The sequence below is a fragment of the Actinoplanes sp. NPDC051851 genome (assembly GCF_040681165.1).
GTDB lineage: Bacteria > Actinomycetota > Actinomycetes > Mycobacteriales > Micromonosporaceae > Actinoplanes.
This window is the reverse complement of record NZ_JBFAYF010000003.1, coordinates 113,990-344,675: the sequence shown is the minus strand read 5'-3', so window position 1 is coordinate 344,675 and position 230,686 is coordinate 113,990. Positions and strand designations below refer to the sequence as shown.

At 71.6% G+C, this 230,686-nt stretch carries 199 protein-coding genes and 2 CRISPR repeat arrays (2 of these 201 cut by a window edge); of the genes, 105 read left to right on the top strand and 94 right to left on the bottom strand.

Annotation, left to right across the window (positions count from 1 at the left end; all coding sequences use genetic code 11):
* Nucleotides 1-699, top strand: the 3' portion of a protein-coding gene (locus tag AB0M08_RS05555; protein ID WP_364488878.1) for an aminoglycoside phosphotransferase family protein. Its footprint begins 186 nt before the window's first position; 699 of the gene's 885 nt are visible here — the last part of the coding sequence; its start codon lies beyond the left edge, outside the window; the stop codon is at nt 697-699.
* A gap of 148 nt (nt 700-847) precedes the next feature.
* Here the strand turns inward: AB0M08_RS05555 and AB0M08_RS05550 are convergent, their stop codons facing one another.
* A complete protein-coding gene (locus AB0M08_RS05550) occupies nt 848-1,486 on the bottom strand; it encodes an isochorismatase family protein (RefSeq protein WP_364488875.1) in 639 nt (212 codons plus the stop codon).
* Nucleotides 1,486-2,679 (bottom strand): CoA transferase, encoded by a 1,194-nt coding sequence (locus AB0M08_RS05545; RefSeq protein WP_364488872.1) that lies wholly within the window; start codon nt 2,677-2,679, stop codon nt 1,486-1,488. Before AB0M08_RS05545 ends, AB0M08_RS05550 begins: the two co-directional genes overlap by 1 nt.
* 58 nt (nt 2,680-2,737) lie before the next feature.
* On the opposite strand from AB0M08_RS05545, the gene AB0M08_RS05540 reads away from it, so the two are divergent.
* Genes AB0M08_RS05540 through AB0M08_RS05530 form a run of 3 tightly spaced genes read left to right on the top strand, consistent with a single transcriptional unit; the run spans nt 2,738 to nt 5,973 of the window.
* The gene (locus AB0M08_RS05540; protein WP_364488869.1) at nt 2,738-3,628 is read left to right on the top strand and encodes a hydroxymethylglutaryl-CoA lyase; all 891 of its coding nucleotides are present in this window, start codon (nt 2,738-2,740) and stop codon (nt 3,626-3,628) included.
* Between the two features lie 24 nt (nt 3,629-3,652).
* The gene (locus AB0M08_RS05535; RefSeq protein WP_364488866.1) at nt 3,653-5,131 is read left to right on the top strand and encodes an AMP-binding protein; all 1,479 of its coding nucleotides are present in this window, start codon (nt 3,653-3,655) and stop codon (nt 5,129-5,131) included.
* On the top strand, nt 5,128-5,973 hold the full coding sequence (locus AB0M08_RS05530; RefSeq protein WP_364488863.1) for a DUF4437 domain-containing protein: 846 nt from the start codon (nt 5,128-5,130) through the stop codon (nt 5,971-5,973). Before AB0M08_RS05535 ends, AB0M08_RS05530 begins: the two co-directional genes overlap by 4 nt.
* 74 nt (nt 5,974-6,047) lie before the next feature.
* Here the strand turns inward: AB0M08_RS05530 and AB0M08_RS05525 are convergent, their stop codons facing one another.
* From AB0M08_RS05525 to AB0M08_RS05490, 8 genes are all read right to left on the bottom strand, one after another.
* Nucleotides 6,048-7,325, bottom strand: coding sequence for a HAMP domain-containing sensor histidine kinase (locus AB0M08_RS05525; RefSeq protein WP_364488859.1), 1,278 nt, complete (start codon nt 7,323-7,325; stop codon nt 6,048-6,050).
* Entirely contained in the window at nt 7,322-7,978 is a 657-nt protein-coding gene (locus AB0M08_RS05520; protein ID WP_364488856.1) for a response regulator transcription factor, read from the bottom strand. Before AB0M08_RS05520 ends, AB0M08_RS05525 begins: the two co-directional genes overlap by 4 nt.
* A gap of 20 nt (nt 7,979-7,998) precedes the next feature.
* Nucleotides 7,999-9,261 carry a cation:proton antiporter gene (locus tag AB0M08_RS05515; protein ID WP_364488853.1) on the bottom strand — a complete coding sequence of 421 codons (1,263 nt, stop codon included), beginning with the start codon at nt 9,259-9,261 and terminating at the stop codon, nt 7,999-8,001.
* Nucleotides 9,258-10,508: a cytochrome P450 gene (locus AB0M08_RS05510; protein ID WP_364488850.1), complete on the bottom strand. Its 1,251-nt coding sequence runs from the start codon at nt 10,506-10,508 to the stop codon at nt 9,258-9,260. The genes AB0M08_RS05515 and AB0M08_RS05510 overlap by 4 nt, the downstream gene beginning before the upstream one ends.
* Nucleotides 10,505-11,512 carry an alpha-hydroxy acid oxidase gene (locus tag AB0M08_RS05505; RefSeq protein WP_364488848.1) on the bottom strand — a complete coding sequence of 336 codons (1,008 nt, stop codon included), beginning with the start codon at nt 11,510-11,512 and terminating at the stop codon, nt 10,505-10,507. The genes AB0M08_RS05510 and AB0M08_RS05505 overlap by 4 nt, the downstream gene beginning before the upstream one ends.
* Nucleotides 11,509-13,083, bottom strand: a complete 1,575-nt coding sequence (locus AB0M08_RS05500; RefSeq protein ID WP_364488845.1) for an NAD(P)-binding domain-containing protein — start codon at nt 13,081-13,083, stop codon at nt 11,509-11,511. Before AB0M08_RS05500 ends, AB0M08_RS05505 begins: the two co-directional genes overlap by 4 nt.
* Before the next feature lie 1,045 nt (nt 13,084-14,128).
* Entirely contained in the window at nt 14,129-15,232 is a 1,104-nt protein-coding gene (locus AB0M08_RS05495) for an FAD-dependent monooxygenase (protein WP_364488842.1), read from the bottom strand.
* Between the two features lie 24 nt (nt 15,233-15,256).
* Nucleotides 15,257-16,732 (bottom strand): aromatic amino acid ammonia-lyase, encoded by a 1,476-nt coding sequence (locus tag AB0M08_RS05490; RefSeq protein ID WP_364488839.1) that lies wholly within the window; start codon nt 16,730-16,732, stop codon nt 15,257-15,259.
* 63 nt (nt 16,733-16,795) lie between these two features.
* Here AB0M08_RS05490 and AB0M08_RS05485 point away from each other — a divergent pair, with 63 nt between their 5' ends.
* On the top strand, nt 16,796-18,313 hold the full coding sequence (locus AB0M08_RS05485; RefSeq protein ID WP_364488836.1) for an NAD(P)-binding domain-containing protein: 1,518 nt from the start codon (nt 16,796-16,798) through the stop codon (nt 18,311-18,313).
* A 3-nt stretch (nt 18,314-18,316) separates the two neighbouring features.
* On the top strand, nt 18,317-19,723 hold the full coding sequence (locus AB0M08_RS05480) for a fatty acid--CoA ligase family protein (protein ID WP_364488833.1): 1,407 nt from the start codon (nt 18,317-18,319) through the stop codon (nt 19,721-19,723).
* Here AB0M08_RS05480 and AB0M08_RS05475 read toward each other — a convergent pair.
* Nucleotides 19,680-20,426, bottom strand: coding sequence for a hypothetical protein (locus tag AB0M08_RS05475; RefSeq protein WP_364488830.1), 747 nt, complete (start codon nt 20,424-20,426; stop codon nt 19,680-19,682). The two genes, AB0M08_RS05480 and AB0M08_RS05475, sit on opposite strands and share 44 nt — an antisense overlap.
* A gap of 168 nt (nt 20,427-20,594) precedes the next feature.
* On the opposite strand from AB0M08_RS05475, the gene AB0M08_RS05470 reads away from it, so the two are divergent.
* Nucleotides 20,595-22,541 carry an acyl-CoA dehydrogenase gene (locus tag AB0M08_RS05470; protein ID WP_364488827.1) on the top strand — a complete coding sequence of 649 codons (1,947 nt, stop codon included), beginning with the start codon at nt 20,595-20,597 and terminating at the stop codon, nt 22,539-22,541.
* 57 nt (nt 22,542-22,598) lie between these two features.
* On the opposite strand, the gene AB0M08_RS05465 is transcribed toward AB0M08_RS05470, so the two are convergent.
* The 3 genes from AB0M08_RS05465 to AB0M08_RS05455 form a co-directional block, all read right to left on the bottom strand.
* On the bottom strand, nt 22,599-23,003 hold the full coding sequence (locus AB0M08_RS05465; RefSeq protein ID WP_364488824.1) for a type II toxin-antitoxin system VapC family toxin: 405 nt from the start codon (nt 23,001-23,003) through the stop codon (nt 22,599-22,601).
* On the bottom strand, nt 23,000-23,899 hold the full coding sequence (locus AB0M08_RS05460) for a hypothetical protein (protein ID WP_364488821.1): 900 nt from the start codon (nt 23,897-23,899) through the stop codon (nt 23,000-23,002). Before AB0M08_RS05460 ends, AB0M08_RS05465 begins: the two co-directional genes overlap by 4 nt.
* A gap of 209 nt (nt 23,900-24,108) precedes the next feature.
* Nucleotides 24,109-25,539 carry a dihydroorotase family protein gene (locus tag AB0M08_RS05455; protein WP_364488818.1) on the bottom strand — a complete coding sequence of 477 codons (1,431 nt, stop codon included), beginning with the start codon at nt 25,537-25,539 and terminating at the stop codon, nt 24,109-24,111.
* An 83-nt stretch (nt 25,540-25,622) separates the two neighbouring features.
* Between AB0M08_RS05455 and AB0M08_RS05450 the strand changes: the two genes are divergently transcribed.
* From AB0M08_RS05450 to cas2, 18 genes are all read left to right on the top strand, one after another.
* Nucleotides 25,623-26,816 carry a CoA transferase gene (locus AB0M08_RS05450; RefSeq protein ID WP_364488815.1) on the top strand — a complete coding sequence of 398 codons (1,194 nt, stop codon included), beginning with the start codon at nt 25,623-25,625 and terminating at the stop codon, nt 26,814-26,816.
* Between the two features lie 2 nt (nt 26,817-26,818).
* Complete coding sequence (locus tag AB0M08_RS05445) at nt 26,819-27,586, top strand: cyclase family protein (protein WP_364488812.1); 768 nt, start codon at nt 26,819-26,821, stop codon at nt 27,584-27,586.
* Entirely contained in the window at nt 27,583-29,007 is a 1,425-nt protein-coding gene (locus AB0M08_RS05440; protein WP_364488810.1) for an MmgE/PrpD family protein, read from the top strand. The genes AB0M08_RS05445 and AB0M08_RS05440 overlap by 4 nt, the downstream gene beginning before the upstream one ends.
* 178 nt (nt 29,008-29,185) lie before the next feature.
* Entirely contained in the window at nt 29,186-30,850 is a 1,665-nt protein-coding gene (locus AB0M08_RS05435; RefSeq protein WP_364488807.1) for a WxL domain-containing protein, read from the top strand.
* Nucleotides 30,851-30,925: 75 nt separating this feature from the next.
* Nucleotides 30,926-31,903, top strand: a complete 978-nt coding sequence (locus AB0M08_RS05430) for a DUF916 domain-containing protein (RefSeq protein WP_364488804.1) — start codon at nt 30,926-30,928, stop codon at nt 31,901-31,903.
* Nucleotides 31,903-32,994, top strand: a complete 1,092-nt coding sequence (locus tag AB0M08_RS05425) for a hypothetical protein (RefSeq protein ID WP_364488801.1) — start codon at nt 31,903-31,905, stop codon at nt 32,992-32,994. The genes AB0M08_RS05430 and AB0M08_RS05425 overlap by 1 nt, the downstream gene beginning before the upstream one ends.
* Nucleotides 32,991-34,340: a hypothetical protein gene (locus AB0M08_RS05420; protein WP_364488798.1), complete on the top strand. Its 1,350-nt coding sequence runs from the start codon at nt 32,991-32,993 to the stop codon at nt 34,338-34,340. Before AB0M08_RS05425 ends, AB0M08_RS05420 begins: the two co-directional genes overlap by 4 nt.
* Nucleotides 34,330-35,058, top strand: a complete 729-nt coding sequence (locus AB0M08_RS05415) for an ABC transporter ATP-binding protein (protein ID WP_364488795.1) — start codon at nt 34,330-34,332, stop codon at nt 35,056-35,058. Before AB0M08_RS05420 ends, AB0M08_RS05415 begins: the two co-directional genes overlap by 11 nt.
* Nucleotides 35,055-37,736, top strand: a complete 2,682-nt coding sequence (locus AB0M08_RS05410; protein ID WP_364488792.1) for a branched-chain amino acid ABC transporter permease/ATP-binding protein — start codon at nt 35,055-35,057, stop codon at nt 37,734-37,736. Before AB0M08_RS05415 ends, AB0M08_RS05410 begins: the two co-directional genes overlap by 4 nt.
* A gap of 19 nt (nt 37,737-37,755) precedes the next feature.
* Nucleotides 37,756-38,439, top strand: a complete 684-nt coding sequence (locus AB0M08_RS05405) for a neocarzinostatin apoprotein domain-containing protein (RefSeq protein WP_364488789.1) — start codon at nt 37,756-37,758, stop codon at nt 38,437-38,439.
* 126 nt (nt 38,440-38,565) lie between these two features.
* Nucleotides 38,566-39,261, top strand: a complete 696-nt coding sequence (locus AB0M08_RS05400; RefSeq protein ID WP_364488787.1) for a type IV toxin-antitoxin system AbiEi family antitoxin domain-containing protein — start codon at nt 38,566-38,568, stop codon at nt 39,259-39,261.
* Between the two features lie 103 nt (nt 39,262-39,364).
* Nucleotides 39,365-40,147: a CRISPR direct-repeat array (repeat unit 37 nt; unit sequence GTTGAGATCCTCGCCGACGGCGGGCCGTCGGCGCTGG).
* Between the two features lie 1,175 nt (nt 40,148-41,322).
* A complete protein-coding gene (locus AB0M08_RS05395) occupies nt 41,323-43,563 on the top strand; it encodes a CRISPR-associated endonuclease Cas3'' (protein ID WP_364488784.1) in 2,241 nt (746 codons plus the stop codon).
* Nucleotides 43,560-44,267, top strand: coding sequence for a type I-C CRISPR-associated protein Cas5c (gene cas5c / locus AB0M08_RS05390; RefSeq protein ID WP_364488781.1), 708 nt, complete (start codon nt 43,560-43,562; stop codon nt 44,265-44,267). The genes AB0M08_RS05395 and cas5c overlap by 4 nt, the downstream gene beginning before the upstream one ends.
* Nucleotides 44,267-46,081, top strand: a complete 1,815-nt coding sequence (gene cas8c / locus AB0M08_RS05385; protein WP_364488778.1) for a type I-C CRISPR-associated protein Cas8c/Csd1 — start codon at nt 44,267-44,269, stop codon at nt 46,079-46,081. The genes cas5c and cas8c overlap by 1 nt, the downstream gene beginning before the upstream one ends.
* The gene (gene cas7c / locus AB0M08_RS05380; protein WP_364488775.1) at nt 46,078-46,944 is read left to right on the top strand and encodes a type I-C CRISPR-associated protein Cas7/Csd2; all 867 of its coding nucleotides are present in this window, start codon (nt 46,078-46,080) and stop codon (nt 46,942-46,944) included. Before cas8c ends, cas7c begins: the two co-directional genes overlap by 4 nt.
* A 69-nt stretch (nt 46,945-47,013) precedes the next feature.
* On the top strand, nt 47,014-47,655 hold the full coding sequence (cas4, locus tag AB0M08_RS05375; protein ID WP_364488772.1) for a CRISPR-associated protein Cas4: 642 nt from the start codon (nt 47,014-47,016) through the stop codon (nt 47,653-47,655).
* The gene (cas1c, locus tag AB0M08_RS05370) at nt 47,648-48,679 is read left to right on the top strand and encodes a type I-C CRISPR-associated endonuclease Cas1c (RefSeq protein WP_364488770.1); all 1,032 of its coding nucleotides are present in this window, start codon (nt 47,648-47,650) and stop codon (nt 48,677-48,679) included. The genes cas4 and cas1c overlap by 8 nt, the downstream gene beginning before the upstream one ends.
* The gene (gene cas2 / locus AB0M08_RS05365; protein ID WP_364488767.1) at nt 48,679-48,969 is read left to right on the top strand and encodes a CRISPR-associated endonuclease Cas2; all 291 of its coding nucleotides are present in this window, start codon (nt 48,679-48,681) and stop codon (nt 48,967-48,969) included. The genes cas1c and cas2 overlap by 1 nt, the downstream gene beginning before the upstream one ends.
* Nucleotides 48,970-49,116: 147 nt before the next feature.
* Nucleotides 49,117-50,470: a CRISPR direct-repeat array (repeat unit 21 nt; unit sequence GCCGTCGGCGAGGATCTCAAC).
* 176 nt (nt 50,471-50,646) lie between these two features.
* Here cas2 and AB0M08_RS05360 read toward each other — a convergent pair.
* Nucleotides 50,647-50,907, bottom strand: coding sequence for a helix-turn-helix transcriptional regulator (locus tag AB0M08_RS05360; protein WP_364488765.1), 261 nt, complete (start codon nt 50,905-50,907; stop codon nt 50,647-50,649).
* Between the two features lie 184 nt (nt 50,908-51,091).
* On the opposite strand from AB0M08_RS05360, the gene map reads away from it, so the two are divergent.
* A complete protein-coding gene (gene map, locus AB0M08_RS05355) occupies nt 51,092-51,868 on the top strand; it encodes a type I methionyl aminopeptidase (RefSeq protein WP_364488762.1) in 777 nt (258 codons plus the stop codon).
* Between the two features lie 4 nt (nt 51,869-51,872).
* On the opposite strand, the gene AB0M08_RS05350 is transcribed toward map, so the two are convergent.
* From AB0M08_RS05350 to AB0M08_RS05295, 12 genes are all read right to left on the bottom strand, one after another.
* Complete coding sequence (locus tag AB0M08_RS05350; protein WP_364488759.1) at nt 51,873-52,718, bottom strand: hypothetical protein; 846 nt, start codon at nt 52,716-52,718, stop codon at nt 51,873-51,875.
* Between the two features lie 29 nt (nt 52,719-52,747).
* The gene (locus AB0M08_RS05345; protein ID WP_364488756.1) at nt 52,748-54,124 is read right to left on the bottom strand and encodes an AAA family ATPase; all 1,377 of its coding nucleotides are present in this window, start codon (nt 54,122-54,124) and stop codon (nt 52,748-52,750) included.
* Between the two features lie 66 nt (nt 54,125-54,190).
* Nucleotides 54,191-54,622, bottom strand: coding sequence for a hypothetical protein (locus AB0M08_RS05340; RefSeq protein WP_364488753.1), 432 nt, complete (start codon nt 54,620-54,622; stop codon nt 54,191-54,193).
* A 255-nt stretch (nt 54,623-54,877) separates the two neighbouring features.
* Nucleotides 54,878-55,621, bottom strand: a complete 744-nt coding sequence (locus AB0M08_RS05335) for an arylmalonate decarboxylase (RefSeq protein ID WP_364488752.1) — start codon at nt 55,619-55,621, stop codon at nt 54,878-54,880.
* Nucleotides 55,618-56,274 (bottom strand): hypothetical protein, encoded by a 657-nt coding sequence (locus tag AB0M08_RS05330; RefSeq protein WP_364488750.1) that lies wholly within the window; start codon nt 56,272-56,274, stop codon nt 55,618-55,620. Before AB0M08_RS05330 ends, AB0M08_RS05335 begins: the two co-directional genes overlap by 4 nt.
* Nucleotides 56,274-57,035 (bottom strand): SDR family oxidoreductase, encoded by a 762-nt coding sequence (locus AB0M08_RS05325; protein ID WP_364488747.1) that lies wholly within the window; start codon nt 57,033-57,035, stop codon nt 56,274-56,276. Before AB0M08_RS05325 ends, AB0M08_RS05330 begins: the two co-directional genes overlap by 1 nt.
* Nucleotides 57,032-57,952: a hypothetical protein gene (locus AB0M08_RS05320; protein ID WP_364488745.1), complete on the bottom strand. Its 921-nt coding sequence runs from the start codon at nt 57,950-57,952 to the stop codon at nt 57,032-57,034. Before AB0M08_RS05320 ends, AB0M08_RS05325 begins: the two co-directional genes overlap by 4 nt.
* Nucleotides 57,952-58,641 (bottom strand): hypothetical protein, encoded by a 690-nt coding sequence (locus AB0M08_RS05315; RefSeq protein WP_364488742.1) that lies wholly within the window; start codon nt 58,639-58,641, stop codon nt 57,952-57,954. Before AB0M08_RS05315 ends, AB0M08_RS05320 begins: the two co-directional genes overlap by 1 nt.
* Complete coding sequence (locus tag AB0M08_RS05310; protein ID WP_364488739.1) at nt 58,638-59,828, bottom strand: aromatic ring-hydroxylating dioxygenase subunit alpha; 1,191 nt, start codon at nt 59,826-59,828, stop codon at nt 58,638-58,640. The genes AB0M08_RS05315 and AB0M08_RS05310 overlap by 4 nt, the downstream gene beginning before the upstream one ends.
* 5 nt (nt 59,829-59,833) lie before the next feature.
* Nucleotides 59,834-60,787 carry a dienelactone hydrolase family protein gene (locus AB0M08_RS05305; RefSeq protein ID WP_364488736.1) on the bottom strand — a complete coding sequence of 318 codons (954 nt, stop codon included), beginning with the start codon at nt 60,785-60,787 and terminating at the stop codon, nt 59,834-59,836.
* On the bottom strand, nt 60,784-61,596 hold the full coding sequence (locus AB0M08_RS05300) for an oxidoreductase (RefSeq protein ID WP_364488733.1): 813 nt from the start codon (nt 61,594-61,596) through the stop codon (nt 60,784-60,786). Before AB0M08_RS05300 ends, AB0M08_RS05305 begins: the two co-directional genes overlap by 4 nt.
* Before the next feature lie 15 nt (nt 61,597-61,611).
* On the bottom strand, nt 61,612-63,216 hold the full coding sequence (locus AB0M08_RS05295) for a nitrilase-related carbon-nitrogen hydrolase (protein ID WP_364488730.1): 1,605 nt from the start codon (nt 63,214-63,216) through the stop codon (nt 61,612-61,614).
* A 79-nt stretch (nt 63,217-63,295) separates the two neighbouring features.
* Between AB0M08_RS05295 and AB0M08_RS05290 the strand changes: the two genes are divergently transcribed.
* Nucleotides 63,296-63,577 (top strand): Dabb family protein, encoded by a 282-nt coding sequence (locus AB0M08_RS05290; protein ID WP_364488727.1) that lies wholly within the window; start codon nt 63,296-63,298, stop codon nt 63,575-63,577.
* A gap of 75 nt (nt 63,578-63,652) precedes the next feature.
* Here the strand turns inward: AB0M08_RS05290 and AB0M08_RS05285 are convergent, their stop codons facing one another.
* From AB0M08_RS05285 to AB0M08_RS05245, 9 genes are all read right to left on the bottom strand, one after another.
* Nucleotides 63,653-64,054: a hypothetical protein gene (locus tag AB0M08_RS05285; protein WP_364488725.1), complete on the bottom strand. Its 402-nt coding sequence runs from the start codon at nt 64,052-64,054 to the stop codon at nt 63,653-63,655.
* Between the two features lie 159 nt (nt 64,055-64,213).
* Nucleotides 64,214-64,372, bottom strand: a complete 159-nt coding sequence (locus AB0M08_RS05280; RefSeq protein WP_364488722.1) for a hypothetical protein — start codon at nt 64,370-64,372, stop codon at nt 64,214-64,216.
* 339 nt (nt 64,373-64,711) lie between these two features.
* The gene (locus AB0M08_RS05275) at nt 64,712-65,128 is read right to left on the bottom strand and encodes a hypothetical protein (RefSeq protein ID WP_364488720.1); all 417 of its coding nucleotides are present in this window, start codon (nt 65,126-65,128) and stop codon (nt 64,712-64,714) included.
* A gap of 409 nt (nt 65,129-65,537) precedes the next feature.
* Nucleotides 65,538-66,944, bottom strand: a complete 1,407-nt coding sequence (locus AB0M08_RS05270; RefSeq protein WP_364488717.1) for an aldehyde dehydrogenase family protein — start codon at nt 66,942-66,944, stop codon at nt 65,538-65,540.
* A complete protein-coding gene (locus AB0M08_RS05265; RefSeq protein WP_364488714.1) occupies nt 66,941-68,095 on the bottom strand; it encodes an NAD(P)/FAD-dependent oxidoreductase in 1,155 nt (384 codons plus the stop codon). The genes AB0M08_RS05270 and AB0M08_RS05265 overlap by 4 nt, the downstream gene beginning before the upstream one ends.
* A complete protein-coding gene (locus AB0M08_RS05260) occupies nt 68,092-68,964 on the bottom strand; it encodes an isocitrate lyase/phosphoenolpyruvate mutase family protein (RefSeq protein WP_364488712.1) in 873 nt (290 codons plus the stop codon). Before AB0M08_RS05260 ends, AB0M08_RS05265 begins: the two co-directional genes overlap by 4 nt.
* Complete coding sequence (locus tag AB0M08_RS05255) at nt 68,961-70,391, bottom strand: aldehyde dehydrogenase family protein (RefSeq protein WP_364488709.1); 1,431 nt, start codon at nt 70,389-70,391, stop codon at nt 68,961-68,963. The genes AB0M08_RS05260 and AB0M08_RS05255 overlap by 4 nt, the downstream gene beginning before the upstream one ends.
* The gene (locus AB0M08_RS05250; RefSeq protein WP_364488706.1) at nt 70,388-71,674 is read right to left on the bottom strand and encodes an acyl-CoA dehydrogenase family protein; all 1,287 of its coding nucleotides are present in this window, start codon (nt 71,672-71,674) and stop codon (nt 70,388-70,390) included. The genes AB0M08_RS05255 and AB0M08_RS05250 overlap by 4 nt, the downstream gene beginning before the upstream one ends.
* Nucleotides 71,675-71,679: 5 nt before the next feature.
* Nucleotides 71,680-72,756 carry a flavin reductase gene (locus AB0M08_RS05245; protein WP_364488704.1) on the bottom strand — a complete coding sequence of 359 codons (1,077 nt, stop codon included), beginning with the start codon at nt 72,754-72,756 and terminating at the stop codon, nt 71,680-71,682.
* A 160-nt stretch (nt 72,757-72,916) separates the two neighbouring features.
* Between AB0M08_RS05245 and AB0M08_RS05240 the strand changes: the two genes are divergently transcribed.
* Entirely contained in the window at nt 72,917-73,765 is an 849-nt protein-coding gene (locus tag AB0M08_RS05240; protein WP_364488701.1) for an IclR family transcriptional regulator, read from the top strand.
* Here the strand turns inward: AB0M08_RS05240 and AB0M08_RS05235 are convergent.
* Nucleotides 73,762-74,457: a hypothetical protein gene (locus tag AB0M08_RS05235; protein WP_364488698.1), complete on the bottom strand. Its 696-nt coding sequence runs from the start codon at nt 74,455-74,457 to the stop codon at nt 73,762-73,764. The genes AB0M08_RS05240 and AB0M08_RS05235 overlap by 4 nt on opposite strands.
* Before the next feature lie 53 nt (nt 74,458-74,510).
* Between AB0M08_RS05235 and AB0M08_RS05230 the strand changes: the two genes are divergently transcribed.
* Genes AB0M08_RS05230 through AB0M08_RS05180 form a run of 11 tightly spaced genes read left to right on the top strand, consistent with a single transcriptional unit; the run spans nt 74,511 to nt 83,836 of the window.
* Nucleotides 74,511-74,975: a MaoC family dehydratase gene (locus AB0M08_RS05230; protein WP_364488695.1), complete on the top strand. Its 465-nt coding sequence runs from the start codon at nt 74,511-74,513 to the stop codon at nt 74,973-74,975.
* Nucleotides 74,975-75,967, top strand: coding sequence for an LLM class flavin-dependent oxidoreductase (locus AB0M08_RS05225; protein WP_364488692.1), 993 nt, complete (start codon nt 74,975-74,977; stop codon nt 75,965-75,967). The genes AB0M08_RS05230 and AB0M08_RS05225 overlap by 1 nt, the downstream gene beginning before the upstream one ends.
* Complete coding sequence (locus AB0M08_RS05220) at nt 75,964-77,241, top strand: CoA transferase (RefSeq protein WP_364488689.1); 1,278 nt, start codon at nt 75,964-75,966, stop codon at nt 77,239-77,241. Before AB0M08_RS05225 ends, AB0M08_RS05220 begins: the two co-directional genes overlap by 4 nt.
* On the top strand, nt 77,238-78,593 hold the full coding sequence (locus tag AB0M08_RS05215; protein WP_364488686.1) for an MmgE/PrpD family protein: 1,356 nt from the start codon (nt 77,238-77,240) through the stop codon (nt 78,591-78,593). Before AB0M08_RS05220 ends, AB0M08_RS05215 begins: the two co-directional genes overlap by 4 nt.
* Nucleotides 78,590-79,567 carry a RidA family protein gene (locus AB0M08_RS05210; protein ID WP_364488683.1) on the top strand — a complete coding sequence of 326 codons (978 nt, stop codon included), beginning with the start codon at nt 78,590-78,592 and terminating at the stop codon, nt 79,565-79,567. Before AB0M08_RS05215 ends, AB0M08_RS05210 begins: the two co-directional genes overlap by 4 nt.
* On the top strand, nt 79,564-80,022 hold the full coding sequence (locus AB0M08_RS05205) for a MaoC family dehydratase N-terminal domain-containing protein (RefSeq protein ID WP_364488680.1): 459 nt from the start codon (nt 79,564-79,566) through the stop codon (nt 80,020-80,022). Before AB0M08_RS05210 ends, AB0M08_RS05205 begins: the two co-directional genes overlap by 4 nt.
* Entirely contained in the window at nt 80,009-80,380 is a 372-nt protein-coding gene (locus AB0M08_RS05200; protein ID WP_364488677.1) for a MaoC/PaaZ C-terminal domain-containing protein, read from the top strand. The genes AB0M08_RS05205 and AB0M08_RS05200 overlap by 14 nt, the downstream gene beginning before the upstream one ends.
* The gene (locus AB0M08_RS05195; protein WP_364488674.1) at nt 80,377-81,474 is read left to right on the top strand and encodes a thiolase; all 1,098 of its coding nucleotides are present in this window, start codon (nt 80,377-80,379) and stop codon (nt 81,472-81,474) included. Before AB0M08_RS05200 ends, AB0M08_RS05195 begins: the two co-directional genes overlap by 4 nt.
* Entirely contained in the window at nt 81,471-81,782 is a 312-nt protein-coding gene (locus tag AB0M08_RS05190) for an OB-fold domain-containing protein (protein WP_364488671.1), read from the top strand. Before AB0M08_RS05195 ends, AB0M08_RS05190 begins: the two co-directional genes overlap by 4 nt.
* Before the next feature lie 3 nt (nt 81,783-81,785).
* Nucleotides 81,786-82,949, top strand: a complete 1,164-nt coding sequence (locus AB0M08_RS05185) for an acyl-CoA dehydrogenase family protein (protein ID WP_364488668.1) — start codon at nt 81,786-81,788, stop codon at nt 82,947-82,949.
* Nucleotides 82,946-83,836, top strand: a complete 891-nt coding sequence (locus AB0M08_RS05180) for a CoA ester lyase (protein WP_364488666.1) — start codon at nt 82,946-82,948, stop codon at nt 83,834-83,836. Before AB0M08_RS05185 ends, AB0M08_RS05180 begins: the two co-directional genes overlap by 4 nt.
* A 481-nt stretch (nt 83,837-84,317) precedes the next feature.
* On the opposite strand, the gene AB0M08_RS05175 is transcribed toward AB0M08_RS05180, so the two are convergent.
* On the bottom strand, nt 84,318-85,367 hold the full coding sequence (locus AB0M08_RS05175; protein WP_364488663.1) for an RDD family protein: 1,050 nt from the start codon (nt 85,365-85,367) through the stop codon (nt 84,318-84,320).
* Between the two features lie 189 nt (nt 85,368-85,556).
* On the opposite strand from AB0M08_RS05175, the gene AB0M08_RS05170 reads away from it, so the two are divergent.
* Nucleotides 85,557-86,624, top strand: coding sequence for a DUF6348 family protein (locus AB0M08_RS05170; RefSeq protein ID WP_364488660.1), 1,068 nt, complete (start codon nt 85,557-85,559; stop codon nt 86,622-86,624).
* On the opposite strand, the gene AB0M08_RS05165 is transcribed toward AB0M08_RS05170, so the two are convergent.
* From AB0M08_RS05165 to AB0M08_RS05150, 4 genes are all read right to left on the bottom strand, one after another.
* Nucleotides 86,621-87,523, bottom strand: a complete 903-nt coding sequence (locus tag AB0M08_RS05165; protein ID WP_364488657.1) for a serine hydrolase — start codon at nt 87,521-87,523, stop codon at nt 86,621-86,623. The genes AB0M08_RS05170 and AB0M08_RS05165 overlap by 4 nt on opposite strands.
* Nucleotides 87,520-88,872 (bottom strand): M14 family zinc carboxypeptidase, encoded by a 1,353-nt coding sequence (locus AB0M08_RS05160; protein ID WP_364488654.1) that lies wholly within the window; start codon nt 88,870-88,872, stop codon nt 87,520-87,522. Before AB0M08_RS05160 ends, AB0M08_RS05165 begins: the two co-directional genes overlap by 4 nt.
* Before the next feature lie 282 nt (nt 88,873-89,154).
* The gene (locus AB0M08_RS05155) at nt 89,155-91,098 is read right to left on the bottom strand and encodes an ABC transporter ATP-binding protein (protein WP_364488951.1); all 1,944 of its coding nucleotides are present in this window, start codon (nt 91,096-91,098) and stop codon (nt 89,155-89,157) included.
* A 2-nt stretch (nt 91,099-91,100) separates the two neighbouring features.
* Complete coding sequence (locus AB0M08_RS05150; RefSeq protein ID WP_364488651.1) at nt 91,101-92,915, bottom strand: ABC transporter ATP-binding protein; 1,815 nt, start codon at nt 92,913-92,915, stop codon at nt 91,101-91,103.
* Between the two features lie 148 nt (nt 92,916-93,063).
* Here AB0M08_RS05150 and AB0M08_RS05145 point away from each other — a divergent pair, with 148 nt between their 5' ends.
* Both AB0M08_RS05145 and AB0M08_RS05140 read left to right on the top strand, forming a co-directional pair.
* Nucleotides 93,064-94,695 (top strand): diguanylate cyclase, encoded by a 1,632-nt coding sequence (locus tag AB0M08_RS05145; RefSeq protein WP_364488648.1) that lies wholly within the window; start codon nt 93,064-93,066, stop codon nt 94,693-94,695.
* A 54-nt stretch (nt 94,696-94,749) separates the two neighbouring features.
* Complete coding sequence (locus tag AB0M08_RS05140) at nt 94,750-95,988, top strand: lamin tail domain-containing protein (RefSeq protein WP_364488645.1); 1,239 nt, start codon at nt 94,750-94,752, stop codon at nt 95,986-95,988.
* On the opposite strand, the gene AB0M08_RS05135 is transcribed toward AB0M08_RS05140, so the two are convergent.
* The 4 genes from AB0M08_RS05135 to AB0M08_RS05120 all read right to left on the bottom strand — a co-directional run bounded on the left by AB0M08_RS05135 (nt 95,985) and on the right by AB0M08_RS05120 (nt 99,803).
* Complete coding sequence (locus AB0M08_RS05135; protein ID WP_364488642.1) at nt 95,985-96,635, bottom strand: thymidine kinase; 651 nt, start codon at nt 96,633-96,635, stop codon at nt 95,985-95,987. The genes AB0M08_RS05140 and AB0M08_RS05135 overlap by 4 nt on opposite strands.
* A gap of 73 nt (nt 96,636-96,708) precedes the next feature.
* Nucleotides 96,709-97,065, bottom strand: coding sequence for a hypothetical protein (locus AB0M08_RS05130; protein WP_364488639.1), 357 nt, complete (start codon nt 97,063-97,065; stop codon nt 96,709-96,711).
* A 16-nt stretch (nt 97,066-97,081) separates the two neighbouring features.
* Nucleotides 97,082-98,575 (bottom strand): NAD(P)/FAD-dependent oxidoreductase, encoded by a 1,494-nt coding sequence (locus tag AB0M08_RS05125; protein ID WP_364488636.1) that lies wholly within the window; start codon nt 98,573-98,575, stop codon nt 97,082-97,084.
* A gap of 388 nt (nt 98,576-98,963) precedes the next feature.
* On the bottom strand, nt 98,964-99,803 hold the full coding sequence (locus AB0M08_RS05120; protein ID WP_364488634.1) for a LysR family transcriptional regulator: 840 nt from the start codon (nt 99,801-99,803) through the stop codon (nt 98,964-98,966).
* 82 nt (nt 99,804-99,885) lie between these two features.
* Between AB0M08_RS05120 and AB0M08_RS05115 the strand changes: the two genes are divergently transcribed.
* The gene (locus AB0M08_RS05115) at nt 99,886-100,611 is read left to right on the top strand and encodes an SDR family oxidoreductase (protein WP_364488631.1); all 726 of its coding nucleotides are present in this window, start codon (nt 99,886-99,888) and stop codon (nt 100,609-100,611) included.
* A 51-nt stretch (nt 100,612-100,662) separates the two neighbouring features.
* Here AB0M08_RS05115 and AB0M08_RS05110 read toward each other — a convergent pair whose 3' ends face one another.
* The 6 genes from AB0M08_RS05110 to AB0M08_RS05085 are packed head-to-tail and all read right to left on the bottom strand — an operon-like array spanning nt 100,663 to nt 106,824.
* A complete protein-coding gene (locus AB0M08_RS05110) occupies nt 100,663-101,385 on the bottom strand; it encodes an ABC transporter ATP-binding protein (protein ID WP_364488628.1) in 723 nt (240 codons plus the stop codon).
* Complete coding sequence (locus tag AB0M08_RS05105) at nt 101,382-103,181, bottom strand: branched-chain amino acid ABC transporter ATP-binding protein/permease (RefSeq protein ID WP_364488625.1); 1,800 nt, start codon at nt 103,179-103,181, stop codon at nt 101,382-101,384. Before AB0M08_RS05105 ends, AB0M08_RS05110 begins: the two co-directional genes overlap by 4 nt.
* Nucleotides 103,178-104,047 carry a branched-chain amino acid ABC transporter permease gene (locus tag AB0M08_RS05100; protein ID WP_364488622.1) on the bottom strand — a complete coding sequence of 290 codons (870 nt, stop codon included), beginning with the start codon at nt 104,045-104,047 and terminating at the stop codon, nt 103,178-103,180. Before AB0M08_RS05100 ends, AB0M08_RS05105 begins: the two co-directional genes overlap by 4 nt.
* Nucleotides 104,048-104,050: 3 nt before the next feature.
* Nucleotides 104,051-105,187: an ABC transporter substrate-binding protein gene (locus AB0M08_RS05095; RefSeq protein ID WP_364488619.1), complete on the bottom strand. Its 1,137-nt coding sequence runs from the start codon at nt 105,185-105,187 to the stop codon at nt 104,051-104,053.
* Nucleotides 105,188-105,191: 4 nt separating this feature from the next.
* Nucleotides 105,192-105,992, bottom strand: a complete 801-nt coding sequence (locus AB0M08_RS05090; protein WP_364488616.1) for a sugar phosphate isomerase/epimerase family protein — start codon at nt 105,990-105,992, stop codon at nt 105,192-105,194.
* Nucleotides 105,985-106,824, bottom strand: a complete 840-nt coding sequence (locus AB0M08_RS05085; RefSeq protein ID WP_364488613.1) for a shikimate dehydrogenase — start codon at nt 106,822-106,824, stop codon at nt 105,985-105,987. Before AB0M08_RS05085 ends, AB0M08_RS05090 begins: the two co-directional genes overlap by 8 nt.
* A gap of 77 nt (nt 106,825-106,901) precedes the next feature.
* Between AB0M08_RS05085 and AB0M08_RS05080 the strand changes: the two genes are divergently transcribed.
* Nucleotides 106,902-107,540: a TetR/AcrR family transcriptional regulator gene (locus tag AB0M08_RS05080; RefSeq protein WP_364488610.1), complete on the top strand. Its 639-nt coding sequence runs from the start codon at nt 106,902-106,904 to the stop codon at nt 107,538-107,540.
* Between the two features lie 9 nt (nt 107,541-107,549).
* On the top strand, nt 107,550-107,897 hold the full coding sequence (locus tag AB0M08_RS05075) for an L-rhamnose mutarotase (protein WP_364488607.1): 348 nt from the start codon (nt 107,550-107,552) through the stop codon (nt 107,895-107,897).
* A 114-nt stretch (nt 107,898-108,011) separates the two neighbouring features.
* On the opposite strand, the gene AB0M08_RS05070 is transcribed toward AB0M08_RS05075, so the two are convergent.
* Entirely contained in the window at nt 108,012-108,605 is a 594-nt protein-coding gene (locus AB0M08_RS05070; RefSeq protein WP_364488604.1) for a helix-turn-helix domain-containing protein, read from the bottom strand.
* Nucleotides 108,606-108,776: 171 nt separating this feature from the next.
* Between AB0M08_RS05070 and AB0M08_RS05065 the strand changes: the two genes are divergently transcribed.
* The 7 genes from AB0M08_RS05065 (at nt 108,777) to AB0M08_RS05035 (ending at nt 114,590) form a co-directional block, all read left to right on the top strand.
* Nucleotides 108,777-109,838, top strand: coding sequence for a hypothetical protein (locus AB0M08_RS05065; RefSeq protein ID WP_364488601.1), 1,062 nt, complete (start codon nt 108,777-108,779; stop codon nt 109,836-109,838).
* Nucleotides 109,835-110,731 carry a hypothetical protein gene (locus AB0M08_RS05060; RefSeq protein ID WP_364488598.1) on the top strand — a complete coding sequence of 299 codons (897 nt, stop codon included), beginning with the start codon at nt 109,835-109,837 and terminating at the stop codon, nt 110,729-110,731. The genes AB0M08_RS05065 and AB0M08_RS05060 overlap by 4 nt, the downstream gene beginning before the upstream one ends.
* Nucleotides 110,728-111,354, top strand: coding sequence for a hypothetical protein (locus AB0M08_RS05055; protein ID WP_364488595.1), 627 nt, complete (start codon nt 110,728-110,730; stop codon nt 111,352-111,354). Before AB0M08_RS05060 ends, AB0M08_RS05055 begins: the two co-directional genes overlap by 4 nt.
* Complete coding sequence (locus AB0M08_RS05050) at nt 111,351-112,505, top strand: hypothetical protein (RefSeq protein ID WP_364488592.1); 1,155 nt, start codon at nt 111,351-111,353, stop codon at nt 112,503-112,505. Before AB0M08_RS05055 ends, AB0M08_RS05050 begins: the two co-directional genes overlap by 4 nt.
* A gap of 95 nt (nt 112,506-112,600) precedes the next feature.
* A complete protein-coding gene (gene lexA, locus AB0M08_RS05045) occupies nt 112,601-113,263 on the top strand; it encodes a transcriptional repressor LexA (RefSeq protein ID WP_364488590.1) in 663 nt (220 codons plus the stop codon).
* A gap of 274 nt (nt 113,264-113,537) precedes the next feature.
* Nucleotides 113,538-114,230 (top strand): DedA family protein, encoded by a 693-nt coding sequence (locus tag AB0M08_RS05040; RefSeq protein WP_364488587.1) that lies wholly within the window; start codon nt 113,538-113,540, stop codon nt 114,228-114,230.
* 57 nt (nt 114,231-114,287) lie between these two features.
* Nucleotides 114,288-114,590 (top strand): hypothetical protein, encoded by a 303-nt coding sequence (locus AB0M08_RS05035; RefSeq protein ID WP_364488584.1) that lies wholly within the window; start codon nt 114,288-114,290, stop codon nt 114,588-114,590.
* Here AB0M08_RS05035 and AB0M08_RS05030 read toward each other — a convergent pair.
* The 11 genes from AB0M08_RS05030 to AB0M08_RS04980 are packed head-to-tail and all read right to left on the bottom strand — an operon-like array spanning nt 114,563 to nt 125,525.
* Nucleotides 114,563-115,930 (bottom strand): O-antigen ligase family protein, encoded by a 1,368-nt coding sequence (locus tag AB0M08_RS05030; protein ID WP_364488581.1) that lies wholly within the window; start codon nt 115,928-115,930, stop codon nt 114,563-114,565. The genes AB0M08_RS05035 and AB0M08_RS05030 overlap by 28 nt on opposite strands.
* Nucleotides 115,927-117,186 (bottom strand): hypothetical protein, encoded by a 1,260-nt coding sequence (locus AB0M08_RS05025; RefSeq protein ID WP_364488578.1) that lies wholly within the window; start codon nt 117,184-117,186, stop codon nt 115,927-115,929. Before AB0M08_RS05025 ends, AB0M08_RS05030 begins: the two co-directional genes overlap by 4 nt.
* Nucleotides 117,183-117,842 (bottom strand): sugar transferase, encoded by a 660-nt coding sequence (locus AB0M08_RS05020; RefSeq protein WP_364488576.1) that lies wholly within the window; start codon nt 117,840-117,842, stop codon nt 117,183-117,185. Before AB0M08_RS05020 ends, AB0M08_RS05025 begins: the two co-directional genes overlap by 4 nt.
* The gene (locus tag AB0M08_RS05015) at nt 117,826-118,452 is read right to left on the bottom strand and encodes a GNAT family N-acetyltransferase (protein ID WP_364488573.1); all 627 of its coding nucleotides are present in this window, start codon (nt 118,450-118,452) and stop codon (nt 117,826-117,828) included. Before AB0M08_RS05015 ends, AB0M08_RS05020 begins: the two co-directional genes overlap by 17 nt.
* Nucleotides 118,445-119,494: a DegT/DnrJ/EryC1/StrS family aminotransferase gene (locus AB0M08_RS05010; protein ID WP_364488570.1), complete on the bottom strand. Its 1,050-nt coding sequence runs from the start codon at nt 119,492-119,494 to the stop codon at nt 118,445-118,447. The genes AB0M08_RS05015 and AB0M08_RS05010 overlap by 8 nt, the downstream gene beginning before the upstream one ends.
* The gene (locus tag AB0M08_RS05005) at nt 119,491-120,504 is read right to left on the bottom strand and encodes a glycosyltransferase family 2 protein (RefSeq protein WP_364488568.1); all 1,014 of its coding nucleotides are present in this window, start codon (nt 120,502-120,504) and stop codon (nt 119,491-119,493) included. The genes AB0M08_RS05010 and AB0M08_RS05005 overlap by 4 nt, the downstream gene beginning before the upstream one ends.
* Nucleotides 120,505-120,512: 8 nt before the next feature.
* Nucleotides 120,513-121,625, bottom strand: coding sequence for a DegT/DnrJ/EryC1/StrS family aminotransferase (locus AB0M08_RS05000; protein WP_364488565.1), 1,113 nt, complete (start codon nt 121,623-121,625; stop codon nt 120,513-120,515).
* A complete protein-coding gene (locus tag AB0M08_RS04995) occupies nt 121,600-122,547 on the bottom strand; it encodes a transketolase C-terminal domain-containing protein (protein ID WP_364488563.1) in 948 nt (315 codons plus the stop codon). The genes AB0M08_RS05000 and AB0M08_RS04995 overlap by 26 nt, the downstream gene beginning before the upstream one ends.
* Nucleotides 122,544-123,368 (bottom strand): transketolase, encoded by an 825-nt coding sequence (locus tag AB0M08_RS04990; RefSeq protein ID WP_364488560.1) that lies wholly within the window; start codon nt 123,366-123,368, stop codon nt 122,544-122,546. Before AB0M08_RS04990 ends, AB0M08_RS04995 begins: the two co-directional genes overlap by 4 nt.
* A gap of 1 nt (nt 123,369) precedes the next feature.
* A complete protein-coding gene (locus tag AB0M08_RS04985; protein ID WP_364488557.1) occupies nt 123,370-124,125 on the bottom strand; it encodes a TylF/MycF/NovP-related O-methyltransferase in 756 nt (251 codons plus the stop codon).
* A complete protein-coding gene (locus tag AB0M08_RS04980; RefSeq protein WP_364488948.1) occupies nt 124,122-125,525 on the bottom strand; it encodes a polysaccharide biosynthesis tyrosine autokinase in 1,404 nt (467 codons plus the stop codon). Before AB0M08_RS04980 ends, AB0M08_RS04985 begins: the two co-directional genes overlap by 4 nt.
* 151 nt (nt 125,526-125,676) lie before the next feature.
* Between AB0M08_RS04980 and AB0M08_RS04975 the strand changes: the two genes are divergently transcribed.
* Nucleotides 125,677-127,512: a polysaccharide biosynthesis protein gene (locus AB0M08_RS04975; RefSeq protein WP_364488555.1), complete on the top strand. Its 1,836-nt coding sequence runs from the start codon at nt 125,677-125,679 to the stop codon at nt 127,510-127,512.
* Here the strand turns inward: AB0M08_RS04975 and AB0M08_RS04970 are convergent.
* Genes AB0M08_RS04970 through AB0M08_RS04960 form a run of 3 tightly spaced genes read right to left on the bottom strand, consistent with a single transcriptional unit; the run spans nt 127,432 to nt 134,517 of the window.
* Nucleotides 127,432-132,234 (bottom strand): DUF4011 domain-containing protein, encoded by a 4,803-nt coding sequence (locus AB0M08_RS04970; RefSeq protein ID WP_364488552.1) that lies wholly within the window; start codon nt 132,232-132,234, stop codon nt 127,432-127,434. The two genes, AB0M08_RS04975 and AB0M08_RS04970, sit on opposite strands and share 81 nt — an antisense overlap.
* A 26-nt stretch (nt 132,235-132,260) precedes the next feature.
* Entirely contained in the window at nt 132,261-132,884 is a 624-nt protein-coding gene (locus AB0M08_RS04965) for a TetR/AcrR family transcriptional regulator (RefSeq protein WP_364488549.1), read from the bottom strand.
* 22 nt (nt 132,885-132,906) lie between these two features.
* On the bottom strand, nt 132,907-134,517 hold the full coding sequence (locus AB0M08_RS04960; RefSeq protein WP_364488546.1) for an MFS transporter: 1,611 nt from the start codon (nt 134,515-134,517) through the stop codon (nt 132,907-132,909).
* A 149-nt stretch (nt 134,518-134,666) separates the two neighbouring features.
* Between AB0M08_RS04960 and AB0M08_RS04955 the strand changes: the two genes are divergently transcribed.
* Complete coding sequence (locus AB0M08_RS04955; RefSeq protein ID WP_364488543.1) at nt 134,667-135,680, top strand: aldo/keto reductase; 1,014 nt, start codon at nt 134,667-134,669, stop codon at nt 135,678-135,680.
* Here AB0M08_RS04955 and AB0M08_RS04950 read toward each other — a convergent pair.
* On the bottom strand, nt 135,647-137,878 hold the full coding sequence (locus AB0M08_RS04950; protein WP_364488540.1) for an EAL domain-containing protein: 2,232 nt from the start codon (nt 137,876-137,878) through the stop codon (nt 135,647-135,649). The two genes, AB0M08_RS04955 and AB0M08_RS04950, sit on opposite strands and share 34 nt — an antisense overlap.
* 82 nt (nt 137,879-137,960) lie before the next feature.
* Between AB0M08_RS04950 and AB0M08_RS04945 the strand changes: the two genes are divergently transcribed.
* The 6 genes from AB0M08_RS04945 (at nt 137,961) to AB0M08_RS04920 (ending at nt 145,453) form a co-directional block, all read left to right on the top strand.
* Complete coding sequence (locus tag AB0M08_RS04945; RefSeq protein WP_364488537.1) at nt 137,961-139,943, top strand: beta-galactosidase; 1,983 nt, start codon at nt 137,961-137,963, stop codon at nt 139,941-139,943.
* Nucleotides 139,944-140,336: 393 nt separating this feature from the next.
* On the top strand, nt 140,337-141,980 hold the full coding sequence (locus AB0M08_RS04940; protein ID WP_364488535.1) for an ABC transporter substrate-binding protein: 1,644 nt from the start codon (nt 140,337-140,339) through the stop codon (nt 141,978-141,980).
* Entirely contained in the window at nt 141,977-142,927 is a 951-nt protein-coding gene (locus tag AB0M08_RS04935; RefSeq protein WP_364488532.1) for an ABC transporter permease, read from the top strand. Before AB0M08_RS04940 ends, AB0M08_RS04935 begins: the two co-directional genes overlap by 4 nt.
* Nucleotides 142,924-143,769, top strand: a complete 846-nt coding sequence (locus AB0M08_RS04930; protein ID WP_364488529.1) for an ABC transporter permease — start codon at nt 142,924-142,926, stop codon at nt 143,767-143,769. Before AB0M08_RS04935 ends, AB0M08_RS04930 begins: the two co-directional genes overlap by 4 nt.
* Nucleotides 143,766-144,719, top strand: a complete 954-nt coding sequence (locus AB0M08_RS04925; protein WP_364488526.1) for an ABC transporter ATP-binding protein — start codon at nt 143,766-143,768, stop codon at nt 144,717-144,719. The genes AB0M08_RS04930 and AB0M08_RS04925 overlap by 4 nt, the downstream gene beginning before the upstream one ends.
* Nucleotides 144,719-145,453, top strand: coding sequence for an ATP-binding cassette domain-containing protein (locus AB0M08_RS04920; protein WP_364488523.1), 735 nt, complete (start codon nt 144,719-144,721; stop codon nt 145,451-145,453). The genes AB0M08_RS04925 and AB0M08_RS04920 overlap by 1 nt, the downstream gene beginning before the upstream one ends.
* Here the strand turns inward: AB0M08_RS04920 and AB0M08_RS04915 are convergent.
* Complete coding sequence (locus AB0M08_RS04915; RefSeq protein ID WP_364488520.1) at nt 145,437-146,027, bottom strand: TetR family transcriptional regulator; 591 nt, start codon at nt 146,025-146,027, stop codon at nt 145,437-145,439. The genes AB0M08_RS04920 and AB0M08_RS04915 overlap by 17 nt on opposite strands.
* A gap of 73 nt (nt 146,028-146,100) precedes the next feature.
* On the opposite strand from AB0M08_RS04915, the gene AB0M08_RS04910 reads away from it, so the two are divergent.
* From AB0M08_RS04910 to AB0M08_RS04900, 3 genes are read left to right on the top strand one after another with little or no spacing between them, the layout of a single operon-like run.
* On the top strand, nt 146,101-146,565 hold the full coding sequence (locus AB0M08_RS04910; RefSeq protein ID WP_364488517.1) for a DUF3237 domain-containing protein: 465 nt from the start codon (nt 146,101-146,103) through the stop codon (nt 146,563-146,565).
* Nucleotide 146,566: 1 nt separating this feature from the next.
* The gene (locus AB0M08_RS04905) at nt 146,567-148,207 is read left to right on the top strand and encodes a CocE/NonD family hydrolase (protein ID WP_364488514.1); all 1,641 of its coding nucleotides are present in this window, start codon (nt 146,567-146,569) and stop codon (nt 148,205-148,207) included.
* A 14-nt stretch (nt 148,208-148,221) separates the two neighbouring features.
* Nucleotides 148,222-149,622, top strand: coding sequence for an amidase family protein (locus AB0M08_RS04900; RefSeq protein ID WP_364488511.1), 1,401 nt, complete (start codon nt 148,222-148,224; stop codon nt 149,620-149,622).
* Between the two features lie 155 nt (nt 149,623-149,777).
* Here AB0M08_RS04900 and AB0M08_RS04895 read toward each other — a convergent pair whose 3' ends face one another.
* Nucleotides 149,778-150,188 carry a MarR family transcriptional regulator gene (locus AB0M08_RS04895; RefSeq protein WP_364488508.1) on the bottom strand — a complete coding sequence of 137 codons (411 nt, stop codon included), beginning with the start codon at nt 150,186-150,188 and terminating at the stop codon, nt 149,778-149,780.
* A 108-nt stretch (nt 150,189-150,296) separates the two neighbouring features.
* On the opposite strand from AB0M08_RS04895, the gene AB0M08_RS04890 reads away from it, so the two are divergent.
* The 5 genes from AB0M08_RS04890 to AB0M08_RS04870 are packed head-to-tail and all read left to right on the top strand — an operon-like array spanning nt 150,297 to nt 155,300.
* Nucleotides 150,297-151,178 carry an SDR family oxidoreductase gene (locus AB0M08_RS04890; RefSeq protein WP_364488505.1) on the top strand — a complete coding sequence of 294 codons (882 nt, stop codon included), beginning with the start codon at nt 150,297-150,299 and terminating at the stop codon, nt 151,176-151,178.
* Nucleotides 151,178-152,059: an amidohydrolase family protein gene (locus AB0M08_RS04885; RefSeq protein ID WP_364488502.1), complete on the top strand. Its 882-nt coding sequence runs from the start codon at nt 151,178-151,180 to the stop codon at nt 152,057-152,059. The genes AB0M08_RS04890 and AB0M08_RS04885 overlap by 1 nt, the downstream gene beginning before the upstream one ends.
* Nucleotides 152,056-152,511, top strand: a complete 456-nt coding sequence (locus AB0M08_RS04880; RefSeq protein ID WP_364488500.1) for a MaoC family dehydratase — start codon at nt 152,056-152,058, stop codon at nt 152,509-152,511. The genes AB0M08_RS04885 and AB0M08_RS04880 overlap by 4 nt, the downstream gene beginning before the upstream one ends.
* 8 nt (nt 152,512-152,519) lie before the next feature.
* Nucleotides 152,520-153,968: a long-chain fatty acid--CoA ligase gene (locus tag AB0M08_RS04875; protein ID WP_364488497.1), complete on the top strand. Its 1,449-nt coding sequence runs from the start codon at nt 152,520-152,522 to the stop codon at nt 153,966-153,968.
* 24 nt (nt 153,969-153,992) lie between these two features.
* Nucleotides 153,993-155,300, top strand: a complete 1,308-nt coding sequence (locus AB0M08_RS04870; protein ID WP_364488494.1) for a DUF4832 domain-containing protein — start codon at nt 153,993-153,995, stop codon at nt 155,298-155,300.
* Here AB0M08_RS04870 and AB0M08_RS04865 read toward each other — a convergent pair.
* Both AB0M08_RS04865 and AB0M08_RS04860 read right to left on the bottom strand, forming a co-directional pair.
* Nucleotides 155,290-156,768 (bottom strand): ATP-binding protein, encoded by a 1,479-nt coding sequence (locus AB0M08_RS04865; RefSeq protein WP_364488491.1) that lies wholly within the window; start codon nt 156,766-156,768, stop codon nt 155,290-155,292. The genes AB0M08_RS04870 and AB0M08_RS04865 overlap by 11 nt on opposite strands.
* Nucleotides 156,769-156,815: 47 nt before the next feature.
* Entirely contained in the window at nt 156,816-157,607 is a 792-nt protein-coding gene (locus AB0M08_RS04860) for an NAD-dependent deacylase (protein ID WP_364488488.1), read from the bottom strand.
* 130 nt (nt 157,608-157,737) lie between these two features.
* On the opposite strand from AB0M08_RS04860, the gene AB0M08_RS04855 reads away from it, so the two are divergent.
* Entirely contained in the window at nt 157,738-158,193 is a 456-nt protein-coding gene (locus tag AB0M08_RS04855; RefSeq protein ID WP_364488485.1) for a hypothetical protein, read from the top strand.
* Nucleotides 158,190-159,407 (top strand): hypothetical protein, encoded by a 1,218-nt coding sequence (locus tag AB0M08_RS04850; RefSeq protein ID WP_364488482.1) that lies wholly within the window; start codon nt 158,190-158,192, stop codon nt 159,405-159,407. The genes AB0M08_RS04855 and AB0M08_RS04850 overlap by 4 nt, the downstream gene beginning before the upstream one ends.
* On the opposite strand, the gene AB0M08_RS04845 is transcribed toward AB0M08_RS04850, so the two are convergent.
* Nucleotides 159,385-160,197, bottom strand: coding sequence for an alpha/beta fold hydrolase (locus AB0M08_RS04845; protein ID WP_364488479.1), 813 nt, complete (start codon nt 160,195-160,197; stop codon nt 159,385-159,387). The two genes, AB0M08_RS04850 and AB0M08_RS04845, sit on opposite strands and share 23 nt — an antisense overlap.
* 119 nt (nt 160,198-160,316) lie before the next feature.
* Here AB0M08_RS04845 and AB0M08_RS04840 point away from each other — a divergent pair, with 119 nt between their 5' ends.
* The 7 genes from AB0M08_RS04840 (at nt 160,317) to AB0M08_RS04810 (ending at nt 173,754) form a co-directional block, all read left to right on the top strand.
* Nucleotides 160,317-161,963, top strand: coding sequence for a GMC family oxidoreductase (locus tag AB0M08_RS04840; protein ID WP_364488476.1), 1,647 nt, complete (start codon nt 160,317-160,319; stop codon nt 161,961-161,963).
* Nucleotides 161,960-163,393 carry an NAD(P)/FAD-dependent oxidoreductase gene (locus AB0M08_RS04835; protein WP_364488473.1) on the top strand — a complete coding sequence of 478 codons (1,434 nt, stop codon included), beginning with the start codon at nt 161,960-161,962 and terminating at the stop codon, nt 163,391-163,393. The genes AB0M08_RS04840 and AB0M08_RS04835 overlap by 4 nt, the downstream gene beginning before the upstream one ends.
* A 281-nt stretch (nt 163,394-163,674) precedes the next feature.
* Nucleotides 163,675-166,530 carry a BTAD domain-containing putative transcriptional regulator gene (locus AB0M08_RS04830; RefSeq protein ID WP_364488471.1) on the top strand — a complete coding sequence of 952 codons (2,856 nt, stop codon included), beginning with the start codon at nt 163,675-163,677 and terminating at the stop codon, nt 166,528-166,530.
* Nucleotides 166,531-166,702: 172 nt separating this feature from the next.
* Complete coding sequence (locus AB0M08_RS04825) at nt 166,703-169,162, top strand: alpha-L-arabinofuranosidase C-terminal domain-containing protein (protein WP_364488468.1); 2,460 nt, start codon at nt 166,703-166,705, stop codon at nt 169,160-169,162.
* Nucleotides 169,163-169,173: 11 nt separating this feature from the next.
* Nucleotides 169,174-170,583, top strand: a complete 1,410-nt coding sequence (locus AB0M08_RS04820) for a glycoside hydrolase family 43 protein (RefSeq protein ID WP_364488465.1) — start codon at nt 169,174-169,176, stop codon at nt 170,581-170,583.
* A 37-nt stretch (nt 170,584-170,620) separates the two neighbouring features.
* A complete protein-coding gene (locus AB0M08_RS04815; protein WP_364488462.1) occupies nt 170,621-172,072 on the top strand; it encodes a PAS domain S-box protein in 1,452 nt (483 codons plus the stop codon).
* Complete coding sequence (locus tag AB0M08_RS04810; protein WP_364488459.1) at nt 172,069-173,754, top strand: EAL domain-containing protein; 1,686 nt, start codon at nt 172,069-172,071, stop codon at nt 173,752-173,754. Before AB0M08_RS04815 ends, AB0M08_RS04810 begins: the two co-directional genes overlap by 4 nt.
* A gap of 123 nt (nt 173,755-173,877) precedes the next feature.
* On the opposite strand, the gene AB0M08_RS04805 is transcribed toward AB0M08_RS04810, so the two are convergent.
* On the bottom strand, nt 173,878-174,435 hold the full coding sequence (locus AB0M08_RS04805) for a hypothetical protein (RefSeq protein WP_364488456.1): 558 nt from the start codon (nt 174,433-174,435) through the stop codon (nt 173,878-173,880).
* Between the two features lie 123 nt (nt 174,436-174,558).
* Between AB0M08_RS04805 and AB0M08_RS04800 the strand changes: the two genes are divergently transcribed.
* Together AB0M08_RS04800 and AB0M08_RS04795 are read left to right on the top strand one after the other, a co-directional pair.
* A complete protein-coding gene (locus tag AB0M08_RS04800; protein ID WP_364488453.1) occupies nt 174,559-174,684 on the top strand; it encodes a hypothetical protein in 126 nt (41 codons plus the stop codon).
* A 123-nt stretch (nt 174,685-174,807) separates the two neighbouring features.
* The gene (locus tag AB0M08_RS04795; RefSeq protein ID WP_364488450.1) at nt 174,808-175,209 is read left to right on the top strand and encodes an EamA family transporter; all 402 of its coding nucleotides are present in this window, start codon (nt 174,808-174,810) and stop codon (nt 175,207-175,209) included.
* A gap of 80 nt (nt 175,210-175,289) precedes the next feature.
* Here the strand turns inward: AB0M08_RS04795 and AB0M08_RS04790 are convergent, their stop codons facing one another.
* Both AB0M08_RS04790 and AB0M08_RS04785 read right to left on the bottom strand, forming a co-directional pair.
* On the bottom strand, nt 175,290-176,078 hold the full coding sequence (locus AB0M08_RS04790) for an AfsR/SARP family transcriptional regulator (RefSeq protein WP_364488447.1): 789 nt from the start codon (nt 176,076-176,078) through the stop codon (nt 175,290-175,292).
* Nucleotides 176,075-176,749: a hemerythrin domain-containing protein gene (locus AB0M08_RS04785; RefSeq protein ID WP_364488444.1), complete on the bottom strand. Its 675-nt coding sequence runs from the start codon at nt 176,747-176,749 to the stop codon at nt 176,075-176,077. The genes AB0M08_RS04790 and AB0M08_RS04785 overlap by 4 nt, the downstream gene beginning before the upstream one ends.
* A 203-nt stretch (nt 176,750-176,952) precedes the next feature.
* On the opposite strand from AB0M08_RS04785, the gene AB0M08_RS04780 reads away from it, so the two are divergent.
* From AB0M08_RS04780 to AB0M08_RS04765, 4 genes are all read left to right on the top strand, one after another.
* Nucleotides 176,953-179,028, top strand: a complete 2,076-nt coding sequence (locus AB0M08_RS04780) for a PhoX family phosphatase (protein ID WP_364488441.1) — start codon at nt 176,953-176,955, stop codon at nt 179,026-179,028.
* A gap of 66 nt (nt 179,029-179,094) precedes the next feature.
* Nucleotides 179,095-179,832: a hypothetical protein gene (locus AB0M08_RS04775; protein WP_364488438.1), complete on the top strand. Its 738-nt coding sequence runs from the start codon at nt 179,095-179,097 to the stop codon at nt 179,830-179,832.
* An 11-nt stretch (nt 179,833-179,843) separates the two neighbouring features.
* Entirely contained in the window at nt 179,844-181,367 is a 1,524-nt protein-coding gene (locus AB0M08_RS04770; RefSeq protein WP_364488435.1) for a glycosyltransferase family 39 protein, read from the top strand.
* 11 nt (nt 181,368-181,378) lie between these two features.
* A complete protein-coding gene (locus AB0M08_RS04765) occupies nt 181,379-182,317 on the top strand; it encodes a phosphoglycerate dehydrogenase (protein ID WP_364488432.1) in 939 nt (312 codons plus the stop codon).
* Between the two features lie 172 nt (nt 182,318-182,489).
* On the opposite strand, the gene AB0M08_RS04760 is transcribed toward AB0M08_RS04765, so the two are convergent.
* On the bottom strand, nt 182,490-183,068 hold the full coding sequence (locus tag AB0M08_RS04760) for an XRE family transcriptional regulator (protein WP_364488429.1): 579 nt from the start codon (nt 183,066-183,068) through the stop codon (nt 182,490-182,492).
* 79 nt (nt 183,069-183,147) lie between these two features.
* Here AB0M08_RS04760 and AB0M08_RS04755 point away from each other — a divergent pair, with 79 nt between their 5' ends.
* Nucleotides 183,148-184,716, top strand: coding sequence for an FAD-dependent oxidoreductase (locus AB0M08_RS04755; RefSeq protein ID WP_364488426.1), 1,569 nt, complete (start codon nt 183,148-183,150; stop codon nt 184,714-184,716).
* 61 nt (nt 184,717-184,777) lie between these two features.
* On the top strand, nt 184,778-190,069 hold the full coding sequence (locus AB0M08_RS04750) for a DUF3320 domain-containing protein (RefSeq protein ID WP_364488423.1): 5,292 nt from the start codon (nt 184,778-184,780) through the stop codon (nt 190,067-190,069).
* Between the two features lie 133 nt (nt 190,070-190,202).
* Here the strand turns inward: AB0M08_RS04750 and AB0M08_RS04745 are convergent, their stop codons facing one another.
* The 4 genes from AB0M08_RS04745 to AB0M08_RS04730 all read right to left on the bottom strand — a co-directional run bounded on the left by AB0M08_RS04745 (nt 190,203) and on the right by AB0M08_RS04730 (nt 195,289).
* Nucleotides 190,203-191,723 carry an AMP-binding protein gene (locus tag AB0M08_RS04745; RefSeq protein WP_364488420.1) on the bottom strand — a complete coding sequence of 507 codons (1,521 nt, stop codon included), beginning with the start codon at nt 191,721-191,723 and terminating at the stop codon, nt 190,203-190,205.
* A gap of 1 nt (nt 191,724) precedes the next feature.
* A complete protein-coding gene (locus tag AB0M08_RS04740) occupies nt 191,725-192,933 on the bottom strand; it encodes an acyl-CoA dehydrogenase family protein (protein WP_364488945.1) in 1,209 nt (402 codons plus the stop codon).
* A 165-nt stretch (nt 192,934-193,098) separates the two neighbouring features.
* On the bottom strand, nt 193,099-193,947 hold the full coding sequence (locus AB0M08_RS04735; RefSeq protein WP_364488417.1) for a MaoC/PaaZ C-terminal domain-containing protein: 849 nt from the start codon (nt 193,945-193,947) through the stop codon (nt 193,099-193,101).
* A 1-nt stretch (nt 193,948) separates the two neighbouring features.
* Entirely contained in the window at nt 193,949-195,289 is a 1,341-nt protein-coding gene (locus AB0M08_RS04730) for a 3-oxoacyl-ACP reductase (protein ID WP_364488414.1), read from the bottom strand.
* A gap of 70 nt (nt 195,290-195,359) precedes the next feature.
* Between AB0M08_RS04730 and AB0M08_RS04725 the strand changes: the two genes are divergently transcribed.
* A complete protein-coding gene (locus AB0M08_RS04725) occupies nt 195,360-196,637 on the top strand; it encodes an acetyl-CoA C-acetyltransferase (protein ID WP_364488411.1) in 1,278 nt (425 codons plus the stop codon).
* A gap of 1 nt (nt 196,638) precedes the next feature.
* Here the strand turns inward: AB0M08_RS04725 and AB0M08_RS04720 are convergent, their stop codons facing one another.
* A complete protein-coding gene (locus AB0M08_RS04720; protein ID WP_364488408.1) occupies nt 196,639-197,235 on the bottom strand; it encodes a hypothetical protein in 597 nt (198 codons plus the stop codon).
* A gap of 177 nt (nt 197,236-197,412) precedes the next feature.
* On the opposite strand from AB0M08_RS04720, the gene AB0M08_RS04715 reads away from it, so the two are divergent.
* Genes AB0M08_RS04715 through AB0M08_RS04705 form a run of 3 tightly spaced genes read left to right on the top strand, consistent with a single transcriptional unit; the run spans nt 197,413 to nt 201,285 of the window.
* Entirely contained in the window at nt 197,413-198,669 is a 1,257-nt protein-coding gene (locus tag AB0M08_RS04715) for a DUF3696 domain-containing protein (protein WP_364488405.1), read from the top strand.
* Nucleotides 198,659-199,609 carry a hypothetical protein gene (locus tag AB0M08_RS04710; protein ID WP_364488402.1) on the top strand — a complete coding sequence of 317 codons (951 nt, stop codon included), beginning with the start codon at nt 198,659-198,661 and terminating at the stop codon, nt 199,607-199,609. Before AB0M08_RS04715 ends, AB0M08_RS04710 begins: the two co-directional genes overlap by 11 nt.
* Before the next feature lie 44 nt (nt 199,610-199,653).
* Nucleotides 199,654-201,285 carry a DUF262 domain-containing protein gene (locus tag AB0M08_RS04705; RefSeq protein ID WP_364488399.1) on the top strand — a complete coding sequence of 544 codons (1,632 nt, stop codon included), beginning with the start codon at nt 199,654-199,656 and terminating at the stop codon, nt 201,283-201,285.
* Nucleotides 201,286-201,469: 184 nt separating this feature from the next.
* Here the strand turns inward: AB0M08_RS04705 and AB0M08_RS04700 are convergent, their stop codons facing one another.
* From AB0M08_RS04700 to dhaM, 4 genes are all read right to left on the bottom strand, one after another.
* A complete protein-coding gene (locus AB0M08_RS04700) occupies nt 201,470-202,810 on the bottom strand; it encodes an endo-1,4-beta-xylanase (protein ID WP_364488396.1) in 1,341 nt (446 codons plus the stop codon).
* A 163-nt stretch (nt 202,811-202,973) separates the two neighbouring features.
* Entirely contained in the window at nt 202,974-204,101 is a 1,128-nt protein-coding gene (locus tag AB0M08_RS04695; protein WP_364488393.1) for a hypothetical protein, read from the bottom strand.
* Nucleotides 204,102-204,173: 72 nt separating this feature from the next.
* Entirely contained in the window at nt 204,174-204,482 is a 309-nt protein-coding gene (locus AB0M08_RS04690; RefSeq protein ID WP_364488390.1) for an HPr family phosphocarrier protein, read from the bottom strand.
* Nucleotides 204,466-204,849 (bottom strand): dihydroxyacetone kinase phosphoryl donor subunit DhaM, encoded by a 384-nt coding sequence (dhaM, locus tag AB0M08_RS04685; protein ID WP_364488387.1) that lies wholly within the window; start codon nt 204,847-204,849, stop codon nt 204,466-204,468. Before dhaM ends, AB0M08_RS04690 begins: the two co-directional genes overlap by 17 nt.
* 71 nt (nt 204,850-204,920) lie before the next feature.
* On the opposite strand from dhaM, the gene dhaK reads away from it, so the two are divergent.
* From dhaK to AB0M08_RS04660, 5 genes are all read left to right on the top strand, one after another.
* Nucleotides 204,921-205,913: a dihydroxyacetone kinase subunit DhaK gene (gene dhaK, locus AB0M08_RS04680; RefSeq protein WP_364488384.1), complete on the top strand. Its 993-nt coding sequence runs from the start codon at nt 204,921-204,923 to the stop codon at nt 205,911-205,913.
* Between the two features lie 4 nt (nt 205,914-205,917).
* A complete protein-coding gene (gene dhaL / locus AB0M08_RS04675) occupies nt 205,918-206,550 on the top strand; it encodes a dihydroxyacetone kinase subunit DhaL (RefSeq protein ID WP_364488381.1) in 633 nt (210 codons plus the stop codon).
* A gap of 90 nt (nt 206,551-206,640) precedes the next feature.
* Entirely contained in the window at nt 206,641-208,203 is a 1,563-nt protein-coding gene (locus tag AB0M08_RS04670; RefSeq protein ID WP_364488378.1) for a methyl-accepting chemotaxis protein, read from the top strand.
* 40 nt (nt 208,204-208,243) lie between these two features.
* Complete coding sequence (locus tag AB0M08_RS04665) at nt 208,244-208,924, top strand: acetoacetate decarboxylase family protein (RefSeq protein WP_364488375.1); 681 nt, start codon at nt 208,244-208,246, stop codon at nt 208,922-208,924.
* Between the two features lie 11 nt (nt 208,925-208,935).
* Nucleotides 208,936-210,291: a YibE/F family protein gene (locus AB0M08_RS04660; RefSeq protein WP_364488372.1), complete on the top strand. Its 1,356-nt coding sequence runs from the start codon at nt 208,936-208,938 to the stop codon at nt 210,289-210,291.
* On the opposite strand, the gene AB0M08_RS04655 is transcribed toward AB0M08_RS04660, so the two are convergent.
* Entirely contained in the window at nt 210,292-210,924 is a 633-nt protein-coding gene (locus AB0M08_RS04655) for a DUF4360 domain-containing protein (RefSeq protein WP_364488369.1), read from the bottom strand.
* A 402-nt stretch (nt 210,925-211,326) separates the two neighbouring features.
* Here AB0M08_RS04655 and AB0M08_RS04650 point away from each other — a divergent pair, with 402 nt between their 5' ends.
* Both AB0M08_RS04650 and AB0M08_RS04645 read left to right on the top strand, forming a co-directional pair.
* Complete coding sequence (locus AB0M08_RS04650; protein ID WP_364488366.1) at nt 211,327-212,469, top strand: hypothetical protein; 1,143 nt, start codon at nt 211,327-211,329, stop codon at nt 212,467-212,469.
* Nucleotides 212,470-212,535: 66 nt separating this feature from the next.
* On the top strand, nt 212,536-213,696 hold the full coding sequence (locus AB0M08_RS04645) for a hypothetical protein (protein ID WP_364488363.1): 1,161 nt from the start codon (nt 212,536-212,538) through the stop codon (nt 213,694-213,696).
* 20 nt (nt 213,697-213,716) lie between these two features.
* On the opposite strand, the gene AB0M08_RS04640 is transcribed toward AB0M08_RS04645, so the two are convergent.
* Nucleotides 213,717-215,894, bottom strand: a complete 2,178-nt coding sequence (locus tag AB0M08_RS04640; protein ID WP_364488360.1) for an ATP-dependent RecD-like DNA helicase — start codon at nt 215,892-215,894, stop codon at nt 213,717-213,719.
* A gap of 58 nt (nt 215,895-215,952) precedes the next feature.
* On the opposite strand from AB0M08_RS04640, the gene AB0M08_RS04635 reads away from it, so the two are divergent.
* Both AB0M08_RS04635 and AB0M08_RS04630 read left to right on the top strand, forming a co-directional pair.
* Entirely contained in the window at nt 215,953-216,927 is a 975-nt protein-coding gene (locus tag AB0M08_RS04635) for an acetylxylan esterase (protein ID WP_364488357.1), read from the top strand.
* Nucleotides 216,928-217,448: 521 nt separating this feature from the next.
* Nucleotides 217,449-218,117: a hypothetical protein gene (locus AB0M08_RS04630; protein WP_364488354.1), complete on the top strand. Its 669-nt coding sequence runs from the start codon at nt 217,449-217,451 to the stop codon at nt 218,115-218,117.
* Nucleotides 218,118-218,172: 55 nt separating this feature from the next.
* Here the strand turns inward: AB0M08_RS04630 and AB0M08_RS04625 are convergent, their stop codons facing one another.
* The 5 genes from AB0M08_RS04625 to AB0M08_RS04605 form a co-directional block, all read right to left on the bottom strand.
* Nucleotides 218,173-218,667: a DUF1990 domain-containing protein gene (locus tag AB0M08_RS04625; protein WP_364488351.1), complete on the bottom strand. Its 495-nt coding sequence runs from the start codon at nt 218,665-218,667 to the stop codon at nt 218,173-218,175.
* 90 nt (nt 218,668-218,757) lie between these two features.
* Nucleotides 218,758-219,033: a YggT family protein gene (locus AB0M08_RS04620; RefSeq protein ID WP_364488348.1), complete on the bottom strand. Its 276-nt coding sequence runs from the start codon at nt 219,031-219,033 to the stop codon at nt 218,758-218,760.
* Nucleotides 219,034-219,159: 126 nt separating this feature from the next.
* The gene (locus AB0M08_RS04615; protein WP_364488345.1) at nt 219,160-219,984 is read right to left on the bottom strand and encodes an aldo/keto reductase; all 825 of its coding nucleotides are present in this window, start codon (nt 219,982-219,984) and stop codon (nt 219,160-219,162) included.
* A gap of 561 nt (nt 219,985-220,545) precedes the next feature.
* The gene (locus AB0M08_RS04610; RefSeq protein WP_364488343.1) at nt 220,546-222,006 is read right to left on the bottom strand and encodes an aldehyde dehydrogenase family protein; all 1,461 of its coding nucleotides are present in this window, start codon (nt 222,004-222,006) and stop codon (nt 220,546-220,548) included.
* A gap of 63 nt (nt 222,007-222,069) precedes the next feature.
* The gene (locus tag AB0M08_RS04605; protein WP_364488340.1) at nt 222,070-222,840 is read right to left on the bottom strand and encodes an IclR family transcriptional regulator; all 771 of its coding nucleotides are present in this window, start codon (nt 222,838-222,840) and stop codon (nt 222,070-222,072) included.
* Between the two features lie 112 nt (nt 222,841-222,952).
* Between AB0M08_RS04605 and AB0M08_RS04600 the strand changes: the two genes are divergently transcribed.
* From AB0M08_RS04600 to AB0M08_RS04570, 7 genes are all read left to right on the top strand, one after another.
* The gene (locus AB0M08_RS04600; protein ID WP_364488337.1) at nt 222,953-224,227 is read left to right on the top strand and encodes an ABC transporter substrate-binding protein; all 1,275 of its coding nucleotides are present in this window, start codon (nt 222,953-222,955) and stop codon (nt 224,225-224,227) included.
* A complete protein-coding gene (locus AB0M08_RS04595; protein ID WP_364488334.1) occupies nt 224,224-224,931 on the top strand; it encodes an ATP-binding cassette domain-containing protein in 708 nt (235 codons plus the stop codon). The genes AB0M08_RS04600 and AB0M08_RS04595 overlap by 4 nt, the downstream gene beginning before the upstream one ends.
* Entirely contained in the window at nt 224,928-225,638 is a 711-nt protein-coding gene (locus tag AB0M08_RS04590; RefSeq protein WP_364488331.1) for an ABC transporter ATP-binding protein, read from the top strand. The genes AB0M08_RS04595 and AB0M08_RS04590 overlap by 4 nt, the downstream gene beginning before the upstream one ends.
* Nucleotides 225,635-226,477, top strand: a complete 843-nt coding sequence (locus tag AB0M08_RS04585) for a branched-chain amino acid ABC transporter permease (protein WP_364488328.1) — start codon at nt 225,635-225,637, stop codon at nt 226,475-226,477. Before AB0M08_RS04590 ends, AB0M08_RS04585 begins: the two co-directional genes overlap by 4 nt.
* Nucleotides 226,474-227,409 carry a branched-chain amino acid ABC transporter permease gene (locus AB0M08_RS04580; protein WP_364488325.1) on the top strand — a complete coding sequence of 312 codons (936 nt, stop codon included), beginning with the start codon at nt 226,474-226,476 and terminating at the stop codon, nt 227,407-227,409. The genes AB0M08_RS04585 and AB0M08_RS04580 overlap by 4 nt, the downstream gene beginning before the upstream one ends.
* A complete protein-coding gene (locus AB0M08_RS04575) occupies nt 227,402-228,850 on the top strand; it encodes an aldehyde dehydrogenase family protein (protein ID WP_364488322.1) in 1,449 nt (482 codons plus the stop codon). The genes AB0M08_RS04580 and AB0M08_RS04575 overlap by 8 nt, the downstream gene beginning before the upstream one ends.
* A gap of 89 nt (nt 228,851-228,939) precedes the next feature.
* Nucleotides 228,940-229,944, top strand: coding sequence for a DUF2804 domain-containing protein (locus tag AB0M08_RS04570; protein WP_364488319.1), 1,005 nt, complete (start codon nt 228,940-228,942; stop codon nt 229,942-229,944).
* Nucleotides 229,945-230,139: 195 nt separating this feature from the next.
* Here AB0M08_RS04570 and AB0M08_RS04565 read toward each other — a convergent pair whose 3' ends face one another.
* On the bottom strand, nt 230,140-230,686 hold the 3' portion of the coding sequence (locus AB0M08_RS04565; RefSeq protein WP_364488316.1) for an RraA family protein. The gene runs 71 nt beyond the window's last position; only the last 547 of its 618 coding nucleotides appear in the window; the start codon falls outside the window, past its right edge; the stop codon is at nt 230,140-230,142.

The window sequence follows — 230,686 nt, the reverse complement described above, 5'->3', positions numbered from 1 at the left end:
GCCCTCGCCGTCGAGAAGGAACACCGCTGGCTGCCGCGCCTGGCGCCCCGGCTCCCGCTGCCCGTCCCGGTCCCGCTGGCGCAGGGCTCGCCCGGCTTCGGCTACCCGTTCTCCTGGTCGGTCTACCCGTGGATCGACGGCACCCCGCTGACACCCGGCGCCCTCACCGACCCGCCCGCCTTCGCCGCGTCCCTGGCCGGCTTCCTGCTGGCCCTGCGCGCCGTCGACCCCGGTGACGGACCCGCCCCCGGCCTGCACAACTGGTATCGGGGCGGCTCGCTGCGCAGGTACGACGGCGAGTTCCAGCGCGCCCTGGGCCTGCTCGGCGACCGCGTCGACGCGGACCGGGCGCGCGTTCTCTGGAAGGACGCGCTCGACGCACCCTGGGACGGCGAGCCGACGTGGTTCCACGGCGACATCGCCCTCGGCAACCTGCTGCTGGACGCCGCCGGCGACCTCTCCGCGGTCATCGACTTCGGCACCTGCGGCGTCGGCGACCCCTCCTGCGACCTCGCCATCGCCTGGACCGTCCTGACCGCCGACGCCCGCGAGCTGTTCCGCGCCCACCTCTGCGTCCCCGCCGCAGAGTGGACCCGGGGCCGCGGCTGGGCCCTGTGGAAGACCCTGGTCACCTGCGCCCACTCATCGTCCCCGGAGCCCTTCCGCGCCCTCACCGAGATCCTCTCCCCCGACGCTTAGCCCCCGACGCTTAGCCCCCGACGCTTAGCCCCCGACGCTTAGCCCCCGACGCTTAGCCCCCGACGCTTAGCCCTCGACGCGGCCCACCACCCCGGCCCCGGAAGAGAAAGCGGCTGGGCCGGTGCCGGAGGGCGTACCGGAGAAGGGGTCAGAGGTTTCTGAGGGTCTCGGGGAGGGTCAGGACGTCGGCGTACTTGGCGTCCAGGTCGAAGAGATTCGACTCGTGGGGGGCGGGGGCGCGGTCGGCGCAGGCGTCGCGGACGACCATCGGGCGCAGGCCGTGCTGGAGGGCGTCGAGGGCCGAGGCGCGGACGCAGCCGCTCGTGGAGAAGCCGCCGATGACCAGGGTGTCGATGCTGTGCGAGGTCAGCCAGGCGGCCAGGGACGTGCCGGCGAAAGCGCTCGCGTAATGCTTGGTGACGATCAGTTCGCCGGGGGCCGGGGCGAGTGGCGGGGCGAAACCGGCGTACGGGCTGCCGGTGGCGAAGGCCCTCAGCGCCGGGACCTTGGCGGCGAAGAGCGGGGCCTCGGAGCAGGACTCGTCGGCGAAACTCACGCGGGTCCAGACGACCGGGACCGACGCGGACCGGGCGGCCTCGGCGAGCACGGCCATCGCGTCGGCGGCGGCCTGTCCCGTGGCGAGGTGGAGCGGGGAGTCCGGGTGGGTGTACGCGACCGCCGGGTCCACGAGCAGCACGGCAGGACGGGCTCCCCAGCCCAGCCTGCGGGCGAACCCGGCGGCCGCGTAGTTCTCGGAGAGCTCGGTGTCCTGATCGGGCTCGGTCATCAGATGACGCCGCGCTCACGGAGGCCGGCCAGGTCCTCGCCGGAGAGGCCGAGCAGCCCGCCGTAGATCTCCTCGTTGCTCGCGCCGAGTGCCGGGCCGGGCCACCGGACCTCGCCGGGCGTGTCGGAGAGCCTCGGGGCGACGTTCTGCATCTTCAGCGGGCCCAGCTCCGGGTGGTCGACCTCGATCACCGCCTCGCGGGCCTGGACGTGCGGGTCGGCGATGATGTCCTCGGCGGTGTAGATGCCGCCCGCCGGCACGCCCGCCTCGTGCAGCATGGCCAGGAGCTTCGCCGACGGTACGGTCGCCGTCCACTCGCTGATCAGCCGGTCCAGCTCGCCCTGGTGCTCGCCGCGGGAGCCGTGTGTGGCGTACCGCGGGTCGTCGGCGAGTGCCGGGCGGCCCATCACGTCGGCGAGGCGGCGGAAGACGGTGTCCTGGTTGGCGGCGATCAGCACGTCGGAGCCGTCGGCACTGGGGTACACGTTGCTCGGGGCGACGTTCGGCAGGATCGGGCCGGTGCGCTCGCGGCGGTACCCGGCGACGCTCCACTCCGGGATCAGCGACTCCATCATGGCGAGGACCGCCTCGTAGATCGCCGAGTCGACGACCTGGCCGCGGCCGGTGCGCTCGCGGGCGTGCAGGGCGGCGAGGGTGCCGAAGGCGGCGTACGTAGCGGCGAGCGAGTCACCGATCGAGATGCCGCTGCGGGACGGGGCCCGGTCGGCCTCGCCGGTGACGTGGCGCAGCCCGCCCATCGCCTCGCCGATCGAGCCGAAGCCGGCGCGGGGCGAGTACGGGCCGGTCTGGCCGTAACCGGTCACCCGGACCAGGATCAGCCGCGGGTTGATCGCCGAGAGTTCCTCGTACGAGAGGCCCCAGCGTTCGAGCGTGCCGGGGCGGAAGTTCTCCAGCAGCACGTCGGACTCGGCGACCAGGCGGCGGACCAGGTCCTGTCCCTCGGCCGATCGCAGGTTGCAGGTGACGGACTTCTTGTTGCGGGCGACCACCGGCCACCAGAGCGACTGGCCGTGCGGCTTCTCCCGGCCCCACTGACGCATCGGGTCGCCACGGCCCGGGTCCTCCAGCTTGATCACCTCGGCCCCGAAGTCGCCGAGCAACTGGCCGCAGAACGGGCCGGCGAGCAGGGTTCCGGTTTCCAGGACACGAATGTCGGCAAGTGGCGCGGTCACGCGATCACCATATAGTGGCGAAACGACGTTTCGCTAGATGGAACAAAGGGGTGTCGACGTGGAGATCGTCGAGGTGGGGCCGCGGGACGGGCTGCAGAACGAGAAGAGGGTTCTGTCGACGGCGGTGAAGGTGTCCTATGTGCGGAGGGCGATCGAGGCCGGACTGCGCAGGATCGAGGTGGCGGCGTTCGCGCGACCGGATCGGGTCCCGCAGATGGCCGACGCCGAGGAGGTGCTGCGCGCGGTGCCGCGTACGGGAGAAATCTCTTATATCGCTTTGATCCTGAACGGCAAGGGTCTGGACCGGGCGCTGGCGCTCGAGGACGCGCGGCCGGATGAGATCAACTATGTCGTCGTCGCCAGCGACGAGTTCTCCCGGCGCAACCAGGGCATGTCCACGGCCGATTCGCTGGCCGCATTCGGCAAAGTAGCCGATAAAGCACGAAATAACGGACTGAGGGTCACCCTCACCATCGCCGCCGCCTTCGGCTGCCCCTTCACCGGCGAAGTTGATATCCGAAATGTCGGAGAAATCGCCCAGGGCGCGGGAGTGCTCGACGAGATCTGCCTGGCGGACACCATCGGCGTCGGCGTCCCGCATCAGGTGGCGGAGCTGGTGGACGCGGTCAAACGGGACGGGGTCACGCTGCGGGCGCACTTCCACAACACCCGCAACACCGGCTACGCGAACGCCGTCGCGGCCGTGCGGGCGGGCGTCGAAGCACTCGACAGCAGCATCGGCGGGATCGGCGGATGCCCCTTCGCGCCCGCCGCTACCGGGAACATCGCCACGGAGGACCTGGCCTACCTGCTGCGGCGCTCGAAGGTCGAGACCGGCGTCGACGTGACCCGCGCCGCCACGGCCGGCGTCTGGATCGGCGAGCGGCTCGGCCTGCGTGAGGTGCCGGCCCAACTGGGCCGTGCCGGAGACTTCCCCCTTGCTTCGTAATGGAAACGGTGTTTCCATTCTGGCATGTTGCGGCCTGGTGGGGCGGATCTGACGATCGCCGGTGGGATTCGGGAGTTCGGCCGGGCGACCCCGGACGTGATCGCCGTGCGCGACGGCGACCGCGCGATCACCTACGCGGCCCTCGACGAGCGCTCCTCGCGGGTCGCCTGTGGGCTGCTCGCCCTCGGGCTCTCCCGCGGCGACCGGGTCGCGCTGCTCTGCGGCAACCGCCTGGAGTACCCGGAGATCGCCGCGGGCATCGCGAAGGCGGGCCTGGTCCTGGTCCCGGTCAACCCCCGCCTGACCCCGCCGGAGGTCGACTTCATCCTGGGCCACTCCGGCGCGCGGGTGCTGCTGGTCGACGGCGAGCACGAGAGCGACCTGGTCGGCGCGACGATCCGCATCGGTCCGGCGTACGAGAAATGGCTCGTGAACTCCTCTTTTGAAGACCCGTGGATCCCGGTCGGCGAACGCGACCCGTTCTGCATCGCCTACACGGCGGGGACCACCGGCGATCCCAAGGGTGTGCTGATCTCCCACCGGTCCCGGTGCCTGACGTTCTACGCCACCGCGCTGGAATGGGGACTCGGGCCCGGCCGCCGGACCATCGCGGTCGCCCCCATGTACCACGGCGCCGGTTTCGCCTTCGCGTACGCCGCTGTCTACTGCGGAGCGACCGTCAGCATGCTGCGTACCTTCAGGCCGGACCACCTGCTGGACATGATCGCCCGAGACCGCGCCCAATCGGTCTTCCTCGTGCCGACCCACGCGCAGTTGATCAAGGCGGCGGTGGAACGGGTGCCGGAGCTGCCCAGCCTGGACACGCTCTACTTCAACGCCGCCGCGCTGCCGAAGGTGCTCAAGGAGTGGGTCTTCGAGGCCTTCCCCGGCGCCGGCGTGCACGAGCTCTACGGCTCCACGGAGGCCGGCGTGATCACCGACCTGCGCCCGCCGGACGCCCGCCGCAAGGCCGGTTCGGTCGGCCACCCGTGGTTCGCCACACAGGTCAGAGTGGTCGATGCCGATCAGAACGAGGTCGGTCCGGGCCGGCCCGGTGAGCTGTACAGCCGTTCGCCGTACCTGATGAACGGCTACCACGACAATCCGGAGGCGACCGCCGCCTGCACCACCGAGGACGGCTTCCTCACCTCCGGCGACATCGTGATCCGCGACGAGGAGGGCTTCATCTCCATCGTCGACCGGGTCAAGGACGTGATCATCACGGGCGGGGTGAACGTGTACCCGCGCGACGTCGAGGAGGTCCTCCTCGCCCACCCGTCCGTGACCGAATGCGCGGTCGTCGGCGAACCCGACGACCGATGGGGCGAACGAGTGGTCGCCTACCTGGTCAGCCGAGGGCCCGTCGAGGCCGATGTTCTCGAGGCGTATCTACGCGAACGGCTGGCCGGTTTCAAGGTCCCCAAGCAGTACCGGACCGTGGCGGCGCTGCCCCGCAACGCCGCCGGCAAGATCCTGAAACGAGAACTGAGGAGTACGCCGTGAGGGCACATGTCGAGCTGATCCACGAGGACGACTACATCTTCCACGCCGGCGAACTGCCGTACGGCGAGGGGAAGATCCTGGAACGGCGGCTCTCCACCGACGAGGAGGACGGCTCCTCGTCCCTGTCGCTGCACGCCACCGCCGACTGGGGCCGCAGCGCCGGCATCCCGCACGCCGACACCGAGTTCTACGTGGTCGAGGGCTCGCTGATCTACGGCGGTCAGGAGCTCGGCCCGGGCGGCTACGTCCAGGTCCCCAAGGGCGCCCCGATGGACTGGATCAAGGTCCGCGAGGGCTCCCGCATCCTGCACTGGCGCGAGTACGGCGACGCCGGCTTCGACCCGCTCGTCTCGGTGAAGGAGACCGACGCGGAGGGCCGGGCGACCGTGATCGACGCCAACACCATGGACTGGGTCGAGGCGCCGTCGGTCGGCCCGCTGACCCCGCTCTACATCAAGCTGCTGCACCGCGACCCGAAGACCGGCTTCTACACCCGCCTGATCCGCGCCAAGAAGGGCTGGACCGACCACCGGCTGGCCCATCACCCCTGCTACGAGGAGTTCTACACGCTCGGCGGCAGGATGGCCTACAACTTCGGCGACATCGACGAGGGCACCTACTGCTTCCGCCCGGCCGGCGTGAAGCACGGCCACTTCATCGCCGAGACCGACATCGACTGGATCATCCGCTCCGACGGCGAGCTGATCAACTGGTACACCACCGAGGAGTGGGTCAAGTGGGGCGGCCACGCCGAGAACTACCCCCACGAGCACGCCCCGGTCATCTCCACGCTCCCGGTCCGCTCCCGGTCCCGCGGCGACTGGTCCGGCGACGGCATGTAGAACCCCGCCCCTTGGTCACGCCGAGCGGTCCTTCCTCCGCTCGGCGTTTCCCCTGCGGAACCGGTGGCCGCGGGTCAGGCGCGGGCGGGGAAGAGGCGGTGGCGCGTGGACGTGGGGGTGGGGGTGTAGAGGGGGAGGCGGACCGTGAAGGTGGCGCCGAGGCCGGGGCTCGTCGAGGCGGTGATGGTGCCGCCGTGGCTCGTCACCACCTCGTGGAGGAGGGCCAGGCCCAGGCCGAAACGGCGGGTGCCCGCGCCCGAACCCCGGTGGAAGCGGTCGAACAGGCGGTCGGTGTCGGTGGGGTCGAAGCCGTCGCCGGTGTCGGTCACGGTCAGGTCGGCGCTGCCGTGGCGGAACGTGCGACTCGGGCCGCCGGTGCCGACGGTCACCGTGATGTGGCCGCCGTCCGGGGTGTGGGTGAGCGCGTTCGCCAGCAGCTCGGAGGCGACCCTGCGCAGGGCCGACTCGATGCCGGTGACCGGGACCGGGGCGGGCGGTGCGATCAGGTCGAGGGCGACGCCGTGCTCGGCGGCGCGGTCGGTCTCGGCGGCGACCGCGTCGGCGCAGAGGCGGGACAGGTCGACCTCCCCGGCGGCGTGGCCGTCCACCGGGGTGGCGGCCATCCGGGCGGAGAGCAGCAATTCCTCGACGATCTCGCCGAGCCGGCTGGTGGTGCCGATCAGGCGGTCCAGGTCGCGCCGGTCGGCCTCGCTCCCGGTACGCCGTGCGCGCCGGGCCAGCATCTGGGCGCGCGTGTGCACCTGGACGATCGGCGTACGCAGTTCGTGGCTGGCATCGGCGACGAACCGGCGCTGACGTCCGAGGGCCTCGGCGAGCGGGGCGACGGCGCGGCGCCCGACCAGGACGGCGGTGAGCGCCGCGGCGAGCAGCCCGGCCAGGCCCGCGAGCCCGAAGGCCATCAGCAGGTGCCGGCGGTCGGCGAGCTGGAAGCGGGCGTCGAAGACGACCTGGACGACGCCGTCGGTGCGGTACTGGGTGCGCACCCAGTAGGTGGTGCGGTTCCGGTCGATCTGCCGGGTCTGGCGGATGCCGCTCGCGGCCACCTCGGCGACGTCGGCGGGGATGGGCAGGCCGGGCGGCGGGGGCGGGCCACCGGCGAGCAGGACGCCGTTCGCGTCGTAGAGGAAGACCCAGCTGCACGCGGGCGGCCCGTCGATGGCCCCGTGCCGGACACCGTAGTCGAGCTCCCGGTCGATCTGCTGTTCCTGGCTGTGCCGGAGCACCTCGTAGGAGATCGTGCCGAGCAGGGTGAGCAGGATGCCGATGGCGAGGCCGACGGTGAGCCCGATCCGCCAGCGTGCCCGCCGAATGGCGTCTCTCTCGAAGGTCACAGCGCACCGAGCCGGTAGCCGAGCCCGTGCACGGTCTGGACCACCCGGCGGCCGAGTTTGCGGCGCAGGTAGTAGACGTACGTGTCCACGATCGACGCGGCGGCCGCCTCGTCGAAGACCCGGGTGCGCAGCGCGGACCGGGAGTGCACCGCGTGCGGGCGGGTGGCGAGCACCCGGAGCAGCTCGAACTCCCGGGAGGAGAGGGCGACCCGGGTGCCGTCGGGCAGCACGGCGTCGCGTACGCCGAGGTCGAGCAGCCCGCCGCCGATCGGCAGCACGTCGGTGGAGTCGGCGGTGCGCCGGCACAGGGCCCGGATCCGGGCGCTCAGCTCGTCCAGGTGGAACGGCTTGACCAGGTAGTCGTCGGCGCCGGCGTCGAGTCCGGCGATCCGGTCGTCGACGGTGCCGAGGGCGGTGAGCATCAGCGCGCGGGCGGCCACCGCGCGGGCCCGCAGCCGGGTGATCAGGTCGAGCCCGTCCAGGGCCGGGAGCCGGCGGTCGATCACCAGGACGTCGTACGGCCTGGTCAGCCCCAGGTGGAGACCGCGCTGGCCGTCCGGAGCCTGGTCGACGACGTACCCCTCGTCGACCAGGGTCTCGGTCAGCATGTCACGGAGTTCGGTGTCGTCCTCGACCACCAGAAGCCGGCTCATTCATTGAAGATCTCATATGTCTAGGCGGCTGTCGCCAGCGGAATTCGCTCTCTTGACGTTTTCTTAGAATGGTGCCGGTCCAGCCGGGTGAGCACCGGTGTGGTCATCAGCGTGGTGATCAGCGCGACCAGCACCAGCACCGTGAAGAGCGACGAGTTCACGATGCCCGCCTCCAGCCCGACGTTGAGCGCGATCAGCTGCATCAGGCCGCGGGCGTTCATCAGCGCGCCGACCCGCAGCGCCACGTCGTTCGGCTCACCGCGCAGCCGGGCCGCGGCCCAGCACGCGCCGAACTTGCCGGCGATCGCCAGCGTCACGCAGGCCGCCGCGAAGAGCAGTACCCGTACGTCGCCGAGCAGCGCGAACTCGGTCCGCAGCCCGGAGAAGGTGAAGAAGAGCGGCAGGAACACCGCCGACGCGATCGGGGTGAGGGTGTCGATCACCCGGTCGGTGCGCTCGGTCTGCGGCATCACCACACCGACCGCGAAGGCGCCGAAGACCGCGTACAGGCCGATCTCGTCGGTGTACCAGGCGACCAGGAAGAGCAGGGCGGTCGTGCCGAGCATCCGGGCGCGGTCGTCGAGCCGGTCGCTGCCGATCAGCGCGCCGGTGACCCGCGGCCCGGCCAGCCAGAGCACCAGGCCGAAGAGGACCGCGCCCCCGGCGGTGACCAGCGCCGGGCCGGCCCGCCCGGAGGCGAAGGCGAGCACCACGGCCAGCATGATCCAGGCGACCAGGTCGTCGATCGCGCCGCTGGCCAGGGCGAGCGAGCCGTGGCGGGTGCCCGCGTGCCCCCGCTCGGTGATGATCCGGGCGAGCATCGGGAACGCGGTGATCGCCAGGGCCACGCCGACGAACGCGGCCGTCACGCCGAGCGAGACCCCGTCCACCCGGATCGGTGCGGTCGCCGACGTCGCCAGCACCAGGAGCACCCCGAGCACGAGCGGTGCGGTCACCCCGGCCAGGGAGACCACGCCCGCGGTGCCGGCCAGGTTGGTGACCCGGTGGGACTTGAACGCGTACCCGGCCTGGAACATGAAGAGGACCAGGCCGATCTGGCCGACGACGTAGAGCACCGGCAGCAGCGGCGCGGGGAAGAGCGCCGCCTGGACCGACGGGAAGAGGAGCCCGAGCAGTGACGGGCCGAGCAGCACGCCGGCCAGCATCTCGCTCACCACGGGTGGCTGGCCGGCCTTGCCGAGCAGCCAGGCGACCAGCTTGCAGAAGAGCACGATCACCGCGACCGCGATGAAGAACCGCGGCGCGAGCTCGGTGGGTGTCACGGCTGTGCCTCCAACGAGGAGAAGTGGGTGGTGCAGAGCTTCTGGCGGCGGGCGTCCAGGACCATCCAGGTGCCGAGGACGAGCTGCTTCATCGACCGGCCGGCGTCGGCGATCCGGTCGGTGCGGCGCAGGGCGGCGAGCCGGGCCGGGCCCGGGCCCCGGTGACCGATCGGGGTCAGGAAGGCGGGACCGCGGTTGGGCAGCGACCGGGTGTGCGCGGCCGGCGCGGCGACGGCGAAGCGCCGGAGCACCTCGCGGGTGGCGGCGCGGAGCATCACGGGTGCGGCGCCGCGGGCGGGACAGGCCCGGTTGGCGGTCATGCCGTACGGGATGAAATGGGCCTCCCTGCGCTTCAGCCGTCGCCATCGGCTCGGATCGAACGTGTCGTCGGCGGCCGGGCCGGTGCGCTGGTAGGCGAGGTAGTTGAAGAGGAGCACGGATCCGGCGGGGATGGTGGTCTCCCCGTCGACGGTGATCGGCGCGGAGGTGATCCGGTGGGCGATGCCGAAGAGCGGGTGGACGCGGAGGGTCTCGTCGATGAGATCGTCGAGCGATTGATCCGATACATCAGATATGTCGCCTGCGAGCAGCAGGATGTGGGCCATCGCCTCGGACATCTGCACGACGGCCGTGTTGAAGAAGGCGCCCTGCAGGTACCAGGCGGTCTCCTGGGCGGTGAACGGTGGCGGGAGGACGACGGGGCAGGTTCCGGCCTCGATGCGGGAGAGGAGATACCGCGTCAACCGGTCGCGCCGCGACATGTGCCGCAACCCGAGTCCCTTCAGGGCGTTCACCACATCGTCGGCGTTGGCCACGATCATGTCCCGGGCGGCGGGGGGACACGATTCCGCGAACACGAGCTCGTGGAAGACCTCCGCCCAGACCGGCATCATGAGATCGCGCAGCCGGACGAATCCCGAAACCCCGGCGAGGGCCCGCCGGGTGGCCGCGGTGGCCAGGGCGTCCGAGCGGGCGTGCGGTACCGCCAGCACCCTCCGGGTCACCCGCGCCACCGTCTGGTAGCGATCACCCGGCTCGAGGTGCTCCTGGTGCATCTGCGGTCCCGGTGCCAGCCAGTACCAGAACAGGTCGGAGAGCCCCGCGCCGCGACTCCGCCCGTCCGCCGCCGGATCGCTGTAGACCCGCTCGAAGTGCTCCGCCCCGATCAGCGGCCCCGGCACCGGGATGCCCTCCGCCCCGTTCACCCGCCGGAAGATCCACTCGCGGAGCCGGACCACCGCGCTCACCACGCCACCACCAGGTCGGGCGTCAGGTCCGCCGGCCGCCGCGCCCCGGCCAGAGCCATCACGTGGTCCAGCTCGTCGGTCAGGTTCCGCAGCTTCTCCCGTACGGCGGCAGCCCCGCCCCCGGCCAGCGCCTCCAGCACGGGCCGCCCGATCAGCACGGCGTCCGCACCCAGCGCGAGCGCCACCAGCACGTCGGTACCGCGCCGGATCCCGCCGTCGACCAGCACCGGGATCCGCCCGCCGACCGCCTCGGCCACCGCGGGCAGCGCGTCGACGGAGGCGATCGCGCCGTCCAGCTGCCGCCCACCGTGGTTCGAGACGATCACCCCGGCCGCGCCGTGCTCGACGGCGAGCCGGGCGTCCGCGGGGTGCAGGACGCCCTTGATCAGAATCGGTAGTCCGGTGACCCCGCGCAGCCGGTCGATCCGGTCCCAGCCGACCGTCGCGTCCATCGCGATGTCCCGCACCCGCCCGGTCTCGTCCCGCAGGTTCTCGCAGGTCAGTCCCGTCGGTAGGTCGGTGAACCCGTTCCGCCGGTCGCGTTCGCGCCGCCCGTGGACCGGGGAGTCCACGGTCACCACGAGCGCCCGGCAACCCGCCTTCTCCGCACGGCGTACCAGAAGGGTGGTGAAATCGGGGTCCGGCTGGAGGTAGAGCTGGAACCAGAGCGGGCCGCCCGCCTCGGCGATCCGCTCGACCGGCTGGGTCGCCGCCATGCTGACCACCATCACGGTGCCGGCCGCGGCCGCTCCCGCCGCGGTCGCCGACTCGCCGTCCGGGTGCGCGAGCCGGTGGAACGCGGTCGGCGCGACCAGGATCGGGGTGGCCAGATCGGTGCCGCACAGGGTGGTCCGCAGGTCCCGTTCGCCGGTCGCGCGCAGCACCCGCGGCACGATCCGCAGCCGTTCGAAGGCCGCCAGGTTGGCCAGCAGCGTCCGCTCCTCGCCCGCGCCACCGGCGAAGTAATCGGCGTGGACGGGGTCCAGGTGAGACCGTGGCGTCATGTCAGGCTGCGGCTTTCACGTCCGGTTCCGAGGCAGCGGGCCAGGAACGCGACCAGCGGCGCGACGTGCACGTCCGGGCGGTCCCAGCGGTTCTCCAGGTTCTCGGCCAGGTGATGAGTGGCGGTCACCTCGCCGTCGCGGTGGTAGCGGACCACCGGGTGCAGGTACGCCGCGTCGTGCGCCTGTCCGGGCGTGTCCTGCGAGATCCGGCTGACGGTGATGTCGAACGGGTCGACCCGGTCGTGGTCGGGGCCGTACTCCAGTGTGACGGCGAAGGCGTGCCGGTAGTCGTGGTCCGGGGTGGAGAGCCCGTGCGCGGTGAACCAGTCGACCGGGACCTCCTCGTGGTACCGGGCGTCCGATTCGCTCACGGTCACCACGTCGGCGAGGAAGCCGAACTGCTGCCAGAGCGCGGAGGAACGGTTGACCCGCGCGATCACCGCGTCGGCGAGCGCCTTCGGTGCGGCGTCCAGCTTCTCGGCCGGCCAGGGCGTCGCGGCGTACGTGAGCTCGAGGATCCGGTGCAGGGAGCGGACGGCGTACCGGAAACCGTGGATGAAGCCGCCGGTGGACTTCTTGAAGTCGCGGACCTGGCCGATCGTGCCCGCGAAGTGCAGCCCCGGCACATTGACCGACTCCCATGACTCGGTCTGTGCCGGGAAGCGGTCCCGGATGGTCAGCTCCGGCCGGCACGAGTCGTCGAAGATCGAGTCGTCGAAGCGGAATCCGGTGCACGCGAGCACCCGGTCGTAGTGCAGTTCCTTGACCACCTCGTCGACCCGGGAGAACCCGAAGCGGACCCGGAAGCCGTCCCCGTCCCGCTCGATGCTCTTCACCGTGCCGTCGAGAATCGCATTGGCTGACTTCAATTGGTACGTGTCCAGGAAATTGTTGTTCACGGCGCGCAGGTGTCCGACATAGTGCGTACGCCAGGCGAGCCGCACCGAGCTCGGCCCGGCCACGTGGATCACCGTGGTCGTCTCCATCAGGTTCTCCGCCGTCTCGAACGCGGAGTTGCCCTTGCCGATGATCAGCACCCGCTGATCGAGGTAGTCCTGCGGGTCGACGGACATCTCGGCATACCGTTCGGCCAGCTCGAACCCGGGGATCTCCGGCTCGTAGGCGCGCGACACCCCGGTCGCCACGATCAGCCGCCGCGCCTGCCAGGACCGCTCGCCGGCCTCCACGGTGAACAGCCCACCGTCACGGCTGACCCTCGTGACCCGGGTGTCGTACTCGATCCGCAGCCCGCGCGCGAAGTCCGCGAGATACCGCAGCATCACGTCAGCGTCCGGAAAATATCGCTGCGTGTACCGGGTGAACCGCAGTTCCGGATCGTCGCTGAGCAGCGAGTTCCAGTCCAGCCGCAGATTCAGTTCCGGATCGTCGCTCCCGGTCCGCGGCTTGTTGATGGAAATCAGCGTCCGGTGCCGCGGAAACCGTTCGAAGAAGGCGCCCGGCCTGCCCGCCCCCTCCAGCACCAGGTAATCCCGCTCGCCGTCACGCTCCAGCAGCCCGGCAAGCTGCAGTCCGGCCGGTCCGGCCCCGATGATCAGGTAGTCAAGCGCCATGCCGCCGACCGTAGAACCCGGAATTCAGAGTTTTTTCAACGCCCTTTCCCGGTACGCCCGCCCCGCCCTGCCCCTGCCCCGCCCCTGCCCCTGCCCCCGTCCCCGCCCCCCGTCCCGCATCCATCGCAGCCCTGGCCTACTTGACCGGCTACCTGGAATCCGCCACCGACTGACCGCCCCGCTCCACCCGTCTACTCACGATCGCCCCGTTCGTGCGATCTCACGCTTATTTGTCCCGCTTCTGGCTGGTCGTCACGGGTGTGTCGACGCGGTCGACACACCCGTGACCCCGTTGGTCAACTCCGGCGGGGGTTTCCTCCGGTCGGGGCGGGCCCTGTTTGGCCGGACTTGATCGACTTTTCATGATCAACTGCGGGGATGATCTTGGTGGCTGGTGCTCAGGGGTGTGTCAGCGGGCTGGAGTGACCCGTGAGCGCCAGCTTTCCCGGCGCGGCTGGTGGTCAGGGGTCTCTCGGGCGCCTGAGACACCCCGGATCGCCAGCCGATCGGCCTGAGACACCCCGGATCGCCAGCCGATCGGCCTGAGGCACCCCGGATCGCCAGCCGATCGGCCTGAGGCACCCCGGACAGCCAGCCGACCGGCCGAGGCGCCCCGGACCGGCGGCTCATCGCCCGCCGGGTGCCGCCCGGCCGGTCCATGATCGAACCCCTTGCCGGCGGAGCCGGCGATCCGCGGGCGGCGAGTGTTCGGGCGGGCACCCGGTCACGGGATCCGGCGTCCCGCCCAGGTGGTCCAGATGTGACCAGCCTGTCGCGGTTGCCCGGTCGGCTCCCTTCGCGGGCGCTGCGTGTGTATCGCTCCTGATGCATCAAGCGGGATGCATCACGAGCGATACATCGGGGGTGATGCATCAACCGGGATGCATCGGAAGTGATGCATCGGAAGTGATGCATCGGAAGTGATGCATCCTGCTTGATGCATCAAGGGAGATGCATCAACCGGGATGCGTCAAGAACGCAGGTCTGGTCGGTGCGGCGCTCCGCCCGTGTTCTGACCCGGCTCGCGCAGCGGGTGCCGGGCGGGTCAGAGAGTGGGGGAGCCGGGAGCGCGGGCGCTCCGGGTGCCCCGGGTGCTGAGCTTGGCGGAGGTGGCGACCGTCTCCTCGGTCTGGGTGCGGCGGAGGGACTCGTACGTGGCGAACGCGTCGGCCGGAGTGTCGTGTGAGGTCAGGGCGGTGGCCAGGGTGATGGCGTCCTCCAGGGCCATCGACGCGCCCTGGGCGGCGGCGGGTGTGGCGGCGTGGGCGGCGTCGCCGACCAGGGCCAGGTGGGTGTCGTGCCAGTGTGGGGTGGTGGGGATGTCGTAGGAGTCGCCGCCGATGATGTCGGTGCCGGTTCCGCTGACGATGCTGGTGAGCGGGGTGTCGTGGTCGCGGCAGGCGGTCAGGACCAGGTCGCGCCAGGAGCGGGCGGTGGCTTCCGAGCCGGGCTGGGGGCCGGTCGGGAGGGTGGTCGGGGCCGGGGCGGGGAGGCGGGCGAACCACCAGGTGCGGCCGTCGTCTGCCGGGACGGTGAAACCGAAGAAGGCGTGTGTGCCGCGGACCATGTGGTACTCGTCGACGGCGGCGCCGGAGGGGTTGCCGGGGGTGTAGCCGTAGACGACGTGCTGGCCGGCGAAGCGGGGGGCCGGGGCGGCCGGGTCGATCAGGTGGCGGGTGCGGGAGTGGATGCCGTCGGCGCCGATCAGGATGTCGCCGGACGCGGTGGTGCCGTCGGTGAAGGTCGCGAGGACGCCGGTGGGGGTGACGGTGGCGTCGGCGAGCCGTCTGCCGTGGTGGACCGGGATGCCGCGCGCGGTGGCCAGCTCCTGCAGCGCGCGGTAGAGGGCGGCCCGGGTGATGGTCCGGGCCGGGGACTCGATGGGGCGGCGGCCGAGGTGGGTGAAGCCCGCGTCCCAGAGGGAGACCGCCCGCGCGGGGTAGGAGACCGCGGTGACCGCCTCGGCGGCGTCGATCGCGGCGAGGGCGGTCATGCCGTTGCGCATCACGGTGAGGAAGGCGCCGGCGTCCTCGCCGCCGGAGGGGTGCGCCTCGTAGATCTCGGCGGGGATGCCGGCGCGGTGCAGGGCCAGGGCGGTTGCGGCGCCGGCGATGCCGCCACCGGCGATGAGTGCTGTGCGTACGGCCATGACCGCCATCCTGCCCGACGCGAGCTATGCGAGGTTCTCCACGATCGTGGCGGCCTGGCGTACGGCGGTCTCCAGTGGACGGTCCGGGTCGATCGGGGGGATCTCGGCGGCGAGGGCGGCGAGGACGGCGGCGCAGGCGGGGGCGGCCGGGGTGCGCGGGCTGACGTGGACGGCCTGGCGCAGGCCCAGGGCGAGGGAGCCGGTGATCAGCGAGAGCAGGGACGCGTGGTCGAGGGCGCGCAGGGCCGACTGGGTGCCGAGCGGGATGACGTCCTGGTTGTGCAGGTTGGTGGGGAGGCTCTGCATGCTCGCGGGGAGGCAGTCGCGGCGGATCTCGGTGATCAGGGCGGTCGACGCGAGCTGGACGCCCTGCAGGCCGTGCTGCTGTCCGGGGCCGGCGGCGAGCATCGGCGGGAGGCCGCCGTTGCGGGCCGGGTCGACGAGGAGGTCGAGCTGGCGTTCGGCGAGGTTGCCGACCTGGGCGACGACCATGGCGAGGACGTCGGCGGCGAACGCGGCGGGCTGGCCGAAGAAGTTGCCGCCGTGCACGACGCGGTCGTCGTCCGGGAAGAAGAGCGGGTTGTCGCTGACCCCGGCGAGGTCGGCGGCGACCACGCCGTCCACATAGCGCAGCGCGTCCTCCGCGGCGCCGAGCAGCTGGGGCGTACACCGGATGCTGTAGGGCTCCTGAAGGGGGCGTTCGCCGGTGGGTGTCGTGCCGGAGAGGAACGAGCGCATCGTCGTGCCGACAGCGGCCGTGCCCGGGTGACCGTAAAGGGACAGCAGGCCCGGGTCCAGGAACTGGGGGTCGCAGCCGAGCAGGTCGGCGAGGACGCAGCTGAGGAGCTGGCTCGCCCGGTGCGAGGCACGCACCCGGTGCAGCGCCAGCGCGGTGGCGGCGGTGGTCAGCGAGACGCCGTTGACCAGGGCGAGCGCGTCCCGGCCGTCCAACGGCAGCGGGCTCAGGCCGGACCGGGCGAGCGCCTCGGCGGCGGGGAGGCGCTCGCCGTCCAGGTAGGCGTACCCCCGCCCGCGAAGAGCCTGCGCGGCCGCGCCCAGCGGAATCAGATCACCGCTGGCGCCGACCGAGCCGAGCCGGGGCATCGCCGGGGCGAACGTGGTGGCGAGCGCGGCGGCGAGGGCGTCGACGACGTGCGGGGACACCCCGGACGCGCCCCGGGCGAGCGAGTGCGCGCGGACCAGCAGGGTGGCGCGCGCGAGGGCCGGATCGAGGTCGGGGCCCTGGCCTGCGCCGAGGTGGGCGAGCGTGTTGTCGGCCTGGTCGCGCTGGTCGGCCCGGCCGGCATAACCGACGAGAGCCCCGAAACCGGTCGTGTTCCCGTAGACCGCGCGGTCGTCGCCGAGCACCTTCGACAGGAAGACACGACCGGAAGTGACACGATCCCGGACCGCCGGCGGAATGCGCACGGTGAGTGGTTCGCGGGCGGCGAGCAGGTCCGTGACACGCAGCGGGGACGCCAGATCCACCTCGATCGTCATGAATGCGGACGGTAGTGGCGACTTCTCAGAACGCTCTGAAATCGGCTCAGTAGGTTGCCGCGCATGACGCACGACTACCTCATCATCGGCGCCGGCCCGGCCGGACTGCAGCTCGCCGCACTGCTGGAGCGCGACGGTCATGACTACGTCGTGCTGGAGGAGGGGGAGGGCGCCGGGACGTTCTTCACGCGCTATCCGCGTCACCGGACGCTGATCTCCATCAACAAGGTGTGGACCGGGTCGGACGATCCCGAATTCAATCTCCGCTCGGACTGGAATTCGCTGCTCACCGACGATCCGGCGCTGCTGTTCAAGAACTACAGCTCGCGCTATTTCCCGGCGGCCGACGACCTGGTGCGCTATCTCCGGGATGTCGCCCGGGGCCTGCGGATCCGCTTCGGGACGCGGGTCGACCACATCTGTTTCGATCAAGACCTCTTCACCGTACGGGCGGGGGCCGACTCCTGGTCGGCGAGGCGGGTGGTGATCGCCACCGGGGTCTCGCAGCTTCACGTGCCGCCGATCGAGGGGGCTGAGCTGTGTGAACGCTACGACACGGTCAGCGTCGACCCGCAGGACTTCGTCAACCAGCGGGTGCTGATCATCGGCAAGGGGAACTCGGCCTTCGAGACCGCGGACGCGCTCGTCGAGACCGCCGCGGTGATCCACGTGGCCGGTCCGCACTCGATCCGGCTGGCCTGGCAGACGCATTACGTCGGGCACCTGCGGGCGGTCAACAACAACTTCCTCGACACGTACCAGCTCAAATCCCAGAACGCCGTTCTGGACGGCACCGTCGAGCGCATTCTCCCGCGCGAGGGCGGCGGTTTCCGGATCCTCTTCCGGTACGCCCGAACCGTCGAGCGGATTCGCGAGATCGAGTACGACCGGGTCGTCATCGCCACCGGTTTCCGATTCGACGCCTCGATCTTCGACGCGTCGGCCCGCCCGAACCTGGTGATCGACGACCGGTTCCCGGAACAGACCCCGGCGTTCGAGTCGGTCAATGTCCCGGGCCTGTATTTCGCCGGGACGCTCAGCCAGCAGCGGGACTTCAAGAAGTCGACGAACGGGTTCATCCACGGATTCCGGTACGGCGTCCGCGCGCTGCACCGGATCCTCGGCGAGCGTTACCACGACGCGCCGTGGCCGTCGGTCTCGTTCCCGGCCAGTCCGGAAGCGATCACCGACGCGATCATCGCCCGGATCAACGTGTCGTCGGCGCTCTGGCAGCAGTTCGCGGTGCTCGCCGACGTGGTCACGGTGGATGGGGGAGTCGCCCGCTACCGGGAGGAGGTGCCGGTGGCGTACCTGGAGCCGGGGCCGCTGACCATCGCGGTGACGCTGGAGTACGGCCCGGGCCACGACCAGGTGGACCCGTTCGACATCGACGTGCCGCGGATCGCGGAGAACGACCCGGAGGCGGCACACGACGCGAGCTACCTGCACCCGGTGGTCCGGGTGCGCCGGGACGGCGTGGTCGTCGCGGAGCACCACCTCGCGGAGAACCTGGAGAACCACTGGAACATCCCGTCGGTGCACCAGGAGCCGCTGGTCCGGTTCCTCAAGGGCGTGCTCTGAGCCATGTGGCCCGGGGCAGTGGTGCGGATCCTGCACGAGGCCGGGGATCGCCCGGTCTTCGAGGACGGGGACGAGGTGACGTCCGGCGCCGCGATGCTGGGGATGATCCGGCGTCTCGGCGGCGGGCTCCGGGCGCGGGGGATCGGGCCGGGGCGCGGGGTCGCCCTGCGGCTGGGCGTCGACGCGCGGGCCTTCGCGATGACGATCGCGGCCTTCGCGGTGGGCGCGCGGATCTCCGGGCTACCGCCGGGGCTCAGCGAGGCGCAGGTCGCGCGCCTGGCCGAGCGGGACGACGCGGCGATCGTCGACGACGCGGTGGTCGCGGAGCTGATCAGGCATCCCGACGTCGCGCTCGAGTGCGCGGGCCGGGCCGGTGACGTCGCGCGGATCATCTATACCAGCGGGAGCACCGGGGAACCCAAGGGCTGCGCGCAGACGTACGACGCGATGTCGGCGGCCTGGGCGGCGCATCCGGACCGCTGGCCGCCGGCGATCGCGGAGCTGGCGAAACGGCTCGACCGGTACCTGGTGTTCGGGTCGCTGAGCAGTCAGGTGATGCTGGAGTACGGCATCCTCACGCTCGCGGCCGGCGGGGTGCTGGTCGCCGCCCGGCCGCCGGGGTTCCCGGACGCGATCGTCCGGCACCGGGCGACCGCGAGTGTCATCACCGTCGGCAAACTGCATCAGCTGGTCCGGAGCCAGCGGGCGGACCCCGCCGACCTGAGCGGCCTGCGGGCGCTGATGGTCTCCGGCTCGCCCCTCGAACCGGCGCGGCTCCGTGAGGCCCTCGCGGTGCTCGGGCCGGTGATCTTCCACGGTTACGGCCAGACCGAGACCGGGATGATCGCCATGCTGACCCCGGCGGAGATCCCCGGCCACGCGGACACCGTGGGCCGCCCGCCCGCGGTCACCGGGACCCGGATCGTGGACGGGGAACTCTACGTGCGGACCCCGGCGCAGGGCTCCCTCTACTGGCGGGATCCGGTGGAGTCCGCGGAGGTCTTCACCGGCGGCTGGGTGCGGACCCGGGACCTCGCGGGCATCACCGAGGACGGTTACCTGCGCCTGCACGGCCGGGCCCGCGACGTCATCATCGTCCAGGCGCAGCTGGTCCACGCCGGCCCGATCGAGCGGGTGCTGGCCGAGGATCCCCGGGTGGCCGAGGCGTACGTGGTGGGCCGCCCCGACGACGAGACCGGCGAGGCCGTGCACGCCTTCGTGGTGCCCGCCTCCGGCCGCACCCCGGACCCGGGTGAGCTGCGTACCCGGATCGCCGGCCGCCTGGGCGACCTCGCGGTCCCGGCGACCGTGACGCTGATCGACCAGGTGCCGGTCGGGCCGACCGGGAAGCCCGACAAATCGCTGCTCAGTGCGCCGGATCCCACTGGGCGAGGAGGCGGCGGGTGCTGATCGTGGTCGGGTCGTCCGGGCCGAGGGCGCGTTCCATGTCGGCGGCGACGGTGGTGAGCTCCGGCAGGGCGTCCCGCTCGCCGGCCTGGTATCGCAGGATGGCCAGGGAACTGCGGGAGACCAGCGGCAGGGAGTGGCCGGCGCCCAGCGCCCGGGTGGCGTCGCCGATCAGCGCCGTGTAGGCCGCGCGCACCTCGGGGGTGTCGCCGTCCTCGGTCATCCAGTCGAGGATCTGGTACCGCGAGGCGAGGGTCTCCTCGGAGTCCGGGCCGAGGACCCGCTTCTGGTGCTCGATCAGCTCGGCCATGGCGGCGACCCGGTCCGGGACCTCGCCGCGGTCGCCGCGGAGCCGTAGGTCGAGCATGCGGGCGCCGAGGGTGAGCTGATGGTCCGGGCCGAGGACGCGTTCCAGGTCCGGCAGGAGTGCGGCGAGTTCGGTGCGTGCGGCGTCCTCGCTGCCCTGGGCGAGGAGTCTCATCACCCGGCCGGTCCGTGCCTGTAGCCGGGCCGGGTCGACGGAGTGGCGAGCCGCCACCGACTCGCGCCAGGAGATCCAGATCAGCAGCGCCTCGCCGAGCCCGGCGAGCGGCAGGTACCAGGACAGCTGGCTCATCGGCATGATGCAGGCGCCGACGGCGATCGCCGCCAGCCCGCCCAGCGGCCACCGCCACGGACCGGAGAGAACACTCGTCGACTGAGCCATCGAACCTCACTCACCTCTGTGGACCCGGCTCCGGAGCGTATCTTGCCGACTTCGTACGGCGACTCCATCGAACGGGTGCCGTGGTCTGCGCCGTACGCGGAAAGGGGTGGGGTGTGAGAAAGGCCGGGTTTGGGGGCGGCAAGTTACTGGCGGGTACAGAATGGGGGCATGGTCAGTGAAGCGTTGCGGGACGTGCTGGACGGCCGGTGGGTGGCGATCCGTCGGGCGGTGCGGGAAGAGCTGGGTGCGGAGTTCGTCGCGGTGCCCGGGGAGACCGGTGACGAGGCGCGGGAGCGGATCTCACGGCTGATCCGGAAGCTGCCCACCGATGTGGGGGTGGCCTCGGCGTTCCCGGCCGGGCACGGTGGGTCGGGGGATCAGGGCGGGTCGGTGGTGGCCGCCGAGATGCTCGCCTACCTGGACCTGTCGCTGATGGTGAAGGCCGGCGTGCAGTGGGGCCTGTTCGGCGGGGCGGTCGTCGCGCTCGGCAACGAGCGGCAGCACGCGGCCTACCTGAAGGACATCATCGACACCGAGATCCTCGGCTGCTTCGCGATGACCGAGACCGGTCACGGCTCGGACGTGCAGCAGCTGCGCACCACCTGCGTGTACGACCCGGCGACGCAGACGTTCGACCTGCACACGCCGCACGAGGCGGCGCGCAAGGACTACATCGGGAACGCCGCGCGGGACGGGCGGATGGCGGTCGTCTTCGCCCAGCTGATTACCGGTGGGAAGTCCCGTGGCGTGCACGCCTGGCTGGTCCCGATCCGGGACGGCAACGGTGACCCGATGCCCGGCGTGACCCTCGGTGACGCGGGCCCGAAGGCGGGCCTGCTCGGCGTGGACAACGGGCGGATCAGCTTCGACCACGTCAGCGTGCCGCGCGACATGCTCCTCGACCGGTACGGCCAGGTCGCCGAGGACGGCACGTACAGCAGCCCGATCGAGAACGACACCCGCCGCTTCTTCACCATGCTCGGCACCCTGGTCCGCGGCCGGGTCACGGTCGGCGGCGCCGCGTCGGCCGCCACCCGCGAGGCGCTGACCATCGCGGTCCGGTACGGCGAGACCCGCCGCCAGTTCACCGCGCCGGGCGCCGAGCGCGAGATCGCGCTCAACGACTACCTGGCCCACCAGCGCAAACTCCTGCCCGCGCTGGCCACCAGCTACGCGTACGCGTTCGCCCAGGAGGAGCTCGTCGGCACCCTCGCCGACGTGCAGGGCGGTTCCGGCCCGGCCGACGAGCACCAGCAGCGCGAGCTGGAGTCCCGGGCCGCCGGGCTGAAGGCGATGCAGACCTGGCACGCCACCCACACCATCCAGATGTGCCGGGAGGCGTGCGGCGGCGCGGGCTACCTCGCGGAGAACCGGCTGCCGGGGCTGAAGGCGGACACCGACGTCTTCACCACGTTCGAGGGCGACAACACGGTCCTGCTCCAGCTGGTCGCGAAGGGCCTGCTCACCGGTTACCGCGACGCTTTCGGATCACTGGACGGCTGGGGTCGCGCGACGTTCGTGGCCGAGCAGGTGCGGGAGATGGTGCTGGAGCGTACCGCCGCCCGCGCCCTGATCCAGCGCCTGGTCAGCGCCGTTCCCGGCCGGGGTGAGGAGGTCGCGGTGACCGACCGCGGCTGGCACCTGACGATGTTCGAGGACCGGGAGAAGCACGTCCTGGAGGGCGCCATCCGCCGCCTGCGCAGCGGCGCCGCGACCAAGAAGGACCGCCCGTTCGAGATCTTCAACGACGTCCAGGACCACGTGCTGAAGACGGCCACCGCGCACATCGACCGGATCACCCTGGAGGCGTTCGTCGCGGGCATCGAGCGTGCCCCCGGCACGGCGGAGAAGGCGCTGCTCAACAAGCTCTGCGACCTGTACGCGCTGACCGTGATCGAGGCGGACAAGGGCTGGTTCCTGGAGCACGGCCGCCTGACCCCGGCCCGCTCCAAGGCGGTCACGGCGGTCGTCAACGACCTGCTGCGCGAGCTGCGCCCGTCGATGCGCACGCTGGTCGACGCCTTCGCCATCCCCGAGGAGTGGCTGAACTGCGCCATCCTCCGTGAGGAGCCGGACCGCCAGGACGTGATGGCGGCCCACGACGCCGGCGCCTGACGGTATCGGATACGAGCCGGGTGGGGCGGCTGTCCGAGCCACCACCCGGTATCGCGGTCAGGACAGAAGGACGAGCCCGGGGAAGTTCTCGAAATGCCGTCGGTTGAGTGTCAGAAGCGGTGCGTTGTGATAAACAGCGGTCGCACAGATCCACAGGTCATTGGTCTGGCTGCTGTGTCCCAGCGCGTGCCCGGTCTGCTGGGCCTGATGCTTCAACCGTCCCCACAGCCGGGCGAGGTCCTGGTCGTACGGGGCGACCACATACCGCCGGATCGCTTCCTCGAGTTGACCCAGTCTGCGTCCGCCCCAGCCGCCTTTCGCGGCGCCGAAGTGCACTTCGGCGACCGTGGTGAAGCTGAGGACGGGCACCACGCCGACGAGATGCGTGGCGAACGAACTGGCGGTGCTGGAGTTCTGCCAGAGGTGAGAAAAGGCGTCGGTGTCAACGATCACGTGCTTCATTCATCACCCAGACGTGCGGATCGGATGGCGGCGAGAAACGCCTCGAAATCCTCCATGGGTGGTCCGCCGAGGTCCTCGATGGATTCCAGCGGCCGAATGCCTTGTTCCTGGGAGAGGGTTTCCAGGGATCTCGGACGGGCGCTGCTCAACGTTTCGAGGCGGGCAAGATGCAGGACGTGGACGGAGACGCCATTGGGATCCAGCTCACCGGTTCCCTCTGCCATCACCATCTGGTCCATGGAATCGAGCACAGCGTCGCGAAGGTCGAGCGTGAAGTCGCACAGCACACTGCCGGCGAAGGTGTCGATGCGGCAACGGAGGCCGGCTGGGGAGAAGTCGCCCATGTGTAGCCGTCCCACCACGTTGACCAGTTGCTGAACAGACTCGGGCTGAACGGCTCGAACGGCTTTCTGCAGATCCTCGTCCAGGGTGAAGCGCACGGTCCCGCTGCGCAGGAATTCGATGCGATTCACGCCGCCGGCGCTGATGCCTCCGGTGAGGTCTCGGATTCCGTTGATGACCTGCGGAGTGAAGTGCGGCGGCAGGGTGGCAGGATCGCGGTGGAGGCTGTTGACACCCTCCTCCAGCGCGTCGAGCGAACTGCCGAGCAGGTCGTCGAGACTGAGTTGCCCGAGACGGGAGATGCTGAGGATCGCCGAGCCGTGCTGAAACCCGACGAAATCAAGCCGGACGGCATCGACGATCTCTCGCGGGCGTCGGCCGGGCTTGGTGGTGTTGCCGCTGATGCTCAGAGCGATTCGTTCGAGCGAGGCTTGTAGGCCGCCGGCCAATCGGGCCAGCTCTGCGAGTGAGATGCGACCGCCCTCGGTCGCCGGGCCGACGGCGCGGACGATGAGCTGCTCGCCCACCTCCGGAACATTCTCGATCTGGCTCATCGAATCACCACCGGTTCCTGCTTCCGCTGGTAGAACCTTCCTCGTCTGCGCTCAGAACCATCATGCCCGACTTCGGCGCCGTCAGGGTCCTCCGAGATCACGTCTCACCCGGGAGGAGCGGTGTCGGGAATCCGCCTTTCGGTGGATCGAGGGTGGTGGACCGGGTTCGCGGATCGCGCGGGGCTGGAGCGCGATCCGCGAACCCGGGGTCAGCGGGACAGGAAGGCGCCCTGCGGGGTGCCGAGGACCGTGCCGTTCTCGTAGGCCAGGTGGCCTCGCAGGATCGTGGCGACCGGCCAGCCGCGGACCTTGCGGCCCTCGAAAGGACAGTGGTCCTGGCCGGAGAGGAGCAGGTCCGTGGTGACCTCCTGCTCCAGGTCGGGGTCGATGATGGTCAGGTCGGCGTCGTAACCCACCAGCAGGTTGCCCTTGCGGTCGCCCAGGCCGTACGCCCGCGCCGGGTTGGCGGAGACCAGCTCGGCGACGCGGGCGGGGGAGAGGCCGCGCTGGTGCATGCCCTCGCTGATCAGGATCGGGTAGAGCAGGGCGGTGCCGCCGAAGCCGGGGAGGGCGGGCCAGAGCTCGTCGCCCTTCTCGTGTTCCAGGCAGCACGCGTGGTCGGAGGCGACCCAGCCGACCGTGCCGTCCAGGACGCCCGCCCAGAGGGCCTCGGTGTCGTCCCGGCTGCGGATCGGCGGGTTGACCTTGCCGCCCAGACCTCCGCGCGCGTCCAGTTCCTCGTGCGTGAGGCAGAGGTGGTGCAGGGTGACCTCGAAGCGCATGTCGACGCCGGGCATGGCGATCCGGGCCTCGCGCGCGGCGGCCAGGGCCTCGCCCGAGGAGAGGTGCAGCAGGTTGATGGCGCAGTCGGTGGCGCGGGCCAGCGTGGTGGCCTCGCCGATCGCGACCCGTTCGGTCAGCGGCGGGCGGGCGTCCGCATAGGCCTTCAGGGTCTGCGGGTCGCCGGCCGCGCGGACCCGGTCGATGAAGAGGCGCATCAGCTCGGCCTGCTCGCAGTGCAGGGAGAGCGAGACCCGGCGGCCGGTGGTCGCGTTGGCCGCGGCGACGGCCTCCATCAGCTGGTAGAGGTGGCCGAGGTCGTACTCGTCGCTCATCGTGAAGGCCTTGCTGTCGCGCGAGTCGGCGGACAGGTTGAAGCCCTTGTAGAACATGTAGTACTTGAAGGAGCTGACCCCGTGGCCGGCGACGAGGGACGGGACCTCGCGGACCTGGGCGGTGTCCATCGGGGCCAGGTGGAAGCCGTAGTCGGTCCACGCGTGGCCGGCGACCGCCGCCTGGACCTCGGGCAGGATCTCCTCGTACGGCCCGGTCTTGTTCAGGTAGTGCTGCCCGGTCCGGAAGTAGGAGAGGACCGTGGTGGCGCCGCCGACCAGGGAGGATCGGGTCTCCTCGGCCGCGTCGACCGCGAGCGGGCGGTAGATGCCCAGGTGGAAGTGGGCGTCGACGGCGCCGGGGAAGACCAGCTTGCCGGTCGCGTCGATGACGTGGACGGCCTCGTCGGGCTCGAAGGCGCCGATCGCCGCGACGCGACCGTCCTTGACGCCCAGGTCGGCCCGGATCGTCCCCTGGTAGGGCACGACCAGGGTGCCTCCCCGGACCAGTAGGTCGTAACGGCTCATGGGAAACCCTCCACGACGGAAGCGTGCGTTTCGCACACAGTAACGGGGTTTCCTTTGATGGAACAGAGTGGTTAACCTGTGGCATGACCGCCGCCCCAGAAGGACCGCTCACCGGCGTGACCGTCGTCGACGCCTCGACCCTCTTCGCCGGGCCGCTCGCCGCCACGATCCTCGGGGACTACGGCGCGGACGTGGTGAAGGTCGAGCACCCGGTCAAGGGCGATCCGGCGCGCGGGCATGGCCCGGCCAAGGACGGCGTCCCGCTCTGGTGGACCATGCTGGGCCGGAACAAGCGGACGATCACCCTCAATCTGAGCAATCCCAAAGGCGCGGAAGTCGCGAAAAATCTGATAAATCGGGCGGATGTGCTCATCGAGAACTTCCGCCCCGGCACCCTGGAGCGCTGGGGACTGGGGCCGGAGGAATTCCACGAGAAGCTGATCATCGCCAGGGTCACCACCTATGGCCAGGAAGGCCCCTACTCCCACCGCCCCGGTTTCGGAACGCTCGCGGAAGCGATGAGCGGGTTCGCCGCGATCACCGGAGAGCCGGACGGCCCGCCCACGCTGCCACCGTTCGGTCTCGCCGACGGGATCAGTGCCCTCACCTGCGCCCAGGCGATCATGACCGCTTTGTATCACCGCGACGTGCGCCAGGGAAAGGGCCAGGTCATCGATCTGGCGATCATGGAGCCGATGCTGACCGTGCTCGGGATGCAGGCGATGGTCTACGACCAGCTCGGGACCGTACAGCAGCGGACCGGGAACCGGTCGGTCAACAACGCGCCGCGCAACACCTACCGCACCCGGGACGGCCGCTGGGTCGCCGTCTCGACGAGCGCCCAGGCGATCGCCGAGCGGGTGATGACGCTGGTCGGCCGCCCCGAGCTGATCGACGAGCCGTGGTTCGCCTCGGGGGTGAGCCGCGCCGCGCACGCCGACGTGCTCGACGCGGCGGTCGGCGGCTGGATCGCCGAGCGCGACCTGGCGACGGTCACCGCCGCCTTCGAGGGCGCCCAGGCCGCGATCGCCCCGATCTACGACATCGCGGACGTCTTCCGGGACCCGCAGTTCATCGCGCGCGACGCGGTGACCACCGCCGAGGACCCGGTGCTGGGCCCGGTGCGGATGCCGGGCCCGCTGTACCGCCTGTCCCGCACGCCGGGCCGGATCCGGTGGACCGGCCGCGAGCGGGGCGCCGACACCGACGACGTGCTCGCCGGCCTCGGCTACGACGAGGAGGAGCGGGCCGCGCTGAAGGCCGAAGGAGCCATTTGACCGTGAAAGTGTTCGACCTCGCCCAGCCGATGCGGCGGGGCATGCCGCAGTCCCCGAACCATCCCGCCTACCAGCACTCCCTCGTCCGCCGGCACGGTGACATGGTGCGGGCCGGCGGTGGTTCGGCCGCCAACGACATCCTGGTGCTCGGCACGCACGTCGGCACGCACGTCGACGCGCTCGCGCACGTCTCCCAGGACGGCCTGCTGCACGGTGGCGTCGTCGCGGCCGACGTGCAGTCCGACGCCGGTTTCGCCCGGCTGGGCATCGACGAGTTCCCGCCCTTCGCCGGTCGCGGCGTCTTCCTCGACGTGGCCGCCCTGCACGGCGTCGAGGTGCTGCCGCCGGGCTATGAGGTGACGGCCGCCGACCTCGAGGCCGCCGCCGGCGACCTCGTCATCAATGCCGGTGACGCGATCCTGGTGGGCACCGGCTGGTCGCGGCGCTTCGGCGAGGGTGCTTCCTTCCTGGGTACGGCGGAAGGAGTGCCGGGACCCGGCGAGGGCGCCGCGCAGTGGATCGCTGCGCGCGGCGCCGCGGTCACGGGGGCCGAGACGATCGCCTACGAGCGGATCGCGCCGGGCGCCGGGCACGCCAGCCTGCCCGTGCACCGGATCCTGCTGGTCGAGGCGGGCATCAACATCGTCGAGACGATGATGCTGGCCGGGCTCGCCGACGCGGGCGTCCGTGAGTTCCAGTTCATCCTGGCCCCGCTGAAGCTGGTCGGCGCCACGGGTTCCCCGGTGCGTCCGCTGGCGGTCGTGCCGTGACCGGGCCCCTGGCACGGGCACTCGGGGAGTTCGCGGCGACGGTTGATCCACCGGCGCCGGTTCGTGCGGACGTGCCCACTCGCATCCTCGATGTCCTGGGCAACGCGCTCGCGGCGTACGCGGAAAGAAGCGCGGACGCCGCACCCGCCGCACTCGCGGCGATGAAACGCTGGGGTGGCGTGCCGGAGGCGACCGTGATCGGCTCCGGCGAGCGGCTCCCCGCGCCGTCGGCCGCGTTCGTGAACGGCGTGCTCGCCCACTCGCTCGACTACGACGACACCCACCTCCCGTCGGTGCTGCACCCGAGCGCGTCGGTGGTGCCCGCCGCGCTGGCCGCCGCCGAGGCCGGTGCGGAGGGCGACCTGATCGCCGCGATCGCCGCCGGGATCGAGGTGACCAACCGGATCGGGATGGCCGGGTGTGATCCGGAGACCGGCGCGAACCTGTACTTCGAGCGCGGTCAGCACGCCACCTCGATCTGCGGCACGATCGGCGCGGCCGTCGCGGTGGGACGGCTCTACGGGCTGGACGGCACGGGCATCGCCGACGCGATCGGGATCGCCGCGTCGATGGGCGCGGGCGTGCTGGAGGCGAACCGGACCGGCGGCTCGGTGAAGCGCACGCACTGCGGCTGGGCGGCGCACGCCGGGGTGGTCGCGGCGACCCTGGCGGCCGAAGGACTGACCGGGCCGCCGACGGTCCTGGAGGGTAGGTTCGGGTTCTTCGCCGCGCACACCGGGCGGTTCGACCCGCGTGCGGTCACCGACGGGCTCGGCGAGGAGTGGGAACTGCTGCGGACGGTCTTCAAGCCGTACCCGTCGAACCACTTCACACACGCCGGGATCGACTGCGCCCTTGCCCTGCGCCGGGCCGGGCTGCGGCCGTCGGAGGTGGCCGCGATCGAGCTCGGGGTGGCCGAGCCGGTGCTGCGGACCATCGCCGAGCCGCCCGAGGAGAAGGCCCGGCCGCGCAGCGGGTACCACGCGAAGTTCTCCGGGCCATACACCCTCGCGATCGCACTGACCGGCGGTTCCGGGCTCGGCGTCGGGCTGGACGACTTCGTGGAGCTGGACCCTGAGCGGCTGGCGCTGGCGTCGAAGGTGACGGTCTGCGCCGATCCGGAGGCGACCGCCGCGTTCCCGCGAACCTTTGCCGCGGTGTTACGCGTCCGGACGACGGCCGGGACCACGCTGAGTCATCGGGTGGGCAGCTCGCGCGGTGGGCCGGGGCATCCGCTCAGCGCCGCCGAGGTGGCCGCGAAGTTCACCGGGAACGCGGTCCGCGCGCTCTCGCCGTCCGCTGTGGAGGATCTCGCCGCGGCGGTCGGGCGGCTCGGGTCCGGCGGCCCGGTTTCCGCGGTGTTTCCGGCCGGGCGCGATTCCGGCCGAACCATGGAAACGGCGTATCGCCAGGCGAGATAAGGCTGCTCGGAGGGTTGACACCACCGGTCCGCGACTGAGTTTATAGATCCCACGCAGAAAGAGAACGCCGTTTCCCTATGGGAAACGAAACGGATCTAGAAGCGTACCGCGCGTTATCGCGCCGCGGCCGGCGACGGCGGCGGCGCACCCATTGGAGAGAGGGGACGCGGCAACAATCATGAAACGACTCGCTCGCAGAGCTCTGACCGCGGCGGTCGGGGCGGCGGTGACCCTGGCCTCCGTCGTCGCCGTGCAGGCGCCCGCCGCCGCGTACGGGCCGACCGCCGACTCCCTCGGGTGCCGGATCTACTTCAGTGACGCCGGCACCGGAACCTCGCCCAGCACGTGGGCGGACACGTTCACGCTGACCCAGTCCCCGGCGAAGCCGGCCCCGGGCCAGACCGTGACCGTCTCCCTCACGGCGGACGGGGGGCCCACCAACGGCCCGGCCGGCCTCACCGCCGGTTCGGTGCCCGTGATCATCACGGTCGGGATCTCCGGGTCCCAGACCGGGACGCTCACGCTCAACCAGGCCACCTACCCGGCGGCCGCGGTCGCCGGATACGAGAAGCTCGGCGCGTTCACCGCCACCGGCACCTTCGTCGCCGGATCGGCGGGGAGCGTCGCGCTCACCGTGAAGCAGGTCAAGTTCGCCAACGCGACGGCGTCCACGTACTGCTCCGCGGAGGGTGACCGGGACCAGAAGACGAGCCCGGTGGACACGGCGATCGTGCAGACGGTCACCGTGTTCGACGGCGGCCTGACGATCACCGCGATCACGGGTCAGACCGTGCTCGACTACGCCCGGGCCGGGAACACCATCAGCTACAACGTCTCCGGTCTCGCGGCCGGCGCCACGCTCACCGCGGCGCTGTACGACAGCTCCGGGGGCGGCACGGCCGAGGGGAGCGGGACCGGCACCACCGGCTCCGCGGGCACCGGATCCGGCACGCTCACCGTGCCGACCGGACCGGCCACCGGCAGCCGGACCCTGGTCGTCTCGGACGGTTCGGACTCGGTCAGCGTGCCGATCACCATCCTCGGCACGCCGAAGATCACCCTCACGCCCGCGGCCGGTGGCGCCGGAACCACCACCACCGTCGTGGGCGCCAACTGGAACCCGGGCAGCACCATCACGGTGAAGGGCTACCAGGCCCTCACCGGGGCGCCGCCGCCCCCGGCCACCTCGGACACCGCGGTCTCCGCCACGGCGTCCGGCACCGGCGGGTTCACCGCCTCGTTCCAGGTCGACGACCTCGCCACGGCCTATGTCGGCGCGCTGTCGGGCAGCCTGTACGCGCTGGCCTCGTGGAGCATGTCGGCGGACAGCTGCACGGCCAAGGAGGCCAACGCGACGAGCGGGGACTGCGACCTGACGTACACGCTCTCGGAGACGGTGACCGGCGGCTCGCTGTCGATGTCACGCGGCAGCGGCACCAGCACGGTGTCGTTCTCCGGGATCACGCTGAACGGCTCGGCGCAGACCGCCACCGGCACCCTGTCGGCGATCAACGTCACCGACTACCGCGGCAGCACCTACGGGTGGGACCTGTCCGCGGAGGTCACCGACTTCACGGGTATCCCCGGCGGCACCATCCCGGCGTCCGCGCTCACCTGGACACCGACCTGCGCCGCCCACTCCGGGGCCACCAACGCCGCGACCGCGGCCGCCGGTGACACGGGCGTGGCGGTGCAGGAGGCGACGCTCTGCTCCGCACCGGCGAGCACGGCGGGCACCGTCACCGGTGGCTCGTTCGACGCGTCGGCGGCGCTGTCGCTGGCGGTGCCGGCGTACCAGCTCGCGGGCACCTACACGGCGACGCTCACCCTCACCCTGAGCTGAGCCGCACCTCCCCGGGTGGGGACGGCCGCCACCGTCCCCACCCACCCCTCTCCTCTTCTCCTGCGAGGGAATCGCATGCGCATCCCGGTGCTGGTCGCCACGGTGCTGGTCACGGCCACGGCCGTGCTGCTGCCCGTGACCCCGGCGGCCGCCTCCGGCAACGGGGAGTGGGCCGTCACCCCCACCCCGGCCAAGAACCCCGGCCCCACGCCGCGGCTCTACTTCTTCCTGGACGCCTCGGCGGGCCAGAGGGTCTTGGAATCGGTGCGCGTCACGAACCTCACCACCAAGGTCAAGACCTTTCTCGTGTACGGCGCGGACGCGTACAACACGAAGCAGAACGGCGGCTTCGCGATCCGGACCCGGGCCGACGAGCAGACCGACCTCGGCGCCTGGGTGAACAACCCGGTGACCACCGTCGAGGTGCCCGCCCGGACCAGCGCGGACATCCCGTTCACCATCACCGTGCCGGCGAACGCCACCCCCGGCGACCACGTCGGCGGCATCGTGGCGATGGAGGCCGAGGCGAGCGGCAGCGCCGAGGCCGAGGGCGCCACCGTGCGGATCCAGCGCGCCGTCGCCGCCCGCGTCTACCTGCGCGTCGCCGGCACCGTGGTCCCGGGGCTGAACGTCCCGGAGCTCAGCGTGACGATCAAGGCGCCGCTCTTCCCGGTCGGCACCCGCGGCACCCTGGACTACCGGGTCGCCAACATCGGCAACGTGCACCTGGTGCCGACCGGGCGCGTCACGGTCACCGGGCTCTTCGGTCACCGGATCGGCGTCAAGGGCACCCTGCCGACCAGCGACCTGATCCCCGGCGCGGACGGCACGTTCACCGCGACGACCAGCGGGATCTGGCCGTTCGACGTGGTCACCACCCGGGTCTCGGTGAGCGCCGACGGCGGGGTCTACGCCGTGCGCTCGAAGCGCAGCGTGGTGATCTCCTGGACCGGGTTCGCCGCCTTCGTGCTGGTCGGGCTGCTCGTCTGGTGGCGGCTGCGGCGGCTGGTGAAGAGCCGCGAGCTCAAGCCGCGCGGTCTGGCGGGCGTGTGATGAGATCCCGTGTCCTGCTGGCGGCGACCGCCGCGATGATCCTGCTCCTGCAGCCGGTCCCGGCGCGGGCCAGCGGACAGGTCGCCACGCTCTCCCGCACCTCGGTCAAGCCGGGCGAGACGATCCGGGTCGACGGCGAGGGCTGGACGCCCGGCCAGCTGCTGCAGTTCGTGACCTGCGGGGAGGGCGGGCTGACCGGGTCGGCGGCCTGCGACACCCGGGCCGCGCTGGCCACCCCGGTCCGCACCGACGGGACGTTCGTGGTCGACCTGCAGATCGGCGACCCGCCCAGGGCCTGCCCGTGCGTGGTGCACATCGGCGAGGTGCTCGGCGCGTCCGGCGAGGACCCGGTCGACCTGCCGATCATCCTGGCCGGGCACGCCTCGGGGTCGCTGCCGGCCGGCGCGACGCAGGTGCGCACCCTGGAGCTGCAGGACTACTACCTCAGCGGGCGGTCGTCGGCGGCCTGGTTCGGCGCGGCGGAGCACCTGACGCTGACCTTCACGGTCCGCAACCCGACCACGTCCACGCTGGTCAGCGCGGTGTTGCAGGCGCGGCTCGACGGCGGCGGGGACGACAACGTCTACTTCCAGCAGAAGGTCGAGGACCTCAAACCGGGGGAGAGCCGCACCTTCCACGTGCCGGTCGACATCCCGATGTTCGCCTTCGGCCGGTACGTCGCGCACGCCGACGTGAGCGGCCTGGCCACCGTGACGCTGCGGTACAACGCGTACCCCTGGGGCCTGTTCCTGATCAATATCGGCGGCCTGGTGCTGATCGCCTGGGGTGTGTGGCGGCGGTTCCGGCGGCGCCGGGTGCTCCGCGACCTCAGCCCGGCGGACGCCATGCTCCCGGCCGTGGTCCGGCTCGGCAGCCTCGGCGCGTTCCTGGTCTTCGACGACGCGCCCGGCGCCCGGGGCCTGCGGCGGCACGCGGGCGCCCAGCTCAGCCTGGACTCGCTGCGCACCCTGATCGGAGACGGTCAATCTCATGCTCATGGCGCCTCGGTGCTCGACCTGGACGCCCTCGGCCACGTGCTGGCGAGGCGCTATCCGCGAGGGATCTCGCTGCTCGAAGAGGAGAAGGAATGAACGCGGCACGCCGGGATCTCGACTGGCCGCTACTGATCAGGGTCGGCGCGGTGCTCGTGGCGGCGATCCTGGCGTACACCAGCTGCGGTGCGCTGATGCCCGGCCAGAACGGGGGGACCATCGCTGTCACCGGCACCGGGCCCGGGGTCACCGCGGACGCCGTGACAGTGGTCTTCATCGGGACCGACCTGACCAGGACGGCGTCGATGACCGGGTTCAAGCAGCCGAACGTCGGCAAGCCCGCGGAGCAGGTCAAGGCCCTGGAGGCGTACGTCAACGCGAACGGCGGCATCGCCGGGCGCAAGCTGGAGGCGGTCTACCGGGAGTACGAGGCGAGCGAGGACTCACCCGCCGCCGAGACCACCCTGTGCAGCAAGATCACGCAGGATGACAGGGCGTTCGCGGTGGTGCTCACCGGGCAGCTGCAGTCGAACGCGCGGCCCTGCTACGCCCAGCGGCAGACGCTGATGCTCGACGCCACCCTGGTCGCCGACGACAGCGCCACCTTCACCCGGCTCCAGCCCTACCTCTGGTCGGCCACCTTCCCCGAGTACGGCAGGTTCGCCACCAGCTTCCTCAAGGTCCTCGCGGCCCAGAAGTTCTTCGAGGGTCGCGACAGGGCCGGCCTGGTCGCGGCGGACACCCCGGCCAACCACGCGGTCTACGACGACATCGTGGTGCCGACCCTGAAGGCCGCGGGTGTCACGGTCACCGTCTCGTGGATCGACACCACCTCGCTGAGCAGCCTCAACAACGGGCTGAGCCAGGCCGCGGTGAACTTCCGGGGTAAGAAGATCGACCGGGTGTTCTTCCTCGGCGGTGCCCGGATCGCGCCGTTCTTCATGACCACCGCGAACGCGCAGAGCTTCACCGCCCGGTACGGCATCTCCACCTTCGACAGCCCGAGCTTCATGTCCGCCAACCCCGGGCTGATCCCGCCCGCCGCGCTGAAGGACATGGTCGGCATCGGGTTCGCGCCCGGCTACGACGTGCCGGACAGCCAGCTGTCGTTCCCGGACACCGACGCCGAGAAGAACTGCCAGAAGATCTACGCGGACGCGGGCATCACGTTCGCGGCCCGGGAGAACGCCCGGGTGGCGTTCGCGTACTGCGACGCGGCGCTGCTGCTCCAGGCCGCGGCGAAGGATCTCGGCGCGAACCTCAACGCGGCGGCCTGGGGCACGGCGGCCCAGACGCTCGGTTCCTCCTATCAGACGGCGGCCGGGTTCGGCGGCGAGATCGGGGCGGGCGGGCACTCCGCGGGCACCGGCTACCGCGTGCTCACGTACGACAGCGCCTGCCCGTGCTTCACCTACGAGGGGCCGGTGACCGGACTTGGCGACTGAGGTGCTGCGCGTCACCGGGCTCTCCGGGGGCTACGGCGCGATCCAGGTGCTCTTCGGCATCGACCTGACCGTGCGCGAGGGCGAGACGGTGGCGCTCTGCGGACCGAACGGGGTCGGCAAGTCCACCCTGGTCCGGATGCTCAGCGGGCTGAACCGGCCGAGCGCCGGGACGGTCACGCTGCTCGGGAACGACGTCACCGGGGTGCCGGGTCCGAAACGCGTCAAGCTCGGCATGTCGACGGTGATCGGGCAGCAGGCGTTCGGGTCGCTCTCGGTACGGGACAACCTGCGGGTTCACGCGTACCCGAACGGCAAGGACGACGACAAGACGCACACCGTGGTCGACGGCGCGCTGTCGGTCTTCCCCCGGCTCGCGGCCCGCGCCGACCAGCCCGCCTCGACCCTCTCCGGCGGCGAGCGGCAGATGCTGGTGCTGGCCAAGACGCTGATCCAGCGGCCGAGCCTGCTGCTGATCGACGAGTTCTCGCTCGGGCTCGCCCCGGTCGTCGTCGGCGGCCTGCTCGAACTGGTCCGCCGGCTCGCCGCGGCCGGCGTCGCCACGCTGCTGATCGAGCAGTCGGTGAACGTCGCCATGGCGGTCGCCGACCGGCTGCTCTTCATGGAGCACGGCACGATCATCGCCGAGCACACCCCGGACGAGCTGCGCGCCGACCCGGACCTGGCCCGGCGCCTGGTGCTGGGAGGGCACGCGCAATGACGTACTGGGGATTCGACTTCGGATTCGACCGGCTCGCCGTCGGGCTCTTCACCGGGCTGACGTACGGCCTGCTCGCGGTGGGTCTCGTGCTGGTCTACCGGTCCAGCCGGTTCGTCAACTTCGCGCACGGGGCGATCGGTGTCTTCGGCGCGGCCGTGCTGGCGAAGCTCACCGACGGGATCGGCTTCTGGTTCGCGTTCCCGATCGCCATCGGGATCGCCGGGGCGATGGCCGCCGGCACCGAGATGACCGTGGTCCGCCGGTTGCGCGGCCGTCCCCGGGTGATCGGGATGATCGCCACGCTCGGGCTCTCCCAGTTCATCCTGGTGCTGGCCCTGCTGGTGGACCGGGACAGCTTCTCCGGGAGCACCTTCCCGAAGCCGCCCGGTCTGCCCGCCTTCACCATCGGGACCACCGCCGTCGGCTCCTCGCTCACCGCGATGCTGCTGCTCACCCCGGTGCTCCTCGCCGTCCTCGCGTTCTTCCTGCGGCGTACCAAGTACGGCATCGCCATCCGCGCGGCCGCCGACCACCCGGACGCGGCCCTCGTCAACGGCGTACCCGCGGCCCGCATGACCAGCCTGGCCTGGGCCGTCGCCGGCGGGGTGGCCGCCTTCTCGTCGATCCTGCTGACACCCACCCAGGGCGTCCAGTCGATCGAGTCGCTCGGCCCGGAGCTGCTGCTACGCGGCCTGGCCGGCGCGGTGATCGCCCGGATGACCTCGCTGCCGATCGCGTTCAGCGCCTCGGCCGGGGTCGGCGTGCTCGAACAGGTGCTGCTCTCGAAGGAGACCTCGGGCTTCGTCGACGTGGTGCTCGGCGTCGCCATCCTCATCTCGCTGCTCCGCCAGCGCCAGGGCGGCCGCCGCGACGAGCAGACCTCCTGGCCTCGGGCCGAGTACCGCTCCTCGCCGGTCCTCAAGGCCGGTCTCGCCCTGCTGGCCGCCGTCGGCGTCGCGCTGGCCTACCTGGTCAGCAACTCGACCGCCTCGGTGCTCACCACGGTCTGCGGATACGCCCTGGTCGGGCTCTCGGTGATCGTGGTGACCGGGATCGCGGGCGAGCTCTCGCTGGGCCAGTTCGGCTTCGCGGGCATCGGCGCGGCGGCGGCCGTCCAGGTCGCCTCGGCGAGTGGCAACATGTTCCTCGGCACGCTCGCCGGATGCGCCGCCGGTGCGCTCGCCTCGGTGCTGGTCGGCATCCCGGCGCTGCGGCTGCGCGGGGTCGCGCTCGGCGTCACCACGCTCGCCTTCGCGCTCGCCACCAGCGGCTGGCTGCTGCGCCGCTCGTGGCTGCTCGGCGACGGGCTGACCACGCCGTACCCGGTCTGGCACGACTACGTGGTCAGCGTCTCCGCCGACTACTACCTCTTCGCGCTGATGCTGCTCGCGATCGGCTGGTGGGTCACCGTCCGGCTCCGCGCCGGCGGCTTCGGCCGCCTCCTTCTCGCACTCCGCGACAACGAGGAGGCCGGCAGGGCACTCACGGTCGCTGCCCCCTTGCGCAAGCTCCAGGTGTACGCCGTGGGAGGCGCCCTGGCCGGTCTGGGAGGCGTGGTGATCGGCTTCGGTCAGTCCCAGCTGAACATCAACAGTTTCCCCGCCGGGGCCAGCATCGACGTCGTCGCGATCGCGGTCGTGGGTGGGCTCTCCCGGACGGGCGGGGCCCTGCTCGGGTCCGCGGTGATCGTCGGCCTGCCGGCGCTGTTCCCACTGGGCACCTACGGACAGGCGGTGCTCACGCTCGGCTGGCTGCTCGTCGTCGTCTTCCTGCCGAACGGTCTCGGCGGACTCCTCGCCGACCTGGTCGAGCGGATTGCGCCAAGCCGCGCCCCCGCGGCGGGTGCGCCACCACGTACCGAAAAATGGAGCGTCAGCGCCCTTCCCGCACGACGGCTGGAACCGGTGGCAGGAGAGGGGCCACTGCTCGAAATCGCCGGGGTCAGACGGTCGTTCGGCGGCGTACGGGCGGTGCAGGACGCCACGTTCACCGTCGCGCAGGGTGAGATCGTCGGGATCATCGGGCCGAACGGCGCGGGCAAGACCACGCTCTTCGAGATCCTCGCCGGCTTCACCGCTGCCGACGGTGGCACCGTGCGCTACCAGGGAAGGACCGTCACCGGCTGGAGCCCGGAACGGCGGGCGCGGGCCGGGCTGGTGCGCTCCTTCCAGGACGCGCGGCTCTTCCCGGCGCTGACCGTGCGTGAGGCGGTGATGGTCGCCGCAGAGGCCCACCATCCGTCCCGGCTCGTGCTCGACCTGCTCGCGCCCTCGTCACCCTCTTCCCGCGCGGATGATGCGTTGGCGGCGATGGGGCTCGACGGGATCGCGGATCGCCCGGTCGGGGAGCTCTCCACCGGCACGCGGCGGATCGTCGAGCTCTGCTGCCTGCTCACCCTCTCGCCCCGGCTGCTGCTGCTCGACGAACCCTCGTCCGGCCTCACCCAGGCCGACGGGGCCGCGCTCGGCGACCTGATGCTCCGGGTCCGCGCCGAGCTCGGCACCACGATCCTGGTGATCGAACACGACCTGCCGCTGCTCTCCCGGGTCGCGGACCGCCTGATCGCGATGGACGCCGGCCGGGTCATCGCCGCCGGCACGCCCGACGAGGTCCGCACCCACCCCGCCGTCGTCCTCTCCTACCTCGGCACCGACGAGGCCGCCGTGGCCCGGTCCTGATCTCTTTCTGGAGGCTCCGTTGTTCACCGTTGCCCGAACCCGGTTCGCCGTCGCCGCGGCCGTCGGCCTGATAGCCGCGACGTCGGCGGTCTTCCTCGACACGTCACCCGCCATGGCGTCACCGAAACTGCACGTCTCCAAGGTCAAGAACCTCAAGGACGGCGAGAAGATCACCGTTTACGGTACGGGTTTCACCAAGAACCTGACCGATATCGCCCTCGGCCAGTGCATCAAGAACCCGGCGACGTCCAGCGACTGCAACCTGACCGGCGGCGCCGAGTTCGTGGCGTCCAGCTCCAGCGGCAAGACCAAGACCATCACGCTGACCCTGGCCAAGACCTTCACCGGCCACAAGTGCGGCACCAGCGGCTGCGTGATCGCCGCCCAGCTGCTCCCGTCGTCCCACTCGGCATCGGAGGTCGCCGCCAACAAGGTCCAGGTGGCGATCACTTTCGGCAGCTCCACCTCGACGACGACGTCGACCACGACCGCCGCGACGACCACCACCACGACGACGGACTCCGACTCCGACTCCGACGCGACCTCGACGTCGTCCTCCGCCGCCGCCGACTCTCTGGCCAAGACTGGCCCCGGCATGGAGTGGGCGTCGATGGCCCTGGTCGGCACGGCCCTCCTGCTCCCGGGTCTGGGCCTGCTGGCGATGCTGCCGGCCCGACGCCGCCGGATGGCTTCTTTCCACTGATTCCACGCCGGGGGACGGTTCAGGGTCGTGGGGAGCGCTGTGCGCGGGGCGTTCCCCACGACCCCGATCCGCTCTTCTCCCGCACGTTCGGTGGACGTTTGTATCGTTCATCGTTACATTTGCTGTATGGAGGCGACACGCTTCGCGGTGCTGGCCGGTGTTGCGGAACGACAGACCGGGCTGGTGACCGCCGCGCAGGCTGTCGCACGAGGTATCAGCCGTGCCGCGCTGGGGCGGTTGGCTCATGCGGGCGTGATCGTGCCACTTCGCCGTGGTGTGTATCTGCTGCGAGGCAACACGCCCGACCTGCTGGACCTGAGAGCGGTGTGGCTGGCTACGAGCCCCGACCGGGACCCTGACGGCGACCTGATCGATGGGCCGATCCTGTCTCACGCGGCAGCGGCCCAGGTGTGGGATGCGGGTGATCTCTCCGCATGGCCGGTCGACCTCACTGTTCCGGATCGGCGCTGGAGCAGGCGACCGGACGTCCGGTTCCGGGTCCGCAGCCTCGGCCGTGGCGACGTCACCGTGGCAAACGGGCTGCCGGTCACGGTTCCGGGCCGTACCGTTGCTGATCTTCTCGAAGACCGGATGGGCGGCCATGACCCCGCCCACGTCGGCAAGGTCGCCGCCGATCTCCTCACCGGGCGTCGTGACACTTTCGGGGGTCTGGCGACCTATCTCGATCGTAAAGGGGGCACACTCGGTCTCCGTGGTGCCACCACTGGTGCGGCAGTACTGAATGCTCTCCTTCTGTCGGCCGGTTATGGCGAACTGCGTCAGACCCGGGAGGGATCGCCGCTTGATGTCGAGCCGAGGTGAGCTTGCCGCTGCGGCCTACGTTTCCGCGTTGGCCAAGGTGCCGCAGGCTCGCGTGCGTTCCGTGTACGCCACGCTGGTGAAGTCCGGGGGCGTCCCCGAACCGGCCGAGTTCCTCGTCGCTCGCGGACCGTCGGCGCTGGGTGGTTCGCCGTGCACCAGAGCTGCCAGTCGTAGTACCGGTTGAGAACCTCGCCGACGGCGGACCGTCGGCGCTGGATGGCCCCGGCCGCTGAGGCCGAGCGGCCGAAGTTCGAGTTGAGAACCTCGCCGACGGCGGACCGTCGGCGCTGGGCAGGCCGCCGTCGAGCGCCTGACCGCAGCGCTCCTGTTGAGATCCTCGCCGACGGCGGACCGTCGGCGCTGGCTGGTCGGCCGCCGGCCGTGCGTGCTGGTGACCAACCAGTTGAGATCCTCGTCGACGGCGGACCGTCGGCGCTGGGCGTGGCCGGCGCCGTCGGGGACGTTGAGGTGGATCTCGTTGAGATCCTCGCCGACGGCGGACCGTCGGCGCTGGATGTTCGGGAGGACATCGGGCGGTTCGATCGAGCGCAGTTGAGAACCTCGCCGACGGCGGGCCGTCGGCGCTGGTCGGGAAGTCTCGGCTCGCCGCGCGAATCAAGTCACGGATGTTGAGATCCTCGCCGACGGCGGGCCGTCGGCGCTGGGGACCCGCGCCCCGGGGCCCCGGGGCCCGATGTCCGTTGAGATCCTCGCCGACGGCGGGCCGTCGGCGCTGGGCGGTACCGTTCGGCCGCCAGCCCGGTGGCGTTGATGTTGAGATCCTCGCCGACGGCGGGCCGTCGGCGCTGGGATGCGGCGGGTCGAGGACGCGGGCGTGACGCGGTCGCGGTTGAGATCCTCGCCGACGGCGGGCCGTCGGCGCTGGGGCTTTGTGAACAGGGGAAACAGTGTGGTGGTGGGCATTTGCCATGCCTGAAGCCGCATTCCTGTCCGGTTTGCCGTCATTTTTGGCCGGGAACCTCCCGGGGATTCAGGTCGAGCTTGGGGTTCCTAGATCAACTTTAGAGGATGTGGCCGCCGCAATGGGGTGGGGCTGCGTCGGAGTGCGGGTCGAGAACGGAATATTTGCAGGCGGATGCTGGATCCCTCGCAGGTCATCGCCGCGGCGGCGTGGTCGGCGTCGTTCCGCTGGGGTGGTGGTGTCGATGTTTTTGGTGGGCAGGAATTTCGTTGGGACTGGAGGTTCCGGGAGTGCTGGTGCGGAGCTTGTTAAGGGTCAGGACGGAGAAAGTGAAGGAGACGGTTCGGTGGGCATGCCTTGGCGCGGCCACCCACCGAGTTGACGAGTCCCATCACACCGCTCTGTTGAGATCCTCGGCCCGCCGAGCCGCAACTTGCTCCTCGCAAGAAATTCCAGCCTAGCGCCTCAAGCCCCATGACACCCTCCGTCCCGGAGGGGCGACCTTTGAAGCTTCGATTCAGAGCGGTGTCTACGTGAGTTGTCCACAGGTCACCCCCAGAGGGGACTGTGGATGTGGGCCTCCACGGCTACCGTTCTCTTCCGTGAGTGACGCCCAGGCGACTCGAGGCCGGGAAGATCGTCCTTCATCACTTGAAACGTCTACGTGTATTGAATCCATGGAGGTTGGTGGTGGTCAAAGGAGTTCGTCAGAGATCGACTACGAGTCGAGAGCTGCATGTTGTGGTCGTGGTGCTGGCGGCGGCCATCGTCGGCATCGCTACCGCCCTCCTCGTAGTGGCCGGGGGCGGAGGTCTTCCCCTCGCCGTCATCGGTGGTGGGGCGTTCGCCGCTGGTTCATTCACGGCCCTGCTTTCTACGCTTAATTATCTGAACAAATAGCGTGCGATGGCATCGCGTTCGCTGGTGGTCTCGGACAATCCGTGATCTAGGTCAAAACGCCGCGAGCGATCGACGCAAGTGTCAAGTGGGCGACAGATGTGGGTTCGGTCTGTGGTTCTTGTCGTACCCCTCTGCTTAGCTGCGTTCTGCCTTTGCGGCCCATCATGCGTCACGGGCCCTGCGGTGATCATTTGCCGGAGCGCGTTCTTCTCGGGCGAAAGCCGACTGGGAGGTAAGCCTTGTCGATCAACTGTCCACTGTGGGCACACACTCCTCCCCCGGGTGGAGGCGCGTGGCATGCACTCGATGCACACCTTCGAGGGACGGCGGAGTTGGGGCGCCGGTTCGCTGAGCCATTCGGCGGTGGTGAAATCACGTATTGGCTAGGGCGCCTTCATGATCTTGGAAAGGCGAGTCATGCGTGGCAACGGCGACTCGCGCTGGTCGTAGGGACGGGTGAGAGGGTCGGCATCGACCACAAGGTGGTCGGCGCCCGACTGGCGTTCGAACGGGGCCTGCGGGGTTTCGCCGTAGCAATCCTGGGCCACCATGGCGGCCTGGTCGACGTCCCGTCGTTGGGAAAGGAGTTCGCCAAAGGAGTCGCGGCCGACAACGCTGATGCGTTGCGGTCGTTGGCGACTCTGGTTCCGGATCTTCCTGATGATCTATCCGGAGCTGTGCCGCCGTCCTGGTTGCAGGACCCGCTGGCCGGCGAGTTGGGCGCACGGTTGTGCTTCAGCGCCCTCGTCGATGCCGATTTCCTGGACACTGAGGCGCACTTCCGGCAGTTGACGACGCCTCGGGTGGCGGTGGAGCCCGATTTCAAGCTGCTGGCGGAGCGATTCGAGGCCGCCCGGGTGCGGCGACTGAGCGGTCGCCGCGGTTCACCGGTCGACGTGCTGAGGGAACAGGTCTACGCCGACTGCGTCGCCGGTGCGGCATCGCCACCGGGGATCTTCCGGCTTCCGGCACCGACCGGAGCTGGTAAGACGTTGGCGGCTGCGGGGTTCGGGCTGAGGCATGCCGCGTTGCACGGTCATCGACGGGTGATCGTTGCAGTGCCGTTCCTGACCATCACGGAACAGAACGCGGCTGTCTACCGAGACCTGTTGGGCGACGACGGCCAGGTGGTCCTGGAGCATCACAGCGGTGTCGACTGGGATGCCGCCGGCCGGGGCCCGTGGGATCGGCTCGCCGCGGAGAATTGGGATGCGCCGTTCGTGGTGACCACCTTCGTGCGGCTCTTCGAATCGTTGTACGGGCGTAAGCCGTCGGCGATGCGACGGGTCCACCGCCTGGCCGGCGCGGTGATTATTCTCGATGAGATTCAGGCGTTGCCTCATGCGATGCTGGCGCCGATCCTGAGCGGTCTGAAACTGCTGGTGAAGCATTTCGGGACGACGGTGGTGCTGTCGTCGGCGACACAGCCGGACTTCTGGGCGCTTCGGGAGTTCGACGAACTCGACCCCGTCGACCTGGTGGAGAGCCCGAAGAGACTGGCATCGCAGCTGCGTCGGGTCCGGTTCGAGTGGCAGGTGGACCCGGAACCGTCGTTGGCGGACATCGCAGACCAGGCCGCGGCGCTGGATGCGGCACTGGTCGTGGTGAACACGACCGCGGACGCGGTAGCCGTCCATGGCTGCTGGCGTGATATGCCGAGCGGTCACGCATGGCATCTGTCGACCCGGATGTGCCCCCGGCATCGGCGGCGGGTGTTGGAGGCGGTACGGGCCCGGCTGGCAGCCGGGCAGCGGACGTTGCTGGTGTCGACACAGTTGATCGAGGCCGGGGTCGATCTCGATTATCCGGCGGTCTTCCGGGCGATGGCGCCGGTGGACTCGCTGTTACAGGCGGCGGGCCGGGCGAACCGGGACGGCCGGATGTCGGAGCCGGGCCGAGTGGTGATCTTCAGTCCAGCCGGCGGCGGGATGCCGCCGGGTTACCGGATCGCGGTTGATCAGACGCGGCTGCATTTCGGGCCGGACCGGAGACAGCCGGACGACCTGGACGCGCATCCGCTCTACTACCAGGGGCTGTACGACGCGTTGGCCTTGCAGGACCCGATGCATGTCGGACAGCGTATCCAGGACGCTCGTCGCCGATGGGAGTTCCAGACGGTCGCAAGTGGCCCGATGGACCCGCGTACGAAAGCTCGTGATCTTCGTCTGGCGTTTCGGATGATCACAGAATCCGGCGTCGCTGTGGTCACACCACAGGCCGCGGACGACAACGAGCAGCGCGAGGTCCGGGCGTTGATCGACGCGCTCCGCGGTGACATGCCGTCGGCAGCGGATTTCCGCCGGTTGCAGCCGTTCATCACCACGCTGCATCCGAGTCTGCTGCGGCGACCGGAAGTGCTCGCCCAATTGGATCCGATCAAGGGCGAGTCGGTTCTGGGGGGACTCGCCGAGTGGCGGGGCGGCTACGACGAGGCGACCGGTATCGACCTCGATCCGGCAGTAGAGGAGTTTCTGTTATGACAAGCCAGACCAGGGATACTTCGCCCGGTCTCGTGCTGCCTCGCGACAGCCACGGTGATCCGCCCGTGGTCGTGCAGGTGACCGGCGACGCGGCGCTGTTCTCCCGTCCGGAGTTGAAGGTGGAGCGGGTCAGCTATCCGGTGATGACGCCACCAGCGGCCGTCGGCGTACTGGAGGCGATCTTCTGGAAGCCGGAGATGCGTTTCCAGATCGCCGCGATCGAGGTGCTGCGTCCGATCCGGCAGTTCACGGTACGACGTAACGAGACCACCGACGTGGCGGCGTTGTCGGACGCGATCCGCGGTGGTCGCCGGGTCGATACAGCGGCGCACCGCGATCAGCGAAATGCGGTGTGCCTGCGCGACGTGGCCTACCGCATTCATGCGCACATTCACGTCAAACCGCATTCGGACCGGCCCGCAGCCGCCTACCGGGACCAGTTCCGCCGTCGAGTCCGACGCGGCGCCTGTTTCCAGCAGCCCTTTCTCGGTACACGGGAGTTCTCCGCAGACTTCGGCGATCCCGACGACACACCACGGCTGACCACCCTCAACGAAGAGGTCGGCATCATGCTGCACTCCATCCACCGCGGCGACGGTGGAAATGCTCGGATGCACTGGTTCGCGGCCAGTATCAAGCAGGGCGTGCTGTATGTCCCTGAGCACGGGATCGAGTTGGCGCTGCCGTCCGGTGGGGATGCCTGATGTTGCTGCAACGCCTCGTCGAGTACGCCGACGCCACTAGGGGAGAGGACGATGTCCCATCCTTCTATCAGCGGAAACCCGTGCGATGGCTGCTGGACATCGCCGCCGACGGTGTCCTGAAGGCCAAACCGACCGATCTTGCCGACGGTGACAACAGGTTCGGGCCACGCCGTCTGATACCGGCTATCACCCGCACCATGGGGATTGCACCCATGCTGGCGGTAGACAATGCCGAATACGTCCTGGGCTGGGCCTTCGAAGGATCGAATCCGACCCGGCTGCCGAAGCAGGCTGCCGCCTTCCGGCTGATGATCGAGCAATGGGCGGCTGCGGACCCGACCGGGCCGGGCACTGCGATCGCCGCGTTCTATCGCGATGGCCACCATCTGACGGTGAACCGCGACGACTTCCCCGCGTGGAGCCGCGGTGATCTGGTCGCCTTCCGGGTGGACCAGATCTGGGCCTGCGGTACGCCGTCGGCGATCACGTTCTGGGCGAAGGTCGCCGATGATCGCAAGGGCTCGGGGAACGCCGGGCTGTGCCTGGTCTGCCAACGGATCCAGCCGCTACTCAAGACCATTCCGCAGCAGATCCCCCGTCGGCTTCTGCCCGGCGCCAAGCAGAATGCCTCGCTGGTCAGCGTCAACGTGGCGGTACACGGCTACGAGTTGCAGAAGTTCCTCGGCCATACACCGATCTGCGCCGACTGCGCCCTCACGTTCATGGGCACACTGGAACGGCTACTGGACGACGAACGTCACAGTATGACGCTTCCCGGTCAGAACGCCCGCCTGCTCTGGTGGGTCACCGGTGGCTCCACGTTCAACCCGATGGGACCGTTGAACCAGCCGGACCCGGCGCACATCCGGGACCTATTAGCGGCCGCCGTCGATGGGTTCCAGCCCGAATCGGACGAGCTTTCCCGGTACTGCTCGGCGACGGTGGGCGGCAACGTCGCCCGAGTCGTCGTACGGGACTGGATAGAGATGCCGGTCCAGCAGGTGACGGTGAACCTGGCGCACTGGTTCACCGATCAGGAGATCGCCGATTCCTGGACCGGCGAACCCACCCACGTCAAACTCGTCGACCTCGCCCGTGCAAGCGGCCGTTGGCTGAACAACCGCGGACGTACCGGCGAGTGGGTCAAGTTCGGTGGTTCTGGCGAAGACCGGCCGGCCGGCATGTTCCACGCCCTGCTCCGCACAGCGCTACTGAACCGGCCGCTGCCTCCTGGCCTGTTCGCCCACCTGCTGCACCGGATCCGTACCGACGGACGGGTCGACAACGCCCGGGCCGCCCTGATCCGGCTCGCCCTGCGTCGTCCACCTCACCATAGAGAGGCCCTGATGCCCACCCTCGACATCGACACCCCGGACGCCGCTTACCACTGCGGCCGTGCCTTCGCCATCCTCGACGAACTGCAACGCGATGTCTTCCGCGTCGCCAACCAGCCCTTGAACACCAGCTTCGCCCAGCGATACCTCGGCCGGGCAATCATCAACCCCCGCGCCGCCCTGATCTCCGGGGAACGCACCTCCCAGGCCTGGCTCCGCAGGCTCGGCGGCCCGTTGCGCCGGCCCAGTTGGGCGGCCGCCTACCAGCAGCGCCTGGATGACGTGTACTCCCGGATCGCCGAGAGCGGTGGCTTTCCCGCCCAAGCGTTGCTCGTACAGCAGGGCACTTTCATCCTCGGCTACCACCAGCAGCGCGCCGCCATGCGCGCCGAACGCGCTGCGGCCGCCGCGGCCAAGAAGAACAACGGCAACCAGAACCCCTCACCTGGCACCGATGACCCGCAAGGAGACCTCGCATGAGCGCCGCCCACCTCGACCCCACCCGCCGACACGACGCCGTCCTGCTTTTCGAAGTGGTGGACGGTAACCCCAACGGCGACCCGGACGCGGGCAACCAGCCACGCACCGACGACGAGACCGGTCAGGGCCTGGTCACCGACGTGGCAGTCAAGCGCAAGATCCGCGACACGGTGTCGCTGTTACACGGGCACGACCCGCGCTACGGGATCTTCGTCGAAGCCGGACACGCCCTCAACACCCGCATCGAGGAAGCGCTCAAGGCCAACCCCGGCAAGAGCGACGAGGCCAAGGCCTGGCTGTGCGACCACTACTTCGATATCCGCATGTTCGGGGGCGTGCTGAGCACCGGCGCCGTCAAAGGTGGTGCCGGTCAGGTGCGCGGCCCCGTACAGATGACCTTCGCTCGCAGCATCGACGCTGTGTCGCCCAGCGACCACACCATCACCCGGATCACTCAGACCCGGCAGGAAGACGTCGATAGGGGCGAGAGCACCGAGATCGGTTCTAAATGGACCATTCCGTACGGCCTCTACCGCGCCCACCTGTTCTACTCCGCCTCCCGGGCCACCAAGACCGGGGTCAGTGAGCAGGACCTCGCCGCCCTCTGGCAGGCCATCACGGCGATGTTCGACCATGACCGCTCCGCCACCCGAGGCGAGATGGCTCTCTGCGGTCTCTACGTCTTCACCCACCCTGACGCCTTCGGCATCCAACCCGCCAAGGCCCTCACCAGCAGGCTCACCATTCAGCGCGACAACCCGGAGAAAGCCCCCCGAGCATTCACCGACTACCGGCGGGTCTGGGCTGATACGCCTCTGCCGGACGGTATCGAACTCACCAAGATCGTCGACCTCTGGCCGTGACGGGTCCGGTCTGCGCGGGGTACCCCACGGTACCCCGCAGACCGGCCACATAGCGAAAGGCGTACGTCAATGGCGTGGTGGCCTGACGGCGACAACGGCGCGTCCCGCATCCCGATCTCCGCACTCGAGCACTACGCCTACTGTCCACGCCAGGCCGCTCTCATCCACGTCGACGGCATATTCACCGACGATGTGAACACCGTGCGGGGACGCCTGGCCCACGAGCGCGTAGACCGCCCCGGCATCCGAGCCACCGCCACGCCGGGAACCCGCCAGCACTACGCGGTGCCGGTTTACAGCCGCATTCTCGGCCTGTACGGCCGCTGCGACGTCGTGGAGATCGGTCACGGCACGGCCGTACCGGTCGAACACAAGATCGGTGCCTACCGGGCCGGTGGCCCCGCCGACTTGCAAACGGCCGCCCAAGCGCTATGCCTACGCGAAACCCTCGACCTGCAAGTCCCGTACGCGCAGGTCTTCACCCACGCCGACCGGCGCCGCCACCGGGTCGAGATCACGCCGGACGTCCTCGACACGATCACCGGGATCGTCGCCGGACTCCGTACCGTCCTGGTGGCGCGGCAACTGCCCGTCCCGGTAGCCGACCGTCGCTGTCGCCGCTGCTCCCTGCTCGACGAGTGCCTGCCCCGCGCCCTGCACGACCCCGCCGACCTGTTCACCCCGCGGCCACTGGGAACCTGGGATGCCTGAGATCATCAAAAACACCCTGTACGTGATGACACCCGGCTCCAGCCTGCACTTGGAGAACGACGCCGTCCGAGTCTTCCACCCGGAGGCCGGCCCGAAACGGCTTCCGCTGATCCGCATCGACCACGTCGTGGCCTTCAGCGGGGTTACCGTCACCGACGACTTCCTGCACCGCTGCGCCGCCGACCAGCGTACCGTCACCTGGTTGTCTGGCAACGGCCGATTCCGCGCCCGGGTCATCGGTCCTCAAGCGGGCAATCCGCTGCTACGCGTCGCGCAACACGATGCGCTGCGGGACGAGGGCCGGCGCCTGGCCATCTGCCGCGTCATCGTCGCCGGGAAGCTGCAGAACACCCGACAACTGCTGCTCAAGGCCGCCGCCGACGCGTCCGGGACCCGTCAGCAGAGGCTGCGCGCTACCGCCAGAGCCATCGCCGTCGACCTGACCGGTCTGCCGGGCACCGACAACATCAACGTCATCCTCGGCATCGAGGGCCAGGCCGCGAAGCGGAACGTGGCCACGTGGCAGCACCTATTGGTCGATCATGCCGAAATCACCGCACCCACCCATCGGGTCAGCTGGCCACCCACCGATCCGGTCAACGCCGCCCTTTCCTTCGGGTACGGCATGTTGCGCGTCGCCGTGCACGGCGCAATCGAACACGTCGGCCTCGACCCCTACATCGGCTACCTGCACGGCATCCGACCCGGAAAGCCCGCTCTCGCTCTGGACCTGATGGAGGAGATGCGGCATCTGTTGGTCGATCGGCTCGTCTTCACCGCCATCAACCGCCGCCAGTTGCAGTCCACCCACTTCAGCGAGTATCCCGGTGGCGCCTGCGAGCTCAACGAAGACGGCCGACGAGTCTTCCTCACCCTGTGGAGCGAAAGCCGGTCCCGCACCTGGCCTCACCGGCAACTCGGCCGTGAGGTTCCGGCCGCGCTCCTGCCGATCCTGCAGGCCAGGCTTCTCGCCCGACACCTGCGCGGCGACGCCACCACCTACACCCCGTGGAACCCAGCCTGATGGAATACCTACTCACGTACGACGTCGACACCACCACGCCGGCCGGGCAACGCCGGCTACGCCGTGTCGCGAAGACCTGCGAGGGATACGGCATCCGCGTCCAGAAGTCCGTCTTCGAAGTGACCTGCACGCCGGCCCAGCTACCCGTACTCAAACAGAAACTGACCGACATCATCGACCGCGCCCTCGACGACATCCGGCTGTACCGTCTCACCCAGGGCACCCTGCAAACCGTGGAACGGTTAGGCCGAGCGGAACTCGCGCCCCATCACGGCGACCACATCCTCTAAAGTTGATCTAGGAACCCCAAGCTCGACCCGAATCCCCGGGAGGTTCCCGGCCAAAAATGACGGCAAACCGGACAGGAATGCGGCTTCGGGCATGGCGAATGCCCACCACCACACTGTTTCCCTTGTTCGCGAAGCCCAGCGCCGACAGTCCGCCGTCGGCGAGGATCTCAACAGGAAGAGCGGGTGCAGCGCGACGACCTCACCCACCCCAGCGCCGACAGTCCGCCGTCGGCGAGGATCTCAACCTGGCGACGGAACGGACCAAGCTGTCCGGGATCGCCACCAGCGCCGACAGTCCGCCGTCGGCGAGGATCTCAACCTGGCGACGGAACGGACCAAGCTGTCCGGGATCGCCACCAGCGCCGACAGTCCGCCGTCGGCGAGGATCTCAACACGTAGACCCGGCCCTCGGAGTTGTCGCCGAGGTCGACCAGCGCCGACAGTCCGCCGTCGGCGAGGATCTCAACCGGGACCGCACGAGCGCCCGGGCCACCGCCGACGCCGCCAGCGCCGACAGTCCGCCGTCGGCGAGGATCTCAACACCGACCGCCGCGGCCGCCGCTGGCGCCTCAGCCCAGCGCCGACAGTCCGCTGTCGGCGAGGATCTCAACATAGATCTCTCACGGGATCCAGCCAGTCCGATATGGACCAGTGCCGACAGTCCGCCGTCGGCGAGGATCTCAACTTCAGCCGTGCGTCGGAAGCCTTGCACGACATGTTCGACCAGCGCCGACAGTTCGCCGTCGGCGAGGATCTCAACCTCGGCTGGTTCGCCGCCATCGACGGCGAGACGTTCCCAGCGCCGACAGTCCGCCGTCGGCGAGGATCTCAACCGAACACCGGCGACCTGGGGGCGGATCTCGTCAACGGCCAGCGCCGGCAGTCCGCCGTCGGCGAGGATCTCAACAGCGGCCGAGAGGCAGCGTCGGTCACGCGCCCACAAGCCAGCGCCGACAGTCTGCCGTCGGCGAGGATCTCAACACCTGATCGGCCTGGTCGCCGGCATGGGTGTCGTGCACCAGCGCCGACGGTCCGCCGTCGGCGAGGATCTCAATGGCCAGCAGGCGTGGCCCGTCGCCGACGCAGGCATGACGGCCAGCGCCGACGGCCCGCTGTCGGCGAGGATCTCAACTTGGACCAGCCGCGCAACACCTTCCGGAACAGATCATCCTCGCCGACGGCTCGCCGTCGGCGAGGATCTCAACCGGGCGCTTGGTGAGGATCTGGTAGGTGTGCTGCGCCAGCGCCGACGGCCAGCCGTCGGCGAGGATCTCAACGGTCTGGAACAGCTCGGTTCCGACAGGGACCGTGTCCACTAGCGCCGACGGTCCGCCGTCGGCGAGGATCTCAACCTGTGCGGGCCCGAGCAGCGCGCGGACCGCGGCCTTGTCCAGCGTCGACGGTCCGCTGTCGGCGAGGATCTCAACGAGTTCGCGGGGTAGCCGCAGGACGGGGACGGCGAACCCGGCGCCGACGATCCGCCGTCGGCGAGGATCTCAACTTCCCAGGTCGTGCGGCATTTCGCCGAACGTTCAGGTGTCCAGGTCGACCTCGATGCACAGTTTCGCGGATCTTCACGTGTGCCGCGTGGTCCCGCTGGCCCGCCTCAGCCGTGGTGTCGTCGATGTTGGTCTGTTCGCGATGGTGGGTGAGTCGGCGTGTCGGTCGTGGTGGCTGTCATCGGCGAACGGGGGTGCCGGAGAGCCAGGCGTCGGCCAGGTCGGTCAGGGGGATGTCGAGGGCCTGGCTGAGGCAGACGACCGTACCGAAGGCGGGGGCGGGGAGGCGGCCAGCCTCGATCTTGCGGAGGGTCTCGGGGGAGATGCCGGCGGCCAGGGCGACCTCGATGAGGCTGCGGTCGGACCGCGCGACCCGGAGGGCGACGCCGAGGCGCTGGCCCGCGGCGATCTGTTCGGGGGTGAGCGGTTGGCGAACCATGGGTGCAGGATATCTCTCTGGCAACCCCACCGGGCGTGGTATAAAAATACCGGCATAAAAATACCGCGTTAGAGTGCGGGTTGGTGTCCGGTATTGATCCGGCGCCGGGTGTGCAGCGCGGTCGGTGGCCGGGTGGCATTGTGGCCGCGCCGGCGTCGGCGTGTGGCCGGAGAGGGAGGCTGTCGTGATCGAGCTCAAGTCCGCCGAGGAGATCGGGCGGATGGGGGTGGCGGGGCAGTTCGTCGGGGAGTTGCTCGCCGAGCTGAGCGGGGTCGCCGCGGTCGGCGTCAACCTGATGGAGATCGAGCGGCACGCGCGGAAGCGGATCAAGGAGCGCGGGGCGGAGTCGTGCTACTGGGACTACGCGCCGTCGTTCGGGCGCGGGCCGTTCCGTAACGTGCTCTGCCTCTCGGTCAACGACGCGGTCCTGCACGGGCTGCCGCGCGACTACGTGCTGCGCGACGGTGACCTGCTCAGCATCGACATGGCCGTCGGCATCGGTGGCTGGGTCGCCGACTCCGCGCTCTCGGTCGTCGTCGGCACCCCCGACCCGGACGACCTGAAGCTGATCGAGTGCACCGAGGTCGCCCTGGAGGCCGGCATCGCCGCCGCCCAGCCCGGCGGTCACCTCGGCGACATCTCGGCCGCGATCGGCGAGGTGGCCCGCGAGTACGGCTACGGCGTCAACAACGAGTTCGGCGGCCACGGCATCGGCCGCACCATGCACGAGTCCCCGCACGTGGCGAACAGCGGCCGGCCCCGCCGTGGCATGCGCCTCGACCCGGGGCTGACCATCGCGATCGAGCCCTGGTTCTGCCGCACCACCGACAAAATCAAGTTCGACGACGACGGCTGGACGATCCGCTCCGCGGACGGCTCCCGCACGGCCCACTCCGAGCACACGGTCGCCATCACCGCGTCCGGCCCGCAGGTGCTGACCCGTCGTCCGGCCGTCGCCTGAGGGGCTACCGCACAAGGAGAGCGAGGGCGCGATCCGCCTCCCGGGCGGCCTCGGCCGGGGCGTCGTGACAGAGCCGTAGGAAGTGCCGGGCACAGTCGGCGTGCGCGCCGCGATCGGAGCAGAGTACCTCCAGGTTCTTCCGCGCCCGCTCTCGTTGCTCCTCCTCGGACGCCCGCGATGACTCGAAGGCGAACCACACTCCGACGATGATCTGGGCGCGCTCGTGGAGGAGGTCCTCCCGTTCGGCCAGCTTCAGGAGCTCGATGGTGGCGAGCGCGCGCTGCCGGTCCGGCCCCGGAGCACCGGTCACCTGTGGCACCACGCCCCGGAAGTGAATGAGCCGCTCCGGATCGGTGTCCCCGGGGTCCGCCGGATTGATCAGAAAGGGTGATTCCGTCCGGAGCTCCGAGGGCTCACCGGTGTCGAGCCGGCGCGCCGCCCCGGTGGGAAACCAGCTGCTCTTGTAGATCGTGTTGCACGGCTTGCAGGCGACCAGGTAGTTCCGGACGTCGAACGCGAGCCGGAAGTAGCCGACCTTGCTCGCACCACCGACATCCGCCGGGTTCGTGCCTCCGGCCTTCCAGGACTTCACCTCGTTCTTCGGGCGGTAGTGCTCCATGTCCCACTCGATGCCGGCGTTGCCGAGCCGCCGTTCGCAGTAGCCGCACTTGCCCTTCTGCAGGTCGACGAAGGCCGCCTTGACCCTGGACCAGATGCCGTCCCGGTTCTTGAGATGCGCGCCGGCGGCGATGTTCTCCCGCGTGGCGGCCTCGGCCAGCGTCCACCAGGTCGGTGCGATCCGGTCGATGGCTGCTCGCAGGGCATCCCGGTCGACCGGAATCCGGATCACTGCTGGTCGCCGGCGAGCGCGCGGAGGTACTACCGGCGAGCCTCCTCGTCGCCCGCGACAGCGCGGCGGGCGAGGTCCGCGAGGTCCGCGGCGGCGTCCGGCGCGCGGGTCGAGCTGAGCTCGAAATAGGAGCTGAGGAGGACCTGTTCGGCGCTCAACCCGTGCACCTCGGCGTCCACCCGGTCGACGCCGGAGCCGCCGGAACCCGTCGGTTCGCGGGTCACCAGGATGTTCGCCGACTCGAGGGTTCCGGTCACCAGCGGACTGTGGGTGGTGAAGAGGAACTGGACGTTGTGGAAGACCCCGGCGACCGCCGGAACCACCAGGCGCTGCCAGGCGGGGTGCAGGAGTAGATCGATCTCGTCGACGAGGACGATGCCGCCCATGTCACGCAGTTTGACGTGCCGTGGGGTGACCGCGTGGATGTGGAAGAGCAGGTCACCCAGCCAACCTACGTACGACCGGAAGCCGTCGGAGAGCGCTCGGAAGGGGACGTAGGCGCCGCGCCGGGTGAAGATCGGATCGTCGCTCTCGAAGTCCCCGGTGAAGCGGACGCTCTCCGGCAGGAGTTCGCGAAGCAGGTCGTTGATCTCGTCCGCGCGGCGACGATCCACGCCCCGGAGCCACGAGCCGATCGGCGTCAATGACACGGTCTCGTCGAAGAGGCTGGAGACGCGCTGGAACCGGCGACGGCGACGGCCCTTCTCCAGCGAGGGGTCGATCCGGGACTCCTCCGCGACGTGCCGGTTGACGCCGTATCCGACCACGAAGAACGCCGGGCTCGACTCGCGGTAGATCGTGTCCCAGAACGGGCCGTTCGTGCGGGCCTCGGCGAGCTCGAAGTCGCCGCGGTGCGTGATGTCGACCCGGCTGCTCAGGGTGACGTCCTCCGACTCGCCGCCGAACGCGAACGTGCCGGTGACCGTGGCCTTCTCCTGCCCCTGCCGCACCAGCCGGAACGGCACGAACCCGGAGGCGTCGAGCACCGGCCCGAGCGCCGCCATCGCGGCCGCCTTGAGAATCGTCGACTTGCCGGACCCGTTGTCACCGAGCAGCAGATTGACGTTGGAGATCTTCGTCGTGCTCCCGTCGCCCGGATACCGGAACGTCACATCGACGGCCGAGAAACAGCGAAGGTTCAGGATCCGCAATCGCCGGAGATAGTAGTAGGGCGCGCCGGTCGGATCGCCGTCCAACGCGGGCGGCAACACATCGTCGTCGTCCGCGGTCGCATCGTCGTGTGCGGGGTTCTCCTGTTCCCACCTCAGCCGTTCCGTCGTGAGCTCCCGGCGGAAGCTGATCCTGCTCAGCAGACTCGCGAACCACGGCGTCACAACATTCGCCGTGATCGCAAAGGGGACGGCGAGCAGCACGCCGAGCAGGAGATTCAGGGCGCCGTCACTCATGACGACATCCCGCGAATCGAAGCAGGACTCACCCCCGCAGTCTAGGCTGCCGACACTGTGCCACGGTCATACGGCGGGCGCTTCGGCGCCTGCTTCCTCCCTGGTACGGCCGAGGCCCGCGAACACCCGGTCCCGGAGCACCGTCCACTGCTCGCGGCACCGGGCCGGCCCGTCGGCCGGAGGCCGGTGCGGCTCGCCGCCGACGACCGACTCGGTGGGGAAGAACTGGCCGGCGGTCAGGTCGATCTCGGTGCCGTCGGGGAGCCGGTTCCACCAGTGGTGGCCGACCTTGTCGTCGCCGACGAAGACCTCGCCCAGCATCAGATCGCCGCCGATCAGCTCCTGAACGACCAGGGCCGTCACCCCGCACTGGCCCCGCTCCGGGTTCGCGGGATGCCAGTGGGGGAGGTCGTGCGGGTCGCAGGTGTCCCGGCCCCAGGCGGCCCGGAGGATCGGCTCCAGCATGCCCACGGTCAGCGCGGTGTCGGTTCGTGTCATGCGGGCGACGCTAGGGTCTCGACCTGCGTGAGGGTCAATGGGTGCGCGGGGGTAGAGAAGATACGGCTGCCGGGTCTGCTGGAAAGCTCAGTACCGGATCAGCGTCCCCCGGTGATCCATGTCGGCGTCACTTTCTCTCCAGAGGACGTTAAAGATCATCCTCTAGCGTGCGCCGGTGACCGACCTCCTCGCCCTGACCTTCCAGACCCGCCTGCTGAGCGTCCTGCGCTCGCGAGGCGGGTCTCCCGACGACGGTCAGTGATCGCGGAGCAGGGAGCCCGCGCCGTACACCCTGTCCTGGATGCCGTTGTCGCGCAGGGCCATCCACCAGGTCGCGGCGTTGATGGCGATGACCGGCTTGCCGAGCCAGCGTTCGGCCTCGTCGGCGAGGCCGACCATGGACAGGTTGGTGCCGCACTGGACGATCGCGTCGACGTCCGGGCCGTCGACCGCGAGGATCGCCGCGCGCAGCTCCTCCTCGGTGACGTGGGCGATGGAGACCGCGGTCGGGCACTTCAGGCCCTCGATCGCGGTGACCTCGAAACCGATCTCGCCGAAGAAGCGGACCACGTTGGCGTCGCCGACCGGCTGGTAGGGGGTGACCACGCCGATCTTGCGGGCGCCGTAGAGGCCCAGGGCACGCTCGCACGCCTCGGCGCCGGTCGCCACCTCCAGGCCGGTGATCTCCTTGATCTGGGCGACGAACTCGCGGTTGCCCTCGACGCCGCCCCAGAACGTCTCCGCCGACATGCCCATCACCATGTAGCCGGGCTCGCAGGTGAGCACCCGCTCGCAGGCGGCACCGATCTCGCCGCGGATCTGGACCAGCAGGTTCTCGAAGTTGGCGTCGTCGGAGAGGTCCTGGTTGCGGATGTGGATCCGGGAGAAGTGCGCGGTCACCCCGGGCACGGTCATCCGATAGAAGTCCGGCTCGACGATGGTGTTGGTGGAGGGGGCGATCACGCCGAACTTGCGGCGCCACCCCAGGGCGTCGGTCATGCGATTGCCTTCGCTTCCGCTTCTTCTTCTCGGGTACGGCGGGACGCGCGCACGGTCAGCCAGGCCGCGACGAGCAGTGCGGCCTGCGCCGAGGTGTTGAGGGACTGTTCGAGCCACTGGTAGGCGAGGGTCTCGTGCTGCGGCGACTGGCGCAGCGGGACCAGCGAGGTGACCAGGACCAGGCCGAGGACGAAGAGGGAGATCGCCCACCATTGCTGGTACCGGCCCGCGACGACCGCGCCGAGGACGCTGACCGCGGTGACGCCGAAGGTGGCGACCACGAACATCGGGTGCAGGCTGCCCGCGGCGAGCGAGCCGGCGGCGCCGACGGCGTAGGCGACCGCGAACGGCCAGAAATGGGTTCGCGCCCCACGCCGGACGGCGACCGCGAGTGCCCAGGAGAGCAGCGCCGCGCCGGCCGCCATCAGCGGGAAGAGGGACTGCTCGAAGATCTTCCAGTCGCCGATGCCGGTCGCGTAGACGAGCTTCCAGACGCACTTGGAGACGCCGCCCGCGCCGATCAGGATCGCCCCGGCCAGCCCGGCGCGGCCCGCGAGCGGTGTCGGTGCGAGCCGGCCGAGCAGGGCGAACCCGGTCAGCCCGAGGAACGTGGGGACGAAGTCCTCCAGCGCGAGCACGATGGGGTAGTCCATCAGCCCTCCGCGAAGAGGTCGCGCTTCGCGAACGCCGCGGTGGCGAACCGGTAGGCGGCCTTGCGGTTGGTGAGCCAGGCGACCCGGCCACCGTTCCGGACGCCGGCCAGCACCCGGCGGGCCAGCCACGGGGTGACCGTCTCGACCCGGTCGGCGAGGATGTTGAAGATCTTCTTCGCCTTCGCCAGCTCCTCGGGCGCGTAGTCCCGGGTGAGCAGGTCGGTCACGACCATCCCGGGGGAGAGCAGTCCGACCCGGACCGGGGTGCCCGCCAGCTCCTTCGCCATCGCCGACGTCGCGTAGGTCAGGCCGCGCTTGGTCGCGCCGTACGGGGTCAGCCCGGGGACGATCTGGCCGTTGGAGCCGAGGCCCTCCATGTTCCAGAGCGCGCCGTGCCCCTGTGCCAGCATCGCATCGAGGACGACGGCGCTGGCGTGCAGCGTGCCGCGCAGGTTGAGGTCCACGATGGCGTCGATCTCGGCGGGGTCGAGCTCCCAGAGCTTCTTCCGCGCGTTGGCCATCCCGGCGTTGTTGACCCAGATGTCGACCCTGCCGTACTTGTCCACGGCGGCGTCCCACACCTTGCGGACGTCGGCCCGGCTGGTGACGTCCGCGGCGACGGCGATCGCGCCGAGCGGGACGTCGTCGCCGACGCTGCGCGCGCAGTACGCGACCGACGCGCCCTCGGCCAGGAACGCGTTGACCAGGCCCCGCCCGATCCCCCGGGTGCCACCGGTCACCACGACGACCTGCCCGGTCATGAGCTCCACTCCAGGACGCCGTGCAGCACGCCGTCCAGGTGCGCGCCCTCGAAGAGCTCGTAGACCACGGCGAGCCGTCCCCCTGCGGACATCCCCGGTGAAGCGTCGATGGCGAACTCCCGGGCCTTGATCTTCCAGACGTCGGTGAGGTGGACCGACTGGAACGACGCGCGACCGAATGCGATCGCGTTGCCCCAGGCCTCGGGGCCCTCGAAGAAGAGCCGGTTCCCGTCCCGCCGCGTCTCCACGGTGAACTCGCGGTCGAGTCCGGCGCCGTGCCAGCTCACTACTCGTCGCGTACGCAAAAGGTCGATGGGGTGAAGCGTGAGAGAGACGGTGACCGTGCCCCGCAGCTTCTGATCGGCGCCCCAGAGCTCCAGCTCGCCGGTGAACGCGCCGGATTCCTTGGTGGGCAGGATGTAGGGGACCGGGCCGTTCCGGGTCTCCGCCTCGATCAGGCCGTCCACGCGCGAAGGGACCCGGGTGTAGATGCCGTTGAAGCAGCCGACCACGGCCCAGCCCTGGTGGAGCACGGACGAGTAGACCTGGGTCTCGCCGTCGGGGAGGACCTGGTTCCAGGTGTTCAGGTCGACCTGCCAGCCGGGGCCGTAGTAGTGCGAGTCGACGAACCCGCCGTACGGCTGCCCGGTGCCGAAGAAGTCCGGACCGGTGTAGACCCGGTTGGCGTCCGAGTCGATCACGCCGAACGAGAAGGGCGCGCCGAGCCGGAACTGCCCGGCCAGGTGACCGCCGCCGATCAGCCCGCCGTCCATCCGGTAGGTGGTCACCCCGTCGGTGAAGTCCGAGGAGCGCCGGATCTCCTCGAAGCCGCACCAGGTGCCGGTGTCGTCGAAGAGCGACGGGCGGCCGTGCCACTCGCCGGCGATACGCCGCTGCCAGACGCTGGGCTCGGACATCAGTTGCTCACCAGTTCGCGCCGGACCGATTCGCTCTGCTCCTCGCCCAGGAGCCGGACGGTCTGCCCCCAGACCGGGTCGATCTGCGGGCTGAAGAGCAGTTCCCGGTGCGCTTTGTCTCGATTTTCCGCACTAAAAACTGACAAACCCTTATCGGCGAGTGCCGCCCAGTGGGTGAAATATCCGTCCACGGCGTCGTCGATGCCCTCGAAAGCCGCGGCCGTCGCCCGATTTACCAGCATCCAGGGCGACATGAGGGCATATTGCCGGGGCGACAGATGCGCCGGAGTCAGGCCCTCGCGCTCCCGGACCTCCTTGTAGAGCACGGTCAGCGGCTCGTAGACCTCGTCCAGGTAGGCGAGGGACGTGGCCAGGTCGATCCGGGGGATCAGGTCGAGGTGGAAGGCGTAGTTCTCGCCGTTCGCCACCGAGTCGACGGTGAAGTGCGGGACGCCGGAGTCCGGTGCCGTGAACGCGAAGATCATGTGGCTGTCCAGGCCGATGGGCGGGACGACCAGCGAGACGTTGACGACCTTGACGACCGGGCCGTCGCCGCGCCAGACCCGGATCCGCCCGACCGGGGCCGGGCTCATCGGCGAGGTCAGCGCCCGGTCCTCGGTCAGCGTCACCGGGAAGCGGGACAGCACCTTGTCGAGCGTGCTGTCGGAGAGTGCGGCGGGCAGGCTCACGGGGTCTCCTCAGGTGAAATCAGCCGGGACGCCGCCACGGTCGGGTGCTCGCCGCGCGCCTTGTGCACCCAGGCGCGGCCCAGTTCCGGGTTCTCCCGGCGGGCCGGCGAGGCGATCACGGTGGCCTTGCGGCGCGGCACGTCGCCGGTGATGAAGTCCTCCTCGTTCAGCAGCCAGCCCTTCTCGGCCAGCTCCTGACGGCGGCGGCGGTACTCGACCGCGATGATGTCGCTCTTGATGTGCAGCTCGGCGCCGAGGTCGAACGGGAGCAGTTCGGGCCGGACCTTGTCGACCACCGCGGCGTCCTCGTAGAAGATCCGCATCGTCCGGTTGACGGCGTCCTTGTTGGCCCACGTGCCGGTGAAGAAGGTGCGCAGCGCGACCCATTTGACCAGCGTGTGCGTCTCGTCGATCGGGATGTTGGTGTCGTAGATGACCATGTCGCCGATCGGCAGCCGAACGTGCAGCTTGATCATGTTGGGCAGCATCCAGCCGGCCGAGGTGGTGACCGGCGGTCGCTTCTTCAGGTCGTTGCCGACCAGCCGGCCGAACTTCCCCCAGATGCCGGAGGGCTTCGGCGGGTGCAGGTCGACGGTGGCGAACGCCGACCACTCGTCCGGGTGCTCCACCTCGTATTCGGGAACCTCGGGCATCTCCGGGTTGCCGAAGCGCCCGGCGTGCACGAACGGCGCGTGTGCGATGTCGCAGCCGTTCTCCAGGATCCGCTCGTAGTTGGCGTTCCAGAGGAATTCGCCGGTCACCACCCGGAACTTGCCGCCGTTCTCCACCAGGTCGTCGAACTCCGGCCACACCGGCATCGGTGGACGTTCCTCCTCGGGAAGATCACCGAGAAAGACCCAGACAAAACCATATTTCTCCCGTACGGGGTACGAGTCGACCCGCGCCTTCTTCGGGATGCCGCGCCCCGGCAGGTTCGCCGGGATCTTGCTGCACTGCCCGTCCGGCTCGTACTCCCAGCCGTGGTACGGGCAGACGATCCTGTCGTCCTTGAGCCAGCCGCCGGAGAGGGCCGCGCCCCGGTGCACGCAGAGGTCGCTGAGCGCGACGACCCGGCCCTGCTTGGGGGTGCGGTAGACGACCAGGTACTGCCCCAGCACCGTGAGCCGGGCGGGCGTGGTGGTGACCCGGTCGGAGAACTCCACCGCGTACCAGAAGTTCTTGAGCATGGCTGTTACCTCCGCCGGATCGCGGCGATGTCGGGGGATTGGAGGGCCTTGTCGAGCGCGGCGCCGTCCAGGCCGCGCAGGTGGAGGTCGAGGAACGCGGCGAGCAGGTCGGCGAGCGCCGCCCGGGTGACCTCGGGATCGGTGGTGGCCGGCTGGTCGAGGAAGGCGCGGGCGGCCGTCTCGTCGACCGGGTGCACGATGCCGAAGTGGTTCGCCCCGGCGAAGGTGACGTGCAGGTTCGCGCCGTCCCGGTCGGGCAGCGCCTCGTCGAAGGTCCGGGTGATCGGGCTGTGCTGCTCGGGTGATCCGTACCGGTCGGCCGACCCGTTGATCACGCCGTCGTTCTCGCCGGCCATCAGCAGCACCGGGGAGTCGACCTGGGCGGGCAGGACGGTGCCGGCGGGCCAGCCCAGCATGGTCGCGACCATGGTGTGCGTCCCGTAGGCCGCTACGGCCTTGACCGCGGGGAAGAACCTGGCGCTCTGCAGGATGACGGTGCCGCCTGCGGAATGGCCGATAAGTCCGACTTTATCCAGATCTATCAGGTTTTCCAGGGGGCCGGTCATCGAGGCCAGGGCATCCAGAACCGCCGGCACCGACGGCGTCGTGGGCCCGCTGCCGTAGGAGTCGGGCTTGGCCGCGTCGAGAGTCACACCGGGGGTGATGCCCTTGAGGCCGCCGAACAACTCACCCACCCAGTCGTAGGTGACCGCGATATAGCCGCGTGACGCCAGTTCGACCGCCAGCCAGCGGTAGGCCTCCTGACCCACGTTCACCCCGGAGACGATCAGCGCAACCGGGTACGGGGCCTGCGTCGCGTCGGCCGCGAAGACGCCGGAGAGCCGTTCCTCGTCCGTACCCGAAAAAATGGCCGGATAGAAGATGCGCAGGTGAGCGGTGTCGAAGGGGGCGGAAGCGCCCGGGATCGAGGCCGCCCACCAGATCGACCGGACGGTCATGCGGTCGCCCCCGGCCGGGGCAGCTCGCGGTCGCCGCCCCAGAGGGCCCGGACCAGCCTGTTCGTCGTCTCCTCGCCGAAGAACCGGACGCCCATCACGTTCGCCGGGTCCCGCTCGGCGATGTTCCGCCGGATCGTCAGGTCGGTCGCGGCGAGCGCGGCCTGTTCCTCCTCGGGAACGAGCGTGGCCTCGTCCACCCAGCGCAGCCAGCGGTCCACGTGGGCGTGCGCCTTCGCGGCGACGATCTGCAGGTTCCGCTCGCTGCGCTCGAACGAGTAGCAGTACGCGGTCGGCGAGAGGCTGGCCCGGATGAACCCGGCCCGGCTGACGAAGTACTCGAACTCGGGGTCGGCCCGCAGCGCCAGCCACTCCTCGTCGAGCGGCGCGTAGTACTTATCGAAGTACTCGCCGTCCTCGACCATGTTCACCCGCGGCACCGAGTCCAGGTAGAACCAGCCGCCCGGCCAGACCAGCAGCGCGATGCCCAGGTGCGGCACCTTCACCTGCGGGCCGAGCCAGCAGGTCAGGTGCAGGTTGGCGAAGCTCGCGCCGGGGTTGCCGATCCAGGAGTGGACCATCCAGTCCACCTCCGGGCCGGAGTACGCCTCCAGCGAGCCGCCCGGCCCGTCCGGGTAGGTCCCGTAGCTCTGCAGCTCCAGCGTGGACGGATCGCGGGTGGTCGGGAACCGGGCGTCGATCTTCGCCTTCAGGTCGGCGAGCAGCGTCCGGTAGAAGTCGAAGGTGTCGTGCACGTCGACTACGGGCGAGTTGTCGACCATGTCCTCAACGTGCTGCAGCGTCTCCGCCACGGGATATCCCCTTGTCTACTCGGTCAGGGCGCCGACGAGGCGCCATGGGCGGCCGTCGACGAGATCGGTCTGCCGCGACACCATCCGGTTCGCGGCCTGAGCGGGAGCGACGGTCGCGGCGCCGAGGGGGACGCCGGGCGGGACGTCGGTGCGGACCGGCGTGGAGATGCGGCCGGTGAACGGGCCCTGCCACGCGGTCCAGAGGGTGAAGTCGGGGCTCATCGCGAGGATCGCGGCGGCCTGGTCGAGCGGGGTGGCGACGACCACGTTGAGCCGGTTCTCGGCGGCCCGCTCGGGCAGCCCCAGCGCCAGCTCCCAGTCCTCCTGCGCCCGGTAGGGCACCGCGACCACGTCCACGTCCTCGAGCGCGGCGAGCCGGAAGGTCTCCGGGTAGAGCGCGTCGTCGCCGACCACGATCGCCAGCCGTCCCCAGGCCAGGTCGATCGGCACGATCCGCTTACCGGCCGGGGCCAGCCCGGCCACCCCCGCGCGGCGTGAGGGATGCAGCTGCGGCTGCCGCGCCTCGATGCCGTTCTTCGAGATCAGGATTCCCATGTGTACGCCGTCCCGCACGACCGTGGTGACCGCGTGCGCCCCGGTGCCGCCGAGCGCGTCCGCGAGCGCCTCGGGCGACCCGGCGAGCTCGGGGAGCACGACCAGCCGGGCGCCGCCGAGCACCGCGTCCCGGACCCGCCCGACGCCGCGGACCACCGCGACCGGCAGTGCGCCGTCGCCCGGCGCACGGCGGCGGCCGGTGGGCGGCCCGGCGATCGGGCCGTACAGCTCGGGACGGCGGGTGGCGAGGATGTCGGTGCCGTCCGGGCGGTGCTTGGTGTCGGCCGCCTCGGGCTGGATGTCGGCGACGATCACGTGCTCGCCGGTGCGCGGGGCCTTGGCGACCACGGTGCCGTCCGGAGCGACGATCTGGCTCTCGCCGGCGCCGTGCAGCCACTCCGGCGGGACACCGAGGCGCTCGGCGATCGCCGGGAGCTGGTCGCGGGGGAGCAGCGGGCCGACCTTGTTCGCGGCCACCACCCAGACCTTGTTCTCCGCGGCGCGGACCGGGATGTGCAGGTCGGCCTCGTCCAGCGCGAAGCTGTTCAGGCTGTTCAGCAGGACCTGGGCGCCGCGCAGCGCGAGACCGCGGGCCACCTCGTTGATCACGCCCTCCATGCAGGCGTACATGCCGAGGCGGCCGAGCGGGGTGTCGAGCACCGGGCCGACCGTGTCGGCCGGCTCCAGGAAGTCGTTCTCGGCGCCCATCAGGGTCTGCTTGTCGCACTGTCCGACGACCCGGCCGTCCGGATCGAACAGCAGGTTGGTGCCGCCGGTGCGCCCGCCGGGGTACGCATGGGTGACGTTGATCTTCACCCAGATCCGGTGCCGCCGGGCGTGGGCGGCGATCGCGGTCAGGAAGTCGTCGTCGGGCCTGGTGGCCAGCTCGTGCGCCTGCGTGCGCGAGGAGTACCAGGAGAGGTGGTTACAGAATTCCGGCAGGACGATGAGCTGAGCGCGCTGTGCCGCCGCGGCGTCGATGACGCGCAGGCAGGCGGCGAGGTTCTCGGTCACGTCCTGGCCGGCCTCGATCTGGGCGGCGGCGACGCGTACTACCCCGGGCATCGGTTCCCCCTAGCGAAACGGCGTTTCCCAAAACTACACTCGGGTGCCACATTCGCAATAGGGGTTTCGGAGGATCGCAGTGCTGGTGCATGTCGTCCTGATGAAGTTTTCCGATGCCGGGGATGCTGCCAAGGCCAGGTTGCGTTTGGAAGAACTCGCCGATGTCGTTCCGGCGATCCGGTCGATGGAGGTCCGCACCGACGAACTGGCGACCGAGGTGTCCTGGCATCTCCACATGCGCACCACCCACCACGACGCCGGCGACCTGCTCGCCTACCAGTCCCACCCGGCGCACCGGGAGTTCGGCGTCTGGGTCCGCCCCCTGCTGGCCTCCCGTGCCGTCGTCGACTGGACCGCGTAGTCGTCCACCCCGGAAACGCCGAAGCTCGCTGCCGCGTATCCAGCGGCAACGAGCTTCGAGGTGGCGGTGCGGGGTTCAGGAACCGGCGTCGCAGAGCGCGGGGATGTAGACCCAGTCGCAGGTGTTGCCCATGAGCGGATTCTTGCCCGGCTTCCGGGGTTCCTCCCGGGGTTGCTCCTGAGGTTCCCGGCCGGGCCTCGGTTCGGGCTTGGCCGCGGGCTCCTCCGTGGTCACGTAGAGGCTCCAGATCTCATTGCCGTTCTCGTCAACGGATCTCTTGCAGCGGAACGCGACCCAGTCGCTGTTGTCCTTGCCCAACCTTCCGGAGCGCACGCATTCCGGTTTGGTGAAGTACGAGCTGTCGAACTCGTCAGTGGCCGGGTTCGGCGCCTGGGTGCCGGCGGGTGCCGCCTGGACCGGGGCGGCCGGCATCGCGCCGATCGCGATCCCGGCGCCGGCCGAGAGGATAGCAGACAAAGTTTTCATGTCAGACCTTTCGGTAGAAATTCCTACCCGTGAGCTGACCACGTCCCGTTCTTGATCGACGATCGAACCACGGCGCACGGTACCTTCGTCGGAATCGCCCGCCTTAACGACCATTCTTATCCTGAAAAAGGTTGGCAATTCTGACTTCGGTCATGGCTGGCGGCGGAGGTGCGGTACAAGGCCGCGGCAGTCACCCGCCACCTTGCCGGACTCGCGGGCCAGCAGGACGGCCGGCTCCGGGCTCGCGCTCTCGATCGCGCCGGCCGCCCAGGTCAGTGCGGCCAGCCGCCGGGTCACCGTCCGGCTCACCGGTCACCGTCGTGGCTGGTGGTCAGGGGTGTCTCGGCGGGCTTGAGTGACCTCTGGGTGCCAGCTTTCCCGGCGTGGCTGGCGTTCACGGGTCTCTCGGAGCGCCTGAGACACCCCGGATCGCCAGCCGGACCGGCCGGGGCACCCCGGACCGCGAGGTCACCGCCCGCGGGGTGCCGCCCGGCCGGTCCCCGAACGAACCCTGGCGGGGAGTTCGGCGCCTGGCTCCGTCCCTGCTGGCCTCCCGCGCCGTCGTCGACTGAACCGAATGACCGGAGAAAGCAAGAACTCGTCGCCGCGGAGTCCACGGCGACGAGTTCGGGGGTGCTGTCCTGCTAATTAGCGCGGCGCAGCACGGGATGCGACCTTCGGTGGCTGTGCCGTGCGGGTCTTGACGAGCTGTGAGACTCGTCCGCGCGATACACCCATCACTGTGGCCGTATCGCTGACTGACAGACCTCTCTTGCGTAGGTCTACAGCGACCAACCGAGCTTGTTGGGCAGCCGCGCGCTGCGCGGCTTCGGCGGCGCGGCTTCGTTCCTTTGCCTCGCGCACGTTCTCCTCGAGGCCGCCCAGGTCGGGGTTTATGTTCACTACGGTGTCGCTGACGTCCAGACCGAGCAGGGTTTCCAGGTAGTCACGAACCTGACGCTCAGCCTTGTCAAGGGTGCGCACCTGAGTGACCCCGACTTGATCGATGTGGAGCTCCCAGCCTCCCGCCCAGTGCCTGGCCCGCACCTCGTAGGTTTTTGTCACTGCAACCATCCTTTTGGCAGGCAACTGAGCTTCTTAATGATGTCCCCGACCACCCCGGGTGACACCATTCCTCCCTGCGTCACGACCGCGATGTGCTGGCCGCAGGGGCAGAACCACTTTTCGTGGTCGCCCTTGCCTTGTCGGGATGTGCAGCGTTGGGCGAGCAGTGCGGCTTTGACGACTCGGTACCTCATGGTGGTAGCCACCAAGGTACTTTATGGGGGGTAGACAGGCAATGGTTAGAGGGGGTAGATAGTTCACCCGCACGTGGTTCTGCTGGGCGCCGGGCCTTGGGACGGGTTCGGGACCGCCCGAGCCGGAAGCCGGCCATGAGCCCTGCTCGCCGGGCTGCCGAAACCCGGGGATTCCTCGGTCACCCAGCGCCGCCGGAGGTTCTGTCAGACCGGGCTCACCCCAGGGGATACGCGGACGGACCCGCTGCGGAGGGCTCGGTGCCCGGACGGAAGGCGGCCGGGGCGTGGATGACACAGGTCTGGGCGTACTCGGCCAGCCCCTCGTGGGCGTACTCGCGGCCCCAGCCGGAGCGCTTCACGCCGCCGAACGGGGCGCGCAGCGACATGCCGGTCCGGTTGTGGGTGTTGACGAAGGTGAAACCGGCCTCGAAGCGCCGGGCGAAGGCGAACGCGCGCTCCTCGTCGGCGCTCCAGACCGAGGCGCCCAGGCCCAGCTCCCCGGCGTTCGCGGCGGCCAGCACCGACTCCTCGTCGTCGTAGGGCAGCACCGGCACCACCGGCGCGAACTGCTCGTCGGCGACCAGCGGTGACGAAGGGGCCGGGTCCACCACGAGGGCGGGGCGGACGAAGTAGCCGGTGTCCGGGTCGGCGTCGAAGCAGCCCAGGTCGTGCAGGTCGCCGGTGCGGAGGGCGTTCGCGGCGCGCTGGGCGGCAGCGGAGATCACCGGGCCGGTGGTCGCGGACTCGGCGAGCGGATCGCCGGTGGTCAGCACCCGGCCGGCGGCGGCGCGGTAGGCGTCCACGAAGTCGGCCAGGCGCGCGCGGGGGACGTAGAGGCGCTTGGCGGCCATGCAGACCTGGCCGCTGGTCGCGAAGCTCGCCATCACCAGCCGTTCCATCGCGGCGTCGCCGAACGGGGCGTCGTCCAGGAGGATCGCCGGATCGTTGCCGCCGAGCTCCAGCACCGACGGGGTGAGCCGGTCGCCCGCCAGCGCCGCGACCGCCCGGCCACCGGCCGCCCCGCCGGTGAAGGCCACCTTGCGCACGAGGTCGTGCCCGACCAGGGCCGCCCCGGTCTCCGGGCCGCCGTGCACCACGCCGATCGGGGCGCCGAAGAGCTCCACGACCCGGGTGACGGTCAGCGGTGCGAGCGGCGAGGGCTTCACCACGACGGCGTTGCCCGCGGCGAGCGCCGGTCCGATCTTGAGCATGGCCAGGATGACCGGCGCGTTCCACGGGGTGATCGCGGCGACCACCCCGTAGGGCTTCCTCATCGTGACGAGCCGGCCCAGCGCGTCGTCGACCTCTGCATCGGCGTACGCGGAAGGGGCGTGCTCGACCACCCACCGCAGGAAGCGGACCGCGAAGCCGATCTCGCCGCGGCAGTCGCCCACCACCTTGCCGGACTCGCGGGCCAGCAGGACGGCCAGCTCCGGGCCCGCGCTCTCGATCGCGCCGGCCGCCCAGGTCAGTGCGGCCAGCCGCCCGGTCAACGGCCGGGCCGCCCACGCGCGCTGCTCCCCGTCCAGCCTCCGGACGATCGCGTCGACCGCGTCCGGCAGCGTCTCCGGCACGGTCCCCACGATCTCCGCGAAGCGCGCGGGGTTCTCCCGGGAGATCATGCGGCGACCGGCCGGAGCGAGGCGATCATCGAGCTGCGCAGCAGGGACGCGCGGGCCAGCGCCGGGTCGGCCGCCGTCGCGCGCAGGCCGTCGAGGTGCGCGGCGCGCGCCTGGGGATCCGTGGCGCGCAGGCGCTCGTAGTTCTGGTGGGAGACGCTCTGGACGTACTCCATGGCGATCCGTCGCCGGTCCCGCGCGGCTGCGGTGACCGCCTCGTCGGAACCCGTCGCGAGGGCGGCGGCGTACGCGATCGCGTCGTGGATGCCGGAGTTCATGCCGAGGCCGCCGAGCGGGTTGTTGACGTGCGCGGCGTCGCCGGCGAGCAGCACCCGGCCGATCCGGAACGAGGCCGCCACCCGCTGGTGGACCCGGTACATGCTGGCGTGCGCGACCCGCCACGGGCGGCCCGGGTCGTGGACGCCGCGCAACCGGTCGTCGAGGCGGGCGTACTCGGCCTCGTCGGCGGTCTCGGCGGGCGTCGGCAGCAGCACCCGCCAGTGGTCCGGCGTCCGCAGCAGCACGCACCACTCGACCGGGTCGAAGACGTAGTTCACCGCGGCGAGATCGTCCAGCCAGGACTCCAGGGGCTCGTCGACCGAGGCGACCAGGAAGCGCTCCGGGTAGGTGATCCCGTCGAACGCGGCGCCGACCGCCCGGCGGGTCGACGAGTGCGCGCCGTCCGCGCCGATCAGCCACGAGCCCGCGATGGCCCGGCCGTCGGTGGAGTGCACGGTCACCCCGGTGTCGTCCTGGATCACGCCGTCGACGTGCCAGCCGAACCGGACCTCGCAGCCCTCGTGCCGGACCAGGTGGTCGCGGAGGATCGGGGTGAGCTTGGACTGCTCGCACTGCAGGCGGTACGGGAACCGGGTCTCGCCGGCCAGCACCGTCAGGTCCAGCATGGCGATCAGGCCCTCGGTGCGGTCCCGGTAGGCGAAGGTCGGCGAGATCAGCCCCCGCGCGTGCAGCTCGTCGCCGACGCCCAGCTCGTCGAGCATCTCCAGGGTCGGCGGATGGAAGGTGGAGGCGCGGGACTCCGCGGCCAGCCCGTCCCCGGACTCCAGGACGGTGACCGGGAAGCCCCGCCGGGCCAGCGCGAGCGCGGCGGTCAGGCCGACCGGCCCGGCGCCCGCGACCAGGATGCGGTTCACGTCTCCAGCCTCCGTGGGATGTAGCGCGCGTCGAGTTCGAGGGCCTCGTCCTGGCCGACCAGCGCGGTGAAGGCCGCCCACGGCATCCGGTCGACCGCCTCGGCGCCGCCGGTCTCGGCGATGGCGCGGTAGGTGAGCGACGCGGCGCGCATGGCGGCGAGCAGCGCGGCGACCGGGTGCAGCACCAGACGGACGCCGGCCTCCGCGAGCTCCGCGTCGGTCGCGGCGGCGTGCCGCGCCGCGGCCTCACTGCGATTGATCACCAGGGGTACGCCCGGGATCGCCTTCTGGATCTCGCGCAGGTCCTCGAGGCGGTCCACGCCCTCGGGGAAGACCGCGTCGGCGCCGGCGGCGGCGTACGCGCGGCACCGGTCGACGGTGTCGGCGAGCCCGTGGACCGCGTACGCGTCGGTCCGGGCGATCACCGCGAGGTGCGGCACCTGGTCGGCGAGCGCCTCGATCTTCGCGGCCGCGAGCGCGGTGTCGATCACCTCCTTGCCGGCGAGGTGCCCGCAGCGCTTCGGGCTGACCTGGTCCTCCAGGTGCAGCCCGGCGATACCGGCGCGGGCGTAGGCGAGGCCGGTCCAGACCGCCTGCAGCGGGTTGCCGTACCCGGTGTCCGCGTCGGCCAGCAGCGGGATCCCGTCCAGCGCCGGGACCAGGGTGGACGCCCGGTCGGCGATCTGCGTGGCGTGCACGAATCCGAGGTCGGGCCGGCCCAGCATGGTCGCCGAGACGGCCGCGCCGGAGAGGTGCACGGCCCGGTGACCGGCGCGCACGGCGAGGGCGGCGGTCACCGGGTCGTAGACCCCGGGAACGTGGGTGACGTGGTCGGACGCGAGCAGCGCCCGCAAGGCGGTAGCGGTCATGAGCGACTGTGTAGCGCGAAACCACCCTCGACGCCCACGACGCGCGGGTTGGTGAAGAAGAGCAACGTCTCGGCGGTGCCCTCTTCCGAGTATCCCGAGATGCCCCAGGCGGGACGCGGGGTGAAGAGGTGCAGGCTCATGATCGACGAACCGTTGACCTTGACCTCGCCGGCTCTGACACGCTTGGCGACCGTCAGCGCGGCCGCTTCGTCGGTGCCGATGACGTAGGCCTCCAAGCCGTAGCGAGTGCCGTTGGCCAGGGCGATCGCCTCGTCGATCGAGGTGTAGCCGTGCACCGCGGCGACCGGGCCGAAGATCTCGCCGGTGGTCCGGGCCGGGTCGGCGCCGGTGACCAGCGCGGGCGCCAGGGTGTTGCCGGGACCGGTGAGCGCGGCCTCGTGGACCGTGCCGCCGAGGTCGTCGCGGGCCTTGACGACGGTGGCCCGGTGACCGGAGTGGATCAGCGGGCCGTAGTCGGTGGCCGCGTCGGCCGGGTCGCCGGTGGCCAGCGTCTCGACCCGGTCGAGCACCGCCCGGGTGATCGCCTCCTCGCGCCCGGCCGGGACGATCAGCCGGCCCAGCGCGCGGCACCACTGGCCGTTCAGCGTGGTGAGCAGGTCGGCGGCGGCGCGGGCGGCGATCGCCTCGTCCGCGTCGGGGAGCACGATCAGCGCGTTGTTGCCGCCGAGCTCCAGCTGGACCGGCTTGATGTCGTACGCGCAGGCGGCGGCGACCGCGCGGCCCCCGCCGAGCCCGCCGGTGAACGAGACCGCCCGGATCCGCGGGTCCCCGACGATCGCGGCGCCCACCTCGGCGCCGCCGTGCAGCAGCTGGAACAACGCCGCCGGGGCGCCCGCCTCGCGCAGCACCTCGTCGATCGCCGCCGCCAGCCGTTCGGTGCCGAACGGGGCGTACTCGGAAGGCTTGAGGATCGTGGGACAACCGGCGGCGAGCGCGTTGGCGACCTTGTGGGCGGCCATCGGCGCGGGGGCGTTCCACGGGACCAGGCAGGCGGCCGGGCCCCAGGGCAGGCGCTCGACCAGCACCTCGCGGCCGTCCTCGCGGGTCGCCGTCGAGGTGAGGATCCCGCTGCGCAACTGGCCCGCGGCCAGGGCGAAAGCGCCCGCGAGGATCATCCCGAGCGGGGTGGTCTGGCGGATCGGGACGCCGGTGGCCTTCGCTTCGAGCGCGACGATCTCCGCTGCCGCCTCGCCGACCTTGGCGGCGATTTGTTCCAATGTATCGGCTTTTTTCTCTACGGAAGCATCCCAGGCGCCGAGTCGATCAGCCGCCGCGAGGGACGCCTCCACCCGCTCGGGTGATGATCCGAGCGCCGGGCCGATCACCTCGCCGGTTGCCGGATTTTCCAGATTTATGCCGACAAGTGCGGTGCAGTCGGCCCATGAGCCGTCGACCAGGTCTCTCACTCGGCCACGCTCGCGAAGAGTTCGTTCGCCCTGTCGCTGGTGATCACCGAGGCGGCCTCCAGACGGCCGCGCTCCGGCGGGAACGTCATCACCAGGCCCATCGCCAGGTCGCGCAGCGCCCGCCCGACCACCCCGTTCATCGTGGCGTTCGAGGTGCCGGAGGCCTTGAGCGCGCCGATCGCCACGTCGAAGGCGTTCTGGCAGATCGAGCCCTTGGCGATCCGCCACTGGGCGTACACCTCGGACTTGGTGGCGATCGGCGGCTCGCACGTCTCCAGCAACAGCTGGCGGCGCAGCCACAGGTAGGCCGTCTCCAGGTTCTCCGTCATGTCGCCGATGATCACCTGGTGCATCGGCGACTCGGCGATCGACCTGCCGGTGTCCGCGAACGTCCTACGGGTCAGCCGGGCGAGCGTGTCGTCGTAGACGCCCTGCGCCGCGCCGACGTAGACCGCGGTGATCGCCAGCTGGTTGCCGACGAAGCTGCCCCGGCTGCACCGGAGCATCTTCACGAACGCGCCGGGGACGGTGAGCGCGTCCTCCCGCGGGATGAAGACCCGGTCCAGCCGGATGCCGTGGTTGGCGCTGCCGCGCATGCCCAGCCCGTCCCAGAACGGGCGCTCGGTGACCCCGTCCGCGTCCCGCGGGACCAGGAACATCACCAGGCCGTCGGCCGTCTCGGTGCCGTCCAGCCGGGCGGTGACCAGGTAGTAGTCGGCGATCCCGGTGGCGCAGCCGAACGACTTCTCGCCGGTCAGCTCCCAGCCCTGGGCGCCGTCCCGGGTGGCCGCGACCGCGGTGGTGGCGATCGCGATGTTGGCGCCGCTCGACTTCACCGACTCGCTCGCGAAGTTCGCCAGCCAGGTCCCGCCGGACATCAGCCGCAGCACCTTCTCGGCGAACGCCTTGACCGTCGGCACGTCCTCGTCGGCGAAGAGCCCGGCCTCGATCGCTTCCAGGGGGAGCAGGCCCCGGGAGGCGGAGGTGTTGTGGAAGAAGAACGCGAGCGCCGTCGACGGGCAGGCGCTGCCCATCGCGAAGGTCGCGGCGGCCAGGTCCCGCAGGGTGCCGCCGAGCCCGCCGTACTCCTCGGGGACGATCAAGCCGAGCAGGCCCGCCTCGCGCAACAGGCCGATGTGCTCGCGGGGGAAGGCGCCGTCCCGGTCCGCCTGCTCGGCCTTCGCGCGCAGCGCGGGGAGCACCTGCTCGACGAGCGCGGCGCGGGCCTTCTCGTCGACGGTCATGTCGTGCACGAGCTTCTCGCCGATGAGTCGGTCGGCCATGGGTGTCACTCCCTGAGCTGGGCGAGGTCGGAGGCCCGGTCCGCGACGTCGGCGGCGCCGATCGGGGCCCCGACCTCGAGTTGGCGGGACAGGTGGAGCAGGTCGCCCAGCGGCAGCCCGGAGGCGGGCGATCCGGGGGCGACGACGTCGAAGCAGGAGACCCCGCTCTTCATCGCGACCAGCGCGTTGACCAGGGCGAGGCGGTTGTTCCCGGCGAGGCGGACCCGGAGCGCGGCGGGCCGGGCCCGGACCACCGCGTCCTGGAGCACCCGGCGGACCTGCAGCGGCGAGGCCGGGACCGTCTCGGACTCCAGCAGGCCGATCTCGTCGCAGCCCAGCGCGCTGAGCGCCCCGGCGGTGGCCAGGACCTCGTCCTCGCGGGACGGGTCGAACGCGTCCGGCACGTACCCGATGACGGTGGTCCCGGCCTGCCTGGCCGCGATGATCCGCTCGGGGTGCGGCAGGCCGTCCGGCCCGCCGGCCGGGAACTCGAAGCAGCCGCCGTCGGCGCGGACCCGGGCGCCGCCCCGGCGCAGCGTGTCGGCGAGCGGGTCGCCGGCCGGCACGTCCACGGCGAGGTGGATGCCCTCGGGCAGCGGGTCGGCGAGCTGGCCCCAGTTGCGGGAGTGGAACAGCAGCGGGGCGCCGACCCGGGGCGTGGCCGCCTCGGTCACCTCGCCGACGAAGATGGTGTGGTCGCCGCCGGGGTACGCGTACGCGATCCGGCAGTCCAGCCAGGCGACCGCGTCGGCGAGTACCGGGCAGCCGTTCGGGGTGGTCACCCAGTCGAAGCCGGCGAACCGGTCGGTGATGTCACGGTCCTGACCGGCGAAGCGGCGCCCGATGTGCGCCTGGTCCTTGCCGAGGAAGCTGATCGCGAACCGGCCCGCCGCCTCCAGCAGCGAACGGCTGGGCAGGTGGTTGCCGAGGCAGACGGAGACCATCGGCGGGTCCAGGCTGACCGAGGAGAATGAACTCGCGGTCATCCCGTGCGCCCCGTGGGGACCTGCCGTGGTCACCACGCAGACGCCGCTCGGCCACTGACCGAGGACGGAACGGAACGTCGTGCTGTCGACCGGCACCGGAGAGAGCCTCGTTTCGCTTATGGAAACAGCGTTACGCTGAAGGTAACGACGGGCCCGAGGGCTGTCAACCGCGGAACGGTACGCCGTTTCGCAGGGCGAAATGGCAGGCTAGAGTTCGGCAAGGTTTGTTCCGATCCTGTTCCGGGGGAGTTTCGCTGTGCCCAGCCGTACCGCTTCGGCGGCCACCCCACTGCCGGCCACCCCAGCGCCGGCCACCTCGGCGCCGGCCGAGGAGGAAGGCCAGTCCCGGTCCATCGCCGCCGTCGAGCGGGCCATGGACGTGCTGCTCTACTTCGGCCGCGCCGAACAGCCCGACCTCGGGGTGACCGAGATCGCCACCGCGCTCGGCCTGACCAAGGCCGCCGTGCACCGCATCCTCACCGCGCTGCGCAGCCGCGAGCTGATCACCGTGGACCCGGCCACCCGCCGGTACGCCCTCGGCCACGCCGCCGTCGCGCTCGGCCGCGCCTACCTGGCCCGCACCGACGTCCGGGCGATGGCCGCGCCCGAGCTCAAGCTGCTCTCCGAGCGCACCCACGAGACGGCCACCCTCTCGCTGCGGCGCGGCGACACCCGGCTCTACGTCGACCAGGTCGTCCCCGACCAGGAACTGCGGCTCGAGGTGAGCCTCGGCATCCCGTTCCCGCTCAACGCGGGCGCGTCGTCCAAGGCGTTCCTGGCCTTCCTGCCCGACTTCGAGCTGGAGGCCTACATCACCCGGCACCCGCTGGCGGCCGTCACCGACAAGACCATCACCGACCCGGCCAAGCTCCGCAAGGACCTGGCCGCCGTCCGCAAGCGCGGGTACTCCACCTCGCTCGGCGAGCGGCAGACCGGGGCCGCCTCGATCGCCGCCCCGATCTTCGACCACGACGGCCGGGTGGTCGCGGTGATCAGCGTGGCCGGGCCGGCGCTGCGCTTCAAGCCGGAGGGCGACGCGGGTGTCGTCGCCGATCTCCAGGGCTGCGCCGCCCGGATCTCCGCCCAGCTGGGGTATCAGCCCTAGAGGTTCGCGAACGGCTTCGCGACGCCGAGCAGGCCCGCGAGCAGGACGGAGAGCCAGATCGCCCAGACGTAGGGGAGGCACCCGTTCACGCTGCCCGTGACGATCGCCTCGGTCTCGCCGTCCGCGGTACCGGCCATCACCCTGCCGAAGGCCGGGCCGAACGGGCGCAGCGTGCGGCGGATGCCCAGCCCCGCGGCGATCGCGAGGGAGTAGAGCAGCACCTTGCCGCCCAGCCACTTCGGGTTCGTGTCCACGCCGAACGGTGCCGCGGCGATCAGCGTGTAGACGCCGGTCGCCGCCATGCCCGCGATCACCGCGATCCGGATGAGCCAGTCGACCCGGCGGACCAGCGGGTGCTTCCCGGGTGCGTGGTGGTCGGCGTACATCAGGCGGATCCAGGCGAGGGCGCCGATCCAGAGTGGGACCAGCAGCCACCAGGGCAGCAGGTGGATCCCCCAGAGCGAGCCGCCGTGCGCGTCCAGCGAGATCAGCGTGAGGCCGCTGGGCAGGAAGAGGATCAGGCAGATCTTCGGGCCGAGGTCCAGCCCGGACATGATCCGCAGTGCGGTGAGGCGGGCGGCCGGGGTCAACGCCGGGTCGATCACGTACCGGCTGGAGTAGAAGACGCCGAGGTCGCCGCCGAGCCAGAAGACCATCAGCACGATGTGCAGGTAGAGGAACGCCGCTAGCATCGTAGAATGGAAACATCTTTCCACTGTGCGAAACAAGTGCTAGCTTCGGCCGCATGCTCGGCCGCTATTACGAAGACTTCACCGTCGGTGACACGTACCGCCACCCGCTCGGGCGCACCATCTCCGAGGCGGACAACACGTGGTTCACGCTCCTGACGCTGAACACCAACCAGTCCCACTTCAACGCCGATTACGCGGCCGGTACGCCGTACAGGAAACTGCTGGTGAACTCGACCCTGACGGTCGCGATCGTCACCGGTCTCTCGGTGCCCGACGTCAGCCAGCACGCCTTCGCGAACCTGGGCTGGGAGGAGATCCGGATGCCGAATCCGGTCTTCGTCGGCGACACCGTCTACGCCCGGTCGACCGTCCTCGAGCTCCGCGAGTCGAAGTCCCGGCCGTACGCGGGCATCGTCAAGGTCAGCACCGTCGGCTTCAATCAGGACGGCGCCGACGTGATCACCTGGCGGCGCGCGATGCTGGTCTACAAACGCGGTCACGGGCCGGGGACCGCCTGATGCGCCTCGACGTGCAGCCGTGGGGCGAGACGATGGCCGAGCTGGCCGCCGCCGCCCGGGCCGCCGAGGAGGCCGGCGCCGGCGTGCTCTGGGCCCCCGAGCTGCACCGCAGCGCTCCGGTCACGGCCGCGGCCCTGGCCTGCGCGACCGAGAGCGTGGGGATCGCCACCGGCATCGCGCTGGCCTTCGCGCGCAGCCCGATGCTGACCGCCCTGGACGCGGCCGACCTCGACGAACTCTCCGGGGGCCGGTTCCGGCTCGGGCTCGGCACCGGGGTGGCCCGGCTCAACCAGGACTGGCACGGCGTCCCGTTCGAGCGGCCGCTGCCCCGGCTGCGGGACACCGTCGCGATCATCCGTGCGGTGCTGGCCGGCGGCGACCCGATCCACCACAGGGGCGTCCGGTCCATCCGGGTGCGCGGCTGGCGGCGGCCGTACCCGGCGGTCCGCGAGCGGATCCCGATCTACCTGGCCGGGGTCGGGCCCGCGATGATCGCGCTCGCCGCGGACGTGGCCGACGGCTGGATCGCCCACGAGCTCTGTCCCCCGGCCGAGCTGAAGGACCGTATCCTGCCGATCCTGCACCGTAAGGCGGAGCCGGGCTTCGACATCGTCGCGGCGGCGTGCTGCTCGGTCGACCCGGATCCGGCGACGGCCCGGCGGCGGGCGGCCAACGTGGTCGGCTTCTACGCCTCGGTCAAGTCGTACGCCGGCACCTTCAACGCCGCCGGTTTCGGCCAGGTCACCGCGGCGGCCGCCGCCGCACTGCGCGCGGGTGAGCCCGCCGACGCGCTCGGCGACCTGGTGCCGGACGAGATGATCGACGCGTACGCGATCGCCGGGACACCGGCCCAGTGCGCGGCCCGGCTCCTCGAATACGACGGGCTGGCCGACGCGGTCAAGCTCTCGCCGCCCTCCTACGGCCTGCCGCCCGAGGAGACCAGGGTGGCGCAGGAACGGCTCATCGACCTGGTCGGGAGTGTGACGTCGTGAGACCCCTCGAGGACATCCGGATCATCGCGGTCGAGCAGTACGGCGCCGGCCCGTTCGGCTCGGTGCACCTGGCCGACCTCGGCGCCGACGTCATCAAGATCGAGGAGCCGGTCACCGGCGGGGACGTCGGCCGGTACGTCCCGCCCTACCAGCACGGCGAGGACTCGCTCTTCTTCGAGACGTTCAACCGGGGCAAACGGTCCCTCTCGCTCGACCTGGCCAACCCGGCCGGGCGCGCCGTCTTCGAGGACCTGGTCCGGCACGCCGACGCGGTCTACTCCAACCTGCGCGGCGACGTCCCCGCCAAGATCGGGATCACGTACGAGCGGCTCAAGCACCTGAATCCGCGGATCGTCTGCTGCTCGCTGACCGGCTTCGGGATGACCGGGCCGCGCGCGAGGCAGCCCGGGTACGACTACATCCTGCAGGGCCTGGCCGGCTGGATGGACCTGACCGGCGAGCCGGGCGGGCCACCCGCCAAGTCCGGGCTGTCGATCGTGGACTACTCGGGTGGTTTCGTCGCCGCGATCTCGCTGCTCGCCGGGGTGCACGCGGCCCGCCGGGACGGTACCGGGATGGACTGCGACCTCAGTCTCTACGACACCGCGATCGGGATGCTCACCTACCCGGCGGCCTGGCACCTCAACGCCGGGTTCACCCCCGAGCGGACCCGGTACTCCGCGCATCCGTCGCTCGTGCCGTTCCAGCTCTTCCCGAGCGCCGACGGCTGGATCGTGGTCGGCTGCGCCAAGGAGAAGTTCTGGCAGCGGCTCGTCGCGGTCCTCGGCGACCCGGTGCTGACGGAGCCCCGGTTCGCCACCTTCGCCGACCGGCGTACCCACGCGGGGGAGCTGTTGCCGCTGCTGGAGGCGCTCTTCGTGACCCGGGGCACCGGCGAGTGGCTCGCCCTCCTCGAACCGGCCGGCATCCCGTGCGGTCCGGTCAACGACGTGGCGGCGGCGCTGCGCGATCCGCACACCCTCGCGCGGGGCATGATCGTGGAGACCGAGCATCCGCACTACGGCACGGTCAGACAGGTCGCTTCGCCGGTCCGGGTGGGTGCATCACCGCCGGCTCATCGCCGGGCTCCGCGTCGTGGCGAGCATTTACCGTACGTATCGGAGCTGCTGGACTACACACCGGAACGACTCCGTGAGCTCCGGGAGGCCGGCGCGTTCGGCCCGCACGTTCCCGGCGCTCCGGATCCGGACGATGCCGGTTCTCCCGGTGCACACGCCCCCGGTTCCCCCGTCCCGCGCGGGGGCTCCGCGTGATCGAACCCGCCGCGGTGGTCCTCGCCCGCTGGGTGGCCGGACTCGGCGCCGGCGACCTGCCGGGAGCGGTCGCCGGCGCCGCCCGGGAGCACCTGATCGACGCGGTGGGCTGCGCGGTCGCCGGTCTCCGCCGGGGTACGGCCGGGCCGGCGCTCGCCGTGGCCCGCGGCCTGGGCGGGCCACCCGAGTCGCGGCTCTTCGGCGGGGAACGGCTGGGCGCGGTGGCGGCCGGGTTCGGGAACGCGGTCGCCGTGCACGCCCTCGACTTCGATGACACGCATCCCGGGGGACTGGTTCATGCGAGCGCGGTGACCGTACCCGCCATGCTCGCGGTGGGAGAGGAGTGCGGGAGTCGCGGCAGCGAGCTGATCGTGGCGCTGGTCGCGGGCCTGGAGGTGGTCTGCCGCCTCGGGGTGGCGGCACCGCACGGTTTCCACGCGCGGGGACTGCACGCGACCTCGATGTGCGGCCCGGTGGCCGCCGCGGTGACGGCCGGGAAACTGCTCGGCCTGGACGTCCCCGCGATGACGAACGCGATCGGGATCGCGGCGAGCGGGGCGAGCGGCCTGCTGGAGTTCCTGCACAGCCCGGCCAGCACGAAGCAGCTGCACCCGGGCACCGCGGTCGCGAACGGCATCCTCGCCGCCCGCCTCGCCCGGGCCGGTGCGACGGGCCCGGCGGGCGCACTCGACGGCCCCTACGGCCTGTTCCACGCCCTCGCCGCTCGCGAACCGGACCGGGAGGCGATGCTCGGCGACCTCGGGAGACGCTGGGAGACGACCCGGATCGCCATCAAGGCGTACCCCTGCTGCCAGCTGGCACACGCCTCGATCGACGCGGCCCGCGCCCTCTCCGCCGCCCCCGTCCCCACCTCCTCCGCTACCGCGTCGGGCGGCATCTCGAAAATGTCAGCTGACGCGGGCGGCGATCGGGCGCCGCTGACGGTGACGCTGCATCCGGATGCCGTGCCGATCATCGCGGGGGTGGAGAAGCGGCGGCCGCGCAGCGCGTACGAGGCGAAGTTCAGCGTCTACTGGTGTGTCGCCGCCGCGATCGTGGACGGGTGGGTCGGGCTGGAGAGCTTCGAGGATCTGGACCGCCCCGAGGTGCTGGACCTGGCCGCCCGGATCCAGGTGCGCACCGGCCCGTCCGGCCCGGTCGCCGCCGCCGCGCCCGGCGTCCTGGAGGTCGCGGACCGGCGGTTCGCCGCCGAGGCCCGATCCGGCCGCGACGTACTCCGTGCCAAAGCCGCCGCGAACCTCGGCACCGGAGCCGGCGCGGTGTTCGCCGCGGTGGACGCCGGTGCCGATGCCGCGGCCCTGCTCGATGCGATCGAAGGGTGCCTGAGTTGACCGTTACCCTGCCGGCGGTGCCCGGCTATCCGCTGCTCGGCGCGGCGCTCGCGAGCGCCGGGCTGACCATCGGCGACGTGGTGCACGTGACCGAATACGTCACCGCCGGCGCCTCCCCCGACGTCCTCGCGTCGGCCCGTGCCGCGGTCTTCGCCGGCCACCTGGTGCCGGTCTCGCGGGTGCCGGTCGCGGCGCTGCTCGACGGTGCGGACCACGCCGTCGAGGTGACCGCGCACTACGGCGGCGGGGCGCTGCTCACCGCCGGTGCCGACGTGGTCCGGGTGGCGGACGGCGTGGTCTACCTGCCGAGCGTGCACACCGCCGAGGGGGACTTCCGGGAGCAGTACCGCCGGTGCCTGGCGCGGATCGTGGAACTGCTCGCGGTCGCCGGGCTGGACACCGGTGCGCTGGTCCGGACCGTCGACTACACGTCCACCGCGACCCGGGCCGAGTACCCGCGGTGCGGCCGCCCGCGCCGGGAGGCCCTCGGCGCCGGACCGGTCCACCCGGGTGCGGCCGGCATCCTGGTCGACGTCCCGGTCGCGCCGGGCGCCGCCGTCTCGCTCGACGCGCTCGCCGCGACCGCGCCGCTGCGGGTGCTCAACCCGGGCTGGGCGCGGTACGACACGCTCACCTACAAGCCCGCGGTCCAGGCCGGGAAGACCGTGTACCTGGCCGGGTTCGGCGCGCTCGACCCGGTCGGCCAGCGGGCGCTGCACGACGGCGACCTGGCCGCGCAGACCGCGTTCGTCTACCGCAGCATCGAGACCGTGCTGGCCGTGGCGGGCGGGACCGGGGAGCACGTCACGCACGTGGTCGAGTACCTGACGCCGGACGCGGTGCCGTCCTACGCCGGGACCCGGGCGCTGCGCGAGGAGCACTTCCCGAACGCCACCTTCACCAGCGTGGTCTGCTCGGCGCTGCTCCGGCCCGAGTTCCTGATCGAGACGGTGCCGACGGCGGTGCTCCCGTGACGCTGCTGACGCCGGAGCTCGCCGCGCGGATCGGCGAGGAGGCGGTCTACACCGCGCCGGAGCCGGTCGGGCGGGCGGCGATCCGCTACTTCGCGATGGCGACCGGGGACACCGATCCGGCGCACCTGGCCGGCGACGTCGCCCCGCCCACCATGATCTGCGAGACCAACCAGTACGCGAACGTGCCCCGGGACGCCGACGGCTACGCGGGGCACGGGTGGCACCTCGTGGTGCCCGGGACGCGGCTGGTCCGGGGCGGGAACGCGTACCGCTTCGTCCGGCCGGTCGGCCCGGACGACGTGATCACCGCGTGCTGGCGGCTGGACGACATCGCCGAGCGGGTCACCGGCGGCGGGAAGCGGATGCTGGTGGTCACCTCGATCGCCACCTACCGCGACCAGACCGGGCTGCTGCTCGCCGTCAACGAGGAGACCCTGATCTATGTCGCCGTTTGAGCGCACCGTCGAACTGCCCGACATGATCGCGTACGCCGGGGCCACCTGGGACTGGCACCGGCTGCACTACGACGCCGCCTACCTCGCCGAGCGGGGCCTGGACCGGCCGGTGGTGGACGGGCAGGTGTTCGGGGCGTACCTGGCGATGGCGCTGCGCGAGTGGTTCGGCGGGGACGCGGTGATCACCGACCTGTCGTTCCGGTTCAAGAGCCTGGTCTTCGCCGGGGAGACGATCCGCTGCCTCGGCGAGGTGACCCGCGAGGAGGACGGGGTCGTCGAGGTGGACCTGCGGGTCGAGGTGGCCGGGGACGGCCGGGTCGCGGTGGCGCCGGCCTCGGCCGTACTGCGGGCGCCATGAACTCTCGCGGAACAGCGATCGTGGGCGCGGCCGAATGTGATCTCGGGAAGACCGGGAAGCCGATCCTGGAGCTGCAGACGCAGGCGGTGACCCGGGCGCTCGCGGACGCCGGGCTCACGCTCGCCGACGTGGACGGGATCGCGACGAACGGGATCTCCCGGTTCTCGGTCACGCAACTCGCGGACCATCTGGGGATCCAGCCGTCCTGGTGTGACTCGACGTTCGCCGGTGGGGCGGTGTTCGAGATGTACGTGGCGAGAGCCGCACAGGCCATCGCGGCGGGACAGTGTACGACCGTGGTCATCTCGTACGCGAGCAATCAGCGGAGCGCACGCAGCCGGAACCCGGCCGGGGTCTATGAGGAGGGCACGCCGGAGGCGATCCACGAGGCGCCCTACCGGCCGCTCTACCCGATCTCCTACTACGCGATGGTCGCCCAGAGGTATCTGCACACCTACGGGCTGGACAGGGCGGATCTCGCCACGGTCGCGGTCGCGGCGCGGGACCGGGCGCAGCGCAACCCGGCGGCCTGGACCTACGGGAAGGGGCCGCTGACCGTCGACGACGTGCTCGCCGCGGAGATGATCTCGTCGCCGCTCGGGGCGCTCGACTGCTGCCTGGTCACCGACGGTGGCGGGGCGATCGTGATGACCGCTCTCGACCGGGCGCGTGGGCTGCGGCATCCGCCGGTCGAGGTGCTGGGGTACGGCGAGGCGCTGACCCACACCGGGATGGCGACGGCCCCCGACCTGCTGCGGACCGGAGCGATCGAATCCGGACAGCGGGCGTTCGCGAGGGCGGGTCTCACCCCGGCCGACATCGACGTCGTGCAGCTGTACGACTCGTTCACGATCTCGGTGCCGGTCGGGATGGAGGCGCTGGGTTTCGCCGCGCCGGGGGAGGGCCTCGGGGTGACCGTGCCGCACAACACCGGCGGTGGGGGACTGGCGTACTGCCATCCGGGTCAGCTCGGGGTGCTGCTGCTGGTGGAGGCGGTGCGGCGGGTGCGCGACGGTGCCTCGACGGCGCTGGTGCACGGGACCGGCGGCATCTTCTCCAGCCACGCGACGGTGGTCCTGGGGGTGGGCCGATGATGCTGCAGATCTGCCTGACATGCCGGAGATTTCAGCATCATCCACGCCCGATCTGCCTGGCGTGCGGTTCATCCGATCTATCGGATACTCCGGCTGCCGGAACCGGGGTGGTGGACAGCTTCACCGTGATCCACCGGGCCGAGCAGCCCTACATCCTGGCCCGGGTCCGCCTCACCGAGGGCCCGATCGTGCTCACCCACCTGATCGACGACCCGAATCCCGCGTGTGACCAGCCCGTCCGGCTGGACCTGCGCGACGGGCTCGCCGTCTTTCGTCCGGTGGCTATTCCTCCTGCGACCATGGAGTGAGAAGTGGACTTTGACCTCAACGACGAGCAGCGCCTCTTCCGGGACGTGCTCCGCGACTTCGTGGACCGGGAGATCCGCCCGGTCGCGAGCGAGTGGGAGGCGAGCGGCCGCTACCCCACCGAGATCGTCGAGACCATGCGCGAGCTGGGCCTCTTCGGTCTCACCGTCCCGGAGGAGTACGGCGGTCTCGGCGCCGACATGGTCAGTTTCGCGCTGGTCTTCGAGGAGATCTCCAAGGGCTGGATGGGCATCGCCGGCATTCTCGGCAGCCACTCCCTCTCCTGCTGGCTGATCGCCCGGCACGGCACCACCGAGCAGAAACAGCGCTACCTGCCCGACCTGGCGACCGGCCGGCGCCGGACCGGGATCGCGCTGACCGAGCCGGACGCCGGCACCGACCTGCAGGGGATCAGCACGACGGCGGTCCGCGACGGCGACTCCTACGTGCTCAACGGGCGCAAGACGTGGATCACCAACGCCCGGCACGCCGACCCGCTGCCGGTGCTCTGCAAGACCGATCCGGCGGCCTCCCCGGCGCACCGCGGCATGTCGGTGATCCTGGTCGAGGCCGGTACGCCCGGCTTCACCGTCGAGCGTGACCTGCCGAAACTCGGGTACAAGGGCACCGAGTCGTGCGAGGTCCTCTTCGAGGACGTCCGGGTTCCCGCCGGGCAACTGCTCGGCGGCGTCGAGGGCAAGGGCATGCAGCAGGTCCTCTCCGGCCTGGAGACCGGGCGGATCAACGTGGCCGCGCGGGCGCTCGGCATCGCCCAGGCCGCCTACGACGAGGCGCTCCGCTACGCCGGCCGGCGCACGGCGTTCGGCAGGTCGATCGGTGACTTCCAGGCGATCCAGCTGAAGATCGCCGAGATGGCGACGCGGGTCCAGGCCGCGCGGCTGCTGGTCTACTGGGCGGCGGCCCGCGCGGACGGCGGGCACCGGGTCGACATGGAGGCCGGGATGGCCAAGGCGTTCGCCTCGGAGGCCGCGGTCTTCTGCGCGCTGAACGCCATGCAGGTGCACGGCGGCTACGGATACTCGAAGGAGTTCGTGGTCGAGCGTCTCTACCGCGACGCCCCGCTCATGATGATCGGCGAGGGCACCAACGACATCCAGCGGGTCGTGATCGCCCGCTCCCTGCTCGCCGGATCGGCCGCCATCGGATGAGATCCTTCCTGTACGTCCCCGGCAACCGCCCGGCGATGCTGGAGCGGGCGCTCTCCCGCGGCGCCGACGCGCTGATCGTCGACCTGGAGGACGCGGTACCCCCGGCCGAGAAGCCCGCGGCCCGCTCGGCGGTCGCCGCGTGGTTGCACGCGCTGCCGTCGGGCGCCCCCGTCTGGGTCCGGATCAATTCCGGTCAGCATGGTCTCGACGATGCCCGTGCGGTGAACGTTGCGGCGCTGCGGGGGCTGGTGGTCGCCAAGGCGTCACCCGGTGATCTGCGGGGGCTCGCGACGCTGCTGGACGAGGTCGATCCCGGGGGCGGGGTGGGGCTCGTACCCCTGCTGGAGACGCCGCGGGCGATCCTGGCCGCGCCGGAGATCGCGGCGGCGCCCCGGGTGACCAGGCTGCAGATCGGTGAGGCCGATCTGGCCGCGGAGCTGGGGGTCACCGTGGGGGATGACGAGCGGGAGCTTCTGCACGTACGGTCGGCTGTCGTGCTCGCCTCCGCCGCCGCCGGCATCGAGCCCCCGGTCGCCGCGGTCTCCACCGATTTCCGGGATCTCGGCGCGCTCCGCCGTTCGACGCTGGCCCTGAGACGGCTGGGCTTCCGGGGCCGGGCCTGCATCCACCCGGCGCAGATCCCGGTGATCCACGAGGTCTTCACCCCGTCGGCCGGGGAGGTCGCCGCGGCCCGGGACGTGCTCGACCGGTTCACGGCGGCCGGTGGCGGGGTGTGCCTGGACGCCCGGGGCCGCATGGTCGACCTCGCCGTCGTCCGCGAGGCCCGCCGCGTCCTCGCCCTCGCCGGCTCCCCTGTCGGCTCCCCTGTCGGCTCCCCCTCCGGCTCCCCTGTCGGCTCCCCCTCCGGCTCTCTTTCCGGCGGCTGACCTGTCGGCTGGTGCCGGCGGCTGTCTCGAGGGCCGGGAGACACCCGTGACCCTGCTGGTCACATCTGGACCACCCGGGCGGGACGCCGGATCCCGTGACCGGGTGCCCGCCCGAACACTCGCCGCCCGCGGATCGCCGGCCCCGCCTGCCGGGGTTCGTTCGTGGACCCGGTCGGGCGGTACCCCGCGGACGGTGAGCCGGCGGTCCGGGGTGCCGCGGCCGGTCGGCTGGCGATCCGGGGTGCCTCGGGCCCGTCGGCTGGCGATCCGGGGTGTCTCCGGCGCCCGAGAGACCCGTGAACGCCAGCCGCGCCGGGAAAGCTGGCGCTCACGGGTCTCTCCGGCCTGCCGAGGCACCCCTGACCACCAGCCGCGAAGATCATCCCCGCGGTTGATCATGGAATGTCGATCAAGTCCGGCCGGTCGTGTCCCGTACCCGCGCGAGTACGAGACACGACCCTCGGCCGGGGAGGAGCGGTGGTCAGCGGTAGACGACGATCGACTCGACCATGCGGTCGTGCAGGGTCTTGTTGCCCTCACCGAAGATCATCAGCGAGTCGACGAACCAGAAGATGCCGAACGAGAGGTTGCTCGCGATCGCGCTGACGAATCCCTTGATCACGAATTCGCGCAGCGCCATCCGGCCCCAGCCGAAGACCTCGCCGGTCGTCTCGTTGACCACCACCTGGCCGAGCAGCTGCTTGGCCGGGGTCTGCCCGTTGGACCAGGTGAAGAGCGACCAGATGATCCAGCCGAGGCCGAGCGTGATGAGCGCCAGCACGAAGTCCAGCACCGTCGCACCGAGCCGCGCACCCGGTGAGGCCAGCCGGAGGTTGCCCGGCACGAAGCCCGGCGCCTTCCCGTACGGCGCCTGCGGGTAGGGCTGGTAGGGCGCGACCGCCCCGTACTGCGGCGGCGGGTACCCCTGCGGCGCCCCGGAGGCGGGCATCCCGGAGACCGGCGGCACCGGGTAGGCGGCGGGCTGCCCCGGCGCGGGCACTCCCGACACCGGCGGGTAGGGCTGGCCGGGGTAGGGCTGAGCCGGGTAACCCGGCGCGGGCGCATAGCCCGGAGCGGGATACGCCTGGCCCGGAGCGGGGTACGCCTGGCCCGGCTGCCCGGAGACCGGCTGGCCCGGCACCGGATATCCCGGCGCGGGCTGGCCGGGGTAACCGGGGACCGGAGGCTGCGGGTACGCCTGGGTCGGGTCGTAGACGGGCGGCTGCGGGTACGCCTGCGTGGGGTCGTAGGTGGGCGGCTGCGGGTACGCCTGGGTCGGGTCGTAGACGGGCGCCTGCGGCTGCGTCGGCTCGTAGCCGGGCGGGGGCTGCCACGGCGACACCGGCGGCTGGACCTCGGTGGGATCCGCCGACGGCACCGGGGTGACCTCGGCGGTGGCGGGCCGGGCCTCGGTGACGTCGTCCGGCACCGGCCGGTGTGGCTCGGTCACGTCGTCCGCCACCGGGGCCGGCGGCGGGGTTATCGGGGCGGGAACCGGTTCGCCCGGGGCTCCGGCCGTGGGGTCAGTCATGTGTCATGTCCTAAAGAGATCGTCGCCGCCCTCGCGGACAGGCTGGCCCCGAATGATAGATGCGCGACCCCGGTCGCCGCCGACCCTGGTCTCCGGGCCGTCACCGGTACTGATCGGCGTCCCCGGGCGGTCGTGAAGGTCTTCGCCGTGGCTCTGTGAAATCGCGATCAAGGCCGTTACGCTCACGCGATGTTGGACGAGGCGGTGGCGGTCGGTGTCGCGGCGTTCTGTGAGACCGCGGAGATGCGGGCCGGTGACGAGATCCGGGCGAGCCTGATCGCGGGCGGGCTGGAGCCCTGGCTCGCCGATCGGCTGACCGTTTTCCTTCCCCTGGCGTACGGCCGTCGCCTGCTCGCCGGCATCCGGGTCGCCGACGAGTTCCTGGACGGCGGGACCACCCGGCTCCTCGCCGACGAACCGGTCTTCGCCGCCGCGGCGGAGCGCGCGCTGACCGCCGAGAACGCCGAGATCGAGCGGATCGCCGGGTACAGCAGCGAGGTCGCCGCCGTGGTCCAGGCGCTGAACGGCGGCGCCCAGCCCGGTGACCTCGCGCTGGGACCGGTCGGGCTCGGCGCGCCGCTTCCCGAGGCGGGCACCGGCAGTGGTGGCGTACCCGCCCCGGCCACCGTCTTCGCGCACTGGATGGCCGCGTACGGCGTGCCGCTCGACGGCGAGATGCGGCTGGGCGAGGCCACCTTCCGGGCCGCGCTCGTCGCCCACCCGCGGCCCACCCCGGACCTGGTGGTCGCCCAGGTCGACTTCGCCGTGGACCACCCCGCGCTGGCCCGGCCGTGGATGGTGGAGAGCTGCGCCGGTGTCGCCCCCACCTGGCGCGAGGCGATCTTCCAGTGCCTCGCGATGTTCGAGCGGGCCGTCGCCTACCCGCTGATCGGCACGCTGATCGACCGGGAGGCGGCCGGGGAGCACGTGCACTGGGAACGGTACGAGCACCCGGGCGGCGCGTTCGAGATCTGCCTCGGCGCCCAGGTCGACCTCTTCGCCACCGAACCGGTCCCGTCGGCGGAACCCCTCTTCGACCGGCTGCTCGCCGCGTTGCGCGAGGTGCCCCTCACCCGGGCGGTGCACGCGCTGCGCTTCTTCACGGCGTACGAGAAGACGCGGTTGATGACGAACGAGGTCTTCCTCGACGGAGAACCGTGGGACGCGGGCATGAAGGTCGCGGCGGCGGCCGGCTCACCGCTGCCGAACGGGATGGTGGGCGTGCGCCTCTTCGCGTTCCTGCTGCCGGCCGGCTAGTCGATTCCGGAGAGGACCAGGTCGTAGAGCGCGTCGAGCAGGGCGTCGTCCTGCTCGGTGTGCGCGGTGACGGTGACGACGGCCCGGCGGCGCGGGTCGACGACGACGAACTGGCCGTACTTGCCGTCCATCCGGTACGTGCCGTCACGGCCGAGCCAGACGCCGAGGCCGTAGCCGCTGCCGTAGTGGACGTCATCGGTCACGCTCGACGTGTCGACCGACTCGGCCGGGATCCGCTCGACGAAGGCGGCGGGGATGATCCGGCGGCCCTCCCACTCGCCGCCCTGGAGGAGCAGCCGGCCGAAACGGGCCAGTTCCCCGGTGGTCAGGAAGAGGTCGCTCTCGGCGAGCGGGAAGCCCAGCGGGCAGGTGTGCCACCCGGGATGGTGCAGGCCCAGCGGCGCGAAGAGGCGCGGCTGCAGGTAGGCGCGCAGGTCGGCGCCGGTCACCCGGGCGATCACCCGGCCGATCGCGTACGGGCCGGAGCCGGTGTAGAGGAAGCTGCCGCCCGGCGCGGCGGCCATCGGTGCGGCGACGAACGCGTGCAGCAGGTCGGGTACCTCGATCGGCTGGTACGTGAACCACTCGTGGCTGGAACCGCTGGTCATGGTGATCAGCTGCCGGAGCGTGACCTCGGCGAAGCCGTCCGCGGCGATCGTCCGCAGCTCGGGCAGATGATCGAGAACGCGGTCGTCGAGGCTGAGCCGGCCCTCCGCCTCGGCGAGACCGGCCGCCACCGCGGTGAAGGTCTTCGACACCGAGTAGAGGTTGACCCGGTCGTCCGAGCGGAACCGGCGCTCCAGCGGGTCGTGCCCCTCCCGGTGCAGGTGGATCCCGTACGCCCCGAGGTTCTTCTCGCGGTTCGCGTGGACGAAGGCGTCCAGAAGGTCGTCAGTCACGGGTCCGACGATATGACCTCGGCACCCCATACCCGGCCGTCGGGTGTTCGCCCGGTTTCGATCAGGGCGCTCGCCAGGCCGCGCTTCGGCTGGTGCATGTCGAGCAGGAAGTGGCCGCCCTCCCGGGTCATCCGGATGTCGTGCGCGATCAGGTGCGCGACGAGGCGGGTCTCCTGGGCCGGGATCAGGTACGCGCGGGGGATGCCGTCCATCGCCGGCAGGCCCGCCCAGCCCTCCCGGAAGCGCGCGATCTGAGCCTCGATCAGCGCGGTGCGGTGGCGGTCCGCGTACCCGATGAAGGCCTCGATGGTCGCGGCGGCCACGTCGACGTTGACCTGTGCCCGGCTGCAGCGTTCGGCGGCGGGCAGGTCCGGGTCGTCCGGGTTCGGGAGGTTGACGATGTGGCCGGACGAGCCCTGCAGGTCCGCGTACATCGGGGCGAGGATCCCGTCGCGCACCGGCTCGTCGATCCGCGCCGCCAGGCCCAGCTTCTCGACCGCGGCGAGCATCGCGTGATCACTGCCGTCCGGGGCGCGTACCGGCTCGACCATGGTCTCGCCCAGGTAGCCGTGCTCGTCGAGCATGGTCACCGGCTGGGTGCCGATCACCACGTCGCGGACCGCCCGGGTCTCCGGCTCGGTATCGGTCACGTGATCCCGGTTGAGATCCGTGCCGTCGGCGTTCTCCCTGGTCCCGGCCACCCGCCCATCGGGATTCCCGGTCACCGTCAGGTAGAGCCGGGTCCGCCGCAGCAGCGCCGCCGTGGTCTTGTCGGCCGCGGTCGCGAGCCGCTCGATCACCCGTAGCGCCCCGTCGGTGCCCTCCGGCTCGTCGCCGTGGATGTTCGCGTTGATCCAGATCGGCGCCTTGTATCCCCTGGTCAGCGCGGTGTCCCGCTCCGCGGCGTCCGGATCGTCCTCGATCTGCGTGCGCCAGCGCCCCTGCCGGGCCGTCTCGGCGGCGGTCTCCGGCGCGGTCACCGTCACCAGATAGAGATCACGCCCCTGCACCGACCGCCCGACGACCTCCGCCGACACCCGGTCCGAGACCGCCTGCAGCGCGTTCAGCCTGCTGGCGATCTTCGCGTACGACACCAGCCCGATCTGCGCCGCGCTGTCCCGCGGGTCGTCCGGATAGACGTGCAGCGTGACGTGCCGGGGATAGCCCCCGTCCCCTGGTGTCCAACTCCGATCGGCCCCGTCCACCGGCAGTTCGGCGGCGGCGCGGGTCGGCGGGATCGACTCCCGGAGGGCGCTGGTCGCCCCCGGCACCAGCCCGGCGGGCACCGCGAGAAGGGCGCACGCGATCAAGGCCGCGCCGATCCCGGCCAGGGCTCGCGACAGGTCCACGGCCTACCTCCGTCGGGACTCTCCCCACCCCCACCAGCACAGCAGATACACAGTGATCTATATAGTCGGAAGGTCATACTATCTAGGTCATTCTCCGCCGTCCCGTGTTGTAAACGATTTGTTCCCAGCTCGTGTCATGCCCAGCTCGTGTCATGCCCAGCTCGTGTTCGTGCACCGCCCGGGTTGCGCGCGGGTCGTCGCGTGCACAGCCCGGTGATGCGACGGCTGGTGAGGCGGCCGGGCGGTGGCGGTGGGTGGCGGCGAGCGGTGGTGGGGTGGGCTTCAGGCGGGGGAGTGGGATTGCCAGGTGGCGTACATGGTGGCGTAGTGGGCGTTGAGGGTCAGCAGCTCGTCGTGGGTGCCGGACTCGAGGATGTGGCCGTCGGAGATCAGGAGAATGCGGTCGGCGCGGCGGGCGGTGGAGAGGCGGTGGGCGACCAGGATGGCGGTGCGGCCCTCCAGGAGGCGCTGGACGGCGGCCTCGACCCGGAGTTCGGAGCGGAGGTCGAGACTGGATGTCGCCTCGTCGAGGACGACCACGCGTGGGGCGGCCACGAAGACGCGGGCCAGGGCGATGAGCTGGCGTTCGCCGGAGGAGACGGACTGGCCCCGCTCGTGCAGGAGGGTGTCCAGGCCGTCGGGGGAGCGGGTCACCAGGTCGCGGAGGCCGACCGCGTCGACGGCGGCCTCGATCTCGGCGAGCGGGGCGTCGGGGCGGGCGAAGGCGATGTTGTCGCGCAGGGTGCCGGCGAAGAGGAAGGGCTCCTGGGGTACCACGCCGATCTGGCGGTGGAGTGAGTCCAGGGTGACGTCGCGCAGGTCGTGGCCGTCGATCAGGACGGTGCCGGTGTCCGGGTCGTAGAGGCGGGCGACCAGCTTGGCCAGGGTGGACTTGCCGGCGCCGGTCGGGCCGACGCAGGCGATGGTCTCGCCGGGGGAGATGTGCACGGAGACGTCGCGCAGGACCGGGCGGGACGGGGTGTAGCCGAACGTGACGTCGCGCAGCTCGATGCGGCCGCTCGCCGGCGGCAGCGGGATCGCCTGAGGGGATTCGGGTACGCCCGGAACCGTGCCGAGCAGTCCGCGGAGCTTGCCCAGCGCGGCACGGGCCTGCTGGTAGTTCGTGTAGAGCTGGACGAGCTGCTGGACGGGCTGGAAGAAGGCGTTCAGGTAGAGCACGAACGCGGTCAGCTCGCCGATGGTCAGCTCGTCCCGGAGCACCATCCGGCCGCCGATGAGCAGCAGCGCGGCCAGGCCGAGCAGGCCGATCACCGACGTACCGGGTCCGTAGACGGCGTTGATCCGGCCGGTGTGGTCGTTGGCGTCCCGGTAGGCGCCGACCACCTCCCGGTGCTCGACGACGTTGCGGGTCTGCTGGTTGTGGGCGGTGATGACCCGTACCCCGTAAAGGCTTTCGGAGAGGTGGCTGAAGAGGGCCGCGATGGCGTCGCGCTGGCGGTTGTAGCCCAGGTCGGCGGCGCGGCGGAACCAGATCGACAGGGCGAGGAGCGGCGGGACCACCAGCAGCAGGGTGATCGCGGCGAGTTCGGCGTCGTAGTGCACCAGGACGGCGGTGACCACGACCATGGTCAGGCCCTGGATGAGGAACTGGGCGAAACCCTCCTGGAGCAGCTGCTGGAGGGCCTCGACGTCGGAGGTCATCCGGGTCATCGTGACGCCGGCCTTCTCGGTCGTGTAGAAGTCCAGGCTCAGCCGCTGCAGGTGGGAGAAGACGCGGACGCGCAGGTCACGGGTGACGTAGGCGGCGAGGCGGCCGCTCTGGCGGATGCGCACGCCGGACGCGACGGCGGTGAGCGCGACCGCGGCCAGGAAGGCGACCGCCGCGGCGACGAGGACGCGGACGTCGCGGGCCACGATGCCGTGGTCGATGCCGATCTGGACGAGCAGCGGACCGGCCTGGAGCAGCAGCGCCTCGGCGAGGACGGCGACGGCGGCGGTGGCGAGGACGGCCGGGCGGTTCGCGAGCAGGGACCAGAGCGTGAGCCGGGTGGTGCCGGGACGCTGGTGGAACGGCTCGTTCGGCGCGGGGTGCGGCGGCTCGCCGGATTCCAGGCGGGCGACGCCGGCGGCCAGCTCCGGCGGGATGCCGGCGAACGGGGTGCCGGACTGCTGACGGTCCCGCCGGCCGGCGCCGACGCCGCCCATGCCGCCGATCGCGCCGGATCCCGGTCCGCCGCCGGGGCCGCCGAATCCTCCTCCGAACATGCTCACGCGACGGGCTCCTTCTCTCCGGCGGCGGCACTCTCTCCGGCGGCGGCACTCTCTCCGGAGGCGGCCAGGACCCGGGCGTAGCGCGGCTCGGTGGCGAGCAGCGACGCGTGGGTGCCGTCGGCGACGACGCGGCCGCCGTCGATCAGCAGGACGCGGTCGGCCAGGTTGATCGTGGCGAGGCGGTGGGCGACCACGATCGTGGTGCGGTGCCGCATCAGGTCGCGCAGGGACTCGTGGATCTCGTGCTCGACGCGGACGTCGACGGCGCTGGTGGCGTCGTCGAGGATCAGCACCGGCGGATTGACCAGCAGGGCGCGCGCGATGGCCACCCGCTGCCGCTGGCCTCCGGAGAGCGTGTAGCCGCGTTCGCCGACGACCGTGTCGTACCCGGAAGCAAGCTCGTGAATGAAACCGTCGGCGCCCGCGGCACGCGCCGCGGCGATCACCTGCTCGCGGGTCGCCTCCGGGCGGCCGAAGGCGATGTTGTCGTGCAGCGACACCGAGAAGAGGAACGGCTCGTCGGGCACGATGCCGACCCGGTCGCGGAGCGTGGCCAGCGGATAGTCGCGGACGTCGACGCCGTCCAGCTCGACGCTGCCCGCGCTGACGTCGTAGAAGCGGGCGGCGAGGCGTCCCACCGTCGACTTCCCGGCGCCGGTGGCGCCGACCAGGGCCACCGTCTCACCCGGGCGGATGTGCAGGTTCAGGCCGTCGAGCGCGAGCGTTCCGTCGGGGTACGCGAACCGGACGTCCCGGAAGAGCAGGTCACCCTCGGGCGACGGGGCGACCGGTGCGGCGGGCTCGACGATCTCGGCGGGCGTGTCCAGGATCTCGTAGATGCGCTGGGAGGAGGCGGCCGCGCGCTGCCCCATCATGATGATCATGCCGAGCATCCGGAACGGGGGCTGGAGCATCAGCACGTAGGAGTTGAACGCGACCACGGTGCCGACGGTCGCGTGACCGTTCAGGACCATCAGGCCGCCGACCAGCAGGACCAGCGCGAGACCGAGCCGTGGCATGTTGTCCATCACCGGGATCCAGCGGCTGCGGATCCGCGCGTCGGTCGTGTACGCCCACCGCACCCGGTCCGCGGCACCGGCCAGCGTGTCGATCTGGCGCTGTTCGGCGGCGAACGCCTTGACGATGCGTACGCCCTGGATGTTCTCGTCGACGACGGTGGCGATGCCGGCCAGCCGGGACTGGATCAGCCAGGAGACCGGGAAGATCGCCTTGCGCATCCGTACACCGAGGACCGCGATCGCCGGCATGGTCAGCATCGAGACCACGGCGAGGAGCGGGTTGACCGCGACCATCAGCGCGAACGCGATCACCGCGATCAGGCACTGCACCAGGATCGACGGGCCGAACGTGAGGTACATCTGGACGGCGCGGATGTCCGAGGTGGCCCGCGACATCAGCTCGCCGGACTGGACCCGGTCGTAGAAGCCGTACGACATCCGCATGAAGTGGCCGAAGACGATCGTGCGCAGGTCGTACTCCAGCTCATAGGCCGTACGCAGGAGGTAGAGCCTCGCCAGGTAGTTGATCACGCCCTGGGCCACCGCCAGGCCGGCGATCAGCCAGACGTAGCCGGCGAGGCCGGCGGTGTGGGCGACCAGCGCGCGGTCGATGCCGATCCGGACCAGGTTCGGGATCTGGACCTGCACGATCAGGCCGGCGAAGCTGAGCGTCAGCGACGTGGCCAGCAGGGTGCGGTGCGCGCGGAGCAGCGGCCAGGCGCGCCGCAGCCAGCTCTTCGAGGGGTCGGGATGGATGCCGGCCTTCGGGGCGCGGCGCGGGGTGGAGGACAAGCGGCGCTCCTTACCGGATGGGTCTTTAGCCTAGCTAACGATCTCCCGTGCCGGAAAGGCCACCTTGCCGTGAGCCCCGGGTGCGGGGACGATGACCGGGTGAGGGGCGGAAACCTACGATGCGGGAGACCTGAGCCGATGGAGCGGCGTGATCGGAGTCGCCGTGACGCGGGTGCCCGGCGGTAACGCCGCCGCTCCTGCCGCTTTCGCGGCCCGGGCCGCGGAACTCGACGACCTCGAGGACTGGGTCGGGCGGGATCCCGCCGGACGCGCGGCACGCGCCGCCGAGGTGGAGCTGGACGCGGCGAACGACGGCGACGACGTGTCCCGGATGCGGGCCCGGCTGATCCAGGCCGACGTGGCGGAGCGGACCGGATCGCTCAAGGCGGCCGCCGAGGCGATGTGGCTGATCAACGAGTGGGCGCAGGCGCACGGCATCCGCTACCTGATCGCGCGCAGTCACCTGCTGCTCGGGCGCACCTACCGGAACCTGGGTGACGTGGCGGCGCTGCTGGAGCACGCGGTCGCCGCGGTCGAGGCCCTGGAGGACTCGGTTCCGCCCCGTCGGCGGTTGCCGTACGTGGTCAAGTACGCCGACGCGCTGACCGAGACCGGTTCGATCGAGGCGGCCCGCGAGCGGTACCGGCAGGCCGAGGCGCTCGCCCGGCACAGCAGCGACATCCGCGACACCATCATGGTGCTGAACAACCACGCGTACGCCGAGTACCTCGCCGACGAGCCGCAGCAGGCCTGGGCGGTGATCCGGCGGATGCGCGCGGTCGCCGCGATGAACGGGCACCGGCTCGACCCGAACGACCTGGACACCATCGCCAGCGTGCAGATCGCGCTCGGGGCGTACGCCGAGGCCGAGCACACCATCCTGACCGCGATCGCGGCGTACCCGGACGGGCCGCAGGAGGCGGACTCGCTGCCGGAGTTCCTGCTCACCCTGGCGATCACCCGGCGGCTGCAGGGCGAGACCGGGGCCGCGCAGGACACCCTGGACGAGTGCCGGGCGCAGTGCGAGGCGCACGGGCACGGCGAGATCATGGTCCGGGTGATGCAGGAGCAGGCCGAGCTCTTCGCCGCGATCGGGGACTTCGCGAGCGCGTACGCCGAGTACAAGCGGTTCCACGCGGCGGAGAAGGACGTGCTCTCCGCGGCCCGGGAGGCGCAGGCCCGCAACCGGCAGGCGCTCTACGAGGTCAACGAGGCCCGGCAGGAGGCCGAGCAGTTCCGCGAGCAGGCCCGCCGCGACCCGCTCACCGGGCTGCGCAACCGCCGGTACGTCGACGAGCAGCTGCCCGGCATGATCGCGCACGCCGGGCGGACCGGGGTGCCGCTCTGGGCCGCGCTGCTCGACCTCGACCACTTCAAGCGGATCAACGACCAGTGCACCCACGAGGTCGGCGACCGGGTGCTGGTCGACGTGGCCCGCCTGCTCGCCGAGGCGGAACCGGCGGGTGGCATCGCGGCACGGCTCGGCGGGGAGGAGTTCCTGCTGGTCGTGGGCGGGATGGACGGGGACGAGGCGAGCGCGTACCTGGAACGGGTGCGGATCGCGGTGGCCGGGTACGCGTGGCGGCCGGTGACCGGGGACCTGCCGGTGACGGTGAGCATCGGGGCGGAGGCGGTCACCCCGGGGATGACCCAGGCCGAGCTGCTGGCGGGGGCCGACGTCCAGCTCTACGAGGCGAAGCGGAGCGGGCGGAACCGGGTGCGTGTCTCCCGGGCGGCTCTCGAGCGTACCCGGAAGTCCCGAACCGCAAGCGTGCGCTGACCGCACCCGGACGGACTCCCTCAGAAGGTCTGACCTCGGACCGATCTATCGGGCGTGCTGCGCCGTCTCGCCTCCCTGGTGACCGCTTCCGCCCTCGCCCTCGCCGGGTTGCCCGCGACCGGCGCCGCGGCGGCGACCGGGATGTGCCGGCAGGCCACCGGGAGCCCGCGCTGCCAGGTCTGGACCGGGAAGGTGGCCTGGGTACCGGACGGCGACACGCTCCTCGTCGACGTCAACGGCGACGGCACGAAGACGCCCGTGTCGATCCGCTTGATCGGCGTACAGGCGATGGAGCAGCACGTCTACTCGCCGCAGCCCGCGAAGCGCCGCGGCGAGTGCCACAGCCTGGAGGCGACCGCGCGGGTGGAGTCGATGGTCCGGGCGGGCAGGGGCGTGGTCCGGATGACCGCGATCAACTCCGGCAGCTCCAGCCGCAACCGGCCGCTCCGATCGGTCTCGGTAAAGATCAACGGCACGTGGCAGGACATCGGTCTCGATCTGGTACGCAACGGGTACGCGCTCTGGCTGCCGTTCGGCGGGGAATGGGCGTGGGACTCGACGTATGAGCTGGCGTCGGCGTACGCGTCACACGAGGGTAAGCGGCTGTTCGACACCGACTCGTGCGGGTCGGGCCCGTCGCAGGCCGCGAAGCTGACCGTCTGGGCGAACAGCGACGCGGACGGCGACGACGACCTGAACCTCAACGGCGAATGGATCAGAATCGGTAACCCGACGGCGGCGGACGTACCGGTCGGCGGCTGGTGGGTCCGCGACTCGGGGCTGCGGCGGTACACGTTCGCTCGTGGAACCGTGATTCCGGCGGGCGGGGCGGTCTACGTGCACGTCGGCTCGGGGACCGACACCGTGACCGACAAGTACTGGGGGCTGACCTCGCCGATCTTCACGAACGTGGATCCGGGGCGGCATGTGGTGGGGGACGGGGCGTACCTCTTCGATCCGCAGGGGGATCTGCGCGGCTGGATGATGTACCCGTGCCGGGTGGCGTGCACGAGCCCGCTGAAGGGCAAGGTGTCGCTGCGGGTGAGGTACACCTACCCGGAGAGGATCGAGCTGGTCAACACCGGTGCGGAGCCGGTCGACCTGCAGGGGCACGTGGTGTTCGGCCGGCCGTATCTGCAGCGCTACCTGAGCACCGACATCCTGCGGCCGGGCGAGGCGCGCGAGGTCAGGCTCGGCCCGGGCCGCCAGTTCATGGACGACGCGGGCGGCTCGGTGGAGCTGCAGACCGCCGACATGTGGACCGTCGACCGGGTTTCCTGGGGTACGGGCTAGATCTCGTGGGCGGGGCCGGGCTCGCCGTTGCGCCAATGACGGCGGCAGAGGACCCGGTAGGCGACCGCGGCGGTCTCCGTGGTGTCGCCGACCGCGACCTGGGCGCCGGCGCGGGCGACCTCGCCGTCGACGATCCGGGCGTTCTGCCGGCCCGGGCGGCCGCACCAGCAGGTGACCTCGACCTGGAGCGGGACGATCACGTCGGAGAGCTCGATCAGTCGCTGCGCGCCGGGGAAGAGGTGCGAGAGGAAGTCCGTGATGATCGCGTAGCAGTCGATGTCGACGCCGAGCTCGTCGGCGGCCCAGGCGAGCTGCTCGACCTGGTCCGGCGTCAGGAACTGGGCCTCGTCGGCGATCACGAAACCGCCGGCCGGGACGCGCGCGGTGACCAGCTCGGCCAGGTCCATCGACGGGTCGACCTCGATGGCGTCGGCGGTCACGCCGAGGCGGGACGACATGATGCCCTCGCCGGCCCGGTCCTGGCTGGTCAGCAGGATGCCGGGGCGGCCGGCCTGGGTGCGGTTGAACGCGTTCTGCAGGGCCAGGGTGCTCTTGCCGGAACCCATCCGCCCGGTGAAGAGGGTCAGCGTCCCGAAGACCGGGGCGAGCGCCGGCTCTCGGGGTGCGAGGACGCTGGCGACGGTCACCGGGATCAATCCAGGCCTCTTTCGTGCTGGTCTGCGGGGGCCGGTACACGCTACATCGTCCACCGGCGTCGGGTTACCGCCGGTCGACGGTCAGGTTGGAGACGCCCGACGTGAGGTCGATGTCGTAACGGCCGGTGGCGGTGGCCCAACCGGGCGGGGTGAAATCGGTGCCTCCGGTTATTCCGGTGTGACGTACACCGTCGATCGTCGCGGTGCCGGCGCCGCCGCCCACCCGGACGCGGACCGGTGCGTCGCCGGTCACGTGGACCGTGAGCTGCGACGCACCGCCGGCCAGCGTGACCGTCATGGTGCCGGCCACGGGCGGCAGGGCGACCTCGGCGAGGCTGGTGCCGGCGACGACGCGATCGTCCCGGTCGTCCCGGTGTCCGCAGCCGGCGGTCACGAGGGTCAGGACGAGAAGGAGGGCCATGGGGCGCATGCCCCGTTCAGTTCCCCGATGGGCGCGCTCCCGTGTTCTCCTCCCGCTTGGCCCGCGTCGCGGCTTCCCCGGTGGTGGCGTCGGCCTTCGGGGCCTCCTCCTTCCCTGCCTCCTCTTTCTTCCGTGCCTCCTCTTTCTGGGGGGACTCGACCGCGTCGTCCCGGCGGAACGGGTCGCCGTAGAGGCGCATCGCGCGCCGGGCGAACGCCTGCTGCTGGGTGGCGACCCGCTCCGACCGGCCGCGGCCGATGAAGCTGACCGCCCAGTGCAGCACCGCGGTCACCCGGTTCTTGAAGCCGACCAGGTAGAACAGGTGCACCGCGACCCACACCACCCAGGCCGGGAAGCCGGAGAGGTGCACCTTGCCGATGCTGGCGACCGCCGAGAAGCGGGAGATCGTCGCGAGGCTGCCCTTGTCGAAGTACCGGAACGGCTGGCCCGGCTCCCGGTCGCCCAGACGTCGCTTGATCTGGTCGGCGGCGTGCCGGCCGGACTGGATCGCCACCTGGGCCACCCCGGGCAACGGCTTACCGTCGGCGCCGGCGAGGTTCATCATGTCGCCGAGCACGAAGATCTCCGGGTGGCCGGGGAGCGTGGTGTCCGGCTCCACGAAGACACGTCCGGCCCGGTCGGTCTTCGCGCCGGTCGCCGCGGCCAGCTTGCCGCCGAGCGCCGGTGCGGCCACCCCGGCGGCCCAGACCTTGGTCACCGAGGGGATGCGGTGCCGGCCGTTCGCGTCCTCCACCTCGATGCCGCTCGCGTCCACACCGACCACCTTGGTGTTCAGCTGGACCTCGACGCCGAGCTTCTCCAACTGCTCCTGCGCCCGGGTGGAGAGCTGGTCGCCGAAGGTGTTCAGCACCGCGCCGATCGCGTCGACCAGGATGATCCGGGCGTCGCGCGGGTCGATGTGTTTGTACTGCCCCGCCAGGTTGCGGTGGGCGAGCTCGGCGATCTGGCCGGCCAGCTCGGTGCCGGTCGGGCCCGCGCCGACCACCACGAAGGTCAGCCAGCGCTTCGCCGCCTCCGGGTCGGTCTGCAGGTCGGCCACCTCGAACGCACCGAAGATCCGGGCGCGCAACTCCAGCGCGTCGTCGATGCTCTTCATGCCGGGCGCGTAGTCGGCGAACTGGTCGTTGCCGAAGTAGGACTGCGACGATCCGGCGGCGACGATCAGCGTGTCGTACTCCACGGTGTAGTCGATGCCCGGCCCCGCGACCGAGACGACCTTCCCGGTGACGTCGACGTCGGTGACCCAGCCGAGCCGGATGTCGACGTTGTCCTGCCGCTTGAGCACCTCGCGGATCGGGGGCGCGACCTCGCCCTCGGAGAGGATGCCGGTCGCGACCTGGTAGAGAAGCGGCTGGAAGAGGTGGTACGCCGTCCCGTTGATCAGGGTGATGTCGACCGGGGCGTTCCGCAGCGCCTTGATCGCGAACAACCCGCCGAACCCGGCACCCACGACGACGACGCGATGGCGCTGACCCTGTTGTTCCCGCATGCCTGCTCCCGTTGTTCTACGGCGCTGATGCCACTCGGTACAGCGTTGATCCGCCCTCAGGTATGCCCCTGGGCGGTGGTCGCACACACGTCACATTGATCACCCTCCTCGGCCGCGGCAAGCCTTGACTGTGGAAAGGACAGCGCCATTCCCGGTACGACCGAGTTCCGCGTCTTCTTTCCTCCGGTGTGTGTCTTCTTTCCTCCGTCGTGTCAGGTGCCCGGGCTCCACGGCAGAGCGGCGCCGTGCCGGATCGGCTCGCCGTAGAACTCCGGTTTCGGCGGGTCGAGGAGCAGGCCGAGCAGGGGACCGGGGGCCTCTTCCACTCGACCTGCTGAGGCGGCGAGGGGTGGGAAGGGCCGGGCGTAGAACGAAGAGGGAGGGGTGGTCAGAGCCGGGTCGCGGTCTGGATCAAGGCGGCCAGGGGGCGGGAGCGGCTCTGCGGGGGCCAGGCGATCACCGTGGTGACCCGGGGGGCGTCCAGGATGGGGACGGCGACGATGGCCCCGGTGAGCTGGGTGCGGACGGACTCCGGGAGGATGGCGCGGATCCGGCCCAGGGTGATCAGCTGGAACAGCTGGGTCGCGTCGAGGACCTCGGGGCCCGGACCGTCCGGGTAGGTGCCGTCGTGCCGGGGCCAGCGGGGCATCGGCAGGTCCGCCAGGTCGTCGATCTCGGACATCAGGACGTGCGGGCGGGTGCTCCCCGGGTGCCCGGCGGGTAGCAGGAGGAGCTGGCCCTCGGTGCCGAGCTCCTCGGTGTCGAAACCGGACGTGGCGTCGAAGGGGCGGTGCAGCAGGGCCACGTCGGCGCGGCCGGTGCGGAGCAGGCCCTCCTGTTCGCCGGGGCGGCAGAGCAGGATCTCGACCGGGACCGAGCCGGGCTCGGCGGCGTACGCGTCCAGCAGCTTGGCGAGCAGTTCGCCGGTCGCGCCCGCCTTGGTGACCAGGACCAGGCCCGCGGTGCCGGCGGCGGCGCGGCGGGTGCGCTGCTCGGCGGCGTCGACCGCGTCCAGGGCGGCGCGGCCCTCGCGGAGCAGGACCGTACCGGCGCCGGTCAGTGTGACGCCGTGGCTGTCGCGCTCCAGCAGGGTGGCGCCGAGACGGCGTTCCAGCTGCTGGATGGCCCGGGAGAGCGGGGGCTGCGCCATGCCGAGGCGGCGCGCGGCCCGGCCGAAGTGCAGCTCCTCGGCGACGGCGACGAAGTAGCGCAGTTCCCGGGTCTCCATGCCGCCTACGATACCCGCCGGGTATCGCCGCGAACCCGATCGGTGTTGGCCGCGTGTGCCCGCCACGGACAGGATCGATGGCATGAGCGAGACGACGATTGCGCTGGTCACCGGCGCCAACAAGGGGATCGGGTACGAGATCGCGGCGGGCCTCGGCGCGCTCGGCTGGAGTGTCGGGGTGGGCGCCCGCAGCGCCGAGGCCCGGGACGCCGCGGTGGCGAAGCTGCGGGCCGGCGGGGCCGACGCGTTCGCGGTGCCGCTGGACGTGACCGACGACGCGAGCGTGACGGCGGCGGCTGCGCTGTTCTCGGCGCGGTACGGGCGGCTGGACGTGCTGGTCAACAACGCCGGGATCACCGGGGGGATGGCGCAGATGCCGACCACGGTGGACCTCGACGTGATCCGTGCCGTGGTGGAGACGAACGTGCTCGGCGTCGTCCGGGTCACCAACGCGATGCTGCCGCTGCTGCACCGGTCCGCCGCGCCCCGGATCGTGAACATGTCCAGCGGGGTCGGCTCGCTCACCAAGCAGAGCCGGCTCACCGCGGAGACCGGCCCGATCGGCGCGGCCTACCCGACCTCGAAGACCTTCCTGAACGCGATCACGGTCCAGTATGCGAAGGAGCTCGCGGAGACGCCGATTCGGATCAACGCGGCGTGCCCGGGCTACTGCGCCACCGACCTCAACGGTTTCCGCGGCACCCGCACCCCGGCCCAGGGCGCCGCGATCGCCGTCCACCTGGCGACACTGCCCGGCGACGGCCCGTCCGGCCGCTTCTTCGACGACGACGGCGAGGTCCCCTGGTGACGCTTGCGCGCGTCGGCTGCTTCAGGCACCCCTGAGGGCCGGCCAGGAGAGTCAGAGGCCCAGGTAGATCTGGCGGACGCGGGGGTCGTGGCGGAGTGTGGCGGACGGGCCGGTCATGGCCGGGGCGCCGTTCTCCACCACGATGCAGTGGGACGTCGCCTCGAACGTGAGCTTGGCGTTCTGTTCGACCAGGAGCAGGGCCAGGCCCTCGGCGCGCAGGCGCTGGAGGACGGTGAGGATGTCGTCGACCAGCTTCGGGGAGAGGCCCATCGACGGCTCGTCCAGCAGCAGGAGGCGCGGACGGGACATCAGCGCGCGGCCGATGGCGAGCATCTGCTGCTGGCCGCCGGAGAGGGCGCCGGCCAGGCGGTGGCGCATCTCCCGCAGGACCGGGAAGAGCGTGTAGACCTGGTCCAGCGAGGCGAGCGTGTCCGACTTCCACGGGCGGAGGTAGGCGCCGAGCAGCAGGTTCCGTTCGACCGGGAGACCGGGGAAGACGTGCCGGCCCTCGGGCACGTAGCCGACGCCGTGCCGGACCATGTCGCGCGCCGGGACGCGGAGCAGGTCGACGTCGCCGAGGCGCAGTGCGGTGGCCCGGCGCGGGATCAGTCCCATGACGGCCTTCAGCGTGGAGGTCTTCCCGGCGCCGTTGGCGCCGATCACCCCGATGGCCGCGCCGGGTGGCACGGTCAGGTTCATGTCGCGTACGGCGTGGACTCCGCCGTAGTGCACGTGCAGACCGGTCACGGTGAGTCCAGGGCCGGGTGCCGTCATCGGGGGACCTCCGTGGGCAGGTCGTCGCCGGTCATCGAGTCGCCGAGGTAGGCCTCGATCACCGGGGGCGCGAGGGCCACCTCGGCCGGGGTGCCCTCGGCGATGACGCGGCCGCCGGCGAGCACGGTGATCCGGTCGCAGAGGGACATGACCAGGGACATGTTGTGCTCGATGATCACCACGGTGACGCCGGAGTCGCGGATCGCCCGGACCGTGGCGGCCAGCCGGTGCACCTCCTCGCCGTTCAGCCCGGCGGCCGGCTCGTCGAGCAGGAGCAGGCGCGGTGCGGTGGCCATCGCGCGGGCGATCTCCACCCGGCGCTGGGTGCCGTACGGGAGGGATCTCGGCAGTTGGTCGGCGAGCGGGGCCAGATCGTAGGCGGCCAGGAGCTCGGCGGCGCGGCGGTGCAGGACGCGGTCGCGGCGGAGCACGCCGATCGGGGCGAGCAGGTAGCGCCAGGCGGACAGGGTGCGGGTGCGGTCCAGGGCGACCAGCAGGTTCTCCCGGACGGTGAGGTCGCCGAAGAGCCGCAGGTTCTGGAAGGTACGCGCGGTGCCGAGCCGGGAGAGCCGGTACGGCGCGAGCCCGGTGACATCACGCTCGGCGAGGCGGACGCGGCCGGTGGTGGGGCGGTAGAAGCCGCTGATCACGTTGAAGAGGGTGGTCTTGCCGGAGCCGTTCGGGCCGACGACGCCGCGGATCTCGCCGGCGGCGACGGTGAGCGAGACGTCGTCGAGGGCCCGCAGACCGCGGAAGTCCTTGCCGACGCCGGCGATCTCCAACAGGACGGGGCCCGGGGAGAGGTCTGCCGGAGGGGGCGCCGCCTCTTGAGTGGACGGGGTGATGGGTGGCGCGTACGGGAAGAGGAAGCGGAAGAACGGGACGAAGCGGGACCACCGGCGGGGTAGGCCGGCGAGGCCCGTAGGGGCGAAGACGACGGTGAGGACGACGACCGTGCCGTACGCGATCTGGGCGTAGGTGGGGTAGTCGATCAGGAGCTCGCGGAGCAGGGAGAGGACGATCGCGCCGGTGACGCAGCCGAGCAGGCTCTGCCGGCCGCCGATGATGACCATGGCGAGGAGCAGGAACATGGTGGCGATGCCGAACGACTCCGGGGCCACGTAGCGGATCAGGCCGGCGTAGAGGATGCCGGCGACGCCGCCGTAGACGCCGGCCAGCAGGAACGCGGTCATCCGCAGGACCGGGACGTCGGCGCCGAGCGCGCCGGCGGCGAGGGCGTCGTCGCGCATGGCACGCAGGCGGCGGCCCAGGGAGGTACGCACCACGAAGAGCCCGAAGGCGAGCCCGAGTCCGAAGACGATCAGCTCGAGGTAGTAGTAGAGGTACTCGTTGGAGAGGTCGGCACCGGGGAACGTGGGTGCCGGGATGCCGGGGATGCCCTCGGCGCCGCCGGCGATCTCCGCGTTGGTGACCCAGTTGGTGAAGGCGAGCGCCAGGCCGAGCGTGACGATGCCCAGGTAGTGCGACTGGACGCGGAGCGCGGGGGTGCTGACCAGCAGGCCGATCGCGGCGCTGGCCAGCACGGCGATCCCTGCGGCGAGCCAGAAGCCCAGGCCGGCCCGGGTGGTCAGGATCGCGGTGACGTACGCGCCGACACCGAAGAACGCGATCTGCGCGAGGTTGACCTGACCGCCTATGCCCATGGCGAGCCCGAGCCCGACCGCGAGCAGGCAGAAGATCAGCACGATGTCGGCGACGTGGACGGCGTAGGAGTCGAGGCCGTACGGGAGGAGCCAGGCCGCTCCCGCGGCGCCGATCAGAAGGGCGGTCCTCATGCCCGGTTCACCGTCCGCTCGCCGAAGACGCCGGTCGGCCGGATCATGATGATCGCGGTGAAGAGCAGGAACGTGACCAGTTCGGAGTAGCCCTGGAAGTGACCGGCGGTGAACGCGTCGAGCAGGCCGATGGCGAGCCCGCCGAGGATCGCGCCGGGCAGGCTGCCGAAGCCGCCGAGGATGGCCGCGGCGAAGCCCTTGATGCCGAGGGCGCCGCCGAGCGCCGGGCTGACGTAGAGCAGCGGGCCGACCAGTCCACCGGCGAGCGCGGCGAGCCCGGCACCGATCATGAAGGCGATCGCGTTGCTCCGGCCGACGTGGATGCCGACCGCGGTGGCGGCCTCGTGGTCCATCGCGACCGCCTGCATCGCGGCGCCGCGCTTGGTCCGGGACAGGAAGAGCACCAGCAGGGTGGTCGCGACGGCGGCGATCAGGAGGACCACCAGGTCGTACGTGCGGATCCGCAGGCCGAAGAGGTCGATCGGCCGGACCGGCACCGGGTTGGGTACGGCGCGGCCGGTGGCGCCCCAGATCATGATGACCAGCGCGTCCAGCACGATGCCGAAGCCGATGGTGCCGATCAGCATCAGGTCGAAGTCCCGGTTCTCCAGCGGGCGCAGCACCCGCTCGATGACCAGGCCGATCAGCCCGGTGACGCCGATCGCGAGCAGCATGGCCAGGGCGAACGGAAGCCGGCTGGTCAGGAAGAACGTGGACGCCAGGTAGGCGCCCACCGTCACCACGTTGCCGTGCGCGAAGTTGACCAGGCCCATGGTCCGGTAGACCAGGGAGAAGCCGAGGGCGACCAGGGCGTACACCGCGCCGAGGCTGATCCCGCCGGCCACGGTCTGGAGGAAGACCTGCATCGGTCAGCCGCCCGCCGCGACGAGCTTGCCGTCCTTGATCGTGCCGATCGCGGTGGCGAAGATGCCGACCCCGGTCCGGTCGTAGGCGAAGTCGCCGAGCAGACCCTGGTACGTCGTGGCCCGGATGGCGTCGGCGAGCGGCCTGCCGGTGGCGGCGTCGCTGGTCTTCAGGGCGGTGAGCAGGATCTGGGTGCCGTCGTACGCCTTCGCGCCGTGCAGTTCGGCCGCCTCGTTGTATTTAGCCTGGTAGGCGGCGGCGAACTTCTTCGACGCGTCGCTGACGTCGTTGCTCAGGTACGGCGAGCTGACGATGGTGCCCTCGGCGTTCGCCGCCCCGGCGGTGTCCAGGAAGACCGGGGTGCCCTGCGGCGCGGCGCCGGCGAACGGGACGGTGATGCCGAGGTCACGGGCCTGCTTGACGATCAGCCCTGACTCCACCTCCTCGGCGCCGAGGAAGATCAGCTCGGGGTTCTTCTGGCGGATCGTGGTGAGGGCGGCGCTGAAGTCCTTCTGATCGGCGGTCACCACCTGGTCGGTCAGCGGGGTGACGCCCCGTGTCGTCAGCGCCTTCAGGAACGCGTCGTGCTCGCCCTTGCCGTACGACCCGTTGTTGGTGATCATCGCGATCTTCCTGATGCCCTGCCGGTCGACGACGTGCCCGGCGAGCGTCTCGTCGTACGTGGTGCTGGTCGGGCCGTTCAGGAAGAGGAACTCGGAGCCGACCGCGACCAGGCCCGGTGACTGGCCGGAGGTGATGTTCGGGATCTCGGCCTGCTTCAGCGCCGGGGCCATGGCGATGGTGACGGCGCTCTCCGCGGTGCCGATCATCGCGATGTAGCCCTCGCTGTCGATCTTCCGGGCCAGGTTGGTGCCGACGGTGGGGTCGCCCTGGTCGTCGAAGACGTCGAGCTGGATCCGCCGGCCGTCGATGCCGCCGGCGGCGTTCCACTCGTCGACGGCGAGCCGGGCGCCCTTCAGTTCCCAGGCGCCGAGCGAGCTGAGCTGGCCGCTCTGCGCGTCGACCACCGCGATCTTGATCGGGCCGGAGGTGTCGGATTCATCGTCGTTACTCGATCCGGGGGCGCTGCAACCTGCCGCCAGGACGAGAACGCAGAGGACGGTAAACGGATGACGGGACACGGGTTCACCTCGCAGAGAGCGTCGATTCCAGGGCGATCAGCGAGCGCAGGGCTTCGGTGGCGGTGCGCCCGGTGATGTCGTTGAAGATCTCCAGGGAGAGCGGGCCGGGGTAGCCGGTGGCCAGTACGTGACCGAGAAAGGTCGTCAGGTCGAAGTCGCCCCGGCCGGGGAGGCGGCGGTGGTGACGGCTCCACTGCAGGAGGTCCAGCGTCAGCCGGGGCGCGTCGGCGAGCTGCACGAAGAAGAGGCGGTGGCCGGGGATGTCGCGGATGGCGGCCGGGTCGTCGTCCCGGCTCAGTACGTGGAAGCTGTCCAGGCAGACGCCGAGCGCGGGATGAGCGGCCCGGTCGACGATCCGCCAGCCGTGCCGGTAGTCGTTCACCCGCCGTCCCCAGGCCAGCGCCTCGTAGGCGATCCGCATCCCGTGCGCGGCGGCGTGGTCGGCGAGCTCGGCGAGCTGGGCGGCGGTCAGCGCGTCGTCGGCGGGTGCGTCCTGCGCCACGCTGGAGCAGACCAGCAGCAGGTCGGCGCCGAGCTCGGCCATCGTGGCGAACGTCCGCCCGGCCCGGCGCAGGGTGGCCCGCCAGCGATCCGGATCGGTCGTCTCCGCGTCCCGGAACGGCTGGTAGAGGTCGAGGCCGAGGCCGAGCGAGGCCGCCAGCCGCCGGACGCCCGAGGGGGAGAGCGGCCCGTCGAGCAGGTCCGGTTCGAAGATCTCCACGGCGTCGAAACCGGCGCGCGCGGCCGCCGTCAGCCTCCCCTCGAGCGGGCCGTCGAGGGACACGGTCGCTATCGACCTACGCATGGGAGCCGGCCCGGGCGGTCAGCTCGGCGAAGTGCCGGGTCATTCTCGCGATTTCCGGGGTACGGCCGGTGAACAGGCGAAACGCCTCGGCCGCCTGATGCACGACCATGCCCCCGCCGTCGAGCGTCGCGCACCCGGCCTCGCGGGCGGCGCGCAGCAGGGCGGTCTCCAGGGGGCGGTAGACGATGTCGGCGACCCAGAGCCCGGGGTGCAGGAGAGCGGGGTCGAGGGGGAGACCGGGGGTGCCCTCCATGCCGACCGGGGTGGTGTTGACCAGGCCGTCGGCGGTGGCCAGCAGGTCGGGGAGGCGGGCCGGCGGGGCGCTCTCGGCTCCGGCCCGGTGCGCCAGGCGGGCGGCACGGGACTCGTCGACGTCGACGATGGTCAGGCGGGGGGCTCCGCGCCGTACGATCGAGAAGGCGACCGCGGCACCGGCGCCGCCGGCACCCAGCTGGACCACCGAGGAGATCGGGGCGTGCGGCAGGCCCCGGCGCAGACTCTCGGTGAAGCCGTGGCCGTCGGTGTTGTGGCCGATCGCGCGACCGTCCTCGAAGAGCACGGTGTTCACCGCGCCGATCGCGGCGGCCCCGGGGGAGAGCTCGTCGAGGTGCTCGAGGACCCGCTGCTTGCCGGGATGGGTGATGTTGAGTCCCCGGAAGCCGAGCAGCCGGGCGGCGCGGAGCAGCTCGCCCGTGTCGTGGTTCGATCCGGCGACGTCGATCAGCTGGTAGAAATACCGCAGCCCGAGGTGGGTGGCCTCGGCTTCGTGCAGGGCGGGGCTCAGGGAGGTCTGGATGCCGGCGCCGATGAGCCCGATCAGGAAACCGTCCATGGCGGGTCCTCCCGCTAATGTACGAACCAGTACGTTAGTTATCCGGCGTACATCGATGGAAGTCAAGGTGGGAATTCGTGGAACGACGTCGTGACGCCGAGCGGACGAGGGCCGAGATCCTCGCCGTGGCGACCGCGGAGTTCTCGGACCGGGGCTACAACGGGGCCCGGGTCGACGAGATCGCGGCCCGGACCAGCACCACGAAGCGGATGATCTACTACTACTTCGGCGGGAAACGGCAGCTGTACGTGGCCGTGCTGGAGGACGCGTACCGGCGGATCCGCGACGCCGAGCAGCAGGTCAAGGTCGACCACCTGGAGCCGGCCGAGGCGATCCGGCGCATCGCCGAGGTGACCTTCGACCACCACGAGGCGAACCCGGACTTCATCCGCCTCGTGTCGATCGAGAACATCCAGCGCGGCGAGCACGTGGCGACGCTGCCGCATCTCGTGGACCTGAACACGCCGGCGGTGAGCCTGCTGGACGAACTGCTGTCCCGGGGCCGGTCGGCGGGCCTGTTCCGCTCCGATGTGGACGCGGTCGACGTGCACCTGATGATCAGCGCGTTCTGCTTCTTCCGGGTGGCCAACCAGTACACGTTCGGGACGCTGTTCGGGCGGGACCCGCTGGACCCGGCGCGGCGGTCGTTCTACCGCACGATGCTGGCGGACATGGTGGTCGCGTACCTACTGGACCGCGGATCGGCGGCGGTGTAGACATCACCGATGACACATGTGTGCTTCACGTTGCAGGTCGATCCCGCCAAGCTGGACGCGTACCGGGAAGCGCACGCGGCGGTCTGGCCGGAGATGCTGACGGCGCTGCGGGAGACCGGGTGGCGCGACTACCGGCTCTTCCTGCGCCCGGACGGCCTGCTGGTGGGAACCCTGGTGACGGACGACTTCGCGGGCGCCCAGGCGGCGATGGCGCGCACCGAGGTGAACGCCCGCTGGCAGGCGGCGATGGCCGAGTTCTTCCCGGTGCTCGGCGAACTGCGCCCGGACGAGGGCATGCTGGTCCTCGACCAGATCTTCCACCTCGAGGAGCAACTGGACCGCTCCGAACGGGTTTAGCCCGACGGTGCTGTCGGTGGCGGGGAACAAGGCCGGGGACTATGCGGATCATCTTCGACTACGGCGACGACCTTCGACAGATCGCCTGACGACGTATTCCACGGGGCGGTGGGGTCAGCGTTCGGTGAGCAGGAGGTGGCACCAGGAGGCGGTCAGGGCGCGCATGGCCGTGTCGCGGTCGCTGGGCCAGCCGGAGCGGAGCCAGCGGCGGGCCAGGTACTCGAACTGGCCGAAGGCGAGCACGCAGCGCATCTGGCGGGTGGACGGGTCGAAGCGGCCGGCTCGTTCCAAGCCCTTGAGCAGGGCGCTGATGGTCTCGTCGGACCAGGACTCCAGGGCGTTGTTGATCTCTGGGTCGATGGCGGCGGCCTGGTAGGCGGCGGTCAGATGGGCGCGGATGGTGGACCACTGGTCCGCCTTGGTGGTCAGCCAGCGTTCGATCGCCCCCGGGTCGCCGTCGGCGATGACGTCGGCCAGCGGGCACTCCACGGAATCGCCGAGGATGGTCTCGACGTCGGTCATCAGGGCGCGCATCAGCTGGGCCTTGGACGGGAAGTGCAGGTAGAACGTGGTGCGCGTGGTGCCGGCCGCCGCGGCGATCTCGTCGATCGTGGTCGCGGCGTAGCCCCGCTCCTGGAAGAGCGCGAGCGCGTGGTCCAGTAGCAGGCGGCGGGTCATCTGCTTCTGCACCGCGCGGAGATTCGCCACGGAGAACACCATAGACGGGGGTGTCTACCAGCGGCGTCAAGTGGTTGTTTAGCCGTCGGGTGCACCATCTGCCGGTGGGGCCGCAATCTGATCGACATCCCGTACATCGAATCATGTGCACGGAGCGATGTAGGTTGTCCCCGCACGACGACGAGCAGAGGGGGGAGAACCGTGACGACGTTCGTGGAACGGGCACCGGTGGAGGCTCCGGCGGTGACCTTCGCCGCCAGGGAGCGCTGGGTGCTGCTGGTCGCCAGCGCCTGGCTGGTGATCGGGCTTCAGCTGGACGCGTACGCCCACGCCACCACGCCGGAGCTCGAGACGTTCTGGACGCCGTGGCACGGGGTGCTCTACTCGGGCATCGCGGCGTCCGGCTTCACGCTGCTCTGGATCATGAAGTCCCGGCTGCCGAGCATCCCGACCTACCGTGACGTGCTGGCCCTGCCGAACGCGCTGCGCATCCCGATCGCGGGCATGGCGTCGCTGCTGGTCGGCGGCGGGGTGGACACGCTCTGGCACAACATCTTCGGCATCGAGAAGAACCTGGAGATCTTCGTCAGCCCGAGTCACGAGCTGATCATCCTGGGCATGGTGCTGGTCGCGATGGGCCCGGCGCTGATGCTCGCCGCGACCCCCGGCGACCGTACGCTCGGCGTGTCCGGTGGCTTCCTGGTCGCGATCTCGGCGCTCTTCTCGGTGCTGCCGCTGCACATCTACTCGCTGCACGCCTCGGCGCTCGGCATCCGCCACCTGGGCAGCGGCGACCCGGACCCGCTGGTCTTCTCGACCGACGGGCAGCTCGTGCACGGGTACCTCGCGAGCACCGCACTGCTACTGCTCCCGATCGTGATCATCGGCCGCCGCTGGGCGCTGCCGATCGGCCTGCCGACCGCGCTGGTCACGATCCCGGCGCTGCTCATGCACCTGATGTTCGACTCCGAGCGCGCCTGGTGGCCGCAGCTGACCGTGGCGATCGCCGCGCCGATCGTGGAGATGCTGCTCCGGGTCGCCGACGCGCTGGTCACCATCCCGGTGAACGCGGGCTGGATCGTGCTCGGCCTGGTCGCCCCGCCACTGGTCTGGGGCTCGGTGCTGCTCGTCGGGCAGATCCAGGTCGGCACGGTGGGCTGGAACGTGCACATGGTCAGCGGGCTGCTCACCCTCACGGCGTTCGTGGGTGCCGGGACCGTGTTGGTCGCGCGCAGCGTGCAACACCTCCCGCGCGCCGAGTGAGACGCCTGCTCGTCCTGCCGGCCGTCGTCGCCGCGGTGCTGCTGGGCAGTGCGGCGCCGGCGTCCGCGCACGCCGGGGGCCTGGTGGCGACCGATGCGCGCAGCGAGGTCGTGGCGGTGACCCCGGCGGTGCCGGGGCTGACCGTGCGCACCATCGAGGACGGCGCCCGGGTACGGCTGGTCAACCACACCGGCGCCGTGGTCACGGCGCCGGCCGGGGCGGTCCGGCCGGGTGGTGAGCTGATCTGGGTGGAGAGCCGGGTCTCGCCGGTCGGACGGCGTACTGATGGAGATTGGTCTTTTACGCTGGACGCGAACGGGACGCTCGTCACAGTGACGGGTGTCTTCGTCGCCGAGGAGCCGCCCGCGCCGCTGCCGTGGTGGCTCGCGGCGGTCGCGGCGGCGGCCGGGATCCTCCTGCTCGCGCGCCGGATCAAGCGCGGTGACCTGCTGCTCTGCGCCGCCGGGACGGTCGCGGCGGTGGCCTCGATCGTGCACGTGACCGGGTCCACGATGGCCGTCGCGTCGGCGCCGCCGGCCGGTACGTTCCTCAGCGCGGCGGGCATCAACCTCTTGAACTGGCCCCTGATACTCGGAGGGGTGATCGCGGTGTGGCGCGGCCGTCCGGCCGGTGTGCTCGCGGTCTGTGCCGGCGCGGCGCTGACCGCCGTCTTCGTGCTGCCCGACGTCACCTCGTTCCACCGGGCGGTGCTGCCGTTCGCGGGGCCCGCGGTGGTCGAGCGGGTGCTGGTCGTGCTGGCCCTCGGGCTCGGCGCGGGCGTCGCGGTGGCGGGAGCCCGGGTGCTGCGGGCGCTCGCGGAGAACAAGCTCGCGGAGAACAAGCCCGTGGAGAACAAGCCCGTGGAGAACAAGGTCGCGGAGGAGCACGCGTGAGAATTCCGCCCGGCACGTTCTCGGCCCTGCTGATGCTCGGGTCGTCGGTGATGCTGATCCCGCCCACGCTGGGCGCGGCGACCGTGCTCCTCGAGGCGACCACGCTCACCTCGTTCACCGCGGTGCTCGCCTCCGCGGTACTCCTCGTCTCGACCATGCTCTTCGCGGTCTTCGCGCTGCTCGGCGTGCTCGCGCTGACCCGTCCGCGCCCGGTCGCCGAGCAGCCGTCGCTGCCCGCGCCGGTGGTCACCAGCCGTCGCCTGGTGCCCGGGATGGTCGCCGTGCTCGCGCTGCTGGCCGGTTGTGCCCAGCCCGCGCCGTCGCAGGCCGCGGTGCCGGCGCCGTGCGAGTCGGCCGCGCCGAACGCGGTCACCGTCTCGGCCGCGCTGGTCGGCGGCAGGGCGGACCCGTCGCCGCACCGGGTCTCGGTGCCGCTCGGCACCCCGGTTCTGCTCGGGGTGACCTCGGACGCCGCCGTCGACGTCCACGTGCACGGCTACGACCTGGAGTACTCCGTCGAGCCGTCGGCACCGGGCTGCATCCTCTTCGTGGCGGACCGGGCCGGGCTCTTCGACGTCGAGGCGCACCCGGACACGCTGCTGCTCCAGCTCGAGGTGAAGTGACCGTTCTTGCCCACGGGATCGGGAGCTCCTCGGATCTTCCGCTTCCGCTGGATCTCGTCCTGCAGGCCGGGGCGGCGACCGTCGTCGTCTCGTTCCTGATCGCCGCGTTCTGGTGGCGGTCGCCGCGCCTGGCCGGTTCGGTCCCGCGTGCCGTCACCAAGGGATGGCTGCGGTGGCCGGTTCTGGTCATCGCGCTCTACGCCGGCCTCTCGGACGTCTCGGCGTATGCCCTCTTCATCTGGCTCTGGGTCGGCCTGGTCCCGGTCAGCGTCGTGCTCGGGCCGGTCTGGCGGGCGGTCAATCCACTCCGGACGATCTTCGGGCTGCTGGTCCGGCTGGGCCTGCCCGCGCGCGGTCTGCGGCCGAGCGGCTCCCGCGCCGTCTGGCCGGCGGTCGCCGGTCTGACGGCCTTCCTCTGGTTCGAGCTGGTCGCGCCGCATCGGTCGGATCCGCTGGTCGTCAGTTGCGTGATCTCCGCGTACGCCGTGACGCAGCTGACCTGCGCGGCGCTCCGTGGTGAGGAGTGGTTCGCCCGGGGTGACTTCGTCGAGGTGTACTCCGATCTCGCCGGCCGGCTCATCCCGCTCGGGGCACTGGCCGCCCCGCTGCGGCGGGGCGCCGCCGCGTTCGTCGCGGTGTGGTGGGGCTCGACTGTTTTTGATAGCGCGTCGGGTTCGCCGGCATGGGCCGGGTTCGTGCAGCGGGTGGGGTACGCGCCGCTCTGGGCCACGGCGGGGCTGCTGCTGGTCTGCGCGGTGGTCTGGCTGGCCGTACGGTGGACGGCCGGGCGGCTGGACGTGACGGCGTCGCTGATTCCGATCGCGGTCGGGTACACCCTCGCCCACTACCTGTCCCTGCTGATCGTGGAGGGGCCGCGCGGTGTCCTGCTGATGCTTCAGCAGTGGGGCCTGGCGGGCGGGGCGAGCTGGGACGTGGTGCCGATCCCCGGGGTGATCGCCGGTCTGCAGGTGGCGTCCATCCTGGCCGGACACGTGCTCGGGGTGATCGTGGCGCACGACGCGGCGCTGGCGGCGGACGGCTCCGAGGACTCGCCTCGTCCGGTGCTGATCACACTCGCCGACGAGTTGCCTCTGGTGCTGTTCATGATCGGGTGCACCTGGACCGGGCTGTTCCTGCTTTTCGTGCGGTGATATGCCGTGCTTTGTCGGGTATTGCGGATCCCCCGAACGTGCGGTTCTGCTCACGGTTCGTACATCTGATCGAAGCGTGGGGTAAGGTGCTGGCCATGAGCGTCGATGGCGGTGACGATTCACGACCGAGAATCACCCCGAAGCAGGAGCGGATTCTCGGAGTGATCCGCGACTCGGTGCGCGACCGGGGCTACCCGCCGACCGTGCGCGAGATCGGCGCCGCGGTGGGCCTGGTCTCGCCCTCGTCGGTGGCCCACCACCTCAAGGTCCTGGAGCAGCGCGGCCTGCTGCGCCGCCAGCCGCACGGTTCCCGCGCCGTTGACGTCCGCGACGTGTCCGATCTCGATCAGCGCTCGCCCGGGTCGGCCGGTCCGGCCGGTCCGGTCGTGAGCATTCCGGTGCTGGGTGACATCGCGGCCGGTGTCCCGATCCTCGCCGAGCAGAACGTCACCGACCACCTCGCCGTCTCCGCGGGGATGGTCGGCCACGGCACGCTCTTCGCCCTCAACGTCAAGGGTGACTCGATGATCGACGCGGCCATCTGCGACGGCGACGTGGTCATCGTCCGCCAGCAGCCGGTAGCCGAGAACGGCGAGATCGTCGCCGCCATGATCGACGGCGAGGCCACGGTCAAGACCTTCCGCCGCCGCGACGACGGCCACGTGGACCTGATTCCGCAGAACCCGCTCTACCCGGTCATCCCCGGCGACTCCGCCGACATCCTCGGCAAGGTCGTCTCGGTCATCCGCCGCCTCTAGCCGGCGTTCATCGGTGTCTCAGCCGCTCTGAGGGACCCCTGAGCGCTGGTCCGGTTCGGCTGGTCCGGTTCGGCTGGTCGTGAGGGGTGCCTCGAGCGTCTCGAGGCACCCCTCGGCTGGACGTGAGGGGTGCCTCGAGCGTCTCGAGGCACCCCTCACGACCAGCCGAGGGGTGTGGCGGGGAGCGTGTCGGCGGGGCGACGCTCGATGTCTTCGTGGATGTCATGTGGGGGCCGTTCGCGGCTGGGAATCTTCCCGGGACGGGGAGGTGCCGATGTCGCAGTACGTGGATCTGCTGGCCACCGGGCGCTGGGTGCTGGTAGTCGTCCTGGCTGTCGCGTTGCTGGATGTGCTGCTGCCGTTCATCCCCAGCGAGACGATCATCGTGGCCGTCGGGGTCGGTGTGGCGGAGACCGGGCGCCCGATGCTGATCGGGGTGATCCTGGCGGCTGCCGTGGGGGTGGCCGTCGGGGACGGGATCGCGTACCTGATCGGGCGGCGCAGCGGCAGCGCGGTGATCCGGTGGCTACGGCGCGGCCGGCGTGGGGTGGCGATCCACGACTGGGTGCTCGCGGTGATGCGACGGCACGGGGCTCCGCTGATCATTCTCGGACGGTATGTGCCGGGGGTCCGGTCGGCGACGGCGTTCACCGCAGGGGCGGTGGGGTATCCCGTCCGGCGGTACGCCGGGTTCACCGCCGTCGGGGCGTCGCTCTGGGCGGTGCAGAGCGCGCTGCTCGGATACGTCGGCGGGGTGGCGTTCGCGAATCGGCCGCTCGTCGGGTTCGCGGTGGCCTGGCTGGCGACCGGGGCGGTCACGCTGAGTGCGATGGCCGTCCAGCGCCACGCCGGCACGGTGGTTCGGGTGTCAGTCGGCCTGCTGCGGAGACGGCGGGTGAGCGGGACGGGCCGGGGTGTGAACGGCGGGGAGAGACGGTTACGGAACGTAGGGGAATGGGTGGGGTGACGGGAAGTCGACCCCTGGTTGCGTGTCACCGGTGACAGGTGCGACTAACGTTCCGGTGTGGCTGAACGATCTATGGCGGTGCTGGTCGCCGGTCTCGTGTTCGCGGCCCACGTCGGTCTGGGCCTGCTTGCGGCCTACTGGCTGTGGAGCGGGACCGACGATCCGCGGGAATGGACCTACTTCTACGGGACGGGGGGCTGCTGCCTCTCGCCGATCACCGCGTCGGTCGGTGCGATCCTGGTCAACAACGACCGGTTCAAGCTCGCCGGGATAGGCGTGCTGACCGGGCTCGCGCTCGCGCTGATCGCGGCGGCGGTGGCGCTCTTCATCGGCTACACCCCGCCCTGGGCGGCCTCCTGACCGTCGCCTCCGAGCGCGCTGCGGGTCGATCCCCGGCGCGCGGGAGGCGGCGGTGAGGCGGAGCGGACCGTGACGGCGGGGGCGTGCGGCGTGGGCGGCGCGGTGAGCGGCGTGGGTGGCGCGGTGAGCGGCGTGGGCGGCGCGGTCAGCGGCGTGGGCGGGGTGGCCGGGCGGACCGCGGACAGCAGCAGGAACATCCACATCAGGCGGGCGTCGTAGTAGTCGCCGGAGAACAGGCTCGACGCGCCGATGAAGATCCCGCAGTACGCGGCGGTGCGGGCCTCCAGGCTGCGCTGCGGGCGGGGGGTGCCGAGATACGCCCGCCACAGCGCGAACCAGGAGAGGCCGAGCAGCACGAGCCCGGTGAAGCCGCCCTCGGCCGCCACGGAGAGCGGCAGGTTGTGCACATAGCGCTCGCCGACGCCGAGGTCGGTGAGGACGTGGAAGCCGTTGATGCCGGTGCCGAGGAGCGGGCGCTGCAGGAAGAGGCGCAGCGCCATCCGGAACAGTACGTCGCGGTCCGAGGTGTAGCCCTGGCCGACCGTGGCGTCGACGAAGCGGGACTGTACGAAACCGGCGATGGTCTGTCCGGCGGTCAGCGCCACCAGGATCGCGAGCACGACCAGCATGGTGAGCGGCTTGGACGCCCGTGAGGCGTTGAATCGAGGGCGGATCGCCAGGCCCGCGACCGTGACGGTCATGAAGAGCGCGACCAGGCCACCCCGGGAGCCGGACGCGATGGCGCCGAACATGAAGGCCGGGATCGGCACCAGCCAGCGGAGCTTGTCGCCGCTCTTCAGGTAGAGGTAGAACGAGGTCAGGACGCCGAGGATCATGACGCGGACGAAGACGTTCGGGCCGCCGCCGAGCGCCGCCCACCGGCCGTTCGCCTCGTGGCCCCGGCCGGTCGAGGCGGCCAGGAAGTAGACCCAGGCGGCGGCGTGGAAGAGCTTCAGCGTGGTGGCGGTGACGTGGTCCCGGTCCCAGGCGGCCAGCTGGTAGTAGACGGTGAGCAGCAGCGCGATCGCGACCAGGTCGATCACCGCGGCCTCGACGGCGGCGCCGGGCGGGGCCCATGCGGCGGAGAGCGCCTGGTATCCGAGGAGCGCGAGGATGGTGATGTACGCGCCGCCGCCCGCCGCACGGCGATGGCCGGCCACATGGGACTCCAGGGCCAGCATCATCAGCAGGGCGAGGAAGAGCGGGACGCGGACGTCGTTGATCACCGCCACGTCGAGCCCGAGCCGGGTCAGCACGAAGCGGCCGGCCAGCGCGGTGATGAACGCGAGCACGACGACGAGGCCGGGGCGCGGTGCGGGCGGGGGATCAAGAACGGTCATGACAGCGCCCGGGCCACCATGCGGTCGGCGAGCAGGCCGAGCACCGCCGCGGCGCCGCACAGGCCGGCCGCGGCGGCGTACTGCGGGTCGAGGAACGGGAACATGGCGTAGGTGAGGACGGCCTCCAGGGCGAGGCAGCCGAGTAGCAGCTTGCTGACGGTGACCGCGTCGAGCAGCGCGTCCAGGGTGGGGCGGGCCGCGTAGTACATCGCGAACGGGACCGCGGAGAGCACGCCGAGGCGCAGCACCGGCACCGCGCCGTCGAAGCCCGCGCCGAGGAACTTCTCCACCACCACCGGCGCGAACAGGACGAACACCCCGGTCGGGAGCGCGGCGAGGCCGGCCGCGAGCAGCGGGAGCGAGGTCAGCATCCGGCTCACCGCGGAGTCCCCGCCGGGGCGGTGGAAGTACTGGCTCAGCCGGGGGAGCAGCACCGGGGTGAGCATCCCGAAGAACGAGCAGATCAGGGTGACCGCCGAGGTGGCGAAGCCGATGTGGCCCGCCTCGGGGCCGCCGGGCCGGGCCGTGGCCACCGCCAGCGTGGGGAACGTGTAGAGCGCGGGCAGGGCCAGATCGGCGGGTACGCGGCGAAGGCCGTACGCGAAGATCGTGGTGAGCGTGGGCTCGCCGGGGCCGGGGTGGGGCAGCGGCCTGGCGTTGCGGCGCGGGACGGTGAGCGCGCTGGCGAGGGCGACCACCGCCGCGCCCGCGCCCTGCTGGATGAGGAAGTCGTCGATGCGCTCGGCGAAGAGGAAGGCGATCAGCGGGACGGCGGCCAGGCCGACCGCGGCGGTGACGTTGGCGCGCGCGACCTGATGGCTGCCGCGCAGGGCGGCGACGGTCAGCGTGCAGACGCAGTTGCCGCCCAGCATGATCAGGACCGCCACCACCGCGGGGCGGCCGTCGAGGCCGAGCCAGTGCGCGGCGGGTGTGCCGAGCGCGGCGCCGGCGGCGGTGACCAGCACGACGATGATCGTCTGGGCGAGCAGGGCCTGGTGTGCGAGGTCGCGGGTGGTGTCCTGGGTACGCGGGAGATAGCGCTGGACCCCGGTTCCGATCCCCGCCATCACCAGCGGTTGTCCGGTACTGACCACGCCGCGGGCGATCTGGTAGTAGGCGAACCCGGCCGGCCCGCCCCGGTCGGCCACCAGGTGGAAGAGGTAGAGCCCGGTGCCCAGGGTGAACCAGTGCACCAGCAGCGTGCCGGCGTAGTCCCGCCGGACGGCGGCCGGAATGCGGCGGAGGAGCCCCCTCACCCGCGGACGGGCTCGGGCGGGGCGGGCAGCAGGCGGTCCACGTGCGGATAGCCGGCCAGGGCCAGCGCGGTGAGCCCGAGGATCCGCAGGTCGGTCCCGAGGCTGCGCCGGTCCACGTACTCGAGCCCCAACTGGATCTTGCGAGGGCGGATCAGCTCGTCGTAGGCCCGGTCGACGTCGTCGTGACCGGCGAGGATGCCGCCCTCGTCGCGGAAGAGGATCGACGACCAGTCGGTGATGCCGGGCCGGACGTCGAGCAGCCGCCGCTCCCGGTCGGTGTACCGGGCGACGTCGGAGGCCACCTGCGGGCGCGGGCCGACCAGGCTCATGTCGCCGGCCAGCACGTTCACCAGCTGCGGGAGCTCGTCCAGCTTCCAGCGCCGCAGCATCCGGCCGGTCCGGGTCAGCCGCGGGTCGTCGTCGGCGGTGGAGGCCGAGCCGAGCCGGGCCGCGTCGATGACCATGCTGCGGAACTTGAGCATCGCGAACGGGCGGCCGCCGCGACCGATCCTGATCCCCCGGTAGAGGATCGGGCCGCCGTCCTCCCGTTTGATCATCCAGACGGCGGCGATCGCGGCGGGCGTGCTGGCCAGCAGCACCGTCGCGGCGACCGCGATGTCCATCGCCCGCTTGGTGACCTCATAGCGCGTGGTCATGACCCTCCGATCGGTAGACGTAGACGCGTGCCGCGGTGCCCCGGTGGATCGAGGTGCGGCCGCGTGGCACGCTGCCGGACTTCTCGTAGAAGCCCCGCGCCCGCCGCTGGTGCTCGCCGGTGACGATCTTGATCTCGGTACGCCCGGCGGCGGCGAACCAGCGCATCAGGTGGTCGAAGAGAACCGTCGCGACCCCGTGGCCGCGCCACGCGGGGACGACCACGAAATTCATGATCTCGGCGGACGGGAGCCCGGGTTCGGACGTACCGGAATAGCGAAGTGTCTCTAAGATCCTGAAAATCCGTTTGGCCGAGAGCAGGCGCGGAATGATCACCGGGAGCGCGGTGTGCCAGCGCCGCCGGAGGAACTCCTTGAGCAGCGCGCCGGTGTCCAGCGTCCCGCAGATGTAGCCGACCGGGACGCCCCGTTCGTCCTCGGCCACGAAGATCCGGGACAGCTCGCTGGTGGCCGCGTGTTCGTAGAGGAGCCGCAGCACCGGTTCGCCGAGCGTGGCGAGGAAGCCCTCGGGGACCTCGGTCGCGTGCATGCGGGCCACCGCGGCGATCTCCCGCCGGGTCAGCCGGGCACACCTGATCGAGACATCAGACATGTCCGGCCGCCTTCTGCGCGGCGAGCAGCCGCAGCCCACGCTCCACCATGGCCGGGGAGACGTCCGCGCGTACCGGGAAGGTCACGATGTGCCGGGCGGCCCACTCGGCGTTGGGACAGGAGCCCTTCTCGTAACCGATCTCGGTGAGCGCCGCGCCGCGCAGCGGATGCACCGGCGACACGAACCAGTCACCCAGCTCGACGCCGGCCGCCGCCGCGGCGGTCAGCACCTCGGCCTTCCGCTCGACCACCACGGGAAGACGCAGCGGCACCGCCTCCGCCCGTCGCGGGGACAGATCTTCAACCCCGATCAGTTCCAGACCCTTCTGGTACGCGTTGACGACGTGCCGCCGGGTGCGCAGGCCCCGGCGTCCCGAGGCGGCCCGCGCGGGCAGCCGCCGCCGGACGGTGCGGCTCATCCGCCAGCGGTACTCGGGGCTGTGCACCGGATCGTCGTCGTAGGAGCCGACGATCACGCCCGCGCCGGCCAGCCGCCGGTAGAGCGCCCGCAGCCGCCAGAGCGCCCCGGTCTCCGCCGCGACCCGGAACGCCAGGTACTCGGCCGTCATGATCAGCTCACGTCGCGCGGGCGGGGCGGTGTACCGCTCGTACCGGATCTGCATCTCCGCGGCGAGTGCCGGGTCCTGGACCGTCGCCGACCCGCCCACGCCGGCCACCACGGGTTTCCCCCACTCGAACGAGTTGAACGAGGCGACCCCGGTGGTCGGCGGGGCGTCCGGTCCCAGGTGGGCGCAGTCCTCGATGACCGGGACGCCGGTGTCGGGCAGCCGGGCGAGGTTGCCGAAGGTGTGCTGGACGACGATCGCCCGGGCGTCCGCGGGCACCAGCGCCGGATCGATGGTCAGGCTCTCCCGGCCGATGTCCACGAAGACCGGGCGCGCGCCCAGCCGGAGCAGCGGCTCGACCACCGCGGCGCAGGTGTACGCCTGCACCACCACCGGGTCACCGGCGCCCACGCCGAGCCCCTCCAGGACGGCGTGCAGCGCCACCCGGCCCCGGTAGTAGTGCAGGACGGTGCTCACCGCCGCCTCGCCGCCGGGTCCAGCGCGCCCCAGGCCGATCCGATCCCGTAGATCACGTGGGTGCTCGCGAAGACCACCGGCATCGCCACCGCGAGCGCCGGGTCCTGCCGCCGCCACGCCACCCGCGCCGACGAGTAGATCGTGGCGGCGCCGTACGCGCCCAGCACGCCCGCGGTCAGCCGCCGGGCCGTCCGCGACCAGGGCGAGGCGGCCGCGCCGACCGCCACGGTCAGCACGAACGTCACCGGCACCACGTTGCGCCACGAGCCGATCCAGCGGCCGACCGCGCGGCTGGCCCGGAACGGCCAGTACCCGGCCTCGAACGTCCAGGACGCGAACTCCCGCCAGGAACTGCGCGCGTAGTAGGTGCAGGTGATGTCGGGCAGCAGCAGGATCTTGCCGCCACCCGCCCGGAGCCGGTGGTTGAACTCGCGGTCCTGGGCCCGGGTGAGCTGCTCGTCGAAGAGCCCGACCCGGTCGAACACCTCGCGCCGGTAGCAGCCGCCGAAGACCGTGTCGACCCAGCGGGCCCGGTCCGCGCCGGAGCTGACCCGGTACGCCGCGTTGCCCGCCCCGAACGCCTCCGTGGTGGAGATCGCGATGGCCCGGCCGAGCAGCGTGTCGTCGCGGGGCAGCGAGGTGCGTACCCCGCCGACGTTGTCCGCCTCCGGGTAGTCGAGCAGGCCGCGGACGCACTTGAGCAGGTAGTCGGGCTCGTATTCGGCGTGCACGTCGAGCCGGACGATCACGTCCCCGGCGGCCTCGGCGATGCCCCGGTTCAGCGCCGCCGGCTTGCTGTGCCCGGGATTGTCGATCAGCCGCAGGTTCGGGTGGCTGATCGCGTGGTCCCGGACGAGGGCCCGGGTGCCGTCCTCGCTCATCCCGTCGACCAGCAGGATCTCCACCCTGTCGGCGGGGTACGTCTGTGCGGCGACCGACTCCAGGAAGGCGGCCACGAAGCGGGCCTCGTTCCAGCACGGGACGATCACGGTGACCAGTGGAAGGTCCATCACTTCGCTCACTTCGCTCCGAAGAATCGGCGGACGCTCGCGGCAACCTCGTCGACGTGCACGTCCTCCAGTTCGGCGTGCATGGGCAGGGAGAGCACCCGTTCACAGAGGCGCTCGGTACGCGGCAGCCGCCAGTGGTCCAGGCCCAGGCCGCGCTGGTGGTGCAGCGGCACCGGCCAGCTGATCAGGATCTCGATGCCGTCGGCGCGCAGGTGCTCGGCGAGCGCGTCGCGCCGGTCGGTGGTGACCGGGTAGTTCTGGAACACGTCCTGGCGGCGGTCGTCGGCGTCCGGCCCGACCGGGATCTCCAGCCCGTCGATCCCGCGGAGCCGCTCGTCGTAGCGGCGGGCGACCTCGCGGCGCCGGTTGATCCAGGCCGGGAGCTGCCGCAGCCGCCAGCCGAGGATCGCGGCCTGCAGGTTGTCCAGCCGGCAGTTGTAGCCCCAGCCGTCGATGTCGCTCTTGCCGACCCGGCCGTGGTCGCGCAGCGAGAGCAGCCGGTCGGCGAGTTCCTGGTCGTCGGTGAGCACCGCCCCCGCGTCGCCGAGCGCGCCCAGCATCTTGGCCGGGTAGAACGAGTACGTGCTGGCCAGCCCGAAGGTCCCGGCGGTCTGCCCGTCCAGGGTGGCGCCGAGCGCCTGGGCCGCGTCCTCGATCACGGCGGCGCCGACGTGCTCGGCGACCTTGACGACCTCGGCCATGTCCACGGTCCGGCCGTTCAGGTGCACCGGGATGATCACCCGGGTCCGCTCGTTCACCACCTCGGCGAGCGCGCCGGTCTCCATCAGGTGGTCGTCGCCGATGTCCACGAAGACCGGGGTGGCGCCGCGCAGCACGAACGGCGAGACGGTGGCGATGAAGGTGTGCGCGACGGTGACCACCTCGTCGCCGGGCCCGACGTCGAGGTGGTGCGCGAGCAGCCGCAGGCCGTCGGTGCAGTTGGAGACGCCGACCGCGCGGGCCGAGCCGTTGAACCGGGCCAGGTCGGTCTCGAAGTCACGCAGCTGCTGCCGGAGCATCAGGTCGCCGTCGGCGATGGTCTTCTCGATCACCGGGAGCAGGGCGGCCCGCTGCCGCCGCCACTGCTCGGGGTAGTCAACGAATCGGACGCGCCAGTCCACGCTTCGCCTCCAGATGGGTGCGGACCCGCCGGCTGATCGCCTCCGGGTCGAGCTCGTGCGCGGCCCGCAGGAACTCCTGGTCGCCGACGACCGAGTGCGCCTCGGCGGGCAGGGCGATCCGGAGCAGCGGCGCCGCGGCCGGCATCTCGGCGAGGACTTCGGCGACCGCGCTGCCGAGCCCGCCGACGATCGAGTGCTCCTCGACGGTGACGATGGTGGCGTACCGGCCGGCCGCGTCCTGGACGGCCGGCACGTCGAGCGGGTCGACCCAGGGGAAGGACCGCACGTCGGCGTGGATGCCGTGGTCGGCGAGCAGATCGGCGGCGCGGATCGCGTTCGGGAGGATCGCGCCGGTGGTGAAGAGCGCGATCTCGCCGCCGCTGCGCAGCGCCACCGACTCGCCCCGGGCCAGTTCCAGACCCGGCTGGTGCACGGTCGGCTCGCCGGTCTTGCCCAGCCGCAGGTACGCCGGCCCGCCCGCGGCGAGCAGGTCGCTCAGCACCGCGCTGACCTCCATCGGGTCGCCCGGCGCCGCGACCGCCATCCCGGGCAGCGCCCGCATGATCGCCAGGTCCTCGGTGGCGTGGTGCGACATGCCGAGCGCCCCGTACGCGAGCCCGCCGCCGACCGCCACCACGGTGACGTCGGCCCGGTGGTAGCAGATGTCGTTGCGGATCTGCTCCAGGCAGCGCAGGGTCGGGAAGTTCGCGATCGAGTACGTGAACACCCGCGCCCCGGCCATCGCCATCCCCGCGGCCAGCCCGGCCATGTTCTGCTCGGCCACCCCGGCGTTGACGAACTGGGCGGGCCGGGCGGTGGCGAACTCGGTCACCGCGCCGTACCCGAGGTCGGCGGTGATCAGCACGACGTCCGGGTCGACCAGGGCGGCCGCGAGCAGGCCGGCGAAGAACCGGTTCCTCATGCGCTCACCTCGGCCAGCGCCCGGGACAGCTCGGCGTCGTCCGGCGGGCGGTAGTGCCAGAGCACCTCGTTCTCCATGAACGAGACGCCCTTGCCCTTGACCGTGTGGGCGAGCACGCAGCGTGGCCGGCCGGGCTCCGCCGAGCGGGGCACCGCGAGCGCCTTGGCCAGCGCCGCGTGGTCGTGGCCGTCGATCTCGGTCACCTGCCAGCCGAAGGCGCGCCACTTCGCCGCGAACGGTTCCAGCCGCAGCGTCTCCTCGGTCGTCCCGAGCGACTGCAGCCCGTTGTAGTCGACGATCGCGACCAGGTTCGCCAGCTCGTGGTGCGCGGCGAAGAGGGCGGACTCCCAGACGCTGCCCTCGTCGCACTCGCCGTCGCCGAGCAGTACGTACGTCCGCCAGGAGCGTCCGGTCTGCCGGGCCCGCCAGGCCAGGCCGGCGCCGATCGGCAGTCCGTGCCCGAGCGATCCGGTGGAGACCTCCACGCCGGGCACCCCGACGTGGCTGACGTGCCCGGAGAGGTAGGAGCCGTTCTGGTAGTGCCGGTGCAGGACGGCCGGGTCGAAGAAGCCGCGCTCCGCGAGGACGGCGTAGAGCGCGGCTCCCGCGTGGCCCTTGCTCATCACGAAGCGGTCCCGGTCGGGCCAGTCCGGGTGCTCCGGGTCGAGCTCCAGCACGTCGGTGTGGAGCACGGCGAGGATGTCGGCGCAGGAGAGCGCGGAGCCGACGTGCGAGCTGCGCCCGGAGTGGGTCATCCGGAGCACGTGGGCGCGGACCGCCCGGGCGGTGGCGACCGAGACGTGCTGCAGCGGGCGGTTCATGTCACATCACCGCGTATCCGATGTACGGGTCGAAGTCGAAGCGGCGCAGCTCCAGGTTGTTGATGCCGACCTCGTCCAGGACGGCGGCCGTCTCGCCGGGCCAGAGCGGGTTGTCGAGTTCGTCGAAGGCGAGGACGGCGCCGCGCGGCATCCGGGGGAGCAGGTGGCGCAGCGCGGCGGCGGTCGGCTCGTACAGGTCGAGGTCGAGGAAGAGCAGGCTGATCACCAGGTGCGGGCGCTCGGCGACGAACTGCGGGATGGTCTGGGTGACGTCGCCGCGGATCAGCTCGGCCTTGCGCAGGTGCCCGAGGAAGCGGTCGGTGTCGTAGATCTCCAGGAGCCGGGTCAGCTCGTCGTAGCTCTCCGCGGCCAGGTCGCCGGGGCGGGCGCCGGTCGACTCGGGGCGGTCCGCGTCGCCGACCGACGGGAAGCCGCCGAAGCTGTCGAAGCCGTAGATCCGCCGGGTCAGGTTGGTCGGTTCCAGGGCCGCGCTGAGCTGCGCGAACGTCATGAAGCTGGAGCCGCGGAAGACGCCGCACTCGACGATCGAGCCCTTGACCGGCAGGGCCAGCTTGAAGAGCTCGTAGAGGGCGGCGAAGCGGGTGACCTGGGCGCGGCGGGCGTACCGGGCCATGTTGGCCAGCCGGGTGGGCAGGTCGTCCCGGCTCCGCTCGAAGACCTCGGCGATGGCGCCGGGCACCCGGCGCTCCGCCTCGGTGGAGAGCCCGCCCGGCGCGGCGGTGGGTCGCTCGCTCACAGCCGGCCCCCCGTGACCAGCCGGGCCCCCGTGACCAGGGCGGGTGCCTCGAAGGACCAGAAGCCGAAGCGGCGGCGCCGGCCCGCGTAGTCACTGCCGCCGGACGGGGCGGTGTAGCGCTCCAGGTCCGGCACCGCGTCCGGGCCCTTGCGCGCGACCATGTTCAGCACGCAGCCGAGCAGCGTGGCGTTCACCGCGTTCAGGGCGCGGACGGCGGCGGTGACCTGCGCGCCGGTGGTCCTGCGGGAGCGGACCACGAGAACCGTGCCGTCGGCGCGGGCGGCCACCACCGCGGCGTCGGTCACCGGCAGCAGCGGCGGGCAGTCGAAGATCACCACGTCGAAGCGGCGGCGGACCTCGTCCACCAGATCGGTCATCCGCGGCGAGCTGAGCAGCTCGCTCGGGTTCGGCGGGCGGCCGCCGCTGGAGAGCAGCCAGAGCCCGGCGCCCCAGGGCTGCAGCACCTGCTCGACCGAGGCCATCCCGGTCAGCACGGTGGCGAGCCCGGCCGACTCCTCCCGGCCGAGGAACTGGGCGAGCCGGGGGTGGCGCAGCTCCGCGTCGATCACCAGGACCCGCTGGCCGGCCTCGGCGAAGAGCAGGGCCAGGCTGCACGTGGTGGCCGAGCGCCCCTCGCCGGCCACCGCGCTGGTGATCGCCAGGGTCTTCACCGAGCGCTCGGCGGCGGCGATCTGCAGCAGCGTGCGGACCTGGCGCAGCGCCTCGGTCCGCGGCGAGGTGCGCTCGGAGGCGAACGGGCCCGGTCCGGCGGGTGCGGCGGTGTCCATCGGCACGGCGGCCAGCACGGGCGCGGAGGTCAGGATCTGCAGAGCTTCGGCGGTACGCACGGTGTGGTCGGCCACCTCGCGCCCGACGCCGAGCCCGGTGCCGACGATCAGCCCGGCCATGGTCGCCAGCGCGAAGTTGTTCAGCGTGTTCGGCGCCACCGGGCCGTCGTCCAGGCGAGGAGCGGAGACGACGGCCACGCGTACGGTGGAGGGCTCGGAGGCCGACGGGCGCTCCAGGGTCTCCACCGCGTCCTTGAACCGGGTGGTGATCCTGTCGGCCAGCAGCATGGCCCGGTCGCTGTCCACGTCCTCGACGGTGACCTCCATCATCACGGTGTCGGCGATCGTCTCCGCCGACACCCGGTCCCGGATCTGTTCGGCGGAGAGGTGCACGGTCGGGTCGTCGGCGATCTGGGTGGCGACCTCGTCGCTGCTCAGCAGCTTGGCGTAGGTCGCGAGGCGGCTGGCGGAGAACATGCTGGCCGGGTAGAGCTCGGCGGCACCGGCGATCGGCGTGGTGAAGAAGAACGTCACCCGAGCCGCGTAGACCGGGGTGGTCCGCAGGTTCACGATCAGCGCCACGCCGAGCGCGACGGTGACCGAGGCCAGCACCAACCACCAGTGCCTTCGGGCAACACGGAGGTAATCGCGTAGGCCCACTCAGACCTCCCCGTTCCGTGGCTACTCGCCACGATATGGCGGGTTTATGAGGGAATCTTGCGTATCGAGAAAGTCCGCTTTTAGGGCGATATACGCTCGGCTCATGTGGCGACACCGTCGACTGTTGCCCCTGGCCGTGGACGGCGTCGCCTGGGCCGCCGGACTGCTGGTGGCGACGCTCGCCCGGGACGACTTCCAGCTGAACCCGCGCCGGACCGCCGGAGCGGTGGCCGCGGTGGCGTTCGCGGTGCTGCTGCAGGCCGCCTTCGGGCACGCCCGGCACCTGTACCGGGGGCGGTACGCGTTCGCCAGCTTCGACGAGGTCCGGGCGGTCGCCGCCACCGCGGTCACGGTCGCGTCGGTGCTGCTCATGACCGATCTGCTGCTCTCCGGGCGGCTGATCCCGGCCGGCGCCCCGGTGGTCGGCGGCGCCCTCGCGCTCTGCCTGATGCTCGCCGCCCGGTACGCCCACCGCTCCCGCCGGGCCCGTCTCAGCCGCCCGGACGCCCGGGTCGCGGCGCCGGTGGTGCTCTTCGGCGCCGGTGCGGCGGCCACCCTGCTGCTCCGGTCGATGCTGAACGACCCGGCCGGGCGCTACCTGCCGGTCGGGCTGATCGACGACGACCCGGAGAAGCGCCGCCGGTACCTCGAGGGCGTCCCCGTGCTCGGCAACCGGGACCGGATCCCGGAGGTCCTGGACCGTACCGCCGCGACCACCCTGGTCTTCGCGGTGGCGAACGCCGACGCCGCGCTGGTCCGGGAGATCCGCGACCGGACCCTCGCCGCCGGGGCGGCGTTCAAGCTGGTCCCCGCGGTGAGCGAGCTGATGGACCAGCCGGTCGGCGTCGGCGACATCCGCGAGGTCCAGGTCACCGACCTGCTCGGCCGGCACCAGATCGACACCGACATGACCGCGATCGCGGGCTATCTGACCGGCAAGCGGGTGCTGGTCACCGGGGCCGGCGGGTCGATCGGCTCGGAGCTGTGCCGGCAGATCCACCGCTTCGCGCCGGCCGAGCTGATGATGCTGGACCGGGACGAGTCCTCGCTGCTCGCGGTCCAGCTCTCGCTCGACCCGGCGGCCCGGCTGGACGACCCCGCGGTGATCCTGGCCGACCTGCGCGACACCGAGCGGATCCGGGAGCTCTTCCGGACCCGGCGCCCGCAGGTGGTGTTCCACGCCGCGGCGCTCAAGCATCTCGCGCTGCTGCAGCGCTATCCGGGCGAGGCGGTCAAGACCAACGTCCGGGGTACGCAGGCCGTACTCGCGGCGGCCGACGGGGTGGAGCGCTTCGTCAACATCTCCACCGACAAGGCGGCCGATCCCACCAGCGTGCTGGGCTGTTCGAAACGGGTCACCGAGCGGCTCACCGCGTGGACCGCGCGCCGCCGCCGGGGCACCTTCCTGAGCGTCCGGTTCGGCAACGTGCTGGGCAGCCGGGGCTCGGTCTTCACCACGTTCAGCGCGCAGATCGCCGACGGCGGGCCGCTCACCGTCACCCACCCGGACGTCACCCGGTACTTCATGACCATCCAGGAGGCGGTGCACCTGGTGGTCCAGGCCGCCGCGATCGGGCTGCCCGGCGAGGCGCTGGTGCTGGAGATGGGCGAGCCGGTCCGGATCGCCGAGGTGGCGCGGCAGATGGCCCAGCTCGCGCCGCACCCGGTCCGGATCGAGTACACCGGCCTGCGCCCGGGGGAGAAGCTGGCCGAGCGGCTCTTCGGCACCGGCGAGGTGGACCGGCGGCCGTTCCACCCGCTGATCTCGCACGTCGAGGTGCCGCCGCTGGACCCGGCCCGGCTGGACGAGCTGGACCTCACCGCCGACACCGCGGTGCTGATCGCCCGGCTGGCCGAGCTAGCCGCCGAGGGCCAGGCTCCCCGCGCGGGCCTGCACGCCGGCAGCGCGGCCGGGTCCCTCGACCGGCCCGGTCCGTAGCGGGTGCCGTTCGGCGGCGCGCTCGATCGCCTCCCGCAGTCGCCGCTGCTCACCCTCGGTGTCCCGGTACCACGCCAGGGACCAGACCCGGTGCAGCCGCCAGCCCAGGCCCGCCAGGACCTGGCCGGTGAGCCGGTCCCGGTCCCGGGCGGCGGGGCAGGCCCGGTACGCCGGCCCGTCGCAGCGGACGCCGAGCAGGTACGCGCCCGCCGGGTCGCCCGGGTGGCAGACCGCCAGGTCCACCCGGCCGCCGGAGGTGCCCAGCCCGGTGCGGACCGGGTAACCCCACGAGGTGATCAGCCGGGCGATCGACGCGGCGAACGGGGTGGTCGCGGACTCGGCCCCCTCGCTGATCGCGCCGCGCTCCGCGTGGTCCAGGTACGCCGCCAGCTGCCGGACGCCCTCGTTGTCCGACTCCGGGATGTCCCGGGCCAGGATCGAGGTGACGATCTCCACGCGGTGGCGGGCCCGGGTGATCGCCACGTTCAGCCGCCGCCAGCCGTTCGGGCGGTTCAGGGCGCCGAAGTTGGTGCTGATCCGGCCGGTGTCGTCGTAGCCGTACCCGATGGAGAAGATCATGACGTCCCGCTCGTCGCCCTGCACCGACTCCAGGCTCTTGACGAAGAGACCGTGCAGCCGGTCGTCGTCGAGCGCGGGGAGGTGCCCGGCCCGGCGTTCCAGCGCGTTCTCGATCGCCTCGGCCTGCGCCACCGAGAAGGTGACCACGCCGAGCGTACGGTCGGGACGGGTGTCGAAGTGGTGCAGGACCCGTTCGGCGACCCGCTCCGCCTCGGCCGGGTTGTCCCGGGTGGTGCTGCGCCGGTATACGCCGGCGACCGGGATCAGCTCGATGCCGGTGTCCGGCCCGCCGCCGCCCGGGCTCGGGAAGGTGCTCAGCCGGCCCTGGTAGAACGCCTGGTTCGCGAAGGCGATCAGGGCCTCGTGCCGGCTGCGGTAGTGCCAGGTCAGGCTCATCGTCGGGAACCCGCCGCAGGCCTTGGCGAGTTCCAGCACCGACGGGAAGTCCAGCACGTCGGTCTCCGGGTCCTCCGGCTCCTCGACCGCGCGGGTGACCCGGTCGAAGAACGAGGTCGGCGGCAGCTGCCGGTCGTCGCCCGCGGTGATCATCGAGTCCGCCCGGTACACGCAGTTGACCGCGTCGGCCGGGGTGACCTGGGACGCCTCGTCGAAGATCACCACGTCGAAGCGCAGGTCGGCGGGGAGCGCCTGGCTGACCGTGAGCGGCGAGGCCAGCACGCACGGGCGCAGCGTCAGCACCAGGTCCCGTGCCTGGCCGATCAGCTCGCGGACCGGCAGGTGGCGGTCGGCCTTCATCGCCTCACGCCGCAGCAGCGCGGCCGCCGGGGTGTCACCCCGGGGACGGCGGGCCACCACCTCGGCGGCGATCTCCCGGGCCGCGGCCGAGGCCAGCCGCTCGTCGGCGGCGCGGAAGTCGGCGGCCAGCCGGTCCCGGTCGGCCGAGCGCCACGGGCGCAGCCGGGCGTCCGAGCGGACCACCGCGTCCACCCAGGCGCGCAGCACCGCCCGCTCCACCACCGGCGGCACCTCCTCGCCGGGCGTCCGCCGGTCGGCACAGGTCTCCACCGCCGCGTCCAGGCCGAACCGGGTCAGCACGTCGCGGGCGTCCAGGCAGGCGAACCACTCCTCCTGGCCGCTGGCGTCGTCCCGGATCCGCTTCAGGAAGTTCCGGGCCCGGGCGTAGTCGTCCAGCTGGTGGACCAGCTCGGCGTGCCGGGCGAGCGCGAACCCGTCCAGCACGGCCTGCCGGGCGGTGGCCCACTCCTCGGCGCGGGCGGCGAGACCGGGGCGGGGCCGGGCCTGCCGGAGCGCGGCGACCTGCTCGGCGGCGAGCGCGGCGTCCCCGCCGGCCTCGCCGCCCCCGAGACGGCGGGCCTCGGCGGCCCACGCGACCGCGGCCGGGAGAGCGGCGGCCTCGTCGCCGTCGCCGTCGGCCAGAGGGCCGCTGTGCCGGGCCAGGTCCAGGGCGGCGGCCGCCTCGGCGGCGGTGGCGCGGAGGCCCGCGAGGCGGCCGGTCTCGGCCAGGTCGAGGGTACGGGTGGTCGCGGTGTCGAAGGCGCGTACCCGGTCGGTGACCGCGTGCAGGGCGGTGACGTGCGCGCGGAGCCAGGCGACCGCGGCGGCGACCGGGCCGTTCGCCAGCTCCGGGCGGGGCGACGGGTGCGGGGCCGGGCGGAGGGTCGCCTGCCAGCGCAGCAGCGCGTCCCGGGCCTCGGCGACGACGCGTACCGGCTCCGGGTCGGGGGACTTCGCGCAGACGTACGCGGTGATCGCGTCCCGGGCCCGGGCCGGGGCCGAGGCGAGCGCCTGGGAGGCCGTCTGGAGCGCCTCGTCCAGCGCGCCGAAGTCGGTGCCCCGGCCCTGCCAGTAGCGGCCGAGCACCGGGCCGTACGCGTGCTCCGCCGCCGCCAGCTCCTGTCGCGCCGCCTTCCACGCCACCGCCGCGTCCAGCCGGGAGATCGCGTCCCCGAGATGGGCCTGCGGCAGCACGAACCCGGAGACCGTACGCCGGTCCCGCCGGTACGCCGCCGACAGCTTCCGCCATCCCCGGTGCACCCGGTGGAACCGGTCGGCCAGCTCCTCGACGGGCTGGGCCAGGAACGCCTCGGAGAAGTACGGCCGGGCCTGGATCTCCGCGCTGACCAGCTGCTCCAGGGTCCGCTTCAGGGTCTGCGCGCCGGCCGACACGCTGGAGAGCACGCTCGGCGAGAACCAGAACTGCTCCGGCTTGTGCTGCCGGGTGCCCAGCTCGACGACCGCGGCGACCCGGGCCACGTCGGAGAAGGTGACCGCGGCCGGCAGCCCCAGCCCGGTGGTGACCCGGTCCACCGCGCGCCGGTGCCGGTCCATCTCCTCGGCCGCGCGGGTGAAGGTCCGGGCCAGCTGGTCGGCGTCGGCCGCGGTGAGCGGATCCAGATCGAGCGGCTCCGGTACGACGTCCCCGAGATCCGGCACCGAGGGCAGCCCGTCCGGCTCGGGCAGCTCGGACCACTCCACCCCGGCGCGCTGCTTGACCGCGGCGCCCGCCTTCGCCGCGGCGGCCAGTTCCCGGCCCAGCTCCTCGGCGGCCCGCCGGACCGGCTCCAGATCGGGGAGGGTCAGCCAGTCGTCGCGGACCCGCTCGGGACGCCGCGCGGCGTGCTCGGCGAGCCGGGCCAGGGTGGCCGCGTCCCCGGGGCGCCGCAGGTCGAAGGCGACGGCGAGCGGGTCGGCCGGGCGGGCCTCCCGGGCCAGCGCGGCGAGGGCCTTCTCGGCGCGGCAGAGCACCGGGTCGAGCGGCTCCCGCGCGGTCACGTCCCGCCAGGGCAGCTCGTCGCCGCCGGCCGCCGAGCGCCAGGCCCGGGCCAGCTGGTCGGCGGCCTCGCGGATCCGGCGCAGGGCGTCCGCGGTGAGCGTGTCCGGGGCCAGCGCGGGTACCGGCGCGTCCGGTACGGCGTCCAGGGCGGCACACCGGCCGAGCACGTCGTGCAGGCTCTGCCCGAGCGGGTCGCGGAGCTCGTTCATCGCGTACGCGTACGCGTTCAGCCCCTCGCGGTGCTCCCGCAGTTCGAGGCGGTCCACCGGCGCCCCCGAGGGGAACGGCTCCGGCCGCTCGTCGGCGGCCGCGGCCAGCGCCGTCGCGACCTCCTTGCGGCCCAGGTGGTTGCCGTGCAGTTCGAGGGTGTACCGGTCCAGGCCGGACTCGGCGAGCCGGTTGCGGACCACGTCCAGCGCGGCGGCCTTCTCGGAGACGAAGAGGACGCGTCTCCCGGCGTGCAGCAGGCAGCCGATCATGTTGGCCACGGTCTGCGACTTGCCGGTGCCGGGCGGGCCGTCCATCACGAAGCTGCGGCCCTCCAGCGCGGCGGCGACGCAGGCCCGCTGCGAGGAGTCGGCGTCCAGCACCAGCGGGACGTCCTCGGGCGGCGCGACCCGGTCGACCCGTTCGGCGGGGACCGGGTGGAAGCGGAACTCGCCGCTCTGCTGCCGGTGGTCGGTGGTGGCCAGGGCCTGGACCACCGGGTGCGCGGCGATCCGCTCCTCGTTCTCCAGCAGGTCGCGGTAGATCGCCTCCTTGTGGAAGGTGAGGCAGCCCAGCAGGATCGGCCGTTCCACCCGCCAGCCGCGGCGGCGGGCCACGTTCTCGCCGAAGTCGTTCCAGAGCCGGACCACGTCCGGGTCGTGCGGGTCCAGGGCGGGCGCCGGGATGCCGGCCGCCCGCAGCCGCAGCACCAGGGCCGGGTTGACCACCGGGTCGTCGTCGCGCAGCCGCAGCCGGGGGTGCTCGCCGAGACCGGCCGGTACCAGCTCGACCGGGACCAGCAGGATCGGGCTGGCGTACTCGGTCTCCTCCTCGTCGGTCCAGCGCAGCAGACCGCAGGCCAGGTGCAGCACGTGTACGCCGCGGTCCAGGTACTCCTGCCGGGAGCGGCGCTGCAGCCGGCGCAGCAGCGAGCCGAGCGGACCGTCCGCGGTCTCGGTGCGCAGCGCGCCGGCCGGGGGCGTGGGGTCCGCGCCGCGGCCGGCGATCGTCAGGTCCTGGCCGGTGCGCAACGCGGTGACCAGGGCACCCGGCTCGGGGGCGGTGATCGTCACCAGGTCCGGATGGCCGGTGGAGAAGTTGATCAGGCGGTTGGTGTCGCCCAGATCGATCAGGCTCTCCCGCCAGGCCCGCAGCGCCACGCGAACATCGGCCAGTCCCATGCCCCGATTATGGGCGTTTTGCGAATTTAATTCGCCGGAGTGCTCGGATTCGCCGCGCCGCGCAGGATCGCGTCGACCAGCGCCTCGCCGAAGCCCTCGGAGGGAACCCCGGTCGACTCGCCGTAGATGCCCCGCATCATCGAGGGGCCGGAGAGCATCAGCAGGGTCAGCTCGAGGTCCAGGTCGGGCCGGAGTTCGCCGCTCCGGATGCCGCGGCGCAGAATCGCCCGCATCGCCTCCCGGCGTGGCTCCATCACCGCCCGGTGCATCCGGCTCAGCTCCTCGTCGCGGAGCAGCTCGGGCAGTAGGCAGGCGGTGACCTTGCCGTACTCCTCGACCCGGGGCGACCGGTTGGCGGTCACGATGGCGACCAGGTCGGCGCGGACCGACTCGCCGCCGGGCTCCGGGATCGGGCCCTTCATGTTGCGGACCGCGTCGATCAGCAGCGCCTCCTTGTTCGGCCAGCGACGGTAGATCGTCGCCTTGCCGACGCCGGCCCGGGCCGCGACCGCCTCGATGGAGACGGCCGCGAAGCTCTGCCCCTCGGCGAGCAGGGCCAGCACCGCCTCCAGGATGGCCTCGTCGGCCTGGGCGTTGCGGGGCCGGCCCGGAGCCTTGCGCTCCGGGCCGGTGCTGGTGGCGGTGTTCATGGCGTTCATTGTTACCGACGGGTTAAAGGTCGGCCAGGGCCACGCCCTGCTCTTCGGCCAGGCCCTTTTCCACGTTCTCCTCGACGCTCGCCGCGGCCGGTGCGGCCTCGGCGGGGCGCTTGCCGGGGAGGAAGAGCGCCGCGACCAGCGCGCCGAGCAGCGCGAAGATCACCGAGCCGAGAGCCGACCAGTGCATCGCGGCGATGAAGGCGTCGTTCGCGCCGTCGATCAGGCCGGGGGCGGCCGCTCCGGCCTGCTCGGCCACCGCGTACGCACCGGTGATCGACTCGCGGGCCGCGTCGGCCGCCGCGGTGGGCAGGCCGTCGGTCGCCGAGCCGAGGTTGCTCCGGTACGCCGACGACAGGATCGCGCCGAGCACCGCGACGCCGAGGGCGCCACCGAGCTGCCGGATCGTGTTGCTGACCGCCGAGCCGACGCCGGCCTTCTCCCGGGGGAGCGCCGACATGATGGTCTCGGTGGCCGGCGGCATCACGTTCGCCATGCCGATGCCCATCAGCAGGAACGCGACGGCGACCACGGCGATCGGGGTGTCCGCGCCGATCGGCAGCCAGGCGGCCAGCCCGAGGGCGACCAGCAGCAGGCCGACGGTGCTGACCGCCTTGGGGCCGAACCGCTTGACCATGGTCGAGCTGATCGGCGCGAAGATCATCTGGCCGAGCGCGAACGGGACGAAGAGCGCGCCCGAGGCGAGCGGGCCGTAACCGCGGACCAGCTGCAGGTAGAACGCGCCGAAGAACATCGAGCCCATCGCCGCGAAGAAGACCAGGCCGATCATGCCGGTCGAGGCGGAGAAGGAGCGGTTGGCGAAGAGGCGCACGTCCAGCGACGGGAACTCGATGCGCTGCTGGTAGAGGACGAAGCCGATCAGCACCAGCACGCCGGTCGCCAGCGGCGCCCAGGCCAGCGTGGAGCCGAAGCCGTCCTCGCCGCCCTTGATCACGCCGTACGTGAGAAGCGTCAGGCCGATGATGGAGAGCAGGACGCCGAGGACGTCGATCCGGCCGGGCTTCGGGTCACGCGACTCCGGCACCAGGACGGCGACCAGGGTGACGCCGACGACCACGATCGGCACGTTGATCAGGAAGACCGAGCCCCACCAGAAGTGCTCCAGCAGGAAGCCGCCGAGGATCGGGCCGAGAGCGACGGCGAGGCCGACGGCGCCGGCCCAGACGCCGATGGCGCGGCCGCGCTCCTTCGGGTCGAAGACGTTCGCGATGATCGAGAGCGTGGACGGCATGACCGCCGCGGCGCCGAGGCCCATCACCGCGCGCGCGGCGATCAGCTGGTCGGGGGTTCCGGCGTACGCCGAGAAGAGCGACGCCGCGCCGAAGAGGGTGAGGCCGACGATCAGGCTGATCCGGCGGCCGAGCCGGTCGGCCAGGATGCCCGCGGTGAAGAGCATGCCGGCGAAGACCAGCGTGTACGAGTTGATGGCCCATTCCAGCTCGCTCTGCGTGGCACCGAGGCCGTGCTGCGGGTCGGCGATGATGCGCATCGCGACGTTGAGCACGGTGTTGTCGAGCACCACCACGAGCAGGCTGATGACGAGCACGCCGAGGATCGCCCAGCGACGGGGGTGCCCGCCGGCTGGTGCTTTCGCGGTGTCGTTCATCGGGTGTTTCCCCCAAGTTTTGATACGGAACCGTTCCGTATCTCAATGGAGGACAGTAGACCCCTCCGAATAGAAACGGAACGCTCTCGTATCGAAAGTGTGATCGGTCACTTGACCTGGAGCGCGCTCCAGGTCATAGCGTTGAACGCGTGGAAAAACGCATTGACAGCATGGAGTTGGGACGAACCGGCACAACCGTGAGCAAGCTCGCGCTGGGCGCGATGCAGATGGGCGGGGTCACCGACGAGGCCACCGCGGTCCGGATCCTGGACCGCTACCTCGGCACCGGCGGCTCCTTCCTGGACACCGCCGACTGCTACGAGTGGTGGCGCCGCCCCGGGAGCACGGGCGGTGAGAGCGAGGAACTGCTGGGCCGGTGGATGCGGAACGGGGGTCACCGGGACCGGATCTTCCTCGCCACCAAGGGCAGCGCGCTGCCGGCGCCCTCGCCCGGCCTCTGGGACGCGGACGGGAATCCGGACTGGGCGCTGGCCCGGCGCACCTTCGCCGGCGCGGGCGCGGACGCCCTGCGGCACGCGCTCGACGGCAGCCTGCGGCGGCTCGGCGTCGACCACGTCGACCTCTACTACGTGCACGTCGACGACCTGTCGACCCCGCTGGAGGAGACCCTCGAAGCCCTCGACGGGCTGGTCCGGGCCGGGAAGACCCGCTATCTGGGCTGGTCCAACGTGCGGACCTGGCGGCTGGAGCGGATCCGGCAGCTCTGCGACCGGTACGGGTGGACCGCCCCGGTCGCCCTCCAGCAGCAGCACTCCTACCTGCGCCCCCGAGCGGGCCTGGAGAACGACTCGATCGTGAGTACGGAGCAGCTCGGCTATCTGCGCGACCATCGGGACCTGGCCCTGGTCGCCTATTCGCCGATCCTGAAGGGCATCTACGGCAAGCCCGTGGAGGAGCGCATCGCCGATCAGTATCGAGGGCCGGACGCCGAGGCTCGTCTGGCGACGATTCGTGAAATGTCCCAAGAGATCGGGACGAATCCGAACGCGCTGGTCCTCGCCTGGCTGATGCACCAGACCGACCCGGGCGTGATCCCGCTGATCGGGCCGCGCACCTACGAGCAGCTCGAAGACCTGCTCCCGGCCGCGGACATCAAGCTCGACGCGGATCAGTTGACCAGGCTGGACTCGGCGGCGGCCTGAGCCTGGACGCCGGGCTGCGACGCGAACTCCAGGATGCCCGCCGCGTCCACCGGGTGGGCGAGCAGGTAGCCCTGGGCGTACTCGCAGCCCAGCTGGGACAGCACCTGCAGGTCGGCGGCGTTGTCCACGCCCTCGGCGACCGACACCATGCCGAGGGCGTGCGCCATCCCGACCATCGCGTCGGCGAGCGAGCGCCGCGCCGGATCCCGGTGGATCCCGGCCACGAACGCCCGGTCGATCTTCACGATGTCCCAGCCGTGATCGGCCACCCGGGCCATCGACGAGTACCCGGTGCCGAAGTCGTCCACCGCGATCTTCACCCCGGCCCGGCGCAGCGGCCCGAGCGCCGCCTCCACCACGTGCGGCTCGGCCAGCCCGGTCTCGGTCAGCTCGATGGTGAGCTGCCGGGCCGGGGTGCCGTTGCGTTCCAGCGCGGCCAGCACCAGCGCGGCCGTGCCGTCGTCGAGCTGGCGCGGCGAGAGGTTGACCGCGACCGGGATCCACCGGCCGGTCGCGTTGTACCAGCCGCGCTGCTCGGCCAGGGACTGCTCGAGGACCACCTGGAAGAGTTGCGCGATGGTCCCGGCCGCCTCGGCCACCGGCACGAACACCGCCGGTGGCAGGATCCCGTCGACCGGGTGCTGCCAGCGGACCAGCGCCTCGACCGAGCTGAGCCGTCCGGTGTCCACCCGGAAGACCGGCTGGTAGACGCAGAACACCTCGCCCGGGTGGGCCAGCGCGTGCCGCAGGTCCGCGTCCAGGCGCAGCCGCTGGGCCGCCTCGGCCCGGATCTCCGCGTCGAACCGGACCATCCGCCCCCGCCCGGCCGCCTTGGCCTGGTACATCGCGGTGTCGGCGTCCTGCATCAGCACGTCCGGGTCGGCGGCCGGGTCGTCGGTGGTCCGCAGCCCGATGGAGAGCGACGGGAAGAACTCGGTCCCGTCGGAGAGCCGGATCGGCCGGCCGAGCATGCCGACCACCCGCGCGGCGATCGTCTCGGCCTCCTCGTCGCTGACCGCCGGCATGAGGATCACGAACTCGTCGCCGCCGAGCCGGCACACCACGTCCCCGGCCCGTACGGTGTCCTTCAGCCGGGTGCTGATCTCGCAGAGCAACTGGTCGCCGGCGTCGTGCCCGAGGCTGTCGTTGACGTTCTTGAAGTGGTCGAGGTCGCAGAAGAGCAGGCCGACCCGGGTCGACCGGTCACACGGCAGCGCGCCCAGCGAGAGCGCCAGCCGGTCCATCAGCAGGCTGCGGTTGACCAGCCCGGTCAGCGGGTCGTGCCCGGCGCGCCAGGCCAGCTGGTGGATCGGGGTGGCCAGCCGGAGCGCGACCAGCGCGATGGAGAGCACCGACCCGATGATCAGCGGCGCGTCGTCCGGGCTCGGCTCCCAGAACAGGTGGACGGCGGGCAGCAGCAGCGCCGCGCCGAAGAGGGTGAGCGCGCGGTGCAGGGTCAGCGCGTTCACCGCCGAGCGGCGCGGGGTGGTCACCACCATGGACGGGTGCAGGCCGGCCGTGCCGATCAGGATCGGCATCGCCATCCAGCCCAGATCGATCAGACCGCCCTCGGTGTACGTCCCGCTCAGCGAGAGGTGCGTGTAGAGCGCGTCCGAGAAGAACCAGGCGAGCAGCCCGGCCAGCAGCCAGCGCACGCCCGGCGTACGCAGCTCGATGCCGAGCGCCAGGGCGAGCGCGCAGTAGACCACGATCAGCGTGTTCGACGGGATCACGATCGCGAAGACGGTGGCCGTGAGGCTGTCGCCCGCGCTGATCGCCGGCTGCACCACCAGCGGGTACGCGATGCTGGCCAGCGGTGCCAGGATCACCGCCGAGTCGAGGAAGGCGCTGCGCCCGGCCCGGGAGGCGAGCATCGCCGTGCCGGCCGCGATGGTCAGGTGGGCGAGGAGGTAGAGCACGTCGGCGAGCCCGGGGAACGGTGGTTCGCTGCCGGCCGCGGTGTGCGCCGCGAAGATCACGTCGCCGATGCCGGAGAGCGCGAGACCGGTGGCGATCACCAGCCAGCCGGCCCGGCGCTGCGGTGCGTGCCGGACCAGCCCGATCCAGGTGGCCAGCGGTGCGCTGCAGTTGACCAGCACGTAGATCCACCGGGTCGCGGCGTCCAGTGGGAGGGCGACGTACGCGAGCGCCAGCAGCGAGGTCAGGACCAGGTAGATCCACCACAGGCGCGTCCGCATGCAGATCTCATCGGCCACGGCGGGGCCGGATGGAGAAAAGCGGCCGGGTGGAGAAACGCGCGGCTTCGGTACGGTGATCACCGTGGGAACCTCGGAGACCCGACGCTGGCTTCGCCGTACCGGACCCGCCCGGATCGAGTACGGCGCCGACTACAACCCGGAGCAGTGGCCGCGCGAGGTCTGGCCCGAGGACGTCCGGCTGATGCGCGAGGCCGGGGTCACCGTCGTCTCGCTCGGGATCTTCTCCTGGGCCCGGCTGGAGCCCCGCCCCGGCGAGTGGGACTTCGGCTGGCTGGACGAGGTGATGGACCTGCTCCACGCGAGCGGCATCCTGGTCGACCTGGCCACCGCGACCGCCTCCCCGCCGCCCTGGCTGACCGCCCGGCACCCGGAGATCCTCCCGGTGGACCGGCACGGGAACACGGTCTGGCCCGGCGGCCGCCAGCACTACCGCCTCACCTCGCCGGTCTTCCGGGAGCACGCGCTGCGCCTGGTCCGGGCGATGGCCACGCGTTACGGCGAGCATCCCGCGCTGACCGCCTGGCACGTCAGCAACGAGCTGGGCTGCCACAACCTCTTCGACTACTCGCCGGACGCCGAGGTCGCCTTCCGGGGCTGGCTGCGTGACCGGTACGGATCACTCGACGCGCTCAACCACGCGTGGGGCACCGCGTTCTGGTCGCAGCACTACTCCGACTGGTCCGAGATCATCCCGCCCCGGCAGGCGGCCGCCCAGGTCAACCCGACGTGCGAGCTGGACTTCAAGCGCTTCTCCGACGGTGCGGCGCTCGACCACCACCGCGCCGAGGCGGCCGTGCTGCGGGAGCTCACCCCGGACATCCCGGTCACCACCAACTTCATGGTGGCCCGGAGCGTGACCTGGCTGAACTACGCGGCCTGGGCGGACGACGTCGACTTCGTGGCGAACGACCACTACGTCACGCCCGGCCCGCAGGCCCGCGACGAGCTCTCCTTCTCCGCGAACCTGACCGGCAACCTGGCCGGCGGCCGTCCCTGGTTCCTGATGGAGCACTCCACCAGCGCGGTCAACTGGCAGCCGGTCAACCTGCCGAAGAAGCCCGGCGAACTGGCCCGGGACTCGCTCACCCACGTCGCGCACGGCGCCGACGGCGTCTGCTTCTTCCAGTGGCGGCAGTCCCGGGCGGGCGCCGAGAAGTACCACTCGGCGATGGTCCCGCACGCGGGCCGGGAGAGCGCGCTCCATCGTGCGGTCGTCGATCTCGGTGCGCGCCTGGCCGATCTGGCCCCGGTGGCCGGGTCGCCGCGCACCCCCGCCGAGGTGGCGATCCTCTTCGACTGGGAGTCGATGTGGGCGGCCGAGGCGGACTCGCACCCCAGCTCGCGGCTGCGCTATCACCGGGAGGCGCTCGACTTCTACACCGCGCTGCTGGACCTCGGCATCCGCTCCGACGTGGTCCCGGCCGCCGCCGACTGGTCCGCATACCGCCTGGTCATCGCCCCGATCCTGCACGTCGTCCCGTGCGCCCTGGCCGACCGCTGCGCCGATTTCGTGGCAAACGGCGGAAACTTCCTGACAACCTACTTCTCCGGTACGGTCGACGAACACGACCACATCCACCTCGGCGGCTACCCGGGCGCCTTCCGTGACCTGCTGGGCATCCGCGTCGAGGAGTTCACACCGCTGCCCGACGGCGACACGGTGGCCCTCGACAACGGCACCACGGCCACGCTCTGGACCGAGCCGATCGACATCACCGACCCGGCCACCGAGATCCTCGCGCGCTACGCGACCGGCGACCACGCGGGCCGCCCGGCCGTGACCCGCCGCCCGGTCGGCACGGGGTCGGCCGCCTACATCTCGACCCGCCTCGGCCCGGACGGCCTGACCCCGATCCTCCCGGCCCTGCTGAACCCCGTGGGCATCCACAGCGAGCTCCCGCCCGAGCTGCGCGGCCGCGTCGAACTGGCCATCCGCGGCCCCCACCACTTCCTGATCAACCGCACCGACGCCGAGATCGCCCTCGATGCCCCCGCCCCGCTCCCACCCGGCGGCGTCACCGTCCTCCCCGTCGCGCCTCACTAGCGGCACCCACCCCGCTCGCCCGCTACGCCCGTGCCCACCCCGGGCCGTAGCGCGCCCGCGGGTTTTGGCTGGTGCTCAGGGGTGTCTCAGCGAAGCGAGACACCCCTGAGCACCAGCCAAAACCCTGAGCCGCCTCCTGGCCCCAGCCACCTACGGTCTCGCGAGCCCGGGAACGGTCCGGCCTGAAGTTAGTCATGCCGCGTGTCTATTTCCGTGGGGAAACAGCAGCTTGACACGGGGTTTCTGGGTGGGCAGTTAATAGTTGATTTCCAGGATTGACAATTTAAAGCGCCGGGCGGAGTCTGGGGCGGTCGCCACATGCCGGGCCGCGGAAGCGCGGTGACGGTGGGTGGGGTGGCGTGCCTCCGTGCCCGAGTCCAGGGAGTTATATAGATGATTATCAATAGATGGGCGGGCGTCACGGCGGCCGCTCTGGCGGTGAGCGTCGTGGTGTCGGGCTGCGGGGGCGGCTCCGGCGATCAGGCGGCGGGCGGTACGAAGATCGAGCTGACCGCGACCACCCCGGCGGCGAGCGGTGACGTCGAGAGCGTGACCTGGGCGCTGCCCTCGGGGGAGCCGGCCAGCCTCGATCCCGCGCTGACCGGGGACTACTCGGCGAACACGGTGGAGACCAACCTCTGCGAGAGCCTGCTGCGGCTGGAGACCGACTTCTCCACCTCGCCGGGGCTGGCCGAGTCGGTGGAGCAGAAGGACGCCACCACCGTGGTGATCAACCTGCGCGACGGCGTGACGTTCTGGGACGGGAACGCGATGACCGCGCAGGATGTGGTCTACAGCCTGAAGCGGAACATGGACCCGGCGCTGGCGTCGTACAGCGCGCACGTCTTCGCCAACGTGAAGTCGATCGAGAAGACCGGGGACCTGCAGGTCACGGTGAAATTCACGACGCCGGACGTGCAGTTCATCCCGGATCTGGCCGGCACGCCGGGCGCGATCGTCGAGGAGAAGTACGCGACCGCCAAGGGCAAGGCGTTCGGCACGGCGAGCGGCGGCGTGATGTGCACCGGGCCGTTCCAGCTGGACGACTGGCAGTCCGGGCAGAAGATCGTGCTCAAGCGGAACGACTCCTACTGGGACGCCACCCGCAAGGCCAAGGCGGCGACCTTCACGTTCGTCTTCCTCAGCGACAGCAGCACGCTGACCAGCGCGCTCCTCTCCGGTGAGGTGGACGGCGTGTACGGCGCCCCGGCCGGCAGCATCACGGCGCTGCGCAAGACCGGCGTCGGCAGCCTCTACTTCGGGCCGAGCACCGAGTCGTACAGCATCGGCGCGGTCACCACCGAGGGGCCGGCCGCCGACCCGAAGATCCGGCAGGCGCTGGACCTGGCGATCGACAAGAACAGCTACATCACCAGCGTGCTCAAGGGCGCCGGCGAGCCGCTGAAGACCTTCACCCCGCCGCTGGTCTGGCAGGGCAGCGCGGCCAAGGACGTCTACGACGCCGGGTACGCGGCGCTGCCGGACAACGCCACGGCCGACCTCGCGAAGGCGAAGCAGCTGGTCACCGAGGCCGCGCCGAGCCGGACCGACATGGTGATCGCGGTGCCGGCGGGCAACCAGGAGCTCCTGCAGACCGCGACGATCGCGCAGGCCGCCGCGCAGCAGATCGGGCTGACCCTCACCATCAAGCAGCTGCAGATCGCCGAGTACACCGGCCTCTTCTACGACCCGACGCTGCGCCAGGGCATCGACCTGATCGCCACCACCGGCTACCTCGAGGTGCCGGGCGCGCTCTACTACGCGCCGGGCTTCGTGCTCAAGGACGCCCAGTTCAACTGGACCGGCTACGAGGACGCGGAGGTCACCAAGAACATCGTGACCGCGGTCTCGGCGACCGACCCGGCGGCTTCGGCGCAGGCGTTCGTCGCGGCTCAGGCCATCTACGCCCCGGCCGACCTGCAGATCAGCCTGGCCCAGTCCTACAACCGGCTCTTCATGAACAAGCGGATCACCGGGGCGCCCGCCAGCTTCTCCTACATCAGCTCGGCCTGGGCCGCGCAGGTGGGCAAGGCGTGAGGTCGGTCCTCTGGTTCGTCGGCCGCAAGCTCGCCGGGATGCTCGCGACGATCCTCGTCGCCAGCGTGGTCATCTTCGGGGCGCTGTATCTCGCCCCGGGGGACCCGGCGAGCCTGCTGGCCGGCGGGCGGCAGGTCAGCCCGGAGACGATGGCGGCGATCCGGGCGCAGTACCACCTGGACGAGCCGTTCTGGGCGCAGTACTGGCACTGGCTCGCCGGGCTGCTCACCGGCGACCCGGGCACCTCGATGGTGCTGAAGGAGCCGGTGACCACGCTGATCATGTCCCGGTTGCCGACGACGCTCCTGCTGGTGGCGTACGCGGGAACCTTGATCTTGATCGTGGGGGTGGTCCTGGGGGTGCTCGCCGGGATCGGCGGGCGGATCGCGGATACCGCGCTGACGCTCGGGACGACCGTGCTGATGGCCGCGCCCGCGTTCGTCGCCGCGATCCTGCTGATCTGGCTCTTCGCCACCAAGCTGTCGTGGTTCCCGGTCTACGGCTCGGGCGAGGGCTTCGGCGACCGGATCTACCACCTGACCCTGCCCGCGCTGGCGCTGAGCGGGGGATACCTCGCCTACGTCAGCCGGATCACCCGGACCGAGGTGCGCGCCGAGCTGGCCGCCGATCACGTGGCGGCGGCCCGGGCCCGCGGCCTGCCGGGCTGGTCGGTGCTGCGCCGGCACGTGCTGCGCAACGCCGCGCCGCCGATCCTCGCGGTCTCCGGTGTCACGGTCGCCGGGCTCTTCGCCGGGACCGCGGTCGCCGAGCAGGCCTTCGGGGTGAGCGGGCTCGGCTCGCTGCTGGTGCAGAGCGCGGCCCGGCAGGACCTGGTCGTCGTGCAGGTGCTGTCGCTGCTGCTGGTGGCCGCCTTCGTGGTGGTGAACATGCTGGTCGACCTGGTCAACGCGATCCTCGACCCGCGCCTGGTGAAGGAGAAGTCATGACCGTCCTGGCCCTGGCCTTTCCCAAGAAGCTCGCCCGGATTCCCTGGGTGCCCGCGATCGCCGGGGCGGTCTGTGCGATCGCGGTGCTGGTCGCGGTCCTCGCGCCGTGGCTGGCCCCGCACGACCCGAACGCGGTCGACCCGCTGAACGCGTACGCGGCGTTCTCCCCGGAGCATCCGCTCGGCACCGACGACCTCGGCCGTGACCTGCTCTCCCGGCTGATCATGGGGTCGCGGACCAGCCTGGCCGGTCCGCTGATCGTGGTGCTCGCGGCCGGGGTGGCCGGCACCGCCCTGGCGATCAGCGCCGCCTGGTTCGGCGGCTGGTTCGACGCCGCGGTCTCCCGGGTGCTGGACATCCTCTTCGCGTTCCCCGGCCTGGTCCTGGCGATCACCGTGGCCGCGATCTTCGGGGCCGGTTTCGTCGCGCCGGTGGTGGCGCTCTCGGTCGGCTACCTGCCGATGATCGCCCGGGTGATGCGGGCGGCGGCGCTGCGCGAGCGGTCGCTGCCGTACATCGAGGCGCTGCGGGTGCAGGGCTTCTCCGGCTGGCACATCTGCCGCCGGCACCTGCTGCCCAACCTGGCCCCGCTGCTGGTCGTGCAGGCCGCGATCGGTTTCGGGTACGCGATGATCGACCTCGCCTCGATCTCCTTCCTCGGGCTCGGCCTGCAGCCGCCGGCCGCGGACTGGGGCTTGATGATCGCGAACGGTCAGCCCTCGATCCTGGCCGGTTTCCCGCAGCAGTCCCTGGAGGCCGCGATCGCGGTGGTGATCACCGTGGTGGCGTTCACCGTGGTCGCCGAGCGGCTGGCCGAGCGTTTCGGCGGAGGTGTCCGGTGACGAGTCCACTCCTGGAGTTCCAGAACCTGCGGATGGCGATCGGTGATCGCCCGATCCTGCGCGAGGTCACGTTGAGCGTCGCCGCGGGCGAGGCCGTCGGCCTGGTCGGCGAGTCCGGGTCCGGGAAATCGATGACGGTCAAGTCGGTGGTCCGGCTGCTGCCGTCGGCAGCCTCCGTCTCGGGCGCGGTCCTTTTCGAGGGTACGGACGTGAACGCTCTCGGCCCGAAGGAGCTGCGCCGGTTGCGCTCACGGGACGTCGCGATGGTCTTCCAGGACCCGCGCGCCACCGTCAACCCGGTGCACACGATCGGCCACTTCCTCACCGAGGTGCTGCGCGACCAGGGGATGAGCCGGTCCGAGGCGCTGCGGAAGGTGGGCGGGCTGCTCGCCGACGTCGGCGTCGACCGGGTCGAGCGGCGGCTCCGGCAGCGCCCGCACGAGCTCTCCGGCGGACTGCTGCAGCGCGTGGTGATCGCCGCGGCGCTCGCCACCGAGCCGAAGCTGATCCTCGCCGACGAGCCGACCACCGCGCTGGACGTCACCACCCAGGAGGAGGTGGTCGCGATCCTCGACGAGCAGCGGCACCGGCGGGGGACCGCACTGCTCTTCATCTCGCACGACCTGGAGCTGGCCGCCGCGGTCTGCGACCGGATCGCGGTGATGTACGCGGGCGAGATCGTGGAGATCCTCCCGGCCGCCCGGCTGCACGAGGACGCGCGGCACCCGTACACGCGGGCGCTGCTGCGGTCACGGCCCGGCACGGTGGCGCCCGGCGAGCGGCTGGAGACGGTGCCGGGCACCCCGCAGTCGGCCGCCGACGCGCCCGCGGGCTGTGTCTTCGCGGACCGCTGCCCGCAGGCCGAGAAGGACTGCCGGACGACGCGCCCGGTGCTGCTGCCGCTCGGCACCGGCCTGGCCGCCTGTCACCTGCTGGAGAGGAACGCGTGATGCTCGAGGTCCGTAACCTGCGGAAGGTCTTCAAGGGCGGCTTCGTCGCGGTGGACGGGGTGAGCTTCAGTGTGCCGGCGGGCGGCTCGCTCGCGGTGGTGGGGGAGTCCGGCTCGGGCAAGACCACCTGCGCCCGGATCGTCACCGGACTGGAGAAGGCCACCTCGGGGACGGTCACGCTGGACGGGACCGTCCAGATGGTCTTCCAGGACCCGTACCTCTCGCTGGACCGGCGGCAGACCGTGGCGAGCTGCCTCGACGAGGTGCTGGCCCATCACACCCGGCTCGACCGGGCCGGCCGCCGGGCCCGGACCGCGGAGCTGCTGTCGCTGGTCGGGCTGGACGAGCGGCACGGCACGGCGTTGCCCCGCGGGCTCTCCGGCGGGCAGCGGCAGCGGGTGGCGATCGCCCGTGCGCTCGCCGCCGACCCGAAGCTGCTCGTGCTCGACGAGGCGGTCGCCGCCCTCGACGTGTCGATCCAGGCGCAGATCCTGAACCTGCTGGTCGACGCGCGGGCCGCCACCGGGATCGGCTACCTCTTCATCACCCACGACCTGTCGGTGGTCCGGCACGTCTGCGAGGACGTCGTGGTGATGTCCCGCGGGACGGTGGTCGAGTCCGGCAGGGTCGAGAGGGTGCTGGAGGAGCCGGAGGCCGCGTACACCCGGAAGCTGATCGGATCGGTGCCCCGGCCCGGCTGGGTGCCCACCCGGGGGGTCAGCCGTGCCGGTTGAGCTGCTCCAGCAGCGACTCGGCGGCGGTGCGGACCAGCCCGCCGGAGGCGACCGGGAGCCGGAGCTCGGCCATCATCGAGTTGCCCATCGCCAGGCACCACAGGCCGTACGCGGCCGAGCGCCGTGCCCCGGGCGACGCCGACGGGTACTCCGCGCCGACCGCCTCCTCGACGGACTGGATCGCCTGCGAGTAGTGGCCCTGCATGGTGGCCCGGATGCTCTCGTCGGCGACGCCCGCGGCGACCAGCTCGCGGATGATCGTGTCGTCGTCGCTGATCGGCAGGAAGCCGCTGCTGAACAGGTAGTCCATCGCGATCGGCAGCTTCTCCCGCTCCGGCGCCTTCGCGATCCTGCCGATGAACTCGGCCTCGTAGCCGGTGAAGAGCCAGTTCGCGTACTTCCGGAGCAGGTCGTCCCGGTTGCCGACGTAGTGACGGACGTGGCTGCGACTCAGCCCCGACTCCTCGGCGACCCGCTCCAGCGTCGTACCGGCGAGGCCGTGTTTCCCCAGGCAGCGCCCGGTGGCCCGCATGATCTGCTCGGTCCGCTCCGCCGCCATGCTCGGGCGACCCATCCCCGCTCCTCTCGCCGTACCGCCGCACACAGCCTAATTGATTGTCATTTCAGCAAAGAAAACGAGGACCGTGATGCCTGAACTGCCCGACCCGCGCCTGGAGTTCGCCTTCGAGGCGCGGGTGGACGTGGCCGAGACCCTGCACGTCGGTCGCGGCGCGGACGAGGTCGTGATGTTCACCCCGATCACCGGCGGCACCGTGGACGGCCCGCGCCTCACGGGGAGGGTGCTCGCCGGCGGCGGCGACTGGTCCACCACCCGCGGCCAGGTGACCGAGCTCGACGCGCGCTACCTGCTGCAGGCCGAGGACGGCGCGGTCATCGACATCCACAACCGCGGGTTCTGGCGGGCCGACCCGGAGATCGACGCGCGGGTCGAGGCCGGCGAGGACCTGCCCGAGACGCTGTACTACTACCGGACCACCCCCTTCTTCCGTACGGACGCGGCCGCGCACCGATGGCTGACCTCGTCGGTCTTCGTGGGGCTCGCCCGTGGTGAGGCCGGTCAGGTGTGCATCCGCTTCTTCGAGGTGCTCTGAGATGACGATCCAGGTCCAGCGCACCGGCCCGGGGCCCGTCCCGCCGAGCGCCACGCAGCACATGGTCCGGATGCGGGACGGCGTCCACCTGGCCACCGACGTCTACCTGCCGTCCGGCGGGGACGCGGCGCCCGGCCCGGTGGTGCTCACCCGGCTGCCGTACGACAAGAACGGCGAGTACACGTTCATGCCCCGGGTCGCGGAGTACTTCACCGCCCGCGGCTACACCATGGTCGTCCAGGACGTGCGCGGGAAGTTCCGGTCCGAGGGCGAGACGCTGCTCTTCGTGAACGAGGCGTACGACGGGTACGACACCATCGAGTGGCTGGTCAACCAGGCCTTCTGCAACGGCGTGGTGGGGATGTGGGGGGACTCGTACTACGGGTTCACCCAGTGGGCCGCGGTCTCCACCGGGCACCCGGCGCTCCGGGCGATCGCGCCCCGGGTCACCGGCACCCGGCTCGGCGAACTGCCCGGCCCGGTGCCCCGGCAGCGCACCCACGACGTCGAGATGGGCGTCGCGCGCTACTACCCGCTCAGCATGTTCCACGGCCCGGACATGTTCGAGTGGGAGCTGGACTGGTCCCGGCGCCCGTACGCGGCCCAGGTCGAGGAGTTCTTCACCTGTGTCGGCAGCCGCTCGGCCAGCTACGACGTCTGGTTCCCGAACCCGGTCCACCTGCGGCGCTTCCCGGCCGGCAGCCCGTTCGACGCGCCGGCCGTACCGGTGCTGATGACCGTCGGCTGGTGGGACAACTGCGCGCCCTGGTCCTGGTCGGACCACCGGGAGATCCAGCGGCGGCCGGCCTGGGCGCGCAACGAGTACCTGCTGATCGAGGCGATCGACCACGAGAACAACAGTCACTTCGCGCCGGGGCAGACCAGCGCCGACCCGTCGTTCCTGGCGCGCTACCTCGACCCGGCGATCGACTTCTTCGACGTCTTCCTCCGCGGCGAGCGGCGGGAGATCCCCCGGGTGCGGTGGCAGCTGGCCAACTCCGGGGACCCGGCGCACCGGGCGGAGGGTGGTTGGCCACCCCCGGCGGCGTACCCGAGGACGTGGCATCCGGCCGGTGCGGACGCGGCCGTGCGTGACGCACCGGGCGGCACCCTCGGCAGTGCGCCCGGCCCCGCGGAGGCGGCGGCCTGGACGCACGACGCCGCTGATCCGGTCCGGTCACCGGTCGTCGACGCGTTCTCCTTCCTGGCGGAGTACCCGGACGAGCGGCACGCCGCGGACCGCCCCGACGTGCTGGTCTTCACCGCTCCGGCCGGCGCGGAGCCGCTCGACCTCGCCGGGCCGATCTCGCTCAGCACGGTGGCCGGCTCTGACGGCCCGGAGATGGACCTCTTCGCGCGGCTGCTCGACGTCGCGCCGGACGGCACGGCGAAGCTGATCGCTCGCGGACAGCAGACGATTCCCCGGCCGGGCGACGCGTTCCCGGTCACGCTGGACCTCGGGCACGTCGGGTACCGCCTGCCCGCCGGTCACGCGCTCCGGCTCACCGTCGCGAGCAGCGACGCGCCGGAGTTCGTCCCGGCGCCCGGCACCGGCGAGCACCGCTGGCTCGCCGTCGAGACCGTGCCCAACCGGCAGCGGATCGAACTGGGCTCCACCGTTCTGACCTGCACCGTTCTGTGAAAGTGGGATCTCTCATGCACAACCTCACCGCCACCGGGATCGCCGACGGGGTGCGCAGCGGAAAGTTCACCGCGGCCGCCGTCGTCGACGCCCACCTGGAGCGGATCGCCGCGGTCAACCCGCAGGTCAACGCGGTCACCGTGGTGCTCTCCGACGCTTCCCGGTCCGCCGCGGCGTCGATCGACGCGAAGGTCGCCGCGGGCGAGGACCCCGGGCCGCTCGCCGGGGTGCCGATCTCGGTCAAGGAGAACATCGACCTGACCTGGTCGGCGACCACCTCGGGCCTGCCGTTCGCGCGGGATCACGTGCCGCCGGTCAACGCGACCTTCGTGGACAGGCTTCTGGCGGCCGGGGCGATCCCGGTGGCGCGCGGGAACATGCCCGACATCGGTCTGCGCTGGGACACCGACAACGACCTCTTCGGGCGTACGGTCAATCCCTGGGATCCGGCCCGGGTGCCCGGCGGATCCAGCGGCGGGGACGCCGTCGCGGTCGCCACCGGCATGGTCGCCGCCGGTCTCGGCAACGACTACGGCGGGTCCATCCGGCTCCCCGCGCACGCCGCCGGCGTCGTCGGCCTGCGCACCTCGGCGGGCCGGGTCGCCGCGCCCAGCCGGCACGTCGAGCCGTTGCCGCTCTCCATCCAGCACTTCGCGGTGAACGGTCCCCTCGCCCGCTCGGTCGCCGACCTCGACCTGCTCTTCGGGGTGATGCACGGCGCCGACGAGTACGACCCGCTCAGCGTGACGACCGAGCACCCGTCCGGCTACGACGGCCCGCGCCGGGTGGCGGTCACCGTCGACCCGTGCGGCTGGGGCGTCGACCCGCGGGTGGCCGCGTCCGTCCGGGCCGCGGCTTCGTCGCTGGCCGCGGCCGGCTGGGAGGTCGAGGAGGTCGAGCCGCCCTCGATCGACCGGTGCGCGACGATCTGGCGGCAGCTCTCCTCGACCGAGAACGCCCCGATGCTGCTCACCCCGGGGGTCTTCCCCGGGCCGCTCTCCGAGGGGACGGTCCGCTACTTCCGGGACAACATCGTCGACGTCGAGATGCTGGACACGTCGGCGTCGTACCAGGGCGCCTGGGCCGAACGGTTCGTGCTGGCGTCGGCGTGGCGCGCGTTCCACGCCCGCTACCCGATCGTGCTCGGCCCGGTCACCACCCAGCCGATGCCGCTGATCGGCTACGACCTCTCCGGCTCGGTGGCCTGCACCGACCTCTGGAAGGCCCACCGCCTCCTGGTCACCGCGAACTTCCTCGGGCTGCCCGCGGTGGCCGTCCCCACCGGGACCGCCGACGGCCGCCCCCAGGGTGTCCAGGTGATCGCCCGCCAGCACGGCGAGCACATCGCCCTCGCGGCGGCGCGCGACATCGAGGCCGCCCACCCGGCTCTCACGCCGATCGATCCGCGCCCCTGACCGCGGGGCACGCGAGGCCGTCGCCGGTCACCCCCGCGCGGCGGCCCGCTCCATCGGCTGCTCAGGGGTGTCTCGCTCCGCTGGAGACACCCCTGAGCACCAGCCGAAACCCGGGGGCCGCGCTACGGCCGGGGGCGGCGGAGAGGGCGCGGGCCCTACGCCAGGGACTGCCATGCGGTGATCAGGGACTGGCGGAGCTCGGCGGACTGCGGATCCGTGAGCTTGGCGGTCATCCGGGACTCCAGCTCGGCGACCGGGGTGGCGACCGCCGCCAGCAGCGAATGGCCCTCCGGTGTCAGGTGGAGCAGGAGCTCGCGGCGGCTGGCCGGGTTGCGTTCGCGGCGGATCAGGCCGCGGGTCTCCAGGGCGCGGACCATGTCGGCGATGGACTGTGCGGTGACGAACGAGTCGCGCGCGAGCTGGGCCGCGGAGAGGCCGTCGTGGCGTTCCAGGACGGTGAGGGCGGTGTACTGCAGCGCGGTGATGCCGTGGCCGCGGACCAGTTCGTCGAGGCGGGCGCGGACGGCGAGCTCGAGCTGTTTGACCAAGTAGAGCAGCGATGGCATGTCGGCCAGGCTACCCCATTGACAGGAAACCTGATCGTCATAAAGACTCGGAACCGACAGGATTCCTGTTGATAGTGATGGGCCGCCTTTTGTGAGAGGTTGAAGAGCATGGATCTGAACGGCAAGGTCGCCGTCGTGACCGGCAGCGGGCGGGGTCTCGGCCTCGCGTACGCCACGGCGCTCGCCGCGGCCGGTGCGTCCGTGGTCGTGAACGACGTGGACCGGGCGGCGGTCGACGCGGCCGTCGCGGCGATCCCCGGATCGGTCGGCGTCGCCGCGGCGGTCGGGGACACCGCGAGCGCGGAGAAGCTGGTCGCGGCCGCGGTCGAGGCGTTCGGCCGGATCGACGTGCTGATCACCAATGCCGGGATCCTGCGCGACCGGGTGCTCTGGAAGATGACCGACGAGGACTTCGACGCGGTGGTCGCGGTGCACCTGCGCGGCACCTTCACCTGCGCGCGGGCCGCGGCGATCCGGATGCGCGAGCAGGGCGGCGGCGGGCGGATCATCCTGATCGGGTCGCCGGCCGGGCAGCGCGGCAACTTCGGGCAGACCAACTACGCGGCGGCGAAGGCCGGGATCGCGGCGATGGCCCGGACCTGGGCGCTCGAGCTGGCGCGCAGCGAGATCACGGTGAACGCCGTGGTGCCGGTCGCGGCCACCGAGATGACCAAGACGATCCCGGCGTTCGCCCCGGTGATCGAGGAGGCGGAGCGGACCGGCCGGCCGTACCCGGCCTGGTTGCGCCGCGACGAGGGCCTCGGCACCGTGGAGGACGTGACCGGCCTGATCACCTTCCTGGCGTCGGACGCGGCCACGGGGATCACCGGCCAGGCGATCGGGATCGGCGGCGACAGGCTGGCCCTCTGGTCGCACCCCGCGGAGAGGTCGGTGCTCTTCCGCGACGGTGGCTGGGCCGCCGCGGACATCGCCGCCGCATGGGACTTCGAGCAGGAGTCCTACGGCATTCCGGCGCCGGTCGTGCCCTGATGGATATCTCCGAACTTATTGCCATTGATGTGCATACTCACGCCGAGGTGGGCCGTGACGGGCGGACCTCGCTGAGCCCGGCGCTGCTCGGTGCCTCGGAGGACTACTTCAAGGCGCACGGCCACCGGCAGCCGACGATCGCCGAGATGGCTGATTATTACCGGTCACGCTCGATGGCCGCCGTGGTCTTCACCGTCGACGCGGAGCACGCCACCGGGCATCCGCGGATCGCCAACGAGGAGATCGCCGAGGACTGCGCGGCCCACGCCGACGTGCTGATCCCGTTCGCCAGCGTCGACCCGCACCGGGGGCGGGCCGGGGTCCGGGAGGCGCGCCGCCTGGTCGAGGAGTACGGGGTCCGGGGCTTCAAGTTCCACCCCAGCCTGCAGGGGTTCGCGCCGGACGACCGCCTCGCCTACCCGCTCTACGAGGCGATCGAGGAGCTGGGCGCGGTCGCCCTGTTCCACACCGGTCAGACCGGCATCGGCGCGCGGGTCCGGGGCGGCGGGGGCATCCGGTTGAAGTACTCGAACCCGATGCTGGTCGACGACGTGGCCGTGGACTTCCCCGACCTGCGGATCATCCTGGCCCACCCCTCCTTCCCCTGGCAGGACGAGGCGCTCGCGGTCGCCACCCACAAGGAGCACGTCCACATCGACCTCTCCGGCTGGTCGCCCACGTACTTCCCGCCGCAGCTGGTCCGGTACGCGAACAGCCTCCTACAGGACAAGGTGCTGTTCGGCTCGGATTACCCCGTGATCACGCCCGATCGCTGGCTGGCCGATTTCGACCGGTTGGAGATCAAGCCGTACGTGCGAGAAAAGATCGTGAAAGAGAACGCTGCCCGCCTGCTCGGCCTCACACCGGAGGAAACGAAATGACCACGACCGTGAACGGCATCGACGGCATCAAGTCGCTCGTCGGCAGGGACCTCGGCGTCAGCGAGTGGCTGGAGATCACTCAGGAGCGGGTGAACACCTTCGCCGACGCGACCGGTGACCACCAGTGGATCCACGTCGACGTGGAGCGCGCCAAGACCGGGCCGTTCGGCGCCCCGATCGCGCACGGATACCTGACGTTGTCGCTGGTCATCCCGCTCTTCGGTGACCTCCTGAAGGTCGAGGGGATCTCGATGGGCGTCAACTACGGCCTGGAGAGGGTGCGCTTCCCGAGCCCGGTCAAGGTCGGCTCGAAGATCCGCCTGGCCGCCACCGTGGTCAGCGTCGAGGACGTCAAGGGCGGCGTGCAGAGCACCTTCGACTTCACCGTGCAGATCGACGGCTCCGAGAAGCCGGCCTGCGTCGCGCGTCCCGTCTACCGTCACTACGCCTGAGGCATGCCATGAACAATGCGGGGCTCGGCTCCTGGCCGGGGCGCCGGGCGGCGATGTCGCCCGGCAGCACCGCCCTGATCTTTCAAGACCGATTCCTCACGTACGCCGAACTCCACGAGCGGGTGAACCGGCTGGCCGCCGCCCTGCGCGACGCCGGGGTCCGGCGGGGCGACCGGGTGGCCTACCTCGGCCCGAACCACCCGTCGTTCGTGGAGACGATGTTCGCGACCTGGGTGCTCGGCGCGGTCTTCGTACCCCTGAACTGGCGCCTCACCGCGCCGGAGCTCTCCTATCAGCTGGCGCATTCCGGTGCTTCGGTCTTGATTCACGCGGCCTCACCCGTCACCGCGCCGGTTTCCGTGGCCCTTGAGGACTACGAGGCGTTTTTAGGCGAGACATCCGACTTTGATGAACCTGTTGGACTTGAGGACGTCGCGTGCATCCTCTACACCTCGGGGACGACCGGGCATCCCAAGGGCGCCATGCTCACCCACGGCAACATCGTGTGGAACGCGTACAACCTGCTGGTCTGCGTGGACATCGCCGGCGACGAGATGACCCTGGTCAGCGCGCCGCTCTTCCACGTCGCCGCGCTCAACCAGTGCCTGCTGCCGACCTTCCTCAAGGGCGGCTGCTCGGTGCTCATGCCGGGCTGGGACGTCGACGGCGCCTTCGACCTGATCGAGGAGCACCGGGTGACCTGGATGTTCGGCGTCTCCACCATGTACGCCGGCCTCACCCGGTCGCCGCGCTGGGAGTCCGCCGACCTCACCTCGGTGCGCAGCCTGATGACCGGGGGTGCCGCCGTACCGGAGGCTCTGATCCATCGCTATCAGGAACGCGGGCTCACGTTCTGCCAGGGATACGGGATGACCGAGACCGCGCCGGGCGCCACCTTCCTGGAGGCCCGGGAGAGCCGCGACCACATCGGCTCGGCCGGACTGCCGTGCTTCTTCACCGACGTACGCCTGGACCCGGACTCGGGCGAGATCCTGGTCCGCGGCCCGAACGTGACCCCCGGGTACTGGGCGGACCCACAGGCCACGGCGGACGCCTTCGGGGAGGGCCACTGGTTCCGCTCCGGCGACGTGGCCCGGATCGACGAGGACGGCCACTTCCACATCGTCGACCGGACCAAGGACATGTACATCTCCGGCGGCGAGAACGTGTACCCGGCCGAGGTCGAGTCGGCGATCTTCGAGCATCCGGCGGTCGGCGAGGTGGCGGTGGTGGGCGTACCGGACCCGAAGTGGGGCGAGGTGGGCCGGGCGTTCATCGTGCCGGCGCCGGGCCACACGCTGACCCCGGCCGAGATCCCGGCCTTCCTCCGGGGCCGCCTGGCCAAGTACAAGATCCCGGTGTACGTCGACGTGGTGGACGACCTGCCGCGCACCGGCTCGAACAAGGTGCGCAAGGCGCCGCTCCGCGCTCTCCCGGTGCCGTCGTCTCAGGTCTGAACACTTCCGGCCGATCGTGACGTCATGCGCCTGCTCAGCGTCACCGCCCCGGTGGCCGCCTTCGCCCTGCTCCTGCCCGGCACGGCGGCCGCCGCGGCAACCCCCACCACCACGACCAAGACGTACGCGGCGTCCACCGCGGTGATCGCGAACCCCGGGCGCGGCTTCTTCACGTACACCGAGACCCACCTGACCACCGAGGGCACCGGATGGGACGCCCTGGACGCCGGCACGATCGCCGAGGGTGGGCACACCCTCGTCTACCGCATCTTCTACCTGGAGAAGTACGCGACGGCCGACACCATCACCGCGGACGACCTGGCCCTGATCCGCGCCGACTTCGCCACCGCCCGCGCCGCCGGGGTGAAGCTGGTGGTCCGGTTCGCGTACACGTCCACCGACTCCGCCGACGCGCCGGTCGCCCGGGTCCTGAAGCACATCGCGCAGCTCGGCCCGATCCTGACCGCGAACGCCGACATCGTCACCGCGCTCCAGGCGGGTCTCGTCGGCCGCTGGGGCGAGTGGTACTACACCGACAACTTCACCGCCACCGACCAGTCCGACCGGAAGAAGGTGCTGGCCGCGCTGCTCGCCGCGACCCCGTCCTCGATGTGGATCCAGGTCCGTACCCCCGCCATCAAGCGCGACCTGGTCGCCGCGGCGGCCCAGTCCCGGGTCGGCATCCACGACGACTGCTTCCTGGCCGGCACCGACGACTACGGCACCTTCCCCGAGTCGGCCGATTTCACCTGGATGGCCGCCCAGTCCGCGTCGATGCTGGTCGGCGGCGAGACCTGCGACCCCTCCGACCGTTCCGGCTGGTCCAACGCGTCCAAGGAGATGGCCGCCTACCACTGGACGTACCTGAACCCGTCCTTCAACACCGAGGTCCTCGACTCCTGGGGCACCGCGGGCCTGACCGAGGCGTCCCGCAGGCTCGGTTACCGCCTCCGCCTGACCACCGCGATCCTCCCCACGCGCGCCAAACCCGGCGCGAAGGTCACCCTGCGCCTGACCCTCACCAACGACGGATACGCCGCCCCGACGGCGAACCGCCCGGTCCGCGTGATCCTCACCGCCGCCGGCCGCACCCGGACGGTGACCATCCCGGCCGACGTCCGCACCTGGACCCCGGGAAAGAAGGTGTCGCTCGCGGTCACGTTCAAGGCCCCGGCCACCAAGGGCGGCTACACGCTGCAGCTCGCCCTGCCGGACCCGTCGAGCACGCTCGCGTCGAAGCCCGCCTACGCCATCCAGCTCGCCAACAAGGGAACCTGGAACGCCGTGACGGGCCGCAACAACCTCGGCGCCACCCTCACCGTCAAGTCCTGAGGTAGAGGTCCGCGGGGCCGAGCAGGACGACGCCCGGGTCCCCGGCGGCGATGCGGGTGAGGTCGCCGGTGAACCCGGCCGCGCTGAAACAGGCCAGCCGGGCGGTGGCGGCGCCGGGGCGGCCCTGCGCCGCGAGCAGGGTGCGGATGCGGCGCAGACGATCGAGGTGGCCCAGGCCCATGACGTCGCCCCACTTCACCTCGCCGATGGCGAGCAGCGGTCGCCGGTCGTCGTCGAGGCCGAAGACGGCGATGTCCACGTCGTACGAGGTCCGGTTCGCCGGGTCGTTCACGGTGCCGCTGCCGACCCGGTTGGGATAGTCGCCGAAGACCTCGGGCGGGGCCATGTGCCGCGTCCAGTGCCGGCACACCTGCTCGAAGTGCGGGCCGAGCACGTTGCCCACGAACCGCTGGCGGCTGCGTTCCCAGAGCCGGCCGGTGTCCCCGGTGTACTCCAGGTCGGACCAGATCGGCCGCATGACCGCGTGGTAGAAGGTGACCAGCGGCTCGGCTATCCGGAACGTGGTCCGGTTCTCCTTGAAGACGTCCGGCTCCCGGAACACCATGCCGCAGCCCTCCAGGACGGTCAGCGGGTGGGCCAGATCTCCGGACTTGCGTCCCAGGTACGAGGCGATGGACCCGCGCTGGGCGTTGCCGGAGGCGATCGCGGCCAGCACCGAGTGGTAGAGCGCGGCGTCGTGCAGGTCGGGCTCGTCGGCGAGCAGGTAGCGCGCCTCCCGGAACAGCGGGCTGGCCGGGCTGAGAACGGTCCGCACCACCCACGGGTCGAAGTCGTCCGGCCCGGCCGGGGTGTCGTCGCGGGCGAAGTCGTGCCGGTAGGCCGGGGTGCCGCCGACGACGGCGTTCGTCTTCAACGCGGTGACCGGGTCGTCGATGCCCCAGAACTCGGCGGCCAGCCGGTGATCGAGGGTGGGCACCACCAGTTCGAGGCCCGCCCGGCCCCGGAGCGGCGCGTTGCCGCTCAGCAGCCGACCCATGAAGGACATCGCGGAGCCGCAGAGCAGCAGGCCGGCCCGGCTGTCGTCGCGTTCCGGCCGGAGCGGGGCGAACGCGTTCTGGATGATCGACGGCAGGCTCGGGTTGGCGCGTACGAGGTAGGGGAACTCGTCGATCACCACGGGGATACGGCGGTCGCGGCTGAGCCCGAGGAGCGCGTCGATCGCCTGATGCCAGCCGTCGAACGCGATCGGCCCCGGTGCGCCGGTGAACGCACCGAGGAGCGCGCCGAGGCTGTTCAATGATTCGCGGTCGGCGGCCTCGTCGGCCGGGAAGTAGAAGCCGCCGGCCGCCTCGCAGAGCGCTCTGAGCAGGAAGGTCTTGCCCTGGCGCCGACGCCCGGAGACGACGCCCAGCGTGGCGCCGGGCCGGGGATCGGTGGCGAAGGCGCTGAGCGCGGCCCACTCCCGGTCCCGGTCGAACATCCTGGCAGGTCGGTCGAGCGTCGTCATGGGCCCCCTTCGCATAACTCCAGTTATCATAACTGGAGTTATGCAAGTTAGGGGCCGAGCGGGCCGAGTAGGGCCGGGAGGATCTCGGCGGCGGGGCCGTGCAGGTTGACACGGGCGATGGGGTCGAGCGGGGTCGGCTGCGGGTTGATCTGGATGACGGCGGCGCCGGCGCGGGCGGCCAGGCGCGGGATCTCGGCGGCCGGGTAGACCAGGCCCGAGGTGCCGACGGTGAGCAGGACGTCGCAGTCGGTCGCGGCGCGTACCGCGGACTCCAGGGCCTCCTCCGGGAGGGCCTCGCCGAACCAGACCACGCCGGGGCGGATGTGGCCGGAGCAGCGGGGGCAGATCGGCGGGGCGATCCGGCTGCCCTCGTCCTCCGCGCCGACCGGAGTGGGGGAGGAGGCGGCCCCGGACGGGTGGGAACAGCGGGCGCAGCGCGGGGCGAACAGGCTGCCGTGCAGGTGGATCGGGGAGGCCGAACCGGCGCGCTCGTGCAGGTCGTCGACGTTCTGGGTGATCACGGTGACCCGTGGGGCGCGGGACTCCAGGGCGGCCACGGCGCGGTGGCCGGCGTTCGGGGTGACCCGCTCGACCAGGCGGCGGCGCCACTCGTACCAGCCCCAGACCAGCTCCGGGTCCTCGGCGAACGCCTGCGGGGTGGCCAGCGACTGGGCGTCGTAACGGGACCACAGGCCGGTCAGCGCGTCACGGAACGTCGGGACACCGCTCTCCGCGGAGATGCCGGCGCCGGTGAAGACCACGACGTGGCGGGCGCTGTCGAGCAGTTTCGTGGCGTCGTGAACGGCGTCGCGGGCGTCGTCGTTGCTGGTCGCAGGCATTGGTACGGCGTCTCCTCGAACGGTTGGGGTGCGTCACGCGTACCGGAGAAGTGTGGCAGTGGTCCGGACCGGGCCGCATCCCTGTTCCCGCGTGGGTCGTTTGGTGGGGCAGACGGTTGTTGGAGGCGTGGTGAACCGAGGGATTCCCCCCATCCCGGCGGCGGTGCTGGTGGCGCTGCTGGCCGGCGGTCCGCTCGCCGGGTGCGACGGGTCGTCCACCGAGGAGCAGGCCCCGGCGGCCCGGCCGGTGGTCGTGGCGCAGCAGGAACGGAGCCCTCAGGACCAGCGGCAACGAAGGGTCCTCCTGGCGCCCGAGGTGCCCATGGACGAGGAGATCCCCACCCACGAGGAGATCCCCGCACGCGAGGTGACGACACCGGGGCGAGCGGATCCTCGGCCGGGTAGACGGACCGGGGCCGGCGGCGCGGTGAGAAAGACGGAAGCCCGAGCGGACATACCGGATTCGCCGACCCCGCAGGCCTCCCGGAGCACACCGGAGACCACGGCTACGGAGACCCCGCAGAGCCGGTCGGACATCTCGGCCACCTCGGGTGTCCGGACCGGCGAGCCCGACGATCCGGAATGACACCACCCGGGACCGGCGTGGACTGGCGGAGGCGGCTCGACGAGGCCGGTTCCCGGATGATGGCCGTGGTCGGCGACTGGCTCGCCCCGCGGGACCGTCCGGAACGCTCCGAGCCCGGGATGAGCACCCTGGTCGCGATGGTGGCCCTGGGCGGTGGGCTGATTCCGATCCTGGTGATGGCGGTGACCTGGGCGACCCGTCCGGAGGCGGGGGCGCGGGGCGCGGCGTGCCGGGCACAGTCCGGGTACGTGCTCGCCGACCGGCCCGCCGAGGCCGGGTACCAGCCCACCGACCAGTGCAACTCGGCCGGCTCGGCGAACACCGTGGAGCGCCGGGAGACCGGCCGGTACGTGGTCCGGTTCGCCGGGCTCGGCGTGTCCGGCGGTACGGCCGAGGTCACCCCGGCCACCGGGGACGACCGGATCTGCACACTGCCGGACTGGCAGGCGGACGGGCCCGACGAGATCGTCCAGGTGGACTGCTTCGACCGGTCCGGTGCGCGGGCGGACAGCGGGTTCGCGGCCCGGTTCGTGCATCTGGACGGGGATCCGGGCGCGTACCTGCTCTCCGGCGATCCGGGCCGGGCCAGCCAGACGGTGGCGGACGACTACAGCTACAACTCGGCGGGCGGCACGAACTCGGTGGACCGGGAGGACGTGGGGTCGTACGTCGCGTACTTCGGTCGTCAGGAGTCCGTGCTCGACGACGCGGTCGGCGGGACGGTGAAGGTCTCCGCGGTCGGTGAGTCGGCGGCCGTCTGCGGGGTGGAGCGCTGGTATCCCTACCCGGACGGCCGGTACCTGGGTGTGCGGGTCCGCTGCCGGGACACCGGGGGCCGGCCGGTGGACACCCGGTTCGCGGTCACCTTCTCGGCGCGGCTCGGCTCCACCCCGGACGATCCGGTGCAGGGCGCCTACCTCTGGGCCGACCGGGCGTCCGAGGCCCGGTACACCCCGCGGGAGACGTACCAGTTCAACGCGAAGGGCGCCGCCAACACCGTCACCCGGGACGCCGTGGGGGAGTACCGGGTGCGCCTCCCCGGCTTCGCCGCGGAGAGCGGTGGCCAGGTCCAGCTGACCGCTTTCGATTCGCCCGCGTCGTGCGTGGTCGCGGAGGTGGCGCGCCACGCCGACTTCCACGAGGTACGCGTCCTCTGCCGCGCCCCGTCGGGCGCCCCGGCCGACACCCCGTTCACCCTCCAGTTCTGGCAGTGAGCAGGAGGTCCACGCAGCGGGCCGGGTCGTCGGCGAACGGGAGGTGGCCGCAGCCCCGGAGCGGGACGTGCCGGGCGGTGGGCAGCAGCGTGCGGGCACGCCGGGACTGGGCGCGGTAGGGGAGCACCGCGTCGCGGGTCCCCCACGCGATCGTCACCGGGACGGCGGCGAGGGCGGCCAGGGCGGCGGGGCTCCACGGGGTGAGGCGGCGGAACGCGGCGCGGGCCGCGGGGAAGCCGGGTGCGCCGGCCAGCGCGCGGGCCCCGGCCAGGGCGTCCGGCGGCGGGAGCGTGCGGGGGCGGCCGTAGAACGGGGCGCAGAACACGGTCCGGCCGGTGGGGGAGGCCAGGACGCCGGGGAGCAGCGGGGCGAGCGCGCGGGCCAGGGAGCGGCCGCCGCCGACGACGAGGGAGCACCACGCGCGGCCGGGCGGGCGCCAGAAGCCGACCGGTGCGAAGGCGGTGACCGCGCGGGCCCGGCCGCGGCGGCCGAGTTCCAGGGCTATGCCGCCGCCCAGCGAGCTTCCGGCGATCTCCGGGGTGTCGAGGCCGAGGTCGTCGAGGAAGGCGGAGACCACGTCGGCGAGGTGCGGGACCGAGCCCGGTAGCCGGCCGGCCGGGGGTGCCCAGAGCGGGGAGTCGCCGAAGCCGGGCAGGTCGAGGGCGATCACGTCGCGGTGCCGGGCGAGGTCGTCCAGGACCGGGGACCACACCTGCCAGTGGCTGCCCAGGCCGTGGATCAGCACCAGCGGGGCGCCGGATCCGCTCCGGTGGTGTACGAGCGACGTCATGCGATCATCCTCGGCCGCAGGTGCGCCGGAGCCGAGACCGTCCCGGGTGGATTCACGCTGCGAGCAAGACCGGAAACGTGTTGTTGACATGTTGCCAATAAGCGCGTGATGCTACGGCGATGTCGTACGACTACGACGTCCTCGTGATCGGCTCGGGATTCGGGGGCAGCGTCTCCGCGCTGCGCCTGACCGAGAAGGGATACCGGGTCGGCGTCCTCGAGGCGGGGCGGCGCTTCGCCGACCACGAGTTCGCGAAGACCTCCTGGCGACTGCGCGACTACCTCTACGCCCCGGCGCTCGGGTGCTACGGCATCCTCCGGCTCACGCTGCTCAAGAACGTGATGATCATGTCGGGTGCCGGGGTGGGGGGTGGCTCGCTGGGCTACGCCAACACGCTCTACGAACCGCCGGACGCGTTCTACGCCGATCCGCAGTGGTCCTCGATCACCGACTGGAAGGCCGAGCTGGCCCCCTACTACGACCAGGCCAAGCGGATGCTGGGCGTGACGGTCAACCCCGTCGAGACCGATTCCGACCGCGCTCTCAAGGCCGTCGCCGTGGACCTCGGTGTGGGGCACACCTATCGGCGTACGCCGGTGGGAGTGCTCTTCTCCACCGGCGGGCAGAAGGCCGGTGCCGAGACGCCGGACCCCTTCTTCGGCGGGGTGGGACCGGCCCGGCGGACCTGCACCCTCTGCGGCTCGTGCATGACCGGCTGCCGGGGGAATGCCAAGAACACCCTGGTCAAGAACTACCTCTACCTCGCCGAGCAGGCCGGTGCGGTGGTGCACGCGCTGACCACCGTGCGCGAGGTGCGCCCGCTCCCCGGCGGTGGCTACCGGGTGGAGACCCGGCGGACCGGGGGACGGGCGCGGCGGACCTTCACCACCGGGCAGGTGGTCTTCGCGGCCGGCGCGCTCGGCACCCAGCGGCTGCTGCACCGGCTACGGGACCGGGGTGTCCTCCCCGGGATCTCGCCACGGCTCGGTGAGCTGAGCCGGACCAACTCGGAGTCCATCCTGGGCGCGCGCACCCGGCGGCGGGACCGGGACTACAGCCACGGGGTGGCGATCACCTCGTCGATCCACCCCGATCCGGTCACCCACGTGGAGCCGGTCCGGTACGGGCCGGGCAGCAACCTGCTCGCGCTGCTCAGTACGGTCCTGGTCGACGACGCGGGCTACCGGCCACGCTGGTGGGCCGGGCTCAGGCAGCTCGCGAAGGCCGGGCGGGACCTGCGGCTCTACCTCTCCCCGCGGGACTGGTCGCGGCAGACCGTGGTGCTGCTGGCGATGCAGCCGCTGGACAACTCGATCACGGTGTTCCGGCGGCGCGGGCGGCTGACCAGCCGTCCGGGTGTCGGCGAGCCGAACCCGGACTGGGTGCCGGCCGCGCACGACGTGGCCCGGCGGACCGCGGAGAAGGTGGACGGCGTGCCGCTGGGCGCCTACACCGAGCTGGTCGGCAAGCCGGTGACCGGGCACTTCATCGGAGGCTGCGCGGTCGGCGCGGTGGTCGACCCCTACCTGCGGTTGTACGGTCATCCGGGTCTGCACGTGATCGACGGGTCGGTGGTCGCGGCCAACCTGGGTGTCAATCCCTCATTGACGATCGCGGCGTTGGCTGAGCGGGCGGTCGCGCTGTGGCCGAACGTGGGCGAGCCCGACCCGCGGCCTTCCACCGACGAGGCTTATAAGATGATGAATCCGGTCAAGCCGCACCATCCGGTGGTTCCGGGCGATGCCCCGGCGGCGCTGCGGTGGTGACGGCGAAGTCGATCGTGATCATCGGTGCCGGCTTCGGCGGCATCGCGGCGGCGCGCGCCCTGATCGCGGCGGGGTTCACCGACATCACGCTGGTGGAGAAGGCGGACCGGGCGGGCGGCGTCTGGCGGGACAACCTCTACCCCGGGTGCGCCTGCGACATCCCCGCGCCGCTCTACTCGTACTCCTTCGCGCAGAACCCCACCTGGTCCCGCCGGTTCCCGCCGCAGCCGGAGATCCTCGACTACCTGGAGCGCTGCGTCGCCGACTTCGGGCTGGCCGGGCGGGTCCGCTGGAACACCGAGATCGCGTCCGCCGTCTGGACCGGTGCCGGCTGGCTGCTGACCACCACCGGGGGCGAGGAGCTCACCGCCGACATCCTCATCCCGGCCGTGGGGCAGCTGTCCCGCCCTGCCGTCCCGCACCTCCCCGGCGCCGAGACGTTCACCGGACCGATCCTGCACACCGCCCGCTGGGATCCCGCCGTCGAGCTCACCGGCCGGCGGATCGCCGTCGTCGGCACCGGCGCCAGCGCGATCCAGCTGGTCCCGGCGATCGCCGAGCGGGCCGCGCACGTCACCGTCTTCCAGCGGACCGCGCCGTGGACGCTCCCCAAACCGGACCGCCGGTACGGCCGGGGCCGCCGCTTCCTCTACACCCGCTGGCCGATCCTGATGGCTCCGGCGCGGGCCGGTACCTGGCTGATGACCATGGTCACCGGACTCGCGGTGACCGGCAACCCGGTCGCGAACGGCCTGCTCCGTGGGATCTCGACGCTGCAGCGCCGCTGGCAGGTCCGCGATCCCGCGCTGCGTGCCAAGGTCACCCCGGCCGACCCGATCGGCTGCAAACGCACACTCTTCACCAACGACTGGCTGCCCACGCTCGGCCGCGCCGACGTCGACCTGGTCACCGAGAAGATCATCGCGATCACCCCGGGCGGCGTGCGCACCGCCGACGGCGCCGAGCACCCGTGCGACGTACTGATCTACGGCACCGGCTTCGCCGCGACCGAGCTCCTGGTCCCGATCAGGGTGACCGGCGAGCACGGCCGGGTCCTCAGCGACGTCTGGCGGGACGGCGCGCACGCGTACCTGGGGATGGCCGTACCCGGTTTCCCCAACATGTTCCTCGTCTACGGCCCCAACACGAACACCGGCAACACCTCGGTCGTCTACTTCCACGAGGCGCAGGCCCGGTGGATCGCCTCCGCCTCCCGGTTGGTGGAAGGACCGCTTTCGGTACGCCCGGAGCCCGCGGCCGCCTTCGACCGGGAGATGCAGACCCGGCTGGCCACGTCGGTGTGGAGCGCCTGCCAGAGTTGGTACCGCACCCCGTCCGGCCGCGTGGTGACGAACTGGCCCGGCCTGGCCGGCGAGTACCGCCGCCGTACCGCCACGGTCCGCACGGAGGACTTCACCCACGACGGCTGATCGGTGTGCGCTCACGCTCTGTGGGGGTGGTTGGCGTCGGGACGGGGGCGTGTCGGGGGCTGGTTCGGACCTGACGTATGTGAATCTCCTGATGTCGGCTTGCCGACGGGAGCGGCCCAGGAAACGGGAATGGCCCGGTGGAGGATCTAGTATCCCGGTGCGAAACCTGGTTGCGGTAACCCTGCGTCAGGATTTCGAGTGATGCCGCCCGGCCGGGACCGGAACCCCGGCGGGCGCGTTCAGGAGGCAATGACGACCCCGAAGGATCGGGACACTTGGCGATGATCGAGGTGCGCGTGCTCGGCACGATCGACGCGCGGATCGACGGGCGGCCGGTCGTGCTCGGCGGCTACCAGCAGCAGGCCGTGCTGGCCATGCTGGTGGCGGCCCGTGGGCGCGTGGTGCCGGTCGACCGGATCATCGATCAGCTCTGGGAGGACGCCGCCCCGGAACGGCCGCAGGCCTCGCTGCAGGTCTACATCTCCCGGCTGCGCCGTCTGCTGGAGCCGGACCGTCCACCGAGGACGCCGCCGACCGTGCTGGTCAGCGAGGCCTCCGGGTACGCCCTCCGGCTACCCGACGACGCGGTCGACTCCTGGGCGTTCGAGCAGGACCTGCGCCGGGTTCAGGAGATGCGCCCGCTCGGGCTCTCGCCGGCCTCCGCGGAGAAGGCGCTCACCCTGCTGCGCGGCGCGATGGACCGCTGGCACGGGCGGCCGTACGAGCAGTTCGCCGACGAGCCGTGGGCGCAGGCCTCGATAACCCGGCTGGCCGAGGCGTACCGGGTCGCCCAGGAGCGGATCCTCGTCTGCCACATGGTGCTCGGCCGGCACGGCGAGGCGGTGCTGGTCGCCCAGGCGCTGACCGAGGCCGAGCCGTTCCGCGGTCAGGCCTGGCGGCTGCTCGCGATCGCGCTCTGGGCCAACCACCGCTCCGCCGAGGCGCTGGACGCGCTGCGCCGGCACCGCCGCTACCTCGCCGACGAGCTGGGGCTGGAGCCGGAGCCCGCGCTGGCCGAGCTGGAGCGCGGCATCCTGGAGCAGCGCGGCGAGGTCCTCGAGGAGGCTCTCACCTTCGGACTGGAGCGCAAGCCCGCGCCCGCGGCGGCGACCGGCGAGTTCCCGGTACGCCCGGCACAACTGCCGCGTTCCCCCGGCACCTTCTCCGCGCGGGAGACCGCCCTGGCCGAGCTGACCCGGCACACCGGCGACCCGGAGGGCGCGCCGCTCGTGGTGGTCAGCGGGGTCGGCGGGGTCGGCAAGACCACCCTGGCCGTCCGCTGGGCGCACCAGGCCGCCGACCGGTTCCCGGACGGCCAGCTCTACGCCGAACTGCGCGGATACGGCCCGGAGGACGCCCCCGCCGCCCCCGGCGACGTGCTGCACGGTTTCCTGACCGCGCTCGGCGTCCCCGACCATCGGGTGCCGACCGGCGACGCCGAGCGGACCGCGCTGTTCCGCAGCGCGCTGGCCGGCCGCCGGATGCTGCTGGTGCTGGACAACGCCCGGGACGCCGAGCAGGTCCGCCCGCTGCTGCCCGGCGCGGCCGGGTGCGCGGTGGTGGTGACCAGCCGCGGGCGGTTGAGCGGACTGGAGGTCTCGGACGGCGCCCGGACCGTGCACCTGGACGGCTTCGACGCCGAGGAGGCCCGCGCGTACCTGCGTGCCCGGCTCGGCCCGGCGATGACCGACGGCTCGCCGGCCTCCCGCGACGCGATCGTGGCCCGTTGCGGCGGCCTGCCGCTGGCCCTTGCCGTGGTCTGCGCGCGGGTGGTGAGCAGCGGCTTCCCGCTCAGTACGGTCGCCGCCGAGCTCACCGGCGAGGAGGGGCTGGACGCGTTCGGGCCGGACCTGCGCGCGGTCTTCTCCTGGTCGTACCGGCGGCTGCCGACCGCGGCGGCCCGGCTCTTCCGGCACCTGGCGCTGCACCCCGGGCCGGACATCGGGCTCGCCGCCGCGGTGAACGTGGCCGGCGGCGACCGGGCGGTGACCCGGGTGCTGCTGCGGACGCTCTGCGACGCGCACCTGCTGCAGGAGCGGCGTCCCGGGCGGTTCGGCTACCACGACCTGGTCCGCAGCTACGCGGCCGAGCTGGCGATGAGCCGGGACGAGCCGATGGCCCGCGAGGAGGTACTGCGCCGGCTGATCGAGTACCACCTGCACTCGGCGATCGCGGCGACCGACGCGTACCTGTCGTACCCGAGGCCGTACCGGGGCGGCTCGGTCTCGGCCGGGGTGGTGCCCGAGGGGTTCGCCTCCGCCGAGGCGGCGCTGGCCTGGATGGACGCCGAGTACGAGAACTGCATGGCCCTCGCGGAGCTGTGCCGGACCCCGCTGCGGGAGCGCTACCTCGGGCCGTTCGCGTGGACGCTGGTGCCGTACCAGCAGGACGTCCGGTTCTATCTGGAGGACTCGTTCGCGCTGATCGGCTGGGCCCTGGCCGCCGCCGAGCGGGGCGGTGACTGGTGGTGGATCGGGTTCCTGAACTACGTGAGCGGGCGCGGCCACCTGTGGCTGGACCAGGGCGCCGCGGCACGGCCGTACCTGGAGAGGGCTATTGAAGTCGGGCGGGTGACGGCGGATCCGCTGCGTCTGGCGCACGGCCTGCAGGGGCTCGCCGTCGCGATCACCGGGCTGTACCGGATACCGACGCCGGAGGAGGCGGCCGCGGCCTACCCGCACAGCCGGGAGGCGCTGGAGAACTACCGCCGGGTCTCGCCGGACACCGCGCAGCCGGACGAGGCGAACACGCTGCACTCGATCGCCTGGTACCACTTCCACCAGCCCGGCGGCCGGGAGAAGGCCCGCGAGATGCTGGAGGAGGCGCTCGCGATCAACCTGCGCTGGAGCAACACCATCGGCGCGGCGAACTCCACGATGCACCTGGGCCGCTTCCACTTCGCGAACGGTGACGTCCCGGCGGCGGTGGCCGCGTTCGAGCAGGCGCTCGACATGCACGAGGCGGGCCGGCCGAGCCAGCGGATCGAGCCGCTGATCGGTCTGTACACCGTGCACCTGGCCATGGGTGATCACGCGGCCGCCGAGCGGGCCCGCGGTGAGGCGATCGGGTTGCTCAAGGGCGCGCGTTATCCGGATCTGCGCCGGATCGAGAAGTCTCTCGGCATCACCGCAGGTTAACGCTAACAACGCCGGCACTCGGGCACTGTAACCCTTCTTTTCCTGCTAGGACATCGACGATCCGCTCTTGACAGAGTCATCGATGTTTGCGTACACATTGCCTAGCACGCCTCCACCGGAAACATCCCCGACACACTCACGTTGCGTCTGTACCCGCACCGGAGGATCCTCCATGCCCAGAATCAAGTCCATCGTCGGCGCGACCGCCCTCCTGGTGTCGCTGCCGCTCGCGGTCTCGCCCCCGGTGACCGCCGCGGCCGTCGAGCCCGACTACACGATCAAGCTGGCCTCCACCGCCAGCGGCCCCGAGCTCTCCACGTCCCAGTACGGCGTCTTCTTCGAGGACATCAACTACGCGGCGGACGGTGGCCTCTACGCCGAGCTTGTCCGGAACCGATCATTCGAGTTCAACGCGACCGACGCCACCGGCTTCACCGGCCTGACCGCCTGGACCACCACCGGCACCGCCACCGTGGTCAACGACGCGTCGCGGCTCAACGAGCGCAACCGGAACTACCTGTCGCTGAACGGCAGCGTCACCAACGCGGGCTACAACACCGGCATCGCGGTGACCAAGGGCGCGACCTACGACTTCTCGGTCTGGGCCCGGGGCGACGCGACGATCACCGTCACGCTGACCGGCGCCGCGCCGATCACCATCACCACCGCCGGCGACGCGTGGACGAAGTACACCGGCACGCTGCGGGCCACCGCCACCTCGGACCAGGGCCGGCTCACGGTCGCCTCGTCCGGCGCGGTGAAGCTCGACGAGGTCTCGCTCTTCCCGAAGGACACCTACAAGGGACGGGCCAACGGGCTCCGCAAGGATCTCGCCGACAAGATCGCCGCGCTGAAGCCGGGCTTCGTGCGTTTCCCCGGCGGCTGCCTGGTCAACACCGGTTCCATGTACGGGTACGACGCCGCGAGCAGCTACAACCGCGCCCGGGCGTACCAGTGGAAGGACACCGTCGGGCCGGTCGAGACGCGCGCCACCAACAAGAACTTCTGGGGCTACAACCAGTCCTACGGCCTCGGCTACTACGAGTACTTCCAGTTCGCCGAGGACATCGGCGCCATGCCGCTGCCGGTGCTCCCCGCGCTGGTCACCGGCTGCGGCCAGAACAAGGCCACGGTCGACGACGCGCTGCTTTCGCGGCACATCCAGGACGCCCTCGACCTGATCGAGTACGCCAACGGCGGGGTCGACACCACCTGGGGCAAGCTGCGCGCCGACTCCGGCCACCCGGCGCCGTTCGGACTGACCACCGTCGCGGTCGGCAACGAGGAGAACCTGCCGGACGCGTACTGGGCGAACTTCCTGAAGTTCGAGTCGGCGATCAAGGCGAAGTACCCGGACATCACCGTGGTGAGCAACTCCGGTCCGGACGACCAGGGCACCACCTTCGACAATCTGTGGGCCAAGAACAAGGCCAACGGTACGGACATGGTGGACGAGCACTACTACAACAGTCCGTCCTGGTTCCTGCAGAACAACGCGCGCTACGACTCGTACGACAGAAACGGTCCCAAGGTCTTTCTCGGCGAATACGCCTCGCTCGACGCCAAGTTCTACAACTCCCTGGCGGAGGCGGCCTACATGACCGGGCTGGAGCGTAACGCCGACGTGGTGAAGATGGCGTCCTACGCGCCGCTGCTCGCCAACATCGACAACGTGCAGTGGAAACCGGACATGATCTGGTTCGACAACGACGAGTCGTGGGGCTCGACCAGCTACCAGATGCAGAAGCTGTTCATGACCAACGTCGGCGACCGCGTGGTGCCGACCACGGTCAGCGGCGGCGGCGTGGTGCAGCCGACCCCGATCACCGGCGCGATCGGCCTCTCCACCTGGAACACCGCCGCGAAGTACGACGACGTCAAGGTCACCAAGCCGGACGGCACGGTGATCTTCAGCGACGACTTCAACGACGGGAACGCCGACGGCTGGACCGCGGTGCAGGCCCGGGGCAACTGGACGGCGGCCGACGGCTCCTACACCCAGACGACCACGGACACCGCGGACACCATGGTCAAGGCCGCGACGATCACCGACACCGACTACGACTACACGCTCAAGGCCACCAAGATTGCGGGCGCCGAGGGCTTCCTGGTCGCGTTCGGCATCCAGGAGACCGGCCAGTTCTACTGGTGGAACCTGGGCGGCTGGAACAACACCCAGGGCGCCATCGAGAAGGGGATCACCTCCGCCAAGGAGCAGCTGATCACCAAGGCCAACACGGTCACCACCGGGCAGACCTACGACCTCAAGATCTCGGTACGCGGCACCGCGGTGACCCTCTACCTGGACGGCGTGGAGTGGGGCAGCTTCGACGACAACGCGGTGACCGAGCCGTTCGCGCAGGTCGTCACTCAGGACGACAAGACCGGTGAGCTGATCGTCAAGGTGGTCAACGCGAAGGACACCGCGGCCGTCACCAAGATCGACCTGGGGGGCCGCAAGGTCGCCTCCACCGCGAAGATGACCGTCCTGACCGGCGACCCGGGCGAGCAGAACACCCGTACCGCCGAGCCGATCCTGCCGGTGACCAGCACCGTGAAGGGCATCTCGTCGACCTTCACCCGGGAGTTCCCGGCGAACTCGGTCACCTTCCTGCGCATCCGGACCCGATGAGGAGCCCGCACATGTCTTTCTCCATCAAGCGCCGGACGCTCTTCGGGGTGACCGCCGCCGGAGCCCTCGCCGCGGCCCTGCCGGCGGCCGCCGAGGGTGCGCCGCACGCCGACCCGGTCCGCAGCGACGCCGAGATCTACGGCGTCCCGACCACCCAGCCGCTGATCAGCCAGCGGGCCGACCCGTTCATCAGCCAGCGGATCAACGGCAGGTACTACTTCACCGGCTCGGTTCCGGAGTACGACCGGATCGTGCTCCGCGGCTCCAGCACCCTCGCCGGGCTGACCGACGCCACCGAGGTGACCATCTGGACCCGGCCGTCCAGCGGGGCGATGGGCGGCTTCGTCTGGGCGCCGGAGCTGCACCGCATCGGCGGTAAGTGGTACGTCTATTTCACCAACAGCAACGCGAACGACATCTGGCACATCCGGCCGTTCGTGCTGGAGTCCGCGCTCGACGACCCGCTGGACCCGTCCGGCTGGACCGTCAAGGGCGAGATCGCGCTGGAGTGGGACAGCTTCGCGCTGGACGCCACCGTCTTCGCGCACCGCGGCCGGCAGTACCTGGTCTGGGCGCAGAGCGAGCCGGAGATCGCGGTCAACTCCAGCGTCTACATCGCCGAGCTGGCCAACCCGTGGACGCTGAAGACCAAGCCGGTCCGCCTGACCACGCCGACGAAGTCCTGGGAGATCCAGGGCTACAAGGTGAACGAGGGCCCGGCGGTGCTGATCCGCAACGGGCGGGTCTTCATGACCTTCTCGGCCAGCGCGACCGACGCGAACTACTGCATGGGGCTGCTCACCGCGGATGCGGACGCGAACCTGCTGGAGCGGTCCAGCTGGGTGAAGTCCGACGACCCGGTCTTCGTCAGCAACGACGACACCGAGCGCTGGGGTCCCGGGCACAACCAGTTCACCGTGGCCGAGGACGGGAAGACCGACGTGCTGGTCTACCACGCCCGCGACTACAAGGCGATCACCGGCGACCCGCTGTACGACCCCAACCGGCACACCAGGGTGCAGAAGCTCTACTGGCACCCGGACGGGACCCCGCTCTTCGGTGTCCCGGTCGGCGACGGCGGCCCGATCGTCCGCCTCTCCCCGTCCTCGGGCGGTTTCGTCCGGCACGCCGGCACGGCTCTCGAGGTGGCACCGGCTCCTCGTGACGTGGCGACCACCCAGTTCCGCTTCGTCGCGGCGGACGACGGCACCGAGACGATCCAGTCCGTGGACAAACCGTCTCTCTTCGTGCAGATCACCGATGGCTCCGTCGTCCTGGGCGCGACCGGCACCCCGGTGAAGCGGATCCCGGCCAAGGGCGGGGTCACCGTCCGGACCGCCGCGGACCCGGCGCTCCACCTGGTCGCCAAGGCCGGGGTGATCACCACCGGGAAGACCGGGACGGTGTTCGGCCTGAGCTGACCCTCAAGTCGGCCACCGGGGATCCGATGGTTCGGGCGTGTTCACCGCCCAGACCGAGACGACCCCGGTGGCCGACGGCCGGACCCGGGCCGTCGACGCGACCTCGCTCGCCTTCCTGCACGTCGACCGCGCCGGCATCATCCGGGACTGGAACCCGGCCGCCGCACGGCTCTTCGGCTGGACTCGCGAGGAAGCCGTCGGCCGCCCGCTGGCGGACACCATCGTCCCGCCACAGCTGCGCTCCGGGCACCACGCGGGCTTCGCCCGGCGACTGGTGGCCGGCGACGACGGCACCCCGCTCGGCGACCACGTCCAGGTGCCGGCGATCCACCGGGACGGCACCGCGCTGCAGGTCTCGATGAACGTGGACCGCCTCGGCGAGGACGGCTTCTTCGCCTTCGTCACCGACCAGACCGACTGGCACCGGGCCCAGCAGGAGCTGCAGCGCAGCAACACGCTGATCAGCGCGATCCTGCAGCACGCCACCGCGATGATCTCGGCCAAGGGCCTGGACGGCGACTACCTCTTCGTCAACGGCGAGTACGAGCGGGTCTTCCAGGTCACCGCGGCCGACATGGTCGGGCGCCGGGAGCACGACGTGGTCCCCGCCGCGGTCGCCGCGGCCAGACGGGCCACCGACGTCGCGGTCGCCGAGTCCGGCACGGCCCGGACCGACCTGGAGGAGATCCCGTTCGGCGACGACATCCGCCAGTACGTGGTCACCCGGGTACCGCTCACCGACCCGGACGGCTCGGTCTACGGTGTCTGCACCATCGCCATCGACGACACCGCCCGCCAGCGCAGCGAGGCCGCGCTGAAGGACAGCGAGCGCCGGTTCTGGACCACGGTCAACAACGCGCCCGGCATGCTGTACCAGTTCCGGGTGGACACGGCCGGGAACTCGCAGTTCACCTTCGTCTCGGACGCCTGCCGGGACATCTTCGGCGTGGAACCCGCGGAGCTCGTCGGCACCGCCAACCTCCAGGTCGTCGACGGGGACCAGCGTGAGTCCTTCATAGCGAGCATCCGGGAGAGCGCCGAGACCCTGGAGCCGTGGCACTGGCGGGGCAGCGTCGTCCGCCGGGACGGCGAGCGGCGCTGGGTGCACGGCGTCTCCCGGCCGCGCCGCGAGCCGGACGGCGGCACCGTGTGGGACGGGATGTTGCTCGACCGTACCCGGGAGAGGGAGGCCGAGGAACGACTCGCCGGAACACGCCGTGACCTGGACGACCTGACGCGGCGGCTCGCGCCGCTCTCCTTCACCGCGGAGGCCGGCGTGCCCCATCCGCTGACCGGGCTCAAGGAGCGGATCCTGCCCGTCGAGCACGACCTGCTCGAGGACCTCTGGGCCGCCGCCAACCGGGGCGAGTCCGCCGACGCGGAGCTCGCCGGTCCCGACGGCCCGGTCTGGGTACGCTTCCGCCCCCGCACCGAGGGCGACCAGGTACTCGTCGACGGCGCCTGCTTCGACCTGGGCGGCCGCCCGTGACCGCGCCGCGCCTGCCCCGTCACCTGGGCGAGATCGCCGTACCGTGTGAGCCGCTCCCGGCGACCACCACGATGCTGGAGGTGGAGGCGATCCTGCGCGCCGAGCCGCTCTCGCCCGGCGTCATCATCCAGACGGAGTCCGGTTACCGGCTGGTCAGCCGCAACCGCCTGGACCGGGAGGGCAGCGGCCCGCTCGGCTTCGGCCGGGCGCTCACCGCGCGGCGCACCGCCGCCGAGCTCGTCCAGCCCGAGTCGCTCTCGATCCCCGCGGACACCGCGGTCGACATCGCCGCCGAGGCCGCGCTGGCCCGTCCGGTGGAGCAGCGCGACGAGCCGGTGCTGGTCGGCTGGCCCGACGGCCGGCTCGGCATCGCGCCGGTGCTGGACCTGCTCGCCGCGATGGCCGGGCGCTACGCGCGGCTGTCCCGGACCGACGCGCTGACCGGGCTCTCCAACCGCACCGTGGTGCAGGCCGAGGGGCAGCGCCGCCTCGACGCCGGGGAGCTCGCCGGGGTGCTGCACCTGGGCCTGGACCGGTTCCAGGACGCCAACGACGTGCTCGGCCACCACGGCGCCGACGTGCTGCTGCACCGGGTCGCCGCGGCGCTGCGGGAGACCTGCGGACCCGCGAACCTCGCCGCCCGGCTGGACGGCGACCAGTTCCTGGTGCTCCTCGCCGAGCTGCCGCCCGGCCAGACCCCGCAGTCGGTGGGGCGCCGGGTCGCCGCCGGCATCCGCGGCCCGCACCGGATCGACGGGCTGCCGATCAGCGTCGAGGTGAGCATCGGCGCCTGCCCGGCCGACCACCACGACGTCACGGTGCTCCAGCGCCGGGCGGCCGCCGCGATGCGCCGGGCCAAGAACGAGCGGACCGGCGTGGTCGAGTGGACGCCGGGGCTGGACCGTACCCAGCGGGTCGACCTGCGCCAGCTCACCGAGCTGCGGACCGGCCTGCGCAATGGGCACCTGCGGCTGCACTACCAGCCGCTGCACGACGCGAACACCCGCGTCATCCACGGCGTGGAGGCCCTGGTCCGCTGGCAGCACCCGCAGCGCGGCCTGCTCCCGCCGGGCGTCTTCCTGCCCGACGCGGAACGCTCCGACGTGATCCTGGAGCTCACCGACTGGGTCCTCGCCGAGGCCCTGCACCAGGCGGCGCGCTGGCACGCGGACGGGCATCACCTGCCGGTCTCGGTCAACCTGCCGCCGGCGTACCTGGCCCAGGAACGCGCCGTGCCGACCATCCTGACCCTGCTCGACCTGGAACGGCTCCGGCCGTCGCTGCTCACCGTGGAGATCACCGAGACCGCCGTGCTGACCAATCCTGATCAGGTTGCGGCCCAGCTCGCGGAGCTCCGCCTGCGCGGGGTCCGGGTGGCGATCGACGACTTCGGCACCGGGTACACGTCCCTCGGCCTGCTCCCGCGCCTGCCGATCGACGAGCTGAAGATCGACCGCTCGTTCGTGGTCCAGATGCACGACTCACCGGCCCACGCCACGATCATCGACTCGGTCATCGCGATCGCGAAGGCCCTGAACATGACCGTGGTCGCGGAGGGGGTCGAGGACGAGCCGACGGCGGCCGACCTGGCGAAGGCCGGCGTCGACCTGCTGCAGGGCTACCACCTGAACCGCCCCGCACCCCCGGAGGCCCTGACCCTGGACGCCCTGGTGGCAGCCTGAGCGGCGCGTCCCGCCGAGGCGGCCGACGTCGATGGGGTGGCCCGGAGAGATCGCGCCGCGCGCCGGCCGCGTCAGCTCGGTAAGCATGTCGGCCGCGACGTACGGCTTTCGGGAGGGAGCCGGTCAGCCGAGGGTGATCAGGAGCAGGAGGCCGGTGCCGAGGACCGCGTCGTAGACGCCGCACCACTCGGTGAACGAGCGGGTCAGGACCGTGCGGCGGTGCCAGAGCAGGGCGTCCCAGGCCGCGTGGGCGAGCAGGGCGGTGGCGACCAGGGCGCCGCCGGCCTCGGGGGAGAGGCGCAGCGCGGTCGCGGCCAGGGCCAGCGCGAGCAGCGCGACCGGGGCCTGCAGCAGGTGCAGCGGGGTGCGCCGCAGCCCGCCCGTGGCCAGGCCGCCGAGCACGGCCAGCGCCGTGACCGCGGTGAGGATCAGCAGCGGGTCGGCGCCGGCCACCCGCATCGCGATCACGCCGGCCACGAGGACGCCGGTCACCGGCCAGATCAGCCGGGGGCGGCCGAGCGCGGCGACCGTGACGTAGCCCGTGGCGGCGACCGCGAGGATGATCCCGTACTCGCTGCCGCCGTCGGTGTCGGTGAGGCAGAGCCCGGCGAAGGCGACCGCGAGCAGTGTGGGCCAGCGCTGGAGCAGGGCCCTCGGAGTGACGGTGTCCACTGTCGACATCCATCGATTCTCCGTCGCCCGGGCAACCCGGGTGGCGTATTGCGGGTGTCAATCCTGTGTCGATGGGGTTGGCCGGTAATGATCCCCGGTTTCGGAGCGAGGCGGGGAGCGGCGAGCAGTGGTGTGGACGGTGATCCTGTCCGGGCTGGCGGCCGGGGCGTGGGGCTGCTCTACCGGGCCATGCGGGACGGCTCGCTCGCCGTGGTCGCCCCGGTGGCCGCGGGGGCGGCGCTGGTGCCGGTGGCCTGAGGGCCGGCGCACGGCGAGCGGCTGGGCTCGGCCGGGCTGGTCGGCGCGGGCGCGGCCCTGGCCGGGATCACCCTGGCCAGCTGGCCGGTCGGCGCGGCGGGGAGGAGGGCCGGGACCCCGGCGGTGCTCTGCGCGGCGGGTGCGGCGCTGGGGTTCGGGACGTACTTCGTACTCCTGCACGAGGCGGCGGCGGGGGACCCCTACCTGGCTACGGCGTACACGAGGATCTGGGGTGGAATCTCCGCTCTGATCCTGGCGGCCCTCTGGAGAGCGCGACCGGCCGGGCGGGCCCACCCGGTCGTGGCCCTGCTGCCGGTCGGCGTCGGGACGCTGGAGACCCTGGCCGACGGGGCGTTCGCGCTGGCGGCGGCGGGTGGCGCGCTGGGCCTGTCGGCGATCCTGGCGTCGCTCTACCCGGCGGTGACGGTGGTGCTGAACGCGTCGGTGCTGCGGGAACGGCTGCCCGCGGTGCACCTGGCCGGTGTGGTGAGCGCCCTGGTCGGGGTGGCCTGCCTGGCGAGTTGAGCGGTCGGGGTGGCCTGCCCGGCGGGTTGAGCGGTCGGGGTGGCCTGCCTGGTGAGTTGAGCGGGCCACCCCGGTCCGGATCAGGCCGCGAGCAGCACCCCGGGATCGGGCGCGCCGAGAAGGATCCGCTGGTGCAGGTCCTGCAGGCCGGGGCCCGGCTCGACACCCAGCTCGTCCGCCAGCGTGTGCCGGACCTGCCGGTAGTGCGCGAGCGCGTCCGCCTGACGGCCACCCCGGTACAGGGCGGTCATCAGCAGCGCGTGGCACCGCTCGCGCAGCGGCTCCTCGGCGACCATCGCCCGCAGGTCGGCGATCGCTACGGCGTAGCCGCCCAGCTCCACGGTGACCGCGACCAGGTCCAGCGCGGCGCCCCGGCAGAGCTCGGCCAGCCGGGCCCGCTGACCCTCGATGTAGCCGCCGGCCGCGCCCGCGAGGGGGGTGCCCCGGTGCAGGTCGACCGCGGCGCGCAGCTCACCCGCGGCGGCCACGTGATCGGTACGCCGCAACGCCTCGGCCGCCCGTGCGGTGTGCCCGCGGAACAGCTGGACGTCGATCGAGCCGGGCGGGGTGGTGAGCACGTACCCGCCGCCGATCCAGCCGATCCGTACCGGACTGGTGCTGCCGCAGAGCAGACGGCGCAGGCGGGACAGGTACGTGCGTACGGTGGCCACCGCCGAGCTGGGCGGATCCACCGGCCAGATGGCGTCGACCAGTTCGTCCACCGTGGTCAGCAGCCCCTCGCGGAGCAGCAGCACGGCGAGCGTGGTCCGCTGCTGCGGTGACCCGAGCGGGACCTCGTTGCCGTTGCGCCACGCGCGGACCGGGCCGAGCAGCGAGAAGGTGACCGTGGAGCGCGCCATCGGGGTCATACCGCGCCTCCCCGCAGCGCGGCCATCTGCCGCTGGTACCGACGGCGCCCGACGATGCGCCAGAGCATCCGGCCGGCGAGCGGCACCCGGCCGAGGAATTCCCGGCGCTCCTCCGGCGTGGCCTCCTCCAGGATCGCGCCGAGGGCGAGGAAGACCTTGGACCGGGGTACGTTCTCCAGCCCGCGTCTGCCCACCTCCTGCCACTCGACGGTGGTGAGGTGTTCCTCGACCAGCGGCATGACCAGGGTCTCCTCGTCGCCGAGGTGGTCGAGCAGCACCTGCCGGTGATCGGTGAGCGCCTCCGCGAGCGCGTCCCGGTCGGCAGGGCCGGCGATCGCCTCCCAGCGTGGCAGCAGGCCCTGGAGCGTGGTGAGGGTGACGTCCAGCGCCTCGTGCTGCATCTCCATCCGGATCACCAGGTCGTCGTGGACCTGGGCGCGCGCGTGCAGCAGCGGCCAGATCAGCTCGTCCTCGACCCCGTGGTGGTGATGCAGGCCGCCGATGTACTCGCGAACCGCCTCGGCCACCTGCCGCGCACGGGACACGTCGCCCGCCCCGGTGGTGGTCACGAAGTGCAGCAGCTGGGCGGCCTCGCGGCGGAACACCCGGTGGATCATTAGCATTTCCTGGGTGTACGGCGTGGTGGTGCCGGGCACAGCGATGCTCCTCAAGTGAATCCGTCCTACTCTGAGCGGACAGGGTCACAGAGTCCACTTGACGGTCACTTGCAACGCAGGCCGGCCGTGATCACCCATGACGGATGTCATTGACGTTCATTCTTCGTTCACCTCGGTCGGGTGGCTGTGACGTACCCCGAATTCTTAGGTTCCCGAGAGGCCGCCATCAGCGCGGACGACAACCTAGGAGATCATCGATGCCCGACCATAATCGCCGTTTCCTGCCCCTGCTCGGGCACAGCGGCGGCAGCCGAGACGCGATGACCTGTCTTTACCGCTGCGGCAACGCCTGTGATCACCCGGCGCCGAACCACTCCGGGAACGACTACCTCGGGGACATCGTCGCGCTCTCCCGTCGTGGGGTGATGAAGGCGGGCGCCGCGGGTGCGGTGGTCCTCGGCTTCGGCTCCAGCCTCGCCATGGAGAGCGCCGCGGTCGCCGCGCCGATCTCGCACAAACCGGCGAAGGCCGGCGCTCTGACCTTCGAGACCGTCAAGCCCAACACCCTCGACGCGGTGACCATCCCGGCCGGGTACCGGACCGCCGTGGTGATCCGGTGGGGCGACCCGGTCGTCCCCGGCGCGCCCGCGTTCGACCTGGACAACCAGACCGCGGCGAGTCAGTCGCAGCAGTTCGGCTACAACAACGACTTCGTCGGCGTCGTCGACCTGCCCGGCTGCGACGACCGCGCGCTGCTGGTGGTGAACCACGAGTACACCAACGAGGAACTGATCTTCCCGGGCTTCACCAGCCTGGACGCGCTCACCGTGGAGCAGATCAGGGTCGCCATCGCGGCGCACGGGCTCTCCGTGGTGGAGATCGAGCGGGTCGGGCGTACCGGGCAGTGGACGCCGGTGAAGTCCAAGAAGCTCGCCTACAACCGGCGGATCACCGCGCTGGAGACGGTCTTCACGCTGACCGGCCCGGCGGCCGGCACCGCGGCGCTGAAGACCGCGGCGGACCCCTCCGGCACCAGGGTGATCGGCACGCTGAACAACTGCTCCGGCGGCGTCACCCCGTGGGGCACCGTGCTCTCCGGCGAGGAGAACTTCAACCAGTACTTCGTCGGCGGCGACGGCGTGTCGGCCGAGGGTAAGGTCAAGCTCAACCGGTACGGCATCACCACCACGGCCCGTTACCCGAGCGGCTCGCGCAAGTGGGACCGGGCGCAGGAGCGCTTCGACCTCACCCTGCACCCGAACGAGGCGAACCGCTTCGGCTGGGTCGTCGAGGTGGACCCGCTCGACCCGGACGGCGCGCCGCGCAAGCACACCGCGCTGGGCCGGCTCAAGCACGAGGGCGCCAACGTCATCGTGGCGAAGAGCGGGCACGTGGTCGCGTACATGGGCGACGACGAGCGGTTCGAGTACCTCTACAAGTTCGTCTCCGACAGGAAGTTCAACGCCGGCGACTCGCACGTGGCCCGGCGGCACAACCTGACCCTGCTGGAGTCGGGCACGCTCTACGTCGCCAAGGTGACCGGTGACAGCCCGGCCGCCGAGATCGACGGCGCCGGCACGCTCCCCGCGGACGGCGGCTTCGACGGCACCGGCCAGTGGATCAAGCTGGTCTCGGGCAACACCTCGTTCGTACCCGGGATGACCGCCGCGGACGTGCTGACCTTCACCCGTCAGGCGGGCGACGCGGTCGGCGCCACCAAGATGGACCGGCCGGAGGACGTGCAGCCGAGCCCGCGTACCGGGAAGATCTACGCGGCGATGACCAACAACACCAACCGCGGGCTCACCGGGTACGCCGCCGCGGACGAGGCCAACCCGCGGAACGCCAACAAGCACGGTCACATCTTCGAGATCACCGAGAACCGTGGCGACCACACCGGCACCACCTTCACCTGGTCGCTGCCGATCGTCTGCGGCGACCCGGCCGCGGCCGGCACCTACTTCGGCGGGTACGACAAGTCGGCCGTCTCGCCGATCTCCTGCCCGGACAACGTCGCCTTCGACAGCGCCGGCAACCTCTGGATCTCCACCGACGGCAACGCGCTGGGCAGCAACGACGGCCTCTTCGCGGTGCCGGTCGAGGGTAGGGAGAAGGGTCACCTCAAGCAGTTCCTCACGGTGCCCCGCGGCGCCGAGACGTGCGGCCCGTTCATCACCGAGGACGACCGGTCGGTCTTCACCGCGGTCCAGCACCCCGGCGAGATCTCCGGCGCCACGGTGGACAACCCGGCCTCGGTCTGGCCGGACGGCGGGTACGCCAAGCCCGCCGTCATCGTGACCTGGCGTGCCGACGGCGGCGCGGTCGGCAGCTGATCCGAGAGCGACGGGGACGGTCCACGCGGGCCGTCCCCGATGGCTCCCGGTGCCTACCCTGTGCTCGTGACGATCGATCTGCCGGGCCTCGTCGCCCGACATCGCGAACGCGCCCTGTCCGGCGCGCTCACCCTCGCCGTGATCCTCGCCCTGATCGCCCAGACCGGCGGCGACGCCGGATGGCGGGCCGCGGCCCTGCTCAGCCTGCTGCTGGCCCTGGCGTCGCTCGTGTTCTTCCCGGCGGCGATGCTGCGGTACCGCGCGACCACCCTGCTCGCCGACCCGGACCGGCGGGCCTTCACCACGCCACCCCCGCCGGGCCCGGTGCTGCTGGCGATGGCGTTCACCTTCATCCTCGTGCCGATCATCGGCGAGGACGTCGCCGACCTGGTCCGCGGCGAGCCGTGGCCGGATCAGCCCGCCGGCCTGATGAGCGGCTACGCGCTGGCCGCCGCGTGGGCGCTGAGCCTCGGCCCGTGGCTGCGGCTGCGGCTCCAGCCCGGCGGCCTGCGATACCCGACGCCCTTCGGCTCGCTGACGATCCCCTGGGAGGCGCTCGACCCGGAGAGCCCGGTGGTGCCCGCCCGTTCCCCGCTTCACGGCGTACGCCTCGCCGTCACCCGCCCCGACCTGGTCCGTCGCCGCGGCCTGCCGCCGCCCGCCGACCGCCTGCCGGTCCCGTCGGTGGACCCGGAGTATCTCGGCCGGGTGATCCGCCACTACGTCACGCACCCGGAGCGCCGCCCGGAGATCGGTTCCGCGGCGGAGTCGGCCCGGCTGGCGACCGTTGACATCCCGGGCTAGCTTTCCTTCCTGTGACCGAGTTGATGAGTCGTACGGTCCCGGTCGCCCGCCCGGCCCGATCACTGCGGTGGGCCGTCCCGGTGATCCCGGCACTGGTCTGCGGGCTCGCCATGCTGGCGGTGGCGCTGGTGCACGCCGGGCGGCCGCGCCTGAGCTGGGACGAGGTCACGTCGGCGGAGGTCTCCGCGCGTACGGTCCCGGAGATCTGGCGGTTGATCCAGCACGTCGACGCGGTGTTCGGGGCGTACTACACGTTCCTGCACTTCTGGAGCGGCGTCTTCGGCACCACCGAGCTCGCCCTCCGCGTCCCCTCGATCATCGCGATGTCCGCCGCCGTCGCGCTCGCCGCCGAACTGGCCCGCCGCCTCTTCGGCCCGCTCGTCGCGCTCGCCACCGGCGCCATCCTGGTGATCATCCCGAACACCTCCCGGTACGCCGCGGAGGCCCGGCCGTACGCGTTCGTCTGCTTCTTCTCGATGCTGGCCCTGTGCCTGCTGATCGGCACCCTGCGCCGCCCCGGCGCCGCCTGGGACCGGGGCAGGGTGCTCTGGTGGTCCGGCTACGCGCTGAGCGTGCTCCTGCTCGGCGGCTTCCACCTGGTCTCGCTGACCGTGCTCAGCGCCCACGCCGCCGTCGCCCTGATCTTCGCGTGGCGCCGCCGCGACTGGCGGATCGTCGCCGCCTGGGCGGTCGCGGTCGCCGTCGCGCTGCTCCCGCTGCTCCCGCTGGCGCGCCTCGGCTCCCGGCAGGACGCCGTCCAGCTCCACTGGGTCAAGCCGATCACCATCGCCGGGATCCGCGCGATGCCCGCCGACATCATCGGATCACCGCAGCTGGCGTGGCTCCTGATCGGCCTCGCCGTGCTCGCGACCTGGCGCCCGGTTCGCCGGCTCACGCCGATCGCGGTGCTGGCCCTCGGGCCGCTGGTCGCGGTGGCGCTGGTCTCCGCGCTGATCACGCCGATGTGGGTGGCGCGGTACATGCTGGTCGTGCTGGCGCCGACCGCGATCCTCGCCGCGGTCGCGCTGGTCGGGGAGGGGGACACGCCGCGGCGCTCCGTCTTCGAGTGGCCGGTTCTCCGCGCCGGGGCGGTGCTCGTGGTGATGGCGGTCGTGGCGGTTCCCGGGCAGCGGGCCATCCGTACGGCCACCGCCAAGAACGGGCCCGACTACCGGGGGCTGGTCGCGCTGGTCGAGCGGTATCAGGGTCCGGGGGACGTGATCGCGTACCCGCCGGAGAACCGGGCGATGCGGGCCGGGATGGAGTACTACTTCCGCCGGTATCCGACCGCGCCGGCCGACGTGCTGCTGGAGGTGCCCGCGCCGCGGACCGGGGAGTTGACCGGCCGGGAGTACCCGGATGACGCGGTGCGGCTCGCCGGGGCGCCGGGGATCTGGTTGATCGCGGCGAACAGGGTCGCCGACCCGACCGCTCCGCGGCCGTCGCTCCGGCCGATGTTGAGCTCCCACTATCACCGGGTGGGGCTGTGGCAGGTGAAGCACGCGACGGCGGCCCTCTACCGTCCGGTGTCCTAGGCTCGGGCCTCATGAAGGTCTTGCTGCCGGACACGATCGCCCTCGCTCCCGAACTCCCGCCCGGCGCGACGACCGCGGTCTACGCGGTGGCCGAGCCGATCCCGGACGAGCACACCGACGCCGAGGTCCTGGTCGTCTGGGGCAATCCGCCCGGCCCGCTCGCCGACGCCGCCCGGCGCCTGAAGAACCTGCGCTGGGTGCAGACGCTGGCGGCGGGGCCGGACGCCGTCCTCCAGGCCGGCTTCGCCGAGGACGTCGTCGTCACCGCCGGCCTCGGACTGCACGACCACACCGTCGCCGAGCACACCCTGGCGCTGGTCCTGGCCGCCGCCCGCCGCCTGAACCGGCTGGTCCGCGCGCAGATCGGCCATCGCTGGGCCGCCGAGCTCGGAGGCCTTCAACCGGTTCGAGACCCCCATTCCTTCCGTACGCTCCGGGACGCCACCGTGGTCGTCTGGGGCTTCGGCGGCATCGGGGCGACGCTGGCCCCGCTGCTCACCGCGCTCGGCGCACACGTGACCGGGGTGGCCCGCACCGCCGGGGAGCGGCACGGGTACCCGGTGGTGACCGCCGCGGACCTTCCGGGGCTGTTGCCCGGCACCGACCTGCTGATCTCGATCCTCCCGGCGACGCCGGAGACCGCGCACGCCCTGAACGCCACGGTCCTCGGCCTGCTCCCGCCGCACGCCTGGGTGGTCAACGTCGGCCGCGGCGCCACGCTCGACGAGCGGGCCCTGCTCGACGCCGTCCGGTCGGGCCGTCTCGCCGGCGCGGCGCTCGACGTCTTCGAGACCGAGCCGCTGCCGCCCACCTCGCCGCTCTGGGACGAGCCCGACATCCTGATCACGCCGCACGCCGCCGGTGGCCGCCCGCTGAACGCCGACGCCCTGCTCTCCGACAACCTCTTCGCCTTCGCCCAGTCCCGCCCCCTGCGCAACCGGATCCGCTGACCCACCCGCTCACCCCGGCCAGGAGGACGACCGCCCGGTCTTGGCTGGTCCTCAGGGGTGTGTGGCGGGCCTCGACACACCCGTGAGCACCAGCCAGGAGGGTGAGTGCCGGGTCTTGGCTGGTCCTCAGGGGTGTGTGGCGGGCCTTGAGGGACCCGTGAGTGCCGGCCAGTCAGCGGGTGCGGGCGCGGACGTGGACCCGTTCGCCCTGGGGGCCGAAGAGGTTCAGGATCTCGGCCGGGTCCGGGCCCGGGTTCAGGACACGGTGCGGGAGCCGGGTGTCGAACTCGGCGGCCTCGCCGGGCGTCAGCAGGATGTCGTGGTCGCCGAGGAGCAGCCGGATCCGGCCGTTCAGCACGTAGATCCACTCGTAGCCCTCGTGAGTCTTCTGGTCCGTGCCGCAATCGGCCGGGCTGGGCGGGATGATCTGTTTGAAGGCCTGCACGCCGCCCGGTCTGCGGGTCAGCGGGATGTACGTCATCCCGTTGCGCTCGATCGGCCGCTGCCGGATCCGGGGGTCGCCGGTGTCCGGGGCGTCGACCAGCTCGTCCAGGGTCACCTGGTACGCCTTGGCGAGCGGGAGCAGCAACTCCAGTGTCGGTCTGCGGGTGCCGGACTCGAGGCGGGAGAGCGTGCTGACCGAGATGCCGGTGGTCTCGGAGAGCTGGGCCAGGGTGATGTCGCGCTGCTGGCGGAGCAGGCGGAGCTGGGGGCCCACGGCGGCCAGCGCGGACTCCGGATCGTTTGCCATAACAGCAACATTAGTTGCCGCCGGAACGCATGCCGAGGCACCGTGACGAGCAGAGTCGGGCGAGAGAGGAGACGCCGGGATGTACGACGTAGTGGTGATCGGTGGCGGTGCGGCGGGCCTCAGCGGAGCGGTGACCCTGGCCCGGTCGCGGCGTTCGGTGCTCGTGGTGGACAGCGGTGAGCCGCGCAACGCGCCGGCCGGGAACGTGCACAACCTGCTGGGCCGGGAGGGTGTCCCGCCGGCCGAGCTGGTCGCCGCCGGGCGCGCGGAGCTGGCCTCCTACGGCGGCGAGGTGATCAGCGGCCGGGCGGAGCGGGCGAGCCGGACCGGCGAGGAGGGCTTCACGGTCGTCCTCGAGGGCGGCCGTGAGGTCCAGGGGCGCCGCCTGCTGGTCGCCACCGGGCTGGTCGACGAGCTGCCGGACATCCCCGGCCTGGCCGGACGGTGGGGCCGTGACCTGGCCCATTGCCCGTACTGTCACGGTTGGGAACTGCGCGGCAAGCGGATCGGCGTGCTGGCGAGCGGCCCGCTGAGCCTGCACCAGGCGCAGCTCTGGCGCCAGCTCAGCGAGGACGTGGTCTACCTGCTCAACGGCGCCCCGCTGCCGGTTCCGGACCGGGCCGAGGAGCTGGCCGCCCGGAGCATCCCGGTGGTCGCCGAGCCGATCGCCGAGGTGATGATCAAAGACGACGAGATCTCCGGGGTACGCCTCGACGACGGCCGCGTCATCGAGCTGGCGGCGATCGCGGTCGGTCCCCGCTTCGTGGCCCGCGGCGCGATCCTGTCGTCGCTCGGGCTGGAGCCGGCCGACATGGAGATGAACGGTCACGTGGTCGGACGGCGGATCCCGGCCGAGGAGTCCGGCGCGACCGCGGTGCCCGGGGTCTGGGTGGCCGGTAACGTGACCAACCTGGGCGCCACCGTCGCGGTCGCCGCGGCGGCCGGGCAGACCGCGGGCGCCATGATCAACATGGATCTGATCGCGGCCGAGACCCGGGAGGCGGTCGCCGGGTACCGCCGACGGCAGGTCGAGATGCACCGGCGGGAGACCTGGGAGGAGCGGTACCGGGAGCGGCCGTCGATCTGGAGCGGGAAGCCGAACGCCCAGCTGGTCGCCGAGGTGGCCGGGCTGCGCGCCGGGCGGGCCCTGGACGTCGGGTGCGGCGAGGGCGCCGACGCGGTCTGGCTGGCCGAGCACGGCTGGCAGGTCACCGGCGTGGACATCTCCACGGTCGCGCTCTCCCGCGCGGCGGAGCACGCCGCGGCCGCCGGTCTCGCCGAGCGGATCACCTTCACCGGTGCCGACCTGCGCGCCGAGCCCCCGGCGCCCCGATCGTACGATCTGGTCTCGGCGCACTTCATGCACCTGCCCAGCGCCGACCGGACGGAGCTCTACGCCCGGCTGGCCGACGCGGTGGCGCCCGGCGGCACCCTGCTGATCGTCGGCCACCACCCGTCCGACCTGGCGAGCGCCGCGCGCCGGATGCACTTCCCGGACATGATGTTCACGCCCGAGGAGATCGCCGAGCCGCTCGGCCCCCAGGACTGGACGGTCACCGTGGCGGCGACCCGGCCCCGCGTCGCGAAGGGGCCGGAGGGTGACGAAATCACCGTCCACGACAGCGTGCTGGTAGCCCACCGTCGCTAGTCACGGGGAGAAACCGGGCGAATCGCCAGCATGAATCCGGCCGCCTTGCTGGAATGAGCACATGCGGCCGGATGATGCTCACGGATTCGAAGACGCCCGGGCGGCGCTGGCGGCCTGGCGCGACGGGATCGCCGAGCCCGGCGCCGCCAGTCGTCTCGCCGACCTGCCACGCGGTGGCGCCGACCTGATCGAGATCACCGCACCGGAGCCGGAGAAGATCCTCGCGACGCTGCGGAGCGGGCAGGACTGCGCGTTCCAGGAGGGCGGACCGGGGACCGTACTCGGCGTGGACCTGCCCCCGGACACGCTGCACCCGCTGCTGCGCCACCTGCGCCGGCACGCCCACCGGGAGTCCGCCGACCGCGGCGCCGATGTCCTGCACCTGGCCACCGGGCTGCTGCACTGGCAGGACGAGGACGGCACCGGGCACGCCGCGCCGATCCACCTCACCCCGGTCGAGCTGATCGCGCTCGGCCCGGGGGAGGTGCCCCGGCTGCGCGCCACCCACGGCGACCCGGTGCTCAACCCGGCGCTCGCCGCCCGGCTGCACGGGCTCGGCCTGGAACTCACCGCGGACCGCGCCGAACTGCGCCGGCGGATCGGCGGGCGCTCCGGCTGGCGGGTCACCGACACCGTGGTGCTGGCCCGCTTCGACCTGGGCGCCGAGACGATCCGCCGGGACCTGGCTGATCACGAGGAGCAGATCCTCGCCCACCCGGTGGTCCAGGCCCTGGCCGCGGCCGACGGCACCGACGGCGCCTTCACCTTCGACCCGGTTCCGCCCGACCGGGTGGGCGAGGACCAGCCGCTCGTGCTGGACGCCGACGCCACCCAGCGGGTCTGCGTGGACGCCGCCCTGAACGGGCACAGCTTCGTGATCGACGGGCCGCCCGGGACCGGGAAGTCGCAGACCGTGGCGAACATGATCGGGGCGCTGGCGTACGCCGGGAAGCGGGTGCTCTTCGTCTCGGAGACCGCGGCCGCGCTGGACACCGTGCAGCACCGGCTCGCCGCCGCCGGGCTCGGGAACTACCTGCTCGACCTGCACGGGCCCAGGGCCGGCCGCCGGCAGGTGGCGAGCGCGCTGGCCGCGGCCCTGGAGGCGGTGCCGCTGCCGCCGCAGGGCCTGGACGAGACCGACCGCGACCGGCTGCGGGCCGATCGCGCGGCGCTCGGTGCCTACGCGGAGGCGGTCAACGAGATCCGCGAACCCTACGGGCGGAGCCTCCACGAGATCCTCGGCCGCTGCGCGCGGCTGACGGGCGAGGACGAGAAGGCCGTACGGGAGGAATCGGCCCTGGAGCGGAACCTGCAGACGCAGGCGCTGACCGACGAGGCCCTGGACCGCATCCACCAGGCCGCGGAGCGGCTGAAGGCCGCGTGGCGGCCGGCGACCGAGCGCAGTGGCTACCGCTGGCGGGAGGTGATGGAGAAGCGGCCGCTGGACGGCGCGCTGGAGGCGGCGCAGCTGGCCCTGGACGCGCTCGCCGACGCCCTGACCCCGCACGCCGCACTGGCCGGCGCCTTCCACCTGCGGCTCCCGGTGGACGCCGACGCGCTCGCGCAGATCGCCGCACACGCCGGGAAGCGCCCCGCCGGTGTGCCGGACCACTGGCTGACCTCGCCCGCGCTGCGCCCGGTCCGGGAGGCGGCCGACGCGCTCGCCGAGCGGATCGACGAGGTCCGGCGGGCCGAGGACCTCGCGCGGGAACGGCTCGGCATCCCCGCCGGCGTCCTCGCCGAACTGGAGGTCGCCGACCTGCCGGAGACGCCCGAGCTGGACCCGCCCGCGGTCGGGCTCGGCACCCTCACCGCCGCCGCGGCCCGGACACTGGCCGGGCGGTTCACGGCCGACGCGGACGAGCTGGAACACCAGCAGCAGAACCTGGACCGGATCACCCACCGGCTCGGGCTCCCCGACGTGATCACCTTCTCCGACGTCGAGCTGGTCACCGTGGTCGCCGAGCTCGGTGCGCGGCCGGACAAGCCGGAGACGGCCTGGTTCGCGCCGGGCGCGCAGGCTGCCGTGCACGGTGCGTCGGCCGCGCTGCGACGGCACGTCGAGGCGGTGTCGACCGCCAAGCACCAGGCGCGGCGGTACTTCCGGGAGGCGGTGCTCGGCGAGCCGGTCGAGGACCTGGCCGAGCGGTTCGCCACCGTGCACCGGGGCGTACGCCGGTTCCTCGCGGCGCACCGGTGGGACAAGGAGACCGTCGCCGCGCTCGCCGAGCCGGGGGTGACCGTGGAGGAGGCGGTCGCCAACCTCGGGCTCGCGGTGGCCTGGCGGCGGTCGTACGAGGGACTGGTCGCCGCCGAGAAGCAGAACGCCGCGCTGCTCGGCCGCTACTGGAAGCGCCTGGACACCGACTTCGTGGCGATCGGCCGCGCGCTGCACACCGTCGACGAGGTCCTCAAGGTCACCCCGCCCGAGGCGCTGGGCGCGGTGGTCGAGTACGTCGCGAACCGGGCGGGCAACGGCGAGGTGCTGCACGCGGTGACGGAGGCGCGCGACGTGTTCCGGCACTGGCGCTCGACGCTGCGCCCGGAGCCCGAACCGGCCGCGCGCACCGAGCTCGGGCACGGCTCGGTGCAGCACGCCGTCGGGTGGCTGCGGGCCCAGGTCGGCCCGCTGCGCGCGGTCGCCGAGGCGGTCGAGCGGCTGGACGGGCTCACCGGACGCGAACTGGACGTGACCGAGGCGAGCGGGATGGTCGCCGTACGGCGGAAGATCGTGGAGGCCGCCGAGGCGCTCGCCGCCGACGGACCGGCGCACGCGGCGGCACTCGGTGAGCGCTACCGGGGTCGGGAGACCGACCTGAACGGGCTGGTCGCGGCGATCGAGTGGGCCGCGCAGGCGAGGGCGCTGCGGACCGGGAGCGAGTCCGCGTTCACCGCCGACCAGGCGCAGGCGGTGCTCACCGGGGACGCCCGGGGCGCCGGCGACCTGCCCGGCCTGATCGGGGTCTGGCAGGCGGCCCGGCAGCGGATCATCGACGCGTTCGGGCCGGCCCGGCAGGTCCGGCTCGGCACCGCGCTGGACCGCTACGAGACCGCCCGCGACCTGCTGCAGGACCTGCGCGACGACGACACCGGACAGCGGGAGTGGTTCGACTACCTGGCCGCCCGTGAGGTCCTCGCGGGGTACGGGGTGGACGGCGCCGTCGACTACTGCGCCGACCACAACCTGGACCCCGCGCAGCTGGCCGGGGTGATCGAGCGGACCGTCTTCCGGGCCTGGGCCGACGAGATCATCGCCGCGGACGAGCGGCTGATCCCGCTGGCCGCCGCCGAGCGCAACGAGATCGTCGAGGAGTTCCGCCGGCTCGACGCCGACCTGCTGGAGGACGCCGCCGGGCGGATCATCGAGGCGGTCGACGCGCGCCGCCCGTCCGCCGGTGCCAAGGGCGGTCCCGCGGTGATCCGGTCGGAGGGGCAGAAGCAGCACGGGCACCAGCCGGTCCGCGCCCTGCTGGAGAAGGCCTGGGACGCGGCGATCGCGCTCAAGCCGTGCTTCGCGATGCCGCCCGCCGCGGTCAGCGCGTACCTGCCGGCCGGCCGTACCTTCGACGTGGTGATCATCGACGAGGCGTCCCGGATGACCCCGGCGGCCGCGGTGGCCTGCGCGTACCGCGGTGAGTCGCTGATCGTCATCGGCGACGACTGCCAGCTGCCGCCCGCCGGGGGACAGCCGTCGGTGCTCGTCGCGGCGAACGACTGCGGCGCGTTCACCCGGCTCGCGCTGACCCGGCACTACCGCAGCCGGCACGAGTCGCTGATCGGCTTCGCGAACCGGGCGTTCTACCGGGACCGGCTGGTCACCTACCCGAGCGCGCACTCGACCGGCACCGACCTGGGCATCGAGGTGTTCCCCGCGTCCGGGCCGACCGGATCGGGCCCGGACGAGGCCGCGCTGGTCGCCGAGCGGGTCGCGCACCATGTCAGCACCCGGCCGACCCTGTCGCTGGGCGTGGTCACGCTGACCGCCGGACAGGCGGACGCGGTCGCCGACGCGGTGGAGACCGCCCTCGCGGCCCGCCCCGACCTGGAGCGCTTCCTCGGCGGATTCTTCGTGAAGAGCGCCGACACGGTCCAGGGCGAGGAGCGGGACGTGATCATCCTGGCCACCGGTGCGGACCTCGCCGCCGCGGGTGGGCCCACCGGGGCGCGCCGCCTCACCGTGGCGATCACCCGGGCCCGGCAGCGCGTCGAGGTGGTCACCGCGATCCCGGCCGGCGGTCGCGAGGAGCCGGCCGACGAGGGGGAGCGGCGGCTGGCCGAGTACCTCGACCACGCCGGGCAGAGCATTCCGGCGGCCGAGGCGCCGCCGCTGACCGAGCTCGCCGAGGCGGTGCTACAGACCGTCGCCGGCTGGGGTTACGACGTGCACAGCCGGGTGGGTGCCGGCCTGGGCCGTCTGGAGCTCGCGGTACGCCACTCCGCGGTCGAGGCCGGCGCGTTCGCCCTCGGCATCCAGTGCGACGGTCCCGCCTACCGGGGCATCCCCTCGGTCCGGGACCGTGACCGCCTGCACGACCAGGTGCTGCACGGTCTCGGCTGGCACCTGCACCGGATCTGGAGCGTCGCCTGGTTCACCGACCGGGCGGCCGAGGAGGCCCGGCTGCGCGCGGCGATCCAGAACGCGCTCGCCGTGCCGGACGTCTTCGCCGAGGTGGACCGGGAACTGGCCACCCGTCCCGCGCAGCGGCCGGAGTGGGCGCTGCCGTACGAGCGGGCCGCCATCGACCCGCTGACCGCGGCCGCCCGGGCGAACGACACCGCGGCCCGGGCCCAACTGGTCGCGGCGGTCGAGCGGATCGCCGAGGTGGAGGGCCCGGTGCACCTGACCGTGCTCACCCAGCGGGTCCGCGAGGCGTGGCACATCGCCCGGGTGACGTCGGCGATCCGCGGGGCGATCGACCACGCGATCGCGTCCTCCCGGGTCGGCTTCGACGGCTCGTTCGTCACCTGGCCGGAGGCGCTGATCCCGGCGGTACGGGTACCCGGCGACGGCGTGACCCGCAAGCCGGAGCAGGTGGCCGAGCCGGAGCTGCAGTCCGCGCTGGAGTACCTCGTGCTGGACGCGGGCCTGGTCGAGGCGGACGACCTGATCGCGGCGGCCGGCCGGCTCTTCGGCTGGAGCGGCGCGAAGTCGGGGGCGGCGGGCCGGCTCGCGGCGATGCTGGACGACCTGGTCACCGGGGAGCGGCTGATCGCCCACCCGAACGGCCTGATCGCCGCCCCGGCCGACGACCTCTTCGACCTGCCCGACCCGGCCACGCTCCCGCACCGCGAGGACGCCGTCCCGCACCCGGAGGACTCCATCACCGAGCCCGCCCCGTCCCAGGCGGGTTGACCGGTCGGGACGCGAGCAGGGTGGGGGGCTGGGCTGCGTCAGCGGGGTACCGCTTGTCGGCTGGTCCTCAGGGGTGTGTGGTACGCCGTGACGCACCCCTGAGGACCAGCCGCCCCCTCCCCACGGTGAGCGATCACGGGCGCGGGAGTTCGCGCGGTACCACCTTGCCGGTGGCGTTGCGGGGCAGGGCGTCCAGGAAGATCACGTCGCGGGGCACGCTGAACCGGGCCCGGTGCCGCCGCACGTGGTCGCGGACCACCTCGACGTCGAGCGTCTCGCCCTCGCGCAGCACCAGGTACGCCGCGAGCCGCTGGCCGTACTCGTCGTCCGGCACCCCGATCACCGCGACCTCCCGGACCTGCGGCAGGTCGGCGAGCAGGTCCTCGACCTCGGCCGGGTACACGTTCTCGCCGCCGGAGACGATCATGTCGTCCTCCCGGCCGTCCACGTAGACCCGCCCGTGCTCGTCGACGTGCCCGAGGTCGCCGGTGGCGAGCAGCCCGTCGCGCATCTGCCGGGTGGCGCCGTTCGTGTACCCCTCGAAGAGCATCTCGTTGCCGACGAAGAGCCGGCCCACCTCCCCGGCGGGCACCGGCGAACCGTCGTCGGCGAGCACGGCGACCCGGGTCCCGTAGGGTGGCCGTCCGGCGGTGTTCGGCGCGGCGCGCAGGTCGGCCGGGGTGGCGATGGAGGCCCAGGACGCCTCGGTGGAGCCGTACAGGTTGTAGAGGACGTCGCCGAAGCGGTCCATGAACCGGGTGGCCAGGCCGCCGGGGAGCGCGGATCCGCTCACCGCGACCACGGTCAGGCCGGGCTTCGCCGCGGGGGCGGGCTGCTCCATCAGCTGCTGGAGCATCACCGGTACGGCGATCATCCCGGTGCACCCGTGCTCGACCAGGACGCCGGCGGTGGTCGCGGCGTCGAACCTCCGGCGCAGCACGATGGTGGCGCGCAGCGCGAGCGCGATCTGCAGCCCGGCGAACCCCCACGTGTGGAAGAGCGGGGCGGCGATCATCACCCGCTGCCCGGCGCGCAGCGGGATCCGGTCGATCACCGAGCAGAGCGGCCGGAAGCCGCCGGGGGTCGGCCGCTGAGCGCCCTTGGGCACCCCGGTCGTGCCGGAGGTGAGCACGATGGTCCGCCCGGTCCGGGCGGGCGGGGTGAGCAACCTTTCGGAAATATCGGAAATGTCGCCCAAAATCTGGGCGGACGGCACCAGCGCGACCCGCTCGGCGAACTCCTCGTCGTGCAGGAGGATCCGCAGGTTCTGGTCGTCGGCGACGGTCACCAGCTGGCTGGGGGAGAGGCCGGTGTTCATCAGTACCGGATCCGCCCCGGCGGAGGTCACCCCGATGATGGCCTCGATCATGCGGGCCGAGTTCCGGCAGAGGATCCCGACCCGGTCGCCCGGTGCGAGCTTCAGGCTCGCGGCCAGCCGCGACGACCGTTCCAGCAGGTCGCCGTAGGTGACCGGCCCGTCGTCGTCGATCACCGCGATCCGCTGCGGGCTCCGGGCGGCGGCCTGGCGCAGCTCACCGGCGAGCCCGAACCCCCAGCGCCCCAGCGCCGCGAACTGCCGGACGACGCTCACCGGGTTGCCCGGGTTCAGCAGCCCGCGCTTGAGCATCGTCGCCGCGATGAAGGCCGCGTCCATGTCAGCGGATCTGCATGCCGGAGATGGCGCGGGAGATGACCAGGCGCTGGATCTCCGACGTACCCTCGAAAATGGTGTAGATCTTGGCGTCCCGGTACATCCGCTCCACCGGGTGCTCCCGCAGGTAACCGGCGCCGCCGAGGATCTGCACCGCCTTCTCGGTGACCGCCACCGCGACCTCGCCGGCCTTCAGCTTCGACATCGAGCCCTCGCCCGCGGAGAACGGCCGGTCGTTGCGGCCCATCCAGGCGGCCCGCCAGACCAGCAGGCGGGCGGCGTCGATCTCCATCCGCATGTCCGCGAGGGCGAACGCGATCGCCTGGTTCTCGATGATCGGGCGGCCGAACTGGACCCGGTTCTTCGCGTACTCCAGCGCGTACTCGTAGGCGCCGCGGGCGATGCCGATCGCCTGCGCGCCGACCGCCGGGCGGGAGAGCTCGAAGGTCCGCATCGAGGCGTTCTTGGCCCGCGGGCCCGCCTTGCTCCGGGCGAGCCGCTCGTCGAGCGCCTCCTTGCCGCCGAGCAGGCAACTTCCCGGGATGCGTACGTCGTCGAGGAAGACGTCCGCGGTGTGCGACGCGCGCAGGCCCAGCTTCTTCAGCTTCCTGGTGCCGGCCAGCCCCGGTGTTCCCGGCGGGATGATGAACGCCGCCTGCCCACGCGACCCGAGCGACGGGTCCACGCTGGCCGTCACCACGTGCACGTTCGCGATCCCGCCGTTGGTCGCGTACGCCTTCTGCCCGTTGAGCACCCACTCGTCGGTGGCCTCGTGGTAGACCGCCCGGGTCCGCATCGCGCCGACGTCCGACCCGGCCTCCGGCTCGGTGCTGCAGAACGCGGCCACCTTGGGGTCGTCGGCGTCCCCGAAGCACTGCGGCACCCACTCGACGAGCTGGTCCGGGCTGCCGGAGCCGTAGATCGCGGCGACGGCGAGCGAGGTGCCGGAGATCGCCATCGCGATGCCGCCGTCACCCCAGAACAGCTCCTCGTTGGCGACCGGCAGCGAGAGCCCCGCGGTGTCCGACCACGCGTTGATCAGGAACTCGAAGCCGTACAGCCCGATCTTGGCGGCCTCCTGCAGGACCGGCCAGGGAGTCTCCTCCCGCTCGTCCCACTCGGCCGCGGCCGGCCGGATCACCGACTCGGCGAACCCGTGCACCCACTCGCGCAGGTCGTTTTGTTCCTCGTTGAGATCGAGCCAGAACTCCACGGCGGGGCAGCCCTTCGTGCGCAAGACGGCGACTTATTAACTCGCCGGTAACCCTACGGCCGGTCAACCCACCTCACAACCCCCAGGGGTTTTCAATTAATGAATCCGCAGCTCAAACACGTGACGCCGCCCCGCGAAGCGCGGGACGGCGTCGGAGGAACGGGTTCAGGCCGGCGGGTTGCCGATCGATCCGGTTAGATGCGGTTTCTTCCCGTTGACGGTGAAATCCCATCCGGTGCCGGTGGGCGTGGCGAGGAAACGGACCGTCGACGGGAGGGTGATCGGCTGCTTGAACGCGACGTCGACCGTGTACGCCTCCGGCAGCCGGCCCTCCAGGGCGGCCAGGCAGCGCGCCTTGGTCCACATCCCGTGCGCGATCGGCTTCGGGAACCCGAACAGCTTCGCGCCGAGCTTCGAGGTGTGGATCGGGTTGCGGTCGCCGGAGACCGCCGCGTAGTCCGGCCCGGTCCGCACCGGCAGGCGCCAGACGGCACCGCCGGGCGGCGGCGGATCGGCCTGCTGGTGGCGCGGGCTGTAGCCGGAGGTCTCCTTGCGCAGGTACGTGGAGACGCCCCGCCAGACCTCCCGACCGCTCACCGTCGCGGTGGCGATCACGTCGAACTGCCGGCCACGCGGATGTTCCCGCAGGTCCACCGCGCGCACCGAGAGATCCAGGGGCGTGCCCGCGTCGACCGGCTCGTGCACGGTGATCCGGTTCGACACGTGCACCAGGCCGATCATCGGCAGCGGGAAGTCCCCGGCCGACATCAGTCGCATCGCCAGCGGGAACGCCAGGATGTGCGGATAGGTCGCGGGGAGCACGCCGCCGAGCCGGAACCCGCAGACCCGGTCGTACCGGGCCAGGTGGCCGAGGTCGACGGTGACGCCACGGTGGACCAGCTCCACGTCCGGCAGGCTGTCCCCCTTGCGCAGGCCGGGGATCAGGCCGAGCGCGGCCTTCGCGTACGCGGCCCCGGTGCCCGGCCCCTCGCTGATCTCGACGACGGCCACCACGTCACGCCCCCAGCAGGCTCTGGCCGCAGACCCGGACCACGTTGCCGGTGATCGCGGCGGAGCCGGGCGAGGCGAACCACGCGATCGTCTCGGCCACGTCGACCGGCAGGCCGCCCTGGGACATGCTGTTCAGCCGGCGGCCCGCCTCGCGCAGCCCGATCGGCATCTTCGCGGTCATCGCGGTCTCGATGAAGCCGGGCGCCACCGCGTTGAACGTGATGCCCCGCTCGGCGAGCGCCGGCGCGGTCGACTGGACCAGGCCGATCACGCCGGCCTTGCTGGTCGCGTAGTTGGTCTGGCCCCGGTTGCCGGCGATGCCCGCGATCGAGGCGACGCCGACGATCCGGCCGCCCCGCTTGATCAGGCCCTGCTCCAGCAGCACGTCGTTGACCCGTTCGGGCGCGGTCAGGTTGACCCCGATCACCGAGTCCCAGCGGCTCTCGTCCATCCGCGCGATGGTCTTGTCCCGGGTGATGCCGGCGTTGTGCACCACGATGTCGACGCCGCCGTGCGGTCCCGCGGCCAGGTAGCCGGCCAGCCGCGCCGGCGAGTCCTCGGCGGTCAGGTCGAGCTGCAGCGCGCGGCCCTTCGCCTTGTTGGCCACGTCGGCGAGCGCGTCACCGGCGCCCGGGACGTCCAGCGCGATCACCTCGGCGCCGTCGCGGGCCAGGATCCCGGCGATCGACGCGCCGATGCCCCGGGCCGCGCCGGTGACCAGGGCGAGCTTGCCGGCGAGCGGCTTCTCCCAATCGGCGGGGGCCGGCGCGCTCGCGGTCCCGATCCGGATCACCTGGCCGGAGACGTAGGCGGACCGGCCGCTGAGCAGGAACCGCAGCGTGGACTCGACGCCGTTCTCGCCACCGGGCGCGACGTAGACGAGCTGCGCGGTGACGCCGCGACCGAACTCCTTGCCGATGCTGCGGGTGAGACCCTCGAGGCTCCGCTGCGCGGTCGCCTCCCTCGGCCCGGTCGTCAGCTCCGGCTGGGTGCCGAGCACGATCACGCGACCGGAGGAGTGCAGACTTCTCGCGTACGGGTGGAAGAAGTCGAAGAGGCTCCGGAGCTGTGTGGAGTCGGCGATGCCGGTGGCGTCGAAGATCAGCGCACCGTGCCTCGTCCCCTCGGTGCCGGTCTCGGTCACCTCGATCCCGGTGCTCTCCAGCTGCTTGCGGACCGGGTCGGCGAGCCGTCCGCCGGGCGCCGCGCCGAGCAGCACCGGTCCCGTGGTGAGCGGGTCGCCCGCGCGGTAGCGTCGCAACCGGGGCGGGTCCGGCAGCCCGAGCCGCTTGACCACGGCCCGGCCCACACCGGAGTTGGCGAAGTTCGCGTACCTGTCAGCCATGCGAGTACCCTACCGGTCAGTAGCTTCTAGTTGGTCGATAACTTGAGCCATCGATGTGTGGAGGAACGCCGTGCCGACCGTGCGCCGTGTCGCCGTCCTGGGCGGTAACCGTATCCCGTTCGCCCGGTCCAACGGCAGGTATGCATCGGCCTCGAACCAGGACATGCTGACCGCCGCGCTGGACGGCCTGGTCGCCCGGTTCGGCCTGGCGGGCGAGCGCCTGGGCGAGGTGGTCGCGGGCGCCGTGCTCAAGCACTCCCGCGACTTCAACCTGACCCGCGAGGTGGTGCTCGGCTCCCGGCTCGACCCGCGCACCCCGGCGTACGACATCCAGCAGGCCTGCGGCACCGGCCTGGAGGCGGCGATCCTGGTCGCCAACAAGATCGCGCTGGGCCAGATCGACGCCGGCATCGCCGGTGGCGTGGACACCACGTCGGACGCCCCGCTGCAGGTGAACGAGGACATGCGGCAGGCGCTGCTGGAGCTGAACCGGGCCCGGACGCTGGGCGCGCGACTCAAGGCGGTCGCCAAGCTCCGTCCGCAGCACGCGCTCCAGCCGGAGATCCCGCGCAACGCCGAGCCGCGCACCGGCCTCTCGATGGGCGAGCACGCCGCGATCACGGCGCTGCGGTGGAACGTCGAGCGGTCGGCGCAGGACGAGCTGGCGCTCGCCTCGCATCAACACCTCGCCGCGGCGTACGAGAAGGGCTTCTTCGACGATCTTCTGACGCCCTACCTGGGGCTGACCCGCGACCAGAACCTGCGCGCCGACTCCACCCTGGAGAAGCTCGCGTCGCTGAAGCCGGTGTACGGCAAGGAGAACGCCACCATGACGGCGGGCAACTCGACGCCGCTCACCGACGGCGCCTCGACCGTCCTGCTCGCCTCGCAGGAGTGGGCCGAGGCGCACTCGCTGCCGGTGCTGGCGTACTTCGCCGACTCGGAGGCCGCCGCCGTCGACTACGTGCACGGCGACGAGGGCCTGCTGATGGCCCCCGCCTACGCCGTGCCGCGGATGCTCGCCCGCAACGGCCTCACCCTGCAGGACTTCGACTACTACGAGATCCACGAGGCCTTCGCGTCGCAGGTCCTGGCCACCCTGGCCGCCTGGGAGTCCCCGGAGTTCTGCAAGGAGAAGCTCGGCCTGGACGCCCCGCTCGGCTCCATCGACCGCGCCAAGCTGAACGTCAACGGCTCCTCGCTCGCCGCCGGCCACCCGTTCGCGGCGACCGGCGGCCGGATCGTCGCCTCGCTCGCCAAGCTCCTCGCCCAGAAGGGTTCCGGCCGCGGCCTGATCTCCATCTGCGCGGCCGGCGGCCAGGGCGTCGTCGCCATCCTGGAGAAGTAGCTCAGCAGCGCATCTCCCGCGCCTCCGCGATGATCGCCCGGCCCTCGCCCTTCGTGTCGATGGGCTCGTCGCAGCTGAAGACGGCGGTCCAGCCACCGGGCCGCCAGGAGGTGACCGTGCCCTCGGTCAGGAGCACACCGCACGCGTAGGTGAAGTCCACGTCGACGGCACGGATCGCCTCGACGACCACGACGCTCCCCGGCCCCTCGCTGGTGAGGGAGCTGCCGTCGGTGGGTTCGTAGACGGCGCCGAGCTCGACCAGGTCGGGCCCGGCGTCCGTCCGCGCCTTCGTCACGGCGGCCTGGTAGATCTTCTTGCGGGACGCGTCGCCGACCGTCCCGACCAGGGCCACCACCTCGGCCCGGCGGTCGCCGACCCACTCCTTCTCCGCGTCCAGCGGCCCGCCGGCGGCCGCGGTCACCTCGATGATCGGCGAGACCTCGGTGAGCAGCAGATGCTCCTCGACGTCCCCGAGCGTCGCCTTCCCGCCGGTGCACTCCGGTTCGACGGAGGGGCGGGCCGCCACCTCGGCCTCCCCGGAGTGCGTGCAGCCGGCCAGCAGTAGTAGTCCGACGAGTGCCCCCGTACGCAGCGTCATGTGATCATCATGAATGGGTGACGCAAGCGCCGCTCAGCAGCGCAGTTCCCTCACCTCGGCGAAGATCGCCGCGTGGTGACCGTCCCCTTGCTGTGTTCCCATCGCACGTCCAGGTGAACGGCACCATGGCCGGCGTTCGGACATGGGTATGGTCTGTAGACCATGCCGCTTCTTAGGTTGGGCCTGACCAACTATCGGTGCTTCGCCGGCTCGATCAAAGTCGAGCTACGTCCGGTCACGGTAGTGCTGGGCCGTAACAATTCCGGCAAGAGCGCGTTGGTGCGGGCGCCGCTGGTGGTCTCCACCGGAATCGACACCGACACGACGGCACCTCTGGATCTTGACCGTTTGGGCGAGGATATCGTCGACTCGTTCGCGGACCTCATCTACGGTAACCGTCCACACGGCAGCGTTCGGGTAGAACTCGGGTTGGAAGCGGAATCCGGTGTCCCGCTTCGGTGCAACGTCGGGATCCGTAATATCAGCGAGTTGCGTACCCAGGTTGTCGAAGACTTCGCGGTGGCGCACGACGATGACCCGGATCTGCATCTGAAGTGGGAACCGGGTGAGACAGCCGATGGGCCGCAGCGTTACACCCTGATCCGGACGGATTCCGCGCCGATAGGCGGGGTGGAGGTGCCGTTCCAGGGACTCCTCCCTGCCGGTGGCGTGAACGTGAGCGGCGCGGGCGCCTACAGCACGATGGTCCGGGAGAGTTTTGGCCAGGTGCGTTACCTGGGTCCGTTCCGAGACCGGCCGAGCCGGCTGTACCGGGTACCGGCCCGGATGCCGACGTCGGTCGGTGCCAGCGGTGAGTACACCGCAGGCATTTTGGCCAGCGACTCGACCCGCGGCCAGCGGGCACTACTACGAGAGATCAACGCCGGTCTGGCGGAAAGCCTGCCGGGCTGGACGGTTGACGTCGTGGAACGGGGCGGAATGGTCTCGGTGGTGCTCAAATCCCGTGACGACGACACCGTGGCCGTGAACCTGGTCGACACCGGCACCGGCGTTGCCCAGGCTTTGCCGATCTTCGTCCAACGGGCTTTGGACCGTACCCGGCCGCCGGAGGCACCGGTGTTGGAGATCGTCGAACAGCCGGAGTTGCACCTGCATCCCTACGCCCACGCCGCGCTCGCTGATCTCTACCTGTCGGCGGCGCGCGAGACCGGGGTCAGGTTTTTGATCGAGACGCACAGCGAAACGTTGCTGCTACGCCTGCGAGTTCGCATCGCCGAGCGCAAGGCCGACCCCGACGACGTGGCCGTCTACTTCGTAGAGAGCATCAATGGAGTGAGCGAGGTACGGCGCATCAACATAGACGCGGCCGGCAACCTCGACTATTGGCCCGAAGGAGTCTTCTCCGAGGACTATCGGGAGACGAAGGCGCTGGCGAAGGCGCAACTGGAGCTGGTCCGGCCTGATGCGCGTTGAACTCGATCCGCTGTCCTGCAACGGCTCGGACGCCCTGCACCCCTTGCTGATGCTTCTGGGTGTCTTCACCGACGAACGGCATGAGTGGGCGGCTGACGAGCCGGCGATAGCCGCGCTGGCCACCTACTTCGAGGGTTACGCACCAACGGTCGCGCCGGCCGTCCGGTCGCTGGGACAGAAGGCCATCGTGAATGCCGCCTGGTCGGCCGGGCCGGGTCCCGCTCCTGTCCGTGTAACGCGCGCCGATCTACCGAACCTGGCCCACGACCTCTCCCGACCTGCGGTGCTCATTGTCGAGGACCTGGTCAACGATGGTGCCTTTGTCCGCGCGGTCGCTGCCGTCTTCGGCAGCCGACGCGTCCTTACCGCGTTGGCCAACCAGTGGTTGGAGTTCCGGCACGCCGGCGGCACCGGGCGGTTCCCCGCTGTGGTGGAGGCCGAGCTGGCCGGATTCCGGACGCTTGCCCGGATCGCCCTGCTCGCCGACAGCGACCGGTGGATGCCCGGCCAGGTCACCAAGATCCACCGCAAGGCGGCGGACTTCCGTGCGGCGGGGCTTTCGGTCCATGTCCTGGAGCTGAGGGAAGCAGAGAATTACCTGCCTCACCGTGTTCTCGCGGCGTGCGGCTCTCCATCGACCGCATCGGCCACGTTGACCGCACTCAAGAAACTCTCTCCGGATCAGCGCGGGCACTACGACATGAAGAACGGTTTCGGCAGGCGGGCCGAACCCGCCAAGATCCGGCCCGAGCAGCAAGCACTGTTCGACGGCCTCGATCCGCACATACGGGATGCGCTGCGCGGCGGATTCGGCGACGGTTTATTGCCCGTCTTCGAGCGACACTGCGCCAGGGTGAAGGTTGCCGACATCGCCGCGCTCGGAGCGCACGTGGAAGCCGACCTGCGCGCACTATTATCAACCATCGAGTCGGTGATCTAGAGATGGCGGGCGAACCGGATGGGGCTGCGGAAGCTGATGGGCACGTGACTGGTCCCAGCAGTGAGATCACTGTCAAGCCCGAGATCATGCTGCTGGAGGACGTCCTCCGTGAGATCGCAGACGGCCGCCTGCGAGTCCCCCGGTTCCAGCGGCCCTTCGTGTGGCGGCCGGACCAGATGATCGACCTGTTCGACAGTATCGAGCGGGGGTATCCGGTAGGCTCGTTGCTCGTCTGGGACACCACCGAGCGGGTGGAAAGCCTGGACCGGATCGCCGAAATGCGGGTTCCTCCACCACCCGGCACCCCTGTCTCCTATCTCCTCGACGGCCATCAGCGACTCACCACCCTGTACGGCTGTCTGATGCGCCGTTCGGCAGAACGCGATCTGTCCGTGACAGGGTCCTGGGTGTGGAACATCTATCGGGCTCTGGGCGAGGCGGAACGCTCTGGTGGCCGATTCGTCCACTGGAAGCGCCCGGCGCCGGCGCCGGCGAATTATCTGCCGATGCGCAACGTGCTGCGCACGATGGACTTCCTCGGTTTCGCCCGCCAGCTCGCTGGTAGCGATCGTCTCGACATTGACCGGCTGATGGACGAAGCAGAGCAGCTCGCTCAGCGGATCAAGTCGTACAAGATGGCGGTGGTGCGTCTGGTCGGCGGTGAGCTCAAGCATGCCGTCGAGGTCTTCTCCCGGCTCAACAGCAGCGGCCAGTCGATGACCCCGACCCAGATGGTTTCGGCGTTGACGTACAGCGACGGTGAGACACTGGCCAACCGGATCGAGGCGTTGCAGAACGACATCGGCGACCTCGGGTTCGGGGAGATCCCCACGAACACACTTTTCCAGGCCGTCCTCGCGGTGTCCGGTGAGGACGATATCCAGCGCACCCGCTGGGACAGGCTTGCGGAGCGGATGCGGGACGACATGGATGAACATGTCAAACGCACCGAGCTGGCCCTGTATCGGGTAGTGGCGTTCTTGCGCGACGACGTCATGGTGCCGCTGGCTCGGCTGGTTCCCTACAACGCCCAGCTGGTGTTGTTGACCGTGGCGTTTCACGAAAACCCCGAGCCGTCACCCGCGCAGCGACGAGCACTGCAGCGCTGGTTTTGGAGCACGTCCTGGTCGGGCTTCTTCGCCGGGGCCAACACCACACAGATCCGTGAGGCTCTCGTCGAGATGCGCGAGTTCGCCCGGGGCGAGGCGGCTCTGGACGTGAGCGGGCAGGTCGCACGCCCATTCCCCGAACGTTTCGACCTACGCAGCGCTCGGGTACGCGCGTTCGTCCTGTGGGAGTTGCACGAGTACCGGGACCGGGTGGGAATCAACGGCCAGCCGGTTGAACCGCTGGACCTGTTACTGCGTTCCGACGCCAGCGCGTATCGACAGATCCTGTCACGCGGGCCGAGACGGTCCAGTCCGGCCAACCGGCTCATGCTGCCGACGGCGCCGGGGATGTCGATCCGGCGCGCCCTGATTGATGCTGAGCCGGAACTCCTCGCCAGCCACGGCGTGCCCGAGGCGGCAGTGGAACTCTTAGCCGAAGGTGACGAGGACGGCTTCATCCGGGAGCGTGAGCGGTTCCTCGCGGCAAAGGAACGGGAGTACATCGCCGCCTTCGATGTCGAACCACCGGTCGACCTGGTGGGCGGGGCAGAGATCGACACCGCTTAGGCGCCGGGCGACCACGACGAACTCATCGATGGCGAGCTTGGCACCTCTCCACTGCGTGGGTGAACGCGAGGGCGCCCCGGCTTCGACGCCGGGGCACCCTCGCCTGTTCACGTCAGCGCGAACGTGACTTCGACGCACGGCATGCGATCGATCCCCGGTAGGAATCGGACCTACGACGCACGGCTCAGGAGACCGTGCAGGTGGGCGTACCGGAGAAGGCGGTGCCGGTGCCCTGGAAGCCGAAGCTGGTGGAGGCGCCGGCGGCCAGGCTGCCGTTGTAGCTCGCGTTGGTGAAGGTGAGCGCGCCGCTGGAACCGCTCGCCGTGGCGCTCCAGGTGCTGGTCACCGCCGAGCCGGTGGGCAGGGTGAGGGCGACCTTCCAGGAGGTGATCGCGGTGGCGCCGGCCTTGACCGTGACCGTGGTGACGAAGCCGCCGGTCCACGAGTTGTTCGCGACCGTGGCGGTGCAAGCGCCGGTGCCGGTCGTCGGGCTGCTCGACGTGGTGGGGCTGCTCGTCGTGGTCGTGCCGCCGAACGCGGTGATCACCGCGTTGTACGCCTCCTTCGGGTTGCCGCTCGCGTCGAAGAGCAGCGGGGTGTCCGAGGCGCGCCAGGAGTCCGAGTCCCGGATGCCCCAGACGCTGATCCCGGTGCACTTGCTGACCGCGAGGCAGGCCGCCACCACCTTGCTGTAGCTGTCCGCCTGCGCGGTGCCCGACCCGGCGATGTCCAGCTCGGTGATCTGCACCTCGACGCCGAGGTCCGCGAAGCGCTGCAGGTTCGCCTGGTAGTCGCTGGGCAGCGGCGACGCGGAGTTGAAGTGCGACTGGAAGCCGACGCAGTCGATCGGGACGCCGCGGGCCAGGAAGTCCTTGACCATGGTGTAGACGGCGGTGCTCTTCGCGTTGACGCCGTCGGTGTTGTAGTCGTTGTAGCAGAGCTTGGCGCTCGGGTCGGCGGCCCGCGCGGTCTGGAACGCCACCTCGATCCAGTCGTTCCCGGTGGCCTGCAGGTTCGAGCTGCGCCGGGAGCCGTCGCCGTTGTCGGAGAAGGCCTCGTTCACCACGTCCCAGGCGTAGAGCTGTCCCTTGTAGTGGGTGGCGACATTGGTGATGTGGTTGACCATGGCGCTGCGCAGCGCGGTGCCGCTCAGGCTCGCCACCCAGCTCGGCTGCTGGGAGTGCCAGGCGAGCGCGTGCCCGCGGACCCGCTGCCCGTTCGCCTTCGCGCGGGCCACGATGGTGTCCGCGCTGGTGTAACTGAAGGTGTTCTGCGACGGCTCGGTCGCGTCCCACTTCATCTCGTTCTCCGGCGTGACCATGGTGAACTGCGTGTCCAGCAGCCCGGTGTAGACCGAGTCGGTCAGTTTGTAGGCGGCGACCGCGGTCCCGAAGTACCTGCTCTTGGCCGCGGCCGCCGACCCGAGGGTGGTCGCCGCGTTCGCGGCCTGGGTCAGCGTGAGGAATCCGCCGGCGGTGACGGCCGCGGCGGTGAGGACGGTGAGGATGGCGCGGGAACGTCTCATGGAGGCTCCAGTGGGGGATGACCCTACGCATCGACGGGGATCGACGCTTCCGAAACGCTACCGATACATTCCGGAAACCTCAATCCCCGTACCCAGTCGATCACCAGGTAGCGAACCTCCGAAACTTTCGGAGGTAGGTGGAAACACGGCGCGATGCTAGATCTCACCGCGCGACGACGGTGACCTCCGGGTATCCGGTGGACGCGTTCAGCAGGGGCTGGGGGATGTGGCGCAGGGACTGGTCGAACATCGCGCGGGTGTAGCGGCGGGTGATCTCGATGGCGCGGGTGGCCGTGATGGTGGCGCCGCCGTCGAGGCCGATCTCGTCGGTGAAGGCCTGGTAGTCGCTGAACGAGAGGTGGATGGTGCCGGTGACCGTCAGCCAGCGGCGCCAGCCGGTCAGCGCGCCGAAGTCGTGGTCCCAGGTGGTGTCCTGGCCCGGGGAGTGCTCGGACTCGGTGCCCAGGAACAGGAACGGGCGGGACAGGCCGGTCGCCGGGACCGAGTCGTACGTCGTGCCGTCCATGTCGATGCCCGCGCCGACGCGGGGGTCGGCGAGCATCGTGGTCAGGGCCGCGGCACCGCCGGCGGAGTGGCCCGACATGCCGATCCGGGTCGCGTCGATCAGGTGGGCGCCGGGCCAGGCAGGGTGCGGGCCGGTCAGCGAGTCCAGCACGAACGACACGTCGGCGGCGTGCACCCGGAACAACCGCTGGAAGAACGCGGTCTCGTCGCCGTCGTCGATCGCACAGGTGGCACAGCCGGCGATCCGGCCGTCGGGGAACTCGATGCCGTACGTCTCGTAGGTGTGATCAATCGCGGCCACCACGTAGCCGTGGCTGGCCAGGTCCTCGGCCAGGCTCGTCAGGGAGCTGCGCTGTGCGGTGTAGCCGGGCGAGAGCACCACGAGCGGCAGGCTGTGCGGGCGTCCGGCCGGTGCGGCGTCGAGGTGGGCGTGGGTCGGCACGGTGCTGAAGGCGTCCAGCGCGAAGTGCGCGGTGGCGTGCCGTCCGGTGATGAACGCAGCGGACTCGGCGGCGCTCTGGTACGGAAGGGTCGCCCCGTGGTCCACGCCGGTCGGGTAGAAGACGGTGACCATGAGCTCGCGGGCCGGATCGGTGGGCACCCACGGGTCGGCCCGGGACGTGTCGGTCAGGTCGAGCACGGTGGCGCCGACGTGGTGCGGGCCGGTCGGTGCCGGGATCGAGAGGGCGGGCTCGGCGGCCGGCACCGCCAGTCCGGTGGCGACCAGTCCGGTGGCGACCAGGACGGTGGCGAGAAGGTTCGACATGGACAGCGTTTCTACGCACCGGCCGGTCACACCAGCGGCACAAGGGGGCCGGGCGGCACGGAAGGAGAAAGATCAGGTCGCGGTACGCAGGACCTCCGCCACCGCCTCGGCGGCCGCAGCCGCGTCCTCGCCGGAGGCCAGCACCACGACCGTGGCGCCCGCCCCGGCACCCAGGGCCATCAACTTCAGGGCACTCGTCGCGCCGGCCTCGCGCTCCTGGTGTCGTACGCGAACAGTGGCGGACCGGAAGCGCGCCGCGGCCCGGACCACCAACCCGGCCGGACGGGCGTGCAGCGCCGCCGGCAGCACGACCCGGATCTCGGAACCGGGCGACTCGGAACCGGGCGATGCAGAGCTGGGCGACTCAGAACTTGGCGACATCGCGCGCCTCCTCGGCGGCGGCGAGGACCTCGTCCAGGGTCGCGCCGGTCGACGCGGTGACCGCCGCCGCGACCGCGCCCTCGACGAACGGCGCGTCCACCAGGCGGGCCTCCGGGAGATCGTCGAGCACGGCCCGGGTGGTCAGCACCGCGCTGCCCAGGTCGGCGAGGACCAGCACCCCGGCGCCCGCCGACGCCCGGGTGCCGGCCTCGATGATCAGTTCCGGACTCGTACCCAGTTCGCCGGATGCGGTCCCACCGGCCGGCTCGATCCGGACCTCGTCGCCGGCGACCTGGCGGAGCAGGTCACGCAGACCTGACGCCAACTGAGCGGAGTGCGATACCAGCACGATTCCCACGAGCCCCATGGTTCGGGATCGTAGTTCGCGCGAGGATGCAATGGGTGATGGAGTGAACACCGCACGGAAGGAGCCGGCTCGTGAAGAAGTTCATCAACGATCCCGCCGACGTCGTGACGCAGGCCCTGGCCGGGGTCGCCGCCGCGCATCCGGAGCTCCGGGTGGAGATCGAGGAGCGGTACATCGTCCGGGCCGACGCGCCACGTCCCGGCAAGGTGGGGCTGCTCTCCGGTGGCGGGTCCGGGCACGAGCCCCTGCACGGCGGGTTCGTCGGGCCGGGGATGCTGGACGCCGCCTGCCCCGGGGAGATCTTCACCTCGCCGGTGCCGGATCAGATCCTGGCCGCGACCAAGGCCGTGGACGGCGGCGCGGGCGTGCTGCACATCGTCAAGAACTACACCGGCGACGTGATGAACTTCCAGCTCGCCGGGGAGCTGGCCGCCGACGAGGGGATCGGCGTCGAGACGGTGCTGGTCGACGACGACGTGGCGGTGGAGGACTCCACCTGGACCGCCGGGCGTCGCGGCACCGGCGCCACCCTGCTGGTCGAGAAGATCTGCGGTGCCCTCGCCGAGGAGGGCGCCAAGCTGGGGGAGGTGGCGGCCATCGGCCGCGAGGTCAATGCCGCCTCCGCCTCCTTCGCGTACGCGCTGACGGCCGGCACGACTCCCGCCGCCGGCCGCCCCGGGTTCGACCTGCCGGACGACGAGATCGAGGCGGGCGTCGGCATCCACGGTGAGCCCGGCCGGCGGCGGGAGAAGCTGCGCCCGGCGCGGGAACTGGTCCGGTCGGCGCTGGACGCGATCCTGGCCGCGAAGCCGCTCGGGGACCGGGTGTTCGTGCTGGTCAACGGGTTGGGTGGGACCCCGCTGATCGAGCTGTACCTGGTGTACAACGAGGTGGCCGACCTCCTGAGCGAGAGAAACGTAGAGATAGCACGCCGGCTTGTCGGGAATTACGTGACAAGCCTCGACATGGCGGGGCTGTCGATCACGCTGACCGCCGCCACCGGCGAGATGATCCGGCTCTGGGACGCGCCGGTGTGCACCCCCGGCCTGCGGTGGGGTGCCTGAGAGGATGGACGCCGCTCTCGCCCGCGCCTGGATGCGCGCCGCCGCCGGCGCCGTCACCGCGGAGGCCGACCGCCTGACCCGCCTGGACACCGCGATCGGCGACGGCGACCACGGGGTGAACCTGACCCGTGGCTTCACCGCCGTGGTCGCCGCCCTGGAGAAGACCGAGACCGAGCCCGGGACCGTCGCCGGCGTCCTGATCACCTCCGGCACCACGCTGATGTCGAAGGTGGGCGGCGCGTCCGGCCCGCTCTACGGCAGCGCGCTGCGTGCCGCCGGCAAGGCGCTCCCGCCCGGTGCCGAGGTCACCCCGGCGGACCTGGTCAAGGCCCTGCACGCGGGGCTCGACGCGGTCCGCAAGCTCGGCGGTGCCGTGCCCGGCGACAAGACCCTGGTGGACGCGTACACCCCGGCGGTGGAGGCGTTCGAGGCGGCTGTGGCCGGCGGGGCGGGGCTGCCGGCCGCCGCGGCGGAGGCGGCCCGGGCTGCGGCGGAGGGCGCCGAGGCCACCGTGCCGTTGCGGGCGCGCAAGGGCCGGGCCTCCTACCTGGGCGAGCGGAGCGTCGGCCACCCCGATCCGGGCGCCGTGTCGACCAGTCTGATCTTTGCCGCCCTGGCGCGGATCCTGGCCGGTTGATCAGGAGGTTTCTCAACCTGGTCACGGGCGTGCCGATCCTCCGGGCATCATCAGAGTGACCGGAGGAGAGGCGCGGCCATGGCCAGGGGCATGAGTGCGGTGTTCGACAACCGCTCGCTGCGAACGAAGATCGGCGCGGCCGCCATGTGCGCCGTGGTCAGTGGCCTCGTGGTCGGCGGTGTCGCGATCAAGACGGTCGGCGACCTGAACGAGGAGGCCGCGGCAGCCCAGCGGAAGTCCCTCGCGATCGGGACCGACGTCGCCACCATCGGGCAGAACATCGAGGCCTACGTCGGCAACACGTCCGCGATCCAGCTCTACCCGTCGTTGAAGACGAGCCTCACCGAGTCGATGGCGGCGAACAAGACCGCCGTCGACGACGCGCTCACCGATCTGGGCACCATCCTGCCCGGCGACGCCACGGTCACCACGATGCAGTCCGACTGGTCCGCCTTCATCGAGTTCATGGCCACCGACCGGAGCGGCGCCACCGCGGCCGAGCTGGCCACGGCGCTGACCGAGTACAACACGCTGCACGCCGCGCTCGGCGACGACCAGACCGCGCTGCAGGCGCGGGCGACGTCCCTTGCCGAGTCCCAGATCGCGTCGGCCGACTCGTCCGGCACCGAGGCCACCTGGACGATCGCCGGCCTGCTCGCCGCGGGTCTGCTGCTCAGCCTGCTGGTCGGCTTCCGGGTGGCGAACGGGGTGCGGTCCTCGGTCCGCGGGGTCTCCCACATCGCCGACGGGCTGGCCGAGGGCGACCTGACCCGTACCTCCGGGGTGCACAGCAGCGACGAGGTCGGGAAGATGGCCGCCTCGCTGGACCGGGGCATCGCCCGGCTGCGCGAGGACGTGGTGCAGCTGGCCGCCAGCGCCGGGACCCTGCAGGCCGCGGCCGGCAAGCTGACCACCGTCTCGGGCGCGGTCGACGCCGCCGCCAACGAGGCGTCCAACCAGGCCGGCACGGTCTCCGCGGCCGCCGACGTGGTCTCCGGCAACCTGCAGGTGGTCTCGGCCGGCGCCCAGGAGATGGGCTCGGCGATCCGGGACATCAGCGTCTCCACCTCGGAGGCGACCGAGGTCGTGGTGCAGGCCGTGCAGGCCGCCGCGGCGACCAACGCGATCGTGGCCCGGCTCGGCGACTCGTCGGCCGAGATCGACGCGGTGGTCAAGACGATCACCTCGATCGCCGAGCAGACCAACCTGCTCGCCCTGAACGCCACCATCGAGGCGGCCCGCGCCGGTGAGCTCGGCAAGGGCTTCGCGGTGGTGGCCGGCGAGGTCAAGGACCTGGCCCAGGAGACCGCCAAGGCCACCGAGGACATCTCCCAGCGGGTCCAGTCGATCCAGGCCGACACCAGCGGCGCGGTCAGCGCGATCAGCGAGATCTCCGAGATCATCGAGCGGATCAACGGCCTGCAGCTGACCATCGCCTCCGCGGTCGAGGAGCAGACCGCGACCACCCAGGAGATGAACCGGACGCTGGCCGAGGCGGCGGGCGGCGCCGGCGACATCGCGATGACCATCACCGGCGTCTCCGAGGCGACCCGCCGGACCACCGAGTCGGTCGGCGACACCCGGCAGGCGGCCGACGAGGTCACCGCGACGGCCGGCGCGCTGCAGGCCGTGGTCTCCCGGTTCCGCTACTGACGCCCTTCCCCCGGTGACCGCGGGGTGCCAGTGTGGAGGGATGTATCCGCCCGAGCCCTGGCACCTCCGCGGACAGATGTACCTGTCGATCTTCCTGATCCCCGTGCGGTCGCTGCCGCCGCTGCCCGAGGTGCTGGGCGCGGCGGTGCGGCCGCTCTCGTTCGGTGGCCGGGCCGCCGTCGGCGCCGCCTGGGTGAACTACGAGCCCGGCGGCGTCCTGCACTACCGCGAGCTGCTCAGCGCGGTCCTGGTCCACGAGCGCGGCCGCCCCCGGGTGAGCATCACCGACATCTGGGTGGACAGCGTCGCCTCGATGGAGGGCGGCCGCCGGCTCTGGGGCATCCCCAAGGAGCTCGCCGACCTGCGCGTCGACACCGACGGCGACCTGGTCGACGCGTCCGCCTCGGTCCCCGGCGGCGGTGCCGCCATCGGCTCGTCGCTGCTCCGGCTCAAGCGCCGGCTGCCGGGCCGTCTCCCGCTGGGCTTCACGGTCGCCCAGGCCCTGGGCGGTCAGGTCAAGCGCACACCGGTGCGAGGCCGTTCCGGATGGCGTACGCTGACCGCCGCGTGGCGTCCCGATCCCGAGGGACCGCTGGCCTACCTGGCGGGCCGTCGTCCGGTCCTGAGCCTGGCGATCACCGACTTCTGGCTCACCTTCGGCCGCGCCGCCACGTCGCCGCGGGTACGGTTCGGCGGTCAGGAGAACGCCGCCGACCGCTAGGAGCACCCGTCATGGCCGGCCACCACCATCACGCCCCCGGCGGCGCGCATCCGGTCCTGCCCCGGGCCCGCAGGCTGACGCTGATCCTGCTGATCCCGGCGGTGCTGGCGACGCTCGCCGGGATGCTGCTGCTCTGGCCGCACGACGTGCCGCAGGCCGAGGTCGCCGAGGGCGGGCCGGTCTCGGTGACGGGCGAGGTCACCGCGGTCACCCCGGCGGCGTGCGCACCGGTGCCGGAGGGTGAGACGCAGCCCACCGGCTGCGGCACCGTGGTCGTCCACCTGACCAGCGGCAGCGACTCCGGCGAGGAGATCACCACCGAGCTCCCGTACGGCCCGGGAGCGCCCGAGATCACGTCCGGGGACGACGTCGTGCTGCTGCAACTGGAGAACGAGGACGGGTCGTACGGCTACTCGATCTCCGACCACCAGCGCTCCACCCAGCTCTGGATCCTCGGCGCCGCATTCGCCCTCGCGGTGATCGCTTTCGGTCGCTGGCGGGGCTTCACCGCGCTCGGCGGGCTCGCCGTGACCTTCGGTGTGCTGCTCTACTTCATCGTCCCGGCGATCCTGGACGGGAGGTCGCCGATGCTGGTCGCGGTGGTCGGCTCGGCCGCGATCATGCTGAGCGTGCTCTACCTGACGCACGGCTTCAACCTCACCACCACGATCGCGGTGGCGGGCACCCTGGCCAGCCTGATCATCACCACCGTGCTGGCCGAGCTCGCCGTCGCCGCGGTGCACCTGACCGGCGTCGCCGACGACACCTCCAACTTCCTGTCGATCAGCCAGGGCGAGGTCAACATGCAGGGCCTGCTGCTGGCCAGCATCGTGATCGGCTCGCTCGGCGTGCTCGACGACGTCACGGTCACCCAGTCCGCCACCGTCACCGAGCTGGCGCTGGCCAACCCGGCGTACGGCTTCCGCAGCCTCTACGGCGCCGCCACCCGGATCGGCCGCGCGCACATCGCCTCGGTGATCAACACCATCGTTCTCGCGTACGCGGGCGCCTCGCTGCCGTTGATGCTGCTCTTCGCCACCGGCGGCACCCCGGTCGGCGAACTGCTCACCGGCCAGCTGATCGCGCAGGAGCTGGTCCGCAGCGCGGTCGGCACGATCGGCCTGATCGCCGCCGTGCCGATCACCACGGCGCTGGCCTCGCTCTTCGCCGCCCGGGTCACGCCCGCGCCCGACGGCGCCGCGCTCCCGCCCGACGGCGCCGCGCATCGGTCCACCGGCTCCGCGCACTCGCCCGGCGGCTCCACCCACTCGTCCGGCGGGCCGGCCGGTCCACTGCTGGACCAGGCCGGCGGCCGTCCGCCCGCCGAGAGCCCGTGGGCGGCGTTCACCCGGGACGACCCACGCTGATCAGCACTTCTTCCAGGCCACCCGGTAGACGGTGCTGATCGCGGAGTCGGTCGAGTCCATCGAGATGAAGTTGGTCTCGCTCCGGCTCGAGCTGCCCCGGTTGACCCGCAGATCCGTGTTGATGTTCAGGTTGCGCCGCTCGTTGCACCCCAGGAAGCTCATCGCGGTGATCGCCAGGGTGTCGGTCCGCTGCCAGTCGTCGTCGTACGGCCCGCGGAACGTGTGCTCGTTCCGCGTGGTCCGGGTGTGCCCCTGGAAGTAGTAGTTCGCCGACGACTGTGCCCACGCGCCGCGTGCCAGACTGGCGAATCCCCGGTAGTCGGCGCTCGCGATCGCGAACGTGAATCCGTTCGGCACCTTGATGCTCAGGGCGAGCTGACAATTCTTCCGGAAGTCGATCGGCGACGCCTTCGGCCCGGCCTGCGCCAGGTATTTGGAATAGGTCACCGTGAACGCGGTGTTGTCCGGGGCCACCGCGATCTTCGTACTCCCCGCCGGGCAACCCGACCCGTTCGCGTTCACCACGTCGATCGTCATCAGATCGTCCGGCGTCGGCACCGGTTTCGCCTGCGCGGGTACGCCGGCGACCAGCGAGGCCAGCAGCGCGGCGCCGGTGACGAGTGCTCGCAACATGTGAGTTCCCCCCGTATTCAGGAAATGGGAAATTCCTATGACGATGCTGACATTAGCGATTGCTCACGGCTTCGCCACACTTACCGCAATGCGTTGCCCGGGTGTCCGGATACCGTGTCCATTCGGCCGGAATCCGCCGATGCGGCACCACGGCGGAACGGTGCGTGCTAGTCCACTTCCGAAATGGTGAATCCGCGCCTCCGGGGGCTGAATTAACGCTGATCCGCGTCATTGCCGGCAGGCGGTTGATCCGGGTGTGCCGACGTGACGCGGTGGACGCCGTCGAGTCCGCAGCGGACCCGCCTCGACCGTGCCCACCGGGTGCCCGTTCGGCCGCCGGACGACACCCTGTGCCGGTGACTGAGGTCGCATCGATCGGGTTGCAGGCGTATACATCTGGCAGTGGAGAGACGACTGACCGGATGGCTGGTTCGGCTCGTCGCCGGGGTGCTGCTGGTCGTCGCGGGGCTGTCCCTGGTGGACCGGTGGCAGCGGACGCCCGGGCAGCTGCGGTGGGAGTCGGCCGAGCGGATCGCGGAGTTCCGGCCGGAGTGTGGCGGTGTCCCGATGGAGCGGGACGAGGTCTGTCCCGGGGTGGGGACCGCCGACGACCTGCTGCGGGGGTTCCTGGCGGCGAACGGCGCGGACGCGATCGGGCGGGAGTACCGCTGGAGGCGTGCCGGCGGCTGGGCGATGGCCGGGACCGGCTCGCTGATCCTGGTGCTCCTCGCCGGTGGGGTACTGGGTGCCCGGCGGCGACGACAGCAGGCGGTGCTGGAGGCGGCGCTCTTCCCCCGGCGCGGTCCGGTCCGGCCGGTCTCCCCGGCCGCCGTGCTGTTGCCCGGGCCTGCGCCCGGCGGGGTGCCGCCGCGGAGCGACAACCTGGGTGGGTTCGCGTTCTGGCTGGTCGTGGCGGTGCTGCTGACGGTGGCCGCGACGGTGGTGGCCGTCCTCTCCGGGTGGTGGTGGATGTGGGGCGTGGTCGCGGTCGCGCTGCTGCTGGTGAACCGGGCGGTCCGCGCGCTGGTCGACGGCGGTCGTGCCCGGTACGCCCGTCCCCGCTGGGCCGAACGGCACGGCTACGTCTACCGCCGCTTCGACCCGGACCTGGTCGCCCGGCTCGGGCTGCCCGGTCTGCGCGCGGCCCGGCCGTACGCCGAGCATCTGGTGCACGGCGCGCTGGGCGGGCTGCCGTTCGTGCTCTTCACGTACGTGCACCGGGACCTCTCCGAGCGCTCGGTCTGCGTGATGGCGCTGCCCGGCTGGGTGCCCCGGATCGTGGTCGCGGGGGAGCGCCCCGGCAACCGGCTGCGGCGCGGCAGCGACCCCGGCTGGCGAGCGCTCTGGCCCGCCGTCCGGGGCGTCGCCGACCGGGACCTGCCCGAGCCGTTCGCCGCCGACGGCCGGCTGATCTGGATCGCCGCGGCGGGTCCGCCGCCCACTGTGGACCGGCTCCTGACCGGCCTGCGGACGGTCGGTGCCGCGCTCGCCGCCACTCCGGTCCGCGTCGATCCGGTACCGTCCCCGACCACGGAGGCGGCCTGACAGGACGGTCCCAGCCGGGCATTCGGATGATCCACTAGGCGGCCGACGGCCTGCTATACACCTAGCGTGCACAGACGAATACCTGGATGGATCAACTGGCTGGTGGTCGGCCTCGCCGTCGTGGTGTCCGGGCTCTGGCTGGTCGTCCAGCACACCCGGACCGCGGCCGAGGTGCGGTCCGAGACGGTACGGGACGTCGCCGGGTACGTCCCGCGCTGCGGCTGGAGCGCGATGGCGCCCGGGGACACGTGCGCCGACGACCATCTCTCGTACCAGCAGCTGCGGGACCGGTACGCGGAACTCCACACCGTCGACCGGGTGGCGCGCTCGCACGGGAGGTGGCGTACCGGAGGAATGGTCGTCATGGGGCTCGGCGGGGTGCTGATCCTGCTGGTCGGCGCGGATGTCGCCCGGACGGCGCTGCGGCGGCGGAGGCTGGCCGCCGAGACCGCGGACGTCATCGTGGGCGAACCGCGCCGGCCGGTCGCGGTGCCCGAGTCGGTGCTGCTGCCGCCGCTCATCCCGGCGGGCGGGGTGCCGGACAACCTCGGCCTCGGCGGCGCGATCGTGCCGATGGCGGTGACCACGGGACTGCTCGCGGGCGGGATCTCCTGGCTGGTCGCGGTCGCGGGACTGAACGGGGCCACCATGGTCGCCCTGCCGGCCACCCTGATCGCGGCGTGGTGGTTCCTGGCCGCCCGCTCGGTGCTGCTGCGCGCCTGGCGGTCCCGCCGGGTACGCCCCCGCTGGGCCGCCGCGCACGGCTACGAGTTCCGCCCGTTCGACTCGGACCTGCTGGACCGGCTCGCACTGCCGGACACCGTGGACGGGATCGAGCGGGCGGAGCCGTACGGGGAGCGGGTCGTCTACGGCACGGTCGACGGACTGCCGTTCGTGCTCTTCGACTACCGCAACGGCAGGAACGTGAACGCGACCGCGTGGGCGATGGCGCTGCCCGGCGCGGTGCCGCGGATCGCCGTCGGGCCGCAGGGCGGTGCCCGCGAGCCGCTGCGGGGGAGCTCGCGGTCGTGGCACCGGGTCTGGCCGTTCCTGCGGAAGGTCGCCGACCTGCACCACCCGGACGCGTTCCACGCCGACGGCGCGCTGATCTGGGAGGAGGCGAACCGCCCGGCCGGCCCGCACCGCGCCGACCTGGACGCCCGGCTGGCCGGCCTGCGGAGGATGGGCAGACTGCTCGCCCAGGCCCACGTGCCCCGCGAGCTCTGACCCGGGCTCCGAAACGCGTCCTAGCCGCCGAGGCGCTGGGTGAGGGCGGTGTGGCGGCGGCCGGCGCCGACCGTGCGCACCGCGGCGGCGAGGGCACGCCGGGAGCCGACCAGCACCACCAGTTTCTTCGCCCGGGTGATCGCGGTGTAGAGCAGGTTGCGCTGCAGCATCATCCAGGCGCTGGTGGTCAGCGGGATCACCACCGCCGGGTACTCCGAGCCCTGCGAACGGTGGATGGTGATCGCGTACGCGTGGGCCAGCTCGTCCAGTTCGTCGAAGTCGTAGTCGATGACCTCGTCCTCGTCCGTGCGTACCGTAAGGGTCTGCTCTTCGGGCGACAGCCCGGTGACGACCCCCACGGTGCCGTTGAAGACACCCGCCACCCCCTTGTCGTAGTTGTTTCTGATCTGGGTGACCTTGTCGCCGACCCGGAACACGCGGCCGCCCACCCGGCGCTCCGGCAGACCCTCGCGACCCGGCGTGAGCTGCTGCTGGAGCAGCGTGTTGAGGGCACCCGCACCCGCCGGACCGCGGTGCATCGGGGTGAGGATCTGGATGTCGCGGCGCGGGTCGAGTCCGAATCTGCGGGGGATCCGGGTGCACGCGACGTCGACGGTGAGCCCGGCGGTGGCCTCGGTGTCGTCGCAGGGGAAGAGGAAGAAGTCGCGCATCCCGTCGAAGAGCGGCGGGCGGCCCTGGTTGATCCGGTGCGCGTTGGTGACCACGCCGCTCTCCGCGGCCTGCCGGAAGATCTGGGTGAGCCGGACGCGCGGGATGACGTCGGCGGCGAGCAGATCCCGCAGCACCTCGCCGGCGCCGACCGAGGGGAGCTGGTCGACGTCGCCGACCAGGAGCAGGTGCGCGCCCGGCGGGACCGCCTTGACCAGCTTGTTCGCCAGGATCAGGTCCAGCATGGAGGCCTCGTCGACCACCAGCAGGTCCACGTCGAGCGGGTTGTCGCGGTCGTAGGTGGCATCGCCGCCGGGCTGGAGCTTGAGCAGGCGGTGCACGGTGGCGGCGGGGTGGCCGGTGAGCTCGGCGAGGCGCTTGGCGGCGCGGCCGGTCGGGGCGACCAGCTGGATCTTCGCCTTCTTGGCGGCGGCGAGTTCCACGATGGAGCGTACGGTGAAGCTCTTTCCGCAGCCCGGCCCGCCGGTGAGGACGGCAACTCTCGACGTGAGCGCGAGCCGGACGGCCTGTTCCTGCTCGGCGGCGAGCGTGTTGCCGGTCCGCTTGTGCAGCCAGTCGAGGGCTTTGGACCAGTCGACGCCGCCGAAGTGCGGCATCCTGTCCGACTTGTTATTCAGTAGTGCGATAAGTGATGACGAAAGCGACATTTCCGCGCGATGGAACGGCACCAGGTAGACGTGGTCGTCCTCGCGGACCACCCCCTCCTCGTCGACCAATTCGTCAAGACATCTCGGGATGAGTCCGGTCGGGACATCGAGAATCTTGGCGGCGTCGTCGATCAGCGTCGGCGCGGGTAGGAAGCAGTGACCGTTATCGGTCGCCTGGGAGAGCGTGTACTGGAGGCCCGCTTTCACCCGTTCGGGACTGTCGTGCGGGATGCCGACGGCCTGCGCGATGGTGTCGGCGGTCTTGAACCCGATGCCCCAGACGTCCGCGGCCAGCTTGTACGGCGAGTTCTTGACGATCGAGATGCTGGCGTCGCCGTACTTCTTGTAGATCCGGACCGCGATCGAGGTGGACACCCCCACCCCCTGCAGGAAGAGCATCACCTCCTTGATCGCCTTCTGCTCGGCCCACGCCGCGGTGATCTTCTTGGTCCGCTTCGGCCCGAGCCCGGCGACCTCGATCAGCCGCTCCGGCGCCGTCTCGATGATCTCCAGGGTGTCCAGGCCGAAGTGGTCCACGATCCGTTCGGCGAAGACCGGCCCGATACCCTTGACCAGCCCGGACCCGAGGTAGCGCCGGAGTCCCTGCACGGTCGCCGGCAGCACCGTGCTGTAGGAGAGCACCTCGAACTGCCGGCCGTACTGCGGGTGCGAGGACCACCAGCCGGACAGTCGCAGACTCTCACCGGGCTGGGCGCCGAGCAGCGCGCCGACCACGGTCAGGAGATCGGTGCTGCTCTTGTACGCGACCCGGGCGACGGTGTAGCCGGTCTCCTCGTTCACATAGGTCAGCCGCTCCAGCACCGCTTCGATCACGTGGGGTTGGGGTCTCTCGCCGGGCATCCGACTATGGTGCCCGGCGTCATGGATTCCCCCGACGCCAGCCCCTAACGTGATCGGCATGGCGCTCTTTGATCTCCCCCTCCCCGAACTGCGCACCTACCGCTCCGCCACCCCCGAGCCGGCCGGCTTCGAGGAGTTCTGGTCCGGGACCCTCGACGATGCACGCAAGGTCGCCGCCCCGGTCCGGCTCACCGAGGTGCGGACCCCGTTACGCGGCATCACCACCTACGACGTGACCTTCACCGGCTTCGCCGGCCAGCCGATCAAGGCGTGGCTCAATCTTCCGTCGTGGGCGTCCGCTCCGCTTCCCATCGCCGTCGAGTTCATCGGGTACGGCGGTGGCCGCGGACTGCCGATCGACTGGTTGACCTGGGCCGCCGCCGGCTATGCGCACCTGGTGATGGACACGCGCGGACAGGGCGGCCGGTGGCGGGGCGGCGACACCCCCGACCGGGACCTCGACGGGGCCGGACCGTCCACGCCCGGCTTCGTGACCCGGGGCGTCCGCTCGCCGGAGACGTACTACTACCGCCGCCTCTACACCGACGCCGCCCGCGCCGTGGAGACCGCCGCCGAACTCCCCGGCGTCGACGCGTCCCGCCTGGTCGTCACCGGCAAGAGCCAGGGCGGCGCGCTCTCCCTGGTGGCCGCGGGCCTGGTCCCGTCGAAGGTCGCCGCCGTCGCCGCCGGCGTCCCGTTCCTTTGCGACATCCGCCGCGCCGTCACCATCACCGACAGCAACCCGTTCGCCGAGGTGGTCCAGTTCCTCCGCGCCAACCCGGACCGCGCCGCGCCGACCCTGGCCACCCTGGACCACATCGACGTGGTCCACTTCGCCCGCCGGATCACCGCCCCGTCCATCGTCTCGGCCGCCCTGATGGACGACGTCTGCCCGCCGTCCGGCGTCTTCGCCGCCTACAACGAGATCACCGCCCCCAAGGAGATCGACGTCTACGAGTGGGACGGCCACGACGGCGGCCGCTCCTTCTTCGACACCAAGGCCCTGACATTCGTGTCCCCGTACACATCCTGACCCTGCGTCCCGTCCCCGTCCCCGTCCCCGTCCCGTCTCTCCGCGTCCAGGCTCTCCCGGCCTTTCCCGGGCCGGGTCTCGCGGCTGGCTCTTCTGCCACTGTTCCGTTAGGGATGGGGGTTTCCTCCGGTCGGGGTGGGCCCTGTTCGGCCGGGCTTGATCAACATCTCATGATCAACAGCGGGGGATGATCTTCGTGGCTGGCGTTCATGGGTGTCTGGGCGGGCTTGAGAGACCCGTGAGCGCCAGCTTTCCCGGCGTGGCTGGTGTTCAGGGGTCCCTCGGGGCGCCCGAGACACCCCGGATCGCCAGCCCGCCGGCCGAGGCGCCCCGGGCGGCCAGCTCACTGCCCGACCGGCGCGGTTCGTGTGCATGCGTCGCGCGGCCCGCGCTCTCCGGGCCGCGCGTCGGCCCGGGACGGTTGCGAAGCGGGTGCGTTCCTCAAGCGGGGGTTGCGAGTGCCGACGGACTCTGCGCGAACCAGCCCCCGCTTCGCGTGAACGCCCCCGATGGAGGACTCCATGTCGCCGTTGCCCCGCGGCTCCCGTCGTACCCTGCAGTTGACCACGGCCCTCGTCGCGCTGTGCGGGCTGGCCGGATGCTCCGCGCTCACCGCGAGCACCACCAGCACCTCGGTGACCCCGCAGACCTCCGCGACCCCGGGCCCGACCAGCACGTTCGTGCAGACCGCGCCGCCCTCGACCACCTCGGCGCCGACCCTCGCGAACACCGGCACGAACATGTCCGTGGTCGTCGCCTCGCTGATCAAGTACGGACAGTGGCTCCTCACCAACCCCGATCCGTCCAAGGTCACCAACATGGCCGAGCCGGGCTGCGCCGCCGCGAACCAGCTGATCGCCCAGACCCGGTCCCTGATCGACCAGGACGCCTACGTCACCACGACCACGCCGACGGTGACCAACTGGCAGTACGCCTCCCCGGCGCCGTCCAGCTCCGCGACCTCGGTGGTCTCCCCGACCACGGTGACGCTCCGGATGAGCAAGGTCGCCGAGCCGGTCACCCCGCGCAGCGCCACCAGCTCCACCACGGTGACGTCCTACCTGCCGGCGCTCCCCTCGACCACGGTCCAGATCGTGCTCAACAAGGGCACCGACGGCAAGTGGCGCATCTGCCAGGTCTCTACCCCCTTCGACGACACCTACGGCGACACGATCGCCGCCCTGATCTGAGCGCCGCCCTGATCTGAGCGCCGCCCGATCTGAGCGGCACTGACGCGGCCGGCGCTCAGCCGCGTGCCGCAGCCCGCAGCGCGTGGACGTAACGGTCGGTGACGAGCTCCTGGACCCGGCGGGTGAGCGCCCCGCCGGTCCGGGCCAGCAGCGTCGCCGGCCGGCTGAACGCCCGGATCCGGAACCGCACCGCACCCGCCGCGCCGGTCTCGACGAGGAACGCCTCCTCGCCGCACTCCGGATGCCCGTCCAGCGTCCCGTACGCGAACCCGCGCCGCTCCGGCTCGTCGATCGTGTAGACCACCCGGCAGGGCACGCGCAGAACGACCGCCCGCAGCGTCACATCGAGCCCGGCAGCCGCCCGTGGCGTGCCCGCGGGCACACACAGCCCGGCACCCCGGTGCATCCCCCACGTGACGAGCGCTTCCGCCGCACGCGTGAAGACGTCCGCCCCGGCACCGAGCAGCACGTCCCGCTCCACGTGCCGATACCCGTGGGGCGGCACCGCCTCCAGGGTGCCGCCGACTTCGGGATAGGTCAGCTCGCTCACGACACCGGCGCTCGTCTCTCCGTCTGTTCAGCCAATCGGAAAGGGGCCGCCCGCCGAAGCGGGCGACCCCGAACCCCTGAGAAGAGTGGCTCAGCCGATGAAGCTGCGGATCAGGCTGATGGCGAAGAAGACGATGATGAAGGCCAGGTCGAAGGAGATGCCGCCGACCCGGAGGGGCGGGATGACGCGGCGGATCGGGGCCAGGATCGGCTCGGTCGCCGCGTGGATGCCGCCGGTGATGCGGGAGCGGGTCGAACCGGGCATCGCCGGGCCGGCCAGGACCGCGCTCCAGTCCATCACGACGCGGGCGACCAACAGGAACTGCACCGCGAGCAGGACAAAGCTGATGATGCCGAGCAGACCCATCGGATACCTCCAACGACCGGGGGTGGTGTGACTCCTACTGTGACGGCTCAGTTTGTGAGGTTGCTGAGCGGCGACTGTGGGATTGCCTGCACTCCGTCGATCACAGGTTACCGAGTGTGACGCCTGTCAGTTGAAGTGGTCAGGGTGCGGGCCGGTGCGGCCGTCGGCCTCCAGCGCGTCGATCGCGGCGAGCTCGTCCGCGGTCAGCTCGAAGTCGAAGACCGCGAGGTTCTCCCGGATGCGGGCCGGGGTGACCGACTTCGGGATGGCGACGCGTCCCTGCTGTACGTGCCAGCGGAGCACCACCTGTGCCGGGGTGCGGTCGTGCGTGTCGGCGATCGCGGTCACCGCCGGGTCGCGCAGCACCGACGCCTGGGCGAGCGGGCTCCACGCCTCGGTGATCACGCCGAGTTCGGTGCCGGCGGCCTGCGCGTCGCGCTGCTGAAGGAGCGGGTGTACCTCGATCTGGTTGACCGCGGGGACGGTGATGCCCAGGTCGGCGACGGCGCGCAGGTGCTCGGGCAGGAAGTTGGAGACGCCGATCGCGCGGACCCGGCCCTCGCGGAGGATGGCGTCGAGGGCCCGCCACGTCTCCAGGTAGAGGCCGTGCTTCGGGGTCGGCCAGTGGATCAGGTAGAGGTCCAGCCGGTCCAGGCCGAGCCGGCCCAGGCTGGCGTCGAAGGCGCGCAGGGTCGAGTCGTAGCCCTGGTCGCTGTTCCAGAGCTTGGTGGTGATGAAGAGCTCGTCGCGCGACAGGCCGGACGCCTTGATCGCCGCGCCCACACCGGCCTCGTTGCGGTAGGCGGCCGCGGTGTCGATGCTCCGGTAGCCGGCCTCGAGCGCGGTGGTCACGGCCGTGGCGGTCTCGTCCTCCGGCACCTGCCAGACGCCGAACCCGATCTGCGGCATGCTCACGCCGTTGTTCAGCGTGACGCTGGGCGTAGTGGCCATGCGATGGTCCCCCTTGAAGTCGGTGCGTTGCACCTACCCTTACCCTGCGGCGGGAGCAGGGGCACGCTGACTCTGCAGGTAGAGGCGTCGGCCACACCTTCGCGGTGGGCCGGCCGGGTGGTGGGCGGGCCGGAGGTTCGCAGGTGGCGGGGGGTGCCACGGCGCCGGCGCGGCCGGGGGAGGGTCGATAGGGGAGCATGCGCGGCGCGGGCCGGGTGCCTCCGCTCACGCTTCTTTCGCTTTCCGGGGTACGCCGTGAGCCCGGCCCGGGATCGGGTGGCGGACCCACCGGTGGGCGGGGCGGCCGTCCGTGCCCGCGAGCACGGGACCGTGCTCTGCCCCGTGCGTACCCGAGGGATCGGCCCGGACCGGAGTGACCCGGACCCGGGCGTGGCGATGGTCGGCCACCGACCCGGCCGGCACGTGTGCTGCCGGATGGTCGTGGCCGGACGGGGGAGGCCGCGACACTCATGGCAGTCATTATTGATGACGGTGCATGGAAGGCAAGGGGCTTAGAAGGTTGGTAACGTGCCCGAAACCACCTTCTCAACACTTGTCACCTCAGAAGGGGTATGCGGGCGGACGGTCCCGGACGGTCACCCAGCGGGTTTCGGTGAACGCCTCGATGTTCGCGGCGGCGCCGCCGAAGCGCGCACCGGTGCCGGATGCGGCCAGGCCGCCGAACGGGCTGTTCGCCTCGTCGCTGACCGTCTGGTCGTTGATGTGCACGATGCCGGTGGGTATCTGGTCGGCCAGGGCCAGGCCCTTCATCACGTCCCGGGTGACCACCCCGAGGGAGAGGCCGTACTCGCTGGCGGTGGCGAGCCGGATCGCCTCGGCGGCGTCCCGGAACCGGATCACGGGGGCGACCGGGCCGAAGATCTCCTCGGTGAAGGCGGGGCTGGTGTCCACGACGTCGGCCAGGACCGTGGCGGCGTAGAAGAGCCCCTCGTACGTGCCGCCGGCGGCGACCCGCGCGCCGGCCGCCGCCGAGCCGGTCACCACGTCGTGGATCTTGTCGCGCTGGTCCTCGTCGATGATCGGGCCGAGCACCACCGGGCCGCGGGCCGGGTCGCCCACCGGCAGCGCGGTCGCCTTCGCCGCGAGCCGGTCCACGAAGTCGTCGTAGAGGCTGTCGTGCACCAGGTGACGGCCGGTGGTCATGCAGATCTGGCCCTGGTGGAAGTACGAGCCGAACGAGGCCGCGCCGACCGCCCGGTCCACGTCCGCATCGTCCAGCACGATCATCGCCGAGTTGCCGCCCAGCTCCAGGTGGGCGCGCTTGAGGTTCTCCCCGGCGAGCGCGCCGACCCGGCGGCCGGAGCGGGTCGAGCCGGTGAACGAGATGACCCGGACCAGCGGGTGGGTCACCAGTGCCTCGCCCACCGAGGGGCCACCGGGCAGCACGCTGAGCAGGCCGTCCGGCAGCCCGGCCTCCTCGAAGACCCGGGCCAGCGTGACGCCGCCGGTCACCGCCGTACGCGGATCGGGTTTGAGGATCACGGCGTTGCCGAGCGCCAGGGCCGGCGCGACCGAGCGGATGGCCAGGATGATCGGCACGTTGAACGGGGCGATCACGCCGACCACGCCGGCCGGCACCCGCCGCGACATGGAGAGCCGGGGCTCCTCGCTCGGGAGCAGTTCGCCGTACGGCATGCTGGGCAGCGCCGCCGCCTCGTAGCACTCCTGCTCGGCCACGTGCAGCGCGAACCCGGCCATCGGCTGGACCGCGCCCACCTCGCGGACGTTCCACCAGCTGATCTCCTCGGCGTGGTCCGCCCAGAGCCGGGCCGCCCGGCGCAGTACCGCCGCCCGGCGTGGGTGCGGGGTGGTGGCCCACGACCGTTGCGCCTCGGCGGCGCGCTCGGCCGCCTCGCCGACGTCCTCCGGGGACGCCTGACCGATCCGGCCCAGTACCGCCCCGGTCGCCTTCTCCACGACGCCGTACGCGGCGGCGCGCCCCGGCCGCCACGCCCCACCACTGAAGATGTTGCCTGTCCAGGTCTTCTCGTCGAGAAACATGACCGACGGTAAGCCGGTGCCGGGGGCGGATCAACGGAGTGTTCGGCCTAGCCGAACGGGAGTTCACCGATGGCCCAGCCGGGTGGAGATCTCGGCGACCGCGTGCCGCAGCGGGCGTTCCAGCCGGGCCACCACGCTCTCCGCGGTGGTCGACCAGACGGTCAGGTGCACCGCGATGTTGACCGCCGCGACCACCTGCCCGGTCCGGTCCCGGACCGGCGCGGCGACCGAGCGCAGCCCGGCCGCGAGCTCCTCGTCGTTGACCGCCACGCCGCACTGCCGGATCCGGGCCAGCGCCGCGGTCAGCTGCTCCCGGTTGGTGATCGTCTTCGGTCCGCGCCGGGCGAAGTCGGTCCGGTCCAGGACGCCGCGCAGCACGGCCGGCTCCTGGTGGGCGAGGAGGACCTTCCCCATCGAGGTGCAGTACGCCGGCAGCCGTGACCCGATGTGCAGGTTGAGCGCCATCGGCCCGCTGCGGCGCCGGTCCACGTAGACGATGTCGGTCCCGTCCAGCACGGCCATGCTCACGGTGTACCCGGTGTCGTCGGAGAGCGCCCGCAGGTACGGCCCGGCCACCCGGGTGATCTCCAGCGCGTTGATCGCCGCGAACCCGAGGTCGACCACCCGGGGCCCGAGCGAGTACTTCCTCGTCTCCGGGTCCTGCTGCAGGTAGCCGAGCCGGGCCAGGGTCGCGACGTACCGGTAGGTGGTGCTCTTGTTCAGCGCGACGGCCCGGGACAGGTCGGCTATCCCGAGCACGGGCCGGTTCTCGCCGAACGACGAGAGGATCATCAGCCCGCGCTCCAGAGACCGGGAGAACGCATCGGCGGCCATGAGTGGACCGTAACACCGTGTTCGACTGGCTGAAACGCTGTGTTGACCTGCCGCACGGCCGGACATACCTTCCTCAGCAACCTGATGATGGGCCAGATAAAGGTGGCACAGCATGGTGGATGCCAACCTCTCCCGGCGCGGACTTCTTCTCGGAACCGCCGGCCTTCTCCTCGGTGCCTGCAAGGGCGCCGATTCCTCTGACGAGAACACCCTCACGATCGGCTTCGTCAGCCCGCGGACCGGCGCCGCCGCCGGGTTCGGCGAGCCGGACGGGTACGTGCTGGAGCTCGCCCGCAAGGCCCTCGCGGGTGGGCTCACCATCGGCGGCACGAGGTACGCGGTCCGGATCGTCGACAAGGACAGCCAGTCCAACCCGCAGCGCTCCTCGCAGGTGGCGAACGACCTGATCAACGGCGAGAACGTCGATCTGATGCTGACCACCTCGACGCCGGAGACGGTCAACCCGGTCTCCGACGCGTGCGAGGCGGCCGGGGTGCCCTGCGTCTCCACGGTGGTGCCGTGGGAGGCGTGGTACTTCGGGCGCGGGGCGACGGACGCCGGGTTCACGTACACGTACCACTTCTGCTTCGGGGTGGAGCAGTTCCACCTGGCGTACACGCACCTCTGGCCACAGGTCGCGACGAACCGGAAGGTCGCGGTGATGTGGCCGAACGACAGCGACGGCAACGCGATCCGGGAGGCGCTCGGGCCGCTGCTGACGACGTCGGGGTACACGATCGTCGACCCCGGGGCGTACACCGACGGGAGCAACGACTACTCGGCGCAGATCGCGAGGTTCAAGGCGGAGAAGTGCGAGATCTTCTCGACGTTCCCGATCCCGTCGGACTTCGCGACGTTCTGGCGGCAGGCGGCGCAGCAGGGCTTCCGGCCGAAGATCGCGCAGGCGGCGAAGACCGGGCTCTTCCCGTCGCAGATCGAGGCGCTCGGCGACATCGGGGTGGGTATCGCCAGCGCCGCGTACTGGACGCCGGCCTACCCGTACTCGTCGTCGCTGACCGGGGTGAGCTCGCAGGACCTCGGCGACGGGTACCAGACGTCGGCGGGCAAGCAGTGGTCGCAGCAGCTCGGGCCGAGTCTCGCGCTCTTCGACGTGGCGGCCGCGGCGCTCTCCACCACCGAGTCGCCCAAGGACCGCAGGGCGCTGGCGGAGAGCATCGGGCGGCTCGACGTGCAGACGCCGGTCGGCCGGTTGACGTGGGGGAGCGGGCCGAACGAGAACGTCGTGGCCACCCCGATCATCGGCGGACAGTGGGTGCCGTCGAAGGCGGGGAGCGCCTACCCGCTGGACTTCGTGCTCTGCGAGAACGCGGCTGATCCGAACGTGCCCGTGGCGGGGCGGCTCACGGCGTACGGGAAGATCTCGTGATCCTTCAGGGGAGCGGCCTGGAGCTCTCCTACGGCCTGGCGGGGGTGGATCTCGCCGTCGCCGACGGCGAGGCGGTGGGGGTCGTCGGGCCGAACGGGGCCGGCAAGACGACCCTGCTCAACGTGCTCGCCGGATCGGCGACCCCGGATGCCGGACGGGTGCTGCTGGACGGCGAGGACGTGACGCGGCTCGATCCGCAGCGCCGCTGCCGCCGCGGTATCGGGCGCGCCCACCAGATCCCGCGGCCCTTCACCGGGATGACCGTGCTGGAGAACGTGCTGGTCGGGGCGGCCTACGGCGCCGGTCTGCGGCGTCGCGCGGCCCATGATCACAGTGTCGGCGTGCTGCGCCGCTGCGGGCTGCTCGCGCTGGCCGACCGCCGCGCCGGAACGCTCGGGCTGCTGCACCGCAAGCGCCTCGAACTGGCCCGCGCGGTGGCGACCCGGCCCCGCGTGCTGCTGCTCGACGAGATCGGCGCCGGGCTGACCGACGCCGAGGCCGCCGAGCTGGTGACCACCATCCGTGAGCTGCGCGAGGACGGCATCGCGATCGTCTGGATCGAGCACATCGTCCACGTGCTGCTGCAGGTCGTCGGCCGGCTGGTCTGCATGGACGCCGGCCGGGTGATCGCGAACGGTCAGCCGGACCTGGTCCTCAGCGACGCGGTAGTGATCGACGCCTATCTCGGGAAGGCTTGCGCATGAGTCTCCTCTCGGTCAGCGGCGTGTCCGCACGGCACGGGTTGCTGACCGCGGTCCGGGAGGTCACCTGCGAGGTCGAGGAGGGCGAGACGGTCGCGCTGGTCGGTGCCAACGGCGCGGGCAAATCCACCCTCCTGCGTACGCTGGCCGGGGCGCACCCCGCGTCGGCGGGCCGGATCGCGTTCGGCGGCCACGACGTCACGCACCGCCCCGCACACCGCCGGACCGCGCTGGGCATGGTCCTGGTACCGGAGGGCCGGCGGCTCTTCCCCGGCCTGACCGTGGCGGAGAACCTGGCGGTCGCCGCCCGGCGCGCCCGGCCGGGACCGTGGGACACCGCCCGGGTGTACACGGCGTTCCCCGCGCTGGAGCCGCTCCGGTCGCGCGACGCCGTCTCGCTGTCGGGTGGCGAGCAGCAGATGACCGCGATCGCCCGTGGCCTGCTCAGCAATCCGCGGCTGTTGATGATCGACGAGGTGTCGCTGGGCCTCTCCCCGGCGGCGGTCGACACGGTCTACCGCGCGATGGACGAGATCTCGGACCGGCCCACGCTGCTCCTCGTCGAACAGGATCTCGCCCGGGCCCTCGCCGTCGCGGATCGCGTGATCTGCCTGCTGGAGGGGCAGATCGTGCTCTCCGCGCCGAGCCGGGAGGTCACCCGGGAACAGGTGACCTCCGCCTATTTCGGACTCCGGAGGGCACCGGCGTGAACGCGGTCCTGCAGGGGATCCTCCTGGGCGGGCTGTACGCGCTCCTCGCCTGCGGTCTGTCGCTGATGTTCGGGGTCATGCGGATCATCAACCTGGCGCACGGCGACATCGCGGTGATCGGCGCGTTCCTGGTCTGGTGGGTGTCGGCCCGGTTCGGGGTGCCGCCCTTCCTGGCCCTCGCGTTCGCGCTGCCGGTGATGCTCGCGTTCGGGTACCTGCTCCAGATGACCGTGCTGACCCGCAGCCTGCGGGCGGGGGAGCTGACGCCGCTGCTGACCACGTTCGGGCTCGCGGTGGTGATCCAGAACGCACTGCTGCTGATCTTCTCGCCGGACGTGCGGTCGCTCGGCGCGCAGACCGGCAGGCTGGCCACCGGGGGCTGGCGGGTGGGGGATTCGCTGGTGGTGCCGTACCTGGGGGTGGTGATCCTCGGGGTGGCGGTGGCGGTGCTCGGGGGGTTGCACCTGGTCCTCTCCCGGACCGGGTTCGGCCGGGAGATGCGGGCGGTGGCGGTGGATCCGGACACCGCGGCGCTGGTCGGGGTGCCGTCCCGGGTGGTCTACGCGCGGGCGACGGCGCTGGCGGTGGGTACCGCGACGATCGCCGGGGTCTTCCTCGCCGTGCAGTCCACGGTGGAGCCCGCGAGCGGGCCGACCCAGCTGATCTACGCGTTCGAGGCGGTGGTGATCGGGGGTCTCGGGTCGCTCTGGGGGACTCTCGCCGGCGGGCTGGTGCTGGGGGTGGCGCAGACGGTGGGGGCGCAGATCGACCCGCAACTCTCCATCCTGTCCGGGCATGTCGTCTTCATCGCGGTGCTGGGGTGGAGGTCGCGGGCGTGACAGTCGTGCGATGCGGTCTGCTCCTCGTCCTGGTCACCCTGGGATCCGTCCCGGTCTTCTTCGTCGCCGTCGTGGTCCAGCAGCTGACCGGACTCTTCTGCCTCCTCATGCTCGCGGTGATGTGGAACGCCCTGGCCGGCTACGGTGGGCTGGTCTCCGTCGGGCAACAGGCCTTCATCGGTTTCGGGGCGTACGCCACGATCTTCCTGACCCGCGCCGAGGTGCCGCCCTACCTCGCGGTGGTCCTGGCCGCCCTCGCCTCCGCGATGCTCGCCGCCCTGCTCGCCCCCCTCGTGCTCCGGCTGCGCGGCGGCCGGTTCGCGGTCGGCACCTGGGTGCTCGCCGAGGCGCTCGCCCTGCTCGTCGTCCTCGACCAGAGCCTCGGCGGCGGCACCGGGGTCTCCCTGCGCGGCCTCAACGTGTACCCGCCGGACACCCGGCGCGCGTACACCTACTGGCTGGCGCTGGCGTTCCTGGTCGTGCTGCTCGGCGCGGTCGTCCTGCTGCTCCGGCACCGGGCCGGGGCGGCGCTGCAGGCGATCCGGGACGACGAGGAGGCGGCCGGGTCGCTCGGGGTGCGCGCCTTCCCGCTGAGGTTCGGGCTCTACGTGCTGGCCGGGTTCGGGTGCGGGGCGGCGGGGGCGCTGATCCTGGCGAACACGCTGTTCGTGGAGCCGCGGTCGATCTTCGGGGTGCAGTGGACGGCGTACATGATCTTCATGGTCCTGGTGGGCGGGATCGGGACGTTCGAGGGGCCGGTGCTCGGCGCGCTGCTCTTCTTCGGCGTGCAGTACCTCTTCGCGGACTACGACGCCTGGTACCTGATCGGGCTGGGGCTGACGGCCGGGGCGTTCGCGCTCTTCCTGCCCCGGGGGCTGTGGAGTCTCGTCCAGGACCGCCGGATCGGATACCACCCGCGGGCCCATGCTTGACGTACGCCACTGGATCGCCGGTACGCGGCCGCCCGCCGCGCGCCTCTTCGACAAGCGTGACCCGTGGACCGGCGAGGTCTTCGCGCGGGTGGCGGCCGGTGACGCCGAGGACGCCCGGAACGCCGTCGCCGCCGCCGGCACGGCCTTCCCGGTCTGGTCGGAGTCCTCCCCGCAGACCCGGCAGGAGATCTTCCTGCGGGCCGCGACGCTGGTGGACGGCCGGCGGGACGAGATCCGGGCGCTGCTCGCCGCCGAGACCGGGTGCGGCGTCCACTTCGCCGGGGTCCAGCTCGACTTCTGCGTCAACCTCCTCCGCCAGGCCGCCGGTCTCGCGTACGCCCCCATGGGCCACCTGCTCCCGTCGGATCTGCCCGGCACGCGGGCGATGGCCGTGCGCCGCCCGGTCGGCGTGGTCGCCGCGATCGCCCCGTGGAACGCCTCGCTGGTCCTGGCCGGCCGTGCCGTGGCCGGCCCGATCGCGGTCGGCAACACCGTGGTGCTCAAGCCCTCCGAGGAGGCCCCGCTGACCGGCGGCACCCTCTGGGCCGAGCTGCTCGCCGACGCCGGGCTGCCCGCCGGTGTCCTCAACGTGGTCACCCACGCCCCCGGGGAGGCCGGTGCGATCGCCGAGACCCTGATCGCCGACCCACGGGTACGCCGGATCAGCTTCACCGGCTCCACGGTCACCGGCCGCCGCCTCGCCGAACTGGCCGGACGGCACCTGAAGCGCCCGGTCCTCCAGCTCGGCGGGCACAATCCGCTGCTGGTGCTGGCCGACGCCGATCCGGACCACGCGGTCGCGGCCGCGGTCTACGGCGCCTTCGTCCACCAGGGGCAGACCTGCATGTGCGCCCGCCGGATCCTGGTCGACCGGTCGCTGGCCGCCGCGTTCACCGACCGGTTCGTGAGCCGGGCGCGCTCGCTGCCGGTCGGCGATCCGTCCGACCCTGCCACGGTGATCGGGCCGGTGATCAACGAGTGGGCGCTCTCGCTGCTGGAACGGCGGGTCCGGGAGGCGGTCGGGCTCGGCGCCGAGCTGCTCACCGGCGGGGTCGCGGAGGGACGCTGCTTCCCGCCGACCGTGCTCCGCGGGGTGCCGCCCGAGGCCGAGCTCGCCTTCGACGAGACGTTCGGGCCGGTCGTGCTGATCGAGGAGGCGGACGGTGCCGAGGACGCTCTGCGGCGGGCCAACGCGTCCCGCTTCGGGCTGACCGCCGGGATCATCACCGGGGACCCGTACCGGGGCGTCGAGCTCGCCCGCCGCCTGCAGGCCGGCATCGTGCACGTCAACGATCAGCCGGTCAACGACGAGCCGCAGATGCCGTTCGGCGGTGTCAAGGAGAGCGGCGCCGGTCGTTTCGGCATCGCGTTCGCCGCCGAGGAGTTCACCGAGGTGCAGTGGGTGACCGCTCGCCAGAACCCTCGTCTCTTCCCCTTCTGACTGATTATGATCGCTCTTCCGGGCGGGTGCGGGGTGATCATGCGGTGCGTCGGCGTGGTGGTGATCGCTACTCCACGTAGCCTGCCGCGGTGACACACGAGACCGAGATCACCGAGCCGGTCGACCTCTGCCAGCCGGACGGTCGACTCAATCCGCGGGCGGTCGGCTGGAGTCGTCGTCCGCTGCACCGGGCGAACCTGCGCGGGTGGGGCCGCCGCAAGCGCTGGGAGTACTGGGGCGTCACCACGCCCACCCACATCGTCGGGTTGCTCGCGTCCTCCCTCGACTACGCCGGCGTGCACGGCCTGTATCTGCTCGACCTCGCCACGGGAGAGGAGACCGCGGTCGACGTGACGGTTCCGTTGGCTCGCAACGCGGTCCTTCCGGACCGATCCGGATCAGGGTGGGTCTCGGTCTCCGGCGGCGGCCTGCGCATCGACATCGATCAGAGCGTTTCCGGTACGCGCATTCGGGCGAACGCCCTCCTTCCCCGGGACGGTCGCGCCCGGGACGTCGCGGTGGACCTGACGGTGCCCGCCGCCGAGGACCGCGACTGCCTCGGTGTGGTGGTCGGCTGGCGCCCGCACCGCTTCCAGTACACGGTCAAGGACGTGGGGCGCCCCGTGCACGGCAGCCTGACGGTCGGCGGGGTGCACCATGTGGTGCCGCGGCAGGGCTCGTACGCCACCCTGGACCACGGCCGGGGCAAGTGGCCGTACTCCGCGGTCTGGAACTGGGCGGCCGGCGCCGGCGAGGGCCGCGCCATCCAGCTCGGCGGCAAGTGGACCGACGGCACCGGCACCACCGAGAACGCCCTCTTCCTCGACGGCCGCCTCCACAAGATCGGCGAGGACCTCCACTGGTCGTACGACCGCACCGACTGGCTGGAGTCCTGGCACATCACCGGCGACCGCGTCGACGTCCGCTTCGAGCCCTTCCACGAGCGGGTCTCCCGCACCAACCTGGGCGTCCTGGCCGGCGAGACCCACCAGTGCTTCGGCCGATTCACGGGTTGGGCCCGCACCGACGACAACCGGAAGATCGACCTCGACGGCCTGACCGGCTGGGCCGAGGAGGCCCGCAACCGCTGGTAGCCCCCGCCCGTCCGCGCCGTCAGTGTCCGCCCGCGCCGCGCTGCCTGCGCGCCCCGCCCGCCCGCGCCGCGCCGCCTGCGCGCCCCGCGCGCCCTGCCTGCCCGCCCGTGCGTCTGCCCCTGGGCCCGCCCCCTGCCCCTGCGCCCGCGTTCCCCTACCCGGCCGCCTCACCGCCGCCGTGATCCGCGGCCGGTGTCAGCCGGTGAAGCCCTGGTCGGCGAGGGTCTTCTCGATCCGGGCGCGGTGTGCCCGTTCCCAGTCGTCGAGGGTTTCGGCCTCCTCCTTGGCGAGCTTGGCCCTCGACGCGGCGAGCACCTCGTCGTGCCGCCCGGCGGGGACGACCACCACGCCCTCCTCGTCGGCGACCACGACGTCGCCGGGGTTCACCGCGACGCCGCCGCACCGCACCTCGGCACCGTGGCTCCCGAGCACGCTCTTGGTGCCGGGGATCGGGATGACCCCGCGTGCGAAGACCGGGAACCCGATCTCCCGTACCTCGCCGAGGTCCCGGATCAGCCCGTCCAGCACGAACGCCGCCACCCCGCGCCGGTGCGCCACCGCGCAGACGTTCCCACCGGCCAGCGCGTAGTCGAGATCACCGGACTCGACCACGATCACCGCTCCCGGCTCGGCCCGGTAGATCGCCGCGTGCAGCATCAGGTTGTCCCCGGGCGGGCACCGCACGGTGTAGGCCGGCCCCGCCACCCGGGGCACCGGCGTCCACAACGGCCGGATGCCGATC

Bases quoted from the DNA above. Each gene is read 5' to 3' on its own strand.
- AB0M08_RS04965 (WP_364488549.1), bottom strand. From the start codon at position 132,884: ATGAACACCGCCACCAGCACCGGCCCGGAGCGCAAGGCTCCGGGCCGG.
- AB0M08_RS05295 (WP_364488730.1), bottom strand. From the start codon at position 63,216: ATGCCCGGGGTAGTACGCGTCGCCGCCGCCCAGATCGAGGCCGGCCAG.
- AB0M08_RS04840 (WP_364488476.1), top strand. From the start codon at position 160,317: ATGTCGTACGACTACGACGTCCTCGTGATCGGCTCGGGATTCGGGGGC.
- AB0M08_RS05410 (WP_364488792.1), top strand. From the start codon at position 35,055: ATGACGTACTGGGGATTCGACTTCGGATTCGACCGGCTCGCCGTCGGG.
- AB0M08_RS04635 (WP_364488357.1), top strand. From the start codon at position 215,953: ATGGCGCTCTTTGATCTCCCCCTCCCCGAACTGCGCACCTACCGCTCC.
- AB0M08_RS05115 (WP_364488631.1), top strand. From the start codon at position 99,886: ATGAGCGAGACGACGATTGCGCTGGTCACCGGCGCCAACAAGGGGATC.
- AB0M08_RS04665 (WP_364488375.1), top strand. From the start codon at position 208,244: ATGTATCCGCCCGAGCCCTGGCACCTCCGCGGACAGATGTACCTGTCG.
- AB0M08_RS05340 (WP_364488753.1), bottom strand. From the start codon at position 54,622: ATGACACGAACCGACACCGCGCTGACCGTGGGCATGCTGGAGCCGATC.
- AB0M08_RS04970 (WP_364488552.1), bottom strand. From the start codon at position 132,234: ATGGGACTGGCCGATGTTCGCGTGGCGCTGCGGGCCTGGCGGGAGAGC.
- dhaL (WP_364488381.1), top strand. From the start codon at position 205,918: ATGGACGCCGCTCTCGCCCGCGCCTGGATGCGCGCCGCCGCCGGCGCC.
- AB0M08_RS05455 (WP_364488818.1), bottom strand. From the start codon at position 25,539: ATGAGCCGTTACGACCTACTGGTCCGGGGAGGCACCCTGGTCGTGCCC.
- AB0M08_RS04765 (WP_364488432.1), top strand. From the start codon at position 181,379: ATGAAGGTCTTGCTGCCGGACACGATCGCCCTCGCTCCCGAACTCCCG.
- cas7c (WP_364488775.1), top strand. From the start codon at position 46,078: ATGAGCGCCGCCCACCTCGACCCCACCCGCCGACACGACGCCGTCCTG.
- AB0M08_RS05310 (WP_364488739.1), bottom strand. From the start codon at position 59,828: ATGCTCAAGAACTTCTGGTACGCGGTGGAGTTCTCCGACCGGGTCACC.
- AB0M08_RS04790 (WP_364488447.1), bottom strand. From the start codon at position 176,078: ATGACCCCGATGGCGCGCTCCACGGTCACCTTCTCGCTGCTCGGCCCG.
- AB0M08_RS05125 (WP_364488636.1), bottom strand. From the start codon at position 98,575: ATGCGGGAACAACAGGGTCAGCGCCATCGCGTCGTCGTCGTGGGTGCC.
- AB0M08_RS05435 (WP_364488807.1), top strand. From the start codon at position 29,186: ATGAAACGACTCGCTCGCAGAGCTCTGACCGCGGCGGTCGGGGCGGCG.
- AB0M08_RS05360 (WP_364488765.1), bottom strand. From the start codon at position 50,907: ATGGTTCGCCAACCGCTCACCCCCGAACAGATCGCCGCGGGCCAGCGC.
- AB0M08_RS04890 (WP_364488505.1), top strand. From the start codon at position 150,297: ATGGATCTGAACGGCAAGGTCGCCGTCGTGACCGGCAGCGGGCGGGGT.
- AB0M08_RS05100 (WP_364488622.1), bottom strand. From the start codon at position 104,047: ATGCAGGTCTTCCTCCAGACCGTGGCCGGCGGGATCAGCCTCGGCGCG.
- AB0M08_RS05120 (WP_364488634.1), bottom strand. From the start codon at position 99,803: ATGGAGACCCGGGAACTGCGCTACTTCGTCGCCGTCGCCGAGGAGCTG.
- AB0M08_RS04760 (WP_364488429.1), bottom strand. From the start codon at position 183,068: ATGGCAAACGATCCGGAGTCCGCGCTGGCCGCCGTGGGCCCCCAGCTC.
- lexA (WP_364488590.1), top strand. From the start codon at position 112,601: ATGAGCGTCGATGGCGGTGACGATTCACGACCGAGAATCACCCCGAAG.
- AB0M08_RS04755 (WP_364488426.1), top strand. From the start codon at position 183,148: ATGTACGACGTAGTGGTGATCGGTGGCGGTGCGGCGGGCCTCAGCGGA.
- AB0M08_RS05085 (WP_364488613.1), bottom strand. From the start codon at position 106,824: ATGGACGGTTTCCTGATCGGGCTCATCGGCGCCGGCATCCAGACCTCC.
- AB0M08_RS05190 (WP_364488671.1), top strand. From the start codon at position 81,471: ATGATGCTGCAGATCTGCCTGACATGCCGGAGATTTCAGCATCATCCA.
- AB0M08_RS05130 (WP_364488639.1), bottom strand. From the start codon at position 97,065: ATGGCCCTCCTTCTCGTCCTGACCCTCGTGACCGCCGGCTGCGGACAC.
- AB0M08_RS04865 (WP_364488491.1), bottom strand. From the start codon at position 156,768: ATGACGACGCTCGACCGACCTGCCAGGATGTTCGACCGGGACCGGGAG.
- AB0M08_RS04745 (WP_364488420.1), bottom strand. From the start codon at position 191,723: ATGGACGCGGCCTTCATCGCGGCGACGATGCTCAAGCGCGGGCTGCTG.
- AB0M08_RS05235 (WP_364488698.1), bottom strand. From the start codon at position 74,457: ATGCTAGCGGCGTTCCTCTACCTGCACATCGTGCTGATGGTCTTCTGG.
- AB0M08_RS05335 (WP_364488752.1), bottom strand. From the start codon at position 55,621: ATGACCGACGCCCTGGGGTGGCGCCGCAAGTTCGGCGTGATCGCCCCC.
- AB0M08_RS04820 (WP_364488465.1), top strand. From the start codon at position 169,174: ATGTCTTTCTCCATCAAGCGCCGGACGCTCTTCGGGGTGACCGCCGCC.
- AB0M08_RS05305 (WP_364488736.1), bottom strand. From the start codon at position 60,787: ATGACCGTCCGGTCGATCTGGTGGGCGGCCTCGATCCCGGGCGCTTCC.
- AB0M08_RS05005 (WP_364488568.1), bottom strand. From the start codon at position 120,504: ATGGACCTTCCACTGGTCACCGTGATCGTCCCGTGCTGGAACGAGGCC.
- AB0M08_RS04930 (WP_364488529.1), top strand. From the start codon at position 142,924: ATGACCGTCCTGGCCCTGGCCTTTCCCAAGAAGCTCGCCCGGATTCCC.
- AB0M08_RS04860 (WP_364488488.1), bottom strand. From the start codon at position 157,607: ATGCCTGCGACCAGCAACGACGACGCCCGCGACGCCGTTCACGACGCC.
- AB0M08_RS05040 (WP_364488587.1), top strand. From the start codon at position 113,538: ATGTCGCAGTACGTGGATCTGCTGGCCACCGGGCGCTGGGTGCTGGTA.
- AB0M08_RS05495 (WP_364488842.1), bottom strand. From the start codon at position 15,232: ATGGCCGTACGCACAGCACTCATCGCCGGTGGCGGCATCGCCGGCGCC.
- AB0M08_RS05200 (WP_364488677.1), top strand. From the start codon at position 80,009: ATGTCGCCGTTTGAGCGCACCGTCGAACTGCCCGACATGATCGCGTAC.
- AB0M08_RS04670 (WP_364488378.1), top strand. From the start codon at position 206,641: ATGAGTGCGGTGTTCGACAACCGCTCGCTGCGAACGAAGATCGGCGCG.
- AB0M08_RS05550 (WP_364488875.1), bottom strand. From the start codon at position 1,486: ATGACCGAGCCCGATCAGGACACCGAGCTCTCCGAGAACTACGCGGCC.
- AB0M08_RS04575 (WP_364488322.1), top strand. From the start codon at position 227,402: ATGCTTGACGTACGCCACTGGATCGCCGGTACGCGGCCGCCCGCCGCG.
- AB0M08_RS04605 (WP_364488340.1), bottom strand. From the start codon at position 222,840: ATGGCCGCCGATGCGTTCTCCCGGTCTCTGGAGCGCGGGCTGATGATC.
- AB0M08_RS04950 (WP_364488540.1), bottom strand. From the start codon at position 137,878: ATGCGGACGCGCCTGTGGTGGATCTACCTGGTCCTGACCTCGCTGCTG.
- AB0M08_RS04895 (WP_364488508.1), bottom strand. From the start codon at position 150,188: ATGCCATCGCTGCTCTACTTGGTCAAACAGCTCGAGCTCGCCGTCCGC.
- AB0M08_RS04910 (WP_364488517.1), top strand. From the start codon at position 146,101: ATGCCTGAACTGCCCGACCCGCGCCTGGAGTTCGCCTTCGAGGCGCGG.
- cas2 (WP_364488767.1), top strand. From the start codon at position 48,679: ATGGAATACCTACTCACGTACGACGTCGACACCACCACGCCGGCCGGG.
- cas4 (WP_364488772.1), top strand. From the start codon at position 47,014: ATGGCGTGGTGGCCTGACGGCGACAACGGCGCGTCCCGCATCCCGATC.
- AB0M08_RS05535 (WP_364488866.1), top strand. From the start codon at position 3,653: ATGTTGCGGCCTGGTGGGGCGGATCTGACGATCGCCGGTGGGATTCGG.
- AB0M08_RS04885 (WP_364488502.1), top strand. From the start codon at position 151,178: ATGGATATCTCCGAACTTATTGCCATTGATGTGCATACTCACGCCGAG.
- AB0M08_RS04780 (WP_364488441.1), top strand. From the start codon at position 176,953: ATGCCCGACCATAATCGCCGTTTCCTGCCCCTGCTCGGGCACAGCGGC.
- AB0M08_RS04905 (WP_364488514.1), top strand. From the start codon at position 146,567: ATGACGATCCAGGTCCAGCGCACCGGCCCGGGGCCCGTCCCGCCGAGC.
- AB0M08_RS04960 (WP_364488546.1), bottom strand. From the start codon at position 134,517: ATGAACGACACCGCGAAAGCACCAGCCGGCGGGCACCCCCGTCGCTGG.
- AB0M08_RS04640 (WP_364488360.1), bottom strand. From the start codon at position 215,894: ATGCCCGGCGAGAGACCCCAACCCCACGTGATCGAAGCGGTGCTGGAG.
- AB0M08_RS05015 (WP_364488573.1), bottom strand. From the start codon at position 118,452: ATGTCTGATGTCTCGATCAGGTGTGCCCGGCTGACCCGGCGGGAGATC.
- dhaM (WP_364488387.1), bottom strand. From the start codon at position 204,849: ATGGGGCTCGTGGGAATCGTGCTGGTATCGCACTCCGCTCAGTTGGCG.
- AB0M08_RS04830 (WP_364488471.1), top strand. From the start codon at position 163,675: ATGATCGAGGTGCGCGTGCTCGGCACGATCGACGCGCGGATCGACGGG.
- AB0M08_RS05320 (WP_364488745.1), bottom strand. From the start codon at position 57,952: ATGTCCGAGCCCAGCGTCTGGCAGCGGCGTATCGCCGGCGAGTGGCAC.
- AB0M08_RS05180 (WP_364488666.1), top strand. From the start codon at position 82,946: ATGAGATCCTTCCTGTACGTCCCCGGCAACCGCCCGGCGATGCTGGAG.
- AB0M08_RS05105 (WP_364488625.1), bottom strand. From the start codon at position 103,181: ATGAGGACCGCCCTTCTGATCGGCGCCGCGGGAGCGGCCTGGCTCCTC.
- AB0M08_RS04940 (WP_364488535.1), top strand. From the start codon at position 140,337: ATGATTATCAATAGATGGGCGGGCGTCACGGCGGCCGCTCTGGCGGTG.
- AB0M08_RS04805 (WP_364488456.1), bottom strand. From the start codon at position 174,435: ATGTCGACAGTGGACACCGTCACTCCGAGGGCCCTGCTCCAGCGCTGG.
- AB0M08_RS05480 (WP_364488833.1), top strand. From the start codon at position 18,317: ATGTGGCCCGGGGCAGTGGTGCGGATCCTGCACGAGGCCGGGGATCGC.
- AB0M08_RS05155 (WP_364488951.1), bottom strand. From the start codon at position 91,098: ATGTTCGGAGGAGGATTCGGCGGCCCCGGCGGCGGACCGGGATCCGGC.
- AB0M08_RS05470 (WP_364488827.1), top strand. From the start codon at position 20,595: ATGGTCAGTGAAGCGTTGCGGGACGTGCTGGACGGCCGGTGGGTGGCG.
- AB0M08_RS05430 (WP_364488804.1), top strand. From the start codon at position 30,926: ATGCGCATCCCGGTGCTGGTCGCCACGGTGCTGGTCACGGCCACGGCC.
- AB0M08_RS05500 (WP_364488845.1), bottom strand. From the start codon at position 13,083: ATGGCGCTTGACTACCTGATCATCGGGGCCGGACCGGCCGGACTGCAG.
- AB0M08_RS04610 (WP_364488343.1), bottom strand. From the start codon at position 222,006: ATGTTTCTCGACGAGAAGACCTGGACAGGCAACATCTTCAGTGGTGGG.
- AB0M08_RS05485 (WP_364488836.1), top strand. From the start codon at position 16,796: ATGACGCACGACTACCTCATCATCGGCGCCGGCCCGGCCGGACTGCAG.
- AB0M08_RS04710 (WP_364488402.1), top strand. From the start codon at position 198,659: ATGCGCGTTGAACTCGATCCGCTGTCCTGCAACGGCTCGGACGCCCTG.
- AB0M08_RS05425 (WP_364488801.1), top strand. From the start codon at position 31,903: ATGAGATCCCGTGTCCTGCTGGCGGCGACCGCCGCGATGATCCTGCTC.
- AB0M08_RS04900 (WP_364488511.1), top strand. From the start codon at position 148,222: ATGCACAACCTCACCGCCACCGGGATCGCCGACGGGGTGCGCAGCGGA.
- AB0M08_RS04630 (WP_364488354.1), top strand. From the start codon at position 217,449: ATGTCGCCGTTGCCCCGCGGCTCCCGTCGTACCCTGCAGTTGACCACG.
- AB0M08_RS05170 (WP_364488660.1), top strand. From the start codon at position 85,557: ATGTTGGACGAGGCGGTGGCGGTCGGTGTCGCGGCGTTCTGTGAGACC.
- AB0M08_RS04700 (WP_364488396.1), bottom strand. From the start codon at position 202,810: ATGAGACGTTCCCGCGCCATCCTCACCGTCCTCACCGCCGCGGCCGTC.
- AB0M08_RS04875 (WP_364488497.1), top strand. From the start codon at position 152,520: ATGAACAATGCGGGGCTCGGCTCCTGGCCGGGGCGCCGGGCGGCGATG.
- AB0M08_RS05020 (WP_364488576.1), bottom strand. From the start codon at position 117,842: ATGACCACGCGCTATGAGGTCACCAAGCGGGCGATGGACATCGCGGTC.
- cas5c (WP_364488781.1), top strand. From the start codon at position 43,560: ATGACAAGCCAGACCAGGGATACTTCGCCCGGTCTCGTGCTGCCTCGC.
- AB0M08_RS04660 (WP_364488372.1), top strand. From the start codon at position 208,936: ATGGCCGGCCACCACCATCACGCCCCCGGCGGCGCGCATCCGGTCCTG.
- AB0M08_RS05090 (WP_364488616.1), bottom strand. From the start codon at position 105,992: ATGCGTAGGTCGATAGCGACCGTGTCCCTCGACGGCCCGCTCGAGGGG.
- AB0M08_RS04990 (WP_364488560.1), bottom strand. From the start codon at position 123,368: ATGAACCGCCCGCTGCAGCACGTCTCGGTCGCCACCGCCCGGGCGGTC.
- AB0M08_RS04845 (WP_364488479.1), bottom strand. From the start codon at position 160,197: ATGACGTCGCTCGTACACCACCGGAGCGGATCCGGCGCCCCGCTGGTG.
- AB0M08_RS04730 (WP_364488414.1), bottom strand. From the start codon at position 195,289: ATGGCTGACAGGTACGCGAACTTCGCCAACTCCGGTGTGGGCCGGGCC.
- AB0M08_RS05345 (WP_364488756.1), bottom strand. From the start codon at position 54,124: ATGAGTGACGGCGCCCTGAATCTCCTGCTCGGCGTGCTGCTCGCCGTC.
- AB0M08_RS05195 (WP_364488674.1), top strand. From the start codon at position 80,377: ATGAACTCTCGCGGAACAGCGATCGTGGGCGCGGCCGAATGTGATCTC.
- AB0M08_RS05400 (WP_364488787.1), top strand. From the start codon at position 38,566: ATGGAGGCGACACGCTTCGCGGTGCTGGCCGGTGTTGCGGAACGACAG.
- AB0M08_RS04695 (WP_364488393.1), bottom strand. From the start codon at position 204,101: ATGTCGAACCTTCTCGCCACCGTCCTGGTCGCCACCGGACTGGTCGCC.
- AB0M08_RS05450 (WP_364488815.1), top strand. From the start codon at position 25,623: ATGACCGCCGCCCCAGAAGGACCGCTCACCGGCGTGACCGTCGTCGAC.
- AB0M08_RS04600 (WP_364488337.1), top strand. From the start codon at position 222,953: ATGGTGGATGCCAACCTCTCCCGGCGCGGACTTCTTCTCGGAACCGCC.
- AB0M08_RS04750 (WP_364488423.1), top strand. From the start codon at position 184,778: ATGCGGCCGGATGATGCTCACGGATTCGAAGACGCCCGGGCGGCGCTG.
- AB0M08_RS04655 (WP_364488369.1), bottom strand. From the start codon at position 210,924: ATGTTGCGAGCACTCGTCACCGGCGCCGCGCTGCTGGCCTCGCTGGTC.
- AB0M08_RS05505 (WP_364488848.1), bottom strand. From the start codon at position 11,512: ATGACGCCACGGTCTCACCTGGACCCCGTCCACGCCGATTACTTCGCC.
- AB0M08_RS04920 (WP_364488523.1), top strand. From the start codon at position 144,719: ATGCTCGAGGTCCGTAACCTGCGGAAGGTCTTCAAGGGCGGCTTCGTC.
- AB0M08_RS04620 (WP_364488348.1), bottom strand. From the start codon at position 219,033: ATGGGTCTGCTCGGCATCATCAGCTTTGTCCTGCTCGCGGTGCAGTTC.
- AB0M08_RS05325 (WP_364488747.1), bottom strand. From the start codon at position 57,035: ATGACCGGGCAGGTCGTCGTGGTGACCGGTGGCACCCGGGGGATCGGG.
- AB0M08_RS05250 (WP_364488706.1), bottom strand. From the start codon at position 71,674: ATGGCCGACCGACTCATCGGCGAGAAGCTCGTGCACGACATGACCGTC.
- cas1c (WP_364488770.1), top strand. From the start codon at position 47,648: ATGCCTGAGATCATCAAAAACACCCTGTACGTGATGACACCCGGCTCC.
- AB0M08_RS04850 (WP_364488482.1), top strand. From the start codon at position 158,190: ATGACACCACCCGGGACCGGCGTGGACTGGCGGAGGCGGCTCGACGAG.
- AB0M08_RS05520 (WP_364488856.1), bottom strand. From the start codon at position 7,978: ATGAGCCGGCTTCTGGTGGTCGAGGACGACACCGAACTCCGTGACATG.
- AB0M08_RS05110 (WP_364488628.1), bottom strand. From the start codon at position 101,385: ATGACGGCACCCGGCCCTGGACTCACCGTGACCGGTCTGCACGTGCAC.
- AB0M08_RS05460 (WP_364488821.1), bottom strand. From the start codon at position 23,899: ATGAGCCAGATCGAGAATGTTCCGGAGGTGGGCGAGCAGCTCATCGTC.
- AB0M08_RS04995 (WP_364488563.1), bottom strand. From the start codon at position 122,547: ATGAGGAACCGGTTCTTCGCCGGCCTGCTCGCGGCCGCCCTGGTCGAC.
- AB0M08_RS04975 (WP_364488555.1), top strand. From the start codon at position 125,677: ATGTGGCGACACCGTCGACTGTTGCCCCTGGCCGTGGACGGCGTCGCC.
- AB0M08_RS05270 (WP_364488717.1), bottom strand. From the start codon at position 66,944: ATGATCTCCCGGGAGAACCCCGCGCGCTTCGCGGAGATCGTGGGGACC.
- AB0M08_RS05490 (WP_364488839.1), bottom strand. From the start codon at position 16,732: ATGACGATCGAGGTGGATCTGGCGTCCCCGCTGCGTGTCACGGACCTG.
- AB0M08_RS04915 (WP_364488520.1), bottom strand. From the start codon at position 146,027: ATGGGTCGCCCGAGCATGGCGGCGGAGCGGACCGAGCAGATCATGCGG.
- AB0M08_RS05465 (WP_364488824.1), bottom strand. From the start codon at position 23,003: ATGAAGCACGTGATCGTTGACACCGACGCCTTTTCTCACCTCTGGCAG.
- AB0M08_RS04690 (WP_364488390.1), bottom strand. From the start codon at position 204,482: ATGTCGCCAAGTTCTGAGTCGCCCAGCTCTGCATCGCCCGGTTCCGAG.
- AB0M08_RS05075 (WP_364488607.1), top strand. From the start codon at position 107,550: ATGACACATGTGTGCTTCACGTTGCAGGTCGATCCCGCCAAGCTGGAC.
- AB0M08_RS04825 (WP_364488468.1), top strand. From the start codon at position 166,703: ATGCCCAGAATCAAGTCCATCGTCGGCGCGACCGCCCTCCTGGTGTCG.
- AB0M08_RS05230 (WP_364488695.1), top strand. From the start codon at position 74,511: ATGCTCGGCCGCTATTACGAAGACTTCACCGTCGGTGACACGTACCGC.
- AB0M08_RS04870 (WP_364488494.1), top strand. From the start codon at position 153,993: ATGCGCCTGCTCAGCGTCACCGCCCCGGTGGCCGCCTTCGCCCTGCTC.
- AB0M08_RS05420 (WP_364488798.1), top strand. From the start codon at position 32,991: ATGAACGCGGCACGCCGGGATCTCGACTGGCCGCTACTGATCAGGGTC.
- AB0M08_RS04720 (WP_364488408.1), bottom strand. From the start codon at position 197,235: ATGACGCTGCGTACGGGGGCACTCGTCGGACTACTACTGCTGGCCGGC.
- AB0M08_RS05030 (WP_364488581.1), bottom strand. From the start codon at position 115,930: ATGACCGTTCTTGATCCCCCGCCCGCACCGCGCCCCGGCCTCGTCGTC.
- AB0M08_RS05330 (WP_364488750.1), bottom strand. From the start codon at position 56,274: ATGGACTACCCCATCGTGCTCGCGCTGGAGGACTTCGTCCCCACGTTC.
- AB0M08_RS05260 (WP_364488712.1), bottom strand. From the start codon at position 68,964: ATGACCGCTACCGCCTTGCGGGCGCTGCTCGCGTCCGACCACGTCACC.
- AB0M08_RS04880 (WP_364488500.1), top strand. From the start codon at position 152,056: ATGACCACGACCGTGAACGGCATCGACGGCATCAAGTCGCTCGTCGGC.
- AB0M08_RS05475 (WP_364488830.1), bottom strand. From the start codon at position 20,426: ATGGCTCAGTCGACGAGTGTTCTCTCCGGTCCGTGGCGGTGGCCGCTG.
- AB0M08_RS05225 (WP_364488692.1), top strand. From the start codon at position 74,975: ATGCGCCTCGACGTGCAGCCGTGGGGCGAGACGATGGCCGAGCTGGCC.
- cas8c (WP_364488778.1), top strand. From the start codon at position 44,267: ATGTTGCTGCAACGCCTCGTCGAGTACGCCGACGCCACTAGGGGAGAG.
- AB0M08_RS05175 (WP_364488663.1), bottom strand. From the start codon at position 85,367: ATGACTGACCCCACGGCCGGAGCCCCGGGCGAACCGGTTCCCGCCCCG.
- AB0M08_RS04615 (WP_364488345.1), bottom strand. From the start codon at position 219,984: ATGGCCACTACGCCCAGCGTCACGCTGAACAACGGCGTGAGCATGCCG.
- AB0M08_RS04590 (WP_364488331.1), top strand. From the start codon at position 224,928: ATGAGTCTCCTCTCGGTCAGCGGCGTGTCCGCACGGCACGGGTTGCTG.